The organism is Fodinibius sp. SL11, assembly GCF_052060035.1.
In the GTDB taxonomy this organism is placed as follows: Bacteria; Bacteroidota; Rhodothermia; order Balneolales; family Balneolaceae; genus Fodinibius.
Genome location: NZ_JBPOEA010000002.1, coordinates 1 through 230686, shown reverse-complemented (window position 1 = coordinate 230686; position 230686 = coordinate 1). Strand labels below are relative to the sequence as shown.

Annotated in this window: 193 protein-coding genes, 2 tRNA genes, 1 other RNA gene and 1 pseudogene (1 of these 197 cut by a window edge); 97 read left to right on the top strand and 100 right to left on the bottom strand. The window is 42.8% G+C overall.

What is annotated here, in order from left to right:
• From ACQ76V_RS04150 to ACQ76V_RS04135, 4 genes are all read left to right on the top strand, one after another.
• Positions 1-73, top strand: the final stretch of a protein-coding gene (locus ACQ76V_RS04150; RefSeq protein ID WP_440999216.1) for a TonB-dependent receptor. Its footprint begins 2573 nt before the window's first position; only the last 73 of its 2646 coding nucleotides appear in the window; its start codon lies off the left edge, out of view; the stop codon is at positions 71-73.
• A gap of 78 nt (positions 74-151) precedes the next feature.
• The gene (locus ACQ76V_RS04145) at positions 152-616 is read left to right on the top strand and encodes an NfeD family protein (protein WP_440999215.1); all 465 of its coding nucleotides are present in this window, start codon (positions 152-154) and stop codon (positions 614-616) included.
• 34 nt (positions 617-650) lie between these two features.
• Entirely contained in the window at positions 651-1595 is a 945-nt protein-coding gene (locus ACQ76V_RS04140) for an SPFH domain-containing protein (RefSeq protein WP_440999214.1), read from the top strand.
• Entirely contained in the window at positions 1592-2536 is a 945-nt protein-coding gene (locus ACQ76V_RS04135; RefSeq protein ID WP_440999213.1) for an SPFH domain-containing protein, read from the top strand. The genes ACQ76V_RS04140 and ACQ76V_RS04135 overlap by 4 nt, the downstream gene beginning before the upstream one ends.
• A 107-nt stretch (positions 2537-2643) precedes the next feature.
• Here the strand turns inward: ACQ76V_RS04135 and ACQ76V_RS04130 are convergent, their stop codons facing one another.
• Positions 2644-3678 carry a TIGR00341 family protein gene (locus ACQ76V_RS04130; RefSeq protein ID WP_440999212.1) on the bottom strand — a complete coding sequence of 345 codons (1035 nt, stop codon included), beginning with the start codon at positions 3676-3678 and terminating at the stop codon, positions 2644-2646.
• A gap of 149 nt (positions 3679-3827) precedes the next feature.
• Between ACQ76V_RS04130 and ACQ76V_RS04125 the strand changes: the two genes are divergently transcribed.
• The 4 genes from ACQ76V_RS04125 (at position 3828) to ACQ76V_RS04110 (ending at position 6636) form a co-directional block, all read left to right on the top strand.
• Positions 3828-4007: a hypothetical protein gene (locus ACQ76V_RS04125; RefSeq protein WP_440999211.1), complete on the top strand. Its 180-nt coding sequence runs from the start codon at positions 3828-3830 to the stop codon at positions 4005-4007.
• Positions 4008-4016: 9 nt separating this feature from the next.
• Positions 4017-4229, top strand: coding sequence for a nuclear transport factor 2 family protein (locus tag ACQ76V_RS04120; protein ID WP_440999475.1), 213 nt, complete (start codon positions 4017-4019; stop codon positions 4227-4229).
• 96 nt (positions 4230-4325) lie between these two features.
• A complete protein-coding gene (locus tag ACQ76V_RS04115; RefSeq protein WP_440999210.1) occupies positions 4326-5324 on the top strand; it encodes a DUF1028 domain-containing protein in 999 nt (332 codons plus the stop codon).
• A 124-nt stretch (positions 5325-5448) separates the two neighbouring features.
• Positions 5449-6636 (top strand): FG-GAP repeat domain-containing protein, encoded by a 1188-nt coding sequence (locus tag ACQ76V_RS04110; RefSeq protein ID WP_440999209.1) that lies wholly within the window; start codon positions 5449-5451, stop codon positions 6634-6636.
• Positions 6637-6686: 50 nt separating this feature from the next.
• Here ACQ76V_RS04110 and ssrA read toward each other — a convergent pair.
• Positions 6687-7053: a transfer-messenger RNA gene (ssrA, locus tag ACQ76V_RS04105) on the bottom strand.
• Between the two features lie 209 nt (positions 7054-7262).
• Between ssrA and ACQ76V_RS04100 the strand changes: the two genes are divergently transcribed.
• Positions 7263-7748 (top strand): hypothetical protein, encoded by a 486-nt coding sequence (locus tag ACQ76V_RS04100; protein WP_440999208.1) that lies wholly within the window; start codon positions 7263-7265, stop codon positions 7746-7748.
• A 7-nt stretch (positions 7749-7755) separates the two neighbouring features.
• Here the strand turns inward: ACQ76V_RS04100 and ACQ76V_RS04095 are convergent, their stop codons facing one another.
• Positions 7756-10344 carry a bifunctional aspartate kinase/diaminopimelate decarboxylase gene (locus ACQ76V_RS04095; protein WP_440999207.1) on the bottom strand — a complete coding sequence of 863 codons (2589 nt, stop codon included), beginning with the start codon at positions 10342-10344 and terminating at the stop codon, positions 7756-7758.
• A gap of 176 nt (positions 10345-10520) precedes the next feature.
• Between ACQ76V_RS04095 and ACQ76V_RS04090 the strand changes: the two genes are divergently transcribed.
• The 7 genes from ACQ76V_RS04090 (at position 10521) to ACQ76V_RS04060 (ending at position 17776) form a co-directional block, all read left to right on the top strand.
• Positions 10521-12779, top strand: a complete 2259-nt coding sequence (locus tag ACQ76V_RS04090; protein ID WP_440999206.1) for a TonB-dependent receptor — start codon at positions 10521-10523, stop codon at positions 12777-12779.
• A gap of 2 nt (positions 12780-12781) precedes the next feature.
• The gene (locus tag ACQ76V_RS04085; protein ID WP_440999205.1) at positions 12782-13663 is read left to right on the top strand and encodes a DUF4249 family protein; all 882 of its coding nucleotides are present in this window, start codon (positions 12782-12784) and stop codon (positions 13661-13663) included.
• Between the two features lie 11 nt (positions 13664-13674).
• Positions 13675-14355: a DUF4159 domain-containing protein gene (locus tag ACQ76V_RS04080; protein WP_440999204.1), complete on the top strand. Its 681-nt coding sequence runs from the start codon at positions 13675-13677 to the stop codon at positions 14353-14355.
• Positions 14356-14483: 128 nt separating this feature from the next.
• Positions 14484-14927, top strand: coding sequence for a ribose 5-phosphate isomerase B (gene rpiB, locus ACQ76V_RS04075; RefSeq protein WP_440999203.1), 444 nt, complete (start codon positions 14484-14486; stop codon positions 14925-14927).
• A 5-nt stretch (positions 14928-14932) separates the two neighbouring features.
• The gene (gene glyA / locus ACQ76V_RS04070; RefSeq protein ID WP_440999202.1) at positions 14933-16231 is read left to right on the top strand and encodes a serine hydroxymethyltransferase; all 1299 of its coding nucleotides are present in this window, start codon (positions 14933-14935) and stop codon (positions 16229-16231) included.
• A 16-nt stretch (positions 16232-16247) separates the two neighbouring features.
• Complete coding sequence (gene tatC, locus ACQ76V_RS04065; protein WP_440999201.1) at positions 16248-17090, top strand: twin-arginine translocase subunit TatC; 843 nt, start codon at positions 16248-16250, stop codon at positions 17088-17090.
• Between the two features lie 119 nt (positions 17091-17209).
• Entirely contained in the window at positions 17210-17776 is a 567-nt protein-coding gene (locus ACQ76V_RS04060; RefSeq protein ID WP_440999200.1) for an FKBP-type peptidyl-prolyl cis-trans isomerase, read from the top strand.
• A gap of 9 nt (positions 17777-17785) precedes the next feature.
• On the opposite strand, the gene alr (ACQ76V_RS04055) is transcribed toward ACQ76V_RS04060, so the two are convergent.
• Entirely contained in the window at positions 17786-18850 is a 1065-nt protein-coding gene (alr, locus tag ACQ76V_RS04055; protein WP_440999199.1) for an alanine racemase, read from the bottom strand.
• A gap of 14 nt (positions 18851-18864) precedes the next feature.
• Positions 18865-20463, bottom strand: a complete 1599-nt coding sequence (locus tag ACQ76V_RS04050; protein WP_440999198.1) for a phytoene desaturase family protein — start codon at positions 20461-20463, stop codon at positions 18865-18867.
• 108 nt (positions 20464-20571) lie between these two features.
• On the opposite strand from ACQ76V_RS04050, the gene sppA reads away from it, so the two are divergent.
• Together sppA and ACQ76V_RS04040 are read left to right on the top strand one after the other, a co-directional pair.
• A complete protein-coding gene (gene sppA, locus ACQ76V_RS04045) occupies positions 20572-22362 on the top strand; it encodes a signal peptide peptidase SppA (protein ID WP_440999197.1) in 1791 nt (596 codons plus the stop codon).
• A gap of 6 nt (positions 22363-22368) precedes the next feature.
• Positions 22369-23223 carry an MBL fold metallo-hydrolase gene (locus tag ACQ76V_RS04040; protein ID WP_440999196.1) on the top strand — a complete coding sequence of 285 codons (855 nt, stop codon included), beginning with the start codon at positions 22369-22371 and terminating at the stop codon, positions 23221-23223.
• A 9-nt stretch (positions 23224-23232) separates the two neighbouring features.
• Here the strand turns inward: ACQ76V_RS04040 and rho are convergent, their stop codons facing one another.
• Both rho and ACQ76V_RS04030 read right to left on the bottom strand, forming a co-directional pair.
• Positions 23233-24705, bottom strand: coding sequence for a transcription termination factor Rho (gene rho, locus ACQ76V_RS04035; protein ID WP_440999195.1), 1473 nt, complete (start codon positions 24703-24705; stop codon positions 23233-23235).
• Positions 24706-24834: 129 nt separating this feature from the next.
• Complete coding sequence (locus ACQ76V_RS04030; RefSeq protein WP_440999194.1) at positions 24835-26115, bottom strand: bifunctional folylpolyglutamate synthase/dihydrofolate synthase; 1281 nt, start codon at positions 26113-26115, stop codon at positions 24835-24837.
• Positions 26116-26198: 83 nt separating this feature from the next.
• On the opposite strand from ACQ76V_RS04030, the gene ACQ76V_RS04025 reads away from it, so the two are divergent.
• A complete protein-coding gene (locus tag ACQ76V_RS04025; protein WP_440999193.1) occupies positions 26199-27284 on the top strand; it encodes a quinone-dependent dihydroorotate dehydrogenase in 1086 nt (361 codons plus the stop codon).
• Here the strand turns inward: ACQ76V_RS04025 and ACQ76V_RS04020 are convergent.
• The gene (locus ACQ76V_RS04020; protein ID WP_440999192.1) at positions 27281-29866 is read right to left on the bottom strand and encodes a tetratricopeptide repeat protein; all 2586 of its coding nucleotides are present in this window, start codon (positions 29864-29866) and stop codon (positions 27281-27283) included. The two genes, ACQ76V_RS04025 and ACQ76V_RS04020, sit on opposite strands and share 4 nt — an antisense overlap.
• Positions 29867-29888: 22 nt before the next feature.
• The gene (pyk, locus tag ACQ76V_RS04015; RefSeq protein ID WP_440999191.1) at positions 29889-31322 is read right to left on the bottom strand and encodes a pyruvate kinase; all 1434 of its coding nucleotides are present in this window, start codon (positions 31320-31322) and stop codon (positions 29889-29891) included.
• 249 nt (positions 31323-31571) lie between these two features.
• Here pyk and ACQ76V_RS04010 point away from each other — a divergent pair, with 249 nt between their 5' ends.
• Complete coding sequence (locus ACQ76V_RS04010) at positions 31572-32999, top strand: GWxTD domain-containing protein (RefSeq protein ID WP_440999190.1); 1428 nt, start codon at positions 31572-31574, stop codon at positions 32997-32999.
• A gap of 286 nt (positions 33000-33285) precedes the next feature.
• Here ACQ76V_RS04010 and ACQ76V_RS04005 read toward each other — a convergent pair whose 3' ends face one another.
• From ACQ76V_RS04005 to ACQ76V_RS03990, 4 genes are all read right to left on the bottom strand, one after another.
• Positions 33286-33759 (bottom strand): hypothetical protein, encoded by a 474-nt coding sequence (locus ACQ76V_RS04005; RefSeq protein ID WP_440999189.1) that lies wholly within the window; start codon positions 33757-33759, stop codon positions 33286-33288.
• Between the two features lie 133 nt (positions 33760-33892).
• Entirely contained in the window at positions 33893-35674 is a 1782-nt protein-coding gene (locus tag ACQ76V_RS04000; protein ID WP_440999188.1) for a hypothetical protein, read from the bottom strand.
• A gap of 27 nt (positions 35675-35701) precedes the next feature.
• Positions 35702-38794, bottom strand: a complete 3093-nt coding sequence (locus ACQ76V_RS03995) for a SusC/RagA family TonB-linked outer membrane protein (protein ID WP_440999187.1) — start codon at positions 38792-38794, stop codon at positions 35702-35704.
• A gap of 946 nt (positions 38795-39740) precedes the next feature.
• A complete protein-coding gene (locus ACQ76V_RS03990) occupies positions 39741-40034 on the bottom strand; it encodes a GIY-YIG nuclease family protein (protein WP_440999186.1) in 294 nt (97 codons plus the stop codon).
• 327 nt (positions 40035-40361) lie between these two features.
• On the opposite strand from ACQ76V_RS03990, the gene ACQ76V_RS03985 reads away from it, so the two are divergent.
• On the top strand, positions 40362-40643 hold the full coding sequence (locus ACQ76V_RS03985; protein ID WP_440999185.1) for a nucleotidyltransferase family protein: 282 nt from the start codon (positions 40362-40364) through the stop codon (positions 40641-40643).
• A 66-nt stretch (positions 40644-40709) separates the two neighbouring features.
• Positions 40710-40907, top strand: coding sequence for a HepT-like ribonuclease domain-containing protein (locus tag ACQ76V_RS03980; RefSeq protein ID WP_440999474.1), 198 nt, complete (start codon positions 40710-40712; stop codon positions 40905-40907).
• Positions 40908-42083: 1176 nt separating this feature from the next.
• Here ACQ76V_RS03980 and ACQ76V_RS03975 read toward each other — a convergent pair.
• Positions 42084-43454, bottom strand: a complete 1371-nt coding sequence (locus ACQ76V_RS03975; protein WP_440999184.1) for a RagB/SusD family nutrient uptake outer membrane protein — start codon at positions 43452-43454, stop codon at positions 42084-42086.
• 20 nt (positions 43455-43474) lie between these two features.
• Positions 43475-46579 carry a SusC/RagA family TonB-linked outer membrane protein gene (locus ACQ76V_RS03970; RefSeq protein ID WP_440999183.1) on the bottom strand — a complete coding sequence of 1035 codons (3105 nt, stop codon included), beginning with the start codon at positions 46577-46579 and terminating at the stop codon, positions 43475-43477.
• 488 nt (positions 46580-47067) lie between these two features.
• On the opposite strand from ACQ76V_RS03970, the gene ACQ76V_RS03965 reads away from it, so the two are divergent.
• Positions 47068-47325, top strand: a complete 258-nt coding sequence (locus ACQ76V_RS03965; protein WP_440999182.1) for a hypothetical protein — start codon at positions 47068-47070, stop codon at positions 47323-47325.
• Positions 47326-47519: 194 nt separating this feature from the next.
• On the top strand, positions 47520-47762 hold the full coding sequence (locus ACQ76V_RS03960; RefSeq protein ID WP_440999181.1) for a hypothetical protein: 243 nt from the start codon (positions 47520-47522) through the stop codon (positions 47760-47762).
• A gap of 415 nt (positions 47763-48177) precedes the next feature.
• Here ACQ76V_RS03960 and ACQ76V_RS03955 read toward each other — a convergent pair whose 3' ends face one another.
• Together ACQ76V_RS03955 and ACQ76V_RS03950 are read right to left on the bottom strand one after the other, a co-directional pair.
• Complete coding sequence (locus tag ACQ76V_RS03955) at positions 48178-49686, bottom strand: RagB/SusD family nutrient uptake outer membrane protein (protein WP_440999180.1); 1509 nt, start codon at positions 49684-49686, stop codon at positions 48178-48180.
• Positions 49687-49749: 63 nt separating this feature from the next.
• Positions 49750-52905: a SusC/RagA family TonB-linked outer membrane protein gene (locus ACQ76V_RS03950; RefSeq protein ID WP_440999179.1), complete on the bottom strand. Its 3156-nt coding sequence runs from the start codon at positions 52903-52905 to the stop codon at positions 49750-49752.
• Positions 52906-53374: 469 nt separating this feature from the next.
• Between ACQ76V_RS03950 and ACQ76V_RS03945 the strand changes: the two genes are divergently transcribed.
• Positions 53375-54727 carry a GWxTD domain-containing protein gene (locus tag ACQ76V_RS03945; RefSeq protein WP_440999178.1) on the top strand — a complete coding sequence of 451 codons (1353 nt, stop codon included), beginning with the start codon at positions 53375-53377 and terminating at the stop codon, positions 54725-54727.
• A 980-nt stretch (positions 54728-55707) separates the two neighbouring features.
• On the opposite strand, the gene alr (ACQ76V_RS03940) is transcribed toward ACQ76V_RS03945, so the two are convergent.
• Positions 55708-56880: an alanine racemase gene (gene alr, locus ACQ76V_RS03940; protein WP_440999177.1), complete on the bottom strand. Its 1173-nt coding sequence runs from the start codon at positions 56878-56880 to the stop codon at positions 55708-55710.
• Complete coding sequence (locus ACQ76V_RS03935; protein ID WP_440999176.1) at positions 56877-58040, bottom strand: amidohydrolase; 1164 nt, start codon at positions 58038-58040, stop codon at positions 56877-56879. Before ACQ76V_RS03935 ends, alr (ACQ76V_RS03940) begins: the two co-directional genes overlap by 4 nt.
• A gap of 278 nt (positions 58041-58318) precedes the next feature.
• On the opposite strand from ACQ76V_RS03935, the gene ACQ76V_RS03930 reads away from it, so the two are divergent.
• Positions 58319-58855 carry an REP-associated tyrosine transposase gene (locus ACQ76V_RS03930; protein ID WP_440999175.1) on the top strand — a complete coding sequence of 179 codons (537 nt, stop codon included), beginning with the start codon at positions 58319-58321 and terminating at the stop codon, positions 58853-58855.
• A 100-nt stretch (positions 58856-58955) separates the two neighbouring features.
• On the opposite strand, the gene ACQ76V_RS03925 is transcribed toward ACQ76V_RS03930, so the two are convergent.
• The 5 genes from ACQ76V_RS03925 to ACQ76V_RS03905 all read right to left on the bottom strand — a co-directional run bounded on the left by ACQ76V_RS03925 (position 58956) and on the right by ACQ76V_RS03905 (position 63390).
• Positions 58956-59552 carry a peptidoglycan DD-metalloendopeptidase family protein gene (locus ACQ76V_RS03925; RefSeq protein WP_440999174.1) on the bottom strand — a complete coding sequence of 199 codons (597 nt, stop codon included), beginning with the start codon at positions 59550-59552 and terminating at the stop codon, positions 58956-58958.
• Between the two features lie 354 nt (positions 59553-59906).
• Positions 59907-60977, bottom strand: coding sequence for an alanine racemase (locus ACQ76V_RS03920; protein ID WP_440999173.1), 1071 nt, complete (start codon positions 60975-60977; stop codon positions 59907-59909).
• Positions 60978-60979: 2 nt separating this feature from the next.
• The gene (locus ACQ76V_RS03915; RefSeq protein ID WP_440999172.1) at positions 60980-61423 is read right to left on the bottom strand and encodes a GNAT family N-acetyltransferase; all 444 of its coding nucleotides are present in this window, start codon (positions 61421-61423) and stop codon (positions 60980-60982) included.
• Positions 61423-62907, bottom strand: coding sequence for a sodium:solute symporter family protein (locus ACQ76V_RS03910; protein ID WP_440999171.1), 1485 nt, complete (start codon positions 62905-62907; stop codon positions 61423-61425). Before ACQ76V_RS03910 ends, ACQ76V_RS03915 begins: the two co-directional genes overlap by 1 nt.
• A 129-nt stretch (positions 62908-63036) precedes the next feature.
• A complete protein-coding gene (locus tag ACQ76V_RS03905; protein WP_440999170.1) occupies positions 63037-63390 on the bottom strand; it encodes a bactofilin family protein in 354 nt (117 codons plus the stop codon).
• A 165-nt stretch (positions 63391-63555) separates the two neighbouring features.
• On the opposite strand from ACQ76V_RS03905, the gene rocD reads away from it, so the two are divergent.
• Positions 63556-64791, top strand: coding sequence for an ornithine--oxo-acid transaminase (gene rocD / locus ACQ76V_RS03900; RefSeq protein WP_440999169.1), 1236 nt, complete (start codon positions 63556-63558; stop codon positions 64789-64791).
• Positions 64792-64801: 10 nt separating this feature from the next.
• On the opposite strand, the gene ACQ76V_RS03895 is transcribed toward rocD, so the two are convergent.
• The 4 genes from ACQ76V_RS03895 to ACQ76V_RS03880 form a co-directional block, all read right to left on the bottom strand.
• Positions 64802-65947: a hypothetical protein gene (locus ACQ76V_RS03895; RefSeq protein ID WP_440999168.1), complete on the bottom strand. Its 1146-nt coding sequence runs from the start codon at positions 65945-65947 to the stop codon at positions 64802-64804.
• Positions 65948-65985: 38 nt separating this feature from the next.
• Entirely contained in the window at positions 65986-67773 is a 1788-nt protein-coding gene (locus ACQ76V_RS03890) for a histidine kinase dimerization/phosphoacceptor domain -containing protein (protein WP_440999167.1), read from the bottom strand.
• Positions 67774-67775: 2 nt separating this feature from the next.
• The gene (locus tag ACQ76V_RS03885; protein WP_440999166.1) at positions 67776-68510 is read right to left on the bottom strand and encodes a cupredoxin domain-containing protein; all 735 of its coding nucleotides are present in this window, start codon (positions 68508-68510) and stop codon (positions 67776-67778) included.
• 301 nt (positions 68511-68811) lie between these two features.
• A tRNA-Met gene (locus ACQ76V_RS03880) sits at positions 68812-68884 on the bottom strand.
• Between the two features lie 114 nt (positions 68885-68998).
• Between ACQ76V_RS03880 and lat the strand changes: the two genes are divergently transcribed.
• Positions 68999-70345, top strand: coding sequence for an L-lysine 6-transaminase (gene lat, locus ACQ76V_RS03875; RefSeq protein ID WP_440999165.1), 1347 nt, complete (start codon positions 68999-69001; stop codon positions 70343-70345).
• A gap of 69 nt (positions 70346-70414) precedes the next feature.
• Here lat and ACQ76V_RS03870 read toward each other — a convergent pair whose 3' ends face one another.
• The 3 genes from ACQ76V_RS03870 to ACQ76V_RS03860 all read right to left on the bottom strand — a co-directional run bounded on the left by ACQ76V_RS03870 (position 70415) and on the right by ACQ76V_RS03860 (position 74360).
• Entirely contained in the window at positions 70415-71134 is a 720-nt protein-coding gene (locus ACQ76V_RS03870) for an SDR family oxidoreductase (RefSeq protein ID WP_440999164.1), read from the bottom strand.
• 167 nt (positions 71135-71301) lie between these two features.
• Positions 71302-73563 carry a phosphoribosylformylglycinamidine synthase subunit PurL gene (gene purL, locus ACQ76V_RS03865; protein ID WP_440999163.1) on the bottom strand — a complete coding sequence of 754 codons (2262 nt, stop codon included), beginning with the start codon at positions 73561-73563 and terminating at the stop codon, positions 71302-71304.
• A gap of 68 nt (positions 73564-73631) precedes the next feature.
• Positions 73632-74360: a YjjG family noncanonical pyrimidine nucleotidase gene (locus tag ACQ76V_RS03860; RefSeq protein ID WP_440999162.1), complete on the bottom strand. Its 729-nt coding sequence runs from the start codon at positions 74358-74360 to the stop codon at positions 73632-73634.
• A 159-nt stretch (positions 74361-74519) separates the two neighbouring features.
• On the opposite strand from ACQ76V_RS03860, the gene ACQ76V_RS03855 reads away from it, so the two are divergent.
• From ACQ76V_RS03855 to ACQ76V_RS03845, 3 genes are read left to right on the top strand one after another with little or no spacing between them, the layout of a single operon-like run.
• On the top strand, positions 74520-75104 hold the full coding sequence (locus tag ACQ76V_RS03855; RefSeq protein ID WP_440999161.1) for a LemA family protein: 585 nt from the start codon (positions 74520-74522) through the stop codon (positions 75102-75104).
• 24 nt (positions 75105-75128) lie between these two features.
• Entirely contained in the window at positions 75129-75578 is a 450-nt protein-coding gene (locus tag ACQ76V_RS03850) for a TPM domain-containing protein (protein WP_440999160.1), read from the top strand.
• A 25-nt stretch (positions 75579-75603) separates the two neighbouring features.
• The gene (locus ACQ76V_RS03845) at positions 75604-76389 is read left to right on the top strand and encodes a TPM domain-containing protein (RefSeq protein ID WP_440999159.1); all 786 of its coding nucleotides are present in this window, start codon (positions 75604-75606) and stop codon (positions 76387-76389) included.
• 58 nt (positions 76390-76447) lie between these two features.
• On the opposite strand, the gene ACQ76V_RS03840 is transcribed toward ACQ76V_RS03845, so the two are convergent.
• From ACQ76V_RS03840 to ACQ76V_RS03765, 16 genes are all read right to left on the bottom strand, one after another.
• On the bottom strand, positions 76448-77758 hold the full coding sequence (locus tag ACQ76V_RS03840) for an Nramp family divalent metal transporter (RefSeq protein WP_440999158.1): 1311 nt from the start codon (positions 77756-77758) through the stop codon (positions 76448-76450).
• Positions 77759-77810: 52 nt separating this feature from the next.
• Positions 77811-81596 (bottom strand): hydantoinase B/oxoprolinase family protein, encoded by a 3786-nt coding sequence (locus ACQ76V_RS03835; RefSeq protein ID WP_440999157.1) that lies wholly within the window; start codon positions 81594-81596, stop codon positions 77811-77813.
• 504 nt (positions 81597-82100) lie between these two features.
• Positions 82101-83336, bottom strand: a complete 1236-nt coding sequence (locus ACQ76V_RS03830) for a trans-sulfuration enzyme family protein (protein ID WP_440999156.1) — start codon at positions 83334-83336, stop codon at positions 82101-82103.
• Complete coding sequence (locus ACQ76V_RS03825) at positions 83329-83817, bottom strand: Lrp/AsnC family transcriptional regulator (RefSeq protein ID WP_440999155.1); 489 nt, start codon at positions 83815-83817, stop codon at positions 83329-83331. Before ACQ76V_RS03825 ends, ACQ76V_RS03830 begins: the two co-directional genes overlap by 8 nt.
• A 176-nt stretch (positions 83818-83993) precedes the next feature.
• Positions 83994-86486 carry an acyl-CoA dehydrogenase gene (locus ACQ76V_RS03820; protein ID WP_440999154.1) on the bottom strand — a complete coding sequence of 831 codons (2493 nt, stop codon included), beginning with the start codon at positions 86484-86486 and terminating at the stop codon, positions 83994-83996.
• Positions 86487-86513: 27 nt separating this feature from the next.
• Positions 86514-87131 carry a TetR/AcrR family transcriptional regulator gene (locus tag ACQ76V_RS03815; protein WP_440999153.1) on the bottom strand — a complete coding sequence of 206 codons (618 nt, stop codon included), beginning with the start codon at positions 87129-87131 and terminating at the stop codon, positions 86514-86516.
• 98 nt (positions 87132-87229) lie between these two features.
• Complete coding sequence (gene trmB / locus ACQ76V_RS03810; RefSeq protein WP_440999152.1) at positions 87230-87922, bottom strand: tRNA (guanosine(46)-N7)-methyltransferase TrmB; 693 nt, start codon at positions 87920-87922, stop codon at positions 87230-87232.
• 30 nt (positions 87923-87952) lie between these two features.
• Complete coding sequence (gene pdxH / locus ACQ76V_RS03805) at positions 87953-88612, bottom strand: pyridoxamine 5'-phosphate oxidase (protein ID WP_440999151.1); 660 nt, start codon at positions 88610-88612, stop codon at positions 87953-87955.
• Positions 88613-88620: 8 nt separating this feature from the next.
• Positions 88621-89202 carry a thioredoxin family protein gene (locus ACQ76V_RS03800; protein WP_440999150.1) on the bottom strand — a complete coding sequence of 194 codons (582 nt, stop codon included), beginning with the start codon at positions 89200-89202 and terminating at the stop codon, positions 88621-88623.
• Between the two features lie 225 nt (positions 89203-89427).
• Positions 89428-90495 (bottom strand): PA0069 family radical SAM protein, encoded by a 1068-nt coding sequence (locus tag ACQ76V_RS03795; protein ID WP_440999149.1) that lies wholly within the window; start codon positions 90493-90495, stop codon positions 89428-89430.
• 153 nt (positions 90496-90648) lie between these two features.
• Entirely contained in the window at positions 90649-91464 is an 816-nt protein-coding gene (locus tag ACQ76V_RS03790; protein WP_440999148.1) for a hypothetical protein, read from the bottom strand.
• 130 nt (positions 91465-91594) lie between these two features.
• Positions 91595-92956: an NAD-dependent succinate-semialdehyde dehydrogenase gene (locus ACQ76V_RS03785; RefSeq protein WP_440999147.1), complete on the bottom strand. Its 1362-nt coding sequence runs from the start codon at positions 92954-92956 to the stop codon at positions 91595-91597.
• Between the two features lie 74 nt (positions 92957-93030).
• The gene (locus ACQ76V_RS03780; RefSeq protein WP_440999146.1) at positions 93031-94215 is read right to left on the bottom strand and encodes an aspartate aminotransferase family protein; all 1185 of its coding nucleotides are present in this window, start codon (positions 94213-94215) and stop codon (positions 93031-93033) included.
• A 27-nt stretch (positions 94216-94242) separates the two neighbouring features.
• Entirely contained in the window at positions 94243-94863 is a 621-nt protein-coding gene (locus tag ACQ76V_RS03775) for a thioredoxin family protein (protein WP_440999145.1), read from the bottom strand.
• A gap of 62 nt (positions 94864-94925) precedes the next feature.
• A complete protein-coding gene (locus tag ACQ76V_RS03770; RefSeq protein WP_440999144.1) occupies positions 94926-95828 on the bottom strand; it encodes a UbiA family prenyltransferase in 903 nt (300 codons plus the stop codon).
• A 195-nt stretch (positions 95829-96023) separates the two neighbouring features.
• On the bottom strand, positions 96024-96707 hold the full coding sequence (locus tag ACQ76V_RS03765; protein WP_440999143.1) for a hypothetical protein: 684 nt from the start codon (positions 96705-96707) through the stop codon (positions 96024-96026).
• A gap of 188 nt (positions 96708-96895) precedes the next feature.
• Between ACQ76V_RS03765 and ACQ76V_RS03760 the strand changes: the two genes are divergently transcribed.
• The 3 genes from ACQ76V_RS03760 to thrC (ACQ76V_RS03750) all read left to right on the top strand — a co-directional run bounded on the left by ACQ76V_RS03760 (position 96896) and on the right by thrC (ACQ76V_RS03750) (position 100025).
• Entirely contained in the window at positions 96896-97798 is a 903-nt protein-coding gene (locus tag ACQ76V_RS03760) for a 3-methyladenine DNA glycosylase (RefSeq protein WP_440999142.1), read from the top strand.
• Positions 97799-97961: 163 nt separating this feature from the next.
• Entirely contained in the window at positions 97962-98213 is a 252-nt protein-coding gene (locus ACQ76V_RS03755) for a hypothetical protein (RefSeq protein WP_440999141.1), read from the top strand.
• A gap of 108 nt (positions 98214-98321) precedes the next feature.
• Positions 98322-100025, top strand: a complete 1704-nt coding sequence (gene thrC / locus ACQ76V_RS03750; protein WP_440999140.1) for a threonine synthase — start codon at positions 98322-98324, stop codon at positions 100023-100025.
• 46 nt (positions 100026-100071) lie between these two features.
• On the opposite strand, the gene thrC (ACQ76V_RS03745) is transcribed toward thrC (ACQ76V_RS03750), so the two are convergent.
• From thrC (ACQ76V_RS03745) to ACQ76V_RS03720, 6 genes are all read right to left on the bottom strand, one after another.
• A complete protein-coding gene (thrC, locus tag ACQ76V_RS03745) occupies positions 100072-101394 on the bottom strand; it encodes a threonine synthase (RefSeq protein WP_440999139.1) in 1323 nt (440 codons plus the stop codon).
• A gap of 2 nt (positions 101395-101396) precedes the next feature.
• Positions 101397-102344, bottom strand: a complete 948-nt coding sequence (locus tag ACQ76V_RS03740) for a homoserine kinase (RefSeq protein ID WP_440999138.1) — start codon at positions 102342-102344, stop codon at positions 101397-101399.
• A gap of 1 nt (position 102345) precedes the next feature.
• The gene (thrA, locus tag ACQ76V_RS03735; protein WP_440999137.1) at positions 102346-104820 is read right to left on the bottom strand and encodes a bifunctional aspartate kinase/homoserine dehydrogenase I; all 2475 of its coding nucleotides are present in this window, start codon (positions 104818-104820) and stop codon (positions 102346-102348) included.
• A gap of 47 nt (positions 104821-104867) precedes the next feature.
• Positions 104868-105614 (bottom strand): 2,3,4,5-tetrahydropyridine-2,6-dicarboxylate N-succinyltransferase, encoded by a 747-nt coding sequence (locus ACQ76V_RS03730; RefSeq protein ID WP_440999473.1) that lies wholly within the window; start codon positions 105612-105614, stop codon positions 104868-104870.
• A 64-nt stretch (positions 105615-105678) separates the two neighbouring features.
• A complete protein-coding gene (gene dapA / locus ACQ76V_RS03725; protein ID WP_440999136.1) occupies positions 105679-106563 on the bottom strand; it encodes a 4-hydroxy-tetrahydrodipicolinate synthase in 885 nt (294 codons plus the stop codon).
• Between the two features lie 2 nt (positions 106564-106565).
• Positions 106566-107237, bottom strand: coding sequence for a dihydrodipicolinate reductase C-terminal domain-containing protein (locus tag ACQ76V_RS03720; protein WP_440999135.1), 672 nt, complete (start codon positions 107235-107237; stop codon positions 106566-106568).
• 130 nt (positions 107238-107367) lie between these two features.
• On the opposite strand from ACQ76V_RS03720, the gene ACQ76V_RS03715 reads away from it, so the two are divergent.
• The 5 genes from ACQ76V_RS03715 (at position 107368) to ACQ76V_RS03695 (ending at position 111404) form a co-directional block, all read left to right on the top strand.
• Positions 107368-108621: a DUF819 family protein gene (locus ACQ76V_RS03715; RefSeq protein ID WP_440999134.1), complete on the top strand. Its 1254-nt coding sequence runs from the start codon at positions 107368-107370 to the stop codon at positions 108619-108621.
• A 139-nt stretch (positions 108622-108760) separates the two neighbouring features.
• Complete coding sequence (locus ACQ76V_RS03710) at positions 108761-109960, top strand: serine hydrolase (RefSeq protein WP_440999133.1); 1200 nt, start codon at positions 108761-108763, stop codon at positions 109958-109960.
• Between the two features lie 42 nt (positions 109961-110002).
• Positions 110003-110167, top strand: coding sequence for a hypothetical protein (locus ACQ76V_RS03705; protein ID WP_440999132.1), 165 nt, complete (start codon positions 110003-110005; stop codon positions 110165-110167).
• A 19-nt stretch (positions 110168-110186) separates the two neighbouring features.
• Positions 110187-110669: a hypothetical protein gene (locus ACQ76V_RS03700; protein WP_440999131.1), complete on the top strand. Its 483-nt coding sequence runs from the start codon at positions 110187-110189 to the stop codon at positions 110667-110669.
• 6 nt (positions 110670-110675) lie between these two features.
• A complete protein-coding gene (locus ACQ76V_RS03695; protein WP_440999130.1) occupies positions 110676-111404 on the top strand; it encodes an SAM-dependent methyltransferase in 729 nt (242 codons plus the stop codon).
• Positions 111405-111539: 135 nt separating this feature from the next.
• Here the strand turns inward: ACQ76V_RS03695 and ACQ76V_RS03690 are convergent, their stop codons facing one another.
• The 4 genes from ACQ76V_RS03690 to ACQ76V_RS03675 form a co-directional block, all read right to left on the bottom strand.
• Positions 111540-111917 carry an ankyrin repeat domain-containing protein gene (locus tag ACQ76V_RS03690; RefSeq protein ID WP_440999129.1) on the bottom strand — a complete coding sequence of 126 codons (378 nt, stop codon included), beginning with the start codon at positions 111915-111917 and terminating at the stop codon, positions 111540-111542.
• A gap of 155 nt (positions 111918-112072) precedes the next feature.
• Positions 112073-113710, bottom strand: coding sequence for a dipeptidyl-peptidase 3 family protein (locus ACQ76V_RS03685; protein ID WP_440999128.1), 1638 nt, complete (start codon positions 113708-113710; stop codon positions 112073-112075).
• Positions 113711-113748: 38 nt separating this feature from the next.
• Positions 113749-114765 (bottom strand): mechanosensitive ion channel family protein, encoded by a 1017-nt coding sequence (locus tag ACQ76V_RS03680; protein ID WP_440999127.1) that lies wholly within the window; start codon positions 114763-114765, stop codon positions 113749-113751.
• A 4-nt stretch (positions 114766-114769) separates the two neighbouring features.
• Entirely contained in the window at positions 114770-117721 is a 2952-nt protein-coding gene (locus ACQ76V_RS03675) for a hypothetical protein (protein WP_440999126.1), read from the bottom strand.
• Between the two features lie 258 nt (positions 117722-117979).
• On the opposite strand from ACQ76V_RS03675, the gene ACQ76V_RS03670 reads away from it, so the two are divergent.
• The 4 genes from ACQ76V_RS03670 to ACQ76V_RS03655 all read left to right on the top strand — a co-directional run bounded on the left by ACQ76V_RS03670 (position 117980) and on the right by ACQ76V_RS03655 (position 120984).
• Entirely contained in the window at positions 117980-119170 is a 1191-nt protein-coding gene (locus ACQ76V_RS03670; protein ID WP_440999125.1) for an N-acetylmuramoyl-L-alanine amidase family protein, read from the top strand.
• Positions 119171-119188: 18 nt separating this feature from the next.
• Positions 119189-119848: a uridine kinase gene (gene udk / locus ACQ76V_RS03665; protein WP_440999124.1), complete on the top strand. Its 660-nt coding sequence runs from the start codon at positions 119189-119191 to the stop codon at positions 119846-119848.
• Between the two features lie 62 nt (positions 119849-119910).
• A complete protein-coding gene (locus tag ACQ76V_RS03660) occupies positions 119911-120630 on the top strand; it encodes an SDR family oxidoreductase (RefSeq protein ID WP_440999123.1) in 720 nt (239 codons plus the stop codon).
• On the top strand, positions 120631-120984 hold the full coding sequence (locus ACQ76V_RS03655) for a DUF4296 domain-containing protein (RefSeq protein WP_440999122.1): 354 nt from the start codon (positions 120631-120633) through the stop codon (positions 120982-120984).
• A 4-nt stretch (positions 120985-120988) separates the two neighbouring features.
• On the opposite strand, the gene ACQ76V_RS03650 is transcribed toward ACQ76V_RS03655, so the two are convergent.
• Positions 120989-122914, bottom strand: a complete 1926-nt coding sequence (locus tag ACQ76V_RS03650; RefSeq protein ID WP_440999121.1) for a RecQ family ATP-dependent DNA helicase — start codon at positions 122912-122914, stop codon at positions 120989-120991.
• A gap of 274 nt (positions 122915-123188) precedes the next feature.
• On the opposite strand from ACQ76V_RS03650, the gene ACQ76V_RS03645 reads away from it, so the two are divergent.
• The 10 genes from ACQ76V_RS03645 (at position 123189) to proC (ending at position 132379) form a co-directional block, all read left to right on the top strand.
• A complete protein-coding gene (locus ACQ76V_RS03645) occupies positions 123189-123443 on the top strand; it encodes a hypothetical protein (protein ID WP_440999120.1) in 255 nt (84 codons plus the stop codon).
• 115 nt (positions 123444-123558) lie between these two features.
• Positions 123559-124122, top strand: coding sequence for a GNAT family N-acetyltransferase (locus ACQ76V_RS03640; protein WP_440999119.1), 564 nt, complete (start codon positions 123559-123561; stop codon positions 124120-124122).
• 74 nt (positions 124123-124196) lie between these two features.
• Positions 124197-125393: an argininosuccinate synthase gene (gene argG, locus ACQ76V_RS03635; RefSeq protein ID WP_440999118.1), complete on the top strand. Its 1197-nt coding sequence runs from the start codon at positions 124197-124199 to the stop codon at positions 125391-125393.
• Positions 125386-126363: an N-acetyl-gamma-glutamyl-phosphate reductase gene (argC, locus tag ACQ76V_RS03630; protein ID WP_440999117.1), complete on the top strand. Its 978-nt coding sequence runs from the start codon at positions 125386-125388 to the stop codon at positions 126361-126363. Before argG ends, argC begins: the two co-directional genes overlap by 8 nt.
• Position 126364: 1 nt before the next feature.
• Positions 126365-127498 carry an aspartate aminotransferase family protein gene (locus tag ACQ76V_RS03625; RefSeq protein ID WP_440999116.1) on the top strand — a complete coding sequence of 378 codons (1134 nt, stop codon included), beginning with the start codon at positions 126365-126367 and terminating at the stop codon, positions 127496-127498.
• A gap of 5 nt (positions 127499-127503) precedes the next feature.
• Positions 127504-128439, top strand: coding sequence for an acetylornithine carbamoyltransferase (locus ACQ76V_RS03620; RefSeq protein ID WP_440999115.1), 936 nt, complete (start codon positions 127504-127506; stop codon positions 128437-128439).
• Positions 128439-129215 carry an acetylglutamate kinase gene (gene argB / locus ACQ76V_RS03615; protein ID WP_440999114.1) on the top strand — a complete coding sequence of 259 codons (777 nt, stop codon included), beginning with the start codon at positions 128439-128441 and terminating at the stop codon, positions 129213-129215. The genes ACQ76V_RS03620 and argB overlap by 1 nt, the downstream gene beginning before the upstream one ends.
• Positions 129209-130267, top strand: a complete 1059-nt coding sequence (locus ACQ76V_RS03610) for a M20 family metallo-hydrolase (protein ID WP_440999472.1) — start codon at positions 129209-129211, stop codon at positions 130265-130267. Before argB ends, ACQ76V_RS03610 begins: the two co-directional genes overlap by 7 nt.
• A 3-nt stretch (positions 130268-130270) precedes the next feature.
• Positions 130271-131566, top strand: a complete 1296-nt coding sequence (argH, locus tag ACQ76V_RS03605) for an argininosuccinate lyase (protein ID WP_440999113.1) — start codon at positions 130271-130273, stop codon at positions 131564-131566.
• A 12-nt stretch (positions 131567-131578) separates the two neighbouring features.
• Positions 131579-132379, top strand: coding sequence for a pyrroline-5-carboxylate reductase (gene proC / locus ACQ76V_RS03600; RefSeq protein ID WP_440999112.1), 801 nt, complete (start codon positions 131579-131581; stop codon positions 132377-132379).
• A gap of 136 nt (positions 132380-132515) precedes the next feature.
• Here the strand turns inward: proC and ACQ76V_RS03595 are convergent, their stop codons facing one another.
• The 3 genes from ACQ76V_RS03595 to ACQ76V_RS03585 all read right to left on the bottom strand — a co-directional run bounded on the left by ACQ76V_RS03595 (position 132516) and on the right by ACQ76V_RS03585 (position 136035).
• Positions 132516-133283, bottom strand: coding sequence for a succinate dehydrogenase/fumarate reductase iron-sulfur subunit (locus ACQ76V_RS03595; RefSeq protein ID WP_440999111.1), 768 nt, complete (start codon positions 133281-133283; stop codon positions 132516-132518).
• Positions 133284-133384: 101 nt separating this feature from the next.
• Positions 133385-135304 (bottom strand): fumarate reductase/succinate dehydrogenase flavoprotein subunit, encoded by a 1920-nt coding sequence (locus ACQ76V_RS03590; protein WP_440999110.1) that lies wholly within the window; start codon positions 135302-135304, stop codon positions 133385-133387.
• Between the two features lie 26 nt (positions 135305-135330).
• On the bottom strand, positions 135331-136035 hold the full coding sequence (locus ACQ76V_RS03585; protein WP_440999109.1) for a succinate dehydrogenase cytochrome b subunit: 705 nt from the start codon (positions 136033-136035) through the stop codon (positions 135331-135333).
• A gap of 239 nt (positions 136036-136274) precedes the next feature.
• Here ACQ76V_RS03585 and ACQ76V_RS03580 point away from each other — a divergent pair, with 239 nt between their 5' ends.
• The 8 genes from ACQ76V_RS03580 to coaBC all read left to right on the top strand — a co-directional run bounded on the left by ACQ76V_RS03580 (position 136275) and on the right by coaBC (position 143292).
• Complete coding sequence (locus ACQ76V_RS03580) at positions 136275-136907, top strand: IMPACT family protein (RefSeq protein WP_440999108.1); 633 nt, start codon at positions 136275-136277, stop codon at positions 136905-136907.
• Between the two features lie 75 nt (positions 136908-136982).
• Complete coding sequence (locus ACQ76V_RS03575) at positions 136983-137528, top strand: cob(I)yrinic acid a,c-diamide adenosyltransferase (protein WP_440999107.1); 546 nt, start codon at positions 136983-136985, stop codon at positions 137526-137528.
• 130 nt (positions 137529-137658) lie between these two features.
• Complete coding sequence (gene glmM / locus ACQ76V_RS03570; protein WP_440999106.1) at positions 137659-139002, top strand: phosphoglucosamine mutase; 1344 nt, start codon at positions 137659-137661, stop codon at positions 139000-139002.
• Between the two features lie 86 nt (positions 139003-139088).
• Positions 139089-140138, top strand: coding sequence for an NAD(P)-dependent alcohol dehydrogenase (locus tag ACQ76V_RS03565; RefSeq protein ID WP_440999105.1), 1050 nt, complete (start codon positions 139089-139091; stop codon positions 140136-140138).
• A gap of 189 nt (positions 140139-140327) precedes the next feature.
• Positions 140328-141209, top strand: coding sequence for a YicC/YloC family endoribonuclease (locus ACQ76V_RS03560; protein WP_440999104.1), 882 nt, complete (start codon positions 140328-140330; stop codon positions 141207-141209).
• Complete coding sequence (gene gmk, locus ACQ76V_RS03555) at positions 141202-141777, top strand: guanylate kinase (RefSeq protein WP_440999103.1); 576 nt, start codon at positions 141202-141204, stop codon at positions 141775-141777. The genes ACQ76V_RS03560 and gmk overlap by 8 nt, the downstream gene beginning before the upstream one ends.
• Positions 141778-141792: 15 nt before the next feature.
• A complete protein-coding gene (locus ACQ76V_RS03550; RefSeq protein WP_440999102.1) occupies positions 141793-142086 on the top strand; it encodes a DNA-directed RNA polymerase subunit omega in 294 nt (97 codons plus the stop codon).
• Between the two features lie 3 nt (positions 142087-142089).
• Positions 142090-143292 carry a bifunctional phosphopantothenoylcysteine decarboxylase/phosphopantothenate--cysteine ligase CoaBC gene (gene coaBC / locus ACQ76V_RS03545; RefSeq protein WP_440999101.1) on the top strand — a complete coding sequence of 401 codons (1203 nt, stop codon included), beginning with the start codon at positions 142090-142092 and terminating at the stop codon, positions 143290-143292.
• Here coaBC and ACQ76V_RS03540 read toward each other — a convergent pair.
• Together ACQ76V_RS03540 and ACQ76V_RS03535 are read right to left on the bottom strand one after the other, a co-directional pair.
• Entirely contained in the window at positions 143289-145442 is a 2154-nt protein-coding gene (locus tag ACQ76V_RS03540) for a PAS domain S-box protein (protein WP_440999100.1), read from the bottom strand. The genes coaBC and ACQ76V_RS03540 overlap by 4 nt on opposite strands.
• Positions 145443-145523: 81 nt before the next feature.
• The gene (locus ACQ76V_RS03535) at positions 145524-146666 is read right to left on the bottom strand and encodes a hypothetical protein (RefSeq protein WP_440999099.1); all 1143 of its coding nucleotides are present in this window, start codon (positions 146664-146666) and stop codon (positions 145524-145526) included.
• Between the two features lie 131 nt (positions 146667-146797).
• On the opposite strand from ACQ76V_RS03535, the gene ACQ76V_RS03530 reads away from it, so the two are divergent.
• Positions 146798-147754, top strand: a complete 957-nt coding sequence (locus ACQ76V_RS03530) for a hypothetical protein (RefSeq protein ID WP_440999098.1) — start codon at positions 146798-146800, stop codon at positions 147752-147754.
• Position 147755: 1 nt separating this feature from the next.
• Positions 147756-148616, top strand: coding sequence for an esterase/lipase family protein (locus tag ACQ76V_RS03525; RefSeq protein ID WP_440999097.1), 861 nt, complete (start codon positions 147756-147758; stop codon positions 148614-148616).
• 5 nt (positions 148617-148621) lie between these two features.
• On the opposite strand, the gene surE is transcribed toward ACQ76V_RS03525, so the two are convergent.
• The 7 genes from surE to ACQ76V_RS03490 are packed head-to-tail and all read right to left on the bottom strand — an operon-like array spanning position 148622 to position 153488.
• Entirely contained in the window at positions 148622-149389 is a 768-nt protein-coding gene (gene surE / locus ACQ76V_RS03520) for a 5'/3'-nucleotidase SurE (protein WP_440999096.1), read from the bottom strand.
• A gap of 12 nt (positions 149390-149401) precedes the next feature.
• Entirely contained in the window at positions 149402-150229 is an 828-nt protein-coding gene (gene panB / locus ACQ76V_RS03515; protein ID WP_440999095.1) for a 3-methyl-2-oxobutanoate hydroxymethyltransferase, read from the bottom strand.
• Entirely contained in the window at positions 150230-150673 is a 444-nt protein-coding gene (fabZ, locus tag ACQ76V_RS03510; protein WP_440999094.1) for a 3-hydroxyacyl-ACP dehydratase FabZ, read from the bottom strand.
• 44 nt (positions 150674-150717) lie between these two features.
• Positions 150718-151407: a bifunctional demethylmenaquinone methyltransferase/2-methoxy-6-polyprenyl-1,4-benzoquinol methylase UbiE gene (gene ubiE / locus ACQ76V_RS03505; RefSeq protein WP_440999093.1), complete on the bottom strand. Its 690-nt coding sequence runs from the start codon at positions 151405-151407 to the stop codon at positions 150718-150720.
• A 33-nt stretch (positions 151408-151440) separates the two neighbouring features.
• Entirely contained in the window at positions 151441-152088 is a 648-nt protein-coding gene (locus tag ACQ76V_RS03500; RefSeq protein ID WP_440999092.1) for a histidine phosphatase family protein, read from the bottom strand.
• A 1-nt stretch (position 152089) separates the two neighbouring features.
• Positions 152090-152725 carry a hypothetical protein gene (locus tag ACQ76V_RS03495; protein ID WP_440999091.1) on the bottom strand — a complete coding sequence of 212 codons (636 nt, stop codon included), beginning with the start codon at positions 152723-152725 and terminating at the stop codon, positions 152090-152092.
• A gap of 52 nt (positions 152726-152777) precedes the next feature.
• Positions 152778-153488, bottom strand: coding sequence for a ComF family protein (locus ACQ76V_RS03490; protein ID WP_440999090.1), 711 nt, complete (start codon positions 153486-153488; stop codon positions 152778-152780).
• Positions 153489-153638: 150 nt separating this feature from the next.
• Here ACQ76V_RS03490 and ACQ76V_RS03485 point away from each other — a divergent pair, with 150 nt between their 5' ends.
• The 6 genes from ACQ76V_RS03485 (at position 153639) to ACQ76V_RS03460 (ending at position 163855) form a co-directional block, all read left to right on the top strand.
• Positions 153639-154802 (top strand): helix-turn-helix domain-containing protein, encoded by a 1164-nt coding sequence (locus tag ACQ76V_RS03485; RefSeq protein ID WP_440999089.1) that lies wholly within the window; start codon positions 153639-153641, stop codon positions 154800-154802.
• Between the two features lie 24 nt (positions 154803-154826).
• Complete coding sequence (gene ligA / locus ACQ76V_RS03480) at positions 154827-156830, top strand: NAD-dependent DNA ligase LigA (RefSeq protein ID WP_440999088.1); 2004 nt, start codon at positions 154827-154829, stop codon at positions 156828-156830.
• A gap of 122 nt (positions 156831-156952) precedes the next feature.
• Complete coding sequence (locus ACQ76V_RS03475) at positions 156953-159415, top strand: HD family phosphohydrolase (RefSeq protein WP_440999087.1); 2463 nt, start codon at positions 156953-156955, stop codon at positions 159413-159415.
• 5 nt (positions 159416-159420) lie between these two features.
• Positions 159421-160329 carry a site-specific tyrosine recombinase XerD gene (xerD, locus tag ACQ76V_RS03470; RefSeq protein WP_440999086.1) on the top strand — a complete coding sequence of 303 codons (909 nt, stop codon included), beginning with the start codon at positions 159421-159423 and terminating at the stop codon, positions 160327-160329.
• A gap of 85 nt (positions 160330-160414) precedes the next feature.
• Entirely contained in the window at positions 160415-161020 is a 606-nt protein-coding gene (locus ACQ76V_RS03465; protein WP_440999085.1) for an ECF-type sigma factor, read from the top strand.
• A gap of 15 nt (positions 161021-161035) precedes the next feature.
• Positions 161036-163855: a tetratricopeptide repeat protein gene (locus tag ACQ76V_RS03460; protein WP_440999084.1), complete on the top strand. Its 2820-nt coding sequence runs from the start codon at positions 161036-161038 to the stop codon at positions 163853-163855.
• Positions 163856-164087: 232 nt separating this feature from the next.
• Here the strand turns inward: ACQ76V_RS03460 and ACQ76V_RS03455 are convergent, their stop codons facing one another.
• From ACQ76V_RS03455 to ACQ76V_RS03440, 4 genes are all read right to left on the bottom strand, one after another.
• The gene (locus tag ACQ76V_RS03455) at positions 164088-164972 is read right to left on the bottom strand and encodes a hypothetical protein (RefSeq protein ID WP_440999083.1); all 885 of its coding nucleotides are present in this window, start codon (positions 164970-164972) and stop codon (positions 164088-164090) included.
• Positions 164973-165121: 149 nt separating this feature from the next.
• Positions 165122-166309, bottom strand: a complete 1188-nt coding sequence (locus ACQ76V_RS03450) for a DUF5050 domain-containing protein (RefSeq protein WP_440999082.1) — start codon at positions 166307-166309, stop codon at positions 165122-165124.
• A 246-nt stretch (positions 166310-166555) separates the two neighbouring features.
• Positions 166556-168688 (bottom strand): IPT/TIG domain-containing protein, encoded by a 2133-nt coding sequence (locus tag ACQ76V_RS03445; protein WP_440999081.1) that lies wholly within the window; start codon positions 168686-168688, stop codon positions 166556-166558.
• 172 nt (positions 168689-168860) lie between these two features.
• Entirely contained in the window at positions 168861-170432 is a 1572-nt protein-coding gene (locus ACQ76V_RS03440) for a trypsin-like serine peptidase (RefSeq protein WP_440999080.1), read from the bottom strand.
• A gap of 852 nt (positions 170433-171284) precedes the next feature.
• Here ACQ76V_RS03440 and ACQ76V_RS03435 point away from each other — a divergent pair.
• The 3 genes from ACQ76V_RS03435 (at position 171285) to mtnA (ending at position 177136) form a co-directional block, all read left to right on the top strand.
• On the top strand, positions 171285-173978 hold the full coding sequence (locus ACQ76V_RS03435; protein WP_440999079.1) for a TonB-dependent receptor: 2694 nt from the start codon (positions 171285-171287) through the stop codon (positions 173976-173978).
• Between the two features lie 205 nt (positions 173979-174183).
• The gene (ggt, locus tag ACQ76V_RS03430; protein WP_440999078.1) at positions 174184-175896 is read left to right on the top strand and encodes a gamma-glutamyltransferase; all 1713 of its coding nucleotides are present in this window, start codon (positions 174184-174186) and stop codon (positions 175894-175896) included.
• A gap of 181 nt (positions 175897-176077) precedes the next feature.
• On the top strand, positions 176078-177136 hold the full coding sequence (gene mtnA / locus ACQ76V_RS03425; RefSeq protein WP_440999077.1) for an S-methyl-5-thioribose-1-phosphate isomerase: 1059 nt from the start codon (positions 176078-176080) through the stop codon (positions 177134-177136).
• Positions 177137-177154: 18 nt separating this feature from the next.
• Here the strand turns inward: mtnA and ytxJ are convergent, their stop codons facing one another.
• The 3 genes from ytxJ to ACQ76V_RS03410 form a co-directional block, all read right to left on the bottom strand.
• Positions 177155-177541 carry a bacillithiol system redox-active protein YtxJ gene (ytxJ, locus tag ACQ76V_RS03420; protein ID WP_440999076.1) on the bottom strand — a complete coding sequence of 129 codons (387 nt, stop codon included), beginning with the start codon at positions 177539-177541 and terminating at the stop codon, positions 177155-177157.
• A gap of 61 nt (positions 177542-177602) precedes the next feature.
• Complete coding sequence (locus ACQ76V_RS03415) at positions 177603-178679, bottom strand: 6-phosphofructokinase (RefSeq protein ID WP_440999075.1); 1077 nt, start codon at positions 178677-178679, stop codon at positions 177603-177605.
• A gap of 10 nt (positions 178680-178689) precedes the next feature.
• Positions 178690-179355, bottom strand: coding sequence for an L-threonylcarbamoyladenylate synthase (locus ACQ76V_RS03410; RefSeq protein ID WP_440999074.1), 666 nt, complete (start codon positions 179353-179355; stop codon positions 178690-178692).
• A gap of 219 nt (positions 179356-179574) precedes the next feature.
• Between ACQ76V_RS03410 and ACQ76V_RS03405 the strand changes: the two genes are divergently transcribed.
• Positions 179575-180282: a metal-dependent hydrolase gene (locus tag ACQ76V_RS03405; protein ID WP_440999073.1), complete on the top strand. Its 708-nt coding sequence runs from the start codon at positions 179575-179577 to the stop codon at positions 180280-180282.
• A gap of 221 nt (positions 180283-180503) precedes the next feature.
• On the opposite strand, the gene ACQ76V_RS03400 is transcribed toward ACQ76V_RS03405, so the two are convergent.
• From ACQ76V_RS03400 to ACQ76V_RS03390, 3 genes are all read right to left on the bottom strand, one after another.
• The gene (locus ACQ76V_RS03400; protein WP_440999072.1) at positions 180504-181496 is read right to left on the bottom strand and encodes a universal stress protein; all 993 of its coding nucleotides are present in this window, start codon (positions 181494-181496) and stop codon (positions 180504-180506) included.
• A gap of 41 nt (positions 181497-181537) precedes the next feature.
• Positions 181538-182578: a DUF368 domain-containing protein gene (locus tag ACQ76V_RS03395; protein WP_440999071.1), complete on the bottom strand. Its 1041-nt coding sequence runs from the start codon at positions 182576-182578 to the stop codon at positions 181538-181540.
• A gap of 177 nt (positions 182579-182755) precedes the next feature.
• Positions 182756-183424, bottom strand: coding sequence for a protein-L-isoaspartate(D-aspartate) O-methyltransferase (locus tag ACQ76V_RS03390; protein WP_440999070.1), 669 nt, complete (start codon positions 183422-183424; stop codon positions 182756-182758).
• A gap of 148 nt (positions 183425-183572) precedes the next feature.
• On the opposite strand from ACQ76V_RS03390, the gene ACQ76V_RS03385 reads away from it, so the two are divergent.
• From ACQ76V_RS03385 to ACQ76V_RS03360, 6 genes are all read left to right on the top strand, one after another.
• Complete coding sequence (locus tag ACQ76V_RS03385; RefSeq protein ID WP_440999069.1) at positions 183573-186653, top strand: DUF748 domain-containing protein; 3081 nt, start codon at positions 183573-183575, stop codon at positions 186651-186653.
• Positions 186654-186770: 117 nt separating this feature from the next.
• Positions 186771-188225: a cysteine--tRNA ligase gene (gene cysS / locus ACQ76V_RS03380; RefSeq protein WP_440999068.1), complete on the top strand. Its 1455-nt coding sequence runs from the start codon at positions 186771-186773 to the stop codon at positions 188223-188225.
• A gap of 74 nt (positions 188226-188299) precedes the next feature.
• Positions 188300-189130 (top strand): prolipoprotein diacylglyceryl transferase, encoded by an 831-nt coding sequence (gene lgt / locus ACQ76V_RS03375; protein WP_440999067.1) that lies wholly within the window; start codon positions 188300-188302, stop codon positions 189128-189130.
• 19 nt (positions 189131-189149) lie between these two features.
• Entirely contained in the window at positions 189150-190892 is a 1743-nt protein-coding gene (locus ACQ76V_RS03370; protein WP_440999066.1) for a phospho-sugar mutase, read from the top strand.
• A 158-nt stretch (positions 190893-191050) separates the two neighbouring features.
• Positions 191051-191803, top strand: a complete 753-nt coding sequence (locus ACQ76V_RS03365; protein WP_440999065.1) for a ZIP family metal transporter — start codon at positions 191051-191053, stop codon at positions 191801-191803.
• Between the two features lie 89 nt (positions 191804-191892).
• On the top strand, positions 191893-194127 hold the full coding sequence (locus ACQ76V_RS03360) for a S9 family peptidase (protein ID WP_440999064.1): 2235 nt from the start codon (positions 191893-191895) through the stop codon (positions 194125-194127).
• Positions 194128-194207: 80 nt separating this feature from the next.
• Here the strand turns inward: ACQ76V_RS03360 and ACQ76V_RS03355 are convergent, their stop codons facing one another.
• Positions 194208-195119 carry a mechanosensitive ion channel family protein gene (locus ACQ76V_RS03355; protein ID WP_440999063.1) on the bottom strand — a complete coding sequence of 304 codons (912 nt, stop codon included), beginning with the start codon at positions 195117-195119 and terminating at the stop codon, positions 194208-194210.
• Positions 195120-195350: 231 nt separating this feature from the next.
• Here ACQ76V_RS03355 and ACQ76V_RS03350 point away from each other — a divergent pair, with 231 nt between their 5' ends.
• Positions 195351-195779, top strand: a complete 429-nt coding sequence (locus ACQ76V_RS03350) for an OsmC family protein (protein WP_440999062.1) — start codon at positions 195351-195353, stop codon at positions 195777-195779.
• A 135-nt stretch (positions 195780-195914) separates the two neighbouring features.
• Entirely contained in the window at positions 195915-197030 is a 1116-nt protein-coding gene (gene rlmN, locus ACQ76V_RS03345) for a 23S rRNA (adenine(2503)-C(2))-methyltransferase RlmN (RefSeq protein ID WP_440999061.1), read from the top strand.
• Here the strand turns inward: rlmN and lepB are convergent.
• From lepB to ACQ76V_RS03325, 4 genes are all read right to left on the bottom strand, one after another.
• On the bottom strand, positions 197027-198124 hold the full coding sequence (gene lepB / locus ACQ76V_RS03340) for a signal peptidase I (protein ID WP_440999060.1): 1098 nt from the start codon (positions 198122-198124) through the stop codon (positions 197027-197029). The genes rlmN and lepB overlap by 4 nt on opposite strands.
• Positions 198125-198147: 23 nt before the next feature.
• On the bottom strand, positions 198148-198762 hold the full coding sequence (locus tag ACQ76V_RS03335; RefSeq protein ID WP_440999059.1) for a hypothetical protein: 615 nt from the start codon (positions 198760-198762) through the stop codon (positions 198148-198150).
• A gap of 29 nt (positions 198763-198791) precedes the next feature.
• Entirely contained in the window at positions 198792-200606 is a 1815-nt protein-coding gene (gene lepA / locus ACQ76V_RS03330; protein ID WP_440999058.1) for a translation elongation factor 4, read from the bottom strand.
• A 169-nt stretch (positions 200607-200775) separates the two neighbouring features.
• Positions 200776-201051 (bottom strand): YkoF family thiamine/hydroxymethylpyrimidine-binding protein, encoded by a 276-nt coding sequence (locus ACQ76V_RS03325; RefSeq protein ID WP_440999057.1) that lies wholly within the window; start codon positions 201049-201051, stop codon positions 200776-200778.
• A gap of 422 nt (positions 201052-201473) precedes the next feature.
• Between ACQ76V_RS03325 and ACQ76V_RS03320 the strand changes: the two genes are divergently transcribed.
• From ACQ76V_RS03320 to hisA, 12 genes are all read left to right on the top strand, one after another.
• Positions 201474-202304 (top strand): DUF4382 domain-containing protein, encoded by an 831-nt coding sequence (locus ACQ76V_RS03320; protein WP_440999056.1) that lies wholly within the window; start codon positions 201474-201476, stop codon positions 202302-202304.
• Positions 202305-202643: 339 nt separating this feature from the next.
• Complete coding sequence (gene hisG / locus ACQ76V_RS03315) at positions 202644-203525, top strand: ATP phosphoribosyltransferase (RefSeq protein ID WP_440999055.1); 882 nt, start codon at positions 202644-202646, stop codon at positions 203523-203525.
• A 2-nt stretch (positions 203526-203527) separates the two neighbouring features.
• Positions 203528-204823: a histidinol dehydrogenase gene (gene hisD / locus ACQ76V_RS03310; protein ID WP_440999054.1), complete on the top strand. Its 1296-nt coding sequence runs from the start codon at positions 203528-203530 to the stop codon at positions 204821-204823.
• Positions 204824-204825: 2 nt separating this feature from the next.
• Positions 204826-205899, top strand: coding sequence for a histidinol-phosphate transaminase (hisC, locus tag ACQ76V_RS03305; RefSeq protein ID WP_440999053.1), 1074 nt, complete (start codon positions 204826-204828; stop codon positions 205897-205899).
• Positions 205896-206789 carry an imidazoleglycerol-phosphate dehydratase HisB gene (gene hisB, locus ACQ76V_RS03300; protein WP_440999052.1) on the top strand — a complete coding sequence of 298 codons (894 nt, stop codon included), beginning with the start codon at positions 205896-205898 and terminating at the stop codon, positions 206787-206789. The genes hisC and hisB overlap by 4 nt, the downstream gene beginning before the upstream one ends.
• 1 nt (position 206790) lies before the next feature.
• Positions 206791-207408, top strand: a complete 618-nt coding sequence (gene hisH / locus ACQ76V_RS03295) for an imidazole glycerol phosphate synthase subunit HisH (protein WP_440999051.1) — start codon at positions 206791-206793, stop codon at positions 207406-207408.
• 120 nt (positions 207409-207528) lie between these two features.
• A complete protein-coding gene (locus ACQ76V_RS03290) occupies positions 207529-208353 on the top strand; it encodes an outer membrane lipoprotein-sorting protein (RefSeq protein WP_440999050.1) in 825 nt (274 codons plus the stop codon).
• A 144-nt stretch (positions 208354-208497) separates the two neighbouring features.
• On the top strand, positions 208498-209721 hold the full coding sequence (locus tag ACQ76V_RS03285) for an ABC transporter permease (protein WP_440999049.1): 1224 nt from the start codon (positions 208498-208500) through the stop codon (positions 209719-209721).
• Positions 209721-210941: an ABC transporter permease gene (locus ACQ76V_RS03280; RefSeq protein WP_440999048.1), complete on the top strand. Its 1221-nt coding sequence runs from the start codon at positions 209721-209723 to the stop codon at positions 210939-210941. The genes ACQ76V_RS03285 and ACQ76V_RS03280 overlap by 1 nt, the downstream gene beginning before the upstream one ends.
• A 6-nt stretch (positions 210942-210947) precedes the next feature.
• A complete protein-coding gene (locus ACQ76V_RS03275; protein WP_440999047.1) occupies positions 210948-211634 on the top strand; it encodes an ABC transporter ATP-binding protein in 687 nt (228 codons plus the stop codon).
• Positions 211635-211639: 5 nt separating this feature from the next.
• Positions 211640-212887 (top strand): hypothetical protein, encoded by a 1248-nt coding sequence (locus ACQ76V_RS03270; RefSeq protein WP_440999046.1) that lies wholly within the window; start codon positions 211640-211642, stop codon positions 212885-212887.
• A gap of 132 nt (positions 212888-213019) precedes the next feature.
• Entirely contained in the window at positions 213020-213739 is a 720-nt protein-coding gene (hisA, locus tag ACQ76V_RS03265; RefSeq protein ID WP_440999045.1) for a 1-(5-phosphoribosyl)-5-[(5-phosphoribosylamino)methylideneamino]imidazole-4-carboxamide isomerase, read from the top strand.
• A 6-nt stretch (positions 213740-213745) separates the two neighbouring features.
• Here hisA and ACQ76V_RS03260 read toward each other — a convergent pair whose 3' ends face one another.
• A complete protein-coding gene (locus ACQ76V_RS03260; RefSeq protein ID WP_440999044.1) occupies positions 213746-214246 on the bottom strand; it encodes a phosphoheptose isomerase in 501 nt (166 codons plus the stop codon).
• A gap of 172 nt (positions 214247-214418) precedes the next feature.
• Between ACQ76V_RS03260 and hisF the strand changes: the two genes are divergently transcribed.
• Both hisF and hisIE read left to right on the top strand, forming a co-directional pair.
• The gene (gene hisF / locus ACQ76V_RS03255) at positions 214419-215180 is read left to right on the top strand and encodes an imidazole glycerol phosphate synthase subunit HisF (protein WP_440999043.1); all 762 of its coding nucleotides are present in this window, start codon (positions 214419-214421) and stop codon (positions 215178-215180) included.
• A gap of 12 nt (positions 215181-215192) precedes the next feature.
• Positions 215193-215807, top strand: coding sequence for a bifunctional phosphoribosyl-AMP cyclohydrolase/phosphoribosyl-ATP diphosphatase HisIE (hisIE, locus tag ACQ76V_RS03250; RefSeq protein WP_440999042.1), 615 nt, complete (start codon positions 215193-215195; stop codon positions 215805-215807).
• A gap of 51 nt (positions 215808-215858) precedes the next feature.
• Here the strand turns inward: hisIE and ACQ76V_RS03245 are convergent, their stop codons facing one another.
• The 5 genes and pseudogenes from ACQ76V_RS03245 to ACQ76V_RS03225 all read right to left on the bottom strand — a co-directional run bounded on the left by ACQ76V_RS03245 (position 215859) and on the right by ACQ76V_RS03225 (position 222153).
• Positions 215859-216866, bottom strand: coding sequence for an acetamidase/formamidase family protein (locus tag ACQ76V_RS03245; protein ID WP_440999041.1), 1008 nt, complete (start codon positions 216864-216866; stop codon positions 215859-215861).
• A gap of 180 nt (positions 216867-217046) precedes the next feature.
• Positions 217047-218951: pseudogene (locus ACQ76V_RS03240) on the bottom strand (OPT family oligopeptide transporter); the annotation flags it as partial.
• A gap of 99 nt (positions 218952-219050) precedes the next feature.
• Positions 219051-220640 carry a glycosyltransferase gene (locus ACQ76V_RS03235; RefSeq protein ID WP_440999040.1) on the bottom strand — a complete coding sequence of 530 codons (1590 nt, stop codon included), beginning with the start codon at positions 220638-220640 and terminating at the stop codon, positions 219051-219053.
• 10 nt (positions 220641-220650) lie between these two features.
• Positions 220651-221619 (bottom strand): HEAT repeat domain-containing protein, encoded by a 969-nt coding sequence (locus ACQ76V_RS03230; RefSeq protein WP_440999039.1) that lies wholly within the window; start codon positions 221617-221619, stop codon positions 220651-220653.
• Between the two features lie 159 nt (positions 221620-221778).
• On the bottom strand, positions 221779-222153 hold the full coding sequence (locus ACQ76V_RS03225) for a response regulator transcription factor (protein ID WP_440999038.1): 375 nt from the start codon (positions 222151-222153) through the stop codon (positions 221779-221781).
• A 108-nt stretch (positions 222154-222261) separates the two neighbouring features.
• On the opposite strand from ACQ76V_RS03225, the gene ACQ76V_RS03220 reads away from it, so the two are divergent.
• Entirely contained in the window at positions 222262-223479 is a 1218-nt protein-coding gene (locus ACQ76V_RS03220; RefSeq protein ID WP_440999037.1) for a GAF domain-containing sensor histidine kinase, read from the top strand.
• A gap of 67 nt (positions 223480-223546) precedes the next feature.
• Positions 223547-223960: an OsmC family protein gene (locus tag ACQ76V_RS03215; protein WP_440999036.1), complete on the top strand. Its 414-nt coding sequence runs from the start codon at positions 223547-223549 to the stop codon at positions 223958-223960.
• Here ACQ76V_RS03215 and msrB read toward each other — a convergent pair.
• The 9 genes from msrB to ACQ76V_RS03170 all read right to left on the bottom strand — a co-directional run.
• Positions 223957-224409: a peptide-methionine (R)-S-oxide reductase MsrB gene (gene msrB / locus ACQ76V_RS03210; RefSeq protein ID WP_440999035.1), complete on the bottom strand. Its 453-nt coding sequence runs from the start codon at positions 224407-224409 to the stop codon at positions 223957-223959. The genes ACQ76V_RS03215 and msrB overlap by 4 nt on opposite strands.
• Before the next feature lie 58 nt (positions 224410-224467).
• Positions 224468-224541 (bottom strand) — tRNA-Pro (locus ACQ76V_RS03205).
• A gap of 48 nt (positions 224542-224589) precedes the next feature.
• Positions 224590-225594, bottom strand: coding sequence for a type I glyceraldehyde-3-phosphate dehydrogenase (gene gap, locus ACQ76V_RS03200; protein ID WP_440999034.1), 1005 nt, complete (start codon positions 225592-225594; stop codon positions 224590-224592).
• A gap of 125 nt (positions 225595-225719) precedes the next feature.
• Positions 225720-226409 carry an ankyrin repeat domain-containing protein gene (locus tag ACQ76V_RS03195; protein WP_440999033.1) on the bottom strand — a complete coding sequence of 230 codons (690 nt, stop codon included), beginning with the start codon at positions 226407-226409 and terminating at the stop codon, positions 225720-225722.
• Positions 226410-226502: 93 nt separating this feature from the next.
• Positions 226503-227411 (bottom strand): methionyl-tRNA formyltransferase, encoded by a 909-nt coding sequence (fmt, locus tag ACQ76V_RS03190; RefSeq protein WP_440999032.1) that lies wholly within the window; start codon positions 227409-227411, stop codon positions 226503-226505.
• 9 nt (positions 227412-227420) lie between these two features.
• On the bottom strand, positions 227421-227993 hold the full coding sequence (gene def, locus ACQ76V_RS03185) for a peptide deformylase (protein ID WP_440999031.1): 573 nt from the start codon (positions 227991-227993) through the stop codon (positions 227421-227423).
• Positions 227965-228420: a Holliday junction resolvase RuvX gene (gene ruvX / locus ACQ76V_RS03180; protein ID WP_440999030.1), complete on the bottom strand. Its 456-nt coding sequence runs from the start codon at positions 228418-228420 to the stop codon at positions 227965-227967. Before ruvX ends, def begins: the two co-directional genes overlap by 29 nt.
• Positions 228421-228422: 2 nt before the next feature.
• Positions 228423-228755, bottom strand: coding sequence for an HU family DNA-binding protein (locus ACQ76V_RS03175; protein WP_440999029.1), 333 nt, complete (start codon positions 228753-228755; stop codon positions 228423-228425).
• A gap of 162 nt (positions 228756-228917) precedes the next feature.
• The coding region (locus ACQ76V_RS03170) for a RelA/SpoT family protein (RefSeq protein ID WP_440999028.1) at positions 228918-230686 on the bottom strand (1769 nt) is incomplete at its 5' end.

Here is a 230686-nt window from a genome sequence, read left to right as displayed (position 1 = left end):
ATTCCGCAGCGTTCCGGTGGATGTATATGATATCGGTATTCAGCCATCGTTTAATATTAGCCTCAATTTTTAGCCGGTTTAGACTTTCCTATTTGTCTGAAACTAAATTTTGGCTATACTGAAATAAATATTAACAGAGAACTTTTTGGGGATGGACGCCGAAACACTCACCACCATTTTCTTTATCGGGGGCATCATACTGATGATCATCGAAACTTTAATTCCCGGCGGTGTATCTTTTTTTCTGGGCGTAAGTGGAATTTTTGTTGGCGCATTGCGTTGGTTTGGAATATTAGAAGATCCCGCCACCTCAGTCATAACTTGGCTTTTTACATCGGTCGCGCTCATCCTGGCTATGCGTCCCCTGCTGATGAAATATTGGGGTGGAGAAAGCAGCTACAAGTTGGCCAATGAAGATGTGGAAGCGATGGACCAAGTGGTGGATGTCGTAGAACCGGTAAATCCCAATGACAATTCCGGACGTATTCGTTTTCAGGGGATCTCATGGCAAGCCCGTACACTTGAAGGCGAAATACCGGCAGGTACCAAAGCAAAAATTCGCTACCGGGATAATGTTACCTGGATTGTTGAACCCCTCGACGAATTTGAAGAATAGTTCATTATAACCTACCAACATAACTCTTACCATCATGTGGACGACCATACTCATTATCATAGCCTTGGGCGTCTTCATCTTTACAAAAGTTTTTATCATCGTAGAGATGCGAGAAGAAGTCATCCAAGAGCGACTCGGAAAATACATAAAAACCTTAAAACCGGGCCTTCATTTTTTAATTCCCTTTGTGGATCGCCCTGCTTACAGCCAAGAAATGCGTGAACAGGTTATTGATGTTCCCAGCCAGACCTGTATTACTAAAGATAATATTGAAGTGGAAGTTGACGGTTTGGTATATGTAAAAGTCATGGATGCCTATAAAGCCAGCTACGGAATAGGCAATTATAAACTGGCCGCCATTAATCTGGCCCAAACCACCATGCGTAGCGAAATCGGTAAAATTACGCTGGACGATACTTTTTCAGAGCGCGAGCAGATGAATGAAAACATCGTGCGTGAGATTGATAAGGCCTCTGATCCCTGGGGTATAAAAGTACTACGGTATGAAATAAGAAATATTCGCCCTTCTGATAATCTCATCAACACTCTTGAAAAACAGATGGAAGCAGAACGTGACAAGCGGGCAGAAATAACACGATCGACCGGTACCCGCGACTATAAAATTAATGAGTCGCAGGGAGAACGGCAGGAAGCCATTCTTCTTTCGGAAGCTCAACGCCAAAAACGGATCAACGAAGCCAAAGGAAAAGCCAAGGAAATTGAGCTCATTGCCAAAGCCACCTCAAAAGGCATAAAGCGCGTATCCAAAGCCATTGCCAAACCGGGTGGAGATCTGGCTGTAAAAACAAAACTTATCGAACAGTTTATTGACCAATTAGGTAATGTAATTGAGCATTCCAATGTATCCGTCTTGCCAACAGAAACCGCAAACCTAAAAACCTTCTTTGAAGGCGTCGGCAAAGTAAGTGACGGCACACAAGCTACTTCATCTAAAACCGCACCAGGGGGACAACAATGATAGAACTCATCAGTCAAGGAGTACTCGGACTTTTAAGCATATATATCCTTTTCAAATTCATCCAGTCGATTCAACTGGTTCCAACTCAACGAGCTTATATTGTTGAGCGACTCGGTAACTATCACAAAACACTCGGACCTGGCTTCCATGCCCTTGTGCCCTTCTTTGACAAGGTCAAGTACAAGCAGGATCTGCGGGAAGAAACCATTGAAGTAGAACCCCAGGAATGCTTTACCAAAGATAATGTAAAAGTTGAGGTTGACGGTGTTATTTACTTGGCCGTTATAGATCCGGTTAACGCCAGCTATGGGATTACAGACTATCGTTTTGCTGCCGTGCAGTTGGCCCAGACCACTACACGATCAATAATTGGTACTATGGATCTCGACGATACCTTTGAAGATCGGGCCATCATCAACAAAGAAGTAGTGAATGTACTTAGCGAAATGGAAAAAGCCTGGGGGATAAGGGTACTGCGATATGAGATCAAAAATATTTACACCCCTAAAACCATCCAAAATGCAATGGAACGTCAGATGACGGCGGAGCGTGAACGACGCGCAACCATTGCAAAATCGGAAGGAATCATGCAATCGACCATTAACGACGCCGAAGGAGAAAAGGAAGAGATCATAAACAAGTCGGAAGGGGAAATGCAGCGACAGATTAACGAAGCCGAAGGTGTAGCTCAAGAAATTGAATCTATTGCCGAAGCTACAGCTATTTCGATAGAAGAGATTGCGGATGCGTTGTCCCAGAATAAAGGAAAAGAAGCTATGCAGATGCGTCTGGCCGAGCAGTATATCAGTCAACTTTCCAAGTTAGCCAGTGATAAAAATGATGTCATCATCCCCAAAGACGTAACAAATTACGATGCCATCATCAGTGGGTTGTCGCTGGATAAGATCTCAATTGTCCCGGAAGACGAAAACCAGAAATAATCAACAATCAATTTCCACTTTTTCTTTTGTTCACCATTCAAAAGCCCAGCTTAAACGCCTAAACTAAAATGGATTACCTCTTGATTGGCGATTTTATTCCTGATCAGTTAAAGGGGATTAACAAACAAATTCCAATACCAAATAATTATTGCAAGAATTGCTAACAGGGCTATCCAAATTCCAATCGCAATACGGGTAGCCTTTTTTGCTTTTTCTACCTCCCACCAGCTGCGGGGCTGTATGCCCTGTACTAAAAACGTCAGTATCCCGGCCAGGTTAATACAAATGAGGTTTGTGGTCGTAAGAATTATCGAACCTATAGCCAAATTCATATATCCTGCACCAAGTAATAAGCCCACATTTACCAACGGGGGAAGCAAAGCTACCGCCACCATTACTCCGACAATTGCAGCAGGGACCCCACGAGTAAAAGCAAGAACACCCGCACTTCCCGCAGCCAGTGCAATGGTAATATCCCCCCAATTTACATTGGTCTTATTGATGAGCTGCTGCGATTCCAGGTCAACGTGCATCACCAATCCCATCACAAAAGCCAGTGCAAACGATGCCAGTAATCCTGCGATATTCGTTTTGAGTGACTTCCACCCCAAATCCAGATCACCGAGAGTCACAGATAACGCCATTGATACGTTGGGGCCCAAGAGTGGAGCAATAACCATCGAGCCAATGATTACAGCCACATCATCACGAACAAGCCCCACCCCTGCAACAAGCGTTGATAAAAATACTAATCCAATAAAAACGGTATTGAGTTCACTCCCACTTGCAACATCCGCATAAAGCTCCTCACGACTTATCCGAGCGGTAAATTTCTTTTCCTGTTCATCCTTCTCCTCTTGGGAATCTTCTTCATCTTCCTCCTCCGCTTCTTCTTTTGGTTGCGGCAGCGTGGCCTGTACCTCTAAGAGCATAATTCGAAACCCTTCGATATGCGAAAACTTTTCAGTCAACGCATCAGTCAGGGCTTCCGTGCGATTGGCATCTACCAATATCCGAAGTATTGAGCATCCATCCTCCAAATTATCAGACCATACGCCTAAAACCTCTTCCTCTTCAACAAAAGTGCGTGCTTCTTTTGCCGTCTCAGGTGGAGCAATAAGCTCCAGCATACGATAATTCATTTATAAAGTTTTTTTGATGATTTCTTACAGGGTACAAAGGAATTCGAAAAGTAAAAAATGAATCCCGACAACCTTAATAAATAAATTACGTATTCTTAATATTATAATGATTGACCACTTCATTTGAATGCATAATCCAATATTTATTTATGAATGCTGAGCAAGAAGTTAAAAGAGCAATAGAACATTATTTTGAGACCATGGATATCCAAGATCTGGAGGCCATGGAAAAGCTTATCCCTGAAACAAACTCAACAGTGCACATTGGTACTGACCAAGGTGAAATTTGGAAAGGCTGGCAAGTGCTCAGGGATGCTACAAAGGGTTAGTTTGAAGGACTGGAATATTACAAAGCTGATATCTATGATTTAACGGTAAATGTGGCGGAATCCGGAACCATTGCTTGGTATTTTCACAAACTCGATGCTAAAATTAAATCCCGCGATACCGTTACTACGTTTACCGGGGCCCGTTTTACCGGCGTTATGCAAAAGAAAGATAGCAAATGGGTAATGGCACAAACCCACCTCTCGCTTCCAGCCAATCAATAAACGAACTTAGAGTACACATTTTTTTCTTCGTTCTGTATTTGCAGTTTCCAAACCTGATGTTAACTTATTTATGACTACTAACTTAACAGTATAATTATGAAACGCTTTTTGCTTACCACTTTGGTATTTGTAACGTTCTGTACATCCCAGAGTTTTTCTCAACACGTATATAATCAGGATGAACCCCTGTCTCACACTTTTTCGATTGTGGCCCGGGACAGCGTGACCGGTGACCTTGGAGTAGCCGTGCAGTCGCACTGGTTTTCGGTAGGGAGTTCGGTGACATGGGCCGAAGCAGGGGTTGGGGCCATAGCAACACAATCGCTAACCAATGTTAGTTTTGGACCGCGCGGACTCGATCTGCTCAAACAGGGTTACACCGCACAAGAAACCTTGGATTCTCTTATTGCAAGTGATGAAGGACGCGCATATCGACAAGTAGCCATTATCGACTCCAAAGGACGGGTAGCGGCCTATACCGGGGACAAATGTATCGCTGCAGCGGGACATATTACCGGAAATCAGTATTCCGTACAATCTAATATGATGCTCAATGGCGACGTGTGGCCGGCGATGTCAAAAGCTTATTCAAATGCAGATGGAACGCTGGCCGAGCGTATGGTAGCAGCACTGGAAGCTGCACAAAAGGCAGGTGGCGATATTCGGGGTCAGCAGTCGGCAGCATTACTGGTCGTGCGCGGTGAATCGACCGGTAAAGTTTGGCAGGATCGTAAAATTGATCTCCGTGTTGAAGATGATTCGCAGGCAGTCAATGAAATTGCTCGATTGTTAAAAGTAAAACAAGCTTATGATCATATGAATGCCGGCGATATTGCAATAGAACAAGGTGATGTCGACAAGGCACTGACTGAGTATGGAGAAGCCCGCGATATGTTTCCCAACAATATGGAAATGACCTACTGGACGGCCGTGTCGATGGCCAATGCGGATCGCATCGAGCAATCACTACCATTATTTCGGCAGGTATTTCGTGAAGACACAAACTGGGTTACCTTGACTAAACGCATCACAAAAAACGGTATGCTTTCAGTATCCGACAGCAAGCTGGAACAAATACTTAATGCACACAAATAAAACAGTACAGCCGAAACAAGATCGTCTCAGAAAGTTTTTTAAATATTCTCTTTTTAGCTGAAACCTTTTTAGTGTTTTACAGCTATAAACTTTAAGGTATATAATTAACTTAACCTGACATTCTATGAGAGCTCTGAGACGCCCGGAACGGTATTTGTTCCCCTGTTTAATATTGCTATTTCTAATTGTATCCTGCCGGTCGCAAGGCATCGACGACGAGGATACCAACGGTGTTAATGAAGTTCTTTCCTTTGAACATGTCACCGTTGACTCCAACAACCCACCCAATCCGTACTGCAAAACAGTTGGTGATATCAATGGAGATAATTATCCAGATATTCTGGCCGCCAGCGCTTCCGGCGATACGACCGGTCTTTTTTGGTATGAATATCCAGCGTGGACCAAGTATAAAATTGCCGGCGGATCATTTACCACCGACATGCAGGTGGGTGACATCGACAATGACGGTGATTATGATGCTATCATCCCCAGGGGAACCAGTACCGGCTCAACGGTATGGTGGTATGAAAATCCCCGCCCCGGCACTTCGCCTGGAAGTGAGTTGTGGACCGGACATAAAATTGCTGATGCCGGTGCTCATGATCTGGAGGTCGCCGATTTAAATAAGGATGGCAAATTAGACGTAGTTGTGCGATTGGGAGACGTTTCGGTTTTATTGCAGCAATCCCCGGATTCCTGGCTTAAAATTCCATTGGATGCCGGAGCACGCAGCGGACTGGCCCTGGTAGATCTCGACAAAGATAATCGAACGGATATCGTATTGGATGGATACTGGCTGCAGGCTCCTCAAAATTTCTCGCAAGATAATTGGCAGAAGTATACCTTTGCCAGTTCGTGGGAAGGCATAGATGTAGGGGTAACTCCGGCCGATTTAAATAATGACGGACGAATGGACATCATCCTCGCTCCGGCCGAAAGCAAAGGATCTTTAAAATGGTATGAGCTGATCGGCGATCCCACAAATCCTGCTGACTGGACCGAGCATTTGGTTGACTCCAACATATCCTATGTTCATACATTTAAAGTGGCGGATATGGATTTAGATGGAAATCTGGATATTGTAATTGCCGAAATGCACCAGTCCGAAAAACAACGCGTAATGATCTATTTGAATCAAGGAGGAGCAACGAGCTGGAAGTCCCAGGTAATTGCCACAACCGGATCTCATAATATCAGGGTTGCAGATATCGACGATGATGGAGATCTGGATATTGTGGGCGCCAATTGGAACAATGACTCTCCTACCGGTGGAGCTATTGAGCTTTGGAGAAACCAACTCCGAGAAAACTAAGCAAAAATAAAAAAAGCCAAACCACAAAAAAGGGTTTGGCTTAATTTTTATTGTGGAGGTGCGGGGAATCGAACCCCGGTCCGAAATGGTATATCGTTCAAGCATCTACATGCTTAGTTGCCGTTTAGAGTTCGCCTGAAGCATCGCCCGGCAACAGGCAACTTCAGACTAGACTGCTAAAGTTTTACGCAAGTTCGACAGTCAACGAAACCTACGCTATCCTGTCATAGTCGGCGCTCCATTCAGCACTGACAGGCAAGAAGCTGAAGGAACGGCTAAGCTGCGTTACGCAGCTAAGCTATAAGAATAGTTGTTGTCAACTACATTTAATTGCATGATGATGATTTACGAGGTCATCGCTCAAACTCGGCATGCAGCCTGCGATTTTACTCACTCCGTCGAATCCATTACACCCCCAATACGTTAAAGAACAAATTGTGTACAGAACGCTTTATGTGTTTCTCACGTTCTAATGTTACAACAATTTAAAACGCACTAAAATTCAAAGTATTTTACACCAAAGTCAATGAAATAAGACTATATTTATTTTCCATTGATTTCTACCATAACGTTCGATAACCTAATTTTGCAAAGGGTAACTTGATCAACCTTCTTCAGAAGTTATTATGAATAAGCAACTTCTTCTTATTCTGCCAATTCTTATCCTCTCGGTTGGTTGTATCACCAATAATGAAGATCCCGGGACTACTCCTCCCATAATGGATGTCAGTATTAGCTATGTTAATGAAGAAGGCGAAGATTTATTAAAAAAGGATTATTTTCCGTTTTATAACATCTATTATCTGCAAAAAAATGACGAGACTGGAGAGTTTGAACCTGTAGAGACGGCCAAAAATCAACATTCTTTTTATGTAGATGAGGGGACCAATCGTTATGCTCTCCGTGTGTTTCCCAATCGAGAATTTATCGATGGAATATCCATAACATTAATCGAAGATCATCGCGATAATTTTGATACGCTTCGGGTAAAGGGATACAACGAGGGTCGCGGTTCTATTGCCGAGCGTATCTGGTACAATGGTAAGCTGGTTTGGGAAACAGCTCCCAATCCGCCAAGACGCTATTTTACAATCATCAAACCCAGTTTATAACAAGCTTTTACCTGATTACTTTTTCGTCGGCCGGCTGACGTAAGTTGTAATTTGAGCTCATTACTTTTCCGTATGCACCAGCATTTGCAATCAAAATAACATCGCCTTCCTCAGAGTTGGGAAACAATCGATCAATCCCCAGCTTATCACCGGACTCACAAATAGGTCCAACAATATTAACGGTTTGATTAGAAGGATGATCCAACTTTGAAAGATTTACAATGGTATGTCGCGCGCCGTAAAGTGCCGGCCTGATAAACGAATTCATACCTGTTTCGATGCCTACATACTGCATCTCTCCCTTCCCTTTCAGTTGGGTCACTTTGCTCAACAATACTCCGGCCGTTGCTACTAAAAAGCGCCCCGGTTCTACCCACAAATCATACTGGGGATGAGCCTCTTTAAATTTCTGCAGTGATTTATCAACCTCTCCAATATCCAGATTGGCCTGAGTTTCATTTTCTTGAATCCCAAAACCGCCCCCCAGATCAAGTATCTCAACCCCACCCAACTGTTCGGCTACATTATGCAAAATTACAGCCGTATCTTTCCACGACTGGGGATCTTTGATACCGCTCCCAATATGGGCATGTAATCCTTTTACGGAAATCTCATGATCTTTAACTAATTCTTTAAGTTCGTCAAGCTCAAAGCGAGGTATCCCAAACTTTGATTGCACACCGCCCGTTTTCACGTGCTCATGATGGCCACCGCCATGACCGGGATCGATCCGTAAAAACAGCTCTTCTCCCTTAAACAGCTTTGGCCATTTTTGCAATGGGTAAATATTATCAAGCGTCACATTAACACCCAGCTTCAGCCCCTCTTCGTACTCCGACCGGGGAGCAAAATTGGGGGTGAACAATATTTTTTTAGGATCCATATCGGGAAACAGGTCAAAAATTTTCCGCACCTCACCAATCGATACGCATTCAAAGCCAAAACCCAATGATTCGAAGGTTTTTAAAATATCGTCATTAGCATTGGCCTTCATCGCATACAAGCCAAATGATACCGCATCCAAATTCTGTATAAGGCCGGCATATCGTTTAACGGTGTCTATATCGTACACATAAGAAGAACCGTTGTCCTTCATAACCTTGAGCAGTTGCTCACGTTTTTTGCCCCACCAAGGTTCTCCGTTCTCTTCTACTTCATCTTCCTCTTTCATCAACTGCGACCATGTGGGACCAAACGAATGCTGTTTGCCTGACTGTAGAATGACCTGTTCATGCAGTTGACGCACCAACCGATCAGCCTGCTCACCTTCCACTACAAACGTAAAATTCAAGTCATTAGCAGCCTGACTTACCAAATATACCTGGTGCTCCTGAAAAACCTCGAAGGCCGATCCAAGCTGATGCAAGATAGTACGAATACGACGCCCTAAAAGACTTACCGCTGATACCGATTCGATAACCTCTACCTTGCAAAAGTTTCCCAAATCCTCCACAAATTCCTCCCGAATATCCTGGAAATGCTCATTTAAACCCGGATCAAGTGAAACCGTAACGTTTGATTGCGAAGTAGACACCAGATCGATCGATAGCCCATAATGCTTAAAAACTTCAAAAGCATCTGCCAAGAAACCCACCTCTTGCCACATACCCAGCGACTCCATACTTACTAAAATCACATCATCTCGAACAGCAATCGCTTTTACTATGGCTTCATCATCAGAACCCTCAGACGAAATAACGGTCCCGGTCAACTCCGGCTTTAACGTACATCGTACATGGATGGGAATACCATGCTTTCGAGCAGGCATGATACTTCGCGGGTGTAAGACGTGTGCCCCATTGGTGGCAATCTCCTGAGCCTCTTCATAACTGAGATGATTCAATAACCTTGCCGACGGCACAGCATGCGGATTCGCCGAAAACATCCCCGGCACATCAGTCCAAATCTCCAATCGTTCTGCTCCGATTTTGGCAGCAAAATAGGCTGCCGAAACGTCCGATCCGCCTCGTCCCAAAATGACCGTTTTATCTTCCGAATCACTTCCAATAAATCCTTGTGTCACAACAACGGGACCAGCTTTGTCCAAGGCATCAGCAACTGTTGCATCATAATCCGTAGTGCTTACGGCAGAAATAATGCGCGAACGTTCGGTAGCATTTTTTCGGACCACTGTTTTAATATGATTTCTCGCGTCAACCCATTCTGCTGTATCTAATTTTTGATTCAGATAGGCCGCACCAAGTTTGGTCGCCATCAGTTCTCCCATTGCCAAGAGGCGCGCCTGAACCCGGTAACTCGCTTCACCAATCAGTTCTATTCCCTTTACAATATGTTCCAACTCCTCAAAATCTTCAGCAAGCAACTCTTTGGCAGCAACCCCCAGTTTTTGACCTAACTCAAGGTGTTGCTCTTTAATCCGTTCAACCTTTGGGAATAGATTATTATCTGATGGGTGCTCAACAATTTCTTCAAGCGTATTTGAAATTCCGCTTAGGGCAGAATGCACCAGGCATACTTTATACCCTTCATTTTGGCGCTTCTGGACTTCCGATGCGATCTTTTGCCAGTTTTCCGGAGACGATACACTGCTGCCCCCAAATTTTAATACAATCCAATTTGAACGTTCGCTGCTCATATTCTATTAATACTAACTGAAATTCTTATTTGGAATCATTTTTATAACAGCCGTAAAGATAATAATCTCTGAATCCGATTTTTGAAAAATTCAGCAACTAATTTTTCGGACAAACTTTTAATTCTCTTACCTTGCAAAACGTTAACTGCGACTATAAAACAATAACTATTCAAGGCGTGAAAAAACTTATCGCAGTGCTGATCTTATTTCTTTCGGCACAACTTTCTTATGGGCAGCAATCGGCCTCTATCAACGGTTATATTACTGATGTAGAAACCGGAGAAACACTTATTTCAGCCAATATAGCCATAAAAGACAGTCGAAAAGGCACCTCTTCAAATACTTCTGGATATTTTTCTCTAACCAATATTGAAGCCGGAACGTATACCATTGTTGCAACTTATGTGGGATATCAACGGTACGAACAAGAAATTTCTTTGGAGCCGGGGCAAAACCTACGCCTTGATATCGAACTCAATCCTGAGGGCTTCCAACTCGATGAAGTAGTTGTTGAATCGGAGCGAGAAAAAGAAGAACAGCGTAATATCGGGATTGCACAAATGCAGACAAAGCTTATCAATGACTTGCCCTCTGTTCTTCAATCTGATGTCTTTCGATCGCTTCAGTTATTGCCGGGAGTAAAAGCGGCTTCTGATTTTTCCAGTGGACTCTATATTCGCGGAGGTAGCCCCGATCAAACACTAATTCTACTCGATCGAACCACTGTTTACAATCCTTCTCACTTTTTTGGGTTCTTTTCTACCTTCAATCCTGATGCTGTTAAAGATGTACGCCTCTATAAAGGGGGATATCCGGCCAAATACGGAGGACGGCTGGGATCGGTCCTTACTATCTTTAATAAGGACGGTAATAGAAATGAATTTCAAGGATCAGTTTCGGTAGGACTACTCTCCTCTCGCGCCTCAATTGAAGGTCCATTCAAAAATGGCTCCTATATGTTAGCCGTACGCCGCTCTACCCTTGAACCGGCACTTGCTATATTGCAAAGTACTACGGATAACATCCCCAAGAGTTTTTACTTTCTGGATCTCAACGGCAAAGTTAATTATGATGCCAATGACAATAATAAAATTTCGCTGGCTTTCTATAGTGGAGTCGATAACCTCAACTTCCCCTTTGCCACCGATGCAAGCATTGACCTTAACTATGGGAATCAGACGCTTAGCTCAACCTGGACCCACATTTTCTCTGACAAGGTATTCGCTAACTTTACCGCAACCGGATCACGATATTTTAATTACCCTTCCATAAATCTTGCTACAACGCCCATCGATCGTTCTAACAATATTTATGATTTTTCGCTGAAAGGTGATATTGAATACCTGCCCAACAATAATCATGAAATCTCCACCGGCTTTTGGGTTGGTAATTTGACCTTAAAACTACAAGACAGCTTCGACGGGGAAGACACATTCAGTTCACGGATACAAACGCAGTACGGGTCATGGTATATCCAGGACAAGTGGAACATTACGGATAAATGGCTTGCGACCCCCGGATTACGAATAGCTGGATTCAGCGAAGGACAATATTTCAGGCTGGAGCCACGCATGTCGCTGGAATATCGTGCCACTGACCGTATTCGACTGCAAGGAGCTTACGGACGATATAATCAGTTTCTAACCCTCATATCCAACGAAGCTTTTACGGGTTTTGATGTCTGGCTGACTACTGATGTCGGAGTCCCCCCTGCCTATGGCAATCAATATGTGATAGGAGCCAAAACGATTCCCTGGGAAGGACACGGATTTGATGTAGAACTCTACTATCGCTCAATGAATGATCTGTTTGAACTTGATCCTTTCATCTCGGATCAGGCCGGACTGCCTTATAAGGAAATTTTTCGTTTTGGTGAGGGCTATGCCTATGGCGCGGAACTCTATTTTGAACGTCAGGTAGGCCGTATAACAGGTTTTGCCGGTTATACCTTTGGCGTCACTCGACGTAAATTTCCCAATTTTAACGATCCTATTTCAAATCAGGGTACAGCCCGATATTATCCGCCTAAATACGATCGCATTCATGATTTCAATATTGTTTTACAATACGATCTTAGCAAACGTTGGTCTACAACCGTGAGCTTCAATTATGCCACCGGCCAAGCCTATACAAAACCGTTGGGACGTACCAGAGCTTTCGATGTGCCAACCTCCGGTCTTAGCTTTGACCAACTGATTGTAGGTCGCGTCAATGCATCACGGTTGCCCGACTACAACCGGCTCGATATCAGTTTTAGTCGCAAAGGCACTTTCTTTGGGATGGGCGAAGCAGAATGGCAATTCCAAGTTATAAATGCCTATTCTCGTCGCAACGTCTGGTTTTATAATTATGACCTGGATGAAAATCCCGCAAAGCGTGAAGCGGTAACACTGCTTCCTGTTTTACCAACTATTTCATACACCATAGATTTTTAACCATGAAAAAACTCATTACAATATTATCGTTCTTGGTTGTACTGGCGGGCTGTGACCTCTACGAGCAGGATGAATACCAAGAATACTATGTCGTAGAATCTTATTTGGTAGCAAACGGAAGCCTGCAGCAGGTTCGCCTTTCTACGACGAATCCCATCGACGAAACCTACCGATTTGAGGATAATACCGTATCCGGTGCCGAAGTTGAAATCCAGCGTCTAAATCCTGACAGTTCTGTTGCGGCACGGTATCAATATCAGCAGCAGCAACCGGGCATTTACACCCCAGCCAATAACGTAACCATCCAGGCCGAACAACTATACCGGCTGTTTATTACCACTCAAGATGGGGAAGAAATCACTTCCATAACCTATGTCCCGGGAAACTTTCAGGTCGTTAATGAACTGGAACCCACCTACGTATACCAAAGCAAAAAGCAAGTTGAGCTTACGACAACCCCAAGCTCATATATTACTGATCGGCAAACCTATTTTGTTTTTACTATTAATTCATTAGAGTCAAGTCCCGATAATTTAACGCCCTTTTACGCTGATCAAGTGGATGATGACGAGACCGATATCGAGGAGTTTTACGTCAACTCATCGGGTATCGTCAATGAGGGAAATTTTGAACGTAATTCGGATGGCACTATTTCTTTGCGATTACCTTGGTTGGGAGTTGCCTTTTACGGTTCTAATAATATTATAGTAAATGCCATCGATGATAATTTCTACGACTTTCTCCGATCACATGACACGCAATCAGGGGGCACTACCTTATCGCCCGGTGAAATTCAAAATATCCGCTATAATGTAAACGGCGGTATTGGTATTTTTGGAAGTATGGCCAGCGACTCTAATACTACTTATATTGCTCGACCGTAAAATATATCCCCATGGTTTCAAACATTCTGAAATATATACTGTTAGTCACTCTAATAGTCGGTTTTAGCTGTCCAACAACAGCGCAGGATTCTGATTCTTTCAATTTAGCTCGCATCCAATATCGAGGGGGCGGTGACTGGTATAACGATCCATCCGCTTTACAGAATCTGGCTGAATTTGCTCAACAACAGGTTCCCATCGCTATAAATGCAGAATATGATGATATCGAAATCGGCAGCCCTGATCTTTTTAATTATCCCTTTGCCTTTTTAACCGGTCACGGTACCATCAGCCTGAACCAGGCCGAAGCCCAAAACTTGCGAAGCTATTTACAAAACGGGGGGTTTCTTTACGTGGACGATGATTACGGACTGGATGAACATTTTAGAAATATGATAAAAAAAGTCTTTCCGGATGAAGCACTAATCGAACTTCCTTTTGATCATCCCATTTATCATCAAGTGTTCGAATTCCCTGATGGATTACCCAAAATTCATGAACACGATGGTAAACCGCCCCGGGGATTTGGGATATTTCTGGATGGTCGATTGGCCGTATTTTATACCTATGAAACAAATTTGGGAGATGGTTGGGCGAATCCCGATATACATAACGACCCGGCCGCAGTTAGAGAAAAAGCGCTTCAAATGGGTACAAATATCCTTATCTATGCGCTAACCAGCGGGCGATAAAATCATGCCCCTTTCATGCTTTTATCATTCAGCTAAGAAAGCATATATATTACATCCGGTCACCTTTTTAATAAGGCGTAATTTACGGATATTTAACCAACCCTTAACTCAAGCAAATTTATGCAATTATGATTATTCCAATAGCCAGCGACCATGCCGGTTTTGAGGCCAAAGAAAAAGTAAAAGCTTGGCTCGAAGAAATGGGGCACATGCCTGTTGATTTTGGTACTCACTCCGACGAATCTGTTGACTATCCCGATTTTGCTGTTCAGGTAGCCGAAAAAGTAAATAACGGTGAGCACGAAAAGGGGATCCTTATTTGCGGAACCGGACAGGGAATGTGCATGACGGCAAATAAATATAAAAATGTTCGCGCCGCATTGGTGTATGATGATAATTCTGCTAAAATGACCCGACAGCATAACAACGCGAATATATTATGCCTGCCCGGGAGACAACTGAGTACAGAAAAATTAAAAAAGATTGTCGAAGTTTGGCTCAATACTGATTTTGATGGCGGCCGACACGAACGACGCGTAAAAAAAATTCATGATTTAACTGATAAAAATTAATGGGTATGCAATCTCTATCTGAACAAGATTCTGATATATTTCAACTTTTAGCTGAAGAAAAAGAACGCCAAAATGATAATTTAGAACTCATTGCATCCGAAAATTTTGCTTCACGAGCGGTTATGGAAGCAATGGGCTCAACGTTGACAAACAAGTACGCCGAGGGATTACCCGGCAAGCGATATTACGGTGGCTGCGAAGTCGTTGACAAAGTTGAGGAATTAGCCCGTGAACGAGCCAAAAAACTTTTTGGAGCCTCTTGGGTAAACGTCCAACCTCACTCAGGTGCGCAGGCAAATGCTGCGGTCTATCTAACTTTTATGGAGCCCGGCGAAACGCTATTGGGCCTGGACCTTTCGCACGGTGGCCACTTAACGCACGGTTCTCCCGTCAACTTCTCGGGGATCTTGTATAATTCGGAATTTTATGGCGTTGATAAAGAAACGGGACGTATCGATCTGGATGAAGTCCGTAAAAAAGCCAAAGAGATTCAACCGAAGCTTATCTCTATTGGTGCCTCAGCGTATCCACGGGATTTAAACTACAAAACATTTCGTGAAATCGCTGATGAAGTTGGAGCGTATTTATGGATGGATATGGCTCACACAGCCGGACTTATTGCTGCTGGCTTGCTAAACAATCCCCTGCCCCACTGCCATGTTGTAACTACAACAACTCATAAAACATTACGCGGTCCTCGCGGGGGAATGATCTTGCTTGGAGAAGATGGAGAAAATACTCTGGGAGTAACCGCTCGTAAATCCGGACGAACAAAAAACTGGAGCGAAATTCTTGATTCCGGCGTATTTCCCGGTACGCAAGGCGGGCCGCTCATGCATGTGATTGCCTCAAAAGCCGTATCCTTTAAGGAAGCATTGCAGGACGATTTTAAGTCATACCAGAAGAAGGTACAAGCAAATGCCCAAGCAATGGGCAATGCTTTTATGGAGATGGGGTACAACCTCGTAAGTAATGGCACGGATAATCATCTCATCCTTATCGATTTACGCAATAAGGGATTGACCGGCAAAGTTGCCGAAGAAGCGTTGGAAAAAGCCAACATCACCCTCAACAAAAACATGGTGCCCTTCGATACCGAAAGCCCGTTTGTCACCTCAGGTATTCGCATTGGGTCACCGGCCATGACTACCCGGGGATTGGGGACCGACGAGTTTAAAACAATTGCTAAACTTATCGATAAAGTACTGCAAGATCCGAAAAACGAATCTGTAATAACTGAAGTAAGAGGACAAGTTTCGGAACTCTGCGACAACTTTCCACTCTACGACTTTGTAACTGCTTAGGAATCCCGACACATATATGACCGAAGAGCGCCAAATAATGACCGAGGATCTACCCGAAGCAAAAAAACCTAAAGATCGGACCGCCAACATGTCGTTCCTTGACCATCTTGAGGAGTTGCGCTGGCGGCTCATAAAAGGCCTTGCCGGCATTGCAGTGGGCATGGTCATCGCTTTTTTCTTTGGGGATTTTCTCGTTTCGGATGTTATGCTTGGGCCAACCCAATCTGATTTTCTGGTCTACAAAATTCTGGGGATTGATGCGATCGATCTCACTATTCAAAGCCGAAAATTACCCGGCCAATTTTTTACTTACTGGGGCACGCTCATTGTTTTTGGTGGTATTCTGGGATCTCCTATCCTGTTTTACCAATTATGGTCGTTTATAGAACCGGCCATGGAACAATCAGAAAAATGGAAATCAATCGGCCATAGTGCCTTTATCACCTTCTTTTTTCTGTTGGGCGTCGCATTCGGATACTTTATTCTCGTCCCTTTTGCGCTACAATTCTTCAGTCAGTTCCAAATATCCGATGCTATCCATAACGACTTTGATATCAATGAGTATTTCAGCTCCCTGACCCTGTGGATATTATCATGCGGTATAATATTTCAACTGCCGGTATTAAGCTATTTCTTTTCCAAATTTGGTCTGCTAACCCCCGATTTTCTAAAACAGTACCGACGTCATGCCATTATTTCCTGCTTTGTCCTGTCAGCCTTTTTAACCCCGCCCGATCCCGTATCGCAAGTACTTATTGCTATTCCATTAGTATTACTTTTCCAGCTTTCTATCTGGATTAGTGGATTGGGGGTTCGCAAACGCAACAAAGAGCTGGAACAAGCGTTTAGTGATGGATAAGTGTTGGAAATTCCGTTTTCCTGTGCACTGTAAATACGTTACCTTTAACGCTATTAAAATAAGCGTAGATAGCATATAACTACCTCAAATAGAAACAGATTTCAATTATTTACAAGTCAATGCAATTTTTTAAAAAATCACCTTTTCTGCTATTTGCACTACTCATTTTTTCAGCACTTCTTATTCAGAGCTGTAATGATAATAGTACTAATCGCCCCACAGGACCGGATTACAGTTTTGTACCCGAACCATATAATTTGTCAGAAGCAGATACCACCTATACCAAAGAAGGCGGGGTAGAAATTTATATTATCGAAGAGGGGGTTTGCCCCGGTGGAATCGAAGAATATTGCACTGTTCAACCGGTTGATCAAATTGGTGTGAAGTACACCGGACGAATTTTTGACGATGGAACAGGAGGAGGTGAAATCTTTGAAAGTACATTTGCTGATAGTTCTACCAGTTCCGCAATTATCACAAACTTAACTCCCAATTCCACACAACAGCAAGCCGCACAAATAGAAGGATTTCGTCGCGGCCTGTTGGGCATGAAACAAGGCGAAAAAAGAGTCATCATTGTACCACCTTCTTTAGGATACAATGACAGCCGACCAGGAGTAAATGGCATTGACCTTAGAGATAAAACGATTCGCTACGACGTGGAATTGACAGGCATTCAACAATAATTCTTATCGTTATAAAATATATTCTCTTGGGATTTTTGGATTGATGCTCGTCAATATCTCATAGGGTATGGTATCAATTTTTGATGCCCAGTCCCAGGCATTGCTTCCCGAATAAAGTAGTTGAACCGAGGTATCAGGTTTGTACTCATCCTCTCCCAGAAAGACCATACTGTAGTTCATAGTAATATTGCCTACCAACGGATACCTTTCCCCGTTGATCCGCACCGTAAGTTCTTCTGATAAACTTCGTTTTAGCCCGTCATCATATCCAACGGGAATAATTCCTAAATACCCATCCTCCGGGGCCTGCCAGGTAGCTCCATAACTTACGGTACTTTGTTCAGTGATGGGCTTTACTTGTACCAGTTTTGACTTCCACTGCAATATCGGAGCAATATCTTTTATCTCCGTAGTTCCAGGTGCATATCCATAAAGCCCTATTCCCAAACGAACCATGTTAAACTGCTCGCTTGAATAAAAAGCGGTTGCACCCGTATTGGCAATATGTGCAGATAATTTTTGAGGGAACTGCTCTCTAATCATTTTAAACAAACGATGTTGCTCAGCAACAAAATCAGAGCCCGGACTATCTGCCGTAGCAAAGTGGCTGTATAACCCGGTACAAAATATATTTTCATTCTGCTTTACCAATGATAATACTCGTTCGGCTTCATCAGGAGCAAACCCCAACCGTCCCATGCCGGTATCAAAATTAAGATGATATGAACTGCCATTGGGAAGCCAGTCAAAATGTTCTTTAGCGCTGACGGTAGCCGTTAAATTATGCATCCTGTAATGCGAAGCCATCGATTTCTGAGGTACTTCAAAAACAAGCACAGGCTTCGTAATACCTTGCTTGCGTAATTCGATTCCCTCGTGAATATCATTCACAGCAAACGCCTCCACCAGCGGTTCCAACGTACCCGCAACCTCCACGGCCCCATGACCATACGCATCGGCCTTTACCACCGACATGATGCGGGTATTTTTATCTAAATGAGAGCGTAATGTTTGTAAGTTTTGCTTCAGCTTGTCAAGATGAACTTCAACTATTGAATTCGATTTCTGAATCATACAAAAACGTACTCTTATGAATTAAACCAGGATTTCTTTTTATCTTTTAATATTACATTTGCGGCATTATAACCCGCTGCACCAAAAACGCCCCCTCCCGGGTGACACGATGCCGATGATAAATATAAGTTCTCAATAGGAGTTTTATATTCGCTCATCTCTGGAATCGGACGGAACATAAACATCTGATCAAAGCTCATCTCCACGTGCATCACATTACCACGCAACAGTCCATGCTTTCGTTCAATATCCAGCGGCGACTGTATATACCAATCAATGAGCTTATTTTCCATATTCGGAGCATAGCGCGTTACCACATCATAAATTTTTTGGGCTTCCCGTTCCCTGATATCATCCCATTGAAGACCATCTTGTAATTCGTACGGATGCCACTGTGCCCACGCAAAAAGGGTATGCCCCCCACTTGGAGCTACATCAGGATCTATTTGTGAAAACGTCATCGCCAACACAGCAGGATCAGTCGGCGGTTTTTTCTGAAGATAATCGCCGATAGCATCGTTCATATACTGCACTGAAGGAGCCAACAGCTGCATTCCATTATGGATATAGGGATCATCGGGAGAAGCCGTATAGCGAGGCAGCTCCTCCACTGCACAGCGGATTACCATTCCAAAACCGTTACCTACATTGATATTCTCCACCTTTTCGTAAGTAGCAGCGGGGAGGTGATCACGCCCCACTAATTTCATCATCGTCGTTTGCACGTGTGCATTCGAAATAACCGTGTCTGCCCGATACTCTTCTCCTTCCGTTCGAACACCCAGTGCTTTTCCATCTTCAACAATAATATTTTCAACGGGTGACCCGGTAATAATTTCCCCACCATGCTCTTCAATAAATCGAGCCATCGCCTGCGTGAGCATACCGCTTCCACCCCGCGGATGCTTGGCTCCACTCTGGTGTAACATCGCCTGCCAACCGGCAAAATCGCCCGTAGCAGGATGATCGGGCGTTGGTCCGGACTGTGCCGCAAACCACATCAAAGCCGCCTTCATATGCGGATTTTCAAACGCATCATCAACCACCTTCCCATAACTGCTTAGGATTTTCTGGAGGCCGCCCAGCTGCTTTCCCTTTTCAAACATACCTCCATCCCGCATCTGCCCTTTTATGAGTTCGGTAATAATATTCTTTCCACTGGGCGGTACCATAAATGCTTTCAAAACACCCTTATTGATACGTCCCCAAAATTCTACAAAATCACGGTAATTCTCTACATCCTCCGGCGCTACTTTAGCAATAGATTCCAAGGTACGTTCCAGATCCTTAAAAAAGTGGATCACCCCTTTCCCGTGAGGAACCGGGTACGACATGATGGGATCCATTTCTATATAATCCAGTCCATACTTCTCCAACTCAAGCTCCTCCAAAATTCCGGTCTGGTGAATCATAATATGCACAGATGACCCAACATCCATCCGAAAACCTTTCGGATATTTCCCAGACTTGAACATCGTCTCGGTGCTTACCGCACCTCCCAGTTGATCCTGACGTTCCAGTACTTTAACAGAATAGCCTTCTTTGGCCAAATAACAGCCTGTAACCAAGCCATTATGACCTGAACCTATAATGATAACATCTTGTTTAGACATTGTTTATAACACTCAGTTTTGATAACATACTTCAAAATTTGACGTACAGGATTAGCTAACAATTCATTACTGCAATTAATTCTGAAATAACATACTTGGTTTAATTATATGAACTTTTTTAAAACACTTATTGCTGCTACACTGGGTACTCTTATCGCACTGCTCCTGATTTTCTTTGTTGCTATCATCACGATTTCATCAAGTTCTCAGCAGCCGGAACCTTATATCCAGAGTAATTCCGTCCTTAAAATTTCTCTTAGTGGAATGTTACCCAGCCAGGATTTTCAAAACCCACTGGATGAACTTTTAAATCAGTCAAACAATGATAAGGTCTCCCTGGAAACATTGAAAGAAAATCTGGCCAAAGCTCAAACCCACGACAATGTAAAAGGCATTTGGCTTGAAATCGATTTTATGACCGAAAGCTGGGCCAATCTTCAGGAGGCGCACCGACTAATTAGCGCTTTTCGTGACAGCTCTGATAAGTTCATATATGCCAGCACCAACGATCTCGGCTACAACGAGAAAGGGTATTATTTAGCGACGGCAACAGACGCTGTTTTTGCCCCGCCGGAATCGTTTTTTGAATTTGATGGATTTTTCAGCCAGGTAACATTCTTCGATGGAATGTTTGAAAAGCTGGGAGTCGATGCCGAAGTCATCCGTCATGGAAAATATAAAGGAGCTGTTGAACCCTTTTTCAGAAAAGATCTATCCGATGAAAACGAATACCAGCTAACACAAATATTAAATCAAACTAATACTACCTTTTTAGATGCAGTTAGTGCCAAAACCGGTCATTCTGCTGATGAACTAAATGCACTGCTAAACAGTCAGCCTAACCTAACGACGCAATTTGGCTTTGAAAACAACCTCATCGACTCTCTACTTTATCAGGATGAGTTGGTTGCTCATATGAAAAACAGAATTGGTCTCGATGAAAGTGCTTCTATTAAAACCGTAAACTTTAACCGCTATTCTAAAGTCTCCCAATCCTCAGCCGGACTTTCAACTCCATCAGCTTCGGATAAAATTGCAGTTGTATATGCCAATGGGCCTATCATGCCGAACATGAATACCGATTCGCCATTTAACAATCAGCAACAAATTACGGTTGATTTCATTGAAGAGCAGCTCGAAGAGATCCGCGAAGATGATAACGTCAAAGCTTTAGTACTGCGAATCAACAGCCCCGGCGGTTCCGGCAGTACGTCCGATGCAATCTGGCGCATGCTGCAAGAAACCAAAAAGGATATCCCCGTTGTTGTTTCTATGGGCGGTGTTGCGGCTTCAGGTGGCTATTATATAGCGATGGCCGGTGACTCGATCGTTGCAGAACCGACTACCATTACCGGATCCATTGGTGTATTCGGCACAAAATTTAATGCCAAACAACTAATGAATGAGAAGCTGGGTATCACCTTTGATGAAGTTAAAACCCACGAACATGCCGACTGGCTATTGCCTACAAGAAAATTCACCGCATCCGAAGAGAAAGCCTTCCAGCAGTATATCGACAACTTCTATCAGACCTTTATCACCAAAGCTGCAAACAATCGGGGAATGGACGTTGATCAGATGGACGAACTTGCCCAGGGGCGCGTCTGGGTTGGCGCTGATGCCCATGAAAATGGACTGGTGGATGAGCTGGGCGGCCTCGAAAAAGCACTGAGCCTGGCCGCAGAAAAAGCCGAAATTAGCAATTACAAAATTGACAGATTCCCCAAACCAAAATCGTTCTATGAGCTGTTTATGGGATCTGCTGCTACCCAGGCCAAAGCCTTATTACCCAGCAGCTGGTTCTTTACAGAAAAGATACAAAAAGTCGATCAACAGATGTCGATTCTTAAGCGCCGTGATGCGTTAACTCTATTCCCATACGACATAAACATTCAATAGCATTCTATGGATATTGGTTCCCTTACTGTTGAGATATTAAGCGAAGGGCACTTTGAGCTCTTTCGTGACGGGCATATTAATAGAACTCCGAGAACCGCACATGCTACTTCAACACCGAAAGATCCCGGCAATAGCAACTCTGTTATGGCTGGGATCAACCCGGTTTTAGTTCAATCGGACGAACACAATATTTTACTTGATACCGGCCTCGGCTGGGGATTGGATGCAGGCAGCCATAACATAGATGTTTCCAATGTATGCACCAACCTACAGATCTTCGGATTACAGCCCGAGGATATCACTCACGTAATTCTAACACACCTGCATTACGATCACGCCGCTGGCTCATCGTTTACAGATGCAGACGCCAAAACCCAGCCCACATTTCCTAATGCTACTTATTACGTGCATCAAAAAGAGTGGGACTTTGCCCTTGACCAAATTAACAGAGATCAACTCTCCTACAGCGAACGCTACCGTTTAGATGAATTTTACCGATTGGTCAGTAATAATCAAATCACCTTTTTATCGGGCGATATTACGGAGATTATAAATGGCATTACGGTCGTAAGAACAGGCGGACATACGCCGGGACACCAAATCGTCATTATCGAAAGTGATGGAGAGAAAGCCTACTACATGGGCGATTTGCTGCCTACGGAGTATCAGCTTAATGAGTATGTTATGGAAAAGGCAGACATCTATCCTCTTGAAGCCAAGAAAAAGAAAGTGCAACTTCTGAAGCAAGCCTGTAACGAAAAAGCGCTTTTACTTTTCTATCACTCCGGAAATGGACAAGCAGGTCACCTATTCAGAGATAACGATAAAAAATATGTATTGGCTAAACAGCTTCCTTTGTAGAAGCTCGTACTATTTGTTCATGGACAGCAAGAACTCCTCGTTGTTTTCGGTCCCCTTCATCTTATCGAGCACAAACTCCATGGCTTCAAAACTATTCATGCGATTCAGATAGCGCCGCAATAGCACCACTTTTTCATGTTCTGATTCCGGCACAATAAGCTCTTCGCGCCGCGTACCGCTTTTAAAGATATCCATGGCGGGATAAATTCTACGCTCTGACAGGTTCCGATCCAGCTCAATCTCCATATTACCGGTCCCTTTAAACTCTTCGAAGATAAGATCATCCATCCGTGAACCCGTTTGAACAAGTGCCGTGGCAAGAATGGATAAACTACCACCATTTTCAATATTACGAGCTGAACTGAACAACTGTCGGGGTGCTTTTAGCGCTTCCGAATCTATTCCGCCAGACATTGTACGTCCCGATGATGGCTGACAAATATTATAAGCTCGTGCCAATCGGGTAATGGAGTCCATTAGAATTAATACATCGTGCCCACTTTCAACAAGGCGTTTACTCTTCTCAAAAACAATTTCTGAAAGCCCAATGTGGTTTTCTGGTCGTTCATCAAATGTAGAAGCCACTACTTCTGCATCCTCAACGTTGCGCTCCATTTCGGTAACCTCTTCCGGACGCTCGTCAATCAACAGGATAATAATCTTCGTTTCCGGATTATTTTTATTGACGGCATTCGCAATATTGCGCAGAATTGTTGTTTTACCTGTTTTGGGCTGTGCTACAATAAGCCCGCGCTGTCCCTTTCCTATTGGAGAAAACAGATCTAACACACGCGTAGTATATTCGGTTGGGTTATGCTCCAGCTTCAATCGTTCTTCGGGATAAATCGGCATCAGATCCTCAAAGTCCTCACGGTTATCCATATCATGAGGAATTTTCCCATTCACGCCATCCACCCGCAACAGCGCAAAATATCGCTCCCCTACTTTGGGCGGACGAATAATCCCAATCACACAATCACCTTGCTTAAGCCGAAAACGCTTTATTTGAGAAGGTGACACATATATATCATCGGGGCTGGCCTTGTAGTTATAATTCACCGATCGCAGGAAGCCATATCCATCCGGTAAAATTTCCAGCGTCCCCTCCTGTATCAAATACGGACCCAATTCGGGTTGAATTTCAGCTAAGCGTTCATCAAGGGTTGGAGCATCCGACTCCGGAAGGATATCGTGGACGCTTTTTTTCTTCTTTTTCTTACCCCTATTATTATCGGAATGCTCGGAATTATTACTACTATTATTTTTTGATGGGCGATCATTCGCATCGGTATCCAACTCTCCTCGAGCTCTTGCTTTGTCGCGCACTGATTGTGTTATACGATTAATCAATTCTTGCTTTCGCAAATTTGATACCGAACTTAATCCCTGTTCACGGGCTAAATAACGAAGTTCCTTTACTGTTTTTTCCTGAAGAGTATCTATTTCTTCAAGAGAAACTCCATCGGTTTGGTAATCCGACATAATCTTCTTCTATCTATTTTAAATATGAAATTGGGTTACGATGAATAAAATGGTCCTATAATCTTTTGTCAGAAGCTAAGAGAATAGATCTACTCTGTGAAAAAGGGAGCAAATTCAGGTAGATATGAATTATTGGTTTAAAGCAAAAGTTGAAACCCAGTCCCGAACTGTTTCATAAAAGTAAAAACTTCCTGAAAAAATTACTAATTCTGAATCAAAATCGTCTTGCATTATTTTTTTTCGATCTTCATCAGAAGCAGGAAAGGGAATTGCCTTAGGCAACGACTGTTTAATATCGTCAAAAGTAGCTGCCCGTTCAAGGCTTAACGGATAATAATAGATATTTTTGAATTCTGAAAATTCTGCCATCACCTCATCCCGGATTTTATCTCTCATCAACGATAGCACTAATATTGCATTTCCAATATTGCCTATTTCTTGTATTGATCCTTTTAACGCCTTGACTGCCTCAACGTTATGCCCCCCGTCGAAGTACCATTGTTGCGTATCTATAAGTCTTTCAAAACGTCCAAAACCCGTATTTACATGCTTCAAAGCATTTATAAATGTTTTTTTAGAGCAAGTAAACTCATCTATTATTGCTTGACAGACCTGCCAAGCAATGGCAATATTTTTTGCTTGTACCGGCGACGTTAAGTTGCTGTCAATTTCAACAACAGCATGGCCAACCGTTAACCGGAAGCGACCCGGTTTTGTACATTTTGGCTTTAAATCATCAATAATATATAAAGGGGATTTTTTCTGTTCGGCAATTTTAACAATTTCATTTCGAGCCTCAATGGGTAAATCTCCTATTACTACGGGTCGGCGTTCTTTTATAATACCTCCCTTTTCTTGCGCTATTTCGGTAATACTATCCCCGAGAATATCCGTGTGATCCAGCGAAATGCTGGTTATTACACTCACTAACGGGTCGATAATATTGGTAGCGTCCAAACGTCCCCCGAGTCCAACTTCGATACAAGCGATATCCACTTCAGAACGAGCAAACCACCAAAAGGCAATAGCCGTACTAATCTCAAAATAGGTTAACCCATATTTTTCAATCTCTTCTATATAAGTATTTAAAAACTGCAAAAGTTCATTGTCCGGCATCACCTCATCATTGACCCGGAAACGCTCATTAAAGGAGATAATATGCGGCGAAGTGTACACAGCCACCTTGTATCCTGCCTTTTGGAATACAGAAGCCAGTATATTACAAGTACTCCCCTTTCCATTTGTGCCTCCCACATGTATTGCAGAAAATTCTTCATGCGGATTCCCCATAGCACTACAGAAATCGCGAAACCGTGACAGATCAAAATTAGCTGCAGAAGATCCCCGGGATTGAAATTTAGGTATGCTTTCGAGATACTCCTGAACGGATTGGGGCGATGTAAAACGCATTGCTCCTTAATTAATTGTTTTTATTTCGTTCTTAGAAAAAAGCTCTTTACTTTGCCAAAGCAATATACGGCTGGTCTTATATTATGATTTATAATTCGTTGGTTAAATCACTTCTTTTCAAACTCGATGCCGAGCAAGCACATGCAACCATCCATCGCTTTGCCGAAACAGCATCGGGAAGTAGCATGCTTAAAGCTTTGGCAAAAAGCTTATATAATTATCAATCTGCAAAATTAAGTCAACAAATATGGGGATTAACGTTTCGAAATCCTATTGGCCTTGCCGCCGGCTTTGACAAAAATGGCCAAATTCCGGAAATAATGGAAGCCCTGGGGTTCGGCTTTGTAGAAGTTGGCAGCATTACCGCCAATCCCAATACCGGAAATCCCAAACCCCGAGCCTTTCGCCTGCCCAAAGATCGGGCAATAATCAACAGGATGGGGCTGAATAATGATGGCGCACAGACGGTCGTTAAACGCTTAAAAAACAAAAAACTATCCATTCCCCTGGGCGTCAACATTGCTAAAACACACGATCCCAAAATAATGGGGGATGCGGCCATTAAGGATTATGTGCACAGTTTTAACGAGGCCAAAAAAGTGGCCGACTACATTACCGTCAACATCTCATGTCCTAATACTGCAGCGGGCAAGACGTTTGAAAATCCTTCGGCGCTGGATGAACTGTTATCGGCACTAAAAATACGCGATGATGCCCGCGTTGTGCCTACGACGGTTAAGTTTTCATCCGATCTTACAAAAGAACAGTTATTACACCTGATAGAAATTTGTGAAGACCACCGCGTCCATGGCTATGTGGCCTGTAATACCTCCTCTTCTCGAGAAGGCCTCCAAACGCCTAAAGCCGAACTGGATGATATTGGTCAGGGCGGACTTAGCGGAAAGCCTATAGCTAATAAAAGTGTTCAAATTGTGGAGTGGATCAGTGAAGCTACCAAAGGACAAAAACCAATTATTGGTGTGGGGGGCATTGATAATTTTAATACGGCCCTTAAAATGATGCTGGCCGGTGCAGATTTACTTCAGATGTATACCGGGCTTATATATGAGGGGCCGGGGCTTATAAAATCGATCAACCGTCAACTACTGCATGAATTAGATGAGTTGAACATCAAATCCATCCATCAGCTGGTAAAAGCATTCGACTAACGCTGAATGGGAAAGGATACCTCGCATCTCACTTCATCGGGAGCCGGCTGTACTTCCAAGGGCGCAAACTGTAGATGCTCATCAAAAGCCTTTTCGAAGGCCTCTTCGATACCCAGGGAGGTATTGGGTGAGATTAATTCATATGATTGGACCTTTCCCTCTTTTGTCACCACAAATGAATAAGTTACCTTTCCTGACAAAGACGTCCTTTCTAATTTATTCGGATAGCTGACCTGTGATAAAAAGTTATCCATATTGGGAATCACCCTTAATGAAATTCCCACATCTTCGCATGTGACCGTTTTTTGTGATTCTGATTGTTGCTCTTCCAATACCTGTTTTAACTTGGCTACCCTTTGTTGCAGTTGGGCATTAGAGAAGGTCGTATCAAACTGATGAATGGCTACTCGCACGCTATCCCAGGCAGCACCCGAAAATTGAAGGGGTTCTTTTAATGCCGATGTTGTGACAGAATCATCTCTTAACGAATCGCTTGAATTATTATCTAAAAAACCATTTAGCGTAGAATTAGTTGCACTCGTCTTATTTTTCGCCTGCTCAATATAGGCCTCGATCGATTGGTAAAATATATGGGGCGCCAAATCAGAAGAACGATTATTCAATGCTAATTTCCTCAATTTCGCCGGTTTGCCGGAAGTCGTATCCTGGACCAGGCGATGGTAATCATCTAATAAGGTCTTAGTTGTATCCTGCTGAAAAACATCAACAGTACTATTTCCTAACCTAACCTCAACCCTGCGTGCATACCTTGTGCCGGGGAACTGTTCTCGAATAGCTTGCCCCCAATATTGAAGGCTGTCAACATTATTTTCGGTAGAAAATATTTCAAACAAGGAATACATAGCCTGTGGATGAAGCTCTTTAGCAATATCATTCTTGAGGACCTTGTGAAAATAGTATCGTGCACTATCCGGCATATTCAAATTCAAGAATAACAAGTTACCCAAACTATATTGGGCATTAGCCTTCTCAATTCTAAGCTGATTCTTTTGTTCATCAGTTCTGGGAATCTCCTCAAGATTCATTTCAATAACTGACTCTGCAGTCCCTAACCTATTGATCGATTGGTCATTTTTAGCCACTCCAACATCCTCTTGTTGACCTGCCCCTCTAATCGCTTCCGCTCTGCGCCAGTTGTCAACAAGCGGACGTTCTCCCCACCGCAGCCTAAACTGCGACTTATATTGACTTACCAGCTCTCTATTTTTGTAATTCAGATAGCCGTACATCGTTGGAATCTCTGATGTCTCCTCATCTTCCGTGAATTGCGTATTAGCAATGGCAGCTTCCTCTTTTCCTTCTTTATCTTCCAGAGCCTGTTTCTTTTGTGTACGGATGACCGTCAGCGCAGAATCCAATTCTTGCTCCGACATTGCACCTAATTTTAGTAAACTATCTGCTCGACTTATCGACTTTTGCAGTTCAGTATATTGGCCATACGTATCTGCTAATTCACTTGGATTTGCCGTATCCGTCCCTGAGGGAGAAGCGTTTTTAATTGTAGACGAAGAGTCAAAATAAGCAGCAGCTACCTGATATTGATTATATTGATCGCTATAAATCTTGCCCAACCTAAAATAAATGTCAGCCTTTAAATCTCGTGACTGCTCACTTTCAGCCCCATGCAATAACTTTTTTAATAATTGTTCTGCTTGTTTCGACTCTCCACTCATCGCATAAGTTTGAGCAATCTCAAATAAAAGCCGCCCCCGGCGATCAACGTTTTTATCATCCCTTCGCAGCTTTTGAAAAATGTCGAGAGCTAAATCAAACCGTGTGGCCTCCCTGGCTATATCAGCCTGCTTGAATTTCGACCAATATAGATATTCAAAATCGGGAAAATTATTTTGAACCTCTCCAAAAGCATTAAAAGCCTCCCCATAGCGCCCTTGCCGTTCTAAAACTTGTCCCAACAAAAAGTACGTTCGTCCAAGCAAAGCCTTATCATTAATATTTGCAGTAGCATCAAACAAGTAGTCTACCCCCTCATTCCAGTTTTGTAACATCGCATGGTGCTGGCCGGCCAAAGCCTGTATTTCTCCCTTATACTTTTGCGGCCACTTTGCAGGATATTGTTCAAGCTCAGATTCCAAATAGCTTATTCCGGCCGAATATTGTTTTAAATCAAGCTGGGTTCTGCCCTTCCAGATTATAGCATACGAAATCAATTTGGGAGAAGTGCTCGCATTCATAAGCTCTTCAAACTTTTGTAGCGCCGGGTAAAATTCCTGTCGGTAGTAATAAGATTTACCGATCAACAAAATAGCATCATCAACCCATTTGGAGTCGGAAAACCTACGCAATACCTGCGCCCCTTTATCTATTGCATTTTGGAAATCATTATAACCGGCGTTATTGGGGGCTGCATGAATACGAACGGGGGTAGAGGGGTCAATAGTGACCGGTTGCTTATTGACCTTTTTTAATCCTGATTTGAAGCTCTCCCTGGCATTATAGAAGGTATTGTAATAAGCCGTAAAGTTATTCCAGGAACTTGTTAGAGCACTCCCACAGCCCACCAAAAATAGCCCTGTCAACAGTATGAGAAAAAACTTCCTCAAGATTTAAATCATTAATTTTCTATTAGTCGATGGTACTTACCTTAATCATATTTGTACGACCTTTTTTAGCGATGGGCATACCGGTGGCAATAATGGCGCGATCATTTTTATTCACCAATCCATGGTTTTTGAGATGTTCTTCCATCAACTTTACACTCTTGTCGGTATCAAATATTTCATCAATTTTAATGGGTTGCACGCCCCAAACCATTCCCAGCTGCTGGCGCACTTCATCACTCTCGGTAAATGCAACGATAGGTACGCGCGGCCTAAACTTTGCAATACGCCGAGCCGTACTGCCGGAATGCGTAATCGTACTAATCACTTTGGCATCCACATTTTCAGCTAACATCACGCAGGAATATGCCAGCGACTCAATTACCTGTTTCTCTTTCCATTCCGGCTTGCGATAGCTGAGGCTGTTATAAATATGGTCGGCATCTTTTTCAACCAAGCCACAAATTTTATCCATTGTTTTAACCGCTTCTACCGGATAGTCGCCCGCAGCTGTTTCGCCTGACAGCATCACCGCATCGGTCCCGTCAAGCACAGCATTGGCCACATCGGAACTTTCAGCTCTTGTGGGCCGGGGATTCTCGATCATGGAGTCAAGCATCTGTGTAGCGGTGATCACCGGCTTGCCAGCCTGCCGACACTTATCAATAATATTCTTCTGCACCATGGGAACTCTTTCACTGGCAATCTCTATCCCCAGATCGCCGCGGGCTACCATGATACCGCTCGATTCTTCGATGATATCATCAATAACCGTAATCGCTTCGGGCTTTTCGATTTTTGCAACAATGCCCGCGTTGGAACCCTCGGCCCGTACTCTTGAAATAACCTCCTGGATATCATCCGCAGAGCGAACAAACGACATGGCTACATAATCTACGTCTTGCGAAACGGCGTACTCCAGATCCTTGATATCCTTTTCGGTCAACGAAGACATCGACAAATCAACATCCGGCAAATTGAGTCCCTTGCGTGATTTTAACAATCCTCCAACCACCACCTGGGCTACCAATGATGATTCATTTTTTTTGATCACCTTTAACTCAAGCAGTCCATCATCAATGAGTAACCTATTCCCTTCAACAGCATCGTTAATCAATCCTTTATAATCCACCGGTATCGTCTCCGAGGTACCTTCAATATCTTCGGTTGTTAGCGTAACATAATCTCCCGACGCTACTTCCTGTCCCCCCTCTTTCATATTTCCAATCCGAATTTTAGGACCCTGCAGGTCAGCTAAAATTGGAAGGCTAACGCCATAGCGATCAGCTACTTTTCTTACGTTATGGATAACCTTGCCATTATCTTCGTGGGTACCATGCGAAAAATTAATCCGAGCAATATTCATCCCGTTTCTCACCAGTTGATCAATCTTTTCTTCGGTATTACTGCTCGGCCCAAGGGTGCAAACAATTTTTGTTCGTCGTTCGCTAATACTCATGTAATTCTACTGTTTAACTGTACAAATTATCTTTCTAACTACGCTAAGAAATGTTTTGCCGTATATAATGGTTTTATAAAGACATTCCAATGTATGAAATTATAACTATAAACGTTATCGGATATACTGAACTCTTCGATGTAGCTGAAGTAATTCTTTAAAAGTTTTACGCAATTGGTATATTTAAAATTGGATTATGATGGTAGGTCTTTCCAAGATTCTTAAACTGTATCACGTATGAACTCTTATATGTCAATAACGAAACTCATCCCATACCTCCTGATCCTTGGGATTGGGGTAATGGGCTGTGCTAAATCTATGAACCCCGATATTGAGCGTGGTTCAAGTTATAATTTTATAGATGGGTATCCCGAAGTACGGTTCTCTGCCATCGGCTTAATTGACGAACAGGGAGAGCCTAAAATAGATATCGCCGCTGATATAGTATTGGGAAGCTTAATTTATAATAAAGAAGGGGAAAACTATATTTCTAATGTGACCATTGATGTTCAGATTGTAAACCAAACAAATCCCGATAATATCATCGGTTCTAAACGCTACCAAATTGATATCAAAAGAGAAGATCCCAATATCGTTTACAGCCAGCAAATACATACCTTTGAGCAAGAACTCGATGTAAAGCCGGGACGCTATACCATTAATTTCACCCTTACTGATCAAAGCTCAGATAAAAAGATTACGCATTCCACCGAAACCTATTTACCAAACCCCGAAAATAATATATCCAATCTGACCAATATTCGGATGGAAGGGAAAAATATGAGCGCAGATAATCCGGACTGGTCCCCTATTACCACTTATGATGTGCCCGGCCGAGTGGATTCGCTGAAGTTTGTATTCCAGGTCACCAATAATAATTCCAGCGAACCGCTTACCATAGAGTCAAGATTACTCCATTTCAAGTCAGATACTTCATACGCCCGGCCGATGCACTATAATAATTACAGCCCATCGAGTATCCAGTACAAGGGTATCGATTATAATCAAGAAGAAGTTATCCAATCTACGCAGCGTAAACTGGTTGAACCGGGCAATGTACTCATTGAATTCACTTTTGGCAACCAGGCCCGAGGCAACTACCGATTTGAGGTACAGACCAACAAACCTTCCGATGAAAATGGGGAAGCATTCAAGGCCCGCGATTTTGCTGTCAAAAGTAAAAACTATCCCTCCATACAAACAGCACGAGAGCTGGCTCAACCTCTGATTTATCTGATGAAAGAAAAAGAGTATGAAAAGCTTATGGCCATAACCAATACTGATTCGCTAAAGCAGGCTGTGGATCGGTTTTGGTTGAAAAATATTGGGAATAAAGGTCAAGGTCGAAGTGTGATTAAAAAGTTTTATAATCGAGTAGAAGAGGCCAATAAACAGTTTTCGAACTTTAAGGAAGGGTGGAAAACAGATCCCGGTATGATGTATATTCTGTTGGGCCCGCCTTGGTACGTCAATGAACGATTAGACCAAATGTATTGGTCGTACTCATACAACCGATCTGATCCCGAGAGAAATTTTTATTTCTTTGAACCAAGAAATAAAAACGAATTCTTTCCCTTTGATCACTACATTCTCAGGCGATCACAATCATACTTTACGCTGCAATACCAACAGATTGATCTCTGGTTATCGGGACTTATTATGCGACGTAACCTGTAGCGGGGATATTGTACTCCTTTGTACCCGAATTAGAGCAACCCTTAGTTTAGCTGTTGTTGCTTGTATATTCTGTAAAGATTTTCTTATATCTTCAGATTAATAAAAAAAGCCGCCCCGTAAACGAGGCGGCTTCATAATTTAAGGTTGTTTTATCCCCTATTGATTTACAGGAGTTGGATCAAATAATCACGCGAGTTGTTTAATGCGCTTATCGCATTATCATCACCCGTTGCCGTGTCTATAATGGGTCTATATCGGCAACTAAATTCTTGCTACTAAATTTTAGTTACATTTCTAACACTTCTATCTCTGCAGGATAATTTTTGGAAGTTTGCACTCTAAAAATCGTACTGTCTTTTTTCATGATTCGTAATTTCCCATTAGTCATTAGTAATGGTTTATTTGTGATTAACAAATTCTCACTCGAGTCTTGATCTGATTCACTTCTTTTTTCAAGTTTATTAGCCAGCATTATGGCAATTGAAAGACTATTAAAATCTGACTTAAATACTTTCTCTGGCCCTAATGAATCTTTAATCACTTCCGATGTTGGAACGGCATAATTATTATCCATCACATTATTCATTCTTTCTAAATGGGTAAACTTAAAACCATCAATCTCAATCCAATCCCCCTCTATAAATCCATCCTTGTGAAGATAATTTATCTCAATTTTTTTTCCTTCATAAGATTCATGGTTTAATGAAGTACACCCAACTATTAATACCAATAACAGATAACTAATTTTTTTTAAATTCATATTTCTTATTGTTGAACTTTACCAAAGTCTTGTTACAAATACCTACTATAAAATTTGAATATGAAAATAGCTTATAAAAAAAGGCCCGACAAATTTTTGCCGGGCCTTAATTTAATTGAGAAGATATCTCAGTTTATTTTTGAACTGCACCTTTAGTCGACTTCGAAGGTGCTTCAATATCCAAGTCCAAATTAGCCTTATATATTTCATCTTCTTGGTTCACTATTTTTGCTGATGAACCAAAGGCTTTATCAGCAAGCTCTCTCCATTCATTATTCCCAGCAGCAGAACCTACACTACCAGCATTGCCGGCGCCGCCATAAGTATAATTATCTCTTCCTGTTAGCTCCAATTCTTGACCAGGTACGGGGAACATCGTTGGTGTACCGGGCTGTAGTAAATCATGACGTCTCATGAAATACCATTGGAGACCAGTACCCCCCATAAGGCTAAGCTCTACCGAATATTCGCGGAGTAAGGCCCACTGGAATCGTTCAGTACTCTCGGTTCCTGTAAGACTATGACCACCTGACATACCATTTGAACCCATAAAGCCCAACTGTACACTTGGCAAATCAATACTTAATGAAATGGTACCATCACCTGCAGTAGAATTATTCAATGTTGTTGCAGCCCCAGCTGGATTGTCTTGCATTAGCTGAGCTTCAGCTTTCAACATATCAACCTCTACAGAAGTAATGAGTGTTACCCCATAAGAACTTGGCCACCAGTCATTGTTTGCAAAATAACGCAAACTAAAATAATTGGTAAACAAGGTTGGATCACGTGTTACATCCAAGTAACCGGGATTTGTAGTGTATACAAAATAATCCAATCGTGGATCGTCAGATTGTGCGGGATCAAGACTGGCTTCGCCTGAGCTGGCTTGATCAACGGGGTAATTAACCGGGTAATCAGGATCAAGCAAGTGAATTTGCTTAACATCCGTTGGATTATATCCAGCACATGTACTTAACCCATCACCACAGGTCACTGCAAAGTTAAGCCAATCAGCTAAATCATTAGCATAGGCGCCACTGGACCCAACATTACTTGCCGTCCAATCGAGTAGCCCAGAAGTCGCATTTTGACCTCCGAGACCATTGTCAGCATAGGTTTCTACTCGGTTCCAATCCACATTTTGTGCTTCCGAAGGAGTTCTGGCCTTACCAGCAAGAAACCGTGCAGCAAGAGAATTTAGTATTTCGACGTATTCAGCCTTGCTCCACGAATCACCTGTATTCGGCATAGAAGCAAATGTGAAATTTAAGCCCGTATCAGATTCGAATTCGTTTGCAAGTGTGATTGCTCTATCTATATCTGATACTGCTCCATCAATGACAGTGGTATAATCACTGAATTCTGGATTTTCTGGTGGACCATCAGTACTTGCCTCAAGCATATAAGCTTGGTCATAGATTAAGCCAAGATAACCACGTGAAAAACCACGTAAGAAATATGCCTGCGATTGTATCTGCTTGGTCAGATTATCACCATTATCAACAAACTCTGTACCTTCCTGCTCAATCAGTGCAATAAACTGATTGGCCGTTGCGATACTAGAATTCATGCTACCCCAGTAGGTATTTATTGCAGCTTCTGCAGAATAAGCGGTGGTATTATTAATAGCCCGCCTTGGCTGTCCCGAAAAATCGGGCCAATACGATCTAAACGCATTTGTAGCTGTAGCTTGATCTGATAAGTGATGCATTGCTACTCCCCAGTCACTAACTGCTGCACCTGTAGCATCTTGGAAGCCACCTCTTAACAACTTAAGAGTATTATTCACATCGCCTAAAACGGCTTCTCTTGTTGGTTCATTCGTATTAGCAACATTTAAATCCTGACAGCCCTTAAAAAAGAGGCTACCTACCAATAGAATAACAACAAGGATTGAATATTTTAGTTTTCTCATAATGTTCAAGTGTTTAATGTATTAAATTTATAGTCTGACCTCGATTGATCCACTAAAGGTCCTAAAATTAGGATAAGCAAACTCATCAATTCGGAAGTTAGAAGCATTTGTTCTTAATGCTACTTCCGGATCATAGCCCGAGTAATCGGTAAACGTTAGTAAATTACGTCCTACAGCAGATATCTTAACGCTTTTGATATGATCACCAATGGCGCCAAGCATATCATTACTGACAGTATATGATATAGAGGCCTCTCGAAGTTTTACAAAACTTGCATCTTCGACGAAGTGTGATGTTGCTTCTGAACCATTGTATAGTCCATCATTTGCAAGAGCATATTGTGGGTCAAGACCACTTCGCGTATAATCCTCGAGATCTTGGTGCAAATACCTGTTGTACATTAGCTGACGTGTATAATTGTATACATCGCCTCCCTGTGACCAATCCCAGACCATAAACAGACTTAACCCTTTATACTTGAAGTTAGAGGTAAATCCAACTTGGAAATCTGCCTGTGTATCACCGATCTGAGTTATAACAGGGGAACCGTTTTCATCAACCAAATACATTGGGCGTTCGGCTTGTGTACCTTGATCTTGCTCCAGTACAACATGCCCTAACTCATTGGTTGTAAAATCTTCAACAGAATATCCGCCAGCGATATTGAGAACATTCCCATTATCATCAACAGTCAACTGATCAACTGATGTAATCAGCTTTTCTCCATACATCGCACCATAAGATACTCCCTCTTCAAATCTGAATAGGTCGATGGCAGCATCTAAGCCAGTACCACGTGTAAAGGCAGGTGCGCCTCCAAGATCAGTAACCTTTTGTGAAACGCTTGTAAATGAAACATTGGCATCCCACGTCAGATCTTTGGTAGAGAGGATTTGTCCCCCGAGAGTAAATTCGAGAGATTTATTTTCAATTTCTCCAACATTTTGCCATTGGTTAGCAAACTGTGATGTACCGGTAAGAGGTACAAGTAAGTAATCATTCGTAACGTTGGTTATCGCATAGTTAGCCGTAAAATTAAACCGTTCCAGGAATGTAGCGTCTAACCCAAATTCTGTTTCAGCTACTACCGAAGGTTTAATTTCGTTATTACCTAAGGTGTTAGGTGCTAAGGCTGTACCCGTAGGAGTATATGTCTCATATTGCGCATCAAATGGCGGTCGCTGTCCAGAAATACCATAGGATGCTCGTAACTTTAGTTCATTAACATTATTAATGTCAATATCTTCGGTCAACCGATATGCTAACGAACCACGGTAATATGTCTGCCATCTTTCTTCAGAACCGAACAAAGAAGAACCATCGCGACGTACCATTGCACCGACTATGATTTTATCTTGATAATCGACATCAACATTTGCGATGTAATTCTCTACACGTTCCTCTTCCAAGGTCGAACTTGCACTATAATTATTAGGATCAGTAGCCCCAATATCTCGGATACCACTTACAGAATAATTATACCCCTGGGTCCAATTGTTAGTATAATTGCGATCCTCATAAAGATATTTTAGCGTTCCATCTAAATTAATATCTTCTCCAATTTGCTGATTAAATTGCGCCCAAACTTCTGTTATATATGTTGACTCATCAATATCCTCGATGTATTCATACCCATTGTTGAAAAAAGTACTGGGCGTTGGAGTTTGATAACCAACTGGAGTGTGATCATTATATTGCTGCAAACGTCTGTCCATAGACTGTCGAGCATTTACGGATAACCAATCAGTAAGGTCATAATTTACCGTAAGGCCACCAACTATACGATCACGATCTGTCATACGAAGACGATTCTCAGCTACATATAATGGATTTTGCCAGTTTGAACTTGCCACCCCATAACCTGTAGGATTATTTGTATAAGATCCATCAGCATTTTTCTCCAAAAGAGAAACATAAGGAGGTGCAGTAAGCGCAGAATAAAAATAATTAGCACCCTGCCCTTGCTCGTTGAAGTATGGAAATTCTGATGTGACATAAGAGCTTGACAAGCTGAAGGTAAACCTCTCAACCTCATTATACTCAGCATTAAATCGAATGGAGTGTCGTTTATAATCTTCTAACGGTTCTACAACTCCCCCCTGGGTGAGCCCTTCGTAAGAGGCTGAATAATTAAACCCTTGAGAATTACCTCCTAAACGGACGTAGTTAGTATTGTAAGCTTTTCCAGTAAAAATGGCATCAACGTTGTCATATGACACTGGATATTCATTATCAAATGTTCGATCAGAATCAAATTGTCCGTAACCTGGCCAACTATCAATATAGTTTCCATCTGAAGTTAAAGTTGCATTCTCAACCCATGGATGTGTAGTGGCTACAGGATAATCTTTTGCGATCTGTGAAACCCCATATTCAGTTCTGAAAGTAACTGAGGGTTTATTGGTATTCTCTCCTGCTTTTTTGGTAATAACCTGAATTACGCCATTACCAGCCAAAGATCCATAAAGAGAAGCAGCAGCAGCCCCTTTAACTACCTCGATAGATTCAACATCTTGCATGTTAATATCCTGCAATCCACCATTTGTTATTACTCCATCGACAATAACAAGTGGTTCTTGATCTCCATTTATAGAAGTAGATCCTCTAAGTCGAATAGATGGTGAAGATGCCGGATCACCTGAGGCACTGGTAATTGAAATACCAGATGTTTTACCATAAAGAGCTGAACCTACATTTGTTGAAGGCACTTCAGAAAGTTCAGTTTCCCCAATTTTCGAAACAGAAAAACCCAGCTTTTTAGTTTGAGTTCCTTGTCCAACACCTGTTACTACAACTTCTTCAAGTCCAGCAACATCTTGTTTGAGACTTATATTTAAGGTTACTTCCCCAGATCCAACTTCTACTTGAGTAGTATATGGTGTATACCCTACAAAAGTAGCCCGGACTGTATAAGTACCGGAAGGAACATTTTGTATTTCAAAATTACCTTCCGCACCGGTAGCAGCTCCTCGCTCCAACTCAGTGATTAGTACGTTAACCCCAGGCATTGTATCCCCGGTTCTTGCATCTGTAACTGTACCGCTAATCGATCCCTGTGCAAGAGATGAACCAGCGAAAACTACAGAAAAGAATATTAAGCATAGTAGCTTCCTAAGCATAATTAGATATGTTTTATTATTGTTTTTATTTAACCACTTCATCCCCATGGAACTATTTTAGTAGTATCCCATATTTTGCCCCAAAGGGTTAGACTATTGCGCTGTTTCTCAACACATTAATCCCTGTTTTAAATTTACCTTAAAAGATCTGTGCCGAAAGAGCAATAGCCCTTATTTTTAAACCATTCGAAATAATAGTAAAATAATTTACATTGTCAAACGTTGACCAAGTTTTATTGCGCAGACACATTACAATACCTTATTTATTAAGGACTTAGCTGCAAGAGCCTTTCACGCCAACTACTTCCAAGACAGATAACCATTACCTGCTGTAGGCTTCGCTGAAAAAAATAAGGCAGAATAACCCGGCAAATTACTCTTCCACTATTTATTGAGTGTTTACCATGTTGTTTGGTACCGACTGACAGGATTTCCCCCCAATAGTTTTATAATGATCTTATCAACAATCTGAAGCTGACAAAGGATGAATTGGATATCATTTTTAACAATAAAGCTCCTTGTTTTGAATAATATTTAGGACGCACGGAGAAATCCAACATCGCAACATATTTGGATGAAGTGCTCAAGTAATGCCGGCTCATCATCTCATTCATCAGCATGATAGATTTCTCGGCTTAACTTCGTTACCCTCCCCGTAGGATGGGACACGGTCGGAATGACGATGCTTTTTAATGAAAACAACAACGCCGGTCATTGCGCTGTACCCTTCCAAATCCTGGTATAGTAGAGAGCGAAGTGAAACGCAGCGCGGCAATCTCCCAACAAAGTCCGTCATTACGAACGGAGCGAATGTAATGAGCGAAGTGTGGTAATCTCCCAGAATAGCCTACTTAATGTGTGAAGGATATCCTTTAGATCCTACTCGAGCGTTTTCAGGGAGATTACGTCGGTCGGCAGGCCTCCCTCGTAATGACACTGCTTTTTATTAAGATAAAAGTTCTTCATATAAATCACGCCACTCAGGATTCAACGCCTCAATCAAATCTATTTTATCTTGTCGAGAACCTGCCTTGATTTGTTTCTCCCGATTAATAGCATGCTGCGGGTGATCATATTCCTCTATATACACCAGTTTCGTGCAGTTGTACCGCTTGCTAAAGCCCTCCACCAATCGTTGTTTGTGCTGCCAGCCTCGTTTGATAATGTCGCCCGTCACACCAGTATAAAGAACCGTATGGTGAGCGTTTGTCATAATATAGATGTGATAGTTCTTTCCCATAGGATAGTAAGACCCTTTCACCAGCTCTTTCTTACGAGTTTATTAAAAAAACAACGTTCGTCATTGCGAACGTAGTGAAGCAATCTCCCTGAAAAGGGGTGCTCATGAGTGAGGGATAGCCCTTTAGATCCTACGCGCACTTATTCAGGGGGATTACGGCGGTCATCGAAACCCGCTCTTCCCTCGTAATGTCAAGTGTTTACTATGAATAATCTAAAAGAACCTTATTTATTAATCCGATTATCCCATTGCATTCCTAATTTTCTTATCTCTTTCCGAATCACTTTCTTATATCGTTATCGAATCATCTAATTTACTCTTGTTTCCATGGCAAATTTAGAAGAGATTAAAAAGAAAGTACGTCCTGTATTAAAAAAGTATGGGATTCAAAAGGCTGGACTTTTCGGCTCTATAGCACGTGGTGAGGCAGAGACAAACGATGTGGATTTACTGGTGAAAATTGATCAAAAAATCAGCCTGTTAGACTTTATTGGTATTCAACAAGAACTGGAAGATGAACTCAATCTAAATGTAGATCTTGTTGAATATGATTCTTTAAAGCCAACCCTCAAAGATGACATTCTTAAAGATGAAGTACCGGTTATATGAGTAAGCGAAAACCGGATGTTTATCTTCAAGATATTTTAGAGAGTATTCAACAAATTTGAGCACTATCTGGATGGTATAGATGAAAGCGAGTTTTATCAAAACCCAGAAAAGCAAGATGCTGTTTTACGCCGCTTGGAAATTATTGGAGAAGCGGTAAAACATATTTCTGATGACATTCCCTGGTGGAAAATCGCAGGGATGAGAGATATTATCATTCACGAATATTTTGGAATAACTCTGAGCATGATTTGGGTTGTTACTTAACGAGAGCTTCCAGACCTGAAATTGAAGATTGTAGATATTATCGGCGACCAAAAATAGTAACACTCCTACCAACTTGAGATACATAACAACGGTTGATTATTGTGAACGGGACGGCGACATACTGAAGTCGAGAAATCTCCTAACAACGCTGGTCATCCTATGTTGCCGTGGTGTAGTAGGGAACGAGGTGAAATGAAGCGTGGATTATCTCTTTTCAAACAACGCTGGTCATTGCGAACGTAGTGAAGCAATCTCCTTGAAAATGGTTGCTCATGAGTGAGGGATAGCCCCTTAGATGCTACGCGATCTTATTCAGGGAGATTACTTCGTCGTCGCAAGCTTCTCCTCGTAATGACACTGCTTTTAAACAACGGCTGTCATTACGAACAAGCGAATGGAATGAGCGAAGTGCGGTAATCTCCATGATATGATCGACACATGGCTAAGTGGTTCTCCTTTTGATGCTAAGCGAGCGTTCTCGGGGAGATTACGGCGGTCGGCAAGCCTCCCTCGTAATGACACTTCTTTATAGGAAAACAACGGCTATCATTACGAATGGAGCGAATATAATGGCTTCTATTTAGCTACGAGAGGGTTGCACTCTCAAGTATTCAAATCCCTCGGCTTCTCACCACCTGTGGCAATGGTCTTATAAGGGGAGTGACACTGCCCTTATAAGGGGAATGTCACTCCCCTTACTATCACAATGATACTCTCCTTATAATGCCGATGTCTATGTCCTTACTATCTCAACGGAAGGAATGTATTTATAAGCCCAGAAGCAGGAAGTGAAAATGGATTCTTCTTAATAGAAGCACACCATAAACAGCGGCAAAAAGTGAAGGGAAACTTATAAGCTAAAAGCCAAAAATAATGGACCAAACTGTGAAAAACGACTATAGCCTCAAATAACGGGAAACGTCAGGACAGCCTTCAATTCTATTTTTAAGACCTACTTTAGTTTTCACCCTCATACACAAATTATTTAAGCGCAACGTAATTACAATTCTTCCATAATGATCAGTACAGAAAAAAGATCACTTAACTGGCTCAATAGCTCCACTCCTTCAAGCAGAAAAAAAACTGCCGGATTGCTTCGACAGAATTATGTACAACCAATAAAAAAAGCCGCCCCGAAAACGAGGCGGCTTTAAAATGGCTAAACTTAACTTCCAATTAGTAGCCAGGATTTTGCTCCAAGTTTGGATTTGAATCCATCTCACGCTGGGGTATTGGCCATAACGTCATATCTTGGCTAATACCAAACTGACTGGCAGCCATACCTAAACGCTTATAATCTAACCAGCGATGGCCTTCTTGCGCCAATTCCAGACCACGCTGATACATAACTGCATCAATTACTTCCTGATCGGACGTAAAATCTGTTGCAGCATAGTCTGTCGTATATGGACCTCCTGAAGGTTCCTGGTTTTCATAGGCTCTACGCTGAACCATATTTAGGTCTGAAGCCACACCAGCATAATCAGGCGTATCCTTCAGTCCTTGCGCCTCAGCACGGATGAGATACATCTCTGCAAGACGGATAATGATCACATCATCATTACCTTCGAGCTCAAAATACTTTCCGAGCTCAGATTGTCCATCCCCATCAAAATCTTGCAAATTAATGGCTGCTCGTAAGTCTTCACTGGCAAAAGCAGAGGTATAATCACTAGTTGGCGCATACTCTCTGCGTCCACCGTATCCATTCGGACGAGCAAAAAATGCAAGAGCGTTATCATCCTCCGAGGTAAATTCCACCCTGAAAATAGGCTCAGCAGTGGAGGGGGTATTACCGAAAAGCCCTTCGTAAGTTCCCAAGGCAAACTCACCGCTGTTAATTACTTCAGAAGCATAGTTTTCGGCTGTTTGGTAGTTCCCCTGGTATAGATGAACGCGTGCCAACAGAGCCTTAGCCGTATAACCGGTAGCATTACGAGCACTTGCCGAACCATTTGCACCCAATGTACTTTCGGCCTGCTCCAAGTCAGTAACGATTTGATCGTATACAGCTGAAACAGAGCTACGTTCTACAAAGCTTTCTTCACCCAACGAAGTGGTAGGAGTAGTTATAAGCGGCACTCCTCCGAAATAACGCACCAGTGAATGATATGCTAATGCGCGGAGGACTTTAGCTTCCGCTACGATCTGATTCTTTTCAGGATCAGTAAATCCATCCTCTTCTATTGTGGGCACGTTCTCGATGAGGTTATTCGTGATGTTAATCAAGTCATAGTACTCAATCCACAGGTCACGTCCCTCAGCATTCGTAGGCAACATATTGTGCTGGTCAACAGAACCCCAAGATGGGTAGGAACCTGAATGGCCAGCATAATCGGCGGCCAGTTCGGCAAATACATAATCATCCTCAATCACTGCTTGGTAGGCAGAATAGGCACCGGCCAAAGTGGAATTTGCTCCATCTTCGGTCGTCAATACCGTCTCAGACGGTAAGCTTTGCTGTGGTGTTTGATTGGTCACATCACATGATGTAGCCACAAACACAACCAGCAATGCAGTTGTTATGTTTTTAAATAAGTTCTTCATAATTATTTCTATTTATAAGTTTAAAGTCCAATATTAATTCCAACCTTGACACTACGGGCATGAGGATAGCTAAAGAAGTCAGTACCCAAAGCCGTATTGCTACCGTCAAAGGTATTTATTTCAGGATCAAGGCCTGGATAATCTGTCCATGTAATTAGATTTTGACCTGTTGCATAAATTCGCAAGCTGCGCAACCCAAATTGCTCCAACTTGTCAGCCGTGAAATTGTAGGCCAAAGTTGCAGATTTTAGACGCAGGTAGGAACCATCATACATCAAGAAGTCAGACTCACGTGTATTCTGGTTGCTATCAAACCAAGATGACCGTGGCACATTAGTATCCGTATTTTCCGGTGTCCAACGATCTTTTGCACGATCCCATGAGTTGTAAGCATACCCATAGTGGCCATAGAAACCCTGTGCGTTGTTAAATATCTCGTTTCCATAACTGAACTGCAGGAATGCACTCAGTTCAAACCCTTTGTAGTTCAACTTGTTCGTCAAACCCCCGGTAAAGTCAGGCTGGGCCGAACCAATCACTTTTTGATCCTCTGAGTTCACCACGCCATCATCGTTAATATCAACAAATTTAACATCGCCAGGCTGGGCAGGTCCAGCATCATAACCAGCATTATCTAACTCTTCCTGGGTATTCCAGAGTCCATCAGACACATAGCCATAGAATGCGCCCAATGGCTCACCTACCGCAACGCGATTGGCAAAACCAGACGCAAAAGGCTGATCCTGATATAGCGCCGTTACTTCGTTGCTATTATGCGAGATGTTGAAATCGGTGGTCCAAGAGAAATTCTGGGTTTGAACATTAATAGAATTAATCGCTAACTCTAGCCCTTTGTTTTCAATAGAACCAATGTTACTGTCAAATCCAGTAAAACCAGTGGTAGCAGGTACAGGACGATTTAAAAGAAGGTCGTCTGTTTGCTTAATATATCCATCAACTGTTACCGTGAGCCGTTCCTCAAAAATAGCGAGGTCGACACCTGCGTTATATTGGGTTGTTTCCTCCCATCGCAGCTCTGGATTGGCCAGCTGAGTAGGTGCAAGGGCGGGAGTCCCTGAATAACTTGCTACCCCATAAAGAGCCTGATACGAGAAATTACCAATACCTTGGTTACCCGTGATACCGGCACTCAATCGCATCTTTAGGTTATCAATCGATTCAACGTCATCCATGAAATCTTCATTCGTAACTCTCCAAGCAACAGATGCAGAGGGGAAGAAACCATAGGCATTATCTTCACTAAATCGTGAAGATCCATCAACTCGACCCGTTAGCGTTACTAAATAACGATCATCGTAGTCGTAATTTACACGAGCCGTATATGACTCCAACCCATTAGTCGTCAATGAAGAACCACCCGTCGTGGTTGCCGCATTGTTGATAGTTCTTAAATCATCACTGGGATAGAATTGACCATCAGCAAATGTACGCTCGAACTGTGTTTCCTGGTAACTGACTACACCAAGAGCATTTAGGCTGTGGGCACCAAAATCGTTGGTATATGCAAGTCGAAGCTCGGTTAACCATGTTTGCTCTAAACCGATACTATAGAAACCACTGCCCAATGGTGATCCCTGATTGGTAAAACTTGGTGAGTAGCTTACCTCATCAAGATCATAGCGATCTATACCAGCAGTTCCAGTTACGGAAAGATTATCAGTTAAATCATAACTGGCTTCCACATTACCAATAAAACGCGTACGAACAGCATCATTGGTAACTTGAGAAGCAGCTACCGGATTTGAAAACGCCCCTACACTTGGATTATAATCTCCATTCGCAGTTCGAACGGGCGCCGTTGGATAAGCAAGTATGGCGTTAGTTAAAACACCATAAATATTGTTATCGTTTTCCAATCTTTCTGTTGTTGATCGACTGTAGGATACCCGTGAATTAATATCTGCTCTTTCACTGATTTGGTGCTCCAGATTTAGGCGGCCGCTCAGTCGTTCAAAACCGGCATTCTTCATAATACCATCTTCATTAAAGTAATTCCCGGAGATAAAATACTGCGTGGTCTGATCTCCACCCTGGGCAGAAATGTTAAATTCATCGGTTATACCAGTATTGAAGACATTGTCTTGCCAGTTAGTTGTTGGCGCTGATGAAGGGTCATTACCATACTCATCAATTGCACCAAGCCCTGCATAAGTACCAAATGTTAATCCATTGGAAGCAAGAAAGGAATCCATCGCATTATAACGATCTTCATAAGATCCCCAATTGGAGTAACCAAAAAAGTCACCATACATCCCGTCAACATACATTTTGATAAACTCTGGACCACTTAGCATATCAAGCTCATTATTGAACTCCTTAACTCCGTGACTATAGCCGAAATCAATCTGGGTATCACCAGCAGAACCGTCTTTGGTAGTAATGAGTACTACACCATTTGCACCACGAGCACCATAAATGGCCGTCGCCGAGGCATCCTTTAAAACTTCAATGGATTTAATATCCTGTGGATTTACGGTAGAAAGACCATTAAGACCTTGATTACCAACACCAACAGCAGAGTTACTTGCATTTGAAACAGGTACTCCGTCAATTACATAGAGGGGTTCGTTTGAGGCGTTAATAGAAGTAGCACCACGAACACGCACTTTAATACCGCCACCGGGTGTACCTGAGTTTTGTACAATATTAACACCCGCAGCACGTCCCTGAAGTAGCGAGTTCGCGTTAGATGTAGAAACCCCTTCAAAATCTTCTGAACTAACAGAAGTAATTGAACTTGTCAGATTTCCACGTTCTACTTGCTCACCATAACCGGTAACAACAACATCACCCAACTGGGCAACGTCCCCTTGCAGTTCAACATCGATTGTTGAACGGCCGTTGATTTCAATTTCTTGGGTAACAAAACCGACATAAGAGAACTTAAGCGTACCGTCAGAGGGAGCGTTAATTTCATACGTCCCGTCTGATCCGGTAGCGGTTCCCCGATTTGTACCTTGTAACATTACTGTAACTCCCGGGAGTGGTTCACCGTCTTCAGCTGACACAACAGTACCAGAAACGGTAATGTCTTGTGCCATAGCCGAAGTAGCAAACATCAAACCGAAAGTACATACTAATAGAGATAGTACCTTCAACTTCATAATTAGAGATAGTTTTAGTTTAGATTAATGCCCCTTAATGTTATGCCAACCCAAGCTATCTAAAAACAAATTAGACGAGCCAACGTTATACATACCAAGAAGAGACGTTATTTATGGGTTAAGCCTTCGGTGCAGTGCGCAACGAATAGCTTAATTTCTTCGAAAAAGATTTGTTCAAGAGCAATTCCTAAAATGATTAATAGCCGTAATAAAAATTAGACAGGAGCAACAATTGTGATATCAGCCGAATGTATTTCATCACAGCCTGTCAATAGGTTGGGAACTATAACAATTCGCTATTTCCCTGTCAACTAAAAGTTTAAAAAAAGTTTAGTTTTAACATTCTGACAAATTAGATTTTTATCTAACTTAATTATGTTAGATTATTAATAAACAAGGGTAATATAATCAGCATACGGATGCGAACGCTTTTACTATTCTTTACATATTTACTTGCCGCCCTGCTTATCAGCTGTAGTAGCAGCAAAATGGATAACATACAACGCGGTATCGACTACAACTATAAATCGGGTTACCCGGAGTTTAGGTCAAGTGCCTTTGGTTTTGTTGATGAAAATGAGGGGCCAGTACTCGAAATTACGACAGACATTATCAAGGGCAGTTTGGTGTACACCAGTAATCGAAAAGACGACTCCCTTTCTGCTGAAGTGGCGGTTGATATACAAATTACGGATCTCGATGGTGAGCAAAATATTGAGGCAAAGCGTATTACCCGGCAATTATGAAATAGCTGTGACGGTGCAGGATCTCAATTCCAAACAAAAGCTTACCCAGACCAGTAGCGCCTATATTCCAGCCCCCCCAACAACAAGACTATACGCTCAGTGAGATACAGCTGTTTGGCAAACAAAACAAGGATAAACAGTGGACGCAAATATCGGGTTACCATGTATCGAATGCAGTAGATTCGCTTCGATTTATGTTCCAGGTTATCAGTCCCCAGTCCGACAACCCGCTAACCCTTGATACCCGATTGGTTTCTTTCGCTTCGGATACCAGCCTGCCCCGAGCTATTACTCGCAATAATTATAGCAGTTCAAATATTGAATACAAGGGAATCGATTTTAACAAGGAAATGGAACTGCAAAGTAATAGGCGTGTACTTACTGATTACAGCAGCGTGTTTATAGAGTTTAAGTTTGCGAATCCAAGATCGGGGTAATTACCGGTTTGAGGTTACTGCTACCAAAGAGAGTGAAAATAGATTCTTATTAATAGAATCACACCATAAACAGCGGCAAAAAGTGAAGGAATGTTATAAGCTAAAATCCACAAAATAATGGACCAAACTGTGAAAAACGACTATGGCCTCAAATAACGGGAAATGTCAGAACAGCTTTCAATTCTATTTATAAGACCTACTTTAGTTTCACCCTCATACACAAATTATTTAAGCGCAACGTAATTACAATTCTTCCATAATGATCAGTACAGAAAAAAGATCATTTAACTGGCTCAACAGCTCCACTCCTTCAAACAGCAAAACCCGGCGGAATGCTTCGGCAGGGTTCTGTACAACCAATAAAAAAAGCCGCCTCGAAAACGAGGCGGCTTTAAAGGATTTCTAAGATATTAGATTATTGGCAAGTATCAGCTCCACCATAACCTTCATTTTGACAAATATTTTCATTTGCATCCAGCTCAGACTCTGGGATAGGCCAAGTTAGATTATTGGCATCTGGCGCAGTAATAGCACCACTTGTACCAGATGTAACATTCATACCAAGGCGAACCAAGTCATGTTTACGTTTACCTTCAAATGCTAATTCGGCTCTTCTTTCGAGATGAATAGCATCCAGAAGTTCTTGGTTTGAGGTGAAGTCAGTTTCATCATATGCAAAGTATGCTGAAGCATCTTCATTACCACCCTGGTCATTTGTAACTCGAATTGACCGCAAGTGTACATCATTTAGTAGATCAATCGCCTCATTACTTTCAACGGAAGGATATGTACTTGCTGTTTCAGCAAGTGCTTCAGCACGCATCAACAACACATCAGGATACCTAATAATAGGAGCATTATCCGAAGTATTTGATCCATCTTCATACTTTAAAGTTGCATTATCTTGATAAACAAGTTCAGTATAACGTAGATCTTCATACGTATATCCTTGTGGCAAATTTTGTGCTTGGTCACTTGTAACCGCATCCAATGCCGTTAAATAGTCTGGAGTTACCTGGATATCTCCTCGTCCTCCAAAATCTGTAGATGCGTAGAACGTAGAAAGTGAATTATTAACACCTGGATTATCCTGCACGGTATTTACTATATCGAATACAGCTTCAGGCGAAGCTTCTTCATTATTAAAGAAGTAGGCTTGAGGAGTATTTTCCAAGCTATATGTGTTGGAGTCTATGATTGGTGCCGTTAAAGAAGCAACCTGTCCATACTCACCTTGCTGTAAATATACTCGTGCCAAATAAGCATGTGCATTATACACATTGGCTCGAGAATTAAAGGCTGCTGTTCCTCCATAAGCACCGGGTCCATAATTGGACAACAAATTAATTGCATCATTGAGGTCTGTAGTAACCCTGTTGTAAACATCAGCAACAGAACTACGCTCAGGAGCAACAAAATTTTCAGGAGACTGTACACCTGAAGTTAATATTGGAACACCCGCATGAGAGTTACTCGCAGTATATCCCCAGGGCTTTGCCCACATGCGCACCGCTTCGAAGTGAAGCATGGCACGAAGGAACAGTGCTTCACCTTTGATCCGGTCGGCAGCCTGAGCAAAGTCGGCATCATCAATTTCACCGGCATCAACGGCTTCAATGATGAGATTGATATCATTCAACGCAGCATAAGTACCATCCCAAACGTCGCCCACTTGGGAATTAGTCAAATCAATATTATGACTTGAAATTTGTGCCCACTGTTCAAATGAACCGGACCACGATGCATTATCAGCCATAATCGATCCAAATAGCGGATACGAGGATGCCATTACATCTCCATCCTGGATTTTATCGTAAGCACCCGCTAAGGCACTCTCTAAGTTTTGCGTACTATTGTACAACTGATCGAGAGAAAGTGACTGGCGCGGCTCTTGGTTATCCAAGATATCGCAACCACCAATCACTAACGCGATCACTAACGCGAAAAATGTTAAATTCAAATATTTCATGATCAATGTTAATTTCTTTTAAAATTGAAAATCAATTCCAGCTTGGAAGGTGCGAGCCTGCGCAGGAGCAAAGAATACATTACCCTGATTGATATTCGTGCTTGGCGCAGAAGTAACTTCCGGATCCATACCATCATACTCATCACTCGTAATCGTATACAAGTTCGTACCCTTTACAAACAGGCGTACCGTATAATCTTGCGTAACGCTTGCCGGTAACGAATACCCGAGTGTGACATCCTTCACACGCATGTAGGAACCATCTTCAAGAAAACGAGTACTTGACTGGCTTCCATTTGCTGTTAAGAGTATCGGCTTAGGAACATCTGTAATATCACCGGGCTCCTTCCAGTAATCAAGCTGTCGAGTTGATTGATTAAACAAAGAGTTCAAGTTCGAATCAAGAAACTCTCCATCCGCTCGGTAAATATCATTTCCGTAGGTGTATTGTAAGAATACACTCAGGTCAAACCCTTTATACCGGAAATTATTTCTAAACCCACCGAAAAAGTCCGGATGGGGATCACCGGCGATTATTCGTTCGGCTGACCCGTAATTAGTCGTTACATAACGATCGCCAAATCGGCTTTCGTTTTTAAAAGCAACGCCCTGATCAATTTGCGCTTGCGTTGGCTCGGAATTCATATACCATACAGCAAGTCCATCATCAGGATTTGCACCAGCAAACTCCCGCAGATAGAACGCGCCCAGCGCCTCTCCTTCACGAACAAGCTGTTCGCCAGCAACAATATCATCTCCTCCAATTAGAGACTGAACCTCATTTTCAATAAATGAGATATTAAAAGAAGACGTCCACTGGAATTCTCCGGTGAAGATATCAGCGCTTACATCAAATTCTAATCCTTTATTGCGCATCTCACCCTCGTTCTGCGTAAAGGTGGTAAAACCATTTGTTGCAGAGATTGGACGACCAAGTAACAGATCGGAAGTTTGCTTGTCAAATACGCCCAATGAACCTCGTACTCGACTACCAAAAAATCCATAGTCAAGTCCAATGTCTAACTGGGTAGTTTTCTCCCATTGTAGATTTGGATTTGACAACTGTGAAACACTCAATCCGGGAGTTCCGTTGTAATCAGAGCCAGCTCCCGCAAGAGCAAGGGCAGGATAATTTCCTATTCCATCAGCATTACCTGTAATACCATAACTGGCACGGAGTTTTAAGAAATCGAGTACATCACTTCCGCTCAAGAACTCTTCATCCGAAAGAACCCAACCGGCAGAAGCCGCAGGGAAAAAGCCGTAACGGTTGTCTGAACCAAATCTTGACGAACCATCAACACGTCCATTTAGGGTAAACAAGTATTTATCCTGGAATGAATATGTGATTCGCGAAAGGTATCCCATAAATGCATAAGAACTGATACTGGCACCGCCTCCTGTAATTTCAGCAGCACTGTTCAACGTTTTTAGGTCATTACTTGGAAAACCATTTCCTGAAACAGAAAAGTTTACGTTTTCAGAACGCTGAAGCGAAGTACCTACAAGCGCCGAAAGACTGTGTTCACCAAAGTCACCGGCATATCGCAGCGTAGCATTCCAGTTATAGTTCACATAGTCTTCGCTGAGATTGAGTCCAGTACCAACACCAAAGCCGTCAGTAGTCAGATCACTGCGTTTTTCATTAGTTCGAAGTTGAAAAAGATCAACAGAGATGTCAGTATTAAATTCAAGCTGAGGAACAACCTCCCATGATAAATTAGAAGAAATCACGGTCTGCTGAAAATCCTCTTCAATTTCTGTACCCTCAAGGTTCGTTAAAGGAGTACCTGTAAAAGCAACAAAGTTATTAGGGTCAACACTTAAATTTGGCTCCCCTTCATCCGTTCGAGCAGGAACATTGGGATAGTAGAGTGCCGCAAAAGTTATTGGAGCATCTACCTGGTTACGCTCAGAACGCTTGAAATTACGGCTGTACGTTGGAGCAATATTCAACCCAACCTGCACCTTATCACTGATTTGGTGGTCAACTTTAACACGAGCAGAGTAACGCTGCAGGCGATTCCCTTTTACATATCCCTTCCGATCGTTAAAACTTGTTGATATACGGTATTGTGTTTGTTCGTTACCACCTGATACACTGGCATTTACTTTCTGAATAGATCCTTGTTCTTGAACCAAGTCCATCCAGTCAGTACTGGAAACATCCGCAGGATCCTCACTTAAAGAAGCATCGGCCCCAAATATTGCTGCGTTACCGGTGGGGTCAAACCACCATTCTTCAGCAGATCTATTTACACCAAATGCTCCATTAAGCAATGCATCAAAACCGTTTTCATCAAAAAAGTTCACTCCTGCTTGATTCCACATCTCAGTGAACTGCTGGCCATTCAACATGTCATACTTGTCAGTAGCTTCTGTTACACCACCGGAATAACTAACATTAACCTGAGTTTGTCCTGCACGACCTGACTTGGTCGTAATTAAAATAACCCCGTTCGAACCACGAGATCCATAAATAGCAGAAGCAGAAGCATCTTTTAGAACCTCAATTGATTCAATATCATCCGGGTTTAAGTTAATGAGCGGGTTCGTACCAATACCCACACCAGAAACTTCGCGACCTATCGATCCATCACCGGTTGTAAGAGGAACACCATCAACAACATACAGAGGCTGAGCATCTGCGTTAATTGAGGCTGTACCACGAATACGAACAGCAGAGGGAGATCCCAATGTACCTCCGGCCTGCGTTACCTGAACACCCGAAGTATTCCCCTGTAAGGCATTTTCGATGGTATTCAGTTCTTGATTTTCTAATTGGTCAGATCCCACGGAAGATATTGAACTAGTCAAATCTCTTCGTGACTGGGTCCCGTAACCGACCACTACAACATCTTCGAGCTGTGCTACATCCGTAGCAAGCTGAACATCAATGGTAGTGCGCCCGTTAACAGGAATTTCCTGATTTTGAAAACCAACAGAAGAGAACACTAACGTCCCGTTTGATGGGACGGAAATTTCATATGTGCCGTCGGTTCCGGTTGCGGTTCCCCGGCTTGTTCCTTGTATCATAACTGTAACTCCCGGCAATGGTTCACCATCATCAGCAGACACGACAGTACCAGAAACGGTAATGTCTTGTGCCATGGCAGAAGTAGCAAACATCAAACCGAAAGTACATACTAATAGAGATAGTACCTTCAACTTCATAATTAGAGATAGTTTTAGTTTAGATTAATGCCCCTTAATGTTATGCCAACCCAAGCTATCTAAAAACAAATTAGATTAGCCAACGTTAAACATATTAGGAAGGGATGTTATTTATGAATTAAGCCTTCGGTGCAGTGCGCAACGAATAGCCTAATTTCTTCGTGAAAGCGTCATTTTAAGAGCAATTCCTAAGATTGATTAATAGCATTTAAATTGATAAGGTGATAATTAATTCAATTATAAACCAAAAAATATCGGCATTGTCTTTTTCCCCATCAATAGTATATATACTATAACGAATGATTTTTTAGTTATCAACTAAAAATTTTTGAAGAATCTTACTTTTCTCCAACTTAATTTTGCCAAGTCAGTAAAAAAGTTTAAAAATATTACTCTGCGGATGCGAACTCCTTTACATTTCTTTTCAATATTTTTTGTGGCCCTGCTTATCAGCTGTAGTAGCAGCAAAATGGATAACATACAACGCGGTATCGACTACAACTATAAATCGGGTTACCCGGAGTTTAGGTCAAGTGCCTTTGGTTTTGTTGATGAAAATGAGGGGCCAGTACTCGAAATTACGACAGACATTATCAAGGGCAGTTTGGTGTACACCAGTAATCGAAAAGACGACTCCCTTTCTGCTGAAGTGGCGGTTGATATACAAATTACGGATCTCGATGGTGAGCAAAATATTGAGGCAAAGCGTATTACCCGGCAAATCATTACGAGTGATAAATCGATCACCCACAGCCGTGAAATTGAGTATATTCCCTATCGGTTACCAGTACCACCCGGCAATTATGAAATAGCTGTGACAGTGCAGGATCTCAATTCCAACCAAAAGCTTACCCAGACCAGTAGCGCCTATATTCCAGCCCCCCAACAACAAGACTATACGCTCAGTGAGATACAGCTGTTTGGCAAACAAAACAAGGATAAACAGTGGACGCAAATATCGGGTTACCATGTATCGAATGCAGTAGATTCGCTTCGATTTATGTTCCAGGTTATCAGTCCCCAGTCCGACAACCCGCTAACCCTTGATACCCGATTGGTTTCTTTCGCTTCGGATACCAGCCTGCCCCGAGCTATTACTCGCAATAATTATAGCAGTTCAAATATTGAATACAAGGGAATCGATTTTAACAAGGAAATGGAACTGCAAAGTAATAGGCGTGTACTTACTGATTACAGCAGCGTGTTTATAGAGTTTAAGTTTGCGAATCAAGATCGGGGTAATTACCGGTTTGAGGTTACTGCTACCAAAGAGAATGAAGATGGGGAAGAAATCTTTAAAGGAAGATCATTTGGAATAAAAAGTGAGAACTTTCCCGCCGTGGAAAGTGTCCGGGAATTAGCTCGTCCCCTTTACTATTTGATGGGTCGCGGGGACCACGAAAAGCTCATGTCCATTTCTGATGATGATTCTCTTAAACAAGCTATTGATCGTTTTTGGCTCAAGAATATTGGGAATAAAAGCAAAGCCCAACAGGTTATTGCGCAATATTATACGCGTGTTGAGGAAGCAAACAAACGATTTTCTAACTTTAAGGAGGGCTGGAAAACAGATCGGGGACTGATTTATATTCTTTTCGGTGAACCCTTTCATACCCGGGATCGCCTGCGTCAGCTCATCTGGTACTACTCTTATAACACGGAGGATCCTCGATACCGCTTCTTTTTTGAGCAGCCCAAGCTCAATAACAAGTTTTATCCTTTTGACCATTACCTTCTCGACCGCAACAGTTATTATCATAATATTCTTTACAGTCAGCGGAGCTTATGGCTAAGTGGACGCATTCTTGAACGACAGATTTAATTTTTGAAGTCACTAAGTTACAGAACAACTGAGGGCTTGAGTTTTAAGTTTACAAGTAAAAAGTGAAAGGAGTATAAAGAGCTATTATCTCGTGACGATTCTCTGCATAGCCACCGATACGGTTGATTCTACAATAGCTTGTCGGAAGAAAAACGCTTACCCCGGGATAATTACTTTGAGATAATCAGTGAGTTGACCCGATCTACCCCATACCAAGGTGGGTCCAACCTTGGTCAAGCTCAACCTTCTGTCCCCAAGCATGGCCCAAGGATGGTACAAGGATGACCCAAGGAAAAGCCATCCGTATTTATGCGATAAAATGATTCAGGATTTAAAAAAGATATTCTCTTCTTTCTCGTACCATACCTCCGTTGCGGTACGTCACCTGACAAAGCCGGACGAAGTGAGCGTAACGGAGCGATAGCCTTTAGATTCTACGCGAACCTGATGGCTGTATATTCCTCGATTGCGCTGTGCCCTTCGAACCCTTGGTGTAGCAGTGAGCGAAATGATTGAAACGAATGAAGTGTGGCAATCTCCTGCAAAGAGCTAACTGAGGTACAAAAAGTTACCCCTCTGATGCTACGCGGGCTTGTTTTGGGAGATTACTTCGTCGTCGCAAGCTTCTCCTCGTAATGACACTGCTTTTAACCAACGGCTGTCATTACGAACAAGCGAATGAAATGAGCGAAGTTCGGTAATCTCCATGATATAAGCGACACATGGCTAAGTGGTTCTCCTTTTGGTGCTACGCGAGCTTATTTAGGGAGATTACGTCGGTCGGAGAACTCCCTGAATCAATTAGATATCGCATGAGTGATAATCTTTAAAATGCTATATACACCGGTTTAACTATTTAAAATATCACCCAACAAAAAAGCCGCTTCGTAAACGAGGCGGCTATGAATAGAGATTTATTTACTCTTACAAGTTCGGGAGTTATTCCACTCACTTTGCGAATTGTGTCAATTAATCACTTCTCAAACAATACTTCGGGGAATACGGGACGGAATCTGCACTAATACTTCGTAATTCATATTATTCCGCATCTCACTAAACGATGAAACTGTTATCTCCTGTTCTCCCTGGTGCCCAATAATGACGACCTCATCGCCCTTTTTAACGTCAGGAATATCCGTTACATCCACCGTCAACAAATTCATATTGACCAATCCCGCCACCGGTGCACGTTTGCCGTTTACAAGAACGATACCCACATTTGTCAAATTTCGGGCAAAGCCGTGCGAATATCCTATGGGGACAGACGCAATGGTTTCATCACGTCCGGTTAAATAGGTGTTGCCATACCCCACAAATTCTCCGGCCGGAACCTGCTTGGTACTCATAATATTACTTTTCCAGGTCAATACACGCTCCAGTGGATCTTTGTGCTCTTTATTAATATCCGGGTACTTTTTTACGAAATTCATGTAGGTTTCCCGATTTGGCCAAAAGCCATATTGGGCGATTCCCACACGTACCATATCCATAATGGTCTCCGGGTAATTCAACGCCGACGCAGAACAGGCTGTATGGCGATGTTTTGCTTCAATCCCCTCATCTTCAAACCACGAACAGTACTCCTTAAAATTATCGATCTGATCCTGAATCCGCACATAATTACCCACACTTTCGGCTCCGGCAAAATGAGTGCAAATGCCATCCAGCTGTAGATGTTTATTATTCTTTTTAATGATACGAACCGCCTCTTCAAACTGTTCTTTTTCCAGACCCAATCGGTTCATTCCGGTTTCCAGGTGCAGGTGAATACGTGCCGGCTTTCCAATACGCTGTGCTTCTTGAACAGCCCATTTCAATCGATCCAGTTCAAAAACAAAGAACGAAACATCCCGCTCGATCGCCCATCCCAGCGCTTTGTTATTGATCATCCCCATAATCATGATATGAGTATCTTCCTGCGTACTTGCTCGAGCAGCTTGTCGTGCTTCGTCAGAACTAAAAACCGAGAAGTGACGAACCCTGCATTCCTCCGCCATTGGTACAAAATGCGCAATGCCGTGTCCATAAGCGTTTCCCTTAATTACTGAACTAAAGACGGTATCTTTGCCGATATAATCCGCTAAAAAGGTGATATTCTTTTCAAAAGCTTGCTTACTTAACTCAATCCATGACGGATATAACTCGTTATTCATGATCTATCAATCGTTTCATTTATTATTTGCAAAAACATCGAAATACCAGTGGATATTATTTCATCGGGAAAATCATAGGTCTGAGCGTGCAAGGCCGGGTGTTTTTTTCCTGCACCTAACCCAAACATAGCTCCCTTATACTTGCCGGTAAAATGACCAAAATCTTCGGACCAGCTAAAAGGTTCTTTTTTGTGATAAATTTCAGATCCCAGTTTATCGGCAGCCGTTTCAATAATATCCACGGCCTCCGTATTATTTACGGTGGCAGGAAATTCCTCCACCCACTCAACGTCAATGCCCAACTTAAAGGTATCGGCATACCCCTCTGCTATTTGAATACAATGATCCTTCAGCTTTGCTAACAACTGATCATCATAGGTACGCAGTGTTGCCATTACGGTGCCCTGTCCCGGTGACGTACCAAAAGCGCGTTCGCCCAGCCCGGCATGGATGACCGTTACTTTTGCTGCTTTTTCCAACGGGACCTGAAACTGTGGCGCTGCCGAAAAAGACTGTATTGTTTGTGCCACGGCCAACGCCGGACTATTTCCTTCTTCGGGATGGGCAGCATGAGCGGTGGCCCCCTTAAAGCGGACAATTAATCCTACCGAAGCCGCGGCAAAGGTATCCTTTTTAACAACAATCTGATGCTTTGTAAAGCCCGGCAGATTATGAAGGGCAAAAAAGTAGTCTGGTTTCAAATCCCTGAATTTTGAATCCTCCATTACGCGCTGTGCCCCTTCCCCGGTTTCCTCAGCCGGTTGAAACAAAAGCGTCACTTTTCCAGCCGACGGGCGTTGATCTCCCAGCAGTTTTGCAACTCCGGCCACGATCGCCATGTGCCCGTCGTGACCACATTTATGACCGATACCCTCTTTTTTAGATTGATATTCGGTTTCAATATTGTCCGTAATTGGCAACCCATCGAGCTCACACCGAATTAACACATGCGAGCCTTCCTTTTTAGAATCATAGGTCGCCAACAAACCGGTCCCACCAACATTTGTGTACAGCTCATCGGGTTTGGTAGCCGATAAAAATTCGGTAATTATTTCAGCTGTTTGCTGCTCTTCTCCCGATACTTCAGCTGCGGCGTGCAACTGATGGCGTAACGTTTTTAATTCTGGTAAATATGGATCAATGTTTAAATCGAGGGGCATGCCGGAGTTCCTAAATCACAATTTGTGCAAGGCACAAGTAGTGGATTTTAGAGCAGAATTTCCAATAGTTATTCTGGCGTATTCTGTAAATCAGCTTTCCATTATCTCCTATATTTATTGCCTTTCCTTTTCAGGAATACAACTCCCTTAGAATTGATTTTATAAATAACCTAAGCAGTTGCGAGCAAGTTGCACTCTCGAGCAATATGGCAACAAATCTATTAAAATATTGTAAGGATCAGTCTTTCAAAGGCATCCTACTTTAAAACGATATTATCATGAGCTCATGGAAGGTATATTCTGATACGAAGTATTACTTTTGCACCACTGCCCTAACAAAGTGGTATCCTGTTTTTACAAGTATCGAATATTATTCTCTAATTACTGATAGCCTAAAATATTGCCACAAAAACAAAGGGTTATCTATTCATGCGTATGTAATAATGCTTAACCATTTACATTTAATCATTTCTGCTAATGAGCCTAAATTCATTCCAGATATCATTAGGGATTTAAAACGCTATACTTCATCTGAAATAAGTTCTTTGTTAAAAACGAATAATCAAATAAACGCTTTAAGAATTTTTAAAGAAGCGGCCACTGGACGCAAAACAAATCAGGAATATAAAGTTTGGCAATCCGGCTACTATCCTATCGGAATTTATTCGGAATGGTTTTTCAGACAAAAGCTTCATTACATTCATCAAAATCCTGTTAGAAAAGGATATGTTACCAAGCCGGAACATTGGAAGTTTTCCAGTGCCCGAAATTATGCCGGTCACCAAGATGTGCCACTGCTAATAGATAAGCTATAACTATTTTCTTAGGGAGTAAAACTCCCTCAGAATTGATTTTAAAAATAACCTAAGCAGTTGCGAGAGAGTTGCACTATCGAGCTACAGCTAAGTGATAATTTCAATACAAATTGCCCAACACTATTCTGGGATCAGGATAGGTTTCTAAAGCCTCTTCCCTATTTTCGGGTGCTACCACCCCCGGCATATCGGCTTCTTTGGGATCTTCGACGGAAAGCTGAAAATGAAGATGAGGCGCCCACCCGCCATTAACTTCCTGACTCCCAAGCGTTGCGATCTTTTGTCCCTTTTTTACCGGTCTATTCAGAGAAACCATTTCGAGTGATTTCTTTGAAAGATGTCCATATAAAGCATACAATGGCCGGCTTCCCAACTCATATTTAATCACCATCGTGGGGCCATAATCACCGGGCTGATCGTTATTTTGCAGGTATGCCAGTTCTCCATCCCAAAATGAGTATACCGGACTCTCCGCTTTCGTCCAGATATCAATACCCATATGGATATTACGTTCATTATTGAATTGGGATGCCAGATACATATTAGAACGCTGCTCATTATATTTCCCGATTCCCCACTCTTTGGTCGTAATAAAATCGGCATCATAGCCTTTCGAAAAATCAAAGACAAACAGATCCTCCTTACGGTCAGGATAATCCATTACTTTGGCAAAGTTATAATCTTCAAAGCCTTTCATAGTTGAGAATTAAGTAAAAGTTGTTTCAAATACTTTTGGATTGTAAATATCAGAAACTAACACTTCTTATTTTGATTGTGCAACTCCGGAACAGACTGAACACCAAAATTAACCATAAGATAATACGAGCGAACCTTTTAAATAAGCTTTTGTACGATCAGATTGACGGATTTTTATCAGTGTCAATCATTTAAATAAATTCCCTTACAACGCAGAGCATTTTGAGTGGATTATATATAGATCAATCTTCTGAAAATCTAACAAGGGTAAATAAAAAAGCACCGCAGCATAGCTACGGTGCAAGATGTTAAGAACTGAATTGATCAATTATCTTACATCATCTACAAGACTTCGCTACTCTACTACTTTATCAATATAGTCAGAGTTCATAATTCCCAGGGCTCCCATATATTTCATCCGAAAACGAATAAAGTCCCCCACCTCGTAGCCAGCCTTATTATCACCGACATCCAAAATGAGCATATCCGAACTGGCATCTGCGATCTTGATTCCCTCCTCTTCGTTAATCAAATGGTCGGGATTTATATCAAGATAACCGATATCTAAAATTGCACGATATGATGTTTCCCCGTATTCATCTTCGTCAATATCAACTACTTCGCCCTGTGGATTCATCCCAAGCTCACCGCTGGGCACCTTTGGCTTTTCAGCAATTTCGATAATTTGCGGGTAGAGTTCGAGCACATCATTATGCATACCCTCGATCGTACCATCGGTAAAAAGATTTTTACCGAAAAACAGGGCTTCTCCTACCCGAAAATGGTTAATACCGCTGGGCAATTGATTACGCAGCAACAGCGGAATAGTTACCGTGGTCCCGCCCGAAACCAATGGAATTTCCTTATCAAAACGGAGTTCAATAATCTGTTTATAGAGTGATAATTGGATGAGTTTATCCTCATCCGGCATTACCCCATGCATACAATTGAGATTAGCACCAATACCAATAACCTCGATGTTTGAGAGCTTAAATACCTTTTCATAAAAGTCGATCAGATTCTCACGAATCACCCCTTCGCGCAGGTCACCCAGCTCAATCATAATAATAACCTTATGCACCTTATCCTGGCGCTGGGCTTCTTCAGAAAGAGCGTGCAAGGTTGGGAGCTCGGTATTCAAGCTTATATCTGCATACTTAACCACCGATTCAATAATATCTTTGGGGGGCGGCTTGATATAGGTAGTCAGCGTATCGGGATCAATCTCCTTAATTTTTTTGAGATTACTGATGCGGGAATCAAGCATATCGCCAATCCCCAAATCAGCCACCTCTTTTAAATACTCCTCATGTCCACAAAGCAGCTTGGTCGTTATCCCCCACTTGATTCCATTATCTTTGAAGAGTTTATCAAGGAAATTATAATTATGACGTAACTTATCGCGATATAATTTTATAAAAGCCATCTCTATTTGCTCAGTCGCATTTCAAGATACTTATTCGTAAACCCATACTTTTCGTATAAATATTTAGCAGGATTGTCGGGCTCAACATGCAGTGCGATATCTCCCTCTGTTACATCAATAATACGCTCCATCAGTTGTTTACCGAGACCTTCGCCGCGGTAGTCCTCATGTACAGCAATATACACCAAAATATGTTCAGGAATAAATCCCCCCATATTGGTATGATTAATAATAACCGCACCCACAATTTGGTCTTTGTCATGAGCAACTAATATAAAACCGTCCTGTCCCTCTCCATCTCCATAAGCATAGGCAATACTTGATAAGATATGCTTTTTCTCATCACCGTATTCATCCAAGTGCTCATAAAGAAAATCTGCAATATCCTCTCGACTAAATGTTGTCGGATTTTCGATGTCAGAATATACTAAATCGAATTCAATCATTATTCATAAATAGCATTAACATTATCTGCTGAAACTTCAGCCGTATTCACAGTATCTCCATCGGGAAATGCCAGCGATACGACAATAAACACAATGGCCGACACCGTAATTCCAAATACATTGGCATCTAATCCGGCCGGCAAATTATTCAAAAATATTTCTAATGAAACCGTTGTTGATCCACCGCAAATCATGGCTGCAATAGCCCCTATACTGCTACTTTTGGACCAGTATAAAGCGCCAATAATCGGTACAAAAAGACCCGATACCATAAAGGCATAAGAGTACAGCATCAGATCAAGCACATTCGTCATTGTTGTAGCAATTAGCAGTGCAAATGTTCCGATTAGCAGGGTAGTAACCTGCGAAAATCGTAAAAACGTATCGCTGTCGTGATCAATCTCCTTAAAATAACCAATTATATCCGAAACTACATTACCGGATGCGGCCATCAGGCAACTGTCGGCCGTAGAAAGAATAGCTGAAAAATAGGCACTCATCATAATCCCCATAAGCCCAACGGGTAGCACGGTTCGCAACAACATAGGCAGACCCGTTTCGGGATCAGTCTCAGAGATATCTGCCGCACCGAGATACTCAAACATGCCTTGAGATGCGGCAACCTTGGCAAAGAGGCCCAACGAAACCCCCATAAAAGCCATGATAGGCCATTCAAATACACCCGCCAAATACCACGCTTTTTTTGCCGTTTCTTCATCATTACAGGCATAAATACGCTGGTAGAGGGTCATTCCTACAAACCAGATGGGAATAATGGTGACCGCCCAATAGATAACATCCTGCCAGGAAATGTTTGTCATTGAGAGCAAGGCGGGATCCACAGTTTGAGAGATAGCTTCCCAACCACCGACGGCTGTGTACGAAATGGGAATACCGATGAAAACAAGACCAATCATAAGTATGGCCCATTGCACTGTATCGGTGTATATCACTGCTTTTAGTCCTCCCATAACGGTATAAAGCACAGCCACTGACCCCATGATAATAAGTGCGGTCTGCAAGTCGAGATTAGCGAAAGTACCGGTAGCTAACTTGGCACCCGCTAATATCTGTGAGCTGGTAAAACCGGCGTATCCAATAGCGGAAATAATTCCTGCAACCAGTGCTACCTGCGGGGTAAAATAGTATTCAAATACTTCGGGAAAGGTATAGGCCTTATCAAATACGGGATTTCCTTTCACTTTGGGGATCAGAAAAACCGCGGCCAACCACGCACCTAACAGCCCTGTAAAGAGCATCCATGATCCGGATAACCCCATCGCAAAACCAAGCCCCCCCAAACCAATAGAAAAACCGCCGCCCACATCAGTGGCTACTACTGATAGTCCCACATGCAGGCTACTCATATTTCTTCCGCCTACATAATAGTCGTCAGCGCCTTCATTCTTGTTTAAAAAGAACAATCCAAAACCTAACAAGCCTGCCATATAGCAGATGAAGATAGTCAGGTCGATCCAATGCATAAATATGTTGCGCTATGTTAAACTTTTATCTAACAAAAAAACCCTTGAGCTATTACACTCAAGGGTCTTTTATTAAGGGGTTAATATACTTTATAAATGCTGTATGGTGCAAACCTTTTCGGCTTACCACTAATTACTTTTAGAACTGTTTGAGACCTGCCTGGTTTGGGAATGTTCTTCTTTCTCTTTTCTCTTTGATGTTTCTTTCTCGTCTGTCTTTAGTTCAACCTGATTCATATCTATTTTTGAAGATGATGCTATGTCCGGATCTTCCAAATAGATATCCCCCTCATGGATGCACCCTTCTGCCAAATATACGCTTGGAGCCTGAATATTACCTTTAACCTTTCCCTCATTTAAAATTAGAATCCCTGATGAGGCTCTAAGATCACCCATTATTTCACCCGCTACGATAATATTTTCAGCAGAGATTTCACCTTCAAACGAGGAGGACTTAGTTATAAAAGTGTCATTCTTATTCACGCTATTCCCCCCTTAAAATGCCAAGACCTAATTCTATTTAGAATACTATTAAAAATACTGTCTGGCAAATTTTAGCATCCTATCTCAAAAAATAATTTATCTTAACCTAAGTAGATCATATTTTAATCTACTTAGTGAATGAGAAATTAAAATAAACCACCTTCCATGATTTCAACAACCCAAGCAATTAAGCTCGAAGATCAATATGGCGCACATAATTATCATCCCCTCCCGGTTGTTTTATCCAAAGGGGAAGGGGTGTATGTTTGGGATCCGGAGGGAAATAAATACTACGATTTCTTATCGGCGTATTCTGCGGTAAATCAAGGACATTGTCATCCGCGCATTGTTAACACCCTTAAAGAACAGGCTGAAAAACTCACACTCGTCTCAAGAGCCTTTCACAGCGATCAGCTGGGAAAATATGAAGAATTTATGCACCGGACTTTTGGATATGACAAGCTCTTGCCCATGAATACGGGAGCCGAAGGCGTTGAAACAGCTATCAAATTGTGCCGCAAATGGTCCTACGAAAAGAAAAACCTTACTCCTGAAAAAGCGACCATCATCGTTGCCAAAGGAAATTTCCACGGTCGTACTACCAGTATTATTTCGTTTTCCAACGACCCTGTAGCCCGCAAAAACTTCGGCCCCTATACTCCGGGATTTGTTTCTATTCCCTATAACGATTTGGATGCCCTCGAGAAAGCGTTAAAAGAGAAAGATGTAGCCGGATTTATGGTTGAGCCTATTCAAGGCGAAGCCGGGGTTGTTGTTCCCGATGAAGGATACCTAAAAAAAGCTTCGGAGTTATGTGAAAAATACGATACCCTTTTTATTGCAGATGAAATACAGACCGGTATTGCTCGAACGGGCAAAATGTTGTGCGTGGACCATGAAGAAGTTCGTCCCGATATTGTCATTTTAGGGAAAGCTCTATCCGGAGGGGCTTATCCTGTTTCAGCGGTCATGGCTGATGACGACATCATGGAATGCATTCGTCCCGGTGAACATGGATCTACTTACGGCGGAAATCCACTGGCATGTGCCGTAGCCATGGAAGCATTAAACGTGGTGAAGGATGAAGGTCTTGCTGAAAACGCTGACAGGCTTGGAAAAATTTTCCGCGAAGAAATGAATAACCTTGTGGACGAATCAGAACTGGTCAAGCTTGTGCGCGGAAAAGGACTGCTAAATGCCATTGTCATTAATGATGCAGAAGACAGCGAAACAGCTTGGAATATCTGTCTTAAGCTGAAGGAAAACGGATTACTTGCCAAACCAACGCATGGAAATATTATTCGTTTTGCTCCCCCACTTGTAATGAGCGAAGAACAGTTGCGTGACTGTATCTCAATTATCAAAGATACAATTAAAGAATTCGAAAAAGTTGAGGCCTAACATAACCGTGCTAAAAGCTAGCGCTTAGCTGAATAGCGATGACATCATCTTTTAGCTCCGTGCCATTATTCTTGGAAAGCAGGTAGGAAACTTTTAAAAGTATATTCCGATTAAGTTTGTATCCAAAAACAAACTCAAAACGGTCTTTGTCTGGGGTTGGTTTACCTGTAATATTTAGGGGATCAAGTGTTAACTCTTTGGGAATATAACGCTCATAGCGAATGGCCCCATATCCTCCTACCAAAAAGGGGAAACGCATTTTAAACTTTGCAAGATAGTGAGCAACATCATTGTCAAGATGTTCTTGAATAAGTTGCCCATCCGGATCAATCCAGGGAGAATCCCAGCGATTGAATGTGTACTGAAACAACAGCTGATAATAACTGTAGGAAAACTCGGTGTGCGCTGAGACAACCGTTTGTTGATATCCGGCTCTCTCTTCATCAGATAAGACATCATTAATAGAATCTTCTATTAAATAAGATCCTCTGCCAAATGATACACCAATGGTATTCCAGATAACAGGTCGCACTTCCAGCCGTCCAATAAATGCGGGGAGGTTCTGTTCACCCACATCGGTGTAGCCAGAAACTCCAGTCAACGTGGCAGCAATTTCATATTGAAATCTTTCATCATCTGTTGTCCCAGTGATTTTTAATCCCTGCGAATACATCCGCCTGTAGACCAACGATTGCCCGGGTACCCCATCATACGAGCTTTCTCCAAAAAAATAACCACGTCGCTGATTCACCGGCATATTCCATACATGAGACAGCGGTAAATGCACAAAAGGATTATTGGAAGAAAGCAACAACTCATCAGTTCTTCCAAACGGCGTGGTAAAACGACCGGCCGTAATCTTAAAGTTCTCAGCGGCCAACCAATTTATATTAAAGGAAGAAAAAAAGATCTCGCTTCTGCTTCCAGTATAATAATCGGATTGCAGCGCACCCGAAACAAACCATTTTTCAGAAATCGGGGCATTTATAAAGATTCGGATCGAAGGAGCATACATCAAAAACTTATCATTGGGGGTCTGATTTACCGTGGGATCTGAGTCCGCGCCTCCTTTTCGCAGTTCAAAATCAGCCAACCCGCCAATATTAATCTGTCCAAGTGCACTACCTGTCAGCATCAGACAAATGAGAATACACAAACAGAACCTTTTTCGATTTATCCCCATACGACATTGTATTAATTCAAGTTTAATGAACTGCTTGATCCCTTTTTATCTTTCTTCTCAAAAACAACGGTAACCTTTGTACCATTTTTGGATTCTACTGTCACATCCGCATCAATCTGCTGGGATAGAATTTTGATAAGAGAAAATCCCAACGATTCACTTTCTTCCAAAGAAAAATCACTATCCAAGCCCATCCCCTCATCCTCTACCGTGAGAACGACATTGCCCTCTTCTTCAAAAAAGGAGATGGCCACCACTCCTGATCCTCCATCAGGATAAGCATGTTTAAAAGCATTAGTTACCAGCTCATTGACCATGAGTCCAAAAGGAACAGCTTGGTTTACATTCAGATCAATATCTTTCACATCAACCTCTACACTCAGTTCCGAATAAGCTGATTTATATATATCATGGATGGAGGCGACCATCTTTTTGATAAAATCATTAAAAGACAGGTTGTTAAAGTCATGTGCTTTATAGAGCATTTCGTGCACCGTAGCCATTGATTGGATACGCAATTGACTATTCTTGAGAATCTGCTCAGTATGTTCGTTCTCAACGTTACTACTTTCCAATTGCAACAATCCTGAAATAACAGCCAGATTATTTTTGACACGGTGATGGATTTCTGCCAACAACGTCTCTTTTTCCCGAAGGTTCTCTTTTATATTGGCAACCAACTTATTAAATGTACGGGTAAGCTGTCCAAACTCATCCCGGCTTTCAACAGAAACAGGATGATCATAATCATCATTTTCAATCCTTTTAATACCGTCGAGCAACCGGTTAATCGGACGTGTCAGATTTCGTGTTAAAGTGATACCCAGTATAATCGCTATTAATATTCCTCCAAGGCCAATCAAATAAATAACGCGCTGTAATTGATGAAGAGGTTCCAAAGCCTGTGTCAATGATTTTGCAACGGCATAGTAGCCTGAAATTTCCACAGACTGAGAAACCTGTTTTACCATTGGAACTAAATATACAAGCCATTTCTGATTCCTCATTTCCATTTCGATGGTTGTGCTGCCCGTCTGATTAATTTCGGTTGCAGAAGCCTGTTCAATCCCATCAGAAAGAACTTTTCGGTGTTGGGACAACAAGGAATCAATAGAAGTGGTAAGGAGTTTATCATCCACATAATACGACACCTCATATCCGATTACTTGCGCAAGCAACTCTGCTTCACGATTACGAATCGGATATCCAAGAGAAAGGGCTGCAATAACCTGTTCCTGTAAAAAAACAGGTATTGTTATAACATTAAAATAGTTTTCTCCTTGTTTCCAAATATATGATTGTTGAGGATGTTGTCCCTCCAAAGCTTTTTGGACCCCCAATTTATTACTCATAGATTTTTTTGCCGGATCGACATCGGATAATTGCCCAAGAGGGAGTCCGTTTTTGTCAAAAACCATTACTAATCCTACAGAATCCAAACTGGTCGTTAGCGATTCCGAAGACAACGTATCAGAAATAAGAGGATCAAAATGTAAGAGGTGCACCAACTCTTGGCGAATCTGCTGATTAATAGTATTCGGATCTCCTGTTGAAATCGCCGCCTTCATATAGGGCATATCAGCCACAAGCGTGGCAGTCTGCCGAAGCTGCCGAAACCGTACATCCTGTAATTGTTCAAATATCTTGCCTGCCTCATGGAAGCTCGAGTTAATATCTTCCCGAATTCGGTTATCCAAAATTTGGCTGACTGCAAAAAGTACTACCACCAATACCAATAGAGCTAGGCCAATGAATCCGGATAGCAACTTCCATCGAATAGGAAATTTGGGAGACTCCATATTTAAGATCCTATTCTTATTGGTTCCAGCATTATATTATTTTTATCAATAGTATTTACTTCTATACTTTCTTTCCGGTCTCCTAATGCATAAAAATGTAGAGTATACTCTCCTTCTGGAATTTCATCAAACCGGAATTTTCCACTGCCATCCAATTTTTGCATTGCAACAGTTTGTTTTGAGGCGACAACAATAACTGCATGCATATCAGAATGAATATCACAGAAAACATCTATAATACCGGGTTTATTAAATTGTACATCTTGAAATTCATCGGGCGAACGACGTCCTACATCGAAGCGTTTCGTTTTCGATAAACTAAATACATTATGATATACTGGATCTGAGTTCAGTATTCGAACCACATCTCCCTCCCGAATAATCATCAGCCGAGGTTCAAAACGTTTATCAAGCTGATTTAGAACACGTCGCTTTGTAGTTTCTCTTACTCCTGTCTGGTTTTCATTTTGAGATTCGATCCATACCAAAACGTCATCTAATGAATTATCTTTTTTGTCGGTATTACCCCCAAATTTGTTTTGGTATCCACCTCCTCCCACTTCAATAGTTGGCTTTTGGACTCTTTCCAATACTACACTTCCTTGAACAGTTGTTCCCTGTGCCATCGCATGTTGAGATGAAAGCAAACTGCTCATCAAAAACAATAAAAATACCAGTAGTGCAACTCTTGAAGAGTAATATTTTACTAAAGGAATTGAGGATATCTTGCCAATCATAACTTTTGATACCATCCCATTAATAAGATCTGACCCAATTATTGCCCCAACGCAGCCGATTACTATAAGCCATTTTATACAGAGATATTATATTAAAACACATTGGAGAAAGCACATTCTTTCTTACTAAAGCTATTAAGTTGACGAAACTTATTTTTATGAGCAAGAATTTTAAACTGTAACTTCAAATAAAAATAGGGAGTGAAATCTGCCAATTTTCAACCTATTGTATTCAAAAACAGTAAGAAATGACAAATAAAAAAAGCGACTTTCTGAATTCAGAAAGTCGCTTAATACTTTGTGGCGGGGGGAGGATTCGAACCTCCGACCTCCGGGTTATGAGCCCGACGAGCTACCAGCTGCTCTACCCCGCGATGTGAGTCGGTAATAATAAGGCTTGACATGGGTACTTGTCAATAGTAAATTCAAAATTCTTTCCCGGTTACATACCGACTCATAAATACCAATTAAATTGTTTTAGGAGGCTTATGTCCACATCTAACGCTGTAGCACCCGCACAAGTACACAAAATATTACAGAAACATATTTTAACCGACGGCTATGATATTGTGCTTGATCTTGAGAAAAGTGAAGGTACTTATTTATATGATGCCAAAAGCGGAGAGCGTTATCTGGATTTCTTTACGTTTTTTGCCTCCAACCCCTTGGGGATGAACCATCCTCAACTGGCCAACGAGGAATTTCAACAAAAGATAGGCAAGGTTGCTATAAACAAACCTTCCAACTCTGATGTATATACCGAAGAGATGGCCGAGTTTGTGGATAATTTTGATCGCGTGGGCATTCCGGATTACCTGCCCTACTCTTTCTTTATTTCTGGCGGCGCATTGGCTGTTGAAAATGCATTGAAGGTAGCCTTCGACTGGAAAGTGCAAAAGAATTTTGAAAAAGGATATCGAGAAGAAAAGGGACATAAAGTTCTCCACTTGGAACAGGCTTTTCATGGTCGAACGGGATATACCATGTCACTCACGAATACGGATCCTAACAAGGTAAAATACTTTCCAAAGTTCGACTGGCCGCGTATTACTTCCCCTGCCATGTCTTATCCGGCTACGGATGAGCATATCCAGCAAACCATTGAGCATGAAGAACGCGCCATTGCACAGGCCGAGCGATATTTTGAGATGCACAAAGATGAAATCGCCTGTATCGTCTTAGAACCAATTCAGGGCGAAGGCGGCGATCGTCATTTCCGCAAGGAATTCCACCAGGCACTTAGAGATTTGGCAGATAAACACGAAGCACTGCTCATCTATGACGAAGTCCAAACGGGAGTGGGACTTACAGGAAAATTCTGGGCTCACGAGCACTACGTAAAGCCGGATATTCTTGCCTTTGGTAAAAAAGCACAGGTATGCGGTATTCTTGCAAGCAAGCGCGTTGACGATATTGAAACGAACTGCTTTCATGTTTCCTCACGCATTAACTCAACCTGGGGCGGCAACTTGGTAGATATGGTTCGGTTCGGACGTATTCTACAGGTTATTGAAGATGATAATCTGGTTGATAATGCTGCTACGGTTGGCACCTTTTTACAGGATAAGATTAATGACCTAACGAAGAAGTTTGAACATGTCACGAATCCTCGCGGCAAGGGACTGTTTTGCGCTGTTGATTTCCCGAATACCCATGCACGGGATTCAGTTATCAAAGAATGCTTTAAAAACAATTTAATGATTCTCTCTTGCGGCAAACGTACTATGCGATTCCGTCCGCCGCTCACTGTCAACAAGGGACAAATTGAAGAAGGGCTCGATATTATTGAGAAGTCCATTAAATCTGCCATGGACCAATGTCCGGCACTCAAGTAGTTCATTAGCAAGCAATAACAGTTAGCAGAAATCAGCATTAGTGCTGGCCACTGCTAACTGCCAACGGCCTCACACCATCTGATGCGATTCCGGCTGAATCGTTATTTCGTTAAGCACGGATCCTTCGGGTTGATTTGCGGCATAATAAACAGATTTAGCTACTTCTTCGGCCGAAAGCATCTTGTCTTTTTGGACGCGCATGTCCACGGTATCGCTATCCCACATTGGAGTGTCAACTCCTCCCAAGTGCATCAGTGTAAAGTTTACACCACTACGCTTGTGCTCTTCAACCAGCGACTTTGTAAAACCTGTGATCGCAAATTTTGAAGCGGAGTAGACCGATGAATTTTTCATGGGATATTTACCTACGCTACCGGGAAACATGATCACGCGGCCCTTTTTTTCCGTGGCCATATAACGGACGACAGTTTGGGTCACCAAAAATGTTCCATACACATTTACGTCCAACATCTCTTTAGCTTCATCGGGATTGACATCGAGCAATGGCTGAATCACCGCTGTCCCAAAAGCATTGACCAACACATCAATCGCTCCCAGATCTTCGGTTACTTCCCGCACCATCTTTGATACTGATGCCAGATCCGTTACATCTACACCAATTACATATGCATCTCCACCGGACCCATTTATTTCTTTGGCAACCTCTTCTGCTTTCTTCTGATCACGGGCAGCAAGTACTACTTTGGCTCCCGCCTTTCCAAAAACGCGTCCACACTCACTTCCAATGCCTCCTGATCCACCTACAATAAGTACGATTTTATTTTTCATAATAAGCCAATTTTTTAACCGCAGATTTATGCTATTCTAAAAAGGATAGTAATTACTTTATCGTTAGATAAGTCAATCAAAATATGCTTTCCATCGTTCAAAAAAATAAGCTGCTGGTTGTTTGAACTACCAGCAGCCTATTATAAAACGTAATGAGGAAGAAAGAACTAAGCTACTACGTCGTCTTTTTGTTTCATCGCATTTTCGATGACGTGATCATAAATTTCAAACATCTCATTTACCGGCAGCTTAACAAGCTCACCAATTTTGAGATCATCACCTTCACTGCTAACATTCCCGAGTTCGGCAAATGAAATATCATTTTGGGATAAATGATTTTCCAAAGCTGATTTTTGGGTCGGATCACACGTCACTATAACCCCCGATTGTGCTTCGCTATAAAGCACCTCGTGCTTGTTGTCGCCCAGCTTATTCACCGAAACCCACGCTCCCTTGTTAGAAAGTATGGCCATTTCGGCCAAAGTGATTGCCAACCCGCCATCCGAAATATCATGCGCAGCGTTTACCAACTTTTGTTGAATTGATTCTAATAAAGCCGATTGCAAACGCCCCTCGAACTCCAGATCAATACCAGGAGTATCACCAGTTGTGAGATCATGAACCGTATGTAAATATTCACTGCCTCCGAGTCCTTTCCGTGGTGCTCCGATATAATAAATAACATCAGATTCATTCTTGAAATGCGGCGTCATTCGGTGATTTTCAACATCTTCAATCAATCCAAGCATCCCAATCACCGGCGTTGGGAAGATCGCCATCTCGGGATTTTCATTATAGAAACTTACATTTCCGCCGGTAACCGGGGTGTTAAACGTGCGACAAGCTTCGCCCATGCCGGCCAAAGCTTCTTTGAATGTCCAGTACACTTCCGGTTTATAAGGGTTGCCAAAATTAAGACAGTTTGTAATCGCCATCGGCTTAGCACCACTGCACACCACATTACGCGCCGCTTCGGCAACGGCAATCTGTCCACCTTTACGTGGATTCAAATAGACGTAGCGTCCGTTGCAGTCTGTCTTCACGGCCAATCCCTTTTTCGTGCCTTTAATGCGCACCACTCCAGAATCAGATGCTCCGGGTCCATTTACCGTATTCGTTCGAACCATCGTATCGTACTGTTCGTATGCCCACCGCTTGGAAGCAATATTGGGCGATCCCAACAACTGTTTTACGATCTGATTGTGATTGTCAGGATGATCGATTGAATTAGCATCAAATGACTGAACTTCATCCAGATACTCGGGCCGCTTGGTTTCACGCTTATATTGCGGAGCACCCCCACCCAGCACCAAGCTGTCAGCGGGAATATCGGCTTTCACCGACCCCTCTTTGTGATAAGTCACGTTTTCGCCTTCTACTACTTCGCCAATCACAACAGCATTAAGATCCCATTTCTCATAAATGTCAATAATTTCTTGTTCTCGGCCCTTTTCGGCCACAACCAGCATTCGCTCCTGGCTTTCGGAAAGCAAAATCTCATACGCCGACATCCCCTCTTCACGAGTCGGTACCTTGTCAAGATCAAGACGCATTCCCACGCCGCCCTTGGCCGTCATCTCCGATGATGAACAACTGATCCCAGCTGCTCCCATATCCTGTATCCCGACAATACCGCCATTCTTGATGACTTCGAGCGTAGCTTCAAGCAGAAGCTTTTCAGAAAAAGGATCACCTACCTGTACGCTGGGTCGCTTGTCTTCGCTTTCTTCGCTAATCTCTTCGGATGCAAAAGTAGCCCCATGAATACCATCGCGCCCGGTATCGGATCCTACAATAATCACTGGGTTGCCAATTCCCTCAGCAATGGCTGAAGCTGTTTGATCTTCTTTCACAATGCCCACACTCATCGCATTCACCAAGGGATTACCTTCGTACTTCTCATCAAAATAGATCTCTCCACCGACCATGGGCACCCCAAAAGAGTTACCGTAATCCGCAATACCCCGTACCACGCCATCCAACAGAAAACGAACACGGGGAGTATCCATATCACCAAACCGCAACGAGTTGAGACTTGCTACAGGACGTGCACCCATGGTAAAAATATCGCGATGGATTCCGCCCACACCGGTAGCCGCACCTTCGTATGGCTCAATAGCCGATGGATGATTATGGCTCTCCACCTTGAACACGCACCCAAGGCCATCGCCGATATCCACTAAGCCTGCATTTTCTTCACCCGCACCGACTAACATCTGGGGGCCTTCGTTGGGAAGCTTTTTAATTTCCAAGATGGAGTTTTTATACGAGCAATGCTCACTCCACATCACCGAATAAACACCAAGTTCGGTAAAATTGGGCATGCGTCCGAGGTAGTCCTTAATCATTTCAAATTCCTCTTCGGTAAGCCCGTGATCTTTTGCTAATTCAAGGGTTACTTCCGGCTCTTTTATCGTTTTCTTTGACATCAGATTTTTAATTGAGTGTTGGAAAGTTGAAGGTTCAAGGTTAGTAATCTAACCCTCAACCTTTAACCTCAAACATCTAATAACTTTTTGAGTTCACTAAAATTATCAAATACAAAATGCGCTTTCTCGTGCTGATCCTGCCTTCCGTTTTGTGTATACCAGGCCACTTTCCATCCGAACTTACTTCCACCTTCCACATCAGAACTTAATGAATCGCCCACATATAACACTTCATCCGCATTTACACCAGCACGTGCGGTAGCATATTCAAAAACCTCCGGATGGGGCTTTAAAACACCCACTTCCTCAGAAATAACGGTCGTTTGTGCCGAATCATACAGATCGAAAGCTTCAAATTTTTTACGCTGGGTTTCTGCAAAGCCATTTGTCAAAATTCCTACTGGATATTTTTCGGCAACATCATAATAGGCTTCTTTTGCTCCATCTATCCACTGCCAGTGATTCCGATAGCACTGCATATAATATCTGCCCACTTCATTGTATCGACTTGCATCGAGATTAAGCTGTTGCAACGTTTGCTCAAAACGATTACGCTGCAGTTGTTCCCGGCTGACTTTTGCCTGACTGTACAAGCTCCATTGCCTGCTATTTACCCGGTGATATACATCGATCAATTTCTCGGCACTGACATCCCCAAAAAAATCAAAATGCTGATAAACATCCTTCAATCCACCGGCCTCTGCCGATTGGTGATCGAGCAGGGTGTCATCCAGATCAAAATAGATAAATTTGTAGGACAAAAGTACAGGCTTCGAAATTGAAAATGATTCGTTCAAAGATAGGAATTTGATTGCTAAGATTTAAAAATGAAAACCTTCTTTCTTTTGCTCTTTTTCTATAAATATTAAATTATTTATTGATTAGAAATTGTACATCTATTTATCGTCGCTTTCGTATATTTAATCCTTGCAATTTTTAACTAAAAAAGATTACAAATGAATATTAAGACTCTCATCGGATTAGGCGTTATAGCATTGTTGGTATTTATGGGGATTGGAAAGTATAATACGTTGGTTGAACAAGAACAGACCGTAGAACAATCATGGGCACAGGTTGAAAATCAATATCAGCGTCGTGCAGATTTGATACCGAACTTGGTAAACACGGTAAAAGGGGCGGCAAACTTTGAGCAAGAGACGTTAACGCAAGTTATTGAAGCTCGAAGCAAGGCTTCGTCTATTCAGGTTTCTGCTGATGACCTCAATAACCCGCAAAAAGTACAGCAGTTCCAGCAAGCCCAACAACAACTTTCGGGGGCTTTGTCACGATTACTGGTAACGGTAGAAAAATATCCTGAGCTCAAAGCCAATCAAAATTTTCGGGATCTGCAAACACAGTTAGAGGGTACGGAAAATCGTATTACCACCGAACGCCAGCGTTTTAACGAATCCGTCCAAAATTATAACACTACTATAAAACGTTTTCCCAATAATATTTTTGCGGGTCTTTTCGGATTTGGTCAAAAGGCCTATTTCGAAGCCGATAAAGGTGCTGAAGAAGTTCCGGAAGTTAATTTTTAATTTATTTAAGTTGAGCAAAAAATTATGCCTGCCAGACAATTTCTTAGCGAAGATGAGGAACAACAGATTGTTAATGCCATCAATACAGCTGAGCAAAAAACATCCGGTGAAATTCGTATTCACATCGAGCACGATTGTGAAGGCGAGCCGTTAGAGCGGGCCGCCCGTATTTTTCATGATCTCGGGATGGATGAAACAAAACTGAAAAATGGAGTACTAATATATATTGCCACCGAGGTTCAAAAGGCCGCCGTTTATGCCGGTGAAGGCATTCACCGCGAGGTGGAGGATGGGTTTTGGGATGATGTACTCCAAATTCTGATTACTCATTTCAAAAACGAAGAATTTGAGCAGGGAATTGAAAACGCTGTTCACAAGGTAGGCGATAAACTTGAAGAGCTCTTTCCCTATGACCAGAAGGGAGATGTCGATGAACTTTCTAACGAGATCAGCTTTCACGATAACAAAAATTAAGTCTCTCACTTTTATCTACTTTACAATGTCTTCTATAAAGCAATTACGTGCAATATTTGTCGGACTGCTATTATCCTTCTGTTTGATGCCAACCCTTCTCTCGGCTCAAAACTTACCTTCCCAGCCGGTGGGACACGTGAACGATTTTGCCAATATGCTGACTTCCGGGGAACGACAGCAGCTGGAACAAAAACTGCGTAATTACCGCGATACGACAACTACCGTAATATCAGTTGCGACCCTTCAAAACCTGGGTGGTATTTCTATCGAAGAGGCCGCTACTACCCTTTTTAATGATTGGAAAATGTGGGAGGATAATAAAGATAATGGCGTGCTAATTTTGATTGCCCGGCAGGAACGAAAAATGCGTATTGAGGTGGGTTATGGATTAGAAGGGGCAATTCCTGATGTGATGGCCGGACGTATTATTCGGGAGATTTTAACCCCCAGTTTTAAAAACGGCGATTATTACGGGGGATTGGATCGTGCCACCTCGGCACTTATTCAGCTTGCAAGTGGAGAATTTGAAGGGGATTTAGCTCAGAACCAATCATCTGATGGTGGCAGCACCGCCGATTTTATCGTATTTATGCTCTTTCTCTTCTTTGTCTTTTATGCCTCTTCTCGCGGTGGCGGTAAAGGGCGTGGCAAAAAAGGCAAACGAAGAAGAACTCTTGGCCCCGCTGGATTTATTTTCTTAGGTGGTGGCGGCGGTTTTGGTAGTGGCTCCTCCGGCGGCGGGGGCTTTGGCGGATTTAGCGGTGGGGGCGGATTCGGCTCTGGTGGCGGAGGCGCCAGCGGAGGTTGGTAAACGCTTGTATTTAGAACACTAATTGAGGTTAATAGGGTTTATAACAACTATCCCTTCCTTATTTATCTCTCATTTTTGTGATCATATTATACACAGGCCAACTTATGAGTAATGAAATTACCAACGATGCCATCAAAATATACATCTCGTTAACAAGCTGAACCGGTAGCGTATTTGTCAATGCCCTCGCTATATTCCGTACTCCAATAATTATTGTTATAAAAACAACAATACTCATGATAACATTAACAAACATGGTATTAATAGAACGTCGTGACATTAGCTCGCTGGTATTAACGAGAATCAATAACCCCACAGCGATAAGTGGTAGAATAATACCATTTAAGGCTTGAGCCAAGATGATAGCAGGTACAGGCTGTACTCCTGATATCCCAAAACCCACCCCCACAAGTAATACACTTATCCAAATCATTCGAAAGTATCGTCCTTTTTCATCCCAAGACCGGCCGGCTGACTGTTGATTTTGACAAACACTTTTTGCCGTTACGGCTGCTGCCAGTGGTGCAGTAACAGAGGAACTCAATCCTGCCGCAAAGAGTCCTAATCCCAAGAGTAATGAAGCCCAACTTCCAAGCTGTTCCGACAAGGTTACTGCCAACTGCTCAAAAGTAAATCCGCCGGTAATAGCTGTTCCCACGATCAACACTGCCATTGAAATCAATCCCCCTAAACCAATAGCAATACTCAAACTAAATCGCATTTCTCTGATATTTTGTGCTTTGGCAATACCCGATCCCAAAAATAAATTATACGGCACAACGGTTGTACCGATAAGTGCCAAAATAAGGGTGTCTGATCCACTTGGGAAACTTGGCACTGCCATATTCTGAAGCACAGCCCCAATATCTGGTTTCATAATAAAGGCCGTCAAAAAAAAGCAGATGCCCATAAATGCAACAACTGCTCCCATTACTTTGGCAACTGACTCTACCGAACCATACCAGAAAAGAAAAAATGCAATAATTCCTATTGCCAGCGTCACCCCATATGATGGGATATCCGTTACCAATGCGGTGCCAGCCACAGCACCCAAAATATTACCGGCCTCATATGCAGCACATCCCAGGAGTATAGCTGCAAGTATAAGCCACAACATCATTTTCCCAATTTGACTGTCCGTCAAATATTTCTTGAAGGCCTGCCCCAAATTCATTCCCGATGCCAATGTCAGTCGAGCGCTTGCCTCCTGCAATACAATACATGCAATTGTAGAAAATGCCAGTGCCCAAATCAGCTGATATCCAAATTCGGCACCTGCTGCAGCTGCCGTCGTGATAGTTCCCGGGCCAATAAAAGCAGCGGATATCACAGCCCAAAAAAGAATGTGTGCTAAACGTTTTTTCACCATTTTGTTATCGGTTCACAAATATTAATTGGGCGTAATCTAATTGAAAGAGTGTTCAATCTCCAAATCCACCCCCACCCGGTGTTTTCAGAATAAATTGATCTCCTTTCTGAAGCGATCGTCCATCAACACTATTGAGGGTTTCGCGTCGTCCATCTTTGTGGACTACCCATTGCTGCCCCTCTTTACCGGGAGAACCACCCTGTAATCCGTAGGGTTTATTTTTTCGATGCTGCGTCAAGACGGTTAATTCAACATCTTCCAAGAAGGTCATTTTTCTAACAATACCATTTCCTCCTCTTTGAAGCCCCTTACCACCCGACCCTCTGCGGATACTATATTCCTCGAGGCGTACAGGGTATCGATATTCCAAAATTTCAGGATCCGTACCTTTAGTGTTTGTCATATGGTGATGTACTGCATCGGTGCCGTCAAAATCGGGTCCCGCGCCTGTTCCCCCGCCTACGGTCTCGTAATATCCAAAATTATCGTTGCCAAACAGTACATTATTCATCGTCCCCTGGCTGCAAGCCATCCTATCGAATGGTTTAAGCAGCGTATCCACCAAGCGTTGACTTACCTCAGTATTACCGCCCACCACGGCGGGACATTTTCCCGGGTCAGCATTAAAATTTGGATTGAGCAAACAGTTCGGCAACCTAATATCAACCGGATTTAATAATCCTTCGTTAAGCGGTATGGGTTCATCAATCAGTAATCGCAACATATACATCACAACACTATTAACAATTGCGGGCGTAGCGTTTAGATTATATTTATGAACTGATCCTGTTCCGTCAAAATTCATTGCTATACGATCTTCCAATACCTCCATGGTAACCTTCAGCGGGGTACCATCGTCCAACAGTTCCTTGCTTTCGTAATTCCCAGATGGAATATTAGTAATGGTATCACGCATTTTGGTTTCGGCATGTGCTTGTAATTTATTCATATAATATTCCACTTCCTCGATACCATACTTCTTGCACAGCTTTTGTAAACCGGTAACCCCACGCTGGTTGGCTGCCACAGCAGCCTGCAAATCAGCAATATTTTCTTCCACATTACGAGTGGGATATTTCCCTGAAAGCAGATGTTTCCTGATTTTTTTCCATTCCTCACTGCCGCCTCTAATAGCATACATGGGCGGAATAACAACCCCTTCTTCCTGCAAGTTAGTTGCGGTAGGCGGCATTGATCCGGGAGTGATGCCACCAATTTCGGCATGGTGAGCCCGACTTGCAGCATAACCAACAAGGTGCTCATTGCCAATATAAATAGGAGTTACTACGGTGACATCAGGCAAATGTGACCCTCCGTAAGCAGGATGATTAGCTACTACAACATCTCCCGGTTCCATCACCAGTTCTTCTTTTAATTTGCGAACACACAATCCCAACGCCCCAAGATGAACCGGAATATGCGGGGCATTAACCACCAACTCTCCCTTTGCATTCAACAAAGCACAGGAAAAGTCCAAACGGTCTTTAACATTTACCGATAAAGCCGTTCGCTGTAACATTTCACCCATCTCACTTGCTATAGAACTAAATCGATTGGTAAACAGCTCCAGGTTCACCACTTCTGATTCTTCATTCTTTGAAACTGATTGATTACGTTTCTTTTTCTCAAGTTGCAGCGCCTCTTGTTTATTAACAATAAGTCTCCAATCGGGTTCTACTACAATAGTACTATGAGGATCCAGAATTAAAGCCGGTCCATCAATCTGTGATCCGTACTTCAAATCTCCACGATCAAAAACCGGCGTTGATTGTTTAACACCATCAAACCAGATAGCATGCTCAAAAGCTGGCTCAGACGATGCATGTGTTTCTAAAATTGGATTATTAGAGTTTTTGTTATTCTGCATTGCAACAACCACACGAAGGCTTTCCACTTCAATAATTCGATCTGAAATCCAATGACCATATCGTTCCTTATATGCCTTCTTAAAAGCTTTTTTGGGATTAATATCTTCAGCAAATTCAATTTCCAGCGAAGTTTCTTGTCCCTGCAAACGCATTGACAATATCTTTCGCCTGACAGTTATTTTATCCTTCAGGATTCCGATATCCTGAAGCTTCCGTTTGGCTTGCCAAGTCATTTTTGAACAGATATCATCAAGCTTAGCAGCAATTTCATTGAACCGCTTCAGGATTTGAGTTTCAGCAAACTCTTCCACTTCGGCATGCCCAATTCCAAAAGCACTGAGCAATCCAGCTTCTTTGGGAATAATAATAGTATCAATATCAAGGCGATGTGCAATGGCACAGGCATGCTGTCCCCCCGCACCACCAAAAGCAACCATTGCATAGTCTTGAGTATCATATCCCTTGCGAACGGATACTTTGCAAATTGCATCGGCCATACGCTCGTTAGCTATTTTCAAAAAACCGGTAAGAATGTCACTTTTTGCAACATCTTTGGATCCTCTTGAATGAATATCTTCAACTACTTTCTCCAATTCTCGCTCGGCTGCACTAATATCCACAGGAATATGAAAATTCTGAGCGTGCAACCGACCCAAGAGTAAATTCACGTCGGTCATAGTAAGCGGCCCGCCGGCGCCGTAACAAGCTGGACCGGGAAATGCACCTGCACTCTGGGGACCCACGCAAAGCTTATGACCATCGAAGTAACATACCGAACCGCCCCCGGCAGCTACTGTTTCAATATTAAGTGCGGGCGCAACCAAGTGAGCATCACCAACAGAATGCTCAAAAATATAATCAAAGCCGGAATCATAACGAGCCACATCGGTACTCGTGCCCCCCATATCAAATGATATGACTTGGTTAAATCCCGCTTCTTCACCAGCCGTTGCTGCTCCTACCACGCCACCGGCCGGACCGCTCAACAGACTATCTTTGGGAGTAAATTGATCTTTAACCGTGAGTCCACCGGCACTGGTCATCACATAGAGCTGGTGTTCAGATAGTGCATTTTCTACGTCATCAAGATAGTCTTGGATAATCGGGGAAAGATAGGCATTCACCAGGGTCGTTTCTGCCCTTGGAATAATCCCAATAAACGGACTTAGTTCAGATGATGTCGAAACATGATCGAATCCTTTATTTAGAAGCCACTTCTTCAATTTTTGTTCATGCTTCCCATTTTTAAAGCTATTCATCAACGCAATCCCAGCAGTGCTTATTCCCTCTTCTATCAATTGTTCAACCCGAGCATCGATATCAGAACAATTAAGTTCTTTTAAGATATTTCCATCGTGTCCCAATCGCCCGGGTACTTCAACAACATGGTCATAAATAGGCTTACGTTTCTGAACCTCCATTGCAAAAAGATCAGGACGCTGTTGATTGCCTATCTCCAGCAAATCTTGATAACCTTCAGTAACAAAGAGCGCTGTAGGAGCACCCTCTTTCTCAAGCAATGCATTTGTGGCTTTGGTCGTTGCCAGTCGAAAGTTAAGGGGAGGCAATGACTGATTTGAAGATGTCATTGTAGCAAGACGAGCCGCTAAAATGGGTGCTTCCTCATTAGATTGTACCTCAAAAGAAGCAGGAAAGTTTTGGATATCCAACACCTTATCAAGTGTAATTGTTGAGCTTTTCGGATCGAATGCCGTCACCGTCGCATTAACTTCTGGTTCATCAAGCAAAGAGAAGGTGAACCCTGATATGAAATTTCTGGGGGCTTCCCACTCCTCTTCAAGCTGATAGGAAAAATCAGATATTGAAGCAGTTATTTGTCCCCTAAGCGAACTACTGCTAAGTACTTTTACTGTTGTCTGGTATCCGTCCGGATCTATGGCAATGCAATCCGTAAATGTACCTCCTGTATCAACCCAAATTTGCCAGGTTGAGTTACTTAGATGTGACATAAATAATGTCGCTCCATTTATTTTAATAATTTAAACGACATCAATATTTAATATAACTCAGGTCTATGCTACTTTTTTATCGATTTATTTCAATTTTTTTTAGGATTTTACCTTCACTTTAGATTAAAGCATTATGGGGGGGGGGCGTAATCTTAAAGGCAAAACTAATCAACTTGGAGAATATCTACACGATATTCTTCAGGTCTCCCGGTAGGCTCAGATGCTTGTTCTGAAAGTCGGAATTTATGATCATATTGTTAAAGCCTCCGTCCTCATCTTCCGGAATAAAGATTCTCCTGCCATGCGAGTTCGATATTCACAACGTTATCACCATTAAATCCCAACTGATCAGATGGATGCAGCTATTGCGATTCATCTGTTAGCAGCGTCCCATAGGGCCAAGAAAGAACCGGCAAGGATTGGCAAATTTTAAAGGCCATCATGATAAAATAAATGCCCGATACATTGGTGGGTTCGGGCATTTATTTCAAAATCCAATTTTTCTTACGCAGTCACCGATTCAATTTCAGGTAATGCCTGTTTTAAATCAGCAATGATATCATCCACCCTCTCTATTCCAACAGCCAACCGAACCAGTCCATCAGTAATGCCCGCTTGTAAACGCAACTCTTCATCCATCACTGAATGCGTCATTGATGCGGGATGCTGAATTAAGGTATCCGCCGTTCCCAAACTCACTGCCAGTGTACAGAACTCTACATTTTCCATGACATGGACACCGGCATCAAAACCGCCTTTAAGTTCAAAACTCAGCACTCCTCCATATCCACCTTCGAAAATACTTTTAGCCAAATTATAATTGGGCTGTGATTTGAGTCCCGGATAAAAAACCTTACTTACTGCTTCGTGCTGCTCCAAATATTCGGCTACTTCCATCGTATTTTCAGCGTGACGCTCCATCCTCAGGTTAAATGTTTTCAATCCATTGAGCAATAACCACGCTTCAAAAGGACTCATAACACCCCCCAGATTCTTGCGATACGTTGCCAGGCTGTATTCCTCCAACAACGAATCTCGTCCTACAAGAGCTCCTCCAATAAGGGTTCCATGTCCATTTAAATACTTCGTTGCGGAATGCAAGACAATATCCGCACCATACTCCAACGGACGTACGTGATAGGGGGTCGCAAAGGTATTATCTACCATCAAAATCACATCATAAGCCTTCGCCAAATCGGCGATAGCAGATATATCTGCCACCTCCATTGTAGGATTGGCAATCGTTTCAGCATATATCACATTTACATCGGAATGCTCCATCAACATTTCATCCAAAGCTTCCAGATCATTCAAATCCAAAAAATGGGTCTTCATCCCCAACTTGGGGGCTTCCTCTTTTAGAAACTGACCCGTACATCCGTATAGTGCCGGTTGAGCAATTATTGATCCACCTTGCCCCATTGCAATTAAGGCTGTGCTGATTGCTGCCATCCCGCTACTAAAAGCCAAGGCAGAAATATCTTCCTGATCCTGAAGACCATTTCCCTCCAATCGCGCAAATATGGTTTCCAGCTTATCTACGGTTGGATTTCCCAAGCGTGAATATGAATGCGTAGCACCACCCTCTTCGTGGGCAAAAAACTTGCGCCCATCTTCTACCGTATCAAACCGGAAAGTAGACGTCTGGTAAATTGGCATCACATGCGAACCAAACGGATCGTTCGTTGGATGATCAGCATGAACCGTTTCACTTTCGATATGCATTTTTGATTTATCCATGGTCTTGGTCCTCGTCTATTGGTATGTGATAATTTTCCTTTTTAGTGGACAGAACGATATTGCTATAAATACGTTCAATACCGGGTAATCGAGTTAATTTATCGTGCATAAACTTTTCGTAGGCTGGCATATCCTTAACTACAATTTTCAGCAGAAAATCCGAATCACCCGTGATGTGATAACAGGACTGAATTTCGGTCATTTCGTTAATCTGATCACAAACTTCATCCAGTGTATGCATCTGGTGGACTGCCAATCGCAGTGAACAAAATACGACCAACCCTTTTCCTATCGCTTCTTCATCAACGCGAGCACTATATCCTTTTATGATGCCTTCGCGCTCTAATCGTTTAACACGCTCTAAAGTTGGCGTAGTAGTAAGGCCCACTTTTTCAGCGAGTTTGTTATTCGCGATACGACCGTCTTGCTGAAGAATGGTCAATATCTTACGGTCAATATGATCTAACTGAGCATCGGACATCTATTTAATACTATGCTTATCACCTTGAGCAGTATTTTATACTGCTCAATTATTTATTTATAGTTTAATTAACTAAATATGTCCGATTAAATCAATATAAACTATTGCAATAAAAAAGCCCTGCCAGCCATAAAGGTTGACAGGGCTCCCTACGCTCAAGGTAAATGTTTAGACCGTTATCCTGCTATATTTTCTGCCTCGGCACTGTCTTTAAGTTTTGGTGTCGATGGCGTCAGGTTTTCGTACTCTTCAAGCGTAAACTCATCCACCTGAACCATATCGATTCGGGCATCTTCGGCTTTACGCAATAAATCCGCCTCCTCATCTGTAATGATACCTTTCTCCAATGCCTGATCGATAACAAAACGGGCCTGTGTTTTAGGCAGTTCTTTTTTCTTTGTCGCTTTATAAATCTTCTTATAAACCGGAGCTGCTTCTTCTGAAAGTCGGAATGCATGCTCATATCGTCCAAGTGCTTCCTCCTTATCTTCCGGAATATAGATTCCGTCTGTAATGCGATCGCGCAGTTCACTACGCTGTTGCATCGCTTGGGCTACTTTATGTCCCAGCTTATCAGACGGCATACTGCTAATACGATTCATGCGCGACCAGAGGGCAATAGGTCCACGGAAAAGCCAGCTAAGACCGGGCACTTTGATTTCACGATAAATTGCATCGAAGGCTTCCTGAATCTGAGCAAAGGCATAATCCATCGACCACTCAAAGAAAACGCGATCTTCTTCGCGCTGTCCTTCGGCATCGTATCGACGCAGTGTTGCCGTAGCCAAATACATCCAGCTTAGGATATCGGCAAAACGACCGCTTATTTTCTCTTTAACTTTAAGTCCACCGCCATACGAGCCCAGCGCAATATCGGCCAAAAATGCAAACGAAGCCGAAGTCCAAGACAGCTTTTTGTAGTACTTCGCGGCCGGACCGCCCACCGGTGATGATGCAATTTTACCACGTGTCAGGCTCATCAGCATTGATCGCGACATATTTCGAATAACATGACCAATATGCTTCCAGAAAGCATTATCAAAAGCTTTTGCATCTCCTTTGGTTAGAGCATCAATTTCATCATAGGCATAGGGATGGCAGCGAATAGCACCCTGACCAAAGACCATCAGGCTTCGGGTTAAAATATTTGCTCCTTCAACCGTAATGGCAATAGGAAGTGAGGTATATCCGTGAGCAAAAATATTACGAGGCCCCCGCGATATTCCGGCACCGCCCTGAATATCCATGGCATCATTGATAATCTGGCGCCCTAATTCCGTAAAGTTGTACTTGGCAATAGCAGTTACCACCGAAGGCTTTTCCCCAATATCCAGCCCCGCACAAGTATAACGTCGGGCGGCATCCATGAGGTAAGTAAATCCGCCAACGCGTGCCATCGGCTCTTCAATACCCTCAAATTTACCGATGTTAATGCCAAATTGTTTTCGGACGGCCGTATAAGCCCCAAGTGCACGTGTCGCCACCTTCGCTCCTCCCATACTTTGGGCGGGAAGCGAGATACCACGTCCCACACCGAGTGATTCCATCAGCATGCGCCAGCCGTTACCTGCTTGCTCTCGTCCACCGATAATCTGATCGACCGAAACTACCGCGTCTTCACCATCAATAGGGCAGTTGTAAAATGGTACGCCCAGCGGATCGTGACGACGTCCCAAAATAATCCCTTCGGTATCACTTGGGATAAGGGCACACGTAATACCGGGGTACTCTCCTTTTCCAAGATGATTCTCCGGATCACGCAATTTAAAAGCAAGCCCTATGAGCGTTGAAATTGCTGCAAGTGTGATATAGCGCTTGGTAAAGTTCAGACGAATATAAAGCTTACCGTCGTCTCCTTTAAACACTTCTCCCTCGGCTGTCATTGATCCTGCATCAGAACCGGCTGTAGGTTCTGTCAAAGCAAAACAGGGCATCTCTTCACCTGTTGCCAGCTTGGGCAGATACTGATCCTTTTGCTCATTCGTTCCATAATGCATCAGTAATTCAGCCGGACCCAAAGAGTTGGGAACCATCACGGTTGTTGCCAAGGGACCGCACCGTGAGGCCAGTTTGGTAACAATAGCACTATGGGCAGAGGCCGAAAATTCGAGCCCACCATATTTTTCAGGGATAATTAATCCAAAAAACTTATGCTCCCGCATGTAATCCCACACTTCATCCGTAAACCCTTTGCGTACAAACACATCCCAATCGTTAACCATGGAGCATAATTCTTCAACGGGTCCATTTAAAAAGGCCTGCTCTTCATCACTCAATTCCGGATATGATTCGTTCGCCAGTCTTTTCAGGTTTGGTTTCCCCGAAAAAAGCTCGGCATCCACCCAAACATTGCCGGCCTCAATAGCCGTACGTTCGGTTTCTGAAATTTGGGGTAAAAAGTTCATCGCATCCAACAGCTTCATCAGCGGACTGGTAAGAAGCGTGCGACGAATGGGTTTTATATTGAATACAACCACCAGCACCGCAAACACAGCAAAAAGCCAGGTGGGAGCCGAAAATCCCCAAAGCGCTACAAATCCGGCTACTCCCCAAATCCAGAGCGGGCTTCCCCAGAAGGCCAGCAAACCGGCCACCAATACCATGCTCACAATTACAGCCCAGAGCGGATACTGGAATAAAAATCCTAAACTTTCATTGAAAAATTCCATAACAGTCACCTATAAATTAAATCACACTTACTTATTATTAGTTTGTAAAGCCGTTCGAACTTTATATCCATCAATAATATGTTCAATAGCTTCGTCGATAAACTCTTGCTGATCGATGCGTGTATCCAATCTTTTTGATAAGACCACTGACATAACTCCATGCAATTGCGCCCAAAACGTATAGGCTGCTATGCGAGGTTGGTCTTCAGCAATAAGTTCAGCATTTACGCCTTCCTGTAATACACTGCTTACAATTTCGTAGCCTTTCCGAGCCTTGCGAAACTTCTCTTTGGGATACCTTGTCATCTCATCCGAGCTTGTCAGATGAATGACCTGATACTCCCGCTGATTCTCTAACGCAAATTGCACGTATTGATAAGCCAGCGCCTCAAGTTTCGCTATGGGGCCATCAGCCTCAGCAGCTACGTGCTGCAGCTTATTATTCAGACGTTCTATGGCCTGTTCCATCAGCGTATGCACCAGATCATCTTTATTCTCAAAATGCAGATAGATGCTGGTAGCACTCACATCAATTTCACGGGCAATCTTGCGCAGCGAAAAATTTCGATACCCCTCTGACAGGAGAACTTGCCGTGCGGCCTCAACAATTTGCTCTTTAAGACTCAATTCTTTGGTTTTACTCATATACGTACGGGTTAACAGTGTTAACTATTATAAGTAAACATTTCTCTACCGATAAAGCAATACTATCAAGTAAACTAATTTAGGAAGGCAATCAATCCCTAATCAAGCTCCCACGTAATTTCTTTACAGGGCAGCGAAAACTTGATAAATGATATCGTTCGTCCTTCTTCGAGATGACGTTTTTCGAAATGGGTTTGGATGGTCAGTAATTCATCATCGGGGCACTCTTCATAAATTTCTTCCACCAGGTCCAACACTTGACATCCCGTATTTCGGACAGACTTTTTGGTAAATGAGAAAAGGTCGTCGCTGTCCGTTTTGAAATAAATAACGCCCTGTGGTTTCATCACTCTTTGATAGATTTTTAAAAACTTGGGCGCCGAAAGTCGGTTATTGCGATCCGAATATCGTGGATACGGATCCGGAAAGGTTATCCATATATCATCGATCTCATCAGGCCCAAAATATTCATCCAAGTGATCGATGTATATCCGAAGAAACCGCACATTTTCTAATCCCTCTGCTAACGCTTGTTTTGCGCCTTTCCAGATGCGAGCGCCTTTTATATCGACTCCAACAAAGTTTTTGTTGGGATTGCCACGTGCCAACTCCAGCGTGTAGGTGCCTTTGCCACAAGCCAATTCTAAGACAATGGGATTATTATTCTCAAACACTTCAGAATGCCAACATCCCTTCGGTTTTTGGGCGTTCTCATCCTGAAAGTCAGTAAGTTCCAGCGTATTCGAAAAGGCTGTGACTTCTTTGAACTTTTCGAGCTTACCCTTCCCCATTTTTAAAAATAATCTAATTCAGAAATATTTTTAAGGAGCGAGCCTGAATATATTCCATTCATTCTCATCTTTTTCATAGCAGATGCGATCGTGCATTCTACTTTTGCGTCCCTGCCAAAATTCTATCCGCTTTGGGCGTAATAAAAATCCTCCCCAGAAGTCAGGCAAGGGTATTTCTTGATCTTTAAATCTTTGTTTGATCTCCTGAAATCGGTTTTCTAATTCCGTTCTTGAACCAACCTGGCTACTCTGTTTTGATGCCCAAGCCCCCAACCTGCTTTCTCTGGGCCGCTGCTTAAAATAATTTTCTGATGCGGATCGGCTTAATCGCTCAACATTGCCTTCTATACGGACTTGTCGTTCCAGCGGTGCCCAATAAAAACATAATGCGGCATGAGGATTTTCATCCAACTCCCGCCCCTTTCGACTACCATAATTAGTATAGAATCGGAATCCATTTTCATCTACCCCTTTAAGCAAGACAATCCGAGATGATGGTTTACCTTGCTTGGTAGCAGTAGAAAGGTTCATCGCGTTAACATCAAGAAGATCAGCAGAAAAAGCTTGTTCAAACCATTCCGTAAACTGCTCAATGGGGTCGTCGCAGACTTCCGACTCTGCTAATACTTGCTGGGAATACTCCCTCCGTAATTCTGCAATACTTTTTTTATTTCGGCTATCTTGAGACATGATAGATACTATCCGTCAAAATATTCGGGTGCATTTCCTTTTTTCCACTTGATATTGCAGCCCATACTTGGCTTCTGCTCTTCTTTGACTTCTTCATCAAAAAGCAGATCTGCGGCTTCACGGATATCATTGCCTGTAACTGGTTTGTCGTTCCCCGGACGGCTGTCGTCGAATTGTCCACGATAGACCAACTCATCGTTCACATCAAATAAGAAGAAATCCGGTGTACAAGCAGCTTGATAAGCTTTTGCAACCTCTTGCGTGCCATCGTACAAGTATGGAAATGAAAACTGCTTTTCACGAGCCAACGACGCCATCTTCACCGGACTGTCATCAGGATAATTTTCTACGTCGTTAGAACTTATTGCGACAACACCAATCCCCTTTTGCTGTAGATCTCTTGCTGTTATAACAAATTCATCCAAAATATGCTGTACAAATGGACAGTGGTTACACATAAAGACCACCAATAATCCCTTGGCATTATTAAAATCATCAAGAGAAACCAACTGATTATTTACCGTATCAAATAATTTAAAATCCGGTGCTTTTGTGCCAAGATCCATCATTGTAGAAGGAGTATTAGACATAACAGAAAGAGTAGTTTTGATTTATACTTTAATTCAGACTGAACGTACAAAATTTAGCAATTTTATGTTCAGTGAATATATACGAAATGAAAGGGAAAATGAATAAAAAATACCCGATATCTGCATGACAAATCAGGGCTTTAATGATTTTTAAAATTCAGTGTGCAGATATCGGGCAAAAGGTACTATCTCTATATATTCTTAAACGAACAACTATCCATAATGTTACATTTCAAACAGACCCAATTGACCTTTCTGGGGCCGCCGAAAGTGTTGAGTGGAAAGTCCACGTTCTTTCTTGTTCATTGCCAGTTTTTCAACATGGATGTTGAACATATTTCTTATTTGGCTGGCGTAGTTCCCTTCTCCGTGAAAACGTTCTCCGAATTCGCTTTTATTTAGTTTTCCACTCCTGATATCTCGAATTCTATTCAACACCTTTTCTTTGCGGTCCGGGAAATGCTGTTCGAGCCACTCTTTGAAAAGATCTTTAACACCATAGGGCAACCTCACAATGGTGTAAGAGGCATGGGTAGCTCCGGCCTCTCTTGCCTGTTCCAATATTTGAGGACATTCATGATCGGTGAGGCCCGGTATAATTGGTGCCACATTTACCCCTACTGAAATGCCGTTCCCCGCCAGCTTTTCAATAGCCTTAAGCCTTCGATTGGGTTGTGATGTTCGCGGCTCCATCACTCGCGCTAAATCCCGATTAAGGGTGGTTATCGACAAGGTAACGTGGACGGCGTTATATTCGGATAATTCGCTAAGCAGATCAATATCACGGGTGACCAGATAATTCTTCGTAATAATTCCTACCGGATTTCGGGCTTCGGCAAAAACTTCCAGACAGCTTCTCGTAATTTCCAGCTCTCTTTCTATCGGTTGATAGGGATCGGTAACTCCACTTAATGTAATGGGTTCAGGGTTCCATTTTTGGGAGGCAAATCTAGATCGCAATTTTTCTGCAGCATCATATTTAACCATAATGCGTGATTCAAAATCGAGCCCGGCCGAAAAGCCTAAAAATTCATGGGTGGGACGTGCGTAACAATAAATGCATCCATGTTCACATCCCCGATAGGGATTCAATCCATAGGTGAAAGGAATATCGGGACTATCGTTTTTGGAAAGGATCTCTTTCGAATCATCGGCCATAAGCTTGGTATCCTGAGCAGGTTTTTCGCCCGTTTCTTCATCAAGCTCATAATCGACGTATTTTCCCTCGAAGCGATTCGCAGGATTATCTGAAGCCCCACGTCCGCGAATGGGGTTTTTATCTTGCTGCTCCATAAGAATATCATTGGTGAAATTATATAGATAGACAGTAATAATATAACATTATGATTGACAGCATCATGTCATACAAAACCAATAATTTCCTGCAAATAAAAAAGCCCGAAGTAAATTCGGGCCTTATATCAGAAATACCTAAATCTTGCCAGTTTAGGAACAAAGTTGGCTATTAGGTGCATCTTGAAAGTTTTCATCCCAGCATCTTTTCCCATCACCATCTTCAATAAATCCTACATTCGTATCCGAATTCCAATATAGAGTCACATCCGGTTCATTTTGATAACTAAACACCCATTGGTGCTCAGGATTATCTTCGTCATAAGTTGTTGTCATAGTTACTGTGCCAGCATCGTAAAATCTAACAGTCATATTTTTTTCAGTATCGCTCGTTACTTTCCATTCAGAAGTATAGGCCAAGACTTCCTGATTGGTATCTGTATCCAACGAATTAAATTGCCAATTTCCTTCCGATCCATCTTCACTTACCGTCCCTTCCATCATTTTGTAATCTTCGAAACTGTTCCCTTGCCCATCATCATAACTCCAATACATGGCCCAACTATATCCTCCAGTAACTTCTTCAGCTGTCAACTTTAGAGAAACATTTTCATTCTCATAAGAATACGAATACTCCCATACCCACAAGCCATCCTCAAAAACAGGATCTTCACCAGGTGCTGCCATTAAAAAACCGCTGTAAGCACTAGCAAATGCAAAAGAACTCATCCCCTGAAAAAGGGCTACTTGACGAGCCTCATAATAATTTGAGGTCTCAGCCTGCACATCATAGTTAGCCAATTTGGGTTGATTATTTTCAAAAAATGAAACATCCGGCTGGGCTTGCTCATTCTGTACTTTTGGTAACTCGGGTGCTTCTTCAGGAGAGGGACCGGTGCTATCATCTCCACAAGCAACCAATCCCATTATTAATACGGTAAACAATAAATATTTCGTGTAACGATACATTTTAGCTTCCTCTTTGACTTAATTAATATTTGATTCACTTTTTTATACGTAGCCTTTAACAAAGATAGGTCAACAACTTTGCCTTTCTCTCTAAATGTAAGACCAAGAAGAAGCTGAATCCTTACAACTTTTAAGCTCTATACACTGTTTTAATATTTACGAACTCTTTTATCCCAAAGTGAGAAAGTTCACGACCATACCCAGATTCTTTAATACCCCCAAATGGCAATCGTGGATCAGACTTCACAAATTCATTTATAAAGCAACAACCTGCTTTTAGTTCGTAGGCAGCAATTTCTTCGGCACGTTGAAGATCCTCAGAAAACAGCGCCGCACCCAGTCCATAATTACTGTCATTCGCTACTTTAATAGCCTCTTGGGTATCTTTTACTTTGATAACGGAAGCCACCGGACCAAAAAGTTCTTCCTCATAAGCGGGCATACCCTTTGAAATTTCGGTGAGAATTGTTGGCGGGTAGTAATAACCATTCCTGTCGGGGACAAATCCCCCAAGAATACACTCGGCTCCTTTTCCTACGCTTTTTTGGACCTGTGCATGCAGATTATTCCTTAAATCTTCCCGAGCCATGGGACCAATATCCGTGGAGCTGTTAAATGGATCTCCGATTTTCTTTTCATTCATCATATGAAAGACCGCATCAAGGAATTCATCATAAACCTCCTCAACTACAATTAATCGCTTGGCCGCAATGCAACTTTGCCCACTATTGATAAGTCGAGAGGTTACACATGTTTCAGCGGCCTTTTCAACATCAGCATCATCTAAAATCAGGTAAGGGTCACTGCCACCAAGTTCGAGTACTGTTTTCTTAAGTACGCTTCCCGCTGTTGATGCCACTGCTTTTCCGGCACGGGTACTACCCGTTAACGTAACAGCGGCAATATCTGGATGCTCAATCAAGTTCTGTGTTTGATCTACATCGGCCACAACTGTTCGAAAAAGATCATCAGAGATACCTGCTTCGTGCATTAAATCCTCAACAGCCAACGCACAACCCGTAACATTGGGGGCATGTTTTAGGATCACCGCATTGCCGGCCATAAGCGCCGGAGCCCCAAATCGAAATAACTGCCAGAAAGGGAAGTTCCACGGCATAATAGCAAGAACAGTCCCCAATGGATTAAAGGTGACATAACTTTTGCTGGCATCCGATTTTAGAATTTCTTCCTCCAGGAAATCCTCGGTATTTTCGGCATAATAGTTACAGACCCAGGCGCATTTTTCAACTTCTGATTTCCCCTGATCCAGCGGCTTGCCCATCTCCCGGGCCATCAATTCGGCATACGATTCCTTTTTTTCTTCCAACAATTCCGCTATTCGCTGCAGTAACAAGCCACGCTCATAAAATGAATTGCGACGCCACTTTTCCTGGGCCCTGGCGGCATCTTTTGCAATAGTATCCAACGCCTCATCATTCATCTGATCGTACTCTTCAATAAGCTCTCCATTTGCCGGATTAATCGTTTTCATAGCAGCTCTTACTTAATTATTAGCATTGATTTTCTAATAAATAGTTTACGAATAGCAGTGGTCTCTACCAACTTTCAACAGTATTTTTTAACTGTTTTATTGATAGTTTGCAACGTCGATCTTAACAGATCTTCTTCAATAATCAATGGGGGAGCCAATCGTACGAGGGTATTTGAATGCAGGGTCCATCCAAGGATAATTCCTTCCTCAAAACACGACTCCACTACTTTTTGTGTTAGATCCCGGTCCTGCAACTCCATTCCGAGCATTGCTCCCACCCCGCGAATTTCATCAATACCCGCTGCTGTTAATTCTTCTCTCACAATTTGCTCAATTTGTTTTGCCTTGGCTCCGTAATCATCTGACAACAACTCTGAAAGGGTGGCATACGCCGCTGCACAAGAAACAGGATGACCTCCAAAAGTCGTCACATGATTTAAGGGGGGGTCGTGTTTAAACACTTCGAATATTTCGGATGACGATACAAAGGCCCCCATCGGCATACCTCCGCCCATTGCTTTGGCCAAGCTCATAATATCGGGTACAACCTCAAATCCCTGAAAAGCAAACAGCGAACCGGTGCGATAGAATCCTGTCTGAATCTCATCAAAAATGAGCAGCGCCCCTACTTCATCACAACGATCACGCACAGCCTGCAACCAATCTTTTTGGGCCGGGATGATACCGCCTTCCCCCTGGATGGGCTCCATAATTACGGCCGCCGTTTCTTCATCAATGGTTTCCAATCCGTCAAAATGGTTAAAATCCAAGAAATGGACATCCGGCAACAACGGTAAATAGGGATCACGATAGACATCCCGCCCGGTAACGCTCAACGAACCATGGGTATCACCGTGATAACCGTGATTAAATCCCACAAACTTATGCCGGCCAGTATACTTCTTGGCCAGTTTGAGTGCCCCTTCGTTAGCTTCGGTACCGCTGTTTACGAAATATACGCGATCCAAGGAATCCGGCAACTGTGATGTTAAAAGCTCGGCATAGGCCGACTGTGGTTCTTGGATAAATTCCCCATACACCATTACATGTAGGTGCCGATCCACCTGACGCTTAACGGCCTCCACCACTTTGGGGTGACGATGACCTAAACTGCTGACGGCAATGCCAGAAATAAAATCAACGTATTCTTTACCATCAGTGGTAACAATATAAGGGCCTTCAGCATAATCTATCTCCAGCCCCATGGGAGCGTCGCTGGTCTGCGCTACATGCTCGTAAAAAGAATCTTTATTACTCAAATTAATTACAGGTTTTTGTTCTGATATTTAGTTCTGCCATTCCGAAATCAACTGCTCAAACTCTTTCTGTAACTCCTTATTTCTGTTTTTGGCATACCATTTATGTAGATTTTTGGCCCACTCTTCTTTGCTAACACTGTCATCCTCTTTCCATTCCATGGCTTTTTGCTGAGCCATCTCCGGACGCGGCCCCCAAGTTCCGATTTCCTCCAGTGTTTCAGCATCAAGACAAACCAGCTTGGGAATCGAACGCCCACCATTAGTCAAATACTCATCCATAATATCCAAGTTCTGATCACGCAAGATAAATCGGACATCAATATTCTCAGATGTCTCCGCCATCTTCACGAGGGCCGGAATATTTTGAGCTGCATCGCCGCACCATGCTTCGGTAAGTACCACCCAAATCCAATCTTCGTCTAAGTTATTAAGTTTATTAGCTAATGAATCATTGAGTTCAACCCGGTTATCCCACCTGCTCATTCGCTGTACATTCATCTTCGTATAATGAATCATTTCATCCGAATGGTTGTCGCCCGTGGTCTTAGCCTGTTCAAGGAGATCATCAATCATATCCCGATACTCCTCATACGTAAAGGCGTGGTCAATAATTTCTTCCGTAATAATTTTTTCTGCTGTAATACTCATAATGTCTGTAGATGTAATTGTAATTCATGTTCGAACTGTAGATAAACAGTACCCTGAAGGTCTTACTCTAACAACAATTTGGCAACCCAAGATATTCCATCAATATCGATATGTTTTAAGAGAATACCCGCAATCAAAAAGATCACAAAACCGAACGACGTACCATATTTAATCCACATCACTTTTGAATAATCATCTTCGCTACTATCCAGTGATCGAATAATCCTTTGCACCAGCAGTAATATTATCAAACCGATAACTCCAAAAAGTACCGAAAGCGTCAAATGTGATTGTCCCATAGCCAAAACCACGAGTGCTAAACCGACGGCAAAACCACCGATAAAAAATCGCTGTACTCCTTTTTTACCATAATAGACCGCAAACGTTTGATCACCGCGTTTGCGATCTTCATCCAGTTGATAGATTTGCGAAATAGGATATAAACTAAGCAACAGCAATGAGGCTCCTACCGCAGCCACGAATATCCAAATAGACAAATGGATATTCCCTGCTGCCAAGTATCCCATTAGTACAGAATTTAGTCCCGTACTTACCCCTATAGCCACCAAGCTTTTTATGGGGTGACTTTTCCATCGCGCCAGGGGTGTGGAATACAACCAGAAAAAGAGCATGCTCGATATAAAAATTCCTGCAAATAAAAACCCTTCTCCTATCGCTATTCCTAAACCGATAAATTGAAAGATTATCGAGGCAACCCACATCCAGGGCCTCATTTTCGGGGGTTTTTTGAGTCCCCCAATGGGCCCTTCATCCTTATCCCAATAGGAATTGAAGGCCGTTGCTCCGCCAAAAAGAAGTAGATGAACATTTAGGAATTGGATGACAAACGACTGGATATTTAAATCATCACTCAAAAAACCACCTAATAAAAAGCCGCCCGACAAAATAAACAGCTGATAATGCCACCGCAGGTGTAGTATAAAATGCCAGAGTTGTATAAGCACGCTGGTGTACTGGGATTTATTATTGTGCAATATTTTAATGTTTGAGTTAAACACTCCAGTATTTTAAGGTAATAAAAACCCTCCCATAAAAGGTATCTCAAATACAATATATAAAACAAAATCCCTGTCCTTTCGAGCATCTTCGAAAGGAACAGGGATATGAAAACTCAAGTGTTATTGTTATTAAAAACAGGATTAGCCTGATAAATTATCTGAGATAAATTCGGATGCTTTTACCATCACCTTGTCAGTGGCCTCCATTACTAACGGCTGAATTTTATCAGGATCTAAAATTGCAGCATCCAAAACAACCTTCATATCGTCATCAGACTTAGCTTTCTGATTAATATTGATAATTCGATCACCATTCGGCTTAACCAGCTCCATATTCAAATCAGCCTCAATTTTACCTTTGTTTACACCAGGAATTAGAGAATTTTCCTGAACCAGTTTATAGTTAAGCCCTACTAACAACATGGCTTCTGCCTCATCAGGTATTGCTTCGGCCAAATCAGTTTTATGGCCTCTATGCATATTAACAGGATTATAAGCCTTGTAATTTTTAACAGTTATAAAATTCGAAGTTTGGGTAAACGTTTCTTCTGCTGACTCCGAATCAAACAGTTGAAAATTTTTATAGCGTTCTGTATCAATTACCTCTTCTTCGGGTATTAGCTCGAAAGGCATTACACGGGTATACTCTCCAAAAGTTTTTTTGTGGAGGTCTTCAGCAACAGGGTGAAGATCAAATTTATCACTTTGGGCCAAACGCTGTACGAGCTGTGCAGCCTCAAAATCTTCACTGTATTCTATATGTTTATCCACCCCTACAATTGCAACCGCAGCATTATCAATTTCTTTGACTGCTGACGTATCCATTGTAGAACACGACGAAATGAAGAGAAGTATTGTGAATAGATATAGGTATAATTTTAAGCGTCTCATACTTGATATTTTTTTTTGGTTAATAATTAAATAACCTAAAATATTTTAAAAATAAGATAGCATGTAAAGGACACCCAAACTTTAGCTTATCAATCCAATTTACAATTGGTATCTTTGAGGCTATGATTTCAACAGAAACACAAGTTCCTACATATATTAATGACCATTTAACCTTGGACCAATGGAAACAAGAAAAACAAACCCATCAACGGGCAATTAGTGAACTTATTGATGATTACCTGGAGAAGCGATCTCATCAACAGAAAGAACCGGTGCTGGATTTCCTTTTTGAATATTATGCTTTTCGTCCCTCCCACCTAAAGCGCTGGTCACCCGGAGTGGGAACACTGCTTGAAAACAGCATGCCAAGCGACTGGATGTTTGATGAAATGAAATCTATTGATGACCACTGTTTTTTGGATATAAAATATTTCGACAAAAGTCGCATCTCTTCCCTCCAGTGGATTTTAAACGTCCTTAAACAATCGCTCGACCGAAAACCTTCGTTTGGCTGTTTTGGGATGCACGAATGGGCCATGGTGTACAAAGCCGATCGTGTTCGCCACGATTATCTCTCCTTGCGTATGGATAAAGATGAATTAGCTGAGTTTGTGGAATCACGTCCGCTGGTCTGCACCCATTTTGATGCGTTTCGTTTTTTTACGGATGAAGCTAAACCTCAGAATAAATTTGAACTCAATCGCGATAATTTTGCCGAAATGGAACAGCCCGGTTGCCTGCATACGAATATGGACCTTTATAAATGGGCCTTCAAGATGTATCCGTGGATTTCGAGCAATACTATCCGCCGAGCCTTTGAACTGGCTGTAGAAACACGGGTTATGGATATGAAAGCCAGTCCATATGATTTACGCGACCGCGGACTCGAACCTATCAAAATTGAGACTGATGAAGGACGCAGGGAATATATGCAGCAACAAATGGCTATTTACGAGAAGTCACAGCCTATCCGCCAACAGCTTATTAGAGAGTATAAAAATCTGTTAGAAGTTTTTTCTGAATAAGAAAATACCCCGATCCTGAAACAAGTTTAGTATCACATATACATTAAAACTTCTTCCAGAATCCATCAGCAAGAAACCCCCGGTAAAATCTTTGATTGACTATCAGCTATTATGTATTGTTCCACCACAATTAAAAATAGTCATCTGAATAAATTTTAAGACGATGAGTGAACTCGATAATGCCGATTACGAGGCTTATGAACAGGACATTAAAGTACTCGTAGATACCCTGCGAAAGTGCTTTAACGCTGATAAAGCTCGATACAGCGTCGTTGGACATCAAAATACGTTATACATTGAAATTGAGGGGCTGGATGATCTTGATCCGGAAGAAATTTCCGACGTGGCCGAACCGGTTCTTGATGAGCTCGATATGGATTTTGATGAAATTTCTCTTCTACCGCTTAAAAACTAAAATGATTTTAAATCTTTAAAAATCGATTCCATTCCTATCTGGAATCAAGTATTTTCTACTGTTAATTAAATAGTATTTACATATTAATTTTCAATCAGGGATTTTACTATGGCAAGCGCAACAACAAATTACGAGTTACGATGTGTAGCAAATGGACATCTCAACTCAGAAGAAGAAACAACTACCTATTGCACTCAATGCGATAGTGTGCTTAGAGTATATTATGATCAGCTTTCAGATGATATCCAATATCCACTAAAGGAACTCAAGCCTGACCCGATGAAAACGCACCCATCGGCTCTCAAAAAACTGGATCGCTTGTCCGAAACCTATGGTGCAGACCTCTGGGCGAAGCTTGAATTTGAACACCCCACCGGCTGCTTTAAAGATCGCGGCAGTTATATCGAAGTACAAAAAGCACTTGAACTCGGTGCTGATGCCATTTGCCTCGCTTCAACCGGAAATATGGCCGCTTCGGTTGCTGCTTACGCTTGCTATTTCAAGATTCCCTGCTTTGTATTTGTCCCTGAAAAAACGACGGATGCAAAAATTGCACAGGCCACTATTTATAATGCCAATATCATCCGCATAAAAGGAGATTTTAGTACCTGCGAAGCGCTCTGCCGCGAATTTGCCAAATCGGGCAACTATTATTTAGCCGGCGATTATGTTTTTCGTGAAGAGGGACAAAAATCTTTCCCCTACGAACTGCTGGAGCAACAGGGTGAGGATTTTGATTACATTTTTGTCCCCGTTGGATGCGGAACCAACTTTGGTGCAATCTGGAAGGGATTTTCTGAACTCAAGGAGTCGGGTAAAATGTCAAAGCTGCCAAAAATGGTGGCCATTCAACCCGAGCAAAGTTCCCCCGTTGTGGAAGGCATTTTCAAAAAAGAGAAAATTATTAAAAAACAAGTTAACACCATGGCGCAATCGGTCGCCGCTTCAGATCCTGTTGACTTTCACAAGGTGTTGTTGGGCATCGAAGAATCAGACGGATCAGCCTTTACCGTTACGGAAGACGAAATTCTGCAATCACTAAAAGAGATGGCGGTTGAGGAAGGACATTTTACCGAGCCCGCCTGTGCCTTGCCGCTGGCCGCATTCAAAAACAATATGGACACGTTTAAAAACAAAAAGTGCTTGTTTGTGCTCACCGGATCTGGACTCAAAGATACCAAGGTGGTAGCCAAGCATTCTCTGTCATCTCCTGTCCTTTCGCCCGATATTAATAAAGTTACTAACTACATCAAGTCAGGTTTTATTGAGATGCAGAAGGATTCCTGGGGTAAATCGCGCGATACCTTCATGGCAAACCTTGAGATGGATGAGGATCACGAAAAGCTATACAATGAGTACGTCTCAAAAATTAATAAAAAAGGGAAAACATTAAGTAATAACGAAATTGAAGTTCTGCAATCGCTCATCTTTAATGAAGATCTGGACTTGGATTATCCCGCAGAGGTACTCGACTATAAACTTACGATGCGGAAGCACGGACTCGTGCAAGCGGCCGTAAAGCTCGACCTACAGGGAGAAGAAATAATTTCGGAAGCAAAGGGCGTTGGTCCTATTGATGCGATTTTATCAGCCATTCGCGCCGAAACCAATTCGGTTTTCCACTTGGAAGTCAAAAACCACGAAGTGGATATACTGAGCCCAGATACGGATTCGCTGGTTGTAGTTACGCTTACCCTGGCTAACAACGATCAGGAATGGGTCTCCAAAGGGGCATCTCCTGATACCCTCGAGGCGGTTATTCAAGCGTTTACGAAAGGGCTGGCTATTGCCATGAAATCATCCGTGACTTAATAAAGCATCCCTATTTTCTAAGTCAACAGCGATACTCTATGCTTATTTAATTATAGTGATTTAACAACCACTGTTTGAGTTCGCCGTATTCGTTCCTCAAAACGGTGCTCTTCTTCTGTTTTTCCAGACACGCTTTGAGGCGGTCAGGTATTTCAATACCGGCACCGATTACGGGTTCAATAACATCTTTAAATTTGGCGGGGTGAGCAGTTGATAAAATAATTTTAGGGGTAGATGCACTTTCACCAAAATATCCTTGTTCCCAACGAATATATTGTTGGACCGCCCCATATCCTACCGCCGTATGGGGATCCATCAGGTACTCGTGTTTACTAAAGACTTTCTTTATCGCCTGTTGGGTTTCCGAATCAGAAAAAGACGCTCCCCAAATCTGACGTTTCATCTGTTGATATTCTCCATTATATAAATCGACAATACGTGCAAAATTGCTGGGATTTCCCACATCCATAGCATTTGAAATTGTTCTTTTCGAGGGCTGGGGATTAAACTCACCACTTTCTAAAAATTTGGGCACTACATCATTCGTATTAGTGGCAGCGATAAAACCGGCCGCTGGCATGCCCGTTTTTTGCGCCATCAATCCAGCCGTTAAATTGCCAAAATTTCCACTGGGGACACAGAAAATAGGAGGATGGTCTTCATCACGTAACTGGGCTACAGCATAATAGTAATAAAACATCTGCGGAATTAGTCGAGCAATATTAATAGAATTGGCCGAACTAAGCTGCATTTTTTCGTTCAGCAACTGATCTGAAAATGCCTTTTTTACCATCCGCTGACAATCATCAAAAGTGCCCTCCACTTCCAACGCCTCTACATTCTTGCCGGCTGTAGTTAGCTGTTGCTCTTGAATGTAACTTACTTTTCCTTTGGGATATAGCAGACATACCTGAATCCCTTCCACCCCTAAAAATCCCTGTGCTACAGCACTTCCGGTATCCCCCGAAGTAGCAGCTAAAATCACCAAATCCTCATCGGAGTCTTTCCTCAGTGCCGAAAACATGCGTGACATAAACCGGGCACCGAAATCCTTAAACGCCAGAGTTGGACCGTGGAAAAGTTCTAACACATACACTTGATCACCTAATGAAACCAGCGGTACCTCAAAATTAAGGACTTCGTTAATAATTTTTTTAAGTAACTCATTACCTATCCCATCAACGAACAAACGAGATACTTCAAAGCCGATATCCTGAAGAGTTTTCTGTCCAAGGTTATCAAAAAAAGAACTTGTGAGCTGCGGCCAACTTTGGGGAAGATATAACCCCCCGTCAGGGGCCAGCCCTCTGAGGGCAGCCTCTGCAAATGATACCGGAGCGGCCTTCTTATTCGTACTGATATATTTCATTCCTATGCTTCCTCTAAAATTCGGGGACCTTCTTTATTTATTGGAGATATATACACTTCGTTATCCAGCCCAATTTCTTCAAATGCATGCTGCATTGCTTCGCCTATCGCCGTGGCGGTTTCTTTATCCCGGGACAGAGCAAATATCGAAGGACCCGATCCAGATATACCGCTTCCCAATGCTCCGGCATCCAATGCAGCTTTTTTTACCTCGTCAAAGCCCGGAATCAACACCGACCGGATTGGCTCAATTATTACGTCCTGCATCGACCGTGAAATGAGTTCATAATCTCCTTTTAAAAGCCCCGCTACTAAACCGCCTACATTCCCCCATTGCGTAACTGCTTTTTGTAGTGATATATCGCGCCGCAAAATCTTGCGGGTATCTTCTGTCCTGATCTCTATTTGGGGATGTACGACGGTAGCAAATAATGGCTTCGGGCAATCCAACTCGATAACATCCTGGGGCTCACTACTACGGATAAAAACAAACCCTCCAAATAGTGATGGGGCCACGTTATCCAGATGGGGTGTACCGCAGGCCACACGTTCACCTTCAGCGGCAAAAGTCAGCAATTCATTGGCCGCAAAAGGCGATCCCAGCAATTGATTAACAGCCACCACCGCTCCTACCGAACTCGCGGCACTCGACCCAAGCCCACTTCCCAATGGCATTTTCTTATGGATTTCCAATGCAATCCCTGCATCAATGTCCAGCTGTTTTAACAGGGCCCGGGCTGCCACTCCCGCCGTATTCTTGTTTACCGAAGTAGGCAATACACCATTTTCACCCGACACTTTTGTTATTTGGATTCCGGGTTCTTCTGTTCTCCGTGCTACAATTATATCACCGGGATGATCGACTGCAAATCCCATCACATCAAAGCCACAGCTTACGTTGGCAACCGAGGCCGGAGCAAACACTTTTACATATTGATATTGATCAGCCATCTCAAATCTCCTCCCTGAATGAAGGGGTATTACTAATGCGAAGAATATCGGCAATAATCCCGCTCGCAGTCACATCTGCTCCTGCCCCGGGACCTTTTACAACAATGGGACTATTCTGGTAATGCTGCGTTTTAAATGCCACAATATTATCACTACCGTCGAGTCCATAAAAGGGATGCATAGAACTAATTTTTTCTAACTTTACAGTAGCTTTTTCATTTTCATATCGTGCGATATAGCAAAGCTTTTTATTCTCCGAAGCAGCTTCCTCATAAAGCTTTGTAAATTCATCATCATGTTCTTCAAGAATATCAAAAAACTGTTCAACGGTATCCACAGAACGCGCTTCTTTAGGAACCAGGTTTTGGATATCAATATTCTCAAATTCCAGCTTTAATCCTGCCTCACGCGTTAATATCAATAACTTTCGGCCAACATCCTGACCGTTAAGATCTTCTCGCGGATCGGGTTCTGTAAATCCTTTTTTGCGGGCCGATCGCACTACTTCACTAAAAGAAGTACTTCCATCAAAGGTATTAAAAATATAGCTGAGCGTACCCGAAAGCACCCCTTCGATTCGCATAACATCATCACCGGTTAGCACTTGCTCCTTGAGGGTAGCAACAACCGGCAAACCCGCTCCGACATTGGTTTCATAGAGATAGGCTACATTATGTTTGAATGCCAGTCGTTGTAGTTTTTCGTAGGTGGCAAGCGAACTGGAGTTGGCCTTTTTGTTTGCCGTGACTATTGAAATATTTGACTCCAGCACATCTGAGTAAGAAGAAGCGATTTCGTCACTGGCTGTACAATCAATAAAAATACTGTTCGAAAGATTCAGTTCAGACATTTGATCGATAAAATCGTTGATATCAGCTTCTTCCCCTTCCGACATCATCTGTTCTTTCCACTCGTCTATCGATATTCCCTCATCATCAATGAGGAATTTTTTGCTGTTGGATATACCCGTCAATTTTAATTCAAGATGGTAATCGTTCAACAGTTTTTGAGCCTGCCGCTGGATTAAATCCAACAACTTGCCTCCAATTAATCCCACCCCTATTAAAAACAGATTAACGGTTTTAACATTTGCAATAAAAAAAGCATCATGCAGCGTATTTAGGGTTTTGGTCTCATTTTTCCGATCTACTACAATCGAGATATTTCGCTCCGAAGATCCCTGAGCAATAGCTACCACGTTAATCCCATTAGCACCCAACGCCTGAAATACGCGTCCAGAAATACCGGGTTTACGACGCATATTATCGCTAACAACCGCCACAATCGACAGCTCATGTTCTACCTTTACTTCATCGATAATATTATCGCGGAGTTCATACTTAAATTCCTTTTTGATCGCATGCTGTGCCGCTTTTGTCTGTGTCGGTAGCACCGCCAGACTAATAGTATGCTCGGATGAGGCCTGTGTGATCAAAATAATATTGATCCCTGCATCAGCCAACGCTCCAAACAGACGCGCTGAGATACCGGTGACTCCAATCATGCCGCTTCCCTTAACGGTCAACAGGGTGATATTATCAATTGATGAAATACCTTTTATGATTGACTCTCCCGGAATCGACTGATTACTAATACGGGTCCCTTCCTCTTCGGGCTTGAACGTATTTTTAATAAGGATGGGAATATTTTCTTTCATAGCCGGCTGTAATGAAGGTGGGTAAATAATCTGCGCCCCGAAATGCGACAACTCCATCGCCTCTTCATAAGAAAGATGGGGAATCACAAAATAGCGTTTTACCTTCCGCGGATCAGCGGTCATGATGCCCTCAATATCCGTCCATAGCTCAACACCTTCGGCTTTTAGTGCCGCGCTTATGAGTGAGGCTGTATAATCCGAACCACCGCGACCCAAGGTGGTAGATTCGCCACTCGACGTTGAAGCCACAAAACCGGTGACTACCTGTATGGCATCAGAATTTGCTTCCGAAAAATAGTCTCGAATCTTTTTGTAGGTTTTCTCAAAATGCACTCTTGCAGAGCCAAAATCATGATCGGTTTCGATAATTTTTCGAGCATCCACATAATCAGCTAACATTCCAGTATCAGACAAAAACTGACTAATGATGAATGCTGAAAAACGCTCTCCGAATCCCAATACAAAATCACGAGTCCGCTCTGTCAGTTCCCGAGTCAGTGACACTCCGTGAAGTACGTCGTCAAGCTCGTTAAACATAATTTTGAACTGTGCCAGCGTATGACTTTGATTTTGAATGCTGACCAGATCTTTAATAGCTCTATTATGGCGCTTTTCAAGATCAGTTAAAATTTGGAGATATGCTTCATCCCCTTTTGAAGCCTTAGTCACAGCATCTTCTAAAACATCGGTAACCCCTTCAAATGCAGAAACCACCACGGCTAAGTGGTGGTCCTTTTTCTTTTCAGAAATGATACCTGCAACCTGTCGAATAGCACCAGTAGTTCCCACCGAGGAACCACCGAATTTCAATATACGCATAAACCTTTTTTAAACATGAATAAATGAAATCTAAGTTTTGATCGTAATTATCGCAGTGCATCTTCCAATTCAAGAGAGGCATCGCTGTCTTCATCGCGGTACTTCACAATCAGGGGACAAGCAACATTAAGACCCTGTTCTTGGGCCCAATCACCGCTCATGGGTCGGGTACCCGGTACAACCACTGCTCGCTCGGGAATATCAGCGCCTTTACCCAACACCTCTTCATTAACACAGTCGTAAACGGGAATTGATTTTGAAAGCGTTACGCCCGGAGCAATGACCGCACCTTTCTTGACAAGAATTCCCTCTACAATAACCGATCCGGCACCGATAAAACAGTCATCTTCAATAACAACAGGTGATAATCCAACCGGTTCAAGCACCCCGCCTAACTGCACTCCTGCTGACAAATGAACATTTTTGCCGACCTGAGCACAAGAACCGACCAAGGCATGACTGTCAATCATTGATCCTTCATCCACATAGCCCCCTACATTTACATAAGCCGGCGGCATGATGATGACATTCTCCGCCACATAGGCTCCGCGACGGACCGATGATCCGCCCGGTACCAAGCGCACATTTTCCTCAGCGGAAAACCGACGCGGCGGTAAGTTGTGCTTATCAACAAATCCATCATAAATGCCCGAGTACTCGGTATTTTTACCGGCCGAAAAAGAAGCCAATATTGCTTCTTTGACTTCTCGATTGGCCTCCCACCGATCCCCTTTGGGTTCGGCGGCACGCACTTCTCCGGTTTCCAGTTTATCTAAAATATCTTCCCAATCAATATTACTCATCTGCTTTTAAATAATTTATATTGAAATTAATAACTCCTAAAACCTATACTCTGAATTAACTATTCTCTTTATACCAGCTCTGGATCATATTATCAGCATTTTTGAGGATACTAATATCCTCCACATCCTCTTCAACGAGTGGTGGATGCAGCGTAGCATGTTCAATCCATCCTTTCTCTTGCAGCAATACTTTTGCCGGAACCGGATTGGGCCCACTAAACAAAGCATCGGTACATTCTTGCCACAAGGGCAATAACTCTGGACCGCGTCCATCCAAACACCAATCTACATATTGATGTGTGGGTTTCGGCCAAACATTTGATGCCACCGAAACAAGTCCGTCACATCCAGCCATAGAAAAGAACGGAAGCAACCCGTCATCACCGCTGTAAAATGCAATATCTTTGGCCGTCTTACGATAGTTCTGATAATCTTCAATGCTACCACTGGCTTCTTTAACTGCAACAAAGTTCGGATGATCAGCCAGCTCTTTAAGCACCAACGGACTCATTTTACTGCCCGTGCGCGACGGCACATTATATAACATGCAATCTTTGTCGGCCGTATCCAGTAATGATTTAAACCATTGAACCTGTCCCTTTGGACCCGGTTTGGCATAAAGCGGAGTCACTAACAGAAAGGAATCTACATCAAATTGATGGCAATACTCAATCCATTCAATCTGTTTGCGGAGGTTAAATCCCCCTACTCCAACCATAATAGGCACATCAATATTAAGGCTTGCAGCCGTTTTGACGACCTGCTTTTTATCTTCAAGGGGCAGCGCCAATCCTTCACCTGTACTTCCCAAGACAAGCACTCCATTACCCGCCTCATCCTGTTTATGGATCAGCGAAGCCAAATTATCCAAATGTATATCCCCATTTTCTTTCATGGGAGTTACCAAAGCCGTATAAAGTCTCGTATCTGAAATACTCATAATTATTGTTGCATTACGTTATCAAAGATAGTTGAAAGATCATAAAAACCCGGACTCACATCCCCATTGACAAGTTGCTCTGCTGCCCAGATGGCACCTTGCGCAAAAATTTTACGATCGTGTGCACGGTGTTTTAGATGGATGGATTCCGTATCGGTTTTCACTTCCAGTTGGTGAATTCCTTTAATATCACCTTTACGTTCTGAGGTGATCTTTGCTTCTTTACCCAGCCACTGCTCCCACGAAATAGCCGTTCCACTGGGAGCATCTTGTTTATGTTTGTGATGGACCTCATGAATAAGAAATTCCGGATGATCCAAAACCGAAGAACTTTGGCCGATAATATTCAAGCATCGGCGCACAATATTCATTCCCAAACTAAAATTTGAAGCCTGCAGCCATTTAAGATGCTGCTGTTTTAGCTGGTGATCCAAATCGTTGGGCCATTCATAGCCGGTCGTTCCCCACGCAGCCGGAATACCGGACTCCATCAATGGTTCCATCAGCTCGTCTACGGCTGCTCCGGGCACGAATAAAATTGCAGCATCAGCTTCTTCAAGCTTTGAAACTGTAGGTTTATTTGATGAATCGAACGGACCGACAAGTTGATCCTCACCTAACATTTCAACAACCTTGCCACCGGTTTTTCCGGTGCCTATAACGGCAAATTTCATACACTTTTATTTTAATATTTGATACAAAGTGAAAGATAAGTATAACCTTTTCAGTGTCTATTTTCATCCATTTGCGCAATTACCCAATTATAATGTAGATTCAGGCGTAATCGTTTAAAAAATATCAGCTATGTACACCTTATTTGCAGCTCCCGTTTTTACCAATGACGCCGTTGTTTTAGGAATCTTGTTATTTATTCTGGCATTCATATTTGTCACCTCAAACAGCGACAATCCGAAGTGGCAAAAATTTTACACTTTCGTGCCCTCTCTGCTGCTCTGTTATTTTATTCCTTCTATTTTTAATTCACTCGGATTGATATCAGGAGAAGAATCCAACCTCTACTTTGTGGCTTCCCGATATCTGCTTCCTGCAAGTTTGGTGCTCCTTACCCTCAGTATTGACTTTAAAGGGATCATCAATTTGGGACCAAAAGCCATCATTATGTTTTTAGCCGGAACCGTCGGTATTATGATTGGCGGCCCGCTGGCTCTCATCACGGTAAGCTATTTTGCCCCAGAAATGACCGCAGGAGCAGGTCCCGAGGAACTATGGCGCGGACTTTCTACGATAGCGGGCAGTTGGATTGGCGGCGGCGCAAACCAGACGGCCATGTTCGAAGTTTTTGATCCCAGCGCTGATCTGTTTTCAGCCATGGTTACTGTAGATATTATTGTAGCAAATATTTGGCTGGCCTTTCTGCTTTATGGAGCAGGCATTTCCGAAAAAATTGATGCTTGGTTTAAAGCAGATGCTTCACCCATTACAGCTTTGCGTAAGAAAATTGAAGATTACAAAGCAAGTGTAGCCAAAATTCCTACCCTTGCTGATATCACAACCATTGTAGCGGTTGGCTTTGTGATAACAGCTATTGGCCATTTAGGAGCCGACGGTATTGCTCCATGGATTGGCGAAAACTTTCCGCAGCTCAGTAACCTAAGTCTCGACTCCCGGTTCTTCTGGATTATTGTAATAGCCACTACCGGTGGCCTTGCCCTGTCATTCACCAAAGCTCGTGAACTTGAAGGAGCAGGTGCTTCCAAAATTGGCAGCTTGTTTCTCTATATTCTGGTTGCTACGATTGGAATGAAAATGAACGTATTGGCAATCTTCGAAAGCCCCGGCTTCTTCCTCATCGGACTGCTCTGGATTATCATACACGTTGTTATATTGTTCATTGTGGCTAAACTAATCAACGCACCCTTTTTCTTTATCGCCGTTGGCAGTCAGGCCAATGTAGGTGGAGCTGCGTCAGCCCCCATTGTGGCATCCGCATTTCATCCCGCCCTTGCCCCTGTTGGCGTGCTCCTAGCGGTGCTGGGCTACGCCGTTGGTACGTATGCGGCCTATCTCTGTGCAATTATGATGCAGTTTGTGAGTTAACAAATAGCAAAGGTGAGACGGTCAAAAGCTAATCGTTTTCCGTTTCACTTCACACATCTGACTTATTCTTTGCTGATTTAAGGCAGTAGAGTTCGTATATTTACGGTTCATTTCAAACAAGATTTCCTTACATCCCTGCATGCGCATTCTAAAATTTATCGGCGTCTTTTTAGGTACGTTGATTCTCATCTTCTTTATTGTCTTCGGATTCAATTTGAATGCCTTAAAAACACTGTACAATAATAGCGGTGACCTGCAAGAGGGACAGCAATGGGTTTCCAAGGCAACGTCACTCAAAGGCCTCACCCAATATATCGGATCTAACCCTCAGCACGCTACCATTGTATCCCAATCTGTAACCAACCCTGATACGACTATTGCATACGGGGCGGATAAATCCCGAACCATGGGCACGCTTTCTAATTTATTCCTGATTACCACCTACGGCCGGCTTATTGAAAATGGGCAAATTGATCCTAATGAATTAATTCCGCTTGAAAAAACAGATCGCTTTCAACTTCCCTATATCGATGCTTCGCACCATGATGATGCCAAAAGCGTACTTAAAAATAAAGATGCTGTAACCAATGAAGGAAAAGTGCCGCTCAATGAGTTGGTACAGACCGCCATCATTTATAACGACTTGGCCATATCGGACTTTTTATACTATAAATTGGGGCAAAAGGCTATTAATGAAACCTTCAATCTTCTTGACCTGCAATCAACTGATCATCCGCTCCCTTTTTCCGGGTTGTATATAACTCTGCATTCTGACTTAAGCAACAACACATTTGATACCCATTTTGAGAAGCTTTTAGCTTTATCCGAAGATGAGTTTAGAAGTAAGGTGTTAAAGAATGCAGAACGTTTTAAAACAGATGATGATTTTAACAAGCGAGTCACAAAACTTTTTGAAGAGAACCAAGGATTAGGTATTGGCTTTAAAGAACGACGAAATATTTTAACCCTCTTTCCAAAATCTACCGGAGAAGAATTATCAACACTCATGGTTAAGCTTGAGCAAAATGAACTCATTTCAACTCCTGTTTCAAAACGTGTGAAGGATATCATGGATTGGCCTTACCAAGAGCAAGGATTAAACAATGATTTCAAATACTATGGGGCACTTTATGATAACAGACTGGGTCTGCTAAATGGTATCGACTACGGTGCTTCTGTTTATTCCGAAGAGCCCTTTGGACAAGCCGTATTTTTCGATTCGCTGCAAGTTGCTTTTTGGTTTCACATGAGCAGCAACCTGATGCACCAGGATTATCAACAGCGATTAATGTGGGATCCGGCATTGCGTGAAGCTACGCTTAAAGAAATCAGCAAATAGTATTAACTTTCCTGCAGTTAACCTTAATTAACAATCAATATCATGGCAAATTCAGGAAAAGTTCACGAAACCGTACGTGGCGGTATTACATTAGGGACTGCACTTGCAGTAACCATATCATGGTCGGTCAATAAATCTATCTTATGGGCTATTATTCACGGTCTTTTCAGCTGGTTTTATGTGATTTATTATGCACTTTTTTATTAATCTTTTGCACTTTTAGATAATGAATAAATACAAGTACCTGTATCTGTTTTGGCTTTTACCCGCTGTTTTTCTTTTTCTAACCTTACATCAGGGATTGGTTTACTATGGCATTACCGACACCTATGAAAATGGCAATAGCTACACGGCGGAAGTTGTGGAATTTGAACTAAAACAGATTGCCGCTCAAACAAATGGCTATATCGTTTTGCACTTCACCACAAATGAGAACCAAGAAATTCAGCGCAAACTTTCACTCCCGGTGGAGATGGCCGGCGGGCTGCAGGATATTCGGGTCGTCCCCATTCGCTACCAGCCCGGCGCGATGCAGGAAATTGTGTTAATGCCTACGTTTGAAACTCAAAAAAACCTTATCTGGACGAATGCTCTGATGGCAGGTGTCGCTCTTTTGCTTACATTTTTTATCGGATTGGCTGCACATCGTTTTGCTAATAAAAAGCTTAGTGAACCGGACGAAGAATTGGTTATCGAACGTATCGATTAAGTTGTTATGAATTCTCCTGATCCTGCAAAAGGAACGCTATATCTAATCCCCAATACCCTGGGGAAAACCCCTGAAAATAATACTATCCCCGATTATGTGCTCAATGTAATCCGTCGGATGGAGGTGCTTGTTGTAGAAAATGTACAAACGGCAGCGCGATATCTTCAGTGGGTGGGTGATACAGTTCCGGAGTATGAAATTGAATTTCTGCTGCTAAATAAAAAGACCCCCATCCATGAAATTGCTTCGTTTCTGGATCCCCTGAAAAAAGGAAAAGATGTCGGTTTGCTCTCAGAAGCAGGCTGTCCTGTAGTAGCCGATCCGGGATCAGAGTTAATAAAAATGGCACACGACCGCCAAATCAAGGTACAGCCACTTGTAGGACCTTCTTCTATTTTATTGGCGCTAATGGGATCAGGTTTTAACGGACAGCAATTTTCCTTTCACGGCTATCTACCTATCGACAAAAATAAACGTCAAGGTGCTATTCAGCAGTTAGAGGATCAATCTAAATCATTCGGTGGAACACAAATATTTATGGAAGCTCCCCATCGCAATGATAAAGTAGTTGAAGATGTTATCCGTTACTGTGAACCGAATACCCGGTTCTGTACGGCCACTAACTTAACGCTGCCCAACGAACAAATTGTATCCAAAAAAATATCTGAGTGGCGGAAAGATTCAGGCGAATCTATTCACAAAGAACCGACGATTTTCTTGTTGTACGCTTCTTGAACGTTCTCCTCCAAAATAACTTTAAAATAAAGCTTTTAACGCAACACTGGTTTATAAAATAGGTTCAAATAAAAAAGCCTGCTCTATTACAGAACAGGCTTGAGAAAACGAAACGATAATTATGGTTGATCAGTATTAAGCTCCCGCTTTTTCCAACATATTAACAATACCATCATAATGGTGAGAACTGGCCTGATCTTTAGCTGTCCAACCGCGATCATCCATAACACTCACATCACTGTGATGTTGTATTAACAACTGAACAATATTGTCATAGCCGTTACTGGATGCCCAGTACAATGCACTTGTTCCACGGTTATCGCGGGTATTCACTTCAGCACCATGATTAAGCAAATATTGAACAACATCCAGATGGCCATGCTTGGCCGCTTTCATCAATGCTGTTCGATCATGCTCGTCACCGGTATTTACATCAGCACCATTCTCTAAATGCTTTTTAACGGTCTCTAAATCTCCAGTTTCTGCTGCTTCAAGAAAGGCGTTTTCTTCCATATTTTAAACCTCCTTATTTAGGATTAAAGGTGGGTCTCTAAATCATTGTAAATGTTTGAACAATCATAGTCAACCCTTGGCGAAAAAATGATTTAAAAAAAACAAAAGAGGACACATTTCTGTATCCCCTTCTACCTTATAAATCAGATGGATTTCTATTCCAAGCCGAGTACATCCACACCTTGCTTAAAGGTCACATCCACCGGAATAGACTGTTCGGATAATCGATCCAATGACTGCTGCAATTGGTCGCCTATGGTTCCATATTCTTCCACAAATGCGGCAACGCCTTCATAATCACCATTGCCCTGCAAGGTAAGAATCTTGTTTGAGAGCGAATCAGTTGCTTCAGCAATTTTATCAAAGTTCACACGGTATGTCCCGGCTTCCTCATCGTAACTAAAAGCTCCATTTTCCTTGAAATAGTTGAAGCGAATGAGATTTGCTTTTCCATGTGCGCTGGATGAGCCAAACCTGATAGACCGGAAAATGCTGGCCATAAACGTCACATAATTATTTTCGATGGTCCCTTCGTTAACCATTCCATCTTTGCGCAGCTCCGAAACCATATACAGACCCAACACATCGGCCTTACCTTCTTCGAGCGCGGAGGCGTGCTCTTTCAGTGCTTCGCGAACTGTTCCCTTATCATTGATCGTATTTTTTATCCCAAGACCGTGCGCTACTTCATGGAACATCGTATTGCCAAAAAACGCATCAAAGGTCAAGTATTGACGCTGATCTTCGGCAATGAGCACATCGGAAATGGGCAATAGAATCTTATCATATTTAGCTCGCATGGCATTTTTTAACTGCAGTCGGCGCGTACCTTTTTTAAGCTGCACCTCTTCGTCGTTAGGTAAATTAATAGCAATCGTTTTAGAACCGGCATTGGCATCTCCGGCATAATAAACAGCATCGTAGGCATTTAGATCAGAGTCCCGCCCGGGCTTCTCCTGTTTATATTCTTCCGCCACGGGCAGTCCTTGCTGGAGTTCGGGCAGCACTTCAGCATATTTTGACAGGCGATTACTCCACTCTTTATCTTTAACCAGCACAAAAGTTTCGTGAGCCGCTTTATATCCAAAGAGCTGGTCTTCATACGTTTCGATAGGGCCAATCACCACTTCAATCGTATTATCTTTCATATCCAGCCACGCCATATCACTTTCCTGATATTCATCATCCAGCAATGCCTCGGCGCGGAGATTCAAGTATTTCTTTAATCCCTCATCCTCGGCCAGCTCAGCCGCTTCTTTAAGTTTATTTGCAGCCAGTTGATGCTGTTCAGCAAAAGCCTCGTGGTAAGGAATTGTTGTTAACTCTTCACTCTGAGTACGACGCACCAGTGTATAAAGGTCATCTTTTGCTTCAGATTCCCAGTTTTCGAATTCCTTCTTGGTCATATCCGGCGGATAAAAATTAGCACCTTCAGATTTGGGGCCTACGTTTTCAATGAATGGTTCATTACCATTCAACCGATCCCAGGGACCATAATTTATCCGAGCAAACTGTTGCTCTTTCTCAGGCACATTATTCATGAGTGTTTCTTTATTACCATACGCTTCCTCCCAAAACACCTCATCCATAGCCTTACCGGCATCAATAAGTAGTTTTAGGATTTCTTTTTGGTTATCACTCAGAGACGAAACATCCGCCGTCAATGTAAATTCAGTATACTGATTGAGTCGGTCATCTATCGACATCTTGTTATCACTTTGCATACCCTGACACCCCGCCAAGAAAAAGGCCGTTGCCAGTAATGTTAATAGTGTACTTAAAGCAGATTTCATATTTATGAATATATTTTAAGGTTTTAGAATTATAAGGCTTATCGAAATGCTTCTTGTTTGGGAAGCATTTCGCGTTGTTTTAGTTCATTTAAAATCAATTCTGTCATATCACTTTTAAAAGGAAATTCGTATCTGATATCAAGAACATAAGCTTTGACCCGAAGTTTGAGTACAAAGTTTTCTTCATGGACTTCATTTAGCGCAATAATCGAAATAGGCTTTTGCAAATATACATAGCGCGACGAAACCGCTGCGCGATGGGCAATTCGTTTAACCGTATCTACATCCACATCCATCGGTAAAAATATTTCGGCTACCACCTGGCAATCCAATGCGCTGGAGTTCGAATTTGATACCGCTTCGTTCATCAATTCACTGTTGGGGATTGTTACGACTGAATCATCCGGGGTAACGATTCGACTGGACCGCAGACCAATAGCAAGCACTTCTCCATAGTGTTCAGCAACCTGAATTTTATCGCCTACCTGGAACGGACGATCCATAATGATGATAAATCCACCAAAGATATTTTTCAAGATATCCTGTGCAGCAAATCCCACAGCAATACCAATAGATGCCAAGACGGTAATAACCGTGCTTATTGGTGGGTTTATGATGCCAGCGATTATGATATAAATGGCAAATGACCAAATAATCAATCGAAAAATGGGTACCATCCGTTTAATTCCCAGTCGATAGCTGGTAAACCGTTCCGATAGATTATCCAGTACTAAAACCACAAAGCGATTCAGAAAATAGGTGAAAATTATGGTAATAATAATTGCCAGTATCACCCCTACTGAAATAAGATTTTCAATCTCAGATAGGGCTTTACCGGTATCCTCACTAACCTGTTCAACAGCTGAGCTTGTATCGGAACGAATAGTGTCAACGGTAACCGTATCTACCTGCACTATATCAACTTGTACCGGTCCAGTTATCACCGTGGTATCGGGCTGTTGCGCCAGAGTATCTTGCACGGCAGATAGCCCCACACTATAAAATCCTAAAAAGATGATGGCTGTCAGAAGTAGTATCTTGGCAAATCTATACATGCTGTTATCTCCCCAAGTGAATTATATTGCGTTCTTTGAGCACCCGAACAATCTGCCGATACATTAAATGATTTATGGTGAACGAATCATTTTTCTCAATCAACATACTGCGCGATCTTAACCGATTTAACAACAACCTGCTTTCTTCCAGCCTCATGTTTAATACCATGGCTAACTCTTTATCCAATAACGTATCGTGTAGTACAAAAGCCGCCAGGGCAAACAATACCTTCGGATTTAAATCTTCGATCATCTCTACTGAAGTTACCTCCAGCGGCTTTATATAAAAATTGGTCTCATCGAAATCCCGGATCGACCGAATCCAGAATATCATGGCAATAGAGGGATTTCCTTCAGCCAGTTTCGTAAGTTTTTCAAAATAATCTTTTTTCAGATGCTCCTGAGCCTCCTGCTCCTGGTCTTTGAGTTTGCGATAGGTGCGCGACTGCACAATCTGATTATCCGGTTCAAAGTACAACGAATATCCACTGGCTTTATGTCTGCTCAAAATCACCCTTTTAATCTGTTCTGCATCCAGGGAATCACTTTTAGTGATATGAGAAAAGTATTCGCTAACCTGCACCACCTGATCCAAAAATGACCATGCGTAGCGAGAACAACTGACAATCCAGAAAATATTTCCCCGTGTTTCAGATATCAGATATAACAATTTCTCAATGGCTTTAAAACCATTTATCTGGCGAACAAAACAATTTTGTATCGACTCTAAGACAACGACTTTCCGTTTGTCGGATTCTTTAATAGCAGTCACCAGCTCATCGATGGTTTTCACAGACTCAAAGCCAAGAACAGGGCCAATATTCTTTACCAGCTGATCTTCATCCCAAATCGTTTTTGCGAATTCAACGGTATCAACATGCTCCTTCTCAAGCTCTGAATCCTTTATCAAATTCAAAAACGACGACTTCCCACTGCCTTTTTCTCCTACGATGGCAAAATTGGAGGGAAACTTATTCTGCCACTGCTCATACGCTTTTTTAAAAATAAGCGTCGATTCCTGGGCAGGTTCAAAAAATTGCTTATCGGCCAGTGACTGAAAATCAAACAACCGCCGATAGATATATGGCAGTTCCTTCATTTTGTTATCGGTCTCAGACAGATAAGTTGCAATATCGGTCCGCTTCGACTCCTCAATTTTCACCTCTTTGAATCCCAAAAAAGCTTTTAGGTCGGCACCATACTTTTTTGCTTTTTTCCAGATAAATCGGCTCCATAGCATCAACCGGTCTTGTACTCTTGCCCAGCGCGAATCTAAAACCGTGTGCCAGTCTTTGGTTTTTTCCTTAACGGCATATTTAGCGTTAATCCGCTGCAGCTGTTTCGAATCTCCCTCGTGTAGCAAGGTCAACAGGGAAGAAAAGAAAGAATCTTTCCCCTCCTCAATAGAACCATCAATCTGTTGCCACTTCTCATCTGCCTGTTTGTTCAGTTCCTGAACTTTAAGCAAGATCCGCTGCAATGCTTCGCGAACCACCTTGTTGGGATCATCCTTCTCCTCATCCTTAATATCTTCCTGGGGAGCTTCAATAGCTGAATCAATATTGACGGATATGATATTTTTTATCTCTATAATGTCCTCCAAATTCTGAGATAAAAATTCTTCGTACTGTTGGTTGGCAGGTAGCAGCGGATTCATAAATAATTCCCGGAGAGCCCGCATTACCAACTGTCGCCATTCAACCTCTTCCTGATTTACCGAGGGTGGATTTTTATCAAGATTGGCATCAAAAACCAGTTGTGCTTCTTCGGGAAATTGTCCCACACTCAGCAGCAGATCCTCAAACAAATGCTCCGTTTTTTCAGATAGAATATTTTTGTCCACCAATTTTTGTATGGGCTCTATCAATCGTTCTTCGACAAAGCTCGTGAGCGTGTTATTTAACGATCGTAAATCGTTTAAAGAATCACCTTTGCCAACTTCATCAATTGCTTCTTGGAGGTCTTCGGCAAACTCTTTGAGCGGGTGGCTGAGCGATTCTTGAAAAATCTCGTCAAATGCTCCTTTAAATTTTGCAATCTCCTCTCCGATGTCGGAACGTAGATTCAAAAATTGGACAACATCTTTTGTACGTTCAAAAAAGAGCTCTTGTACCTGCTTCCATTGCTCTTGATATGCCTGAAACTGCGATCGTAGTTGTTCTTCCTTCCCCTGTAATCGCTCAACTTTTAAAAATGATGCATGCCGTTCCAACGTCCCAACCGCTTCGATATCCTCGGTTATTTGTGACTGCTTTATCCGAAGCTCCTGCTCTATATTCTGCAGCAGCTCAGCCTTTTTGGCCTCCAACTTATCTTTTTGATCCGAAACAAAAGCACCTAAATCCAACGCTTGCTGCTCATTTCCCTTACCAACTAACAGCTCCTCAATCTCTCTGATGATATCCAGTTGTACCCTTTCAAGAGCATGTCCCCATTCCAAAACATACGCTGCATCCGATAGCTCGTAACGCACTGTTCTACGCATGGGGATTGTTTGCTCCCATTTGGGATACGTTTTTCTTTTGACCCCAAAAATGCCTTTAATCGACTGGAGAACCTTAAAACTAAAGCGAGTAACGCCTCGGCACGCTCCTTTTACTCGTTTTAGCGCTGCCTCCCAAAAAAAATCGTCCTGCTGTACTATAAATCGCCGTTCCTGTTGCATCCAAACCTCTTCTTCGGGAAAGTTTTCAACGACTTTCTCAATGGATGATAAATATATTGCTAAGATACTCTCACTTTGCTTATTGATGAGCGTATCCTCAATATTTTTTAAGATGCCCGGAAATCCCAGTTTAATTGTATTTTCTGCGTCGTACTTACGCTCAACCGCCGAAAAATACCTGAGTAATTGCTCAAATTCATCGAAACGTGCTTCAATATGCCGGATAAGATTTTCCTGCACATCTTCCGTTATGCACTGCTGCAGCTTTTCTCTAAATTCTTGACGATCCAATAGAAATACCTTCGTTAGGTTACTTTTTTATAATTTGATCAAAATATGGGGAAATACAAATAAATACATACCGTTAATTCATGAGAGTCATTGAGATAATCCTTTTTATTCTTGAGCAAATATTAGTTAATTTCGATTCAAATATTCTTCAGCATTACAATGAAATGTAAGGTGATCAATCCCATTTTAAAATATTTGCAATCTCCTCCAAAATGCGGTCAATTTTGGTCACTATTGGCAACCTTTCTCTTATTAAGCTTGAGCGTTACCCAACCACTTCAGGCGCAAGATAACTCCCTGCAAATGGTTACTACCGCTGAACGAAGCGATGGTAAAGGGCAAGTTATTCGGTTCCATCTAAGTCAGCCGGTAGATTCGTTTGAAGTGTATCAACCGGATGCCGACCTGATACAAATGACGCTTTACCAAGATAATATTGACACTACCGATATTACACTCCCTAATATTTCTTCCGCTTTTGATGAAATTAGTTTTTATGACATTCCGGCTGGTATTGGTGTTGACATTTATATTACAGAAGACAAATTCTACGACGGGAAGGCGTACCACGATGGAAACAGTGATGACTTGTTACTTGGGCTCACAAAAGTAGATAAAACAGAGTTAGAGTATCTCACGAAAGATACAGACCCAATTATCTGGTCGAGTTTTACTATCACCGAAAGAAGTTTGTTGGAAGGCAATGGAAATGGTTCTGCCAATCAACAAAACTCTGAATATGCTCAGACAAGAGACAAAATGAAGTTCGATGTAGTTGTTATAGATCCGGGGCACGGAGGCCACGACCCGGGTTCTATCGGCTATAGGAATGTTAAAGAGAAGCATATCGTACTCGACATTGCCAAAAAGGTTGGGGCTTATATCAACGAATATATGCCCAATGTAAAAGTCGTGTATACCCGCGAAACGGATAAGTTTATCGAACTTGAAGAACGTGGCAGTATTGCCAATAAAGCCGAGGGGGATCTGTTTATCTCCATACACTGCAATTCCCATTCATCACGTCAGCCGTATGGAACGGAACTTTACTTTTTGGGACTTGAACGCAGTGAGTCAGCTCTGGAGGTGATGAAGCGCGAAAACCGTGTCGTCCGTGCCAATAATGATACGGAACAGCGGGAGCTGAGCCAGGAGGAACTATTAGTGTACGAGTTGGCGAACAGCAGCTACATAGCTACCAGCGAACAAATTGCCGGCATGATGGAATATCAGTTTGATGAGCGGGCCCAGCGTCATTCCCGCGGAGTAAAACAGGGACGTTTTGTGGTATTATATCACGCTTCTATGCCTGCGGTACTTGTTGAATCTGGCTTTATAAGTAATCCCAGTGAAGCTCGCTATTTAACTTCCGAGCGTGGACAGTCTTATATTGCTTCAGCAATTTTTCGAGCCATAAGAAATTTCAAGGAAGGAAACGGAAATCCATAACCCCAAATAAATTTTACTTTGGACCCTCTGATAATTGGTGTTGCAGGCGGCAGCGGTTCCGGTAAAACAACCGTAGTACAACATATCATTGATGCGATTGGAGAACAAGAAATTCTGTTGATCCAACACGATTCTTATTACCGGGATCTCAAACACTTGTCATTTGAGGAACGCACGCAGCAAAATTTTGACCACCCTTCTTCGCTCGAAACCGAATTAATGATTCGTCACATTGAAGCACTTAAAGAAGGTTATCAGGTTGAAATTCCTATTTATGATTTTACCAAACATATCCGCAAAGAAGAAACCCGGCTGGGCGAACCGAAACAAATTATATTAGTCGACGGGATTCTGGTCTTTACCGAAAAAGAGCTGCGGGATCTCATGAACATCAAACTCTATGTTGATACCGATGATGATATTCGGTTGCTGCGACGCATCCAGCGGGATATTGTAGAACGCGATCGAGAGCTCGAGCATGTACTCTCACAATACCGCAAATACGTTCGTCCCATGCATCTTGAATTCGTAGAGCCTACAAAGCGATATGCTGATATCATTATTCCTCACGGTGGCGAAAATAAAGTCGCCCTCGATATGGTGAATGCACTCATCCAGGACCGGCTGAATAATTCTTCTCAAGTTTCTGAAGTAGAAAGCGAATCTGTTTCGGAGTAATTTTGTTGAGAAATGTGAAATCGTTCTACAACTTTTTTAAAAAAATTAAGTCAGACATTATTATGGACATTGATGCAAAAATCGCCGTTGTCACTGGGGCCAGCAGTGGTATTGGGATTGATTTTAGTAAGGCGCTTATCGAGAAGGGAGCTACCGTTTACGGCTTAGCCCGAAGCACTGACAAACTTCAAAAGGTGCAGCAAAAGCTTGGCAAAAAGTTCAAACCGGTCGCGATGGATATCACTGATCATGACGCCATTGAACAATGGATCAGTGATATCTTTTCAAAAGATTACCAACCCGATATCCTTATTAATAATGCCGGATTGGGCCGTTTTGCAAACGTCGATGAGCTTCCATTAGCGGATTGGGAGGATATGGTACAGACTAATCTCTCTGGGACGTTCTATATGACCCGTCAAATTGTTCCCCTGATGAAAGAAAAAGAATCCGTTTGCCATATCATCAATATTGCTTCTATTGCCGGTAAAATTGGTAATCCAAAAATGACCGGATATAATGCCTCAAAATTTGGGGTTCGTGGATTCAGCGAAGCACTCTTTAAGGAAGTACGGTACGACGGTATCAAAGTTACCTGCTTTTATCCCGGCTCTATTGCAACCAGCTTTTTCGGGGATAAGGATATCGATACGCATGAAAATATGATGCAACCTGACGAAGTAGCGCAGGTATTGATTAACGTTCTCGAAACCCCCGACAACTTCCTAATTAACGACATCACAATGCGACCATTAAATCCCAAAGCACCGGGAGATCAATAAATGAAGTGGCTTCCTCCTCTTGTTTTCTTATTGCTGAGTGTAGGGTTTGCTTGCTCTGATAATCCTCCTAAACCTGACCAGCTCATTAAAGAGGATAAATATATCGACGTGATGGTGGAGCTACAGCTTGTACGATCCCACGGGGAAATCAATTCGCTGGATACCCTGACCGTTGATTCACTGACCAATGAAGTTTTTCAAAAATATGAAATAACTGATTCTATTTTCGTACAAAGCCACAGCTACTATCAAAGGTTTCCACAAAAACAGCAAATGCGTATCGAAAAAGCAATTGAACGTTTAAAAATGGATCAAGTATCAGACACTACCAAAAAAGATAGCTTAGCCCGTTAATCTGCTAACTATTCCAACCGTATTTATCCTTTCTGGTAATTACCATTTCCTCACGGATCAGATAGCTCAGCAAGTGTTTGGTTCGATCTTTATTCCATCCGGCTCGGTCCGCTATCTCGGCAAAAGATAGCCAATCTTTTTCGAGAATCTTTTTAATCTGATCTATTTCTTCACTTTTTATTGAGGTGACAGCATTTTTCGCATTCAGGCAATTATCACAATGCCCACACCGCTCAACGTTTTCTTCACCAAAATAATGGCGAATATACACTTCGCGGCAGTTTTCAGTAGAAACATACCCTTTCATATATTCCAGCTTTTGCAACAGATTATCGCGATGTTTTTCCAGTTCTTCCGTACTTAATGACAAGTTCGAACGACGCTCCTCCATCAGCTTAATCAATGGCAGCTCCCCAATAGATTCATACTTTAATATATGATCGCGATCCTGAAGAACCTGCAATCCCTTCTTTACCGCATTGGCCGAAACACCCAACTTTCTTTGGATGTAATCAAATTCCAGGTACTTCATTTTACCAAAAGCCTCCCCTCCAAACTGACGAAAAAGAATATCCAGAAATTCTACTTTTTGTTGGTTTTCCAACCCGTTAATCTGATCATGGATATAATCCTGGCTCACTATAAAGTGTACGCCAATCTGTGGACTTATATGCTCAACCATTTCAATCATACCCAACTGTCCAAGGACATCCAAGGCTGTTCGTACTTTTCTATACGATAAAGCTGAACGTTTCTGAAGTGCTTTAATGGATACTTCTTCCCGCTCTTCCATCTCCGAACCTACCGCCAGATTCAGTTCATCGCAAAGCACATCATACACTTTCTGCAACTCTTCTTTCCCGGGATAGGAATCCTTAATTCTTTGTTCAGCAATTATAGCATCCGACTCCTTGAATATTAGTATGGGAAAACTCTCTTCTCCGTCACGGCCCGCTCTACCCGCCTCCTGATAGTAAGACTCCAGTGAATAAGGCATCTCATAATGGATCACATAGCGACAGTCACTTTTGTCAATTCCCATCCCAAAAGCATTAGTCGCAACAACAAGCGGGATATCCCCGTCAACCCATTCCTGCTGAATTTGCTGACGGTCCGCCGAATCAATTCCCGCATGGTAAGCCTTTGTTTTTATCCCCAGCTTCTGTTCCATCTTTTGGGTTAGGTCCTCACAGTTACGTCGAGTGCCTCCATAGATAAGTCCCGACCCTTTCGGAGTAGCTTTTTTAACAGCCTGAAAAAGTTTCTGATCTTTTTTTGCTGTTTCAACAACCCACCATTTAAGGTTGGGACGATCAAAACCTTTGGAAACAATAACAGGGTTTTCCAATTCCAAACTCTTCTGAATATCATCACGTACTTCCGGCGTTGCGGTAGCTGTTAAAGCAATCCAAGTCACCTCATCAGCGATATCTTCTAATGTAGGACGGATCTCACGATAACTCGGTCTAAAATCGTGCCCCCACTCCGAAATGCAGTGTGCCTCATCAATAGCGATAAGATCGATATCCAGCTTCGGCATCTCTGCTTCCCACAACGTTGTTTTGAGTCGCTCCGGAGAACAGTAAAACAGATCGTACATTCCGTTGCGAGCGTTGGCAAAACGCTGTTCAATCTCCCACGATGAAATCGTACTGTTCACAAAAGTGGCAGAAATTCCACGATCGTTAAGCTGCTCAACCTGATCTTGCATTAAAGCAACTAACGGCGAAATTACAATCGTCAATCCATCTAATACCGTTGCCGGAACCTGATAGCAAAGCGACTTTCCGCCGCCTGTTGGAAAGAGCACCATCGTATTTTTGCCATCCAGCACGGCCTGTATTACTTCATCCTGCCCCGAACGAAAAGAAGGAAATCCCCAATATTTCTGGAGCGCCTGTTGTGCCTGTTTGAATTTTGTAGAGCTCATAAACGGATATATAATTATTTTGCCGTAAAACGCCCAAAAGGATTTATAGTTTTTACAAAGAAGTTTTTTCTTCCATCTCTTGATCGATAAGAGCTTTACATTCCATCAAAATTAAACTGTCGAAACAATTTTCCACTCGCTTGCCAAGCTTGACACAAATTCTGCACATTAAACTGGTGTATTAAATGAGAATCACTTTAAAAGTGACAGACTTTGAATTTTAGAAGAACTGTTAATATAACCGCATGTAAAATGCTATCTATTTCGGTCTTTTATGTATATATGGTCTGATAATATCACTGAAAACAATCTCTATAATACCAAGGTTACGGGCGATTTTAGCAGCTTTAAAACACATTTTCATGACAAACAAATTGATATTTGCCTTTTTGCTCAGAACCATCCATTTTATCCGACCATGAAAGCAAACGGAACACATATCATTTCTTCCAGCGACAGCCGATCTGTTGCAGGCATTTCTACGTTCCGCTTTCGCCTACGGCGACGGGCCCTTCGGGCTCAACAATAACTCTCCAATAGGAGAGTACATGCTAATGTACCTCTCCTCTCGTCCCCTCATTTTTTAAAACTTTATTTCTTCCAGCGAATACCTGTATCGCTGCTGTATTAAACATCGCCGTACGATGGATATTTCTCTTACTATAGCTGACACTGATCATCTTTGTTACGCAGATCAAATTTGCGATCTCATGAAAAAGGCTGCCAAAAAGCGCGGCACTGGGATTGCCAAACGTGCTCCAGAATATATAAAAAACAAGATCTCTGAAGGCAAAGCGGTTATTGCCATTGACCAAGACGATGACAAACTGGCCGGCTTTTGCTATATAGAAAACTGGGGTCACGACAACTATATTGCCAACTCAGGCCTCATCGTCCATCCGCATTATCGCATGATGGGGCTCGGCAGGCGTATCAAACAGCAAATTTTTGAGCTTTCGCGCCAGAAATATCCCGAAGCCAAAATTTTTGGAATTACTACAAGCATGGCGGTGATGAAAATCAATTCTGATATGGGATACAAGCCAGTCACTTTCTCCGAGCTTACCCAAGATGAAGAATTCTGGAAGGGCTGCCAAAGTTGTCCCAATTACGATATTCTGACCAGCGAAGATCGCAAAGACTGCCTTTGTACCGGCATGCTCTACGATCCCGACGAGAAAGAAGATTCCAAAAACCGGCGGAGCTGAAAAAAGCCTGACCTACATCAGCTTACAGGACATCTCCAAACCATTTTCTTTAGGAACCATTTACCCTATTACCTATGAATAACAAGAAAAAAATTGTACTTGCCTTCAGCGGCGGACTTGATACCTCTTACTGCGTACCGTATCTACAAGAAACCTTTGATGCCAACATACACACCGTCTTGGTGGATACCGGTGGATTCACTGAGCAGCAACTAACGGATATTGAAGAACATGCCCATTCGCTGGGCACGGATTCCCATCAAACACTTAAGCAAACCGAAGCCTTTTACGAAAACGTTATCCGTTACCTCATATTCGGCAATGTGTTGAAAAATGACACCTATCCACTATCGGTTAGCTCCGAACGTATTTTCCAAGCTGTAGCTATCGCCGAATATGCCAAAAGTATCGGAGCCGAAGCCATAGCCCACGGCAGTACGGGAGCCGGCAATGACCAAGTGCGTTTCGACTTAATCTTCAATGTAATGGCACCCGAATTGGAAATCATAACTCCCATCCGTGACCAGCAGCTAAGCCGCCAGCAAGAAGTAAAATTCCTGCAAGATCACGGTTTTGACTTCGATTGGGCCCAGTCCAAATATTCCATCAACAAAGGCCTGTGGGGCACCAGCGTTGGCGGAGCCGAAACATTGACTTCTGACGAGCCCTTACCCGAGGAAGCTTGGCCCAGCCAGATGGAAAAGCAAGAATCCCAGACCATCGAACTGATATTTGAAGATGGAGAACCGGTTGCACTAAACGACACACACTATCAACCCGTAAAACTGATAAAACATCTTGACAAACTCGCTTCGGCTTATGCGGTAGGGCGGGATATCCATGTAGGTGATACCATTATTGGCATTAAAGGCCGAGTAGGATTTGAAGCTGCCGCGCCGATAATTCTGATAAACGCGCACAAGCATCTTGAGAAACACGTGCTTACCAAGTGGCAACTCTACTGGAAAAACCAACTGGCCGAATGGTATGGAATGATGCTGCACGAAGGACAATACCTTGATCCCGTCATGCGGGATATTGAGAATTTTATGAAATCTACCCAACAAGCGGTATCAGGATCAGTGAAAATTACGTTGCATCCATACCGTTTTGAAATCGATGGCATTTCGTCGCCGAATGATCTGATGAATGCGAAATTCGGGGATTATGGAGAAATGAACAAGGGCTGGAGCGGTGACGATGTGAGGGGATTTGCCAAGATTTTATCTAATCAAATTAATATCCATAAAACGGTGAACAGTAATGATTAACGCGGGAATTATAGGAGGATCGGGATACACTGGCGGAGAACTTATTCGCCTGCTACTCAATCATCCGGAAGTTACAATCGATTTTATATACAGCAGGAGCCAACACGGCAACCCAATTACTACCGTGCACAACGACCTGCTCGGAGAAACAGATCTCCACTTCAGCTCCAAGGTGAATCGTGACATTGATGTGCTTTTTCTGTGCACCGGCCACGGCAATTCGGCTGAAATTCTAACAAAGCATCCTGTAGCACCGACTACAAATATCATTGATCTGAGCCGCGATTTTCGTCTTGAGGGACAGCAATCATATCACCAACGCCCATTTATTTATGGGCTGCCAGAGCTTCAAAAGAACGCTGTCCAGAAAGCAAAAAACGTAGCCAATCCCGGCTGTTTTGCCACAGCTATTCAACTGGCACTGCTGCCCCTGGCACAAGCATCGGGTCTGCAGCACGACCTTCATATTCATGGCATTACCGGTTCTACCGGGGCGGGAAGCTCGCTTAGTGACACCACGCATTTTAGCTGGCGTAATAGTAATGTTTCTGTTTATAAGGCTCTTAATCACCAGCATGTCACGGAAATAACACAGAGCATCAAGCAGTTATCCGATGACTTCGATTCTGAGCTCCATTTTGTACCAATGCGCGGGAATTTTACGAGGGGCATATTCATCTCTGCTTATACCAAGAGCGGTATATCCCTTGAAAACGCCCAATCACTGTTTAAGGAGTTTTATTCCGATAGCCCTTTTGTATATATCAGCCCTGATCCGCTGCATCTCAAACAGGTAATCAACACCAACAAATGCCTCTTGCATCTTCAGAAAAAAAACGGACAACTGCTGATCACCAGTATTATCGATAATCTACTAAAGGGCGCATCTGGACAAGCTCTCCAAAACATGAACCTGATGTTCGGCCTCGATGAAACCAATGGACTTCTGCTTAAACCCACTCATTTCTAATATGGAAATCTTTGACGTTTACCCCCTACTTGATTTAGAACCCGTAAAAGCCAAAGGAAGCTATGTGTATTGTAATGACGGGAACAGATACCTGGATTTCTATGGCGGCCATGCTGTGATATCTATTGGTCACAGTCATCCACACTATGTCGATGCGATTACTGATCAGCTAAACAACATCGGCTTCTATTCAAACTCGGTACAAAACCCACTGCAGCAAAAATTAGCGGCAAAACTTGGCAAGCAATCCGGCTATAAAAACTACCAGCTATTTCTTTGTAACTCTGGCGCCGAAGCTATTGAAAATGCCCTGAAGATGGCCTCCTTTCACAATGGCCAATCGAAAGTCATTTCGTTTGAAAAAGCATTCCATGGACGTACGACCACTGCGCTAAACATCACTGACAAAGATGCCTACACGGCCCCGATCAATAAAAGCAGCGACGTTGTTTTTCTGGAACTTAATGATATTGAAGCCTTGGAATCAGAAATCAGCCAAGGTGATATTTGCGCTGTCGTTATCGAAGGAATACAAGGTATTGGGGGAATTCGTGTTCCTGAAAATGCTTTTCTAAAAGAGGTTGAAGAACTTTGTGAGAAATATAACACCGTACTGATTTGCGATGAAATTCAGTCCGGTTTCGGACGTACCGGCCGGTTCTTTGCACACCAACATGCCGGTATCCAACCCGACATCATTACAGTAGCAAAAGGAATGGGCAACGGTTTCCCCGTAGCAGGCACCATCCTAAGTCCCAAATTTGAAGCCAACTACGGACGACTGGGCTCTACCTTCGGGGGTAATCATCTGGCCTGCACAGCAGCTGGTGCCGTACTGGATGTAATCGAAAAGGAACAACTCGTTACCCATGCCGCGGAAGTAGGACAATACCTTCTTAACGAGCTTGCAACCCTTACTCCAATCAAAGAAGCACGCGGACGCGGCTTAATGATAGGTGTAGAATTTCCCTTTCCCATCAAGAAACTACGACAATCTCTTATCGAAAAGAAACACATCATCACTGGCGTTTCTTCTAATCCCAATGTAATGCGGCTGCTTCCCCCGCTGACAATTTCAAAAAAAGAGGCTACCCAATTCATAGTAGCAATACAAAACATTCTAACACAGCACTAACCACGATGAAAAATTTTACTTCAGTACACGATATCAAACATCCTCAATCATTGATACAGCAAGTCCTCGAGATAAAAAATAATGGTAAGCGATCTACTCTGGGCACCAATAAAACACTGGCACTTATCTTCTTTAATCCCAGTCTGCGAACGCGACTGAGCACCCAAAATGCAGCCATAAATCTGGACATGGATGTGATTGTAATGAACATTAACAAGAATGGCTGGAATATAGAATTTGAGGATGGCTCTGTCATGGACGGTTCAACCCAAGAGCATATCAAAGATGCGGTGCAGGTCATCAGCGGTTACTGCGATATCATGGGGGTGCGAACATTTGCAAATCTCAAAAATCGTGACGAAGATTACGAGGAGAAAGTGCTTAAAAAATTTATAGAGCATTCCAACGTTCCCGTTATAAGCTTGGAATCGGCTACCTTGCACCCCCTGCAGTCACTGACAGACCTGGCGACCATTGCCGAATCGAATATTCCCAAACCTAATATAGTACTAAGTTGGGCACCGCATCCCAAGGCTCTTCCACAGGCAGTCGCCAATTCATTTCTCCAGTGGATTACCAAAACTGATGCTGCGATCACGCTGACCCATCCCAAAGGATATGGACTCAGTAAAAGGTTTACGGATGGCGTTGCCATTACCAATGATCAGGAATCAGCGCTTGAGAATGCCGATTTTGTCTATACGAAAAATTGGTCGAGTTATTCCCAATATGGACAAACTCCATCAGTTGAGAATGACTGGACCATATCCCAGGAAAAAATGGATCTAACCAATAATGGAAAATTCATGCATTGCCTGCCAATCCGACGAAATGTAGTGGCAACCGATGAGGTTATCGACAAATCGCTGGTATTTGAACAGACCAAAAATCGCGAATACGCTGCCCAAGCTGTCCTTCAAAATCTGCTGGAGGATCTATAATGAATACACTGGAGATCATAAAGATCGGTGGAAATATTATCGACAACCACCACATGCTCGAAAAGTTTATGGATGAATTTACGAAGCTTGATCATCCTAAAATATTGGTACACGGCGGTGGAAGTTCCGCTTCTGACATGTGCCAAAAGCTGGATATTCCTATCCAGATGAAAGACGGACGACGCATTACCGATAGCCCAACGCTGGATGTTGCGGTAATGGTATATGCCGGTCTAATCAACAAAAATATTGTGGCCAAGCTCCAAGCCCAATCTGCCAATGCGCTGGGACTGTCGGGCGCAGACCTCAATATCATTCCTGCTCAAAAGCGGAGTGGTACCGAAATCAACTACGGTTTTGTCGGAGATATTGATAGGGAATCCATCAGTACGTACTTCCTTAAGCGATTACTGGATGAACAAATCATCCCTGTAATCTCTGCTATCACGCATGACACCAACGGTCAACTGCTCAATACCAATGCTGATACCATTGCCTCAACCCTGGCTGCAGCCCTTTGCCAAACGTGCAAAGTAAAATTAAGCTACTGTTTTGAAAAGCCCGGTGTACTACAAAATGTCAATGATGAAGACTCCCTGATCGAACTACTGAGTAAAGAAACCTTCACAAATCTAAAAGCCAAAGGAGTTATCAAAGACGGAATGATACCTAAACTGGATACGGCCTTTGAAGCCCTATACCAGGATGTCCAAAATGTGCATATAAAACATGCCCATAATCTATCGAACCAAACGGGGACTGAACTAACATTATGAATCCATTAGCCAGCCAATCTATTGATCTGCTCAAAGCACTTATTGCCATCCCTTCATTTTCTAAAGAGGAATCTAAAACGGCCGCAGTGATCCGTGATTATTTATCAGAAAATGGTATTAAGGCAAAGCGACATCTCAATAATGTCTGGGCAAAAAACAAGCACTTTGATGCCACTAAACCGACCATTTTGCTGAACTCCCATCACGATACGGTACGCCCCAGCACAGCCTACTCCAGGGATCCCTTCAATCCTGATATTGCAAACGGTAAACTCTATGGACTCGGCTCAAATGATGCCGGAGGGGCTTTAAGCTCGCTGATTGCTACCTTTATTCATTTCTATGAGCAGAAAAAACTCAACTATAATCTCCTTTTGGCAATAACGGCGGAAGAAGAAATCTCAGGAAATAACGGCATTGGATCCCTCTTTAAAAAATTACCCCCGATCAAATTTGGGATCGTAGGCGAACCCACCCAAATGCAGATGGCTATAGCTGAAAAAGGCCTGATGGTGCTCGACTGCCTGGCCAAGGGAGAAAGTGGACATACTGCCCGAAATGAGGGGCAAAATGCCATTTGTATTGCTTCTGGAGACATTGAATGGCTTCAGTTCTATAATTTTAAAAAAGAATCTGAATTTCTGGGGCCGATAAAAATGACTCCTGCTATCATCAAAGGTGGAACCAAACACAACGTGGTGCCAGACCACTGTTCGTTTACTGTGGATGTTCGAACTACTGATGCCTATACAAACGAGGAGACCTTAGCGATTATACAGCACTATCTCATTTCGGAAGTGACCCCTCGATCAACACGGTTACAACCTTCCTTCATTGCTGAAGACCATCCTATTGTCAGCGCTGGTAAAGCCATCGGCTTGAAGACCTTTGGATCGCCGACACTGTCAGACCAAGCTTTGCTTCCGGTTCCCTCCATCAAAATTGGTCCGGGAAAATCAGCACGCTCTCACACTGCAGATGAATTTATTTATCTCGATGAGATTGCTAAAGGGATCCACACATACATTACGCTTCTAATTCAAATACTATAGCAGATGAAACTTTGGAAACAGGGAAACCAATCCACTAATGAAATAATTGAACAGTTTACGGTAGGTGACGATCGGGTGCTGGATTTAGAAATTGCCAAATACGATATCGAAGCCTCCAAAGCCCATGCGCAGATGTTGAAGAAAGTTGAACTACTTTCTGATCAGGAATACCGTGCTATTGCAAACGAGCTCGAAAAAATAGGAGAAACGATCAGCGAGGAGACCTTTATCATAGAGGAAGAGTTTGAGGATGTCCATTCGAAAATTGAATATGAGTTAACACAAGCTCTGGGCGACACGGGCAAGAAAATCCATGCCGGGCGATCCCGTAATGATCAAGTCCTCGTATGCCTTCACTTGTACGTCAAAGATCAAATCAATGAAATAAAACAGCTTATAAAACCCCTTTTTGAACAGCTTCTTGATTTGAGTGAAACCCACAAAGAGGTTCTCATTCCTGGTTATACCCATATGCAGGTGGCCATGCCCTCTTCTTTCGGCTTGTGGTTTGCCGCCTATGCAGAATCCCTCATTGATGATCTTCATCAACTCAATGCAGCGTTTGATATTGCAGACCAAAATCCCCTCGGTTCCGCTGCAGGATATGGGAGCTCTCTTCCCATCAATCGGGAAATAACTACAACATTACTGGGATTCAGCACGCTCAAATACAACTCTGTGGCAGCACAGATGAGCCGCGGTCGTCTTGAAAAATTTACAGCCTTTGGGTTGAGTGCAGTGGCCGGAACGTTATCGAAAATGGCAATGGATGTGTGTTTGTACTGTAATCAAAATTATGATTTTCTGTCCTTTCCTGATTCGCTCACAACCGGCTCCAGCATAATGCCTCATAAAAAAAATCCGGATGCCTTTGAACTTATCCGCGCAAAATGCAACGATATCCAGTCGCTTCCCAATGAACTTACCCTAATTATTAATAACTTACCCAGCGGTTATCACCGAGATTATCAGCTGCTCAAGGGAAAACTGTTCCCTGCGGTGGAAACAGTCAAATCGTGCCTTTATACTTGTAAGTTGATGATAGAGCAGATGCAAGTTCATGAAGATGTCATTGCGGATAATAAATACAAATACATCTACAGTGTGGAAGCAGTGAATGATAAAGTAGAGCAAGGTGTGCCATTTAGAGTGGCTTACAAAGATATTGGAAAAGCTATTGAAGAGGGAGACTTTGAACCGAATAAAAATATCCGACATACGCACGAGGGTAGCATCAGCAATCTTTGCAATGAGGAAATTCAAAAAAAATTTAACGCCGTCTTTAATTCCAACAACTAACATTTACTTTCTATGAAAACTGAAGTTGCTATCCTCGGTGGAGGAAATCTCGGAAGTGCATTAGCTCAAGGGCTGGCCCGTACGAAAGAGGCAGGATCCACATACAACGTAACTGTAACCAGGCGAAATGTGGAACTTATCACACATCTGGAAGCTGAAAATGTCTCCGTAACGGATGATAATATTGAAGCTGTTAAGAATGCTGAAATTATTATTCTTGCGGTGCAACCTATGCAAATAGAGTCCCTAATTTCCGAAATTAAACCTGCAATAGATCCTGAGGAACAAATCCTGATATCAACGATCGCAGGTGTGAGGGATGAAGAAATTGCAGAAATGGTGGGCTCCGGATTTCAGATATTGCGAGTAATGCCAAACACAGCAGCTGCCATCAATCAGGCTATGACCTGCATTGAGAAAACACCTCACGACGAGGCGGAAAAACTCACCGTAAAACTTTTTGAAACCATGGGTAAAACGCTACTCATCGAAACTGAACTAATGGAGGCTTCAACCGTGTTAGGAGCATGCGGTATTGCCTTTTTTCTCCGATATATTCGCGCCGCTTCTCAAGGTGGCATAGAAGTGGGATTTCACGCTGGTGATGCACAGCTAATCGCGGCCCAAACGGCACGCGGAGCAGCAGCACTGCTGTTAGAATCCGGCGGTCATCCCGAACAGGAGATCGACAAAGTAACTACTCCAAAAGGCTGTACTATTGCGGGATTAAATGAAATGGAACACAATGGGCTAAGTTCAGCGCTCATCAGAGGAATCAAAACCTCTTTCGAGATGATAGATAAAATGCGCTAAATTGGCTATTTCAACTCGTTATTCTGGGAAGTTTTTATAAGCGATAAAATAAAAAGCCCGACCATAAGTGGTCGGGCTTTTATAACGAATAAATTAATGATAAATATTTCTCAAAAACACATTTGCACGCCGAAATTTATACCTCTTCACCTGCAAAAGCAGCTTTCATGTAATTTCGGCGCATCTCAGCTATAGCAGAGATAGAAATCCCTTTGGGGCAAACAGCCTCACATTCTGCGTAATTAGAGCAATCACCAAAGCCCTCCTCTTCCATCTGTTCGACCATGGCAACCGTACGCTTCTTACGCTCAGGCTCCCCTTGTGGCAGTCGATTCAAGTGTGCCAATTTAGCCCCGGTAAACAACGAAGCCGAAGAGTTTGGACAAGCCGCCACACAGGCACCGCATCCAATACAAGTAGCATAATCAAAAGCCGTATCGGCTACTGTTTTATCGATCGGAATAGAGTTAGCATCTGGAGCCGACCCTGTTTTAACAGAAACATATCCCCCGGCTTCGATAATGCGATCAAATGCTGATCGGTCGACGACCAGATCTTTAATAACGGGAAATGCCTTGGCACGAAACGGCTCAATAACAATGGTATCACCATCACTAAAGTTTCGCATATGCAACTGACAAGTACAAGTCATGTCTTTGGGCCCGTGAGCCTGACCGTTGATCACCAGATTACAAGAACCGCAAATGCCCTCACGACAATCATAATCAAATTCGATGGGTTCTTGTTTACCTTCTGCGACAATTTCCTCGTTAAGTACATCGAGCATCTCCAAAAAAGACATATGCTCGTTAACTTTATCAAGGGTATAATCAACCAGCTTACCCGGTTGATCGGGGCCGTCTTGTCGCCAAATCTTGAGATGTATGGTAAATGTATCAGACATAATTTTTTATCTATAAATTGAACACAGCTAATGCGGCTGATGCTAATTATCACAGATTCAAATCTGTAGTAATTAGTGGAATCAGTGTATTCCGCATGCTATTATTTATAACTGCGTTGCTTCAGTTCTACAAATTCAAATTCCAGATCTTCTTTATGCAGCTCTTCCTCTAGTTCACCATTTACATTCTGGAATTCCCAAGCTGCTACATATGAATATTCTTCGTCGTTACGGAGTGCTTCCCCTTCTTCTGTTTGATGTTCCGCACGAAGGTGACAACCGCATGACTCATCGCGATGCAGGGCATCTTTTGCCATCAACTCACCGAGTTCAAGAAAATCAGCTACACGGCCGGCAAACTCCAGATACTTGTTATAGTTGGATGATTCGCCCGGAACACGAACATTGTTCCAGAACTCTTCCCGAAGATCCTGAATTTCACTGATAGCCTCTTTAAGACCTTCTTCACTTCGCGAAATTCCAACTTTATCCCACATAATCTGTCCGAGTTCACGATGAAATTCAATAACGCTCTTATCCCCGTCAACCTCGAACAACTTGTCAATTTGATCCTGAGCATTATCTGCCGCTTCATCAAAGGCTTCATGATCCTTACTGACTTCATCAAGTTCCGTACCGGCAATATAGTTACCAATAGTATACGGGATGATGAAGTATCCGTCTGACAGCCCCTGCATAAGTGCACTTGCCCCCAGTCGGTTAGCACCGTGATCTGAGAAGTTCGCCTCTCCGGCCACAAACAATCCGGGGATATTGCTCATGAGATTGTAATCAACCCAAAGACCGCCCATTGTATAGTGTACGGCGGGGAAAATGCGCATGGGTTCTTCATAAGGATTGTTATCCGTAATATTTTCGTACATCTCAAATAGATTGCCGTACTTATCAGAAATGGCCTTTTTGCCCTCACGTTGTATAGCATCCCGGAAATCGAGATAAACAGCACGTCCAGTAGGACCAACTCCCATACCTTCGTCACAGACAAGCTTAGCATTTCTGGACGCCACATCACGAGGAACCAAGTTCCCGAATGCCGGATATTTTTCTTCTAAATAGTAGTAGCGCTCGTCTTCAGGTATATCATTGGGATGACGATCATCCTCTTTGTCCTTGGGCACCCAAACACGTCCGTCATTACGGAGGCTCTCACTCATCAACGTAAGCTTGGACTGATAATCTCCGGAAACAGGAATACAGGTTGGGTGAATCTGTACGTAGCATGGATTAGCAAATGCCGCTCCGCGTTTATGACAGCGCCATGCGGCCGTTACATTTGAATTCTTTGCATTAGTTGAAAGATAGAAAGCGTTTCCATATCCACCGCTGGCCAGCACTACAGCATCGGCCATCCAGCGCTGAATTTCACCAGAAACAAGATCACGGGTAACAATACCGCGTGCTTTGCCATCGATAACTACCAGGTCGAGCATTTCGTGGCGGGTATGCATCTCAATTTTACCCTCATTGACCTGTCGCATCATCGCTTGATACGCTCCAAGCAGCAACTGCTGTCCCGTCTGTCCACGAGCGTAAAATGTTCTGGAAACCTGGGCCCCACCAAATGAGCGATTGGCAAGCAGTCCGCCATATTCACGGGCAAAAGGAACTCCCTGCGCTACCGCCTGATCGATAATTTCGTTTGATATCTCAGCTAATCGGTACGTGTTGGATTCACGTGAACGATAGTCGCCTCCTTTAATCGTATCATAAAACAGGCGCCAAATGGTATCCCCGTCATTCGGATAATTTTTGGCAGCATTAATTCCACCCTGGGCAGCAATACTGTGAGCACGACGAGCAGAATCCTGAATACAGAAACTTTTTACGTTGTATCCCAACTCTGCAAGACTTGCCGCAGCAGATCCACCTGCCAAACCGGTACCCACAACAATAACATCATGCTTTCGCTTATTATTGGGAGCTACAAGTTGAATATCATTCAAATGCTTGGACCATTTATCTTCGAGCGGCCCTGAAGGAACTTTTGAGTCTAAATTCATAAGTCTATAATGGATTTACAAAATGATTATTGGCACTGAATGAGGGCGGCTTCACAACCTCCGCCAAAGTAAATATAAAGGGGAATAAATAGGAATCCGACCGCCATCAACACGGCAAAAATAATTCCTACAGTGTAGATCAAAGAAGAATATTTGTTATGCTTCATCGTCAGCGAAGTAAACGCGCTCCAGAATCCATGACTTAGATGGGTACCTAACAAAATCATTACTGCGGTATAGCCAAAAGCATACATCGGGTTAAGAAAAGTTTGAATAACAACGCCCTTCAAGCCCAGCCCATCAATGCCTTCAGCAGTGATAAATCCTGTATCATGGAACTTAAACATGTCTACATGAAGTACTAAAAATACCAGCAAGACGATGCCGGTAAAAATCATGGATTTTGAAGCAAAAGACTGGTGGCTGGGTCCTCCCTTACTTTGGTATTTTTCATAGCCTTCGGGACGTGCCTTTCTGCGTTGCCGCCAGATCGAAATACCGACGTAGGCATGCAACAGAAAAGCAACCCCCAAACCGGCCTCGAGGATATACAATATCCAACCTAAGCTTTCGAGAGTTTCGGTGTATTGGTTGAAGGCAGCTGCATCCCCGAAAAGGGTGAGATTACCCAGCAAATGAAATATTATAAATATGATTAATCCAACTCCGGTTACGCCCGTTAATATCTTACGACCAACCTGAGATTTTAGCGCGTCTAAAAATGATGGCATTGTAACTGATAATATTTAATCTTTGTGAATAACCGCTGCAAAACGCCAACGTTTGAACTCCTAATCCAATGAGTTGAAGATGTGTTTAAATGGATAAAAAGGCAAGGTTCTGCAACGTAGTTTTAAGGGTAAAATCTTATTCAGAAATGTTCTAAATTGTCAGTACACTAATTGATTGTTATTGGTTCTTTATTATTCATTGGCATTTATAATAACTATTACCTGGTATTTATAATAACTTGAACACATTGAAAACCGTTCAACAAACTTTTTCAGCATCTTTCAGAGAAAAAGGCTCAAAATTTATTGGCTACCTGGTTCCTACTTCATCAAAAGAACACTTTGAACACCAACTTGATGATATTAAATCAAAATATCCCGACGCCACCCACCATTGCTATGCCTGGCGCATCAATCCCAACAAGATAGAGGAGTTTTCTCAGGATGACGGGGAACCGAGTGGCACGGCGGGGAAACCGATTTTAAACAAGCTAAAATCCTACGAAGTGGTTAATTGCGGATGCATTGTAGTTCGTTATTACGGGGGTACAAATTTAGGGACGTCGGGATTGATTCAGGCATACGGACGATCGGCCGAGCTCTGCCTCGATAAAGCTAATTTAAGTACCCTCATTCCTACCCAAAATGTAGAGATTACCTATCCCTATAACCAGCAAAAGGAAATTGATCAGCTTAAAAATCGTTTTGATCTCAAAGAGCTGGATGCTGAGTACCTGGAAAAAGTGACCCTGGAAATGGCTTGTAGATCTAATCAAACAGATCGTTTTTTAGAAGCCCTTGAAAAGCTGGAACATTCTGGCGTCACTGCTGAACCATTGGGCAATGGATATGTAACAATAAACAACAGCTAAGGCTGATAATAAACCTGAAAAAAAGCTGTACGCTCCGTACTTTAAGCTACTCAATTTTTATCACACTAACATCTCATGAAGATTTATACCAAGAAAGGCGATTCAGGAGAAACTTCGCTCTTTGGCGGAACGCGCGTCCCCAAATCCAACGAGCGTATTGAAGCTTATGGTACGGTTGATGAGCTCAATTCATTTATCGGATTGGCGGCCAGCTATGAGCTTTCAGAATCTGGTACAAAATATTTGCGCAAAGTACAGGAACTACTTTTTACCCTCGGCGCCGATCTGGCCACCCCGCCATCATCCCAAACCCGAATCGACCGTATCTCAGCGGATGATGTTTCTTTTTTAGAGGATGCCATTGATACACTTGAAGAGAATCTGGAAAGCCTAAAGAACTTTGTTTTGCCGGGCGGCTCCCAACCGGGCGCAACATTACACATAGCACGAACTATTTGCCGTCGCGCCGAGCGTGCTACAGTGAAATGCGCCAATGTGGACGATATTTCTGATAACTGCATAAAATTCCTCAATCGTCTTTCTGATTTCCTTTTTGTGATCGCGCGCTATGAAAACAAACATGCCGGTGTCCGCGAAGAAACATGGAAAGGCAAGCAGTGAACGTCAGATAACTTTTACCTGAATTTTATACTTCTGAAAAAACTATTTTATCAACCATCATTATGAATTTATCTCAGCATCTTTAAGATTCTGAATGAGTTCATAATGAGATTCAAACTTTTATATATCTATGAGTTTAATGATTTCAGTCTCGGGCATCCGGGGCATTTTTGGCACTGATTTAACTCCCGAAAATCTAACCCGCTTCACAGCTGCTTTTGGTCAATGGACGGGAGGAGGAAAAATTGTGGTGGGTCGCGATACCCGCGTTACCGGACAAATTTGTGAGGATATTGTTTGCGCTACGCTACAATCGGTAGGATGTGATGTCGTAAAAGCCGGTGTTGCTCCGACACCTACAGTAGCAATGGGGGTACTCAAACATCAGGCTGATGGTGCTATTATTATTTCTGCCAGCCATAATCCTGAAGAGTGGAATGCTCTGAAGTTACTGAACAGCAAAAGTGAATTCCTGGATGATGCCCAAGGCAAAAAAGTTATGGAGATTAGCGAAAATGAATCTTATTCCTACAAAAAATATGACCAAGTAGGAAAAGTGACTGAAGATAACGACCTGCTGGACTATCATATCCAAAAAATTCTGGACCTTCCCTATATCAATGCTGACTTGATCGCCTCAAATGACTTTTCAGTCGCTATTGATCCAGTAAATGGAACCGGCGCTGTAAGTCTTCCCCGTTTATTGGAGGCTCTCGGTGTCGAAACAGTTCATGCTATAAACGATGACCCCACCGGACTTTTTGCTCACGTTGCAGAACCTTTGCCCGAGCATTTGGGGGATATCTGTGAACTTGTCAAAAAGCAAAACTGTGATCTGGGCATCGTCACCGATCCCGATGCCGACCGGCTGGCACTGGTAACGAATAAGGGTAATCTATTTGGGGAAGAATACACCCAGGCTGCGGCTTTCGATTTTCTGTTGGATAAAAAAACAGGAGCCTGTACAACTAACTTGTCCTCTTCTCGTGTGGCCGAAGATGTAGCTAAGAAGTACGAGCAAGAATGTCATCGATCGTCGGTTGGAGAAATCAACGTAGTAAAAAAGATGCAGGAAGTTGATGCCGTAATTGGGGGGGAAGGAAATGGCGGTGTCATCAATCCCGACCTGCATTACGGGCGGGATGCATTGGTGGGTGTAGCTATGATTCTGCAATTACTGGCCGAAAGAGAAATCAGTGCTGATGAATACCGCAACAATCTTCCCAATTATTACATGCGAAAAGACAAGATGCAGTTGGCTGATGTTGACGGTGATGCCTTGCTCGAAAAGGCAGAAACCATCTATAAGGAATATAATCCCAACACGACTGACGGTGTAAAAATAGATTTTGAAGACGGCTGGGTTCATCTTCGAAAGTCCAATACTGAACCGATCATTCGGGTTTATTCCGAAGGTATTACTCCTGAAAAAGCAGAGCAGTTAGCGCAATCTGTGATCCGAAAAATTCAATAATCTTTCAGTAAAAATTATTGAATGTAATAGTCTTGTCTGACGTTTAAACATTCAATCAAATCAATTTTAAATTAAGATTATTTTCAATGAACACTGTTAATGCATTTGCAGCACATGACCCTGAAGCGGACTTAGAACCATATAACATCGAACGCCGGGGCGTTAAAGACGACGATGTTAAGATTGAAATCACATACTGTGGTGTCTGCCATAGTGATATTCACCAGGTTCGAAATGACTGGAACAACTCAAAATATCCCGTTGTGCCCGGTCATGAAATTATTGGGCGCGTTACCGAAGTAGGATCAAATGTAGAAGATTTCTCTGAAGGTCAGCTTGTTGGTGTGGGCTGCATGGTCGATTCTTGTCAACAGTGCAAGCACTGCAAAAATGACCTTGAACAATTTTGTGAAGAGGGGGCAGTATTAACATATAATGGACCGGATGAGCATTTGGGCGGACACACGTTTGGTGGTTATTCAGAACAGATTGTGGTAGACAAAGAATTTGTCTTAAATGTGCCCGACAATATTGATACCAATGCAGCAGCACCTCTGCTCTGTGCCGGAATTACAACTTGGTCTCCGCTCCGCCACTGGAATGTACAAGAAGGTGACAAAGTAGGCGTAATCGGTCTTGGCGGACTTGGTCACATGGGCGTTAAATTTGCTGATGCCCTGGGAGCCGAAGTCGTTATGATTACTCGCTCTCCGGAAAAGGCCGACGATGCTAAACGACTGGGGGCGGATGAGGTTCTCATATCCACCGATCAAGAGCAGATGAACGAACATGAAGGCTCTTTCGATTTTCTACTTAACACCATTCCTGTTAAACACGATTTAGACCCGTACATTCAGCTGCTTGCTGTTGATGCTACGATGGTATTAGTCGGAGCTATTGAACCGCTTGAAGAGATGCACGGTGGAGGTTTAATTGGCGGCCGCAAGCGTGTAGCAGGTTCTATTATAGGAGGCATTAAAGAAACACAGGAAATGCTGGATTTTTGTGGAGAACACGAAATTACCTGCGATATTGAAATGATAGATATACAAAATATTAACGAAGCTTATGAACGGGTTGTCAATTCGGATGTAAAATATCGATTCGTGATTGATATGAAATCCCTTAAAAACTAATATCCTATTATTTTATTGCAACTTCTAAGCCATCGAAGGCAACGGATATCCTGTTGTCTTGGATGGCTTTTTTTTAATATCGGTATAGCAGGAAGAAATTATCATCGATATAAAAAGAAGGTTAATTTTATCGGGCAACAGAGTTTCTTATCTTAGCTTTTTCAAAAATCGGAATAAACCAACAGCTACATGATTACATCCATGACGGGCTTCGGTCGCGGCGAAGCTTCAGAAAACGGTATTACAGTAACGGTTGAACTGAAATCAGTGAATAGTCGCTATCTGGATATTTCTTTGCGCCTGCCACAATCGCTGCAAAATCATGAGCTGGATATTAAAGAACTTCTGCAACAGCATGTTGAACGAGGAAAAGTGAATGTTTCGATTCGTGTTGACAAATCAGACACCGGCGAACCCGAAATTACCTTTAATGAAAATCTGGTTCAAGGTTATAAGGAAATGCTCAACGATTTGCGCAAAGCTGCGGGTATTGAAGAGCCTATCACCCTAAAAACTTTCCTTGAATTTAACGACATCTTCGAATCTCGTAAAGACGACGAAGAGACCAAAGAACAGATCTGGATGCTTGCACAACAAGCGATTGAGGAAGCCGGTGAAGAGTTAAAGAATATGCGACTACAGGAAGGAAGTCAGCTTGAAAATGATCTCAATCAGCGTATCGATCACATTGAGGAAATGTTGAATATTGTCATGGATAAAGTGGAAGGACGCTCCGAACAAGTTAAAGAAGATCTTATTGAACGCATCAACGAATTAATCGAAAGCGATAAAATTGATCCGGACCGTCTGGAGATGGAAGTGGCGGTTTTGGTCGACAAAATGGATATTACTGAAGAAATTGTTCGCACCCAATCCCATATCAAATTCTTCAGAGAAGCAGTCAATAATGACAATGCGGTGGGACGGCGTCTGAACTTCCTTAGCCAGGAAATAAATCGTGAAATCAACACCATTGGTTCCAAAGCCAACGACTCGGAGATTTCACAGTATATCGTCAAAGCAAAAGAAAGTTTAGAACAAATAAGAGAACAGGTACAAAACGTTGAGTAAACCCACGCCCGGAAAAGTTATTGTCATTGTAGCACCAAGCGGAGCCGGAAAAACCACCATTGCCCAGCGCTTGCTGAATGATTATCCCAGGATTAAATTTTCCACTTCGGCTACGACACGGAACCCACGCAAAGGAGAAACCGACGGTGAAGACTATTACTTTTTAAGCGACGAGGAATTTGATCAAAAAATAGAGAATGAAGAATTTTTAGAGTGGGAGCATTACAGTGGCAATCGCTACGGCACCCTGCGATCTGAAGTTGATAAACTGGTGGAATCTGGGTATTTTCCTCTGCTTGATATCGAAGTGAAGGGAGCCCTCAACGTGCAGCGGCTCTACAATTCGGGCGCCATTTCCATTTTTATTGAACCGCCCTCGATGAATGAGCTCAAAGACCGGCTCTCTAAGCGAGGCAGTGAAACAGAAAGCTCACTACAACAACGCTTAAAACGAGCAGAAATGGAAATGAATTATGCCGATCGCTTCGATTATTCTGTTGTTAATGACGATCTTGAAGAAGCATACACAGAAGTCAAGAATATTATAGAACCCTTTATCACTGACTAAAAGCTGGATTACAACATGGGTATTAAAACATTAGATATTGAAAAACTGAACAAAGACACCGGAAATCAGTACGAGCTGATTACCATTATGTCTAAAAGGGCCCGGCAGATTGCAGCCCAAGAAAAGCTTCAGCTTGATGAAAAACTGAAATACTTTGAAGGCTTTGAGGACGACGATGAGTTCACCTTCAACGAAGAGCAAGAAAATATCTCCAAAGAGTTTGAAAAACTTCCCCACGCTACGCAGCGTGCTGTTGAGGAGATGGAAAGCGGTGAAATCTATTTCCGTTATCCACAAGAAGAAGATTAATTTATGTTATCCGGCAAGCGGATAATATTAGGAGTTACCGGAGGAATAGCAGCCTACAAGGCTGCTTTTCTTTTACGTGCCTTACAGAAGTCCGGTGCTGAGGTGCGTGTAGCAATGACTCCCTCTGCAACTCGATTTGTAGGTACCGAAACGTTTTCTTCTCTCTCCAAACATGAAGTTGCCGTTGATGTTTTCCCAGAAAATGAGGCTGCAACCCAATCATGGACTCAACATATCTCTTGGGGCGAATGGGCTGATCTTTTTGTAATTGCTCCCTGTACGGCTAATACCCTCGCAAAAATCGCGCATGGCATTTCTAATAATATGCTTACATCAACGGTATTGGCCGCGCGTTGCCCCCTACTTATCTGTCCCACCATGGATGGTGAGATGTATGAGTCACCGGCCGTGCAAAAGAATCTGAAAACTGTTCAAGAATTCGGTTATCACATCTTGGAGCCGGAAGAAGGATATTTGGCCAGCGGGTTAGAAGGCAAGGGGCGATTACCCGAAACGGATCGTATCCTCGAAAAATGCGATACCATTCTTGAACAACATCGTTTAGAAGGTCCCTTAGCGGGCAAAAAAGTCCTTGTTACCGCAGGACCAACTCGAGAACATATTGATCCCGTTCGTTTTATCTCTAATCCCAGCTCGGGCAAAATGGGGTTTGCCATGGCTGCAGCAGCACAACAATTGGGTGCAGAAGTCATCTTGGTTCATGGTCCGGTTTCCTTATCCAAACCCATAGGGATAGCGACCATTGAAATTGAATCTACCCGGGAACTTTTTGAGCAGGTGAAAAACCATGCGGATGCGGATGTGGTAATTATGGCTGCCGCCATTTCAGATTTCACTCCGCAAAAAACTCATCCCCAAAAAGTAAAAAAAGACCAGGCCGAATCATCCATTCGGCTCAAGAAAACAACCGATATTTTAGCCTGGCTCGGCGATCATAAAAAAGAGGGACAAGTTCTTATCGGCTTTGCGATGGAAACCGAAAATCTACTGGAAAACGCCCAAGCTAAACGAGAGCAGAAAAATGCCGATTGGATTATAGCAAACTCTCTTAACGAAGCGGAAGCCGGCTTTGGATCCGACAAAAACAGTGTGTATTTGATAAGTAAGAAAGACAGCTTGCGGTTTGAAGGACTAAAAAAAGAAATTGCCCGGAAAGTACTTTCACATATCTTTTCAATTACTTAGTGCACGTTGTTACCATTAACGCTCAACATACTACCACTTCCATTTTGTTTTTTGTTTTCAAACACAACTTTAAACTCCGTTCCACCATCCGAAGTATAAAAAAGTTCCCCTTCAAGTTGATCGGTTAAAGATTCTATCAAATTCATTCCGATCGATGTTTGTCCTTCTATACAAAAACCACCTGGCAGGCCAGCACCATTATCCCGTACAATAATTGAAATTGCTTGTGCTTTCTCTTTCAGCAGGATTTCGATAGTACCCCGTTCATTCGCATCAAAAGCATGCTTATAAGCATTCGTCACCAGTTCATTAATTATAATAGCACTGGGTATGGCCTGATTAATATCTAACAGTACATCCCCGGTATCTACCTCTACATCGATGTGTTGATGATCAAATGGCAAAGTGTTTTTAATGGTATCAATTAGTTTTGTAATATATTCCTCAAATGAGATATCGATAAAGTTCTCGGATTGATACAACAATTCATGCACAATACCGATAGACTGTATTCGCATCTGGCCATCATTTAAGGCATTCCGAATTTCTTCATTTCCGGCCTCAAATGCTTGCAGCTGCAGCATCCCGGAAATAATGGCCAGATTATTTTTTACCCGGTGATGTATCTCTTCTAACAATACCTGTTTTTCTTTAACTGACTGCTGTAACTGTTCCTGGTATTTTTTCTGTTCGGTAATATCCACATATATTCCAAAGCCGGCAATCGGTTGACCATCCAAATAAACCGGAATAGCCCCTAACAACAGGTTCAGCTTCTCTCCCCCTTTGCTATATCGAATGATATCAGTGTAAAACTTATCCTCCTCAAAACCTTTATCAGGCATCCGAGGCACAATCTGATCATCTTCTTCCCCAACAATTATTTCGTCAATATCCTGATTCAACAATTCTTCTTCGGTATATCCGAAGAGTTCTTCGAAGCTTTTATTTACTTTCCGCACTCTATTCTGAGGATCAATCATTACCATAGCCCCTGGTGCTTTCAGGAACAGCTTTCTGAATAACTCCTCACTCTTCCGTAATTTTTCCTGTGCTTTCTTCTGTTCGGTTAAATCACGTACTATAGCCTGCACATATTCATCCTCTGGCAACTCCAAGCGGTTTAAACTCACCTCCACATCAACTGGCTTGCCCTCTAATGTCTGATGCCGCCACTCAAAAACTTGTGGATTTCCCTCAAACGCTTGCTGTATTTTTTTGCGTGCTTTAACATCAGATTTTTGTCCGTCTAACTGATATTCGGGAGAAAAATCAGTGGGATTTTTCCCCAAAATCTGATCTCTGTCATCCAAGCCAAAAATATTAACCACTTGGTTGTTGCATTCAATAAACTTACCATCTTTGATGATAAAAATGCCATCGTTGGCATTCTCAAAGAGCCGCTGATACCGAATCTCTGCCCGTTTTTTTTCGGTCACATCTTCAATAAAAGTTAACACCGAAATTAAATTACCACTATCGTCACACAAAACCGAGGAGTGTACGTTAATATCAACCAAATAGCCCTGTTTATGGTATACCCTTGTCTCAAATTGGGACCGATCACTTTCGCCCGAAAGCAGGTAATTCATATCCTGCTGTACACTAATTAACCCATCTTCATAAAAATCAAAGAACTCGGGTGTGTGTCCAAATACATCATTTTTGGTATAACCCGTAATTTCCCGTGCTCGATCCGACCATTCAATGATTTCATAGTTCTCATCCCATTTTATCATAGCCAGCGGACTGTGGTTCACATGATGATTTAATTCATTGAACGCACTTTTTGCCCTTTTTTCCGCTTCCACACGTTCGGTCACATCGTGGATAAATGCCAGACGGGCATTTTCGTACCCATTTTTATAGGCATGGGAAGAAACCTGTACATAAAAAAGAGAGTTATCTTTTGAGCAATGACGAACTACCTTTTTTAGACTAAGTTTTTCATCCTCTTTATGATCCCAAAAACATTGTAGCTCTTGATGCATTTCGCCGGGATGTAAATCATACATCGTTAGTTTTTCTAATTCATCACGAGCGTAACCGTATTTATTAAAAAAGGATTTGTTCGCTTCTAAAATTTGCAGCGAATCCCTATCGTAGATTAACACCGGGTTCGGTGTTAAATCAAACAATGACCAATCCATAATGATATTCACCTTCCTATTTTTTATTTACTACTTAAGGTAACCGAACAATTCGTTTAATTCAAGTTGAGTTAACGAACATTAAAACTCCCACATATAGGTCCGGTGTGTTTTATGATGAAAACAGCCCAAGGCTTCTAAACTTCTTTGCATCAACCAATTACTCTCACTGACCCATGCGCCTTCCAAGTATTCCAGGGCGGGTGCGGCCTTCTTGGTAAACTGAATGCCCCGTGTAAAGGTTAGGGCCTCGAGACCTATTTTGCGATATTTTGGTCGCGTGCCGTAGACGAGAGTCCTCAAGTGTCTTGCGCGGCGCTTAAACCACATCAGTTTGGGATAATGCCACCAACGAAGTCTCCCCCCCGTTTCTTTTGACAACTCATTGAGATCAGGAACACAGACCACAAAAGACGCTGGCTCACCATCCACAAAAGCAATAAGTACACTTTCGGGTATTAGGACCGGCTTTAATTTTTTTATCATTGCCTCAACCGTATCCTGTGTAAGTTCGGTAAATTCCGCTTCACGGTCAGTAATGTCTTGCTGGCTCCAGGCCTCGTTATAAATCTGGCGAATATATTCTGCGTCCCGATAAATATTATTTTTGTCGAGTGACCGCAGCATCACATCAGATCTGTTTTCTATGCGGTTTGTAATTCTCTTCATGCGATCCGGGATCGGCTGATCGAAACTACGCTTGTAGCTCCAGTGATCATCAAGTTTTACCGCTCCGGTATCCTCCAGATATTCTTTGTAATACGGCGGATGGTAAAACATGCCATAAATAGGAGGCTCATCATAGTTTTCAACAAGCAACCCCCAGTAGGTATCGTTTTCGCCAAAATTGATGGGACCGCGCATTGCGTTATAACCTCGTTTCCGGTGCCAGTCGACCGCAAAGTTGACGATGGCCTGGGCAATCGTTGGGTCATCCTGCATTTCGAAAAATCCCATACCGCCCATTGTCGGATCGAGAACTTTATCACGCTCCGGGGTATTCATCACCGCAAAACGCCCCACCACCTCTTTCCCTTCTTTAACAAGAAACCGCTCGCATTCTCCTTTTTTGAAAAACACATTTTTATTAGGGTCAAAGATGCTTTCTATTTCAGAACGAAATGGCGGTGCCCATTGGGGATAGTTTTTATAAATTCGAAATGGCAACTGATGAAATGCATCAATTTGCTGAGATGTTTCTACCAATTCAAAGCTATAAGCCATTTGCCGGGGAAGTCGAGTCGATTAAATTAGTACTTACAATTCGCCTAATTCAAGAAATTATTCATAGATTTCCAATAGAATAACACCTATTATTAGACGGCAAAAATGCCAACTTAATATCGACAACTGGCTTGAAGGAACAAAAGAAAAAACAACTAATAGCAATTCTGCTGTTAGTATCGTGTTTTATAAGTGGATTCATCCTCTTTTCTACGTCTGATAACTCCGCAAAAAGGCTTACTTCACTGGGCCAGGCAGACTCGCTTATCTACCAACAATTCTCGAATTTTAACATTTCTGATGATCAGGTATCTGTTGCCAAAACGCCAGTCGATTCAAATTTATCTCGTAAAACATATTATGTAGGACTACCCTACCGATTTTCAAAAACCCAGTTCCATGCCGAGCTCAACGATGCTCTTTTTCCCTACGATATTCAAACGCCGGCCCGAGTCAGCTTCCCTCAAAAAGATATTAATATTCAGTTATTGTATAGTGGCACTGTAATTAGAACTGTTTCACTTCAAACCGATCCCAAACTTTCGCTGCAACAAAATGATATTAGCCTGCTATTAAGTTTTGATGAGCTACCAGAATCTAATGTGATTTCAAAACTAAATGCTCTTGCCGAATCCATCCCCCTGGTATTGAAAATTGAACAGCCCATGGAGGCACAAACCTTAAAAAAAGACCTCAATGGAGAATATCATTCTATGATATTTTGGTTTCAAAACAAAAATGGAAAGGATCTGATCAAAACTAATCCAGAAGCAGCCCATTCCCGACTCGATCGGCTACAGGATATCTCTCCCAACGCACGGGTCTTGGTCACAAAAAGTAATAGCTCAGAGCTGGTAAATAAATTTAACAAGCTTACGTTTATTGATGCATCCAATGCCCAACAATTACATGAACAAATGGGACAAGAAGCTTTTTTTGAAGAACTTGCTTTATTACAATCCAATACTCGATCATTTTTAGCATTAATAACCGGATCAGAAACAACCGTTGAGTGGTTGATAGAAACATTACCTGATCTAAAAAAAGCGGGTGCTCGGATCGTTTCACCGCCCAAAATAAATTCTTAATATGATTGATCGTCTTGATACCGACCGATGGCTCAAACGGTTTGAGCTAAACCAATTTCCCGAACCAGAAATTGTACAGCTTAACCACCCCGTATTACTTTGCCACGGGTATGGGGCCATCGCATCACTGGTAAAACCTTCACCGCTTTTTGATGTAGCGTTACTACTTCGATCTCACAACGTGCTGGCATTTGCACCAAATATTGTTCCTTACGCCAAAATAGAAACCCGGGCTAAGGGATGGGTAAAACTCATCAAAGAACTCTCAGAAAACGTACCCAATGGCAAGGTTAATATTGTAGCTCATAGCATGGGCGGTCTCGACATGCGCTATGCTCTTTCAAATTTGGATATTGCTTCTCATGTTGCCTCATTTACGACGGTTAGCACCCCGCACCGTGGAACAAGCCTGGCGGAACTCACGCTGAAAACACCCGATGCAATCCGTGATAAATTAGGAGATTTCCTCGATTGGATGGGCGATCGTATTTATCCACATACAAAAAGTGATTCAGTAGGTTCTGCTGCACAACTGACACGCAAATATGTTACCGAGGTTTTTAACCCCGCCACACCAAACGTCGATGACATTCCATACTATTCTTATACCTCAGCAGTGGGTAAAGGAACGACTGAACCCATTCGTGTTATTGCACGCTATCAAAACAAGCATATATTTGATCTGGAGGGACCCAATGATGGAATGGTATCGGTCGAAAGTGCTAAATGGGGCGAACATATTGAAACCTCCAACCTCTCTCACCTGGAGCAGATGAATATGCGCGTCAAAGATGACCGTGAAATGTTATACCACAACTTCTGGCTGGATGTGGTTAAAATGCTCGAAGCCAAAGGGCATTAAACAACCTAAAGCTCAATATCTTCCTTTTTCTTGAGCAGCGTATAGGCTGTCATATCGTACTGTATGGGGGTCAGCGAAGCATATCCTTTTTCCAACACATTAACATCCAAGTCATCGCCTTCATCTAATAGCTCAAGTTTACCGGTCATCCAGTAGTAGGATCTATTATTGGGATCTACACGGCCTTCAAACTCTTCCACATAGCGGCTATTTGCCTGACGTGCCCATTTAATTCCTTTTAACGGGCCGGCCGGAACGTTTAGATTCATAGTAACTCCTTTGGGAAGTCCTTCACTTAATACATAGCCAATAACTTTTCGAGCGGCATCTTTAGCTCCCGAAAGATCTGCATCCTCATCATAATCCGTGCAACTTACCGCTATAGATGGATATCCCAGTATTGTACCTTCCGTAGCAGCACTTACCGTACCTGAATACAAAATATTGATACCGGCGTTACTACCATGATTTATACCACTAACAACCAGATCCGGTTTGCGTTGCATCAACTGATCATGAGCTAACTTCACAGAATCCGCGGGCGTCCCCGTCACCGCCTGTCCGTTAAAGCGTCCATCAATTTGAAAAGAACGTGACCGAAGCGGCGTATTTACTGTAACGGCGTGCCCTACTGCACTTTGCTGACGATCGGGGGCGATAATTTCCACATCCCCAAACTCATCGGCAACCTGGGCAAGGGCTCGAATACCGGGTGAGAAAATGCCGTCATCATTACAAACTAAAATTACCGGATTCTTGTCAGATGTACTCATAAATGGGTTTTATTAATCGTATTGCTCATTTTCATTTGGAAAGTCTCCGGATTTTATATCCGTAATATATTTCTGAACAGCATTAGTCATAGAAGAATGCATATCATCATATCGGCGGAGGAATCGCGGTTTAAACTCCTTGTTAAGTCCCAGCATATCATGAGTGACCAGCACTTGTCCATCGCACTTTGACCCGGCACCAATACCGATGGTGGGGATCGAAATTGCTGCTGTTACTTTTTCTGCCAGTTCAGCTGGAATCTTTTCTAATACTATGGCAAAACACCCCGCCTCTTCCAATTGTTTAGCATCTTCGATAAGCTGATCTGCTTCGGTCTCTTCCGTGGCTCGCACCTTGTACGTACCAAATTTATAAATACTCTGTGGAGTCAGCCCCAGATGGCCCATAACAGGAATCCCAGCTTCCACAATTTTAGCGATGGTATTTACAACCGGCTTACCGCCTTCCAATTTAACACCGTGGGCCCCTGCTTCTTTCATCATGCGTCCCGCATTTTCCAGCGCTTCTTCAGCTGTCACCTGGTAACTCATAAACGGCAAATCAGCAATAACTAAAGCTGTTTCCACTCCCCTTACTACGCACGAAGCATGATAAATCATCTGCTCCATTGTCATAGGCACGGTGGTATCAAAGCCGGCCATCACATTACTGGCCGAATCTCCCACCAAGATGACGTCGATACCCGCCTGATCTACAATCCGAGCCATGGTATAGTCGTAGGCAGTCAGCATGCTTATTTTCTCAGACTGCTGTTTCATTTCAACAACAGTCTGCGTAGTAACTTTTTTAGGGCGATCAGAAGATTGTTGTGTACTCATTTAATCCTCGCTTGGAACTATGGCTGCCGTAGCATCCAATTCGCAGACGACCTTATCATCAACCCGGGCTTCAGCCGTCATGTTATAAAAATTTCGCTTTTCCTGAACCAACTTTACTTCCATTCTGAGCTGATCGCCCGGTACGACCGACTTGCGAAATTTCGCTCTGTTGATCCCCGTAAAAACCGGTATATAGTCTTCCGGATTGTCAATATGAGAATGCATCAACATTAAACAACCGCTCTGAGCAATAGCCTCAACCTGAAGAACGCCCGGCATAATGGGACGTTTGGGAAAGTGCCCGTTAAAAAAATCCTCGTTAGCCGTGACGTTTTTTAATGATAAAATGCGTCCCTCTTCTACTTCCAACACCCGATCTACCAGCAAAAATGGGTATCGGTGGGGAATTAGCTTTTTAATTTCATCAATTGTTAACTGGTCCATAGTCTCGTAATATTTTACTTTAAATGTGTAATAATATAGATGTTTTATTGTACGGTGCCTACATAAACGTAGGCAATACCGCCGGTCAGCTTTTCAAAAAACTGCCCCGAAAATGATCCTGCTTCTTCCATCAGTGCTATAAAATCATGCCCGGCAGGAAACTTCGCACTTGTTCGTGGCAGATACGTATAGGCCTCTCTATTGCCACTTATCCACCCTCCCAATGTAGGCATAATATATTGGCTATATAATTCATAAGGATATTTTAGTAATCCTTTGGGTTGTCCAAATTCCAGTACAACAACTTTACCTCCGGGCACCACAACGCGAGACATCTCTTTTAGTGCTTGTACAGGATCATCGACATTGCGGATGCCAAAGGCGATACTCGAAATATCAAAAATATTATCCTCATACGGCAAGTCCATCGCATCAGCAACTTCAAAATCGACCACCAAATTGTTTTCTTGAGCCTTCTCGGGGGCATGTTCAATCATTTCGGCACAAAAGTCAGTCCCGAGCACATAGCCCTCATGGCCGACGGCCTCTTTAAATTCTAATGCCAGGTCCCCTGTTCCCGTTGCACAATCCAATACCCGGTCCCCGACCTTTGCACCACTTAAAGAAACCGTACGATCTCTCCATATATGATGGATACCAAACGAAAGAATAGAATTCACCCGATCGTAATCATCAGCGATATCCGCAAACATATTTCGAACTTTTTCACTCATAAAACTTCTGGAAATTAATCTGTTTGTATGCTGTTAGTTGGATGCGATTTCTTCTTTCGAATGCAAATCAGTCAAGTGATCAGTCTTGTTAATGTATAACGATTCAAATCCTGTGCTATTCCACCGCAGATGATATAAAGCTCCATTAGAATGTGGGATTTCGTGCATATTTTTTAGTCCGTAACCGAGCCATTCCGACAGCAAAATACGCAATAACCGTCCATGCAGTACAAACAACAAGTTTTTTTTCTGATTTTCTTCCAGTATCAATCGTGCTCTATTATCGGCTCGTTTGAAAACAACAGTCGGACTTTCTCCCCCTGCTGAAGCAAAATCTACGTCACCGGACTTCCACCGTTCATGGAGGTGCTTTAATTCAGGCTTAATCTCCGATATGGGCTTGCCTTCCAAAATACCAAAATCCATCTCATCCAAATCTTGGTATGTATTCACTTCTAACTGATATTTTTTTGCTACCGCCTCGGCTGTTTGTTGAGATCGTTTTAAGCTACTGCTGAAAATCCGTTGGATTGAAACATCTTGCAGATGTTGAGCGATGGCTTGTGCTTGTTTAATGCCAGTATCATTTAGGGATGCATCAATACCGCGCCCCTGAATTTGGTTACAGCGGTTGTATTCTGTTTCTCCATGACGGGCCAGATATATATTCGTAATCCCCATTTTAGTTCTTTCCCTTCTTTCGATTTGTGGCCAACTCTACAAATTTATCTTCCATCTGCTGTACTTCGGGTGGCTGCAGATTATAGTGCATACCGTATTTTAGCAGTATCATCTTGAATACGCGGTCGTTAAGTGTAAGCTTTTTATCTACGCCCTGATCTATTTTATCCCACAAACGTTTTAACAATCCCAATTTCATCAAAAAGAAAAAAACAAGTCCAATGCCGGCAGCCAGATATTGACCGGTCATACCCAAGGCACTGATTATAACCAATGATGTAATGAGCAAATACCCATCAGTATTTAAAAATTTGAGCACCTTGCCAAGGTATATTGTTACCAGTGCACTTTTAGAGCGATACCATAAAAAGTGAAAGGCAATGGCTATGGTTACTGCCAATATAGGATGTATTGCCAGCAACAATACTAACAACAACGTAAGTGCAAGACTGTCGGCACTGCGCACCCATGCAATTGCTTCTTCAACTAACTTATCCAAAGGGCGCTTATCCAACAGTCCGGGTACAAATTGTTTAATCTGATCGGTAGTAATATGGAACCAGTCACCGGTTCGAGTAACGATACCGAGTTGCGTTTCCAAAAATTGATTTTGTGCACCGAGATTTTGTCTTTTCATAAGACGAAAAATATCCTTCTTTTCGCAAAAAACGAATTTTCAATCTGATTAATTATGCCTGTGCAACTGTCAATATAATAACAGGACCTGCCCCCGCTTTATTTAATGTATCTGCCAATTCAAACGCAGTCGCACCGGTCGTAAATACGTCATCAATAATTACACACAATCTATTATTAATCAATGTGTGATCTCTAACCTTAAAAGCTTTTTGCATGTTATTAATTCGCTTTTCAAGACTAAAGCCGGTTTGGGAACGTGTGTTTTTAACCCGAACAATATCATCAACATCACAAATGGGTATGTCCCCCCAAACCTCATGAAAACCCTGTGCTAATATAAACGCCTGATTAAACCCTCGATACCGATACTTTAGATAATGCAACGGTACTGGAACAATTACCGATTCATGACGGTCAAACAGCTCTATAACAGCAGGATGACTGTGCATCCGCAGGCCCAAAGCCTTACCCAAATCATGTCCTACTGTTGTCAATCGTTCATATTTTAACTGATGTAACAAATCCTGTAGATCTCCCCCCTTGTCAAATTGCCATAACGCATGCTGGATCATGACTCCTTCCGGCAAAAGAGAATCTGAAGACACCTGTTTATTTTCAGGATTTGCATCTTCAAAACGATTACTTAAACAAAATGAACAGATCTGCCGTTGCTGCTCAGTATGCTCATGTCCGCAGCAAACGCAAACATTGGGAAATACTACACTTTTAAAACCGCTCGCAATGTTCTGAAATACTCCCATAGGCCACTATTTTTATAGGTAAGATCTTTAATTGCCAGTAATCCTTACAGGGAATCTTCTTTTCAGCAAAAAATTTTTAGCAACCACTATATTTGTTTAGATTATACGCCGTATAAACGGTCTGCCACTACCTAATTCAGATAATTATTTATGGCATCACTTGGAAAAGACCTTGCCCACATTCGCAAAGAGCAAGAATTGAGCTTGGAGGATATTTACGAGACTACTAAGATTCCAACCAGGATTCTCTCATCTATCGAAGATGATTCTATCTTCACCAACTTTGAAGAAAATGCAACCTATATTCGGAGCTATGTCCGCAGCTATGCAAAAGCTTTATCCATTGATGAAAAGCAGATCATCTATGCCCTGAACAAAGTTGAAAAAAATGACTATTCCGGCTCACTGCAAAGTCTCTTTGAGGAGCAGCCGAAACGGTCTTTTGAGTATGATGAGGAAGCGGAAGATACGACCAAGGAGTCCGAAGAGCAGGATGACCGTCAAAGTGACGACATGATTCATGACCATTCTCCTGAATTTGAATCAGAATCATCAGAAGAATCCACAAAAGCAGAGAAATCTTCTCCTTTAACTAAATCGACCCATCCCGATGTTCAGTCCGTGGATTGGGCGGATATGGGGCGAAAATTCCAACCATTGAATTCAGTACAATCGAAAACGTGGATTGGGATTTTTGTTACTCTCTTAATAATTATTGTAGCGGGTTCTTTTTTCTATTTTTATGAAACCGGACCGACTTCTGAAAATATTTCTGAAAGTCCCACTTCACCTGCGCAACAAGATGAAGCCTCTAATAAAGCAGTTAGCACTGATTCGCTGGAATTGGATATCGTTCCATCAACCGAATCCAACGACACGACTCAAACAAACGATACTACCGAACAACAAACAACTACTACAGTTGGTGAACTACAAAGTGAGCCGCTATCTGCACTGCCGGATACGCTAACCATCGTTCTTTACGCCGCATACGATCGATTAGAGCCGGTACGTGTTTACACTGATATTATGGATGATATCAATCCCTATTGGATTGAACAGGGTGATGCTTTACGGTTTAACTTTGTGAATGAAATGAATATTCGAGGCCAGACAAGCCGCATGGTATTATTGCTGAACGGCCATCCTATCCCAAATATTCGCGAAAATTTCTATAATCCTGAATCCCGGCTCTTGGAAATTAACCGCAGCTTCTTTGAAAATGATCCCCAATGGCTGCAGCCTGCTCCGGATTCATTGGCCATCGATGCCCCACCTCCCACCACCATCAACGATCGTCCAACTTTTAATTAACCCGATACAAGCCTACGCTTAAAAATGGAAAAACAAGAGGCAAAGAAACGCGCTGAAGAACTGCGCGAATTGCTGGATAAAGCCAATAAAGCCTATTATCAAGATGCACAACCCTTTATTTCGGATAAAGAATTTGATGACTATCTGGCGGAACTGGAAAAAATTGAAGAAGATTACGATCTCGTTGATCCCAAGTCGCCAACTCAGCGTGTAGGCGGTGAACCCAGCAGTGATTTTGAAACGGTTGAGCATCCCACCCCATTGTTAAGCCTTGACAATACGTATAACGAAGATGAACTGAACGATTTTGACCGCCGGGTTCGTGAACTTTTAGAGCATGATAACTTCACCTATTTAGTCGAATTGAAGTTCGATGGAGCTGCTATTCGACTCCGCTACGAAAATGGTGATCTGGTACTGGGTGCCACACGCGGAGATGGTGAGAGCGGTGACGATATCACCCGGAATATCAAAACCATTAAAGATATCCCTCTTCATCTACACAATAATTTTCCGGACGTGGTGGAAGTTCGCGGCGAAGCATATATGGAACGTGAAGCTTTTGTACGAATGAACGAACACCGGGAAGAACAGGGGCTTAATGCCTTTGCCAACCCGCGAAACTCTACGGCCGGGTCGCTAAAGATGCAAGACCCCCGCGAAGTAGCACGCAGGCCTATCCGGTTTTTCAGCTTCGATATGCTCACCGATGATACTGATGCAGAAATTACACAGTATCAAAAAATGAAACTATTAGATCAATACGGGTTGCCTGTTTGTGATCACTTTAGACAGTGTTCCAATATCAATGAAGTACATACACAAATTGACGAGTGGGAAAATCTAAGACACGACCTGCCCTTTGAAACTGACGGCGTCGTTATCAAAGTTAACGAAGAGAAATATCGTGATACACTGGGAACGACCTCCAAAGCGCCCCGCTGGGCTATTGCCTATAAATTTGAGGCGCAGCAAGCAACCACTACCCTCCGGAAGATTACGCTTCAAGTCGGTCGACTTGGCAAAATAACGCCGGTAGCAGAATTAAAAGCAGTAGAATTGGCCGGTACCACCGTAAAACGAGCCTCTTTGCATAATGAAGATGAAATTCACCGCAAGGATATCCGGGTTGGCGATCGGGTGGTTGTAGAAAAAGCCGGTGAAATTATTCCCCAGGTGATTAGTGTAGTCAATCCCGATCGCGAAGATCGCGGCCCTCGTTTTGAAATGCCGCAACATTGCCCTGCTTGTGGGGAAAAGCTTATCAAACTTGGAGAAGATGTGGATTGGCGTTGCATCAACCCCGAGTGTCCACCACAAGTACGCCAGCGTATTGAACATTTTGCTTCGCGCGATGCCATGGATATTGACGGACTTGGCGAAGCGGTCGTAGATCAGCTGGTTTCCGAACAGTTAATCAGTAATTATGCCGACCTTTACGAACTCCAAACAGAACAGCTTTTGCCCTTGGAGCGCATGGCAAAAAAAAGTGCTGAAAATCTCATTGATGCTATAGAAAGTAGTAAATCGCAACCGCTGGATCGAGTCATTTATGCGATGGGGATCCGTTTTGTTGGTAAAACTGTTGCCCGCGATCTGGCGAACGCCCTGCAAAGCATGGATGCTCTGATGAAAGCAAATAAAGAGACTATTGAAGAAATTGAGTCGATCGGACCCAAGATTGCACAATCGGTTATTGAGTTTTTTAATCAGGATCACAACCGTAAAATGGTAGAAAAACTCCGAGATCATGGCCTCAACTTTACCATGGAAAAGCAGCAACAGGCATCACAAAAGCTAAAAGACAAGAAATTTGTACTAACGGGCAGCTTACCGTCGTTTACTCGAAAAGAAGCAACCCAACTAATCGAAAAACATGGAGGCAAAACAACATCATCGGTGAGCAGTAATACCGACTATCTGCTGGCCGGAGATTCTCCCGGAAGCAAATACGATAAAGCCCAAAAGCTAAACATCCCAATACTTGATCAGGATGCATTCTTGAACCTCATTGAGGAAGAATTGTAACCTATTATCTGTTTGGGAATATGGTTATGGGTTGGTATAATTTCACAATCAACGTATCTTATCTGAACATTATAATGTTTCTGGCCGATTAGGTATCACAGAAACAGACTGAATATATATTTATGGGTATTCTTGAAAAATTGGGATTAGCACCCAAAAAAAGGCAGGGCGCTCCTGTTATCGGGGAAAAGAAGAAAAAACAAGAAGAGGCCTCATCATTAAAACACAACCCTTACCTCAGAACATTTATCCTCATTGTTTTTCTGGGGGTTATTGTCGCGTCCATCCCAGAAAGCACCTATAAAGAGCCTATTAACTACAACATTGGTGAACCCTGGCGGGCAGATGATTTAACAGCTCCTTTTACTTTTGCAATCCAAAAAAGTGACCAAGAGCTTGAAAAAGAACGACAAACGATTCGAGAAACAACCCCTCCCATTTTCCATAAAAAGCCGGATGTTCAAATTTCCGTACAAAGCAAATTAGATTCTCTTTTTCAAGGTTTATCATCAATAAAAAAGGGTTATAGCAACTGGCAGCAGTCAAAGAAAGAACATAAATCCGAAGAGGCACAGCGAGATAGCCTGCAATTTGAGAAGCTGAAAAATAGATCGCCTGTAAATTTATCTGAATCGGCTTGGCGAACAATTCTGGATAACTATGCGTCTGTTTCTTCACAGAACAGCAATGCTTCCGGCGGTACAAACAACCAATTTTCAGACGTCAGTCTAAAAGAACAACTGCAAAAGCTTATCGCTGAAGTACTGGAAAGCGGCGTTTTAGATATTCCAAAATCCGAGCTATCGAATGATGAAATAACAATACGCGACTTTCAAAAACGGACCGAGCAAACCCTGAATCTGGTAAATGTACGGGATCTGCCTGAAGCAAAAGAATATGCACAATATCGTCTTTCACGTAACTTTTATGATGATTTAGCAAACGCAGGCAACGAAATATTCGCCCAGATTATCCAACCAAACTATCTCTTTAACAAAGAAGAAACCCAGGCACGCATTCAGGATGCACTGGATGAAATTTCCACCTCGAAAGGAGCCGTTGCCCAGGGACAGGTTATCATTCGTCGCGGAGATATTGTTACTCCCGAGAAATACAATATGCTGCAAAGCCTGGCTGATGCTCGGGCCCAAAATGCAAGTGACCTGGAACGCTGGCTTCGCTACGGCGGGGATATCATAGCAGTTGTTGCTATTCTTACGATTTTCTTTTTCTACCTTTATCTGTATCGCAGATATATCTTTGTTGACAATTCGCTGTTAACCCTCGTGCTTATTGCATTTTCACTGGTAATTGTCAGCAGCGCCCTTGTCTATCATCTTGATGACATCTCCCCATTTATTGTCCCCATTGCCATTGCCCCCATCATTCTAACTATCATTTTTGATTCCAGGGTCGGCCTGTTATCAACGATTACGCTGGCACTTCTAACCGGACTTATTAATGGCAATAATTTTGAATTTGTCACTGCCACAACGGTTGCTTGCAGCCTTGGTTTATTCTCGGTGCGTGATATTAAGCAACGTTCACAGTTTTTCTTTACAACACCCGGTATCGTATTCGGATCGTACCTTGTGGTAGTATTAGGCTTTGGCATGACTACTTTTGACAGCTGGAGTGCATTGGGCAGCGAGGTACTCTTTATTGCTATTAATGCAATATTTATCCTATTCACATACCCACTTATTCTGCTCTTTGAAAAATCATTTAATGTAACCACTGATTTTTCACTGTTAGAACTTAGTGACACAAACCTACCGCTGCTCAAAACCTTAATGACCAAAGCTCCAGGCACCTTCCACCACAGCCTGCAAGTATCAAATCTTGCCGAAGCTGCAGCGGGAGCCATCCGAGCAAACGGGTTACTTTGTCGCGTCGGTGGACTGTATCACGATATCGGGAAGATGGAAAATCCCGGCTATTTTACTGAAAACCAGACCGAGAGTAATGAACATGATAAGCTTAAGCCGCGCATGAGTGCGCTCGTTATTAAAGCACACGTTTCTAACGGCGTCAAGATAGCCGAAGAACACGGCTTGCCCGAAGTGATTATTGATTTCATCAGGACGCATCATGGGGATTCGCTCATTAAATTTTTCTGGGAAAAAGCTAAAGAGCAAGCTGATACCAGTAAAAAAGAAATACGAGAAGAAGACTTCAGATATGATGGTCCTCTTCCACAGACAAAGGAAACCGGCATTTTGCTGCTGGCCGATTGTATTGAGGCCTCTTCTCGGGCGATGAAAGACCCGAACTACCAGAAGCTGGAAAACCTCATCGACAAGATGATTGATGAACGAGTCAACGAAGGACACCTCAGCAAAACCCCTCTGACATTTCAGGACATCCGAACAATCAAGGAGACATTTCTCAATATCCTTGTGGGCATATACCACAGCCGGGTTGAGTATCCGGATGATGAAAAAGAGGAAGAAAAGGATACCCAAGAACAACAAGAAAAAAATGATGAGGTTGATCTTGAAGAAACACCCGCAACGGATGATATGCCCGAGCATCCCGACTCTCCTAAAAAACCGCCGCGGGTAGACGAATATTACAATTCGTAATCAGCATGTATTTTCAACAAGAGTTACAGCGGTACCTCCAATTTGTAAAGCTGGAGAAAAGTCTATCCGAAAATTCTGTTGTATCATACAAAAATGATCTGGAGCGATACCTTCGATTCGTAGCAAAAGACTTGCAAATATCCGATTTGAGAGGTATTGAGCTTCGTCATATCGAAAACTACCTCGAAGAACTGACGGCCATGGATCTATCGGTAAGCTCTATTGCACGGAACATCTCCAGCATCCGAGGATTCCACGAATTCGCTGTTGTGGAGGGCATGGCCGAAGCGAACCCCGCAGAATTAGTTGATCTACCTAAAAAAGCCAAAAATCTGCCGGATGTTCTAAACCCTGATGAAGTTTCAGCTATTATCGATATCCCCAACCGGGAAACGGATGCCGGTATAAGGAACGCTGCAGTCATGGAAACCCTCTACGCTACGGGAATGCGTGTCAGTGAACTTACCGGCCTGGAACTCGACAACCTGATCTTTGAGATTGGTTTTATCCGTGTGGTTGGCAAAGGAAATAAAGAACGCTTGGTGCCGGTCGGAGAAATGGCCCAATCTGCACTCGAACATTATATCGAAGTCGTACGACCTAAATTCCAAAGTAATAAAAACCCTCAAAAAGCTGAAAACAAAGTTTTCCTGAGCCAGCGGGGCAACCCGCTTTCGCGAATGAGCATCTGGAATATCGTAAATGATGCCGCAGAAAGAGCCGGTATCGAAAAGAATGTATATCCCCATATTTTTAGGCACTCTTTTGCAACGCATCTTTTAGAGGGGGGCGCCGACCTGCGTGCCGTACAGGAAATGCTGGGCCATGCTTCCATCAATACTACAGAAATTTATACGCACGTAGATCGCAGCCTGCTCCATCAGGTCCATAAAGAATTTCATCCGAGAGCCTAAGAAAATCGTATTATTAAAAATTAACCTTCTCTTTATTAAGGGAGAATTTTATACATATTTTTTATAGCATAAAGTAAATAAGCATGTGTATAAGAATATCATCATCAACCTTTTCACCTCTTCCTTCATGGCCCAAAAGAATATCACCCAACTGTTAATAGACTTGCGGAATGCAGGCGATGAAGCATATAATGAGCTTTTCCCTCTTATTTATGAAGAGCTCAAACGGCTTGCTCATAGCAAACTCCGGCACGAAAACAATGAGATTACCTTAAGCGAAACTGAACTTGTTCACGAGGTTTATCTTAAGATGATCGATCAAACAAAGATTGAAGCTTGTGACAAAAACCATTTCATGGCTATTTCCGCACGTTGCATGCGTCAAATATTGGTGGATCACGCACGTAAAAAGAAAGCCGAAAAACGCGGCGGGGAGCAGAAAGATGTGACCTATATCGACGAATTATTAAAAGCCCGTCAAGAGTCTGAAGAAATCATCGATATCGATAAAAAATTAAATGAACTTGCCCAACTGGATGAACGCATGGCCGATGTGGTAACGCTTCGTTATTTCGGTCAAATGACCGTTCATCATACTGCCAAGGCACTGGATGTATCAGAACGTACCGTCAAGCGCGACTGGGCTAAGGCAAGAGGATGGCTCTATAAGGAAATCAAAAATAACGATTGATAATTACATTCGTTTATGGAGAAACAACAATGGAAAAAGATCAACCGGATTGTAGATACGGCCTTGGACCTGGATCGGGAAGAACGCTTTACCTATATCAAAAAAGAGTGCGAAGGAGAACAGGCCCTTCAGCAAAAAGTCATTGAATTCCTCGAGTCCATTGAACAATCTGAAACCAAGCAGTTCTTAGAGGGAACGCAGGCTTATCCTAAGAATCTTGCCCGAGACCTGTCCAACTCCGATCTAAGCAAAAGTGCCTCTTCGATGATTGGGCAAGTCGTGGGACTTTATAAAATTATTGAACTCATTGGTCATGGCGGGATGGGTTCGGTTTTCAAAGCCAAACGAACTGATGGAGTTTATAACAAGTCTGTTGCTGTCAAAATATTGCGTCGCGGTATGGACACCCCCTCAAATATCGGTCGTTTTGAACGCGAAAGAAATATACTGGCTAACTTAGACCATCCCAATATTGCTCGCTTACTGGATGGAGGAATCACTGAGGACGGCCTGCCTTATCTGGTGATGGAATACGTGGATGGCGCCCCTTTACTACAGTATTGTGAAAAAAATAAGCTGTCAATTGAAAATCGTTTGGCGTTATTTGAGCAAGTCTGCTTAGCCGTTCAGCATGCCCATCAAAATGCAATTATTCATCGTGATCTAAAGCCCTCAAATATTTTGGTAGATACCAAGGGCAAAGTAAAAGTCCTGGATTTCGGTATTGCTAAACTTATGGAGCCCGATAAGGAAGGAGCCACCTTTCAAACACGGACCGGTGCCCGTATGCTTACATTGGGTTATGCTGCACCAGAGCAATTAGAGAACCAAATTATAACTACCGCTACCGATTCGTATGTACTTGGTATTCAATTGTTTGAACTTCTGGCCGGTGTTCATCCATTTGAATTGGATGACAAAAATTTTGTAGAAATCGAAGAGCAAATCCGGGAAGAACAACCCAAAACCCCCTCTGAAAAATTTGTCGAATTACCCTCTCAGGAACAAAAACAAATTGTAGAAAAACGCAACACCTCTGTCAAGGCTCTGCTTAGTACCCTAAAGGGTGATCTTGATGCTATTGTAATGAAGGCTTTACGTAAAGAGCCAGACCACAGATATAGCACGGCTGAGCAACTGTTGGAAGATATTAACAGGCTGAAGACTGATCTGCCTATTATCGCTCGTGAGGATACATTCCGTTACAATGCATCCAAATTTATAAAACGACACAAAACCAGGTTATCTGTAGCAGCGGTTTTTTTGCTATTTATTATTGGCTTTACTGCATTTTATACCTTTCAAATTACACAGGAGCGCAATAAGGCACAATTGGAAGCTCAAAAAGCCCAAGAAGTGAGCGATTTTCTTACGGATATGTTTCGGGCCAGTAATCCCAATTACAATCCCCAAGATACTGTTACCGCTGCCACTTTTTTAAAGCGAGGAGAAGAACGTATTGATCAGCTCGAAAATCAGCCTGAGGTCCAGGCTCAGCTGCTTGAAGTAATGGGACGAGCATATACCGAGATTGGACAATTTGAGAAGGCAAACCCTCTACTAAAAAAAAGTTACCGACTTCGTAAAACATATCAGGGAACTACGAGTATCGCATACTCACAGAGTCTTGACGCATTGGTCATTTTTCAACGGCTCAGAGGAAATTTTGCAGAAGCAGAATCGCTTACCCGCGAATCTATTTCCATAATTAGAAACAACCATCCAAATAATGAAACCCTACTTTCAAATGGATTGAATGAGCTTGGTTTAATACTTGACCAGCGGGGTAAATATCAGGAGGCCGATTCAGTTTATAAGGCTGTTCTCCAGATACAACAACGGCTTTACGAACCCAACCATCCAAAACTTGCCCACACGTATAATAACAGAGCGGGAGTTCTACGCAAACAAGGGCAATACGAACAAGCAGAAGAACTATATAGAAGGGCACTGGCTATTTGGAAGAAGAAAAATGGAGACATCCATCCAAGTACAGCAATGGGTTATCACGATCTTGCCCTGATACTAAACCAGCAGGGAAAACTTGAAAAAGCAGACTCTCTTTATCATAAAGGGTTAGAGATTGATAAAAAGCTTTATGAACCCCCGAACAGGCATATTGCTCAATCATACAATAACATTGGCACCTTTTATGGTCAACAAGGCCGATACGAAGAAGCCAAGCCTTATTTGACTAAAGCAGTAGCTATGCGGCGCAAACTATTTTCAGAATTCCATCCCAAGCTTGCGGAAAGCTTAAATAACTTGGGCCGACTTTATATCGAACTGGGTAACTATGAAAAAGCGCATCCTTACCTTAAAGAAGCGCTCACCATTGATCGGGAAAATTTTGGAGAAACACACCCGTATGTGGCCGGTGACCTCGCAAACTTAGCACGTATTGAAAAAGAAAACGGGTCATTAAGTATGGCTGAAAAACATTTACGGAAATCCCTGTCGATTTTTAAAGCCACATTGCCTTCTGATCATAGGAAAACAGCCGATATCCTCACAGAACTTGGTGATCTGCTTGTACTTCAGAATAACCTGACTGAGGCCATCTCTTTGTTACAAGAAGCCTTAACAATCAAACGTAAATCTTATAATGAGAAGAGTTGGCAAGTTGCTCATAGCAAATCAATCTTAGGAAAAGCACTTACTAAAAGCACCGAATACCAAAAAGCTGAACCTTATTTGGTACAAGCATACGAAACGCTAAAAAAAGAACGGGGTGTTTCTGATAATCTCACCAAACAAGCTAGAAATAATGTCATAAAACTCTACCAAGCCTGGGGTAAGTTAAAAATGGCAAAAAAATATAAATCGAAAAGCTAAGCATATTATGCCGTAAATAAAGCGGACAGTTTAACAAGGTATCAGCCACATAAAAAACCCGAAACACCTTTCTTACTGCCTCGGTTTATAAAATATTGTACAATTTACCCTTCTCAACTGTAGAAAGTTTACATAGTAATATGCGCACTGTTTAAGGAAAGAGAACAAAAAAAGCCTGCAACAACTATTGTATTGCTGCAGGCTTGAACTAATTCAGATTTGCCAAACTCTATTAGTTTTGGCGTCTATCAACAACCTGAACATGGTCTAAACCGTATTTATTAATTAGTTCTTTATATTCCATAGAATTAATATTTGGAGATTCACCCGAGTTCTTTTTGGCAGAAGAAGTATTATCAACAACATTCGTGGCTTTAGTCTGAACTATCCGAACATCATCGGGATAATAAGGTGCCCCACTGTTTATCGTTATTGTAAATTCTATGTCGCTGCTCTGATGTATCATAGAAACCGAAAATTCCGGACCTGTATTACCTTCATCTATTACACCCGGAATAGTATGCATAAAACCACCGCGTACTAGATATAGATCCCAGGAACTTTCTAACATATCTGTATAGCTCTTATTCCCAATGGTTAGAGTTGTATCTTTGCCATTGAATGTAAAATCAGGCGCATCAAATACGTATACTGTAACATTGGCATTCCCGTCGGCCCCTTTTAGATTAATCGGAGATCCCCATCCATTTTCTGTTTTAGGACCATACATGTCGTAATTGGCTTGGTCCAAGTAGAAATCGCCCAGATCACCTAACGAAGGATCCGGGGCACCGCTGCCGGCATGAATCTGACTTCCGTCTTCACCGTCCTCTCCTTTGAGTACGATAATAGGATTGCCCCAGCCATTGTCATCTTTGGGGCCATACAGTTCACCGGTATCGGTGTCCAAGTAATAATCTCCCGTTTCACCGGTGCTTGCATCGGGCACTCCCTGTCCGGAATACATCATACTGCCGTCATCACCGGCCGGTCCAACTGGTCCTTGTGGACCTTCTGTTCCTTGAGGACCTTGTTCCCCCGCCGGACCTTCGCAGCCTGCAATGCCCAGCATTAACATTAGTACTACAAGTGATGATATTTTTGTTAATTGCTGCATATTAGGTGTATTCAGTTAATATTTATTGTATTCATAAAGTATTATGCGTAACAGCAGACGAAATGAGGACAAATTTATTTAAAAAAGCACGCAGCAGCCTTTCAGCCACTACGCGCAAAAGTTCAATAATCCGATCTATTAATCCATGATTACTCTACGGGACTCCAGTATGGCGAATGATCATTCGCCTTGTTTGCAGTTAAGTTGATAAGCGTACCGCTAGCATCGGCATTGATTTTGTAAACTTCTCCATTGCCATCTCTGATCGAAGTAAAAACTAACTCCTCCCCGTCTGGCGACCAGGCAGGAAAATTATCAGGGCCATCGTCGTTTGTAACTCTGAGCACCCCTGTTCCGTCTGTATTCATGGTATAAATCTCAATATTGCCATCGCGGTTACTTATAAAACAAAATTCAGATCCGTCTGGCGACCATTGAGGTCGGGAATCATCATCACTATTATTTGTGATTTGCTTTACGCCCGTACCATCCGCATTCATGGTATAGATTTCAAAGTCGCCATCACTGGTACCATCGAATACAACTCTATCACCGTCTGGTGACCAGTCGGGGTTGCTCCTATCTCCTGTCGACTTATTAGTCAATTGAACTTCATCACTGCCGTCAATATCTACCTTATAAATTTCAGTATTCCCGCTACGATCATCTTCAAAAACAATCTGTGAATTATCAGGAGACCAGCTCGGAAAAGCAGCTAAACCTGTCGAATTGGTTAACCGTTTCACGTTGGAACCGTCAGCATTCATGATGTATAAATCATAAGAATTTCCATCTCTATTGCTGGCAAATGCAATCTTGGTTCCATCATTTGATACGACTGGGAAAATATCACTTGAAGAATTATTAGTAAGCTTGGTTGGGTTTGAACCATCAGCGTTCATAAAATAAATTTCATCATTGCCATTCCGATTGCTGGTAAACACAATCTGATTTTTCAACATCGCCTCGCAGCTAATATCGAAACTCGCACTGGTCGTATTCTCCGCGGTAATATCTACTTGTTGAGGGTTATCCCCGTCCACCGAGCAGTTCTCGGCAAGTCCAGAGAGTTCGGCATCGTAGTTGCCTTCTTCCAGGTCTTCGACGGTTACCGTCTCGTCCGTACCAATGGAATGATCAGATCCGTCCACGGAAAGGGTGTACCCGTCGGAATCCACATCCGAGCCACCGGTACTGGTCGTCACTTCCAGCGTCCCCGTGGTGGGTTCTTCGGGTTCCGGGTCAGGTTCTGGATCAGTGCCTGTGCTGTTATCTCCGCAGGAAATAACCAGTCCTATTAACAAAAGAGGGATAAGGGTTCGTAGTCGTGTTCTCATAATGATGATATTTATTTAAGATGATAGTTTGCAAATCTCTCAGAATGTAATTGCAGAAAATTACTGAACACATTCTTAAAGAAGGTTATATGGCATGATATTTTAGTTGGATAAATCTCAGAATCAGTTCCATCTGTATGAATAAATTATTTGCCACACAGTATTTTGCGTAACAGTGGGCGGAATGAGGACAAATTAAAAGTCCACACCGTAAGTAAGCTCAGTGTAAATCTGTTTGTTCTTTAATCAAGATCCCTCATTTTGAACTTTGCATTGCAAAGTCATCCCGGTGATCCACATATCTTTTCCACCTTTGGGATCTACATTGTCATCATCACTGCGTCCCGGCCAGCTCGAAGTTGTGACGCCCATTGTAAATACATGCACCTCTCTATTAGCATCCCGATACGTTTCTATTGCAGATGGAAATCCTCGTCCTTTCTTATCATCCTCAAACTCAAAAAAGGTAGACTCTTTGCTGCCATCGATAAAAAGCGGCGTTCCATCATCCCCATAAATGCCAAGGTATGGGAGGCCCCCAATCTCTGACGCATTTTGGCCTGCAAGAGCAACTCCTCCATCCGGCAGTCGCACGCCTCCTACATATTTTGTGGATCCGCTATCATCGAACTTTTGCTGATGCACCCACTCTTGTCCACCACCGGCATTGAGTCGTTGTACATAGGCGTCCTTAATATATACATTGATTCCTGATTCAAGGGAGGTGCCCGTATTTCCATAAATAACGGCACCACCATCCGGCATTGGGATAGGTTGTTTGATTTGCCGTGACACCTGTTCGCTTGACGCTTCGATTTGTAAGCTACTGCTAAGTCTTGCAAATACAGTGTTGCCATCATCATTTCTTGCTCCAAGAAATACCCGACTTTGACCGTCGGTAGCAATACTGTAAGGGGCCGTGTATGCCTCAATTTGTTTTACTGTTTGTAGCGTACCGTTCTGCTGGAATTTGGCAATAGCTACATCATGAGATCCCTTATTTGGTTCTTTATTATTCGGTGTGAAAGGGCCGCTCATTCTAACAGAGACCAGAATTTCTCCCGACGGTAGCACGGCAACCGTTTCATTATTGAGCTCATCAAGGTCAGGAGAACCAAATTGCTGGGCCCATCCAAGACTTCCGGAACCAGCATCAAGGCGAGCCAATACGGCGTCTCTACCTCCTGTATGAGAATTACCATCTTTCAGAGTTGAAAAATGGTACTCCAATTTTGCTTCTCCAAGCCCTTGGTCAGAAACACCACGTTCACCTACGATATATACGCTATTGCCATCAACTTCAATGCCTCTCCATATTGTTGACTTGAGTTTTGAATCAAAATTGGATTCCCAAACTTTATTTCCTTTGGAATCATATTTTGCTGCCACCCCTCGATCACGCAGCACCATGTATATATTTCCATTGGAATCCATGGCCATATCCTGCGACTTATCATCTTTATCCGAAGTCGTCAATCCCTGGCTAACCCATTCAAGCGTTGCATCAAGCTGGACATCATTACCATAACAGGCTTGTAATTCTGTTATGATTGAAAAATCAGCATCATCAGACAGCTCTCCCACTGTGATGCTTACCGCTCCGCCTGACGATCCTTCGGGAACTTTTGCCTTTAACGCATCCTTTGCTGCACTATCAACGGTGGCTTGCACCCCGCCAAATGACAGAATATTATCTGAGGCATTTTCACTAAAATTTTTGCCTTCGATAAGAACTTCTGCTCCCACAACTGTGGTATCCGGTGTGACCGATGTTATTTGCGGACCTTTTACGTCAAAATCCGGACCTGTTGTTGACTTATTGTTTACTGTAACGTCAACCGGGCCATCCGTAGCGTTCAAAGGAACCTCTGTTTCAATCTGTTCTTCATCAGCACTATTAACCGAGGCCGTAACACCATTAAACCTTATGGCATTCTCTGAAGGTGTTGATGAAAAGTTCGTTCCGTTAATTGTCACCTTTGTACCTGCAGGGCCACTTTCAGGATTTACCGAACTAATACCCGGTGCACTGGCCTCGACTGTAAAAGTGGGTCCTGTTGTTGTGTCTTGGTCAACGATGACTTTCACTTCACCGCTTGCAGCACCCTGTGGTACTTTTGTTGTAATAAAATCAGCAGCGGCAGAATCAACAGGAGCTTCCATATCATCAAAAAGTACACTATTGTCTGAGCTGCGATTGCTAAAACCGCTTCCCTCAATGGTAACTAACGTTCCTTCCGGTCCCGAAGTGGGGTTTATAGAATTTATATTAAGCTGTGGATCGGGTTCGGGACCTACCCCTCCTTCGTCATTACTGCATGCTGTAGTGATACCAAAAACAATAAAAATGATGAATAGATATTTGTTCATAAATTTCATAGAGACGCTTACCTTTTGTTCAAGTTAATCCTTATATAATATTTTGCGTAACAGTGGGAGATATGAGGACAAATTAATTTTCATCCCCTGTTGGGCAGGAAAAATCCACCGTAGCGTTCAAGCCACGGCAGACGAAAATTAACTTTTGTTGATACTTTTACTGACTTGGTTTCTAAAAGTCTTCGGCAAATTGAAGTAAGGTATGGGCGGCGCTTCCGTGGTATGGACTGGCCCATTGGATACCTAAGTTTGAATGACCATTTCTCCACCACCACCAGCTATTTGCTCCGTTTATATAACACTGGGGACAGTTTTCAAAAGATACAACCCAAGGTCCGCCACTCGAACCTGCCGTATAATCACAATCTGTAATCTTAGAAGTTCTGGGCCCTGAATTGGAACCAACTCCGTCTGCACCATCATAAGGAGCAAAGCACTCCCACATTTTCTGTCCGTTGAACAAGCTTCCTGCTCCAGGGTAGCCAAGTTCACGCCAATCTTGACTTCGCTGGGCATTGAACATCCAGCCTAAGGACCCTGTAACCGAAGCAATAGACTGATTATCACGCTCTTCGACCACGACAGCGCCTAAGTCATAATTCCTGTTGCCATCAGAATACCAGGCGGTAAGGGTGGTTTTGACTCGAGCAGACCATCTACCATGTGGCGCATCTCCATCTTCGTAAGCAGGTACAAACACCCAGCGGTCATGCCAATTTTCTTCACCTTGTTCTGCAACACAATGACCTGCCGTCCAAACAACGCTGCGGTTTTCAGAGGCAATTACCGCTGCACTGCACGAACGCCAGTTGTCATTTTTAGTAAAAAATACTTTGCCAACGGTCCGATAGGGATATTGTGAATAATTCGTATTAACCTCAGATGCCTCATTGACCTCTGTATCTCCCTGCATGGCATCCTCAAATATAGCCTTTTCAGCAAACTCAGGCTGGCTACCATCCCGCTGTTCCATTTGAACGTCCGGACCAGGGATATCTGGATCGGTTGGTGCAGGTGGATCTTCGCTATCTATACCTATCCCAGTCCCTTTAACAGGGGAGGCTTCCAGCATTCGCTCGGTAGTCCAGAAATTTCGAGCGGCGTCAGCATCACTGGCTGAAACCTCTTGGCTTATAGGATCAACTTTTTCCTGTTGTTCTTCTTCTTGAAAAATAACACCGAACGGCTGCGTGGTTTGCTCGCGTTCCGGCGAATCCCCGGCAAGTTGTGCATATACAACCACCATTGTCTCATTTTCTCCCAAGTTGGCCTCAGAGATGGCAACATTCTCAATTTCGGAGGGTGACCAGCTATTACCGGGCACCCACGAATTACCCGGTACCCATCCTGACCCCGGGATCCAATCTGTTCCGGGAATCCACTTCGAACCCGGAAACATCTCTTCGGTGGAAAGCCCCGCCGAGAGCTCATCGGCAGTCGTTTCGACCGGCTCGGTGGTGGTACGGTTCACCACTTCCCCGTTTTGCACCTGGAAGGCCGAAAGAGCAACCTCTCCACTCCAGTCACTTCCTGGGATCATATTAACCTGCACGTTATTTTGGAAATAGCCCCACGTGAAGTCGCTGGGCGTTTCCTGAATCATGCTGCTCAGCCCTTCGGAGGGTGCCGTCTTGAACTCCAGCGGCTCCTTCTCCGATTCAGCATCTGTACCGGTATCGCAGGATATGAATACCAGCGGGACCATCGAAAACAGTAGTACGATAATATATAGTGATCGTCGCATAATATGATGATTTTATTCGAATGAACTATTCCCTTACATAGCAACATGCGTAATAGCGAGCGGGATGAGGACAAATCCATCCTTTTAACACTTAGCACACTTTCGCTATTTATTTGGCCCTTTTTTAATTCGGATTGCGCATATACTAACAAAAGAGACAGGACACATTATCACCTTTTATGGATCAATCACGGTGGCATAAAATCGAACCTATTCTGGATAAAGCACTAACTTTCGCAGATCAACAGCAACAAGAGGTGTTTTTAAAAAAAGCCTGCGAACCAGATCACAAATTATACAAACAAGTCAGCTCTCTTTTAAAAGCTATTCGGGAAGCAAAAGAAGCAAATTTTCTAAAAAAAAGTTAAGGTCGACTTGATTCTATTCACAGAAGAAATCTTCTGATTTTTTTATATGTGAATAAGAATACAACTTTCAATCCTGTGATCGAATCTAATCACCAATAAGTGCTTCCGGTGAATAACTACCAAAATGCTTATTTCTATTTTGAGCATGGCAGACCTAAGTAAAATTGGGATAATTCATCGCAGGCTCGGGAATATTTTGTAGCGAAGGAAATCGTACTAAAGAAATCTAAAAGTATTTAGAGAGCGTGGCTATTCACTTTTAAGAACAATCCATCCTACCTATGAATCAAACAGTCTTCTCTAAAACAACCAACCTAAAAAAACATAATTGTAATCAAATAGATAGTGCTATAGCATATATTTATGTTGATATACAAACTCTTCAATATTGAAATATTTTACATGCTCGTAAAAATTTATTATATTGTTTGAGAGGTGGAAGGCACCTAAATCAAATAAAAACAACAATGAGGACAGAGGAACCATGAAAACAACAGTTAGATTACTTGCTGTATTCATAATATTGCTATTTCCCTTTGTGCTATTTGCGCAAAGCTCAGCCACATTAGAAGGAACGATAACGGATACCAATGGCGAAGCTCTTGCCGGAGCCAATATTTTCTTAGTGGAAAGTTCTCAGGGTACTGCTGCTGGAGAAGATGGCAGTTATTCTATAGAAAATATCGATCCCGGTACTTACACCGTACGAGTTACTTTTGTGGGATACCAAGAAATAGAGGGAGAAATTTCATTTTCTGCCGGACAAACAGTTACCCGTAATTTTACCATGCAGCAAACGGCCGTTATGGGTGAAGGAGTTACTGTAACAGTGGGTTCACGTGCCGGACACACCGCTGCTGATGAACTGGCGGTTCCAGTTGATGTATATACTACCCTTGACCTGGAAAAAGTCGGTTCTTCTGAAGTTGGCCAAATGCTTGAACAGGTCTCACCTTCGGTTAACTTTCCCCAGCAAACCGTCGCTGATGGAATGGACGCCTTGCGGTCTTTTACACTGCGTGGACTTAGTCCCGACCACACGCTGGTACTTATCAATGGGAAACGACGCCACAAGTCGGCGCTGGTTAACCGTCTGGGATCGGGTATCCAAAAAGGATCGAGTCCAACGGATATGAATGCCATCCCGGCCAGCGCGGTACAACAAATGGAGGTCTTGCGTGATGGTGCCGCTGCACAGTACGGATCTGATGCCATTGCAGGGGTTGTGAATATCCAGCTTAAAGAGGAACCGGTGCCTCTGTCTATGAGTTACAAACTGGGCGGCAATGCCACCGATAATTTTTCCAATGATGGAACAACACAAGACTTTACCGCCTCCTACGGATTGCCTATCGGTGAAAATGGATATATTAACCTATTTGGGGAACTTCGCCTGCAAGATCCAACAAATCGTGCCGGTGCAAGTCCACGCGATCAAATCACAGCAGGTGATGGTGATGTTGTCATGGATATGGATGGCGACGGCGTCCAAGAGGTTATTGAAAAAAACAATCCTGTTCAACAGCCTAACTTTCACTGGGGCAGCGGCGAATCAGACAACTATTATCTTTGGGGCAACTCTGCTATTCCCATTAACGAATCCATGGAAGTATATGCTTTCGGCGGATACAGTTATCGCGATGCCCTCGGTCAGGGTTTTTATCGCCGATCATTGGGAGATCGTAACTGGCCGGAAATATATCCGATTGGATTTCTGCCCGAATTTGATATAAAAATCAATGACTACTCTGGTTCTCTGGGCCTTCGTGGACAGATGGGTGAATGGGATTATGACCTTAACCTGCAAACTGGAAGCAACGATTTCGAGTACAATATCACCAACTCGCTTAATGTAACGCTTGGTCCCAACTCCAATCAGACGGAATTTTATGCCGGCACGGTTGGGTTCCAGCAGTCACACGCCATGCTCGATCTCAATCGCACATTTGATGTAGGACTGGCAGGACCACTTAATTTTGCGGCAGGTGCCGTCTATCGTGTTGATCAATATGAGATTACGGCGGGAGAAGAAAATTCATATATAGATGGCCCCGTTAAAACCAATCAAAATGGCGGACGGGCCGCTCCCGGTGCTCAGGTGTTTCCCGGATTTCGTCCAAGCCAGGCTGTAGATGAAAGCCGCTCAAATATCGCCACATACGTCGATTTAGAAGCTGATATTACTGACAAATTCCTTATGAATGTGGCAGGACGGTTCGAGAGCTACAGTGATTTTGGTGAAACGGTAAACGGTAAGTTGGCTATGCGCTTTCAGCCGCAAGAAGAGCTCATATTCCGGGGCGCAGTAAGTACTGGCTTCAGAGCTCCTAACCTTGCTCAACGTTATTTCTCAAAGGTATCTACAACCTTTATTAATAATGTGCCATACGAAGTTGGACTCTTTAATAATGAAAGTGAAGTAGCCGATGCCCTCGGTGTTCCGGATCTAAAAGAGGAAAAATCGTTCAACGTGAGTGGCGGTCTTGCTGTAAGTCCTACTGATGCCTTTACTTTTACTGTTGATGTTTTCCATATCGATATCGAAGATCGGATCATTTTATCAGGAAACATGGCCGGTACGGAAATTGAAAACCTTGTTTCTCAATTTGGGGCACAACGTGTTCAGGTTTTTTCAAACGCTATTGATACCCGGACTTGGGGCATTGACCTAACGGCAACCTATCGAACCGTAGTAGGTGAAAATGGATCACTGTATTTGAAAAGTGCTTTAAATAGTACCCGCAACCGTCTGGCAAGTAGCGTCGCTACTCCAACGCAGTTAAGTGAGTCATTTGGAGAAAGTATATTCGGCCGGGAGGCCCGTTTAGAACTTGCCCGGGAACGCCCTAAAAATACGCTTAACCTGGAGGCAACCTATGATAATGGTCCTTTTAGTTTAAGCATAATGAGTAAGCGGTATGGGGAAGTACTGGTACCGGATCAGGATCCTGCTCAAGATTATACGTTGGGCAGCGAATGGGTTATTAATTTGTCGACCAGTTACGAAATCGTGGAAGACTACGCCCGTGTTACGGTAGGAGCCCGAAACCTGCTCGACAATTACCCGGATCTTACTCCTGATCACTCTAATTTCCTTGGCATATTCCCGTATCCTACTGCTTCACCACTCGGATTTAATGGGCGCTATGTCTATTCAAAACTCTCAATATCATTTTAACAAAGTACGTTAACCCAATGCTCTCTACTCCTTCATTTTGGGAGTAGAGAGTACATTGGGTATTATTTTAGATATTAATTATTAATTCTCTTACAATTCAACTCTTTGCACAACGTTGCTGTCATTCTTATTGATTTAATTGAGTTGACAGCAAATTTTTTCTCGGATAAAAACAACAAACTGCGTGCCTAAAAATTTTAGTCTGATGAACAAAACGATATACTCTCGATTCCTTTCCTGGATTTTATTCATTGCCCTGTTTATATCACTGCCTAATGAAAGTATCGCCCAAATTGGCTGGGCCAAATCGTACGACAATGGCATTGTTGTTTCTGCTGAAAGCCATGCCTCTGAAGTAGGCAAAAAAATTATGCAGCAAGGCGGCAACGCGGTTGATGCTGCCGTTGCCGTGCAGTTTGCATTAGCCGTTACCGAACCGCGTGCCGGTAATATCGGCGGGGGCGGATTTATGGTATTGCATATGGCTGATGTTACCACCACTTCCCTCGACTTTCGTGAAAGAGCTCCGAGAAAAGCCTCAAAAAACATGTTTATCAAAGACGGGGAATACCAGCCGGATCTTAGCCGAAGATCGGCCTTGGCTTCCGGAGTCCCTGGCGTCGTTGATGGCATGATCAAAGCACTCGAACGGTATGGAAACCTTCCGCTGGAAACGGTCATTGCCCCGGCTATAAAACTGGCGCGAGAAGGATATCCGCTTACCTGGCTGCAAGCACAGGATCTTAATGATAAGGCAGATGAGTTTAAAAAGTATCGCTCCTCGACCAAATACTTTACCAAAAAAAACGGTACCCCTTTCAAAGAAGGCGACCTTTTTGTTCAAAAGGATTTGGCCGAAACCCTTGATCGTATTTCCCGAATGGGAAGAGACGGTTTTTATTCGGGTGTCACCGCCGATAAAATTGTTGAGGAGATGGAACGTCAAAGCGGTATTATCAGCTATAGCGATCTGAAAAATTACCAAAGCAAATGGCGCGATCCCATAACAACAAGCTTTAACGGATATGATCTTCATATTATGCCGCCGCCCAGCAGTGGCAGCATCGCTATTGCTCAAATGTTAACCATGCTTGAGGATTATAACCTGAATGAACTTGGTTTTAACTCGGCAGCGTACGTCCATCTCATTACAGAGGTTATGCGTAGAGCTTTTGCCGACCGGGCCCATTTTCTCGGTGATCCCGACTTTGTCAATATCCCGCAAACAGAATTGATGACTGAAAAGTATAATAAACAACGCATGGAAAGCTTTAGCCAAAATAAGGCGACTTCCAGCGACGATATTTCTCACGGCAATCCCATCCAGGTTAAAGAGTCTACCGAAACAACCCATTTTTCCATTGTGGATAACAATGGCAATGCTGTAGCAGTCACAACTACCTTAAACGGCTCATTCGGGAATAAACTGGCTGTGGACGGGGCCGGATTCTTGCTTAACAATGAAATGGATGATTTTACGGCTCAACCGGGCGAACCCAACATGTTTGGACTCATCCAAGGTAAAGCCAATGCTGTTGCTCCCAAGAAACGGATGCTCAGCAGCATGTCTCCCACGATTGTAACGAAAAATGACTCTACCCGAATGGTACTCGGTGCCGCCGGCGGACCGCGTATTATTACGGCTACGTTCCACAACTTTCTGAACATGGCGGTCTTTGGGATGAAGCCTCAAAAAGCCAACTCTGCCCCACGTTTCCATCATCAATGGATGCCGGATAAACTATACTACGAAAAATTTGGGTTGAGTCCTGACACAAAAGAAAAACTGAAAGAGATGGGACACACGCTGAGCGTAACAAGCGGTGTTGGCCGTGCCCATACGATCTATGTTGATGAAAACGGCTTGAAATATGGTGCTCCGGATCCCCGCGGTGACGGAGCTGCAGAAGGATATTAATCCTTCTAAAATAAGTTACTATTGACCCGATTATGATACCCTGTATAATAATCGGGTTCATTTTTTATAGCCAATATTAACAATAAAACCTTCGAACAAATACAGTACTCAGTTGGAAATCCCTACTTCTTTTGCCATAATCCATGTCGTTTGTTCAAAACTAAATTAATGCTTTACAATCATGAGTGATAATATCGATACTGCAGTACAGTCTATTGAGTGGCAAGAGGATCATGTTCGCATTTTAGATCAAACCTACCTGCCGGGGCGGGAAGTCTATAGCGATATCCGTGATGTGGGACGCATGTGGGAAGCTATCAAAAAGTTGCGCATTCGGGGAGCGCCTGCTATTGGCATTGCCGCTGCCTATGGGTTGTATTTGGGGATTAAAGATCTGCCCGAAAATACATTCAAAAGTTTTATGGTTGAAGTTAATCGCGTTGCCAAATACCTGGAGGGAGCCCGACCCACGGCGGTGAATCTCAAATGGGCCACCGATCGGATTAAGTCAACGATTAGGGCTCATAAGGATAAAGATATCAGCGAAATAAAAAAGATTGTACTGCAAACGGCTAAAACCATTCATGATGAAGATAAACGAACCTGCAAAAAGATTGGCGAAAACGGTGTTGAACTCATTCCGAAAAATGCTCAAATACTAACTCATTGCAATACCGGTAGTCTTGCAACAGGCCAGTATGGCACCGCGCTGTCTGTTATTTTTCATGCTCATGAACAAGGTAAAAAAACATTCGTTTGGGTAGATGAAACACGTCCCCTCTTACAAGGTTCTCGTCTCACCGCATGGGAACTGATGAACGCGGAAATCCCCATGAAGATTATTACCGATTCCAGTGCGGGGTCACTCATGCGTCGCGGCGAAGTTGATCTGGTTATGGTGGGTGCTGATCGCATTGCTGCGAATGGCGATGTGGCCAATAAAATCGGGACCTATCCCCTCGCAGTGTTAGCCCAAGAAAATGAGATTCCCTTTTATGTAGCCGCACCGCTTTCAACTATCGATATGGAAATGGCAACCGGCGATAAGATTCCTCTCGAGGAGCGCGAGCAAGAAGAAGTGCTCACCTACAGCGATGCCCAAATAGCACCCAAAAAAGCAGAGGCCTATAACCCTGCATTTGATATCACTCCTCACTCATATATTAATGGCATTGTAACCCAGGAGGGTATTATTGAACCACCGTTTGAGGAAGGATTTAAAAATGTTTTTGACGATTGAGGTGCTGAGAACCAAGCATCATTCAAAATAATCCAAAATCGCACCAGCATCGATACTGCCATGTGAGCCGTGCCAAACAACCTCCCCTTGATCGATCAAGATGGCCTGCGGTGACTCGTGACGAATATCCAACTCTGATGCTATTTTGTTAGAGGCATCCCGATTGCGAACGACGTTAAGAAAATGCATATCAGCATATTCTTTTATGTTGTCTGATGCCATTTCAAGATTTCCTTTTGATACAAAACAAACACTGCATCGATGACTGTGCTTATAAATTAGCTGTGGTGTCTGTTTAGATTCCCCAATAATAGGATCTAACTGAGAGGGATCTGTAATCGTTTCCCAGATCTCGCTCGTTTCCGATCCTGATAATGCATTTTTCACTGAATTAAAAAGTCCCATATCCTTTTTTGCTTTTAGATGCTGAAACAAGTTCAGCATGACACATTAATTTTCTTAAACATTAATCGCCCAAGCAGATACCTATATCGCGCGCCGTTTGTACGGTATCGCTTTCAAGAGAAACCGATTTCATCTTGCCTTCAATACTGGTAATAGGAATCCGGGTCAGCTTATTATCCTGCAGCACGACCAGTTTGTTATAGTCGTGTTCTTCCACACAGCGAATAGCAGCTGCGCCAAAACGTAGCGAGATAAGCCGATCATACGTAGATGGTGATCCTCCGCGCTGAAGATGTCCCAGCACGACCGATCGTGATTCTTTACCGGTCCGTTCAGAAAGCTCGTTGGCAACCTGATCAGCAATACCGCCCAGCTGCACTTCCTGTCCAGGAGTTTTACCCTTGGTTACGATTTCTCCGTCTCTTTGCTTGGCGCCCTCGGCTACAACAATCATGGTATATTGGAGACCTTTCGACTCCCGCTCTTTTATTTTCTCTACGATGGAATCATAGCTAAAGGGAATTTCAGGAATCAACACAACATCAGCCGAAGAAGCAATACCGGAATAAAGGGCAATCCACCCTGCATAACGTCCCATCACCTCAACCACCATCAATCGGTGATGTGATTCGGCGGTCGTCGTAATACGGTCAATCGCTTCTGTTGCAATGTCGATGGCCGTATCAAAACCAAGTGTTACGTCACATCCGAAAATATCGTTATCAATGGTTTTGGGAACACCCACAATATTAATTCCTTTCTGAATAAGCTTGCTGGCAATATTCATGGAACCGTCACCGCCGATAGCAACAAGGGCATCAATGCCGTAATCTTCAAAGGTCTTTACCAGTCGATCAGAAACATCTTTAGTCTCCCAGCTGCCATCATCTTTTTGATAGGGCATTTCAAATGGGTTCCCCCGGTTAGCGGTTCCTAAAATAGTACCGCCCTGCAACGTAATACCCTGCACGGCTTTGGCATCAAGTTTTATAAAGGGCTCTTCGGTAAAGATAGATCCGTATCCATTTTTTATACCGTAGACCTCCCACCCTCTCTTCAATGCTGCCAGCGTGGCTGCACGTATTGCAGCATTAAGACCGGGAGCGTCACCACCGCCTGTATTGATAGCAATTTTCATAAAACTATATCTATTTTTCTAAAGGTTCTCGCTCACGTTCAAACACTTCTTCCACTCGTTCAATTCCAAGACCTCGACGAATAATCTTGGTGTTATCGTCGGTCATATCTAAGATAGTCGTTTCCTTTGAAGGCAAATCCTGTTGATTATCAATGGTAAGATCCACCTGCTTTTCAAACTCTCGCAAGAATGGTTCGCGCTCAAACTCTTCCAGCGCATTATCATCCATTTCTGGCTTCTTGGCGGTAATGGCAAGCATCGGATGTCCAACCTCGCGCACTAAACCTTCACAAATGGGGTAGTCGGGCACGCGAATACCTACCGTTTTTTTCTTGGGATGTACGAGTAGTTTGGGTACCTCTTTAGTAGCAGGTAAAATAAAAGTATACGGGCCGGGAATCAGCCGTTTAATAAGTTTAAAATTATAATCAGAAATATGGGCAAACTTCGCTATACCGGATAAGGAGTCACATAAAATCGTCAGGTGATCATCCTTTCCCAGCTGACGTATCTCTCTAATTCGTTCAATCCCCTTTTTATTTTTGTAATCACAGCCAAGGGCATATTGACTGTCGGTTGGAAATAGTACCACGGCACCATCTCTTACCTTGTCGGCAATTTCAAATAATCTTTTTACATGGGGCGTTTCGGGATGCAGTTTAATTCGTTCTGCCATGAATAAACCTCAAATGTTTTGGAGTTATACTATATTAGATAAGCTCAAAAAAACGCACGGAATGATTCAACATAAAATGTTGTGATAGTAAACGAAATGGAATAACATTCAAATTCATAATACATCTTATTTTATGCGCTTTCGAACTTCATTAATAACACATTGATCACGGATAATCAATACTATTTTAATAAACCTATTAAATAAAATATTATTACTATGGATACATCAGTTCAAGCACAATGGTTAGGACATTCTGCTTTTAAACTCATAAGTCCGCAAGATACAACAATATTAGTTGATCCTTTTTTGTCAGAAAATCCCACCACTCCGGACGAGTATAAACAACAGGATGACGTCGATTATATTCTGCTTACACACGGACATGAAGATCATGTAGGAGATACTCTGGATATCGCCGAACAAACCGGTTGCAAAGTGGTAACGATGGTTGAACTTTCACGTTTGTTGGTGAGCAAACACGGTCTCAACGAAGATCAGGCCGTGGAATTCAATAAAGGCGGTACTGTAGCTTTTGATGATTTTTCCGTTACCATGGTATCTGCCAATCACAGCTCTTCTTTCCAAGGTGACTATGCAGGCGAACCGGCCGGACTGGTCATCTCTTTTTACGATGATATTACCTTCTATCACCTTGGTGATACTAATATCTTCTATGAACTTGAACTGTATGGAGAACTCTACGAACCGGATATCGTCGCAGTCCCAATGGGCGATCACTATACGATGGGGCCCGGCGAAGCTGCCATGGCCTGTGATCTGCTACAAGCTGATTATGCGGTACCTATTCACTACGGTACTTTTCCACCACTTACAGGTGATCCCGAAGACTTCAAGAAATACACTGAGAAATCAACCGATACCCAAGTATGGATTCCCGAAGTGGGTGAGAATTTCCTGGCGTAACTACCAGCCATATTTCAGCAAAAAAGGCGCGGACTCCCGCGCCTTTTTTATTTTAGGCTATTTACAAATTTAAATGTTGTTTCAACCTGAATTCATTTCAGGGCCTGATACAAAAAATTGAACTAACAGCTTTCATATATGCATCAGCAATAGATGCTGAAACAAGTTCAGCATGACATTACAGGGTTTCTAAAGGTTTTTTTCAATAATTTTTACAAAATTTATTTCTTAGACAGTTTTTTTGCATCCGGCTTTACAGTTAGTACCGGTGTACTCAGCGACTGTGCTACCTTTTCGGTTGTGGATCCCAGAAGCAGGTGAGCAAAACCACTATGACCGTGCGTAGCCATCACCACCACATCTGCATGTTCGACCGCATAATCTTCAATACCCAAGTGGGCCGAAACCACTCGTTCAATTGCGGTGTGAACATTAATCCGTCTGCTTGATGCATTATCCGATATCACAAACTGATCCCTAAACTTTTCATCGCCGCGAGCTATTTGCACATTATCAATTCCCTCGTTCGCCAGAAAATCATCCAGGCGATCCATCAGGGACTCATAAATATTTTCTTTATCCGATTTTTTGGGATCTATACTTTTAGACTCCAGCGGACTCCCATAAAGTTCCTGCACGTGATAAAAAGTGATATTAGCATCATAAATTGTTGCCAACGTTAACGACAAGGGCAAGGCCGTAAATGATAACTCCGATCCATCCGTTGGAATCATAATCTCTTTCAGTCCTTCTGCATTGAGTCCTTCATCGACGGTAAACACGGGAACCGAAGAATGTCTCACAACTTTATTCGTCGTCGAGCCACGCATTAAGTTCGACTTGTGGTGGCCTTTTGTGGGCATCACAATCAAATCATAGTTGTTCTCTTTTGCATATTCGGCAATAGCGGTAGACGGTTTTCGATCTATTTTGCAAACAGCCTCTCCTTTTGATTCGTCAGAGATATAATCATCCATCGCTTTTTCCATTTGATGCACGACCTCCTTTTGGACAGTAGGATAAAGCTCCTCGTCTAAATCCAGCGGGGCCTGCATATTTGCGAGGCTTTTATTAAAATAAGTGAGCGTTGGAATAATGTGAATAAAGTCAACTTTTGCCCCTACCCGATGAGCAATTTCCTGGGCATGGCGGTAAGCAAACTGTGCGTTTTCCGAAAAGTCTGTGGGTACTAATATTTTTTTTATAGCCTTCATAATAGCAGTCTTTTGATAGTCATTGAAGAGTTTTATTAACGTTAGGTTTCCGTTCGTAAATAGTCAAGCCCCATCACCATAATAAGCCCGATAACCATGCCCCAAATCCCACTCCCAAAATGGGCCGTCCCGGCCTCCTGAACCGTTAAATATGGAATGAAAGGATCGCTCTTAATAAGCTTGTTCTTCACGGTCAAAATCTCCACTTCTTTTTGTGCGCCATCGGGATTTACTGTTTCACCCAATCGCCTAAATTCAGGTCGATTCTGGTCGGGTGGATTACGCCGTAACTCCCGGGCTTCGGAGCTATTATAGGCCACCACTTTCGTCTTGCTGATAAACTGTTCGTAGGTACGATTTTGGTAAGGCCAGATGACATACAGAGACCCGATCAAAAAACCAATAAGCACAGCTAAGGTTTTGGCTTCGTAGCGACTTAAGAGCCAAGATAACAATCGCGAAAAAAGCGCCAGTCCCACTACTGCACCCATTATAAACGGCAGTAATGCCAACAATCCCGATAGCATCTCTGGGGTCCCTATTTTTCCAAACTGAGCCAATATATAATCATACTTGCGAAGAATGAGCAAAAAATATGATCCAGAGATCCCGGGCAAAATCATCGCACAAATAGCAATGGATCCGCTTATAAATACAAACCATGGGGCTTCAGGGGTATCCGTGGGAACCAATGTTACCACCCAGAAACCAACCACTGCACCAATCAAAACCATTAGTCCATGCACCCAGCCAAAACCTTCAATAGCTTTCACCAGCACAAAAATAGATCCCACAATTAATCCGAAAAAGAGCCCGTAAATCAGTTCCGGATTCGTAAACATATACACCTGGAGGGGCACTACTTTTGTGAAGAAAAGAATTGCACAAAAAATCCCGGTTAGCAGGATTCCCATAAACTTCCAATGCACTCCTCGAAGGGCCTCATTAATTTTTAATGTAAGCAGCCGCTTAAAAAAAAGGCTATCAAAACTCTTGATAGCATTAATAAGACGTGTATAAATTCCCACAATCAGCGCCAGAGTCCCCCCACTCACACCCGGCACTATATCTGCCGATCCCATTAAAAAACCTTTAATTAGCAGAAAAGGAGATTCGCTCCAACTTGTAGAATCAGGTTTTGAATTAGACTGATCGGTTTTTGACAAAGGAATCAGGAGTTAGGAATTAGGTATTAATGAGGGCCGAAGATAGGACAAGGATTTTAATTTTTCATTGGATAATTTGAATTCCTGATCTAATCACTTACGCCAACCCTTCTCTCCAATAAGCGGGACAAATTTAAAATCGCTAAACCGTTCTTCTTCAAATTCATCCTCTCGAATTTTGATAATTCGAACCATCTCCTGCCGCTTGTCATCGCCCACAGGAACCACCAAACGACCATTTATATTGAGCTGATCAATCAAATCCTCGGGCACAACGGGAGCTCCCGCTGTAACAACAATGGCATCGTAAGGCGCATAAGCCGACCATCCCAGCGTACCATCACCCAGCTTCGCGCGGATGGAGTATCCGAGTTCTTTCAACGTTGATTTAGCTTTTTTGTAGAGTTTGTCGTGTCGTTCTACCGTATATACCTCGGCCCCCAGCTCACACAAAATGGCTGCCTGATATCCGGATCCGGTACCAATTTCCAGCACCTTTTCACCGGGTTGCAATTCCAGCAATTCGGTCTGCCGGGCTACGGTGTATGGCTGTGATATGGTTTGCTCTTTGCCAATGGGCAGCGCAGTATCTTTATATGCACGATCTTGCAGGGCCGTATCCACAAAAACATGTCGCGGAACGATGTTAAAAGCATCCAGAACTCGCTGATCTTTAATGCCCTTATCAGCGAGTGCTTGAACCAATCGGCGCCGACGCTGTTTAAACTTTGGATTATCTGTGCCAGAACCCCAATTTAACATGGTAAAACTTTTGTATTTTACAACTGATTACGAATTAATTATAACATAAGGAACTTGTGGCAAATTATTCGATTTTTAATCTGTAGGATTAATATTTCGATCAATAATTATGGGATACAAATTCAATTGAGACCAAAACCTTAAAATTATGAAAACGTTTGTAAAGATAGCCGCTGCTGTTTTAGGATTATTTATTGTTATTGTCATCGGACTCAATATCTATTTTACGGATGAGCGTCTGAAAAACACCGTAATGCCGTACGTTGATGATGCTGTGGGACGTACCGTCCATGTTGAAAAAATGTCGCTCACGCTGTTCAGCACTTTTCCACAGCCGGGAATCAGTATTCAAAAGATGAGTATTCCAGGCGAAACAGACCAAGACACCCTGCTTTCGCTGGATGAAATAGTTGTATCCGTAAAACTATTTTCGCTACTCGGTGATCAAATTAACATATCTGAAATTAGTCTTCGCAATCCTAAGTTCACCTACGTTGTTAATGCCGACAGCACAACAAATATCGATTTCTTAATGGCTGAAGAAACTGAGCCCGACACTACCTCCGAACCTTTGGCCGTAAACATCCCCTACTTTAATGTAACCGGCGGTGAATTTGGGTATCGAGATGCAACAACAAACACCAATGCCCAGATCAATGATCTAAATGCGGATATTTCGTTAAACTATGCCGACCTGATTAAAAGCACGATTGAATTACAGCTGGGCGGTGTTTCGGCTTCGGTGGGAGAAAGTACCTATCTTAAAAATCTACCGCTGAGTATGAGCCAGAAGTCAACCATAGACCTTGAAAAGGAACAAGTTACGCTCGAAGAAGGTACTTTCTCTATCCGAGGATTGGCATTAAACCTTACCGGCACACTTTCGGATTGGAGCAATAATCTAAATGCTGACCTTGCCATCAAATCCTCATCGGATAATTTTGGCGAACTGCTCCGACTTGTACCTGCTGAGTACGAAGAATATATACAGGGACTTGAAAGTCGGGGATCGCTGGCAATTGACGGGACCATTAAAGGAGCATTACTGGGAGAAGAACTACCAACCTTTGACATCGGGATTAGCGTCAGTGACGGCTACGTGAAAAATCCGGACCTTCCCCAACCTATTGAAAATATTCAGCTTTCAGCCAATGCCTCAAACAAACTTGTTTCGGTTAAAAAACTAACGGCCCAAGCCGGAGAAAATAACCTGTCAGCGAGCGGGAAACTCGAAGATCCACTGGAGGACAATGGAGCGTTTTCTCTTAATTTTGATTCAAATGTAAATCTGGCTACCGTTCGTGACTTTTATGACATCAGTCAATTTGATGTCGACAATTTAGGGGGGCAACTTACGGCCAAAGGGCAAGCATCAGGAAATATGACCGCTCCCGAAGAAGCGACCTTTGACGCCACTATTTCGCTCAGTAATGGTTTGCTTAAATACGCTGAGGTCTCCGAACCTATTGATAATATTTCTATTGATACTCAAGCAAATCAATCGGCTATCACTATAAACAACATGGAATTGCAGGCGGCCAGCAACACCTTTTCAATGAAAGGATCGGTCAATCAACCGATGGACGAGCAACAGCGCAGTATCGATTTAACAACTGATCTCGATTTTGATCTGGCTACGATTAAAAACTTCTACCCTATCGACGAAGATACCCTGACGCTGCGCGGACAATTTAAGGCCAATGCCACGCTAAAAGGGAAAGCCGATCAGATTGAAAATGCCGTTCAGTCGGGTAATATTTCCCTTACCAATGGATTCATCAGCCATAAATCTTTGGGCAAACCCATTGAACAAATAACGCTTAGCTCATCACTTCAAGGACCTAACCTTAAGATATCAAAAGCCAGCTTTGTCACCGGCGATAATAATCTGGGAGTATCAGGGAACGTCCGAAATTACCTGAGTGAAAACCGGACGGTTGATATAAAATTAACGGGCAAGGCCGCACTTAATCAGATTAAAGATTACTATGAGCTCGAGCCCACCCTTACTAAACTCACAGGGTTAGCTGATCTGAATTTGCGTGTCCAGGGGGCTCCCGCTGATCCGGTAAATATGCAGTTTAACGGTCAACTTACTGCACAAAATATCAATATGGATGGCGAAGCTATGGTTCAGCCAGTCAGCAATCTCAATGGAAAATTAAATTTGTCACCTACCTCCGTTGATCTCAATCAACTCTCCTTTAATATTGGATCATCGGATATCACTCTATCCGGATCACTCCGCAATTATATGGAGTATCTGAATGCAGAAAAAGACCGAAGCACTACGCCTCAACTTACGGGATCATATAAAAGCGAACTGCTAAATTTAGATGAACTGATCGACTGGAGTGATACAACCTCCACCACAGAACCAATTCCCATCCATCTACCTGATTTGACAAGCTCGGTAAGTGCTGAAATCACTAAGATGATTGTCACCGGCGTAACAATGACAAACTTAACGGCCAAAGCATCTACAACGCCGAACAAAATTACCATGGATCAAGCTTCTATCAATCTTTTTGACGGTCAGGCAAAAGGCTCTTTTACCTGGGATGTTCCCGAACCCGAACGTACGATGATCTCCTTTAACGGAACCTTAGATGGGTTGCAAGCTGCCGCCTTTTTTGATGAATTCCAGGTACTCGGCAAAGACAGTAATTTTCACGAATATGTATCCGGTGCCTTCAGTGCCGATGTGAAATATTATTCGGAACTCAATGAGTTTTTAGAGCCAGTCATTACAACCTCCACGATGGATGGTAATTTTGGAATGACGAAATCCCGTATTCAGGGGCACCCCATCCAAAAACAGTTGGCTTCACTGCTAAATGCCAAGGAGTTCAACAATATTGGGCTGGATGAATTTAATAGCACATATTCGCTTAAAAACAGTGTTTTTACCATCAAAGATTTGCGCATGACCAGTGATGATATCGGTATGGAGCTCAATGGTACCCAACACATGGTAACCAGTGAAATTAATTATAAAACTAAGCTTTTCTTACCAGGCCGCTTTAAGAAGGGGATTGCATCGGTTATAAGTTCCCAAGCTGTTGAAGCCTTAACCCAAGAAAATGGTACGATTATGGTTCCCCTTCGGATGACAGGCACACAAGAAAATCCCAAAATTACGCCCGATAAAGAAGAGATTGCTCCTATCATTAAAGATTATCTAAAAAATAAAGCCGGCAATGCCCTCAAGAAATTATTTGGTAATTAAATCAACGGTAATCTCCAACGATTGGTATAGAATGCACGTTGTAAACTGTTCATGCGAAACGTTATCTTTGCGAACTGTAAAAGAAACCTGATGATAAACAAGGAAGCATCCTGATTCATGGATAAACTACATATTTATAATACACTAACCCGTGAGAAAGAGGAATTTCAACCCATCGAAGAGGGCTTTGTAGGCATCTACGTTTGTGGCCCAACGGTGTATGGGGATCCCCATCTTGGGCACGCAAAAAGTTATGTCTCTTTTGATGTAGTCATTCGCTATTTGCGCTATTTGGGAAATAAAGTTCGCTATGTCCAAAACATCACAGATGTGGGACACTTAACTGACGATGCGGATCAGGGAGAAGATAAGCTCGAAAAACAAGCCGCTATCGAAAAGCTGGAGCCGATGGAAATTGCCGAAAAATATACCTTTAACTATTTCCGTGATATGGATGCCCTCGGCGTTCAGCGCCCGGATATCTCTCCCCGGGCAACCGGTCATATCATTGAGCAAATCGAAATGGTTAAAAAGTTGCTTGAAAATGGTCACGCTTACGAAACCGACGGCAACGTGTATTTTGATGTCTCTTCGGATAAAGAGTACGGTAAGCTCAGTGGTCGTGATATTGAAGACCAGGAAAGCGGCACGCGCATCGAAACGGCCAGCGACAAGCGTTCACCTGAAGACTTTGCCCTCTGGAAAAAGGCCGACGACGGTCACATTATGAAATGGCCGTCGCCTTGGGGCATGGGCTATCCCGGATGGCATGTGGAGTGCTCAGCAATGTCCACGAAATATTTGGGCGAAAATTTTGATATTCATGGCGGCGGTATGGACAACCAGTTTCCACATCACGAATGCGAAATTGCTCAGAGCGAAGGCGCTTTCAACAAGCCCTTTGCTAACTACTGGATGCATAACAATATGGTTACCCTTGAGGGACAAAAAATGGGTAAATCGCTTGGTAACGCGATTTCGCTGCACCAATTTTTCTCAGGTGATCACGATCTACTGACTCGCGCCTGGGACCCGCAAATCATCCGATTCTTTCTGCTCCAGAGTCACTATCGCAGCACCACTGACTTCTCTGAGGATGCCCTTTCCGGTGCTGAAAACGGCCTGCGGAGCCTGCAGGAAATGATTAAAACAATTATTAACACCGAGGATGGCTCGGCCGATGCTTACGATCTGGAATCGCTCAGAACTGCACTGGAAAGTAAGCTGAATGATGATTTCAATACCGCGCAGGCTATTGCTGTCCTTTTCGAAGAGCTGAAGATCATCCGCAAGCAAATTAACAGCGGAGATACGCCTGAAAATATTGGCGATATCAAAGAATTTCTGCGTGAATTTGTTGATGGGGTCCTCGGGCTTTGGCCACAGGATGATGATTCAACCGCCGGTAATAACAAAACAGAACAACTCATTGAGTTGCTCATTGATATACGCAAAAACGCACGTCACGAAAAAAATTTTGAGCTTTCTGATACCATTCGTGACCGCCTTGAGGAGCTGGATATTAAGCTGATGGACAGCCCGGAAGGCACGGAGTATAAAATCGTGAAATAATATCAGGTAATGAGTAAGATCTAAGACACTTTTTATACTCATCAAAAAAATTATTTCTAATAGAATACTATTACATGAGCTTATTACTTTTAGCAAATGATTTCTTTACATGGTCCGCCGATCCGGTGGCGTTTAGCCTTGGACCACTCGAACCGCGTTGGTACGGGGTGCTTTTTGCCAGTTCATTTTTGGTGGGATTTTGGTTAACACGCAAAATGTTTCTCCATGCCGGCCGCGACCCAGAAGAAGTGGATCAACTGCTCACCTACGTTTTAATCGGAACTGTAGTGGGCGCCCGATTGGGACACGTGCTGTTTTATGATCCCGCCTTTTATTTACGTTATCCTTCTGAAATTTTAAAAATATGGCATGGCGGACTGGCCAGTCATGGAGCGGCCATCGGGATCATTATTGCCATGTACCTCTTTACCAAGAAATTTAGGGATATGAATTTTCTCTGGCTGGCCGACCGCGTGGTGGTCGTAGTAGCTATTGCCGGAGCATTCATCCGAACCGGTAACTTTATGAATTCTGAAATTGTCGGTCAACCTACCGAAGTACCCTGGGCAGTTATTTTTACCCGGGTTGACATGCTGCCACGTCATCCAACTCAAATCTATGAAGCCCTGCTTTGTATCCTTGTTTTTGGAATCCTTTGGAAAGTATATCACGCTTACAAAACGAATCCGCCAGAAGGTTCTCTTTTTGCACTGTTTTTAGCCACACTTTTTTCCGGACGTTTTCTACTCGAATTCACCAAAATGGAGCAAGCCGCCTTTGCTGCCGACTGGGTTTTTAATATGGGGCAATGGCTCAGCATCCCGCTTATTGCTATCGGTATGTGGCTGATGATCAAAAAAGTAACCTGGAGCCAAGAAACAGCCGTTAAATCACAAGAAAATTAATTCATCAACTATCGAAATTATGAAATCGTTAGACCCACAAATAAAACAAAAAGTTGACAACTGGCTGAACGGTAACTACGATGAAGAGACAAAAGCTGCAATTACAAAAAAGCTTGACAATCAAGAATATCAGGAACTGACGGACGCCTTTTACAAGGATCTGGAATTTGGAACCGGGGGGCTGCGCGGCATCATGGGAGTAGGATCTAACCGCGTCAACAAGTACACCTTTGGGATGGCTACACAGGGATTCAGCAACTTTTTGAAAAAGAATTATCCCGATGAACAGATAAAAATTGCTATTGCTCATGACTGCCGCAACAACTCGGAGGAATTGGCTCAAGTTGTAGCCGATGTATTTTCTGCTAACGGCATTTACGTGTACCTGTTTGAAGGGTTACGGCCAACTCCCGAATTGTCATTCGCCATTCGCGAACTGGATTGTCACGGCGGCGTTATGCTGACCGCTTCCCATAATCCCAAAGAATATAACGGTTACAAGGCATACGATGAGCACGGCTGTCAACTGGTGGCTCCACAGGATAAAGAAGTAATGGAGGAGGTCCAGCAGATCGAAAACATCGATGATGTGTCCTTTGAAGGGGTTCCCGAAAATATTGAAAGCATCGGCAAAGAAATTGACGAGAAATATCTGGATGCTTTGATGGATGTCTCGCTGTCCCGAGAAGCAATAAACCGTCAGAACGATCTGAGTATTGTCTTTTCGCCCATTCACGGTACTTCTGGCGTGATGGTTCCGCCTGCCCTGACGCGATACGGCTTCAAGAATGTAACACTCGTCGAAGAGCAAATGACCTACGATGGTGACTTTCCCACGGTAGAGTATCCCAATCCGGAGGAGAAAGAAGCGCTAACCATGGCGCTAAACAAAGCCAAAGAAATCGATGCTGAACTGGTAATGGCTACTGATCCTGATGCTGATCGCGTGGGTATTGCCATTAAAGACCATCACGATGAATGGGTCTTGCTCAACGGCAATCAAACGGGTTCGCTAATCATCAACTATGTGCTTAATGCCTGGAAAGAAGCTGACAAGCTTCATGGTAATGAATATATCGTCAAAACAATTGTCACGTCTTATCTCATTGATTCTATTGCTGAGCATTACGGCGTGGAGTGTTACAATACGTTGACCGGCTTTAAATACATTGGTGAGCTCATGACCAAACTGGAAGGAAAAAAACAATTTATTGCCGGCGGTGAGGAAAGTTACGGATATCTTATTGGAGATCATGTCCGTGATAAAGATGCCATTGTCTCTTCAGTCATTATTGCTGAAATGGCCGCCTATTATAAAGATAAGGGAAGCAGTCTTTTTGATGCCCTGCTGGATATCTACCTGCAGCACGGTTATTATCGGGAAAAACTGGTATCTGTTTATAAACGCGGTCGCGAAGGTGCTGAGGAAATCCAAAAGATGCTGAAAAGTTATCGTGAGGATCCGCCCAAAGAACTAGCCGGATCGGATGTGGTGGTTATCAAAGATTACAAAACCCAAGTATCCAAAAATGTAAAATCAGGCCAAACAGAAGAAATTAATCTGCCTGAATCTAACGTTCTGCAATTTGTTACTGAAGATGGAACAATGGTGACAGTCCGTCCATCAGGTACTGAGCCTAAAATCAAATTTTATTGCAGCGTTAATACCGAACTTTCAAATCGCACTGGTTTTGATAAAAAAACCAACGACCTGGAAGACAAGATGAATACGATTATCCACGAGTTAACCGAGGAAAATTAATACTCTTTAAACCGTTTTCTGAGTGATATGTAACCTCTAAGGGGTTACTTATCACTCATTACTTTTTACCACTATTTAATTCAATTCTAAATTTTTTGTAAGTAGTGGATTAACCGTGATCACTCTGTATATTCCCGAGCATTAACAACAAAGGAACTATGAGTGATCTATTACAACAGCCCGCATTTGATGTATTTATCTATGCCCTCATAACGGCAGTAGCAACGGGTTTGGGCGCCCTTCCTTTTTTCTTTTTTAAGAATTTAACCCGGAATTGGTTGGGTATCTCCAATGCCATTGCTTCCGGCTTGATGATTGCAGCAAGTTTTGGACTTATCTATGAAGGAATAACCCACGATCTCTGGTTTACTTTTTACGGCATCCTCATAGGTCTCTCTTTTATAATTGGCAGCGAAAAATTACTCAGCAGGTACGACGATCAGTTTTCTATAAAAAACATCGACAATACCGACAGCACAAAAATGCTGCTTATTGTTGGTATTATGACGATCCACTCGTTTACTGAGGGGGTAAGCGTAGGCGTGTCTTTCAGTGGCGGATTAGATCTGGGATTATTTATTACGACTGCCATTGCCGTACACAATATTCCAGAAGGGTTAGCAATCAGCCTTGTACTTATACCGCGGGGAACCTCTCCCCTTAAAGCAGCATGGTGGAGCATTTTTTCGAGCCTGCCCCAACCATTGATGGCTGTTCCTGCCTTTTTGTTTGTTGAAGTATTTAAAACCTATCTGCCCATGGGGCTTGGTTTTGCCGCCGGGGCTATGATATGGATGGTCTTTGCTGAACTAATCCCCGACGCAATGGAAGACAGCGACACCTCTACCATCGCAACTACTATCACCATTTCCATCGCACTTATGATTATATTTCAGGTTTTAATAGAATAGTAGATTAAAATTTTAATATGTTATGAATTTAGATCATTGATTTTTCAATACTTAAAAAGTCCTTTTCTCTAAAATAGATATTCAAAAAAATGAAATATTCATTCTCTTTCTTTTTTAAAACGTTGGCTCTCGGCATGTTGGTGGGAGCGTTTATACTTCAGCAACCTACTTTGGCTCAGGAGAAACAGCGCTATTCCAGCGTAAAAGAAGCCCTCTCTAAAAGTAGTCAACTTAGCGGTTCCAGCGGTCCCAGAAATGTCAACTGGATTGATGACGGCAACCGATACTCGTATATGCAATACAATGAAGAAACGGAAAATATGGAAATACGGGCGTATGATCCGGCTTCAAAAGAAGACGAACTTATCTTCAACAGTGCGAATCATACATTTCCCTCATCCGATTCTACGTTCGAATATTCGTCATTTCAGTGGTCGGATGATTCAAAATATTTAGTATTTCAATCCAATTTCCGACCTGTCTATCGCCGTTCGGGTATTTCTGATTACTACCTTTACTCTGTTGCTGATGGATCACTGAGCCTTCTTGTTGAGGATGCCCGCACAGCAGAACTTTCTCCCGATGGAAGTAAAATTGGATATGAACGCGATGGCGATCTGTTTGTTTACCATCTGGAAACTCAGCAAGAAACACAGCTTACCAACAGTGCAAAAGAATATTTTTATAACGGACGCTTTGGCTGGGTTTATGAAGAAGAATTCGGGCTGGCTCAGGCATGGTCATGGTCACCCGACAGCAAAAAGATTGCCTATTGGCAAACTGATGAACGGAATGTGAATATTTTTAAAATGACCGACTATTCCGGACAGCACCCCGAATACGAGAAGATCCCCTATCCTAAAGTAGGTGACGAAAATCCCAAGGTGAAAATCGGGGTAGTAAATGTAGAGTCCGGCCAACAACAATGGATGGATACCCCCGCTGAGGGCTATATCCCACGAATTTATTGGACAGCCAAAGAAAATAAGCTGGCTACCGTACATTTAAACAGAGCTCAAAATCATCTGAAGCTATTTTTTAATGATATCAACAGCGGTGAGCGGCGGCTGGTTATGGAAGAACAGTCTGATGTCTGGATTGATGTATTCGACTTCTTTGCGGGTATTAATCACCTTTTCTTTTTCCCAAAAGACAGTGAGGAGTTTTTCTGGATTTCCGACCGAAATGGATGGAGCCATATTTATCGCTTTGGTTATGATGGTACCGTTAAAAACCAAGTCACCAAAGGAAAATGGGAAGTAACCTACGTTCACACTGTGGATTATCGCAATAATAGAATCTATTACACTTCTACGGAAGATTCACCACTGGAACGACACCTGTACTCGGTCAACTTTAGCGGCCGTAATAAAACCAAGCATACCCAGGCTAAAGGAACACACGATATTAGCATGGGCTCTAATAGCAGATATTTTATCGATCGTTATTCAAATACCTCAACGCCCACACAAGTGGAACTCTGGAGTACTACGAACGGAAAGTTAGAAGTGCTTGAGAATAATGAATCGGTAAACGCTTTTACGGAAAAGCACGTATATGCTCCGCGTGAATTATTTTCTTTTACAACTTCCGACGGCCAACAATTAGACGGCTATATGATCAAACCGATCGATTTTGATCCTGACAAAACATATCCGCTGGTCCTCAATATTTATGGAGGACCCAGTGCTCAAGGTGTATATAACAGCTGGGAATCCGGAGGATGGAATCAATACCTGGCGCAGGAAGGCTATGTAGTAGTAAATGTAAATAATCGAGGAAGCGGTGGATATGGTTCAGAGTTTGAAAAGATTGTTTATAAGCAACTCGGAAAATGGGAAGCCAATGATTTTGTAGAAACGGCACAGTTTATGGCCGACAAAAATTGGGTAGATGGACGCAGAATGGCTATGCGTGGACACAGTTATGGTGGCTACATGACGACCTATACCCTGTTTACCCATCCCGACGTATTTAAGATCGGTATTGCTACCGCACCCGTTACCGACTGGCGATTGTACGACAGCATTTACACCGAACGCTATATGGGACTGCTCGAAAATAATGAAGAGGGCTACAAGCAAAGCTCATCCATAACTCATGCTCAAAACCTAAAAGGTCATCTTTTACTTTCCCATTCAACAATGGATGAGAATGTGCACGTACAAAATACCATGCAACTTATGACCCAACTTACCGGAAATGGGCAAGAGGTGGATTTACAGATCTATCCACCGGGCGCACACGGAGTGGCCTTTAATACCGCCAGCTACTACTTGTTATACACTTCGTATGTGGATTATCTAAATCGTCACTTTAAATAGTGTTCATTCAAATTTTGAACAAAAAAGGCCGAGCTTAATACTCGGCCTTTTTTTATTAGTTATTTCCTCAGCTAAAACTATTACGATTGCTCACGATTACCCAGCATCGTATTTAGCTTTTCGCCGCCCCGAATACCAAAATCAAGTGTACGAATGGGGAACGGAATCATAATATCATTTTCATCAAACGCTTTAGTAATAGCAATAATAGCATCGCTTCGCGCTGACCAAAAATCGGGATTATTCTCAAAATTTACCCAAAATCGGATTTTAAAATTAATGGAACTGCCACCGAACTCGTCATAATAAAACTCAATACCCTTATCGGCATTATAGTTATCCAACCCTTTCACCGCTTCAATAGCAACATCCTTTGCTTTCTCCAAGTCATCACCGTATGAAACTCCACAAGATAGATCAATACGCCGAAGGCCACTGCTCGTAAAATTTTCCAGTGGATTTTCAAAAACACTCTTGTTGGGAATATATACAATCTGTCCCTGCGGTGTGCGAACTATGGTATTTCTTAAATTCATCTTCTGTACTTTACCGTAAAATCCGTTGGTCTCTATAATATCACCAATACCAAACGGGTGACGGATAGATAAAATAATTCCTGAAATAAAATTTGAGGCAATATCCTGAAATGCAAAACCTAAGGCCAAACCAATAATACCAGCACCGGCAAGGAGCGACGTTACCGCACCGTCAAGCTTAAGAATACTTAAGGCAATAAAAACCCCGATACCAATTACAAGGACGCCCACTACGGTTTCCAGCAAATTAATGATAGTTTTATTGCTGGTCGTCTTTTCCAGCATATGTTTTACCCCCTTGCGCACGAGGCGACCCAATACAAAGAATACAATTAAAATTAACAACGCTACCACAAGGTTTGGCAGCATCGCAATGGTTGTCTCCAACCAATTCATTAATTTCTCGGAGAGTGTGCTGTACACATCCACAAATTCCGCTTCCATTTCTTGATTCATCCGTGATAAAATATTTTGTAATTAACTATTATTACTCTGATTTAAATGATGAAAATTAAATACAAAATAAAATCGTTCATTTAAATAATTATTCCCTTTCTACGACCTATTTCATGCCTTTTTAACTGCATAAATAGTTGTTAATAAAATTTATAATGCTCTGCAGGAATGAGAGCAATACTTTCACTGTTTATTATCTGTAACAAAAGTTTAACCAAACATTATTTTATTATGCCTACACGCAAAGCAAAAGCAAGTTGGAACGGGGATCTCAAAAATGGTAATGGAAGCATGTCGTTCGGCAGCGGAGCCTATAAAGGTTCCTATACATTCAAATCCCGGTTTAAAGATGGTACAGGCACCAATCCTGAAGAACTGATCGGTGCTGCCCACGCAGGGTGCTTTTCCATGGCACTTTCTGCTGACTTAGCCGAAGCGGGATATGCTCCCGAAGCCGTAACTACCAATGCTGATGTGGCCCTCGAAATGGTAGATGGTGATCCGGCGATTACAACTATTACTCTAAATGTAACAGCCAATATTCCCGATATCGATGACGGTGAATTTCAGAAATTTGCCGAAGGTGCCAAGAAAAATTGTCCGGTTTCAAAGGCACTGGCCGGCGTTAATATTGTGCTCAATGCAACGCTTGAAAATTAATCTACTATTTGGCCAATAATCATTTTCGGGGATGCTTTTGTGGCATCCCCTTTTTTTCTTGATGATCATATTACAACTAAAAAATCATTGCCCTTTGTTTAACAAACCTGCTGTAGGATTTGTATCTTTGGGATTATGACTACTACACAAACTGATATCGACGAAAAAACCAACCTGAAAAGTTTAACCAAAGAAGAACTACAGGAGTTTACCGAGGATTTGGGACTTCAATCATTTCGCAGTGACCAGCTATTCCAATGGCTCTACCAAAAAGGAGTGCACAGTTTTGATGAAATGACTAATCTCTCCAAAGATTTGCGCAACCGCCTTAAAGAAATAGCTACTGTTCCCACGATTGAACATGTTACCCAGCAGGAATCCAAAGACGGTACCATTAAGTTTCTTTTTAAGCTTCAAGGCGAAGAAGACCATAAGGTTGAAGCTGTACTTATTCCCGATTTTTATGAAGATGGAGCCGCTAATCGTCTTACGGTTTGTGTATCATCACAGGTAGGATGCGTATTCGGATGTTCATTTTGCGCGACCGGCAAGATGGGCTTCTTCCGGAGTTTAACACACGGCGAAATCGTTGATCAGGTACAATATATTGACGAGCTCTGCGAAAAACGATTTGGCAAAGGCATCACCAATATTGTATACATGGGGATGGGAGAACCACTCCATAACTATGAATCAGTTGTCAATTCAGCCAACATCATAACGGATGAGCTTAGCATTGGTCTTTCGCCTAAGCGGATTACGGTTTCCACGGTGGGTCTGACCAAACAGATCAAGCAGCTGGCTGATGAGCGTCAGCCTTTTAACCTGGCCATCTCGCTGCATGCTGCCAACGATGAAAAACGTGACGAGATTATGCCTATCAATAATTCAATGGGTCTCGACAAGTTGAAGGAAGCTGTTCAACATTATTACAACAAGCTACACCGCCCTATCACTTACGAATATCTGTTATTTGATGAATTTAATGATAGTCCCGAAGATGCACAGCAACTCGCTGATATTGTACAGTGGGTGCCCAGTAAAGTGAATATTATTATGTACAATGATGTAGCCGGGGTAGCACTCAAACGAGCCCGTGAGCGGCGACTGGATGCATTTATGCAGGAACTCGTATCACGCGATGTGACAGCTACCGTTCGGCGAAGTCGCGGTGACGATATTGACGCAGGGTGCGGACAGCTTGCCATCAAAGAAGGTCAGCCAATGGGCAAAACCATCCGCAAAAATTAATCGTGGATAAAGTTTAGGAGACGACCAAAACGCGGCAGCATGCGTTCGCTATCCCAGGAGAAATAAATCATACCCGCTTTACCTACGATATGGGTCTGAGGGACAAAACCCCAAAAACGACTATCCTCACTGTCATCTCTGTTATCTCCCATCATAAAGTAATAATCCTGCTGAATCGTGTATTCATTTGCAGGCTCTCCATTAATAACGAATTGATCGCCCTCTCGTTCTACATTATTCCCTTCGTAACGAGTAATAATATTTTCGTAGATGTGATAGTTTTCAGCCGTTAGCTTAACAGTTTGTCCTTCAAAGGGAATTACAACGGGCGGAATGTGATGGTGGTTATTAAAACCAGATGAAAAGCTAAAACCGCGACGGTTAAACTCATTGAAATCATCCGGTAAAACGAACAAGTCTATATTATTGACCTCTGGCCACTCGCTCATTTTTTCGGCGACGCCCTGGGTCATCATAACGCGGTATGAACCTTGATTTTGTGACCCTATAAGCCTACCGCCGGCTGCCTCAACTTTCGCAGGACTTAGCCGCACACGTTCGCGAACCGAAACAACGTATGTTCGCTGAATACCCTCGAACTGCTGTGCTTTTTCTCCGTTAATAAAAAGTTCCGCATCATCAACAGTCAGCGTATCCCCCGGCATACCCACTGCGCGTTTAATATAACTTGTTTTGGCAGCCACCGGATCTAAATCAATAGGGTAGTTAAATACAACAATGTCATTGCGTTCAACTTCGCTCAATCCGGGTAACCGTGTCCACGGTAATACCGCGCCGGGCATGTAAATATTGGTAAACGGCACCCCCAATACCATGGGCGTTCGAGGACCATAACTGATTTTAGAGACAATAAGAAAGTCTCCCGTCAATAGGGATTTCTCCATGGAAGGCGTGGGGATTCGGTAAGCCTCAAATAAAAAAGCACGAATTATTATTGCTGCCACTGCTGCAAAAAGCAGGGCGTCCATCCATTCCCGAAGCCAGCTTTTAGCTTCTTCGTTTTCTTTCCCTTTTCGCCGTTGTCTTTTAGATCGCCGTTCTTTACGCTCTTCTTCTGATAATTGATCTGCCAATGTTACTCCTAATTATTAATAAATTAATCGATGCTCATTCCTGGCGGTGAGTCAATTTCTTCGTTTCTAAACTTTCCGTCTTCATATTTAACAATATACCACTGTTCTTTTTCCGGGGAATAAAAGTAATCTTTATACTCACCAAAGTCCTCTACTGCCATCAGCTTTCGCACAAATTCCCGTTTAATTTGCGGCATTAAATCCACGTATTTGCTTGCGCCGCCATATGTTAATCCGCTTCCGAATGGCCCGTTCCAGTCTAAGACCATTAAAGGGATACTGTCATTAACCATAAACCAATATTCAAATTGAATAGCTTTGCCGGGTCTAAAATTGTCCTTATTAATCAGATCTTCGAGGGTTTGCGTGGGATTACCAAATTGCGCTTGTAACCGAGCTCTTATTTCATTGGTTTGCCGGTCATCAAGTTTGGTGTCTTCGTATAATCCTTGACCGGTTAAGCTAATATTTTGGGTTTGGCGCTCAAATTGCGCTCGGTTTTCTTTGGTAATTTTTTCAAATTCGGCCGCCTCAAACTGAGCAAAAGCCGGTAAAGATGTTAGGCTTAATAAAATGATTACCATTCCAGTAATCATTTTCAAAAAAGAGAAGCCTGTAGCTCGTTTAACTGAATCCAAAAAAGTCTTATTCATTATCTTCTATTACATTAGTTATTATTGTCTTCGTCCATAGAGAGTACCGCCAAAAATGCTTCCTGGGGTATTTCAACAGTTCCCACCTGCTTCATACGCTTTTTCCCTTCTTTCTGTTTCTCAAGGAGTTTACGTTTTCGTGAAACATCACCGCCGTAGCATTTAGCCGTCACATCTTTTCGGATAGCCGGAATCGTCTCACGGGCAATAACATTATTACCGATAGCTGCCTGGATGGGCACCTCAAACTGGTGACGATCGATAAGTTCTTTCAACTTCTTGCATAACTTTCGTCCCAAATCATAGGCTTTATCCCTGTGAACAATACTCGATAACGCATCAACCGGCTCTTTATTTAATAAAATATCCAATCGAACCAGATCACCCTCACGATATTCCAAAAACTCATAGTCAAGCGATGCATAACCTCGAGTTCCGCTCTTTAGTCGATCGTAAAAGTCGAAAACCACTTCAGCCATGGGCAGTTCGTACTTGATTTCTACGCGCTGACTCTGCATATGGATCTGATTCACATATTTGCCACGCTTTTCCTGGCAGAGAGTCATTACCGGACCAATATAATCCGATGGTGTTAAAATACTGGCCTTGATATAGGGTTCATAAACCGCATCCACTTTGGCGGGGTCGGGCATATCACTGGGATTATCAACCAGCACCTTTTTCTGCTCCCCTCGTTCGGTTATATGTACCTCATATTCCACATTGGGAACCGTAGTAATAATATCAATATTAAACTCACGATCGAGACGCTCCTGCACAATTTCCATGTGCAGCATGCCCAAAAATCCGGCTCGGAATCCAAATCCAAGCGCCTCCGATGTCTCCGGCTGATAGGTCAGCGAAGCATCATTAAGCTGAAGCTTTTCCAACGCCGATCGCAGATCCTCAAAATCATCCGACTGCGTGGGAAATAAACCACTAAAAACCATCGGCTTCGGCTCCTGGTATCCGGGGATCGGGTTGTCAGCGGGATTATCTGTTCGCGTAACCGTATCACCCACCCGTGCATCCTGCAACGACTTTACGCTACCAACAATATATCCTACATCGCCGGCCTCCAGCTTATCGGTCTTTTCTTTTTCGAGTTTTAAAAATCCTATTTCCTCGGCCTCGTATTCCTTATCTGTGGCCATAAATCGGATGCCATCACCTTTATTAAGGGTTCCTTGCATCACTCTAACATACACGATGGAACCTCGGTAACTGTTAAACACAGAATCAAAAATGAGAGCCTTTAATGGCTTTTCGGTTTCTTGTTCCGGTGAGGGAATACGTTTAACAATAGCCTCCAGCAACTCATCAACCCCTTCCCCGGTTTTGGCCGACACTTTCAAAATTTCATCGTGCGTGCATCCAATAAGATCTACAATCTGTTGTCCTACTCCTTCAACATCCGCACTCGGCAGATCAATCTTGTTAAGTACCGGAATAATTTCCAGATCCTGATCGATCGCCTGGTAGAGCGTAGAGATCGTTTGAGCCTCTATGCCCTGGGCGGCATCCACTACCAGCAACACCCCTTCGCATGCTTTTAATGCACGAGAAACCTCGTAGGAAAAATCCACGTGACCCGGAGTGTCAATCAAATTAAAAATCACATTTTCGCCATTGGGTCGTTCATAATCCATCCTGATGGCGTGGCTCTTAATCGTGATGCCGCGCTCCCGTTCCAAATCCATATCATCGAGAATCTGCTCTTGCATTTCGCGCTCGGTGATAGCACCGGTACGCTCCAAGAGTCGATCTGCGAGCGTGGATTTACCGTGATCAATATGGGCAATAATACTAAAGTTGCGAATCTGGGTCATAAAGATGTGCTTGCAGCACTATTTTAGCTTGCTCAAAAGAACGGTAAAGATACAAAAATGACGATGGCATTGCATAAAATATTCGTTTCAGGACTATAAAAAATTATTCATAAAAAAACCCAATACCGGCCAGGTATTGGGAATCTCAGTGTTAAAATAATATTAAGAATTACGCTTCCGGAATATCAAGGGGATGCTCTTCTTCAGACTCCGGACTCAACAGCTCAACATGAAAACGGAACTCTTCCTTTTCTATGGTCATTGTATTATACATCTCGCGGATCAGTTCAAAAACAACCTCCGTTTCACCGCGCACACTCGTTGACATATAATTTACATCTACCTCAACATCATGCTGGGCCACCAGCTCAAGCAAGTAGTTAATACTCTCTCGCGGATCAGAAGCTTTTAGTGGAATGTACGTAAATTGGGCAGTTGTAATCATAATATGATATCTGTTATCTGTTTCAATTATTGGGTTGTAAGAATAGCCTTTTAGCAATAATACTTCAATCAATACATCATATAATTTTATCCTGCATTTAGTTCCTCAAATAATATCAGAAATACCGGAACATCGACCTGTTTTTGCCCTTTAAATAAGGCTAATTAGATATATCAGAAACACAGATTCATGCATAAGAGAATTGTTCATAATCCCATCATTCAATTTACGTTATTTACCTTAATGCTCATTGTGTTTGTTGCTGCCATATCAGCATAGTTTTATGCTGCAGGAATTTACAGTTTGCCCCGTACCCCATTTAAGCACCCCAAAATGCGATAATCATCAATGAAACATTTTCCTGTAAAATGATCTTTAAATAACGTAATGAACAAAAATTAACCAAAATCTATTACTCAATTATGAAACAGATATCGCTACTACTCTCAATATTTTTTGCATTGTTTGTTGGCTTTACAGCCTGCGACAGCACTAACTCTGACGCCGGCACCGGAACCATGGAAGTCACCATGACCGACGCCCCGGCCAATTACGATTCAGTAAATGTTACCATTAACAGTGTCCGGGTTCATAAAAATACGGATGCCGAAACCGATAGCACAGAATCAGACGAAGAGGCTGAAGAAGATGGATGGACTACCATCACCGACGAGCAGATGAAAGTAAATCTGTTGGAGCTGACAAATGGTAATCAGGTAATGCTGGGTTCCGAAGAACTTGAGACGGGAACCTATTCACAGGTTCGTTTCATCCTTGGTGACGATAACACTGTTACTGTGGATGGAGAAACTTATGACTTGCAAACGCCCAGTGCACAACAGTCTGGTTTAAAACTGAATGTTAATACAGAAATAGAAGAAAATACGACCTACACCCTTCTGGTTGATTTTGATGCTGCACGTTCTATCGTTCAGCAAGGCAATGGTGGATATCTTTTAAAACCCGTATTACGTGCGGTTAACTTAGCCGAAGCGGGTTCAATTGCCGGCAATGTGCAACCATCTGATTTTAACACAAATGTAATGGCAATACAGGAAGATGATACCATAACAACGACAATTACTGCTGACAATGGTGATTTCAAAATTATGGGACTTGCCGAAGGTACCTATAATGTCACTTTTGATCCTGACAGTGATCAATATGCTGATTCAACGGTGACGGATGTTGCAGTAACCGCCGGTGAAGAAACCGTAGTCGATGATATGCAGCTGGAAGAAACTTCAAACTGATCCCATTCATTTACCTCTCAAGGTAAAATGAACAGTCACAGGCTCTTGCCTCTCGGCAAGGGCCTTTTCTTTTGGAATGATTTTCTAAGCCCTCCGGTTAAATGTCTTCACTATCGTAGTGTTCTGTCTAACCAAATTCCAAAATTTGATTGTGGAAGAATTCTTTAAAAATCTTATCTTTGACCTGATGCAAAAACAAAGCCTATTTATATCCTTCCATTCTCATCTCCATCATGGCGGTTGGCACCGTCAATAGCATCCCTTTATGTAGCTGAGGCTACATCATCTTCCCCACATTTTTAAAACAGTTTTCCCAAAAAATTTCAAGAATTATTTGTTATGCAACGCACTGCTGACTCTACAACTTCTTTACGTATTGCTATTCAAAAGTCCGGTCGGCTGACCGACAAAACCATCGACTTACTCAAAGGTATTGGCCTTCGTTTTGATGACTACAAACGGAACCTGCTTGTCAAATGCCGAAACTTCGACGTTGAGCTTCTACTGATCCGTGATGACGACATTCCTGAATATGTACAGGATGGGGTTTGCGATCTCGGCTTTGTTGGCGCTAATGAGACACAAGAAAAAGAGGCTGATGTCACCGTTCTCCGTGGTCTTGATTACGGAGTGTGCCGCCTCTCACTGGCAGCACGCAAAAATGGTGAAATTCAGTCTGTATCAGACTTTGCAGGCAAATCCATAGCCACAAGCTATCCCAACATAACACGTTCGTTTTTTAAGGAACGCGACATTGATGTTGAAATCGTCTCTATTTCGGGAGCCGTAGAAATTGCTCCCCGTCTTGAAGTTGCCGATGCAATTTGTGACTTGGTTTCGACCGGGAATACGCTCAAAGCCAACGGACTTGAGGAGGTGGAAATCATTCTTGAATCAGAAACTGAGCTAATCCGAACCAACAAAAAACTATCGCCCGGCAAAAAGCAGCTGATCGAAAAGTTCTTACAACGCATGGATGGCCACCAACAGGCCGAGCGCAGCCGTTATATTATGATGAACGCTCCGGAGGAAGCGGTTCCCAAGATCAAAGAGATTATTCCTTCCCTTAAAAGTCCTACCGTAATGCCGCTTGCCGACAACGGCATGGTTGCCATACATACGGTCATTCCCATTGATGAATTCTGGATTGTGATGGAAAAGCTCAAAGCGGAAGGCGCCAGTGGCATTGTTATACTTCCCATCGAAAGTATGATATTATAAATATGAAAACATATAACTATAACGACTTATCGGATAATCAGCTCAAGGCGCTTATCCAGCGCCCCAAAATGGATTTCCAATCTATATTCGGGCAGGTTGACCCCATCATCCAAAAGGTAAAACAAGATGGCGATACGGGCATTAACTATTTTACGCAACAATTCGATGGGGTAACCCCTGACCCGCTCGTAATCAATCCGGCCAACCAAGAAGTGTCTATTAAAAGTGATATCAAAGAGTCCATCGATACCGCCTTTGATAACATTTATCGCTTTCACGAAGCACAGCTACCAAACTCGCTCGAAGTAGAAACAATGTCCGGCGTGCAATGCAAACGGGTTACTCGACCCATTCAACGTGTGGGATTATATGTTCCGGGCGGTACGGCCATCCTCCCCTCAACCCTGATGATGCTTGGCATTCCCGCAATGCTGGCCGGATCTACAACAATTGTGATAGCAACGCCCCCCAACAAGGACGGTACCATCGCAGATGAAATCCTGTATATCGCTCAAAAGATCGGGGTAACCCATCTTTTAAAAGCAGGAGGCGCACAAGCGGTAGCGGGAATGGCTATGGGTACAGAAACCGTCCCAAAAGTGGATAAAATATTTGGTCCCGGTAATCAATATGTTACGGCTGCAAAAATGATGTTGCAAAACAGCGACGCCCAAATTGCTATTGATATGCCAGCTGGACCGTCAGAAGTACTGGTTATTGCAGATGAATCCGCTAATCCTGCATATGTAGCCGCCGACCTGCTATCACAGGCTGAACATGGAGAAGACAGCCAGGTTGTGTTAGTGGCAACCCCTGATTTTAAGTTGGATCAGTGTAGGCAGGAGATTAATCGCCAACTTGCAGAACTTCCACGCCAACAAGTTGCCCAAAAAGCGATCAAGCAAAGTTTTATCCTCACGGTAGATACCCTTGAGGACGGTTTTGCATTTTCGAATCAATATGCCCCGGAACACCTGATCATACAATGCGAAAAGCCCGAGCAATACGAAGATCAAATTATGAATGCGGGATCGGTATTTCTGGGGAAATGGACTCCAGAAAGTGCCGGCGACTACGCTTCGGGTACCAACCACACGCTTCCCACTTACGGCTATGCAAGAATGTTTAGTGGTGTTTCATTAGATTCTTTTCTAAAGCAGATCACCATGCAGCAAATTTCGGAAGAAGGCTTAAAAAATGTGGGCCCTACCATTGAAAGACTGGCAGAATTGGAAAAACTGGAAGCTCATAAAAATGCCGTTTCTATCCGCCTAAAAGATATTAATCAAAACACTTAATATTGGGTTACGAGACCATGAATCGCTCTTTTGATCTTGAAAAACTTGTTCGTCCAAACATAAGAAAGCTTGTCCCCTACCATAGTGCGCGCGAAGATTTTGGGGAGGGATTATTGCTCGATGCCAATGAAAATAGCCTTGGGGCTCCCTTTCCCGATGATCAAGAGTTGCATCGCTATCCTGATCCCAAACAAAAAAAGTTACGTCAACTTATCGCCGAGTGGCGCGGTGTTCGTGCTGATAATGTGTTTACCGGCGTTGGCAGTGATGAGGGAATTGACCTGTTGTACCGGATTTTCTGCGAGCCGGGACAAGATCGCGTGCTTTCCACTCCGCCTACCTATGGCATGTATAGCGTATCCGCGAATATTCACAACATTGCCATGGATGAAGTGTTATTGGACGAGGAGGGGTTTCAGCTCCGTGTAGATGAGATTCTCGAGGCTGTCAAACCGGACACAAAAATACTTTTCCTGTGTTCACCGAACAATCCCACCGGGAACACTTTTGGTAGAGCAGAGATGCGCCAATTAATCGAAGGCTTCAAGGGCATTGTCATTATCGATGAAGCCTATATCGACTTTAGCGATCAAAAAAGCTGGGCCTCTGAAGTAATTGAGTATCCCAATCTCGTTGTGCTCCAAACCCTGTCCAAGTCATTCGGATTGGCTGGCATTCGGCTCGGTATTACCTATGCCCAGGAAGAAATTATTAATTACATGATGAAGGTTAAGGCTCCATATAATATCAACAAATTGACGGTCCAGAAAGCTATTGAAGGGTTACAAAACTGGGATACCGTGCAATTTCGGACGGATGCCATCAAAAAGGAACGAAAGCAGCTTAAAGACAAGTTGGAACAACTAACAATAGTGCAGGAAGTTTATGAAAGCGAAGCGAACTTTTTACTTGCCAAATTTAGTAATGCCAAACAGATCTATGAACAACTTGCCAAGCAGAATATCATCATCAGATATCGTGGAGATCAACCACTCTGCAATAACTGCTTACGCATCACGGTGGGAACACCTGATGAAAATGAACGACTAATTTCAGCATTAAAAACTTTAGAATGATGAATATCAGGATTTCTACAGAAGCTTTATCCGATACCGATGAGCACCTACTCTGGAGTGGCGCCCTATACGGATTAAAAAGACTTCAAGAATTTGATCATCGCTTATTTTTTTTGACTGAGGAGCTTTCGAAGCAACAACAGCGCCTGCTTGACAATGAAAATATCGTATCCATAAAAACCTTACCGGATAACATCGACCTACAGGTCATCGCCGAAGAAAATTCACTTAAGGCGTTGGATGAAAATGGATCGGAAATAGAAGCTGCCAAAAATTGGATTGAACTCAGCAATAAAATCTGTTTTCCCACACGCAAAGCTTCCAGAGAACGAACAACGGCAGAAACTGATATTACAATCACCCTAAATCTTGACGGAACTGGCCAGAGCAATATTTCTACGGGTCTGGATTTCTTTGATCACATGTTGGAACAGATTGCCAAACATGGATTGATAGATCTGGATATCGATTGCGACGGAGACCTTGAAGTCGATGAACATCATACCATCGAAGACGTGGCTATTACACTCGGCCAAGTAATGAATAAGGCCCTGGACAATAAAATTGGAATTCAACGCTACGGTTTTGCGTTGCCCATGGATGAAACACTGGCTACGGTAGCCCTGGACTTTTCGGGCAGACCCTATTTAGAATTTGACGGGGATTTCAAAAGAGAAATGGTCGGGGATTTTCCGACAGAAATGGTAAAACATTTCTTTTATTCATTGGCTATTAATCTACAAGCTACCCTACATATTACCGTCGACGGGGAAAATGATCACCATAAGATAGAAGGATGCTTCAAAGGTTTTACACGATGTTTGCGAGCAGCCGTCAGCCGTAATGAACGAAACTTAAACGTATTACCGAGTACAAAGAACGTATTATAAAATGATTGCAATTATCAATTACGAGGCCGGCAACCTGGCCTCTGTTTCAAATGCTTTTAAGCGGCTGGATGAACCGCATATTATTACCGATGAAAAAGACGAGCTTGATGAAGCTGACGGAATTATTTTTCCCGGTGTGGGGCACGCGCAACCGGCCATGCAATCACTGAAAAAAAATGGGTTGGACACATGGCTCATAAATACCAAAAAACCGGTTCTGGGAATTTGCCTGGGAATGCAGCTGTTTTATGAATCTTCGGAAGAGGGCGAATCTAAAGGGCTTGGCATTATTCCCGGTCGACTTAAAAAGTTTGATTCATCAAAAGCCAAAGTTCCCCACATGGGATGGAATACCTTTGCGGATATTTCTGCCCATCCCCTTATGAATTCACTCACCAACGATCAATATTTTTATTACGTGCATAGTTATTTTGCACCTATTAATGAATTTACTGTAGCAACCTGCGACTATATTGAACCTTTCACCTCAGTGATATGCAAGGACAATTACTGGGGGGTCCAATTCCACCCTGAAAAGTCAGGAAAGGTTGGATCGTTACTGCTCCAGAACTTCCTGCAATATGTTAATGGCCATAATGAACCTTCCGAAGTGCAATAACAATCCGGCAATTATTCTTTCCATCCCCTCTATTTTGTCTGAATAAATAAGCAATTCTTTAATTGCATCCAGTGCTTCTACCGTTTACATTTTAATTGAATATTCATTCAATTGATGTAGATGATCACTCCAAAAATAATACCTGCCTATAAATACAATCTTTTTTTTATTCCTTTTGTAAAGGGATTTTCTGCTTTTCTTTACGCTATTTTTGCTATCCCTATACTCTTGGTGATTTTCCCCCAAACGGGAACTGCACAGAATGCCACCGAAATTGTAAAAAAGGCGGACGAAAAGATGCGGGGCGAAAGCTCTCGAGCACAAATGACGATGAAAATAGTACGTCCTGCCTGGGAACGAAGTGTTTCTATGAAAGCATGGAGCCTGGGTGAAGACTACAGCCTGATTCTAATTACGGCTCCCGCCCGAGACAAAGGGTCGGCCTACTTAAAACGCGGAAATGAAATCTGGAACTGGCTGCCCAACATTAACCGAACAGTAAAACTGCCCCCCTCAATGATGAGCCAATCGTGGATGGGATCTGATTTCTCCAATAATGACCTAGTTCGGGAAGCTTCAATGGTTGTGGATTACAATCATACCCTTTTGGGAGATAGTACACTCAGCGGATATGAAAGCTACAAAATACAAATGGACCCCAAGCCGGAAGCACCGGTCGTATGGGAAAAAGTAATTGTTTACATCAGCAAGGATGAGTACTTACAACTGCGGGCCGAATTTTTTGACGAGAAGCAAGAAATCGTCAGGGTGATGGAAGGATCGGAGATTAATGAGATAGGCGGACGTCTTATCCCAACCCGCATGGAGATGAATCCACTGCAGGAAGAGGGAAAGAAAACAATTATGATTTATGAGGATATAGCATTTGATATTGATATTTCAGAACGATTCTTCAGCATCCAAAACATGAAACGAGTTCAATAAACAGTTTTAGCAAAACTATACAGCTAATCCATCACCTTTAATTCGAGTTTTTAAAAATTGTATAAAAAATTTTAGCAGGTATGAACTTTAAAATGATGCCTTACCAAATTTCATAATTTATTATTGACTCATTGATCACTGAAAATGCTTTCTATTAAATTAGCTTGGCGAAATATCTGGCGTAATAAACGCCGAACACTTATCACCATGACTTCTGTCGCTATCGCGGTATTGTTATCTGCGGTAATGCGGTCGATGCAGGAAGGCCAGTACAATGATATGATTCAAACCACCGTGGGCAGCTTTAGCGGTTACGCGCAAGTTCATGCCAATGGCTATTGGGATGACAAAACACTGGAAAACAGTTTTGTGGCTACTGATTCTTTGTTGAAAACACTCAACAGCTCAAAAGGGGTTACTGCTGTAGTTCCCCGGATTGAATCGTACGCACTGGGAGCCGGCAAGCAACAAAGTCGTCCGCTTATGGTCATTGGTATTGATGTAGAAGCCGAACAACATTTGATGAATCCCCAAGGCCGATTACAAGCCGGAAGCTATTTTAAACAAAATAATGAACAAGCAGCTATCGTAGGGCGCGATGTTCCGGAGCGGCTCAATATCCAGCTGGCAGACAGTTTGGTATTGATCGGGCAAGGTTTTCGGGGCATGTCTGCTACCGGCTTATATCCCGTAAAAGGCACCATAACCTTACCCAATCCCGAACTAAACAGGAGTCTTGTAATACTTCCACTGCATACGGCCCAGCAATTTTTAGCAGCAGATAACCGATTGACTTCTGCCGCTTTGGTTGTCGAAAATCCCAATCGTGTTACACCTATCGTTCAACATATCAGAAACAAATTATCGACCGAGAGCTACGAAATTATGAACTGGCAAGAACTTTTGCCCGAGTTGGTTCAGGGCATCGAAGTAGATCGAGTGAGTGGTTATATCATTTTGGGAGTACTTTATATGGTCGTAGGCTTTGGCATATTGGGGACACTATTGATGATGATTAGCGAGCGAACCTACGAATTCGGTATTATGCTATCGATCGGTACCCCCCGACACAGGCTTGGCTTGATTCTGGCTATCGAAATCCTATGCATCGCTATGCTGGGCAGTGCCGTGGGTATTTTATTGAGTTTACCTATTGCCTGGTATTTCAATATAAACCCCATCGAACTCACCGGCAATATGGCTGCCACCATGGAAAACTACGGATTACAGCCCATGCTTCAGTTCTCAACCGATCCATCGATATTTGTTTGGCAGGCTGTTATCATTTTTATCATTACACTCTTTTTTAGTTTGATTCCGGTTATCCGAGCAAGTCAGCTTAATCCTGTAAAGGCAATGAGGGGCTAATGATGATCAACAATATCTTAAAGCTCGGCTGGAAAAATATCTGGCGCAATCCCACACGCAGCGGGGTTGTAATTGTTGCTGTGCTACTTGGTACCTGGGCCGGGGTTTTTCTTTCTGCTTTTTTTACCGGCATGGTTCAAGGGTACCTTGATAATCAGTTTGATTTAACGGTTCCTCATATCGAAATAAGTCATCCTGAATTTGAGGATCTATATAATCCCGAGTATTTCATTCCCGAAGCTGAAAATGTGCTCACCAATCTGTCTCAAAAATCTTTTGTGACAGACATTTCATCGCAAAGCTTGGCAAATGGTTTGGCTCAAAGTGCGCGTAATAACTACGGCGTAACAATTCGCGGCATAAATCCGGACAGCAGCCACAGCGTAGCTCATTATCTCGAAAACGGAAACATGCCCACTAAACAGCAAAGAAATCCCGTTGTTATCGGTTCCAAGCTGGCCAACCGACTGGGGTTGGAGTTAGAATCCAAGATGGTACTTAACTTTCAGGATACCGAAGGTGATATCACGGGTGGCGCATTTCAGGTAGTCGGAATTTTCGAAAGTTTTAGTACTGTCTTTGACGAGAGTAATGTGTTCGTAACCCAACAGGATTTAAACAGGCTAATGGGGCTGGATCAGCAAGTCCATACTATTCGCCTTACGCTTTCGGATTTTAGCGAGGCCGATCTTCATGCAGATCAGTTACGGAAACAATTTCCAGATCTCAAAATAACCACTTGGGGCGAAGCGGCTCCCGAACTTAAATATACCTACGAAATGACCGATCTCATGATGTACATCGTCATGATTATCATCATAATTGCACTCGTATTCAGTATTATTAACACCATGCTTATGGCCGTGCTTGAACGCACCCGCGAACTGGGTATGCTTCGAGCAGTAGGCATGAATAAATCACGCATATTTTCCATGGTTTTATTTGAAACCGTATTCTTAACAATGGTCGGAACACCGGTGGGGCTTTTCCTAAGTTGGCTTACGATCTCGTACTATAGCAGCACCGGCATTAACTTGAGCGCCTTTGCGGAAGGATTAAATGCTTACGGATTAAGTACCGTCATTTATCCAAGCCTACCCCCCATTTATTATTTAAATATAACACTCTTAATTACGCTGGCCGCCATGCTTTCAGCCATCTATCCGGCCTGGAAAACGCTGCAGTTAAATCCCGTAGAAGCAATCAGAAAAATGAATTAAACCACTATGGCAGTTATTGAAACCCACGGACTTACTAAAGTTTATAATCCGGATAAAGTACCGGTACACGCCCTCAATGGTGTAGATCTGACAATCGAAAAAGGAGAATTTACTGCAATCGTCGGTCCTTCGGGCTCTGGTAAAACCACGTTGTTAAATATTATCGGCGGACTTGATTCACCCACCGAGGGCAAAACCATCATAAAAGACACTCGGTTGGATACGTTGTCAGATCGGGAACTGGTTAACTTTCGCCTCCACCATATCGGCTTTGTGTTTCAAGCCTACAACCTGATCCCTGTTTTAACCGCCATAGAAAACGTATCGTTTATTATGCAGATGCAGGGCCGTCCGTCAAAAGAGTATAAACAAAAGAGTATTGCTTTATTGAAAGAGGTAGACCTCGAGGATAAAATTTATAAACGCCCTTCTGAACTTTCCGGAGGACAACAACAGCGCGTGGCCGTGGCGCGTGCCCTGGCCTCCAAACCCGACTTTGTGCTGGCTGATGAACCCACGGCAAACCTTGATTCTGTATCAACGGCCGACCTGCTGGACCTCATGCTGGAACTCAACAAAAAGGAGGAGATGACTTTTGTTTTTTCTACGCACGATCAGCGTGTCATCGACCGGGCCCGCCGGGTTATTACGCTCGTGGATGGAAAAGTGGACAAAGATGAAGTAAGAGAATAAAACGCATGCCTACCGATTATTACACAGAGTTACATGATGTAGAAACAAAGGGCCAGCGAGCTTTTCTTTGTGATTCGTTGCCCTTCCCCTGTAGTTCTTTACGTAATAAAGTATCCCAGTTAATTTTGATAATTCTTGTGTTTTTACTTGGATTTCAAACACTATTCGCACAAGAGGTGGACTTCAGCGGATACGTCAAAGAACTTGGGCAAGTTAGTGTAAACAACGACTTCGATACTGTCCGCTATGACAATATTCTACATCATCGCATTGAAAGCGATTGGACTTTATCTCAAAATTTTGAATTCCGTGCCGACCTTCGCACGCGCCTCCTCAGTGGCTATACCGTCAACAATTCCCCGGGCTTGAAACAATTCTACGAGCAAGATCCGAATTATTTTGATCTCTCCTGGGTGTGGTTCAAAACTGATCGCCTGCTCATGCATTCCAATATTGATCGGATGCACCTCAGTTATATCAACGGACCGTGGGAAGTCCATGCAGGTCGACAGCGCGTGAACTGGGGTCGCACTTTTGCTTGGAATCCAAATGATCTGTTTAACAATTACGCCTTTCTGGATTTTGATTACGAGGAGCGTCCCGGCGTGGATGCCTTAACTGCGCAGTACAACTGGAGTTACGCCTCGAGTGCAGAAGCAGGCCTTCGACTGGGCAGTAGCTGGAATGAGACCGTTCTGGCAGCTATGGTGCGAACAAGCTGGGGTAATTATGACATCCAAATCGTTGGTGGACATTATTTGGATAACGTAACAATCGGAAGCGGATGGGCGGGCTATCTTGGTGATGCGGGATTCAAAGGTGAGGTTTCCTACTTTCATCCCGAAGAGCAATTCTTTGAGAACGCCGGCCATTTTACTGCTACTACCGGAATAGATTATATGCTTTCAAATGGGCTGTACCTACAAGGTGAGCTGTTATATAACGGCGGATACACTCAACAAGGGAATCCCCTGAATACTTTAGTACAGCCACCCAGTGCTGATAATCTTTTCGTTGCTCGATCTGGATTTCTTTTCAATGGGTCATATCAGATACATCCGCTTGTAAACGGAAATATCAGTTTCATGGGTAGTTTTGACCAATCAATATTTATTGCCATTCCGCAGGTTTCGATATCTGTAACCGAAGACATCGATTTTCTGTTGCTTTCACAGCTCTTAAAGGGAACTGTATTCCGAGAGGCCGTTCCTACCCCGAATCTCTTCTTTTTCAGACTCAAATGGTCGTATTAACAGTTCTCAGACCTTCAGTTTTTAAGAAAGTAAATAAATGTATCGTTTGTCTTTTTTTGTGAAAACCGATTACTGTTAACTATCTGTTTCTTTGTTTACCTTCACAGACAAATTTTTAATAAACTCTTCCTGATGAAAGTTATACCCGCTATTGATCTGCTTGATGGAAAGGTCGTACGCCTACATAAAGGTGATTACGATGAAGCTACCATTTATAATGATAATCCCACCGAAGAGGCCCGAAAGTTCAAAGAGGCCGAGTTTAATCATATCCACATTGTTGATCTTAATGGCGCTAAAGAAGGAACTTTTGTTAACTTAAAGCAGATCAAAAAAATCATCAGCGAGCTCGACCTTTCGGTACAAACGGGTGGGGGTATTCGCAGTTACGGGGATGCGAAAATGTTACTTGAGCAAGGCATATCAAATATTATTTGCAGCTCGATGGCTGTTAAAAGTCCTGATGACTGGCTAAATGTGCTTGAGGATTATGGCGATAGCGCCATCCTGGGAATGGACCTCAAAGAGGGCAAAGTGGCTTATGGAGGATGGCTGGAAACGCTCGACAAATCATTGGAAGGTTTCCTTGCTCCTATGATTGAGCGCGGACTATCAACTATTTTGTGTACCGACATTTCTAAAGATGGAACTCTGGAAGGGCCAAATTTAGAATTATATCAGCAGTTGGGAAAGCAATTTCCACAGCTTCATTTCATTGCTTCAGGCGGGGTATCTAATGCCAATGATCTGAACGTATTAGAAAAACAAGACCAATATGGGGTAGTCGTAGGACGTGCATACTACGAAGGGAAACTCTCTCTCGAGGAAATGCTTAAATATCATTCCGGTTAGCCCAAATTACCGACCATAGTCATCTTGTACTCGCACAATATCATTTTCGTGCGAGGGATTATCAGGATCGGTGTGCTGCCAGATTTCAGCCAAAATCCCCCAGTTATCAAGCCCAACCAGACGGTGACGCTCACCCTGTTTCAGCTTCACATATTCACCGGCTTCAAGTATATCCACCTCTCCTTGTTCATCCGTGTCACTGGTCATAACCCCTACCGGACCTTCGAGGACCCTCCAAATTTCAGAACGACGATGATGATATTGCCAAGAAAGCCGTTTATCTGGTTGTACAAGTAACACTTTCGGACTCAATTTCCCTGCCATTGTAAGATCTGCGATATCCTGATCCCCAAAAAATGTTTTAGCGAATTGGAACGCTTCATCTTCTTCGATTACAAAAAAACCGCCCCACGGTCGATCCCAGTCTTTATCTACAATGGTAAACCCTTGCTCGGTAATTTCTTCCTGAACCTGTTTAAACACTTCTTCGGGAGCCTGATCAGCCATAACCAACTTTTGTATTGCATTAAAAATTGAGGGGTAATAATAGAGAAGATTCTTCACATTCTCATCCAAACTTCTAACATGATTTAACCTCTATCCAAGAACTTTACTAATCCCTTGTCGTAATATTTTCTATATTTAGGAGCTAAGACAGCTAATTTCTCAAAACATATTCATGCTCGCAAAACGTATTATTCCCTGTCTCGATATTAAAGATGGACGAACGGTTAAAGGGGTTAATTTTGAAGGCCTCCGCGATGCCGGTGATCCCGTGGAATTGGCACGTCGATATTCAGACGAGGGAGCCGACGAGCTCGTTTTTTTGGATATTACCGCCACCAAAGAAAAACGTAAAACGCTGGTGGATCTTGTTAAAAAGATCGCACTTGAAATCAACATTCCCTTTACGGTTGGCGGTGGTATTAGAAACACCGAACAAATAGCTGAACTTTTGCATGCCGGTGCCGATAAGATATCCTTGAACAGTGCTATTGTTCGGGATCCGAATTTAATTAACCGGGCGGCAGAACAGTTCGGATCTCAATGTATTGTAGCTGCAGTTGATGCCAAACGTATTGAGGATGAATGGATCGTCTTTATTTCGGGCGGCTCAAAAAATACCGGGAAAAATGCTTTGAAATGGATAAAGGAGGTTGAAAAACGCGGTGCCGGAGAAATTCTACTTACCAGCATGGACCAAGACGGTACCAAAGAGGGATTTGATATAGAACTGCTTCAGCAAGTCAACGACTTTACCACCATTCCCGTTATTGCCAGCGGTGGGGCCGGTACCAAACAACATTGCATTGATGCTATTACTAAAGGAGGAGCAGACGCAGTACTTGCTGCCAGTATTTTCCATTTTCAGGAAATAGCAATCAACGATCTAAAAGAGGAACTCCAACAAGCTAATATTTCTGTACGCACTACCGCTTAATAATTTTCACCTATGATTGATACCAATTCTTTAGATTTTGCCAAAGGAGATGGACTAATTCCGGCTATTATTCAAGACGCCCATAGCTTTCAGGTGTTAATGCTGGGATATATGAACAAAAAAGCCCTCGAAAAGACCCTTACCGATAAAAGAGTTACTTTTTTTAGCCGTAGCAAGCAACGACTGTGGACCAAAGGCGAAACCTCAGGAAATCATCTCGATGTCGTTGACATTCAACAAGATTGTGATAATGATACGCTGTTGATATTAGCAAATCCCAAAGGACCTACTTGCCATACCGGTGAACAGTCCTGTTTTCATCAAAAGGACTTTAAGCCCCAGAAAAACCTAACCTTTTTGGGTGATCTCGAAGATGTCATTATCCGCCGCAAGCAAGAAATGCCGGAAAACTCCTACACTACTTCTCTTTTTAACGATGGTATCGATAAAATTGCTCAAAAAGTAGGAGAAGAAGCTGTGGAAACTGTTATTGAAGCCAAAAATGAAGAACACAGCTTGGTTGACGAAGTCTCTGACCTTATTTACCACCTGATGGTATTACTGGTAGCTAAAGGAGTTCCTCTTCAGACGATTGTCAAAAACCTCGAAGAGCGACACAGTAAGTAAAGCTTAACCATTCATCTGATAGCAAAACCAGTTATTCGATGACGTTAGAAATTACTTAACGCCCAATACTTCTTTTGACATGTGCATAGACACCAGCATGTGTGGTACGTCAACGACCTCGGCAATTTTCAGATCTCCAGCCAAAGAGGTTAATGCATAAGCATCATTACGATCCATGTTGTGCTCTTCAACTAAATAATCAATCATATAGCGGGTCGCTTTCTTTGCCGCTTCGTCAATGGTTTTTCCAAAACCGGTTACCGCATAATAGTCATCTGTCTCATACTGAGGTTCCTGTATTTCGCGGCCCCCTTTTATCACCTCAACCTCATAGACTATCCGCATAGGAGCTTCAATTGCCGTACCGCAGACCTCACCGGCTCCCTGTGCGGCATGCGTATCTCCTATTGAAAATAATGCCCCTTCAACCTGAACGGGAAAATAAACGGTAGTTCCTTCTGTCATATTCGGATCGTCCATATTACCGCCATTGGCGCGGGGCGGTACCGTTGAAAGCTCTTCTTCCGTATCTGGTGCTACGCCCATCACACCCGGAAAAGGCTTTAGCGGAATATTAATATCATCAGAAAAAGCAGCCGTATTTGAATTGTTATCAAACTCAAACGTTTTAATCCAGGGCTCATCAAATTCATCCGCCAAAAAACCAAATCCCGGGATAATCCCTGTCCAACCCCAGCTTCCCAGCTCAATTTTGTGAAGCTTAACTTTCAGCATATCACCGGGTTCAGCATTCTCCACATAAACCGGTCCGGTAAGCGGATGAATGGGATCAAAGCTCAGGTTTTTGATATCCTCAACGGTAGACTCCGGCGAAAGCTGTTGATCGGAGGCTTCTTCGGTACTGACTTCTATGACGGCTCCCGATTCAACCCGAATGAGTGGTTCAACGGTACTGCTCCAATAACTATGCGTTTGATTAGCGGAAAGTGAGTATCCCGGTTCAGGAACTGCATTTGACTCCTCATTTTTCATCTTTTGCGTACATCCAATCATAATCAGCGAAATCATCAACCCAAATAAAACTGCTGCTTTTTTCATCGTTTATCCCCTTTTAGTTAGTAGTAATGCTTGCAATTATTTTTTTACTGCTACTTTATACAGCCAAATGATAAAAAATACCGCTGCCAAAGCTCCCAGCCAATCAGCATAGGGAGCAAACGACTCCGGAACCACCCGCAGTGCATCCGTACTTTCCTGAATGGCAAATGGGATTGCCAACACAATACCGATTAAAGCCTCACCGGTAATCAATCCCGATGAAAACAGTAGTCCTCGCCGCTCGGCTTTTGTTTTCGCCTCTTCTACATCTGTCCCCTCGTTCAATGCACGATTGGCGACCATCCGTCCGGCTCCCCATGCAATCATCCCACCCATAAAAATGGGCACCGTAAGTTCAAGCGGTAGATATATTCCAACAGCCACCGCAAGCACGGGTGTACGAAACTCAAAGTTTTTAGCTTCCAACACCTTATCCAAGATGATAATGGCCACGGCAATAACGGCACCAATCCATATCATATTCCATTCCAGGTTACGAGCAAACACTCCTTCGGCCACCGACTGCATCAGGGTTGCCTGAGGAGCACTGAGCATCTCTGAAGAACTCATCCCTTCACGGGGTAATACGCCTCCTAATCCATACGCATTAAATAACAAACTTAATATTGGCGCAATAACCAATGCTGCTGAAACCACCCCAACAATCTGCATAATCTGCTGTTTATAAGGAGTAGATCCAACGATCTGACCTGCTTTTAAATCCTGCATATTGTCTCCTGCAATCGCGGCAGCACAGGCAACCATCGCACCCACTACAATGGCTGCAGCGGCGGCGGCTTGAGCCTGGTTGGTATCCACGGCAAAATCCAGCTGCGAACCCAGCAGAGCAAGCAAGATCAGCGAGGTTGCTAAAATTGTGGCAATAGTTACACCAGAAATGGGGTTGTTGGATGATCCCACCAAACCAGCCATGTATCCGGCAACAGAAGCAAATAAAAATCCGGCGATCAATGAAAAAGCAACACCAATGCTCATGGTGGTCCAATAAAGTCCGCTGGATACCGGGAGGTGTGCGGTATCAATCACTTGGGTGAACACGATAAAGATCGGTACAGCCAACCCAATAATGCCCCAAAGCACATAGTTGATTGGCATATCGCGCTCGGTACGTGGAATATCTGCACTTTCGCCGGCACGAGCTTTTTTAACCGCCTCCCAGGACGATACGATACCGTCTTTTAGTGGTTTAGCAAGTGAAATCAACGCCCAGACTCCACCTACTACCATGGCTCCTACCCCCATATAACGAATCTTTTGGCTCCAAATTTCGAGGGCAGCATCATATCCGCTCATATTTCCAATGACATCAGCGATTTCGGCAGGATTGGCAAATGCCATATAGAGGGGAATACCGAATAACCAAGAAATGAGTCCCCCGGCAAAAACAAGCACTGCAATATTTAAGCCCACAATATATCCAACACCGAGCAAGGCCACCGATAACTCGGTGCCCATACCAAAAATCGATTTTCCGGCAGTCACCGAACCGCTTACAGAACCCGAAAATAACTTTAAGCCGGTTTGTCCCAATTTATAGAGGGCTGCTGCAAGACCGGCCCAGGCAATCTGCACAATTCCTTTTCCACCTTCGGTACCGGCTTTTAAAACCTCACCGGTGGCTACCCCTTCCGGAAACTTAAGTTTCTTTTCAATAATCAGGGCACGCCGCAGCGGAATCGTAAAGAGCACCCCCAATACTCCGCCAAACATGGCGATAGCCATCGTATCAAGGAACGGAAAATCTGCCCAGTAGCGAAGTAAAATGAGGGCCGGCAGCGTAAAAATAACTCCGGCAGCCAAAGACTCACCGGCCGAAGCCGCTGTCTGGACAATATTATTTTCAAGGATATTTGAATGTTTAAAAAGTTTAAGTACCGCCATCGAGATAACAGCAGCCGGGATCGAGGCCGAAACAGTCATCCCCACTTTAAGCCCCAGGTAAGCATTAGCGCCCGCCAAAATGGCCGAAAGTAATATCCCAAGTATTACGGCTTTAAAGGTTATTTGTGGATAATCATCCTCTGCTCGTACATACGGTATAAAGTTTTGGCTTTCGTTACTCAAAATATCCCCTGTTACTTTCGATTAACTCGTTGCAAATTAAAAGAACTGCACAAGAAAGCAAGCCGCTTGAAATATATAACTACTTTCAATGGCTGACAGCTATAAAAACCTCCAGAAATCAGGAATAAGTTGCTGATCAATTAAGACTTGAGCTATCAAAAGGCTTATCAAAAAAGCCACGATGCCAATTACAGCCCAATATTTTACCTGACTTAACTTCTGAAATGTGGAATATTTTGTTGTTTCTTCAGAACTATTATCTGCTTTACCCTGCAATCCTTTCCTGGTCATAACACCCCATTCCTTATCCCCTTTTAAAAAGGCAATTAATCCTTTAAAACGCCACCAAGTGTGAATTTGACGAAATCCAATATTTTCTAACAAAGCATAAAAACTCAGTGTTGATACATCACCCAAAGATGGATATTTACGATAAGTAAACTCTTCACAAAGCACGGCCGAAACGGATAGTACCATTCCCAACAAGATGGCAACCGAGAAAAACATGAGCACGAAACTCGAATTAAGATACCCCAGTGCAATAATCGCAAAAAAGTACAAAAATCCTATCAGCTCTACGACCGGACCCAACATTTCCACAAAGAAGAAATAGGGCATTGCCAGTAATCCAAGGCGCCCATATTTGGGATTAAAAAGCATATCTTTATGCCGCCACAAGGTATCGGCCAACCCTCGTTGCCAACGATTTCGTTGTTTCCCCAATACGCTCCAGTCTTCAGGCACCTCCGTCCAGCATACCGGCTCCGGTAAAAACCGAATACTATAATCCGCATCTTTTTGGCGAAAATGTTTGTGCAATCGTACCACCAATTCCATATCCTCTCCAACGGTATCATGCAAATACCCGCCGACCTCTTGAACCGCTTTGCGATCAAATACCCCAAATGCGCCCGAAATAATAAGCAGACTTTCCAGGTAATCCCATCCCACCCTACCAAATAGAAATGCCCGCAAATATTCAACGGATTGTATGCGACCCAAAAACGTGTCAGGGATATCGACATCCTTTACAATATAATCCTCAATATTACAGCCATTAGCCAATCGAACAATGCCTCCCACGGCAATTACGTTTTCGTTTTCTACAAATGCTCGCAACAATTTTAACAGCACATTGGAATCAAGTATTGAATCCGCATCAATCGCACAGATAAGATCTTTGCGAGCCATATTAATACCCGCATTAAGGGCATCGGCTTTTCGGCCATTTACTTTATCAACGACCACCAACTCGGTGTATCGTTTTGAGCGATATACCTGTTTTATTGGTTTATGATCAAGCGGTAAATCTTTGGGCGCTGCCACTTCAAATAATTCAAAATGATCCTTCAACTTTTCGAGCGTCTGGTCGGTGCTGCCATCATTAACAACAATAACTTCAAAGTCAGGAAACTCAATCTGCAGAAGTGCTTCAACCGATGGAATAATATTAGCTTCTTCATTATAGGCCGGTGATAAAATACTAACCGGCTTATATAACTCTGACCGAAATAATCCCGTTAGTTTATAGACCTCAAAATAGTCCTGTTGCGAACGGATATAGAAAAAGGAAATTACTACCAGCCCAATATATACGAGATTGACGCCCAGAAAATAGGCCAAAAAAAACCAATTCAATGGTTCAAGCATATTCACGATTTCTTGTAGATGTAACGTAATATCCGGCATAGTTGTTTGTTCAATTGTTAGAAGGCATCGCAGCTACAGATTCTACCATTGAATATTTGTTCATTGATTCTTCCAATAACTGCTCACCCTCATCTTCATTTTCTTGCAAAGCTTTTACCGCGGTAAGTTTGACCTCAAAATTATCATCCTCAACCATAGATTGAAGGAGCAGTAGATTTTCTTCTCCTCCCATCATTCCCAAAGCCTCGGCTACTGCCTGTCGTACCTCAGGATGCTTATGCCCACTATACTTTTTTATATCATTGGCGGCTTCGGTATTCAGAAATACCCCCTGCGCTTTGATCAAAGCCGGTAATACTTTGTGATTTTTCCAGCGCTTTTTTGTCGAGCTTAGCTTCTTCCATAAAGTAGGCACCAAGTTCTGATACCTCAGTTCTGAAACACCCTTAATTAAGATACCCAAACTCTTTTGTGGCATCTTTTTATTTAAAATAATTTCTTTAAGCGCGTCTGCTTCTCCCTGTTGTTGATCTTCATGACTGTTATGAAATTTGTAGGTCATTTCAAGCAGGGCCATAGCCGAAAAATTTGGGCGTTCCGCTATTACTTGTAATGCCTGGCTTCGAATTTGAACTCTCGGGCTTGCCATAAGTGCTGAAGCAGCCGAAAAAACCAACATGGTATTGTCCGATGAAAGAAATGAAAACAGCTTTTTTATTACCTGCTCATCAACCAATTTTAAATAGCTAAAATAATGACATGCTTTAATGCGAGGAGCTGTTCTGCGGGAATTAAGCTGTCGGGAATGATATTTAAATATAGGATTTAAATACAAAAGCCTGCGTAGCTTATCCGATTCTGGACCTCTCACCGTTTCGAGCATCTCAAATATAATATCCTCAAACACCTCATATTCCAATCCCTCATCAGTAAATTCCGATTTAAGATCATCCAGAGTTATTTCATCATCGATAAAATATAATATCAGTGGATAGAGTTTTTCCTTTAACTTTTCCACCTTTCGCTCTTGAGACCGATACCGAGACCTTGCTATCAAAGAACTGGCAAATAACAGCAAAGTGAGTGCCAACAAAATCAGTGTAACCGTCCAAAGAAGCTGAAGCGAAAGCTCGCTAAATCCTGATTGTATAAACAGATTGAACAGATGCAATGAGCGTTAGTTTAGAGCTTTTTCTATCCTCATGATTAACTCTGCCGGTTTAAAAGGTTTGGCAATATAATCTTCCACTTTTAAACTAAAACCTTTCTCCAAATCTTCTACCCTATTCTTACTTGTCAACATAATAACTTTGGTATCTCCAAGCTCTTCATTGAGTCTTAACTGCCGTAGAATTTCAAATCCATTCATACTCGGCAACATTACATCAAGAATCACCAAATCGGGTTTCAGTTCCTGCAAAACCTCGAAGCCTTCTTTACCATTGGCCCGATGGTGAAAATCAAACCCGTACTTTTTTAATTTAAATGATACCAATTGAGAAATGGCCGGATTGTCTTCAACTAATAAAATGGTCGCTTTTTGTTGTGACATATCTGAATACTACAATTAACAAAACAGTGATAAGAATCTTACATTAGACCCATTACAGCGGATAAGAATTGGTAACAATAATTGACATTATCCCTAAAAAAGCAATTTATGCAACAACCCAAAAATCAAAATTTTCCCCTCCCGGAAAATGAGCAACAGCGCCTCCAGGAATTACACTCTTATAATATTTTACACACCCTGCCGGAAAAGGAATTTGATGCCCTTACTACACTGGCAAGCCAAATCAGTGAAACGCCAGTTGCCTTTATCAATTTAGTTGATTCTAACGAACAGTGGTCGAAATCCTGTGTGGGGACGAATCAAAATAGCCTATCAAGGTCTGAAAGTATCTGCCATTATACAACCCTGGATAATGATTTTTTTGAAGTAAAAAACCTATCCGAAGACCCGCGATTTGCAAATTTCGATTATGTAAAAAATGATCCAAACTATCGATTTTATGCTGGTGCCCCGCTCATTACTGATAGTAATAATGCAATTGGGAGTATTTGTGTTCTTGATTTTAAAGAAAGATCACTTTTGGATGAGCAGCGCGAAAGTCTACAGACGCTGGCAGATGAGGTTATGGCACGTCTTGAACTACGCAAACGTGAATATGAACTTCAACAGTTGGTGGGTTTCAAAGACCGATTATTAAAAGTAGCCTCGCATGATATTCGTAATCCATTAACCGGCATTATGGGGGCCGCTGAAACTCTGCAAGAAGATGATTTGGATGAAGAAGACCAATCACTGTTAAATCAAATCATTACCGAAGGAGCTACACAAATTGATCGCATCATTTCGGAGTTGCTTGACACCGAGCAGGTTCAATTTGGTCAAATCAAGTATCAGCCGGAAATCTATAGGCCTGTAAAAGGACTGAAGAATATTATCAGCATGTTTCAATTTTCGGCTAACAATAAAGGTGTAGAATTATCTTTAACAATTGAAAATTCTATACCTCCGGTCATGTTCGACAAACATAAATATGAAAGAATCGTAACCAATCTTATCTCAAATGCGCTCAAATTTACTCCAAGAGGTAAAAAAGTGAATGTCCATGTTTGTTATCGCTCAAACAAGCTGGTTACTACCGTTTCTGATGATGGCATTGGAATGACTGAAGAAATACTGCAACACCTGTTTGAGAAAAAAGAAAGCGGTGGTCGTGCCGGAACGAATAACGAAACAAGCTATGGTTTGGGGATGCCCACCGTAAAGGCATTTAGTGATATATGCAACGCTGATATTAAGGTATCATCAACGCCGGAAAAAGGGACAACCATAAAAGTTACAATGCCTGCTCCTAAAGCCGATGGTTGAGTTTTTTTAGGACTTATCATTTCGGTACCTTCACATCCTAATCAACTCTGTAAAAATTTTATCCTCTATGAAAATCACGATCGATCATCTTGAAGATTTACACATGGAAGCCCAAAACGAAGAGGGCGGAAAAGTCCGAATGGACGGTACCACAGAAATTGGCGGGCTTGAAGGCGGCTTCAGTCCCATGCAACTTTTACTGGCCGGCGTAGGTGGCTGCAGTGCCATTGATATCATCGGCATTCTTGAAAAACAGAAACAGGATTTGCAAGATCTTAAGGTAGTAGTAGATGGAGATCGACAAAACAAAGACACCTATTCCGAATTCAAAACCATTCACCTGAACTTTATTTTCACCGGTGATCTTGACGACAAAAAAGTTAAACGAGCTATTGATTTATCCCTCGACAAGTATTGCTCGGTTTCCAAAGCCCTCGAAAAAGGTTCTGAAATCTCCTACAGTTACGAAATAAAATCCTAATCGGCTTTTTTTATAAGCTGTAGTGACGCCGAATTGACACAATAACGGAGTCCGGTGGGTTTAGGTCCATCCGGAAAAACATGACCTAGGTGGGCATCACAAACATTGCATAACACCTCGATACGCTGCATACCATGGCTGTAATCCTCCTCGTATTTTATCACATTATCTGCAACCGACTCAGTAAAACTGGGCCAACCCGAGGCCGATTCAAACTTCTCAGTAGAATCAAATAACTCTGTTCCACAACACACACAAGCATACAAACCCGGTTGGTGACTTTCGCAATATTCGCCCGTTCCCGGTCGCTCTGTGCCATGTTTACGGGTCACATAAAACTGCTCATCGGTGAGATCTTGCTTCCACTCTTCCTCAGACTTTTCAACTCTTCTGGGGGGATCGGGATTCCCTTTCCCTGCGTACTCATTTACCTGTTTCCAATCAATCATAAGCCTCAACTTATTCTATTAAAATGAAAAAGGTCAGAATAACTCTGACCTTGATTTGTCGGGACGACTGGATTTGAACCAGCGACCCCCACGTCCCGAACGTGGTGCGCTACCGGACTGCGCTACGTCCCGGAAAAAAGTACTGGTGGAACCACCTAAAGTGATTCCACCAGCTAAACGTTAGGCGATTTTTTTAATTAAATCAGCGGTACGTGCAGAATATCCTGCTTCGTTATCATACCAAGCAAGAATTTTAACCAAGTTCCCGTTCGCCTTGGTAAATCCACTGTCATAAATACATGAGTGGGGATTTGTAAGGATGTCGGTAGAAACAAGCTCCTCATCCGAATACTGCAGTACGCCTTTCATGGAGCCATCTGCTGCATTTTTAAACGCTTCATGAACCTCTTCAACTGTTACATCTTTATCTAAAATCGCAGTAAGATCGGTCAATGACCCGTCGGGTACCGGAACGCGAATAGCACTTCCATCTAATCGACCTTCCAATTCGGGTAATACCAGTTCTACAGCCTGTGCAGCACCGGTAGTCGTTGGAACAATATTATGTGCTGCCGTACGCCCGCGACGTGGGTCTTTGTGCGGTCCATCCAAAATATTTTGGCTTCCGGTATAAGCATGGGTAGTTGTCATGAATCCTCTTTCGAGTCCAAAAGCATCATGTAGTACTTTCACCATTGGAGCCAAACAGTTGGTTGTACAACTTGCGTTGGAATAAATTTGGGTGTCCTCATCAATAATTTCTTCATTAACTCCCAATACGACGGTTTTCACATCGCCATCTCCTTTGGCAGGAGCAGAAATAATTACTTTTTCAGCGCCCGCTTCGAGGTGTTTGGAAGCCCCTTCCTTTGTACGGAACAATCCGGTAGATTCAACAATGATATCAGCACCGCGCTCTCCCCACTTTAAGTTGGCGGGGTCTTTTTCGGATGAGATACCAATCTCCATTCCGTCAATCGTAATACTGTCATCAGTGTAGCTTACCTCTCCGTCATAAGTACCGTGAACAGAATCACGTTTAAAGAGGTAGGCAAGCGTTTCCGCATCCATCAAATCATTAACGCCAACAACATTTATATCATCTTTGTGGTACGCCATAATAGATCGCGTCACCAATCTTCCAATGCGCCCGAAACCATTAATACCAATATTAATTTTACTCATAAATTGTAACCTTTTCGTTACTTCGTTAAAGTTCTCGCGATAAAAATCGCGTATTATTGAATTTCAACTAAAAATAAGAGTTCAAACGATCTTTTGTAAACTATATCCTGATATTAAATTACCTTCTAATCTTCATCCAGATCGACATCCTCGGGAATTTCTTCTTCGTCAATAAGATCATCAAAATCATCGGTATCAAGCAGATCTTCGGCGTCCTCTTCATCTAAGTCGGAGTCGGCATCCTTGCTTGCATCGGCTTTTGCGCCGGCACGCCGCAGTTGATTGGCAATCTCAGCATGGTCGTTATCCAATGCCAGCGACAAGGCTGAATTACCGTTTTTATCCTTCACCTTAATCTTTGCTTTCATACTCAGCAGATAATTAACGATATCCAGGTGCCCTTCACGAGCAGCAAGCATCAAGGGAGTCAGTCCCCATCTCTGCTCGGCATTAACATTGGCCCCATGTTCGATCAGTAACTGTACGGCCTCCAAATTTCCTTCGCGGGCTGCCGCAATAAGAGCCAAGTCACCGGCCTGCGCTCCATGGTCCAACAGCTTTTGAATAATATCAACATATCCACTTTCGGCAGCTCTGCTAACGGCCGTCCCGCCCATCGTTGTTGAAGCCGTAACATCCGCACCTTCGCTCAGCAGATACTCTACAACGTCGGCATGATTGTTTTCAGCTGCTAAAATGAGCGCTGTAACACCATTCTTGGCAGTTTGATTAATATCATTATCCTCATCCCGTAACTTTTTTACTTTTGACAAGTTTCCCTTTTTAGCGGCATCCAAAAATGATGATAACTCCATATTATCTGTAGTTTTATTGCAGGGTAAAAGTGAATATGATTATATGACAATTATCTGATTATTTGTCAATACAATTTTCCTTTTTATGATATTTTAATGTAGCATTCCCTCCCCGCTGTATCCGTTCATGAAATCCTTGCCACTCATCCGCTTTTTACCCTCCAGCTGTACTTCTTTCAATACTACACTGGCATCTTTGCAGCCTACCAGCAGTTCATCATTATACATTTGCAAGCGGCCCTGGGCGATATCCATAGACGGACCAACTTCTGAACGGTACATGTTAAATTTCAAATCATCGAGCACCGCCCAGGCCGTTGGGAAAGGGCTTAGTCCTCGGATTTTGTTATGAACATCCTCAGCATTTTTGCTGAAATCAATTTTGCAATCTTCTGTAAACAACTTCGGAGCCGGTGTGGCTTTATCATGATCCTGCTTCTGCAACTCATACGAATCACGATCGATCTGATCAACCGCATCCAATAACAGCTTACTACCTATTTTTTTCAGGCGCTTGTATACATCGCCCGTCGTTTCGTCGGGACCAACAGCTGTTTCCTGCTGCTTGATGATATTGCCGGTATCCACATTTTCATCCAGAAAAAAAACCGTACAGCCCGTTTTATCCTCTCCATTTATAATTGCCCAGTGAATAGGAGCAGCCCCACGATACTTGGGAAGAAGTGATGCGTGGAGGTTAATAGATCCCTTCTCGGGCAAATCCAGAATCTCTGGCGGTAAAATACGAAATGCGACGACTACAAACAGGTCCGCTTCCAACGCCTTCAACTCCTCATAAAAGGCGGGGTCATCAAGTTCTTCAACTTCAATAACCGGCAGATCAAGTTCTACTGCCTTTTTCTTAACAGCCGTCGGCCGTACCCGGCGACCCCGTCGTTTGTCAATATTACTTACTACGGCAGCAATTTCGTGATCAGATTCATAGAGGCGTTCCAAACTGGGAAGGGCAAAATCCGGGGAACCCATAAACACGATGCGCATAAAAACCCTCTATTTATTAGCCTCTTGTTTTTTTAGAACGGTGGGGTACCCTATTTCAGCACGTCCCTCGTCAATCTCTTTTAGCTTGGAACTCAGCAATTTACGCTTGAATAATGATAAGTGATCCAAAAACAAGATCCCGTCCAGATGATCCGTTTCGTGTTGAATAACTCTTGCCAGCCAGCCGTCAACTTCCAGTTCCTGCTCATTAAAATCACGGTCAAGATAATTTACCACAATTTTTTCGGGCCGTGTAACCGATGCGTTAACCCCGGGAATGCTCAGACACCCTTCATCCATTTTTGTTTCCTCTTCACTTTCGAAGGTTATCTCAGGATTGATTAACACTAAAGGACCATATTTGCTGCCTTGCTCTTCTTCGGTCATAGGATCAGCATCAGCTACAAAAATTCGATGCAATCTCCCTATTTGCGGAGCAGCAAGTCCGACCCCATCAGCATTGTACATGGTATCGAACATATCGTCGATAAGTTGCTGAATTTCGGGTGTGTTTTCTTCGACGGGTTCTGCCTCTTTGCGAAGCACCTCATCATCATACGTAACGATCGGTAATACGGACATTATTTGCTTTTACAAGTTCTATATATTTCTGGAGAATGATAGCGGCAGCAGCCTGGTTTACGCGATCAGATTCCCGTCGTTTCATTTTGGGAACCCCTGCTTCAACCATTGCTCGAACAGCCTCTTTTGTCGTATAACGCTCATCAATTTTAGCAATTTCGATATCGGGGAATTTGGCCTCAAGCTTAGTCAGGAATTCCTCAACCATTTTAATGGCTCTACCTTCCTCCCCTTCAGGAGTAAGGGGCCAACCGACCACCACTTTTTCGACGTTTTCATTTTCAAGCTGTTCTTCAAGAGCTTCAAAAACGTCATCCACATGATAGGTTCCAATGGGATTGGCTACTGTTTTTAATAAATCGGTGCGAGCTAAACCAATCCACTTTGTTCCTACATCGATACCGATTATTCTTCCATATTCTGCCACGGCTAATCTTCCATTTCTTCTACTTCCTCTTCTTCAAGAGGTTCTTTTAAAAATTCTTTTAAAAGCTTGCTCGGTTTAAAATGTGTTTTGCGATGCGCCGGCACATAAATCTCTTCATTTGTGCGAGGGTTTCGTGCTTTCGGCTTCGCTTTGGTCTTCTTCACTTCAAAAACACCAAAATCTCGTAATTCAATCCGGCACGTCGGATCCGCATCCATCATCGTCTCGCGCAATGCGTCCAAAACGGCATTGACCCATGGATCGGACTGTACCATGGGTTCATCCATCTGCTCAGCAACGCGTCGTACAATATCTCTTTTTGTATAGGTAATCATAGTCTGAAATGATCTTTTTAACTCTGTAGTTCGATATTCTTTTTTACTCTGACCCCGGCCTCTAACCGTAAAAAAGCATCAAATTTTGCTTGGTTGATGATATTACTTTTATTCCAGAGATAAAAATGATCTTGTCCGGTAAGTAGTAACGAAAACAATCACTTATTCGTACCTAAATACGCTTTTTACGCCTCCCACTTTCTGCAATTTATTGATGATACGTCCAAGGTGATCAATATCATCAACGTAGACCGTAAGAATGCCTTCAAACATTCCACTGTCGCTACTTACGTTAATGCTTTTCATGTTTGTTTCCAGCGATTTCGACAGCACATCGGTAATATCGTTGATCATACCCACCCGATCTTCACCAATGACTTTAACAGCCCCGAGAAATTTGGAATCAATATTTTTCGCCCAAGAAACATCAACAATTCGTTCCCCATCAGTTTGTATCAGGTGGTGAATATTCTTGCAATTTGATCGATGCACCTTCACATCACCGGTTCGACTGATAAAGCCCATCACATCATCACCGGGAATAGGATTACAGCAATTGGCGTAACTGTATTTCACATTGGTAAGCTCACCATTAATAACCAATGCCTTATCATCACTGATCGAACGCGCAGCATTGATATAGGTTTCCTGTATTTCCTCTTCCGTTACAGGGGCCGGCTTATCTTCATCCTCTTTATCGTCAATACGTCCCTTACTGGTAAACTGCTTAACCACATCATAGAGCTCATTCACATCAAAGCTACCCTTTCCAATGTCATAAAAAAGATCCTGTGTAGAATCGAATTTCAACTTTTGGGCGATGCGAGTTAAATCCTGTTCCGATATTTCGATATTGGCGCGCTTGGCTCTTTTCTCCCATATTTCGCGTCCCTCTTCGGCCTTTTGCCGTTCTTTCTGCTTGATATATTGCCGAATACGAGACTTGGCCTTATGGGTAACAACATCATTAATCCAGTCGGGATTAAGATTAATTTTATTTCCCGTGATGATCTCAACCTGATCACCGATATCCAGCTTTTGGCGGAGGGGGGCCATTTTACCATTTACTTTGGCCGCAATTGCTCGTTCCCCAATCTCACTATGGATGTCAAAAGCAAAATCAATGGGTGTTGCCCCCTGCGGAAGCGTGCGCAGCTCACCATCGGGCGTAAATACATAGATTTCATCCTGATACAGATTCAACTGAAAATCCTTGACAAACTCGGTAGCCGCATCGGGACGAGGATTATCCAATACATCGCGCACCCAGTGGACAAACTTCTCCAATGTTTCGGAGCCACCCTCTTTTCCCTCTTTATACTTCCAGTGGGCAGCCACGCCCTTTTCGGCAATATCGTCCATGTGTCGGGTGCGAATCTGTACCTCTACCTTGCGTCCCTTTTTCGTGATAACCGTAGTGTGTAACGACTGATAGCCGTTGGCTTTCGGCACCGAAATAAAGTCACGAAACCGCTTGGGAATGGGTGTATACCAATCAGTAATTATTGAATATACCCTCCAGCAATCCTCCTTGGTATGGGGCTCTTCAAGAATAATACGGATGGCAAAAAGATCGTAAATCTCCTCAAACGGCTTTTGCTGGCGCTGCATCTTCCGAAAGATGGAATAAATATGCTTGGGGCGCCCTTTCATCTCAAATGTAAAGCCCTGTTTACCTAACTCCTCATCAATAGGATCCATGAATTCCTCGATAAAAGCTTCCCGGGCTTCTTTCTTTTCCCTGAGCTTTCGAGCGATAAACTTATAGGAATTGGGATCAATAACCTTAAAACAAAGATCCTCGAGCTCGCTTTTGATACTAAATAGCCCAAAGCGATGGGCCAGCGGAGCATACAGCTCCATGGTTTCTGTCGCCTTTTGCATCTGCTTTTCGCGCGGCAAATGCTGAATGGTGCGCATATTGTGCAGGC

What these genes read in the sequence shown, in the direction of transcription:
- ACQ76V_RS04145 (WP_440999215.1), top strand. Translation starts at nt 152, where the DNA reads ATGGACGCCGAAACACTCACCACCATTTTCTTTATCGGGGGCATCATA.
- ACQ76V_RS04140 (WP_440999214.1), top strand. Translation starts at nt 651, where the DNA reads ATGTGGACGACCATACTCATTATCATAGCCTTGGGCGTCTTCATCTTT.
- ACQ76V_RS04135 (WP_440999213.1), top strand. Translation starts at nt 1,592, where the DNA reads ATGATAGAACTCATCAGTCAAGGAGTACTCGGACTTTTAAGCATATAT.
- ACQ76V_RS04130 (WP_440999212.1), bottom strand. Translation starts at nt 3,678, where the DNA reads ATGAATTATCGTATGCTGGAGCTTATTGCTCCACCTGAGACGGCAAAA.
- ACQ76V_RS04125 (WP_440999211.1), top strand. Translation starts at nt 3,828, where the DNA reads ATGAATGCTGAGCAAGAAGTTAAAAGAGCAATAGAACATTATTTTGAG.
- ACQ76V_RS04115 (WP_440999210.1), top strand. Translation starts at nt 4,326, where the DNA reads ATGAAACGCTTTTTGCTTACCACTTTGGTATTTGTAACGTTCTGTACA.
- ACQ76V_RS04110 (WP_440999209.1), top strand. Translation starts at nt 5,449, where the DNA reads ATGAGAGCTCTGAGACGCCCGGAACGGTATTTGTTCCCCTGTTTAATA.
- ACQ76V_RS04100 (WP_440999208.1), top strand. Translation starts at nt 7,263, where the DNA reads ATGAATAAGCAACTTCTTCTTATTCTGCCAATTCTTATCCTCTCGGTT.
- ACQ76V_RS04095 (WP_440999207.1), bottom strand. Translation starts at nt 10,344, where the DNA reads ATGAGCAGCGAACGTTCAAATTGGATTGTATTAAAATTTGGGGGCAGC.
- ACQ76V_RS04085 (WP_440999205.1), top strand. Translation starts at nt 12,782, where the DNA reads ATGAAAAAACTCATTACAATATTATCGTTCTTGGTTGTACTGGCGGGC.
- ACQ76V_RS04080 (WP_440999204.1), top strand. Translation starts at nt 13,675, where the DNA reads ATGGTTTCAAACATTCTGAAATATATACTGTTAGTCACTCTAATAGTC.
- rpiB (WP_440999203.1), top strand. Translation starts at nt 14,484, where the DNA reads ATGATTATTCCAATAGCCAGCGACCATGCCGGTTTTGAGGCCAAAGAA.
- glyA (WP_440999202.1), top strand. Translation starts at nt 14,933, where the DNA reads ATGCAATCTCTATCTGAACAAGATTCTGATATATTTCAACTTTTAGCT.
- tatC (WP_440999201.1), top strand. Translation starts at nt 16,248, where the DNA reads ATGACCGAAGAGCGCCAAATAATGACCGAGGATCTACCCGAAGCAAAA.
- ACQ76V_RS04060 (WP_440999200.1), top strand. Translation starts at nt 17,210, where the DNA reads ATGCAATTTTTTAAAAAATCACCTTTTCTGCTATTTGCACTACTCATT.
- alr (WP_440999199.1), bottom strand. Translation starts at nt 18,850, where the DNA reads ATGATTCAGAAATCGAATTCAATAGTTGAAGTTCATCTTGACAAGCTG.
- ACQ76V_RS04050 (WP_440999198.1), bottom strand. Translation starts at nt 20,463, where the DNA reads ATGTCTAAACAAGATGTTATCATTATAGGTTCAGGTCATAATGGCTTG.
- sppA (WP_440999197.1), top strand. Translation starts at nt 20,572, where the DNA reads ATGAACTTTTTTAAAACACTTATTGCTGCTACACTGGGTACTCTTATC.
- ACQ76V_RS04040 (WP_440999196.1), top strand. Translation starts at nt 22,369, where the DNA reads ATGGATATTGGTTCCCTTACTGTTGAGATATTAAGCGAAGGGCACTTT.
- rho (WP_440999195.1), bottom strand. Translation starts at nt 24,705, where the DNA reads ATGTCGGATTACCAAACCGATGGAGTTTCTCTTGAAGAAATAGATACT.
- ACQ76V_RS04030 (WP_440999194.1), bottom strand. Translation starts at nt 26,115, where the DNA reads ATGCGTTTTACATCGCCCCAATCCGTTCAGGAGTATCTCGAAAGCATA.
- ACQ76V_RS04025 (WP_440999193.1), top strand. Translation starts at nt 26,199, where the DNA reads ATGATTTATAATTCGTTGGTTAAATCACTTCTTTTCAAACTCGATGCC.
- pyk (WP_440999191.1), bottom strand. Translation starts at nt 31,322, where the DNA reads ATGAGTATTAGCGAACGACGAACAAAAATTGTTTGCACCCTTGGGCCG.
- ACQ76V_RS04010 (WP_440999190.1), top strand. Translation starts at nt 31,572, where the DNA reads ATGTCAATAACGAAACTCATCCCATACCTCCTGATCCTTGGGATTGGG.
- ACQ76V_RS04005 (WP_440999189.1), bottom strand. Translation starts at nt 33,759, where the DNA reads ATGAATTTAAAAAAAATTAGTTATCTGTTATTGGTATTAATAGTTGGG.
- ACQ76V_RS04000 (WP_440999188.1), bottom strand. Translation starts at nt 35,674, where the DNA reads ATGAGAAAACTAAAATATTCAATCCTTGTTGTTATTCTATTGGTAGGT.
- ACQ76V_RS03995 (WP_440999187.1), bottom strand. Translation starts at nt 38,794, where the DNA reads ATGCTTAGGAAGCTACTATGCTTAATATTCTTTTCTGTAGTTTTCGCT.
- ACQ76V_RS03990 (WP_440999186.1), bottom strand. Translation starts at nt 40,034, where the DNA reads ATGGGAAAGAACTATCACATCTATATTATGACAAACGCTCACCATACG.
- ACQ76V_RS03985 (WP_440999185.1), top strand. Translation starts at nt 40,362, where the DNA reads ATGGCAAATTTAGAAGAGATTAAAAAGAAAGTACGTCCTGTATTAAAA.
- ACQ76V_RS03975 (WP_440999184.1), bottom strand. Translation starts at nt 43,454, where the DNA reads ATGAAGAACTTATTTAAAAACATAACAACTGCATTGCTGGTTGTGTTT.
- ACQ76V_RS03970 (WP_440999183.1), bottom strand. Translation starts at nt 46,579, where the DNA reads ATGAAGTTGAAGGTACTATCTCTATTAGTATGTACTTTCGGTTTGATG.
- ACQ76V_RS03965 (WP_440999182.1), top strand. Translation starts at nt 47,068, where the DNA reads ATGGATAACATACAACGCGGTATCGACTACAACTATAAATCGGGTTAC.
- ACQ76V_RS03960 (WP_440999181.1), top strand. Translation starts at nt 47,520, where the DNA reads ATGTTCCAGGTTATCAGTCCCCAGTCCGACAACCCGCTAACCCTTGAT.
- ACQ76V_RS03950 (WP_440999179.1), bottom strand. Translation starts at nt 52,905, where the DNA reads ATGAAGTTGAAGGTACTATCTCTATTAGTATGTACTTTCGGTTTGATG.
- ACQ76V_RS03945 (WP_440999178.1), top strand. Translation starts at nt 53,375, where the DNA reads ATGGATAACATACAACGCGGTATCGACTACAACTATAAATCGGGTTAC.
- alr (WP_440999177.1), bottom strand. Translation starts at nt 56,880, where the DNA reads ATGAATAACGAGTTATATCCGTCATGGATTGAGTTAAGTAAGCAAGCT.
- ACQ76V_RS03935 (WP_440999176.1), bottom strand. Translation starts at nt 58,040, where the DNA reads ATGCCCCTCGATTTAAACATTGATCCATATTTACCAGAATTAAAAACG.
- ACQ76V_RS03930 (WP_440999175.1), top strand. Translation starts at nt 58,319, where the DNA reads ATGAGCTCATGGAAGGTATATTCTGATACGAAGTATTACTTTTGCACC.
- ACQ76V_RS03925 (WP_440999174.1), bottom strand. Translation starts at nt 59,552, where the DNA reads ATGAAAGGCTTTGAAGATTATAACTTTGCCAAAGTAATGGATTATCCT.
- ACQ76V_RS03920 (WP_440999173.1), bottom strand. Translation starts at nt 60,977, where the DNA reads ATGGCTTTTATAAAATTATATCGCGATAAGTTACGTCATAATTATAAT.
- ACQ76V_RS03915 (WP_440999172.1), bottom strand. Translation starts at nt 61,423, where the DNA reads ATGATTGAATTCGATTTAGTATATTCTGACATCGAAAATCCGACAACA.
- ACQ76V_RS03910 (WP_440999171.1), bottom strand. Translation starts at nt 62,907, where the DNA reads ATGCATTGGATCGACCTGACTATCTTCATCTGCTATATGGCAGGCTTG.
- rocD (WP_440999169.1), top strand. Translation starts at nt 63,556, where the DNA reads ATGATTTCAACAACCCAAGCAATTAAGCTCGAAGATCAATATGGCGCA.
- ACQ76V_RS03890 (WP_440999167.1), bottom strand. Translation starts at nt 67,773, where the DNA reads ATGGAGTCTCCCAAATTTCCTATTCGATGGAAGTTGCTATCCGGATTC.
- ACQ76V_RS03885 (WP_440999166.1), bottom strand. Translation starts at nt 68,510, where the DNA reads ATGATTGGCAAGATATCCTCAATTCCTTTAGTAAAATATTACTCTTCA.
- lat (WP_440999165.1), top strand. Translation starts at nt 68,999, where the DNA reads ATGTCCACATCTAACGCTGTAGCACCCGCACAAGTACACAAAATATTA.
- ACQ76V_RS03870 (WP_440999164.1), bottom strand. Translation starts at nt 71,134, where the DNA reads ATGAAAAATAAAATCGTACTTATTGTAGGTGGATCAGGAGGCATTGGA.
- purL (WP_440999163.1), bottom strand. Translation starts at nt 73,563, where the DNA reads ATGTCAAAGAAAACGATAAAAGAGCCGGAAGTAACCCTTGAATTAGCA.
- ACQ76V_RS03855 (WP_440999161.1), top strand. Translation starts at nt 74,520, where the DNA reads ATGAATATTAAGACTCTCATCGGATTAGGCGTTATAGCATTGTTGGTA.
- ACQ76V_RS03850 (WP_440999160.1), top strand. Translation starts at nt 75,129, where the DNA reads ATGCCTGCCAGACAATTTCTTAGCGAAGATGAGGAACAACAGATTGTT.
- ACQ76V_RS03845 (WP_440999159.1), top strand. Translation starts at nt 75,604, where the DNA reads ATGTCTTCTATAAAGCAATTACGTGCAATATTTGTCGGACTGCTATTA.
- ACQ76V_RS03840 (WP_440999158.1), bottom strand. Translation starts at nt 77,758, where the DNA reads ATGGTGAAAAAACGTTTAGCACACATTCTTTTTTGGGCTGTGATATCC.
- ACQ76V_RS03835 (WP_440999157.1), bottom strand. Translation starts at nt 81,596, where the DNA reads ATGTCACATCTAAGTAACTCAACCTGGCAAATTTGGGTTGATACAGGA.
- ACQ76V_RS03830 (WP_440999156.1), bottom strand. Translation starts at nt 83,336, where the DNA reads ATGGATAAATCAAAAATGCATATCGAAAGTGAAACGGTTCATGCTGAT.
- ACQ76V_RS03825 (WP_440999155.1), bottom strand. Translation starts at nt 83,817, where the DNA reads ATGTCCGATGCTCAGTTAGATCATATTGACCGTAAGATATTGACCATT.
- ACQ76V_RS03820 (WP_440999154.1), bottom strand. Translation starts at nt 86,486, where the DNA reads ATGGAATTTTTCAATGAAAGTTTAGGATTTTTATTCCAGTATCCGCTC.
- ACQ76V_RS03815 (WP_440999153.1), bottom strand. Translation starts at nt 87,131, where the DNA reads ATGAGTAAAACCAAAGAATTGAGTCTTAAAGAGCAAATTGTTGAGGCC.
- trmB (WP_440999152.1), bottom strand. Translation starts at nt 87,922, where the DNA reads ATGGGGAAGGGTAAGCTCGAAAAGTTCAAAGAAGTCACAGCCTTTTCG.
- pdxH (WP_440999151.1), bottom strand. Translation starts at nt 88,612, where the DNA reads ATGTCTCAAGATAGCCGAAATAAAAAAAGTATTGCAGAATTACGGAGG.
- ACQ76V_RS03800 (WP_440999150.1), bottom strand. Translation starts at nt 89,202, where the DNA reads ATGTCTAATACTCCTTCTACAATGATGGATCTTGGCACAAAAGCACCG.
- ACQ76V_RS03795 (WP_440999149.1), bottom strand. Translation starts at nt 90,495, where the DNA reads ATGGAGCAGCAAGATAAAAACCCCATTCGCGGACGTGGGGCTTCAGAT.
- ACQ76V_RS03790 (WP_440999148.1), bottom strand. Translation starts at nt 91,464, where the DNA reads ATGTATCGTTACACGAAATATTTATTGTTTACCGTATTAATAATGGGA.
- ACQ76V_RS03785 (WP_440999147.1), bottom strand. Translation starts at nt 92,956, where the DNA reads ATGAAAACGATTAATCCGGCAAATGGAGAGCTTATTGAAGAGTACGAT.
- ACQ76V_RS03775 (WP_440999145.1), bottom strand. Translation starts at nt 94,863, where the DNA reads ATGAGTATTACAGCAGAAAAAATTATTACGGAAGAAATTATTGACCAC.
- ACQ76V_RS03765 (WP_440999143.1), bottom strand. Translation starts at nt 96,707, where the DNA reads ATGGATACGTCAGCAGTCAAAGAAATTGATAATGCTGCGGTTGCAATT.
- ACQ76V_RS03760 (WP_440999142.1), top strand. Translation starts at nt 96,896, where the DNA reads ATGATTTCAACAGAAACACAAGTTCCTACATATATTAATGACCATTTA.
- ACQ76V_RS03755 (WP_440999141.1), top strand. Translation starts at nt 97,962, where the DNA reads ATGAGTGAACTCGATAATGCCGATTACGAGGCTTATGAACAGGACATT.
- thrC (WP_440999140.1), top strand. Translation starts at nt 98,322, where the DNA reads ATGGCAAGCGCAACAACAAATTACGAGTTACGATGTGTAGCAAATGGA.
- thrC (WP_440999139.1), bottom strand. Translation starts at nt 101,394, where the DNA reads ATGAAATATATCAGTACGAATAAGAAGGCCGCTCCGGTATCATTTGCA.
- ACQ76V_RS03740 (WP_440999138.1), bottom strand. Translation starts at nt 102,344, where the DNA reads ATGGCTGATCAATATCAATATGTAAAAGTGTTTGCTCCGGCCTCGGTT.
- thrA (WP_440999137.1), bottom strand. Translation starts at nt 104,820, where the DNA reads ATGCGTATATTGAAATTCGGTGGTTCCTCGGTGGGAACTACTGGTGCT.
- dapA (WP_440999136.1), bottom strand. Translation starts at nt 106,563, where the DNA reads ATGAGTATTTCAGATACGAGACTTTATACGGCTTTGGTAACTCCCATG.
- ACQ76V_RS03720 (WP_440999135.1), bottom strand. Translation starts at nt 107,237, where the DNA reads ATGAAATTTGCCGTTATAGGCACCGGAAAAACCGGTGGCAAGGTTGTT.
- ACQ76V_RS03715 (WP_440999134.1), top strand. Translation starts at nt 107,368, where the DNA reads ATGTACACCTTATTTGCAGCTCCCGTTTTTACCAATGACGCCGTTGTT.
- ACQ76V_RS03710 (WP_440999133.1), top strand. Translation starts at nt 108,761, where the DNA reads ATGCGCATTCTAAAATTTATCGGCGTCTTTTTAGGTACGTTGATTCTC.
- ACQ76V_RS03705 (WP_440999132.1), top strand. Translation starts at nt 110,003, where the DNA reads ATGGCAAATTCAGGAAAAGTTCACGAAACCGTACGTGGCGGTATTACA.
- ACQ76V_RS03700 (WP_440999131.1), top strand. Translation starts at nt 110,187, where the DNA reads ATGAATAAATACAAGTACCTGTATCTGTTTTGGCTTTTACCCGCTGTT.
- ACQ76V_RS03695 (WP_440999130.1), top strand. Translation starts at nt 110,676, where the DNA reads ATGAATTCTCCTGATCCTGCAAAAGGAACGCTATATCTAATCCCCAAT.
- ACQ76V_RS03690 (WP_440999129.1), bottom strand. Translation starts at nt 111,917, where the DNA reads ATGGAAGAAAACGCCTTTCTTGAAGCAGCAGAAACTGGAGATTTAGAG.
- ACQ76V_RS03685 (WP_440999128.1), bottom strand. Translation starts at nt 113,710, where the DNA reads ATGAAATCTGCTTTAAGTACACTATTAACATTACTGGCAACGGCCTTT.
- ACQ76V_RS03680 (WP_440999127.1), bottom strand. Translation starts at nt 114,765, where the DNA reads ATGTATAGATTTGCCAAGATACTACTTCTGACAGCCATCATCTTTTTA.
- ACQ76V_RS03660 (WP_440999123.1), top strand. Translation starts at nt 119,911, where the DNA reads ATGGACATTGATGCAAAAATCGCCGTTGTCACTGGGGCCAGCAGTGGT.
- ACQ76V_RS03655 (WP_440999122.1), top strand. Translation starts at nt 120,631, where the DNA reads ATGAAGTGGCTTCCTCCTCTTGTTTTCTTATTGCTGAGTGTAGGGTTT.
- ACQ76V_RS03650 (WP_440999121.1), bottom strand. Translation starts at nt 122,914, where the DNA reads ATGAGCTCTACAAAATTCAAACAGGCACAACAGGCGCTCCAGAAATAT.
- ACQ76V_RS03645 (WP_440999120.1), top strand. Translation starts at nt 123,189, where the DNA reads ATGTATATATGGTCTGATAATATCACTGAAAACAATCTCTATAATACC.
- ACQ76V_RS03640 (WP_440999119.1), top strand. Translation starts at nt 123,559, where the DNA reads ATGGATATTTCTCTTACTATAGCTGACACTGATCATCTTTGTTACGCA.
- argG (WP_440999118.1), top strand. Translation starts at nt 124,197, where the DNA reads ATGAATAACAAGAAAAAAATTGTACTTGCCTTCAGCGGCGGACTTGAT.
- argC (WP_440999117.1), top strand. Translation starts at nt 125,386, where the DNA reads ATGATTAACGCGGGAATTATAGGAGGATCGGGATACACTGGCGGAGAA.
- ACQ76V_RS03625 (WP_440999116.1), top strand. Translation starts at nt 126,365, where the DNA reads ATGGAAATCTTTGACGTTTACCCCCTACTTGATTTAGAACCCGTAAAA.
- ACQ76V_RS03620 (WP_440999115.1), top strand. Translation starts at nt 127,504, where the DNA reads ATGAAAAATTTTACTTCAGTACACGATATCAAACATCCTCAATCATTG.
- argB (WP_440999114.1), top strand. Translation starts at nt 128,439, where the DNA reads ATGAATACACTGGAGATCATAAAGATCGGTGGAAATATTATCGACAAC.
- argH (WP_440999113.1), top strand. Translation starts at nt 130,271, where the DNA reads ATGAAACTTTGGAAACAGGGAAACCAATCCACTAATGAAATAATTGAA.
- proC (WP_440999112.1), top strand. Translation starts at nt 131,579, where the DNA reads ATGAAAACTGAAGTTGCTATCCTCGGTGGAGGAAATCTCGGAAGTGCA.
- ACQ76V_RS03595 (WP_440999111.1), bottom strand. Translation starts at nt 133,283, where the DNA reads ATGTCTGATACATTTACCATACATCTCAAGATTTGGCGACAAGACGGC.
- ACQ76V_RS03590 (WP_440999110.1), bottom strand. Translation starts at nt 135,304, where the DNA reads ATGAATTTAGACTCAAAAGTTCCTTCAGGGCCGCTCGAAGATAAATGG.
- ACQ76V_RS03585 (WP_440999109.1), bottom strand. Translation starts at nt 136,035, where the DNA reads ATGCCATCATTTTTAGACGCGCTAAAATCTCAGGTTGGTCGTAAGATA.
- ACQ76V_RS03575 (WP_440999107.1), top strand. Translation starts at nt 136,983, where the DNA reads ATGAAGATTTATACCAAGAAAGGCGATTCAGGAGAAACTTCGCTCTTT.
- glmM (WP_440999106.1), top strand. Translation starts at nt 137,659, where the DNA reads ATGAGTTTAATGATTTCAGTCTCGGGCATCCGGGGCATTTTTGGCACT.
- ACQ76V_RS03565 (WP_440999105.1), top strand. Translation starts at nt 139,089, where the DNA reads ATGAACACTGTTAATGCATTTGCAGCACATGACCCTGAAGCGGACTTA.
- ACQ76V_RS03560 (WP_440999104.1), top strand. Translation starts at nt 140,328, where the DNA reads ATGATTACATCCATGACGGGCTTCGGTCGCGGCGAAGCTTCAGAAAAC.
- ACQ76V_RS03550 (WP_440999102.1), top strand. Translation starts at nt 141,793, where the DNA reads ATGGGTATTAAAACATTAGATATTGAAAAACTGAACAAAGACACCGGA.
- coaBC (WP_440999101.1), top strand. Translation starts at nt 142,090, where the DNA reads ATGTTATCCGGCAAGCGGATAATATTAGGAGTTACCGGAGGAATAGCA.
- ACQ76V_RS03540 (WP_440999100.1), bottom strand. Translation starts at nt 145,442, where the DNA reads ATGGATTGGTCATTGTTTGATTTAACACCGAACCCGGTGTTAATCTAC.
- ACQ76V_RS03535 (WP_440999099.1), bottom strand. Translation starts at nt 146,666, where the DNA reads ATGGCTTATAGCTTTGAATTGGTAGAAACATCTCAGCAAATTGATGCA.
- ACQ76V_RS03525 (WP_440999097.1), top strand. Translation starts at nt 147,756, where the DNA reads ATGATTGATCGTCTTGATACCGACCGATGGCTCAAACGGTTTGAGCTA.
- surE (WP_440999096.1), bottom strand. Translation starts at nt 149,389, where the DNA reads ATGAGTACATCTGACAAGAATCCGGTAATTTTAGTTTGTAATGATGAC.
- panB (WP_440999095.1), bottom strand. Translation starts at nt 150,229, where the DNA reads ATGAGTACACAACAATCTTCTGATCGCCCTAAAAAAGTTACTACGCAG.
- fabZ (WP_440999094.1), bottom strand. Translation starts at nt 150,673, where the DNA reads ATGGACCAGTTAACAATTGATGAAATTAAAAAGCTAATTCCCCACCGA.
- ubiE (WP_440999093.1), bottom strand. Translation starts at nt 151,407, where the DNA reads ATGAGTGAAAAAGTTCGAAATATGTTTGCGGATATCGCTGATGATTAC.
- ACQ76V_RS03500 (WP_440999092.1), bottom strand. Translation starts at nt 152,088, where the DNA reads ATGGGGATTACGAATATATATCTGGCCCGTCATGGAGAAACAGAATAC.
- ACQ76V_RS03495 (WP_440999091.1), bottom strand. Translation starts at nt 152,725, where the DNA reads ATGAAAAGACAAAATCTCGGTGCACAAAATCAATTTTTGGAAACGCAA.
- ACQ76V_RS03490 (WP_440999090.1), bottom strand. Translation starts at nt 153,488, where the DNA reads ATGGGAGTATTTCAGAACATTGCGAGCGGTTTTAAAAGTGTAGTATTT.
- ACQ76V_RS03485 (WP_440999089.1), top strand. Translation starts at nt 153,639, where the DNA reads ATGGCATCACTTGGAAAAGACCTTGCCCACATTCGCAAAGAGCAAGAA.
- ligA (WP_440999088.1), top strand. Translation starts at nt 154,827, where the DNA reads ATGGAAAAACAAGAGGCAAAGAAACGCGCTGAAGAACTGCGCGAATTG.
- ACQ76V_RS03475 (WP_440999087.1), top strand. Translation starts at nt 156,953, where the DNA reads ATGGGTATTCTTGAAAAATTGGGATTAGCACCCAAAAAAAGGCAGGGC.
- xerD (WP_440999086.1), top strand. Translation starts at nt 159,421, where the DNA reads ATGTATTTTCAACAAGAGTTACAGCGGTACCTCCAATTTGTAAAGCTG.
- ACQ76V_RS03460 (WP_440999084.1), top strand. Translation starts at nt 161,036, where the DNA reads ATGGAGAAACAACAATGGAAAAAGATCAACCGGATTGTAGATACGGCC.
- ACQ76V_RS03455 (WP_440999083.1), bottom strand. Translation starts at nt 164,972, where the DNA reads ATGCAGCAATTAACAAAAATATCATCACTTGTAGTACTAATGTTAATG.
- ACQ76V_RS03450 (WP_440999082.1), bottom strand. Translation starts at nt 166,309, where the DNA reads ATGAGAACACGACTACGAACCCTTATCCCTCTTTTGTTAATAGGACTG.
- ACQ76V_RS03445 (WP_440999081.1), bottom strand. Translation starts at nt 168,688, where the DNA reads ATGAAATTTATGAACAAATATCTATTCATCATTTTTATTGTTTTTGGT.
- ACQ76V_RS03440 (WP_440999080.1), bottom strand. Translation starts at nt 170,432, where the DNA reads ATGCGACGATCACTATATATTATCGTACTACTGTTTTCGATGGTCCCG.
- ACQ76V_RS03435 (WP_440999079.1), top strand. Translation starts at nt 171,285, where the DNA reads ATGAAAACAACAGTTAGATTACTTGCTGTATTCATAATATTGCTATTT.
- ggt (WP_440999078.1), top strand. Translation starts at nt 174,184, where the DNA reads ATGAACAAAACGATATACTCTCGATTCCTTTCCTGGATTTTATTCATT.
- mtnA (WP_440999077.1), top strand. Translation starts at nt 176,078, where the DNA reads ATGAGTGATAATATCGATACTGCAGTACAGTCTATTGAGTGGCAAGAG.
- ytxJ (WP_440999076.1), bottom strand. Translation starts at nt 177,541, where the DNA reads ATGGGACTTTTTAATTCAGTGAAAAATGCATTATCAGGATCGGAAACG.
- ACQ76V_RS03415 (WP_440999075.1), bottom strand. Translation starts at nt 178,679, where the DNA reads ATGAAAATTGCTATCAATACAGGCGGTGGTGACGCTCCCGGTCTTAAT.
- ACQ76V_RS03410 (WP_440999074.1), bottom strand. Translation starts at nt 179,355, where the DNA reads ATGGCAGAACGAATTAAACTGCATCCCGAAACGCCCCATGTAAAAAGA.
- ACQ76V_RS03405 (WP_440999073.1), top strand. Translation starts at nt 179,575, where the DNA reads ATGGATACATCAGTTCAAGCACAATGGTTAGGACATTCTGCTTTTAAA.
- ACQ76V_RS03400 (WP_440999072.1), bottom strand. Translation starts at nt 181,496, where the DNA reads ATGAAGGCTATAAAAAAAATATTAGTACCCACAGACTTTTCGGAAAAC.
- ACQ76V_RS03395 (WP_440999071.1), bottom strand. Translation starts at nt 182,578, where the DNA reads ATGGGATCGGCAGATATAGTGCCGGGTGTGAGTGGGGGGACTCTGGCG.
- ACQ76V_RS03390 (WP_440999070.1), bottom strand. Translation starts at nt 183,424, where the DNA reads ATGTTAAATTGGGGTTCTGGCACAGATAATCCAAAGTTTAAACAGCGT.
- ACQ76V_RS03385 (WP_440999069.1), top strand. Translation starts at nt 183,573, where the DNA reads ATGAAAACGTTTGTAAAGATAGCCGCTGCTGTTTTAGGATTATTTATT.
- cysS (WP_440999068.1), top strand. Translation starts at nt 186,771, where the DNA reads ATGGATAAACTACATATTTATAATACACTAACCCGTGAGAAAGAGGAA.
- lgt (WP_440999067.1), top strand. Translation starts at nt 188,300, where the DNA reads ATGAGCTTATTACTTTTAGCAAATGATTTCTTTACATGGTCCGCCGAT.
- ACQ76V_RS03370 (WP_440999066.1), top strand. Translation starts at nt 189,150, where the DNA reads ATGAAATCGTTAGACCCACAAATAAAACAAAAAGTTGACAACTGGCTG.
- ACQ76V_RS03365 (WP_440999065.1), top strand. Translation starts at nt 191,051, where the DNA reads ATGAGTGATCTATTACAACAGCCCGCATTTGATGTATTTATCTATGCC.
- ACQ76V_RS03360 (WP_440999064.1), top strand. Translation starts at nt 191,893, where the DNA reads ATGAAATATTCATTCTCTTTCTTTTTTAAAACGTTGGCTCTCGGCATG.
- ACQ76V_RS03355 (WP_440999063.1), bottom strand. Translation starts at nt 195,119, where the DNA reads ATGAATCAAGAAATGGAAGCGGAATTTGTGGATGTGTACAGCACACTC.
- ACQ76V_RS03350 (WP_440999062.1), top strand. Translation starts at nt 195,351, where the DNA reads ATGCCTACACGCAAAGCAAAAGCAAGTTGGAACGGGGATCTCAAAAAT.
- rlmN (WP_440999061.1), top strand. Translation starts at nt 195,915, where the DNA reads ATGACTACTACACAAACTGATATCGACGAAAAAACCAACCTGAAAAGT.
- lepA (WP_440999058.1), bottom strand. Translation starts at nt 200,606, where the DNA reads ATGACCCAGATTCGCAACTTTAGTATTATTGCCCATATTGATCACGGT.
- ACQ76V_RS03325 (WP_440999057.1), bottom strand. Translation starts at nt 201,051, where the DNA reads ATGATTACAACTGCCCAATTTACGTACATTCCACTAAAAGCTTCTGAT.
- ACQ76V_RS03320 (WP_440999056.1), top strand. Translation starts at nt 201,474, where the DNA reads ATGAAACAGATATCGCTACTACTCTCAATATTTTTTGCATTGTTTGTT.
- hisG (WP_440999055.1), top strand. Translation starts at nt 202,644, where the DNA reads ATGCAACGCACTGCTGACTCTACAACTTCTTTACGTATTGCTATTCAA.
- hisD (WP_440999054.1), top strand. Translation starts at nt 203,528, where the DNA reads ATGAAAACATATAACTATAACGACTTATCGGATAATCAGCTCAAGGCG.
- hisB (WP_440999052.1), top strand. Translation starts at nt 205,896, where the DNA reads ATGATGAATATCAGGATTTCTACAGAAGCTTTATCCGATACCGATGAG.
- hisH (WP_440999051.1), top strand. Translation starts at nt 206,791, where the DNA reads ATGATTGCAATTATCAATTACGAGGCCGGCAACCTGGCCTCTGTTTCA.
- ACQ76V_RS03290 (WP_440999050.1), top strand. Translation starts at nt 207,529, where the DNA reads ATGATCACTCCAAAAATAATACCTGCCTATAAATACAATCTTTTTTTT.
- ACQ76V_RS03285 (WP_440999049.1), top strand. Translation starts at nt 208,498, where the DNA reads ATGCTTTCTATTAAATTAGCTTGGCGAAATATCTGGCGTAATAAACGC.
- ACQ76V_RS03280 (WP_440999048.1), top strand. Translation starts at nt 209,721, where the DNA reads ATGATGATCAACAATATCTTAAAGCTCGGCTGGAAAAATATCTGGCGC.
- ACQ76V_RS03275 (WP_440999047.1), top strand. Translation starts at nt 210,948, where the DNA reads ATGGCAGTTATTGAAACCCACGGACTTACTAAAGTTTATAATCCGGAT.
- ACQ76V_RS03270 (WP_440999046.1), top strand. Translation starts at nt 211,640, where the DNA reads ATGCCTACCGATTATTACACAGAGTTACATGATGTAGAAACAAAGGGC.
- hisA (WP_440999045.1), top strand. Translation starts at nt 213,020, where the DNA reads ATGAAAGTTATACCCGCTATTGATCTGCTTGATGGAAAGGTCGTACGC.
- ACQ76V_RS03260 (WP_440999044.1), bottom strand. Translation starts at nt 214,246, where the DNA reads ATGGCTGATCAGGCTCCCGAAGAAGTGTTTAAACAGGTTCAGGAAGAA.
- hisF (WP_440999043.1), top strand. Translation starts at nt 214,419, where the DNA reads ATGCTCGCAAAACGTATTATTCCCTGTCTCGATATTAAAGATGGACGA.
- hisIE (WP_440999042.1), top strand. Translation starts at nt 215,193, where the DNA reads ATGATTGATACCAATTCTTTAGATTTTGCCAAAGGAGATGGACTAATT.
- ACQ76V_RS03245 (WP_440999041.1), bottom strand. Translation starts at nt 216,866, where the DNA reads ATGAAAAAAGCAGCAGTTTTATTTGGGTTGATGATTTCGCTGATTATG.
- ACQ76V_RS03235 (WP_440999040.1), bottom strand. Translation starts at nt 220,640, where the DNA reads ATGCCGGATATTACGTTACATCTACAAGAAATCGTGAATATGCTTGAA.
- ACQ76V_RS03225 (WP_440999038.1), bottom strand. Translation starts at nt 222,153, where the DNA reads ATGTCACAACAAAAAGCGACCATTTTATTAGTTGAAGACAATCCGGCC.
- ACQ76V_RS03220 (WP_440999037.1), top strand. Translation starts at nt 222,262, where the DNA reads ATGCAACAACCCAAAAATCAAAATTTTCCCCTCCCGGAAAATGAGCAA.
- ACQ76V_RS03215 (WP_440999036.1), top strand. Translation starts at nt 223,547, where the DNA reads ATGAAAATCACGATCGATCATCTTGAAGATTTACACATGGAAGCCCAA.
- msrB (WP_440999035.1), bottom strand. Translation starts at nt 224,409, where the DNA reads ATGATTGATTGGAAACAGGTAAATGAGTACGCAGGGAAAGGGAATCCC.
- gap (WP_440999034.1), bottom strand. Translation starts at nt 225,594, where the DNA reads ATGAGTAAAATTAATATTGGTATTAATGGTTTCGGGCGCATTGGAAGA.
- ACQ76V_RS03195 (WP_440999033.1), bottom strand. Translation starts at nt 226,409, where the DNA reads ATGGAGTTATCATCATTTTTGGATGCCGCTAAAAAGGGAAACTTGTCA.
- fmt (WP_440999032.1), bottom strand. Translation starts at nt 227,411, where the DNA reads ATGCGCATCGTGTTTATGGGTTCCCCGGATTTTGCCCTTCCCAGTTTG.
- def (WP_440999031.1), bottom strand. Translation starts at nt 227,993, where the DNA reads ATGTCCGTATTACCGATCGTTACGTATGATGATGAGGTGCTTCGCAAA.
- ACQ76V_RS03175 (WP_440999029.1), bottom strand. Translation starts at nt 228,755, where the DNA reads ATGATTACCTATACAAAAAGAGATATTGTACGACGCGTTGCTGAGCAG.